The organism is Pelodictyon clathratiforme, from assembly GCF_982375515.1.
Map to the genome: position 1 here is coordinate 910234 of NZ_OZ455102.1, position 228048 is coordinate 1138281.

At 48.0% G+C, this 228048-nt stretch carries 235 protein-coding genes, 3 pseudogenes and 1 riboswitch (2 of these 239 cut by a window edge); of the genes and pseudogenes, 105 read left to right on the plus strand and 133 right to left on the minus strand.

The annotated features are described in order from the left end of the window. Positions 1–174, minus strand: partial view of a pyruvoyl-dependent arginine decarboxylase gene (locus AC56AD_RS04375; protein WP_012507663.1) — the 5' end (the start) only. 372 nt of this gene lie to the left of the window's left edge; only the first 174 of its 546 coding nucleotides appear in the window; its start codon is at positions 172–174; its stop codon lies beyond the left edge, outside the window. A gap of 827 nt (positions 175–1001) precedes the next feature. On the opposite strand from AC56AD_RS04375, the gene AC56AD_RS04380 reads away from it, so the two are divergent. The 4 genes from AC56AD_RS04380 to AC56AD_RS04395 all read left to right on the plus strand — a co-directional run bounded on the left by AC56AD_RS04380 (position 1002) and on the right by AC56AD_RS04395 (position 3233). Next, complete coding sequence (locus AC56AD_RS04380; RefSeq protein WP_012507664.1) at positions 1002–1685, plus strand: DUF134 domain-containing protein; 684 nt, start codon at positions 1002–1004, stop codon at positions 1683–1685. 379 nt (positions 1686–2064) lie between these two features. Next, positions 2065–2577, plus strand: a complete 513-nt coding sequence (locus AC56AD_RS04385; RefSeq protein WP_012507665.1) for a DUF6398 domain-containing protein — start codon at positions 2065–2067, stop codon at positions 2575–2577. Then, a complete protein-coding gene (locus AC56AD_RS04390; protein ID WP_012507666.1) occupies positions 2574–2909 on the plus strand; it encodes a calcium-binding protein in 336 nt (111 codons plus the stop codon). The genes AC56AD_RS04385 and AC56AD_RS04390 overlap by 4 nt, the downstream gene beginning before the upstream one ends. Before the next feature lie 138 nt (positions 2910–3047). Beyond that, positions 3048–3233 (plus strand): YgiT-type zinc finger protein, encoded by a 186-nt coding sequence (locus tag AC56AD_RS04395; protein WP_397234009.1) that lies wholly within the window; start codon positions 3048–3050, stop codon positions 3231–3233. 67 nt (positions 3234–3300) lie between these two features. Here the strand turns inward: AC56AD_RS04395 and AC56AD_RS04400 are convergent, their stop codons facing one another. Beyond that, on the minus strand, positions 3301–5013 hold the full coding sequence (locus tag AC56AD_RS04400) for an IS1634 family transposase (protein WP_012507668.1): 1713 nt from the start codon (positions 5011–5013) through the stop codon (positions 3301–3303). A 287-nt stretch (positions 5014–5300) separates the two neighbouring features. On the opposite strand from AC56AD_RS04400, the gene AC56AD_RS04405 reads away from it, so the two are divergent. The 3 genes from AC56AD_RS04405 to AC56AD_RS04415 are packed head-to-tail and all read left to right on the plus strand — an operon-like array spanning position 5301 to position 6199. Continuing rightward, the gene (locus AC56AD_RS04405; protein ID WP_012507669.1) at positions 5301–5510 is read left to right on the plus strand and encodes a type II toxin-antitoxin system HicB family antitoxin; all 210 of its coding nucleotides are present in this window, start codon (positions 5301–5303) and stop codon (positions 5508–5510) included. A gap of 38 nt (positions 5511–5548) precedes the next feature. Beyond that, positions 5549–5719: a type II toxin-antitoxin system HicA family toxin gene (locus AC56AD_RS04410; RefSeq protein WP_223293984.1), complete on the plus strand. Its 171-nt coding sequence runs from the start codon at positions 5549–5551 to the stop codon at positions 5717–5719. Between the two features lie 3 nt (positions 5720–5722). Continuing rightward, the gene (locus AC56AD_RS04415; RefSeq protein ID WP_012507670.1) at positions 5723–6199 is read left to right on the plus strand and encodes a hypothetical protein; all 477 of its coding nucleotides are present in this window, start codon (positions 5723–5725) and stop codon (positions 6197–6199) included. A gap of 214 nt (positions 6200–6413) precedes the next feature. Here the strand turns inward: AC56AD_RS04415 and AC56AD_RS04420 are convergent, their stop codons facing one another. From AC56AD_RS04420 to AC56AD_RS04485, 14 genes are all read right to left on the minus strand, one after another. Next, positions 6414–7805, minus strand: a complete 1392-nt coding sequence (locus AC56AD_RS04420; protein WP_012507671.1) for an RNA-binding domain-containing protein — start codon at positions 7803–7805, stop codon at positions 6414–6416. Continuing rightward, complete coding sequence (locus AC56AD_RS04425; protein WP_041526425.1) at positions 7802–8497, minus strand: DUF4062 domain-containing protein; 696 nt, start codon at positions 8495–8497, stop codon at positions 7802–7804. The genes AC56AD_RS04420 and AC56AD_RS04425 overlap by 4 nt, the downstream gene beginning before the upstream one ends. Before the next feature lie 162 nt (positions 8498–8659). Continuing rightward, the gene (locus AC56AD_RS04430; protein WP_012507673.1) at positions 8660–9835 is read right to left on the minus strand and encodes a Wadjet anti-phage system protein JetD domain-containing protein; all 1176 of its coding nucleotides are present in this window, start codon (positions 9833–9835) and stop codon (positions 8660–8662) included. After that, entirely contained in the window at positions 9832–13197 is a 3366-nt protein-coding gene (locus AC56AD_RS04435; RefSeq protein WP_012507674.1) for an ATP-binding protein, read from the minus strand. Before AC56AD_RS04435 ends, AC56AD_RS04430 begins: the two co-directional genes overlap by 4 nt. Before the next feature lie 247 nt (positions 13198–13444). After that, on the minus strand, positions 13445–13798 hold the full coding sequence (locus AC56AD_RS04440) for a DUF7303 family protein (RefSeq protein ID WP_012507675.1): 354 nt from the start codon (positions 13796–13798) through the stop codon (positions 13445–13447). A 243-nt stretch (positions 13799–14041) separates the two neighbouring features. Further along, a complete protein-coding gene (locus AC56AD_RS04445) occupies positions 14042–14206 on the minus strand; it encodes a hypothetical protein (RefSeq protein WP_481859634.1) in 165 nt (54 codons plus the stop codon). 108 nt (positions 14207–14314) lie between these two features. Continuing rightward, positions 14315–14758, minus strand: a complete 444-nt coding sequence (locus AC56AD_RS04450; protein WP_012507676.1) for a hypothetical protein — start codon at positions 14756–14758, stop codon at positions 14315–14317. Between the two features lie 6 nt (positions 14759–14764). Then, positions 14765–14929, minus strand: coding sequence for a hypothetical protein (locus AC56AD_RS04455; protein ID WP_012507677.1), 165 nt, complete (start codon positions 14927–14929; stop codon positions 14765–14767). A gap of 162 nt (positions 14930–15091) precedes the next feature. Beyond that, positions 15092–15370 carry a type II toxin-antitoxin system RelE/ParE family toxin gene (locus AC56AD_RS04460; protein WP_012507678.1) on the minus strand — a complete coding sequence of 93 codons (279 nt, stop codon included), beginning with the start codon at positions 15368–15370 and terminating at the stop codon, positions 15092–15094. Further along, complete coding sequence (locus AC56AD_RS04465; protein ID WP_012507679.1) at positions 15370–15597, minus strand: ParD-like family protein; 228 nt, start codon at positions 15595–15597, stop codon at positions 15370–15372. The genes AC56AD_RS04460 and AC56AD_RS04465 overlap by 1 nt, the downstream gene beginning before the upstream one ends. Before the next feature lie 299 nt (positions 15598–15896). Further along, positions 15897–16187: an addiction module antidote protein gene (locus AC56AD_RS04470; RefSeq protein WP_012507680.1), complete on the minus strand. Its 291-nt coding sequence runs from the start codon at positions 16185–16187 to the stop codon at positions 15897–15899. Beyond that, positions 16184–16492 (minus strand): type II toxin-antitoxin system RelE/ParE family toxin, encoded by a 309-nt coding sequence (locus AC56AD_RS04475; protein WP_012507681.1) that lies wholly within the window; start codon positions 16490–16492, stop codon positions 16184–16186. Before AC56AD_RS04475 ends, AC56AD_RS04470 begins: the two co-directional genes overlap by 4 nt. A 139-nt stretch (positions 16493–16631) precedes the next feature. Then, on the minus strand, positions 16632–17264 hold the full coding sequence (locus AC56AD_RS04480) for a DUF4194 domain-containing protein (protein WP_012507682.1): 633 nt from the start codon (positions 17262–17264) through the stop codon (positions 16632–16634). Beyond that, positions 17264–18715, minus strand: coding sequence for a DUF3375 domain-containing protein (locus AC56AD_RS04485; RefSeq protein ID WP_012507683.1), 1452 nt, complete (start codon positions 18713–18715; stop codon positions 17264–17266). The genes AC56AD_RS04480 and AC56AD_RS04485 overlap by 1 nt, the downstream gene beginning before the upstream one ends. Positions 18716–19129: 414 nt before the next feature. Between AC56AD_RS04485 and AC56AD_RS04490 the strand changes: the two genes are divergently transcribed. Together AC56AD_RS04490 and AC56AD_RS04495 are read left to right on the plus strand one after the other, a co-directional pair. Further along, positions 19130–19387: a DUF4160 domain-containing protein gene (locus tag AC56AD_RS04490; protein WP_012507684.1), complete on the plus strand. Its 258-nt coding sequence runs from the start codon at positions 19130–19132 to the stop codon at positions 19385–19387. 6 nt (positions 19388–19393) lie between these two features. Continuing rightward, positions 19394–19654, plus strand: a complete 261-nt coding sequence (locus AC56AD_RS04495; RefSeq protein ID WP_012507685.1) for a DUF2442 domain-containing protein — start codon at positions 19394–19396, stop codon at positions 19652–19654. An 87-nt stretch (positions 19655–19741) separates the two neighbouring features. Here the strand turns inward: AC56AD_RS04495 and AC56AD_RS04500 are convergent, their stop codons facing one another. Beyond that, positions 19742–21028, minus strand: a complete 1287-nt coding sequence (locus AC56AD_RS04500; protein ID WP_012507686.1) for an ATP-binding protein — start codon at positions 21026–21028, stop codon at positions 19742–19744. 242 nt (positions 21029–21270) lie between these two features. Between AC56AD_RS04500 and AC56AD_RS04505 the strand changes: the two genes are divergently transcribed. Together AC56AD_RS04505 and AC56AD_RS04510 are read left to right on the plus strand one after the other, a co-directional pair. Then, positions 21271–21498 (plus strand): DUF4160 domain-containing protein, encoded by a 228-nt coding sequence (locus AC56AD_RS04505; RefSeq protein WP_012507687.1) that lies wholly within the window; start codon positions 21271–21273, stop codon positions 21496–21498. After that, positions 21482–21742: a DUF2442 domain-containing protein gene (locus tag AC56AD_RS04510; RefSeq protein WP_012507688.1), complete on the plus strand. Its 261-nt coding sequence runs from the start codon at positions 21482–21484 to the stop codon at positions 21740–21742. The genes AC56AD_RS04505 and AC56AD_RS04510 overlap by 17 nt, the downstream gene beginning before the upstream one ends. Positions 21743–21866: 124 nt before the next feature. Here AC56AD_RS04510 and AC56AD_RS04515 read toward each other — a convergent pair whose 3' ends face one another. From AC56AD_RS04515 to AC56AD_RS04540, 6 genes are all read right to left on the minus strand, one after another. Next, on the minus strand, positions 21867–22574 hold the full coding sequence (locus AC56AD_RS04515) for a cell division ATP-binding protein FtsE (RefSeq protein ID WP_012507689.1): 708 nt from the start codon (positions 22572–22574) through the stop codon (positions 21867–21869). Then, positions 22571–23572, minus strand: a complete 1002-nt coding sequence (gene pdxA, locus AC56AD_RS04520) for a 4-hydroxythreonine-4-phosphate dehydrogenase PdxA (RefSeq protein ID WP_012507690.1) — start codon at positions 23570–23572, stop codon at positions 22571–22573. Before pdxA ends, AC56AD_RS04515 begins: the two co-directional genes overlap by 4 nt. Positions 23573–23575: 3 nt before the next feature. After that, complete coding sequence (locus tag AC56AD_RS04525; RefSeq protein ID WP_012507691.1) at positions 23576–24037, minus strand: DUF4293 domain-containing protein; 462 nt, start codon at positions 24035–24037, stop codon at positions 23576–23578. 170 nt (positions 24038–24207) lie between these two features. After that, the gene (nrfD, locus tag AC56AD_RS04530; RefSeq protein ID WP_012507692.1) at positions 24208–25200 is read right to left on the minus strand and encodes an NrfD/PsrC family molybdoenzyme membrane anchor subunit; all 993 of its coding nucleotides are present in this window, start codon (positions 25198–25200) and stop codon (positions 24208–24210) included. A gap of 2 nt (positions 25201–25202) precedes the next feature. Then, complete coding sequence (locus tag AC56AD_RS04535) at positions 25203–25769, minus strand: 4Fe-4S dicluster domain-containing protein (RefSeq protein WP_012507693.1); 567 nt, start codon at positions 25767–25769, stop codon at positions 25203–25205. 3 nt (positions 25770–25772) lie between these two features. After that, positions 25773–27992 carry a molybdopterin-containing oxidoreductase family protein gene (locus AC56AD_RS04540; protein ID WP_012507694.1) on the minus strand — a complete coding sequence of 740 codons (2220 nt, stop codon included), beginning with the start codon at positions 27990–27992 and terminating at the stop codon, positions 25773–25775. 914 nt (positions 27993–28906) lie between these two features. On the opposite strand from AC56AD_RS04540, the gene AC56AD_RS04545 reads away from it, so the two are divergent. The 7 genes from AC56AD_RS04545 to AC56AD_RS04575 all read left to right on the plus strand — a co-directional run bounded on the left by AC56AD_RS04545 (position 28907) and on the right by AC56AD_RS04575 (position 33071). Next, positions 28907–29209: a type I restriction-modification system subunit M gene (locus AC56AD_RS04545; protein ID WP_012507695.1), complete on the plus strand. Its 303-nt coding sequence runs from the start codon at positions 28907–28909 to the stop codon at positions 29207–29209. A gap of 76 nt (positions 29210–29285) precedes the next feature. After that, entirely contained in the window at positions 29286–29606 is a 321-nt protein-coding gene (locus tag AC56AD_RS04550; RefSeq protein WP_012507696.1) for a BrnT family toxin, read from the plus strand. After that, positions 29566–29838 (plus strand): BrnA antitoxin family protein, encoded by a 273-nt coding sequence (locus AC56AD_RS04555; RefSeq protein ID WP_012507697.1) that lies wholly within the window; start codon positions 29566–29568, stop codon positions 29836–29838. The genes AC56AD_RS04550 and AC56AD_RS04555 overlap by 41 nt, the downstream gene beginning before the upstream one ends. A gap of 207 nt (positions 29839–30045) precedes the next feature. After that, the gene (locus AC56AD_RS04560) at positions 30046–30771 is read left to right on the plus strand and encodes a DNA damage-inducible protein D (RefSeq protein WP_012507698.1); all 726 of its coding nucleotides are present in this window, start codon (positions 30046–30048) and stop codon (positions 30769–30771) included. A gap of 340 nt (positions 30772–31111) precedes the next feature. Then, positions 31112–31624 (plus strand): pyridoxamine 5'-phosphate oxidase family protein, encoded by a 513-nt coding sequence (locus tag AC56AD_RS04565; protein ID WP_012507699.1) that lies wholly within the window; start codon positions 31112–31114, stop codon positions 31622–31624. 69 nt (positions 31625–31693) lie between these two features. Beyond that, positions 31694–32512, plus strand: a complete 819-nt coding sequence (locus tag AC56AD_RS04570; RefSeq protein WP_012507700.1) for an HAD family acid phosphatase — start codon at positions 31694–31696, stop codon at positions 32510–32512. Between the two features lie 220 nt (positions 32513–32732). Further along, the gene (locus tag AC56AD_RS04575; RefSeq protein WP_012507701.1) at positions 32733–33071 is read left to right on the plus strand and encodes a zinc ribbon domain-containing protein YjdM; all 339 of its coding nucleotides are present in this window, start codon (positions 32733–32735) and stop codon (positions 33069–33071) included. Between the two features lie 20 nt (positions 33072–33091). Here AC56AD_RS04575 and AC56AD_RS04580 read toward each other — a convergent pair whose 3' ends face one another. The 3 genes from AC56AD_RS04580 to AC56AD_RS04590 form a co-directional block, all read right to left on the minus strand. Beyond that, positions 33092–33367 carry an acylphosphatase gene (locus AC56AD_RS04580; protein WP_012507702.1) on the minus strand — a complete coding sequence of 92 codons (276 nt, stop codon included), beginning with the start codon at positions 33365–33367 and terminating at the stop codon, positions 33092–33094. Between the two features lie 157 nt (positions 33368–33524). Continuing rightward, positions 33525–34478, minus strand: a complete 954-nt coding sequence (cysK, locus tag AC56AD_RS04585) for a cysteine synthase A (protein WP_012507703.1) — start codon at positions 34476–34478, stop codon at positions 33525–33527. Positions 34479–34865: 387 nt separating this feature from the next. Beyond that, positions 34866–36155, minus strand: coding sequence for a 3-deoxy-D-manno-octulosonic acid transferase (locus tag AC56AD_RS04590; protein WP_012507704.1), 1290 nt, complete (start codon positions 36153–36155; stop codon positions 34866–34868). A gap of 323 nt (positions 36156–36478) precedes the next feature. On the opposite strand from AC56AD_RS04590, the gene AC56AD_RS04595 reads away from it, so the two are divergent. The 4 genes from AC56AD_RS04595 (at position 36479) to AC56AD_RS04610 (ending at position 41449) form a co-directional block, all read left to right on the plus strand. Further along, positions 36479–37165 (plus strand): hypothetical protein, encoded by a 687-nt coding sequence (locus AC56AD_RS04595; protein WP_190274026.1) that lies wholly within the window; start codon positions 36479–36481, stop codon positions 37163–37165. Positions 37166–37472: 307 nt separating this feature from the next. Continuing rightward, positions 37473–39296 carry a DEAD/DEAH box helicase gene (locus tag AC56AD_RS04600; RefSeq protein WP_041526429.1) on the plus strand — a complete coding sequence of 608 codons (1824 nt, stop codon included), beginning with the start codon at positions 37473–37475 and terminating at the stop codon, positions 39294–39296. A 97-nt stretch (positions 39297–39393) separates the two neighbouring features. After that, on the plus strand, positions 39394–40788 hold the full coding sequence (locus tag AC56AD_RS04605; RefSeq protein ID WP_012507707.1) for an MBL fold metallo-hydrolase RNA specificity domain-containing protein: 1395 nt from the start codon (positions 39394–39396) through the stop codon (positions 40786–40788). A gap of 181 nt (positions 40789–40969) precedes the next feature. Then, positions 40970–41449, plus strand: coding sequence for a DUF2721 domain-containing protein (locus tag AC56AD_RS04610; protein ID WP_012507708.1), 480 nt, complete (start codon positions 40970–40972; stop codon positions 41447–41449). Between the two features lie 12 nt (positions 41450–41461). On the opposite strand, the gene xerD is transcribed toward AC56AD_RS04610, so the two are convergent. Both xerD and rsmB read right to left on the minus strand, forming a co-directional pair. Further along, positions 41462–42376 carry a site-specific tyrosine recombinase XerD gene (xerD, locus tag AC56AD_RS04615; protein WP_012507709.1) on the minus strand — a complete coding sequence of 305 codons (915 nt, stop codon included), beginning with the start codon at positions 42374–42376 and terminating at the stop codon, positions 41462–41464. 5 nt (positions 42377–42381) lie between these two features. Further along, entirely contained in the window at positions 42382–43719 is a 1338-nt protein-coding gene (gene rsmB, locus AC56AD_RS04620; RefSeq protein ID WP_012507710.1) for a 16S rRNA (cytosine(967)-C(5))-methyltransferase RsmB, read from the minus strand. 108 nt (positions 43720–43827) lie between these two features. After that, positions 43828–43937: riboswitch (SAM riboswitch) on the plus strand. Positions 43938–44059: 122 nt separating this feature from the next. Here rsmB and AC56AD_RS04625 point away from each other — a divergent pair. Together AC56AD_RS04625 and metX are read left to right on the plus strand one after the other, a co-directional pair. After that, complete coding sequence (locus tag AC56AD_RS04625) at positions 44060–45352, plus strand: O-acetylhomoserine aminocarboxypropyltransferase/cysteine synthase family protein (protein ID WP_012507711.1); 1293 nt, start codon at positions 44060–44062, stop codon at positions 45350–45352. Positions 45353–45357: 5 nt separating this feature from the next. Beyond that, positions 45358–46434, plus strand: a complete 1077-nt coding sequence (metX, locus tag AC56AD_RS04630; RefSeq protein ID WP_012507712.1) for a homoserine O-acetyltransferase MetX — start codon at positions 45358–45360, stop codon at positions 46432–46434. On the opposite strand, the gene serS is transcribed toward metX, so the two are convergent. The 3 genes from serS to AC56AD_RS04645 all read right to left on the minus strand — a co-directional run bounded on the left by serS (position 46419) and on the right by AC56AD_RS04645 (position 49012). Continuing rightward, on the minus strand, positions 46419–47714 hold the full coding sequence (gene serS / locus AC56AD_RS04635; RefSeq protein WP_012507713.1) for a serine--tRNA ligase: 1296 nt from the start codon (positions 47712–47714) through the stop codon (positions 46419–46421). The two genes, metX and serS, sit on opposite strands and share 16 nt — an antisense overlap. 18 nt (positions 47715–47732) lie before the next feature. Continuing rightward, on the minus strand, positions 47733–48191 hold the full coding sequence (locus AC56AD_RS04640) for a GatB/YqeY domain-containing protein (protein ID WP_012507714.1): 459 nt from the start codon (positions 48189–48191) through the stop codon (positions 47733–47735). 89 nt (positions 48192–48280) lie between these two features. Next, entirely contained in the window at positions 48281–49012 is a 732-nt protein-coding gene (locus tag AC56AD_RS04645; RefSeq protein ID WP_012507715.1) for an SDR family oxidoreductase, read from the minus strand. Positions 49013–49225: 213 nt separating this feature from the next. On the opposite strand from AC56AD_RS04645, the gene AC56AD_RS04650 reads away from it, so the two are divergent. Continuing rightward, positions 49226–49480, plus strand: a complete 255-nt coding sequence (locus AC56AD_RS04650) for a cold-shock protein (RefSeq protein ID WP_012507716.1) — start codon at positions 49226–49228, stop codon at positions 49478–49480. An 11-nt stretch (positions 49481–49491) separates the two neighbouring features. On the opposite strand, the gene radC is transcribed toward AC56AD_RS04650, so the two are convergent. The 5 genes from radC to AC56AD_RS04675 all read right to left on the minus strand — a co-directional run bounded on the left by radC (position 49492) and on the right by AC56AD_RS04675 (position 58455). Continuing rightward, positions 49492–50160, minus strand: coding sequence for a RadC family protein (gene radC, locus AC56AD_RS04655; RefSeq protein WP_012507717.1), 669 nt, complete (start codon positions 50158–50160; stop codon positions 49492–49494). A 137-nt stretch (positions 50161–50297) separates the two neighbouring features. Further along, positions 50298–50726: a 6-pyruvoyl trahydropterin synthase family protein gene (locus AC56AD_RS04660; RefSeq protein ID WP_041526690.1), complete on the minus strand. Its 429-nt coding sequence runs from the start codon at positions 50724–50726 to the stop codon at positions 50298–50300. A gap of 295 nt (positions 50727–51021) precedes the next feature. Then, complete coding sequence (locus AC56AD_RS04665; RefSeq protein ID WP_012507720.1) at positions 51022–51369, minus strand: hypothetical protein; 348 nt, start codon at positions 51367–51369, stop codon at positions 51022–51024. Between the two features lie 239 nt (positions 51370–51608). Then, complete coding sequence (locus AC56AD_RS04670; protein ID WP_012507721.1) at positions 51609–53294, minus strand: ShlB/FhaC/HecB family hemolysin secretion/activation protein; 1686 nt, start codon at positions 53292–53294, stop codon at positions 51609–51611. Between the two features lie 85 nt (positions 53295–53379). Then, complete coding sequence (locus AC56AD_RS04675; protein ID WP_012507722.1) at positions 53380–58455, minus strand: two-partner secretion domain-containing protein; 5076 nt, start codon at positions 58453–58455, stop codon at positions 53380–53382. 292 nt (positions 58456–58747) lie between these two features. Between AC56AD_RS04675 and cysE the strand changes: the two genes are divergently transcribed. Continuing rightward, entirely contained in the window at positions 58748–59566 is an 819-nt protein-coding gene (gene cysE, locus AC56AD_RS04680; RefSeq protein ID WP_012507723.1) for a serine O-acetyltransferase, read from the plus strand. Here cysE and aroC read toward each other — a convergent pair. The 6 genes from aroC to AC56AD_RS04710 form a co-directional block, all read right to left on the minus strand. Further along, positions 59557–60750 (minus strand): chorismate synthase, encoded by a 1194-nt coding sequence (gene aroC / locus AC56AD_RS04685; protein ID WP_012507724.1) that lies wholly within the window; start codon positions 60748–60750, stop codon positions 59557–59559. The two genes, cysE and aroC, sit on opposite strands and share 10 nt — an antisense overlap. A gap of 82 nt (positions 60751–60832) precedes the next feature. After that, the gene (gene hemB / locus AC56AD_RS04690; RefSeq protein ID WP_012507725.1) at positions 60833–61819 is read right to left on the minus strand and encodes a porphobilinogen synthase; all 987 of its coding nucleotides are present in this window, start codon (positions 61817–61819) and stop codon (positions 60833–60835) included. Positions 61820–61930: 111 nt separating this feature from the next. Then, a complete protein-coding gene (locus AC56AD_RS04695; protein WP_041526430.1) occupies positions 61931–63067 on the minus strand; it encodes a sodium ion-translocating decarboxylase subunit beta in 1137 nt (378 codons plus the stop codon). Positions 63068–63074: 7 nt separating this feature from the next. Next, positions 63075–63494, minus strand: coding sequence for a biotin/lipoyl-containing protein (locus AC56AD_RS04700; protein WP_012507727.1), 420 nt, complete (start codon positions 63492–63494; stop codon positions 63075–63077). Continuing rightward, complete coding sequence (locus AC56AD_RS04705) at positions 63491–63871, minus strand: OadG family transporter subunit (RefSeq protein ID WP_012507728.1); 381 nt, start codon at positions 63869–63871, stop codon at positions 63491–63493. The genes AC56AD_RS04700 and AC56AD_RS04705 overlap by 4 nt, the downstream gene beginning before the upstream one ends. A gap of 13 nt (positions 63872–63884) precedes the next feature. Then, a complete protein-coding gene (locus tag AC56AD_RS04710; protein WP_012507729.1) occupies positions 63885–65426 on the minus strand; it encodes an acyl-CoA carboxylase subunit beta in 1542 nt (513 codons plus the stop codon). Positions 65427–65575: 149 nt separating this feature from the next. Between AC56AD_RS04710 and hisN the strand changes: the two genes are divergently transcribed. Then, the gene (gene hisN, locus AC56AD_RS04715; RefSeq protein ID WP_012507730.1) at positions 65576–66346 is read left to right on the plus strand and encodes a histidinol-phosphatase; all 771 of its coding nucleotides are present in this window, start codon (positions 65576–65578) and stop codon (positions 66344–66346) included. 15 nt (positions 66347–66361) lie between these two features. Here hisN and AC56AD_RS04720 read toward each other — a convergent pair whose 3' ends face one another. From AC56AD_RS04720 to AC56AD_RS04735, 4 genes are all read right to left on the minus strand, one after another. Beyond that, positions 66362–67105, minus strand: coding sequence for a uroporphyrinogen-III synthase (locus AC56AD_RS04720; protein WP_012507731.1), 744 nt, complete (start codon positions 67103–67105; stop codon positions 66362–66364). Next, positions 67105–68046, minus strand: coding sequence for a hydroxymethylbilane synthase (hemC, locus tag AC56AD_RS04725; RefSeq protein ID WP_012507732.1), 942 nt, complete (start codon positions 68044–68046; stop codon positions 67105–67107). Before hemC ends, AC56AD_RS04720 begins: the two co-directional genes overlap by 1 nt. A gap of 19 nt (positions 68047–68065) precedes the next feature. After that, entirely contained in the window at positions 68066–69343 is a 1278-nt protein-coding gene (gene hemA / locus AC56AD_RS04730; RefSeq protein ID WP_012507733.1) for a glutamyl-tRNA reductase, read from the minus strand. A 119-nt stretch (positions 69344–69462) separates the two neighbouring features. After that, the gene (locus AC56AD_RS04735) at positions 69463–70308 is read right to left on the minus strand and encodes a cytochrome C assembly family protein (protein ID WP_012507734.1); all 846 of its coding nucleotides are present in this window, start codon (positions 70306–70308) and stop codon (positions 69463–69465) included. A 174-nt stretch (positions 70309–70482) separates the two neighbouring features. Between AC56AD_RS04735 and typA the strand changes: the two genes are divergently transcribed. From typA to AC56AD_RS04750, 3 genes are all read left to right on the plus strand, one after another. Next, on the plus strand, positions 70483–72309 hold the full coding sequence (gene typA, locus AC56AD_RS04740; protein WP_012507735.1) for a translational GTPase TypA: 1827 nt from the start codon (positions 70483–70485) through the stop codon (positions 72307–72309). A gap of 177 nt (positions 72310–72486) precedes the next feature. Continuing rightward, positions 72487–74076, plus strand: a complete 1590-nt coding sequence (locus AC56AD_RS04745) for a glutamate synthase-related protein (RefSeq protein ID WP_012507736.1) — start codon at positions 72487–72489, stop codon at positions 74074–74076. Positions 74077–74137: 61 nt separating this feature from the next. Further along, complete coding sequence (locus AC56AD_RS04750) at positions 74138–74638, plus strand: rubrerythrin family protein (RefSeq protein ID WP_012507737.1); 501 nt, start codon at positions 74138–74140, stop codon at positions 74636–74638. Between the two features lie 216 nt (positions 74639–74854). Here AC56AD_RS04750 and AC56AD_RS04755 read toward each other — a convergent pair whose 3' ends face one another. Continuing rightward, the gene (locus AC56AD_RS04755) at positions 74855–75838 is read right to left on the minus strand and encodes a helix-turn-helix transcriptional regulator (protein WP_012507738.1); all 984 of its coding nucleotides are present in this window, start codon (positions 75836–75838) and stop codon (positions 74855–74857) included. Between the two features lie 170 nt (positions 75839–76008). Here AC56AD_RS04755 and AC56AD_RS04760 point away from each other — a divergent pair, with 170 nt between their 5' ends. Next, on the plus strand, positions 76009–76863 hold the full coding sequence (locus AC56AD_RS04760) for an ADP-ribosylglycohydrolase family protein (RefSeq protein ID WP_012507739.1): 855 nt from the start codon (positions 76009–76011) through the stop codon (positions 76861–76863). A gap of 161 nt (positions 76864–77024) precedes the next feature. Here AC56AD_RS04760 and AC56AD_RS04765 read toward each other — a convergent pair whose 3' ends face one another. The 4 genes from AC56AD_RS04765 to AC56AD_RS04780 form a co-directional block, all read right to left on the minus strand. Continuing rightward, positions 77025–77756, minus strand: a complete 732-nt coding sequence (locus tag AC56AD_RS04765) for a hypothetical protein (protein WP_012507740.1) — start codon at positions 77754–77756, stop codon at positions 77025–77027. 96 nt (positions 77757–77852) lie between these two features. Next, positions 77853–78320: a hypothetical protein gene (locus AC56AD_RS04770; RefSeq protein ID WP_012507741.1), complete on the minus strand. Its 468-nt coding sequence runs from the start codon at positions 78318–78320 to the stop codon at positions 77853–77855. Between the two features lie 188 nt (positions 78321–78508). Beyond that, the gene (locus AC56AD_RS04775; RefSeq protein ID WP_012507743.1) at positions 78509–79090 is read right to left on the minus strand and encodes a DUF4339 domain-containing protein; all 582 of its coding nucleotides are present in this window, start codon (positions 79088–79090) and stop codon (positions 78509–78511) included. 154 nt (positions 79091–79244) lie between these two features. After that, positions 79245–79928 carry a hypothetical protein gene (locus tag AC56AD_RS04780; protein ID WP_012507744.1) on the minus strand — a complete coding sequence of 228 codons (684 nt, stop codon included), beginning with the start codon at positions 79926–79928 and terminating at the stop codon, positions 79245–79247. Positions 79929–80819: 891 nt separating this feature from the next. On the opposite strand from AC56AD_RS04780, the gene ltrA (AC56AD_RS04785) reads away from it, so the two are divergent. From ltrA (AC56AD_RS04785) to AC56AD_RS04795, 3 genes are all read left to right on the plus strand, one after another. Further along, positions 80820–82061 carry a group II intron reverse transcriptase/maturase gene (gene ltrA / locus AC56AD_RS04785; RefSeq protein WP_012507238.1) on the plus strand — a complete coding sequence of 414 codons (1242 nt, stop codon included), beginning with the start codon at positions 80820–80822 and terminating at the stop codon, positions 82059–82061. A gap of 310 nt (positions 82062–82371) precedes the next feature. Beyond that, entirely contained in the window at positions 82372–82704 is a 333-nt protein-coding gene (locus AC56AD_RS04790; protein ID WP_223293988.1) for a type II toxin-antitoxin system VapC family toxin, read from the plus strand. After that, complete coding sequence (locus AC56AD_RS04795) at positions 82697–82903, plus strand: hypothetical protein (protein WP_012507745.1); 207 nt, start codon at positions 82697–82699, stop codon at positions 82901–82903. The genes AC56AD_RS04790 and AC56AD_RS04795 overlap by 8 nt, the downstream gene beginning before the upstream one ends. Positions 82904–83110: 207 nt before the next feature. Here the strand turns inward: AC56AD_RS04795 and AC56AD_RS04800 are convergent, their stop codons facing one another. Beyond that, a complete protein-coding gene (locus tag AC56AD_RS04800) occupies positions 83111–84331 on the minus strand; it encodes an ISL3 family transposase (protein WP_012507746.1) in 1221 nt (406 codons plus the stop codon). Between the two features lie 551 nt (positions 84332–84882). Here AC56AD_RS04800 and AC56AD_RS04805 point away from each other — a divergent pair. Both AC56AD_RS04805 and AC56AD_RS04810 read left to right on the plus strand, forming a co-directional pair. Then, positions 84883–86418: a HEAT repeat domain-containing protein gene (locus AC56AD_RS04805; protein WP_041526431.1), complete on the plus strand. Its 1536-nt coding sequence runs from the start codon at positions 84883–84885 to the stop codon at positions 86416–86418. Between the two features lie 40 nt (positions 86419–86458). Then, complete coding sequence (locus AC56AD_RS04810) at positions 86459–86974, plus strand: YbjN domain-containing protein (protein ID WP_012507748.1); 516 nt, start codon at positions 86459–86461, stop codon at positions 86972–86974. Positions 86975–86994: 20 nt separating this feature from the next. Here the strand turns inward: AC56AD_RS04810 and rhuM are convergent, their stop codons facing one another. From rhuM to nadS, 8 genes are read right to left on the minus strand one after another with little or no spacing between them, the layout of a single operon-like run. Next, positions 86995–87840 carry a RhuM family protein gene (rhuM, locus tag AC56AD_RS04815; protein ID WP_012507749.1) on the minus strand — a complete coding sequence of 282 codons (846 nt, stop codon included), beginning with the start codon at positions 87838–87840 and terminating at the stop codon, positions 86995–86997. After that, positions 87837–88580 carry a Fic family protein gene (locus tag AC56AD_RS04820; RefSeq protein WP_012507750.1) on the minus strand — a complete coding sequence of 248 codons (744 nt, stop codon included), beginning with the start codon at positions 88578–88580 and terminating at the stop codon, positions 87837–87839. The genes rhuM and AC56AD_RS04820 overlap by 4 nt, the downstream gene beginning before the upstream one ends. 11 nt (positions 88581–88591) lie before the next feature. Beyond that, positions 88592–89425, minus strand: a complete 834-nt coding sequence (locus AC56AD_RS04825; protein WP_012507751.1) for an HAD family hydrolase — start codon at positions 89423–89425, stop codon at positions 88592–88594. Beyond that, entirely contained in the window at positions 89407–89670 is a 264-nt protein-coding gene (locus tag AC56AD_RS04830) for a hypothetical protein (protein WP_012507752.1), read from the minus strand. Before AC56AD_RS04830 ends, AC56AD_RS04825 begins: the two co-directional genes overlap by 19 nt. Further along, entirely contained in the window at positions 89657–90745 is a 1089-nt protein-coding gene (gene dinD, locus AC56AD_RS04835; protein WP_012507753.1) for a DNA damage-inducible protein D, read from the minus strand. The genes AC56AD_RS04830 and dinD overlap by 14 nt, the downstream gene beginning before the upstream one ends. Beyond that, a complete protein-coding gene (locus tag AC56AD_RS04840) occupies positions 90742–91077 on the minus strand; it encodes an N-6 DNA methylase (protein ID WP_049759895.1) in 336 nt (111 codons plus the stop codon). The genes dinD and AC56AD_RS04840 overlap by 4 nt, the downstream gene beginning before the upstream one ends. Continuing rightward, positions 91058–91210 carry an N-6 DNA methylase gene (locus AC56AD_RS04845; protein WP_263053222.1) on the minus strand — a complete coding sequence of 51 codons (153 nt, stop codon included), beginning with the start codon at positions 91208–91210 and terminating at the stop codon, positions 91058–91060. Before AC56AD_RS04845 ends, AC56AD_RS04840 begins: the two co-directional genes overlap by 20 nt. 34 nt (positions 91211–91244) lie before the next feature. Then, positions 91245–91532, minus strand: a complete 288-nt coding sequence (nadS, locus tag AC56AD_RS04850; protein WP_012507754.1) for a NadS family protein — start codon at positions 91530–91532, stop codon at positions 91245–91247. A 428-nt stretch (positions 91533–91960) separates the two neighbouring features. Between nadS and AC56AD_RS04855 the strand changes: the two genes are divergently transcribed. The 3 genes from AC56AD_RS04855 (at position 91961) to AC56AD_RS04865 (ending at position 92747) form a co-directional block, all read left to right on the plus strand. Next, a complete protein-coding gene (locus AC56AD_RS04855; protein WP_012507755.1) occupies positions 91961–92176 on the plus strand; it encodes a hypothetical protein in 216 nt (71 codons plus the stop codon). Positions 92177–92215: 39 nt separating this feature from the next. Next, positions 92216–92473, plus strand: coding sequence for a DUF2281 domain-containing protein (locus AC56AD_RS04860; RefSeq protein WP_012507756.1), 258 nt, complete (start codon positions 92216–92218; stop codon positions 92471–92473). Positions 92474–92555: 82 nt separating this feature from the next. After that, entirely contained in the window at positions 92556–92747 is a 192-nt protein-coding gene (locus tag AC56AD_RS04865) for a Txe/YoeB family addiction module toxin (protein ID WP_263053223.1), read from the plus strand. 35 nt (positions 92748–92782) lie between these two features. Here the strand turns inward: AC56AD_RS04865 and AC56AD_RS04870 are convergent, their stop codons facing one another. The 4 genes from AC56AD_RS04870 to AC56AD_RS04885 form a co-directional block, all read right to left on the minus strand. Continuing rightward, positions 92783–93895, minus strand: a complete 1113-nt coding sequence (locus AC56AD_RS04870) for a chlorophyllide a reductase iron protein subunit X (RefSeq protein ID WP_012507757.1) — start codon at positions 93893–93895, stop codon at positions 92783–92785. A 10-nt stretch (positions 93896–93905) separates the two neighbouring features. Next, the gene (gene bchC, locus AC56AD_RS04875) at positions 93906–94910 is read right to left on the minus strand and encodes a chlorophyll synthesis pathway protein BchC (RefSeq protein WP_012507758.1); all 1005 of its coding nucleotides are present in this window, start codon (positions 94908–94910) and stop codon (positions 93906–93908) included. A 15-nt stretch (positions 94911–94925) separates the two neighbouring features. Next, positions 94926–95399: a 2-vinyl bacteriochlorophyllide hydratase gene (gene bchF / locus AC56AD_RS04880; protein WP_012507759.1), complete on the minus strand. Its 474-nt coding sequence runs from the start codon at positions 95397–95399 to the stop codon at positions 94926–94928. 109 nt (positions 95400–95508) lie between these two features. Continuing rightward, entirely contained in the window at positions 95509–97203 is a 1695-nt protein-coding gene (locus tag AC56AD_RS04885; protein ID WP_041526433.1) for an ABC transporter substrate-binding protein, read from the minus strand. 399 nt (positions 97204–97602) lie between these two features. On the opposite strand from AC56AD_RS04885, the gene AC56AD_RS04890 reads away from it, so the two are divergent. The 9 genes from AC56AD_RS04890 (at position 97603) to AC56AD_RS04930 (ending at position 106244) form a co-directional block, all read left to right on the plus strand. Further along, entirely contained in the window at positions 97603–98520 is a 918-nt protein-coding gene (locus AC56AD_RS04890; RefSeq protein ID WP_012507761.1) for a C1 family peptidase, read from the plus strand. 169 nt (positions 98521–98689) lie between these two features. Then, complete coding sequence (locus AC56AD_RS04895) at positions 98690–99862, plus strand: M24 family metallopeptidase (protein ID WP_012507762.1); 1173 nt, start codon at positions 98690–98692, stop codon at positions 99860–99862. 69 nt (positions 99863–99931) lie between these two features. Next, positions 99932–100189: a type II toxin-antitoxin system RelE family toxin gene (locus AC56AD_RS04900; RefSeq protein WP_012507763.1), complete on the plus strand. Its 258-nt coding sequence runs from the start codon at positions 99932–99934 to the stop codon at positions 100187–100189. Beyond that, positions 100186–100578 (plus strand): helix-turn-helix domain-containing protein, encoded by a 393-nt coding sequence (locus AC56AD_RS04905; protein ID WP_012507764.1) that lies wholly within the window; start codon positions 100186–100188, stop codon positions 100576–100578. The genes AC56AD_RS04900 and AC56AD_RS04905 overlap by 4 nt, the downstream gene beginning before the upstream one ends. 35 nt (positions 100579–100613) lie before the next feature. Continuing rightward, complete coding sequence (locus AC56AD_RS04910; protein WP_012507765.1) at positions 100614–101132, plus strand: DinB family protein; 519 nt, start codon at positions 100614–100616, stop codon at positions 101130–101132. A 78-nt stretch (positions 101133–101210) separates the two neighbouring features. Further along, complete coding sequence (locus AC56AD_RS04915) at positions 101211–101627, plus strand: hypothetical protein (protein ID WP_041526696.1); 417 nt, start codon at positions 101211–101213, stop codon at positions 101625–101627. Beyond that, entirely contained in the window at positions 101624–103840 is a 2217-nt protein-coding gene (gene recD2, locus AC56AD_RS04920) for an SF1B family DNA helicase RecD2 (protein ID WP_012507767.1), read from the plus strand. The genes AC56AD_RS04915 and recD2 overlap by 4 nt, the downstream gene beginning before the upstream one ends. A 96-nt stretch (positions 103841–103936) precedes the next feature. Continuing rightward, on the plus strand, positions 103937–105286 hold the full coding sequence (locus AC56AD_RS04925; RefSeq protein WP_041526697.1) for a BCD family MFS transporter: 1350 nt from the start codon (positions 103937–103939) through the stop codon (positions 105284–105286). A 22-nt stretch (positions 105287–105308) separates the two neighbouring features. Next, positions 105309–106244 (plus strand): radical SAM protein, encoded by a 936-nt coding sequence (locus AC56AD_RS04930; RefSeq protein ID WP_012507769.1) that lies wholly within the window; start codon positions 105309–105311, stop codon positions 106242–106244. On the opposite strand, the gene AC56AD_RS04935 is transcribed toward AC56AD_RS04930, so the two are convergent. The 4 genes from AC56AD_RS04935 to AC56AD_RS04950 are packed head-to-tail and all read right to left on the minus strand — an operon-like array spanning position 106241 to position 109871. Beyond that, positions 106241–107125 (minus strand): cytochrome c3 family protein, encoded by an 885-nt coding sequence (locus AC56AD_RS04935; protein ID WP_012507770.1) that lies wholly within the window; start codon positions 107123–107125, stop codon positions 106241–106243. The two genes, AC56AD_RS04930 and AC56AD_RS04935, sit on opposite strands and share 4 nt — an antisense overlap. Beyond that, the gene (locus AC56AD_RS04940) at positions 107122–108567 is read right to left on the minus strand and encodes a sensor histidine kinase (RefSeq protein ID WP_223293989.1); all 1446 of its coding nucleotides are present in this window, start codon (positions 108565–108567) and stop codon (positions 107122–107124) included. Before AC56AD_RS04940 ends, AC56AD_RS04935 begins: the two co-directional genes overlap by 4 nt. A 53-nt stretch (positions 108568–108620) precedes the next feature. Next, complete coding sequence (locus tag AC56AD_RS04945) at positions 108621–109304, minus strand: response regulator transcription factor (RefSeq protein WP_012507772.1); 684 nt, start codon at positions 109302–109304, stop codon at positions 108621–108623. 18 nt (positions 109305–109322) lie between these two features. After that, positions 109323–109871, minus strand: coding sequence for a DUF4405 domain-containing protein (locus AC56AD_RS04950; protein ID WP_012507773.1), 549 nt, complete (start codon positions 109869–109871; stop codon positions 109323–109325). A gap of 273 nt (positions 109872–110144) precedes the next feature. Here AC56AD_RS04950 and AC56AD_RS04955 point away from each other — a divergent pair, with 273 nt between their 5' ends. Further along, positions 110145–111029: an ADP-polyphosphate phosphotransferase gene (locus AC56AD_RS04955; RefSeq protein ID WP_012507774.1), complete on the plus strand. Its 885-nt coding sequence runs from the start codon at positions 110145–110147 to the stop codon at positions 111027–111029. 62 nt (positions 111030–111091) lie between these two features. Here AC56AD_RS04955 and AC56AD_RS04960 read toward each other — a convergent pair whose 3' ends face one another. From AC56AD_RS04960 to AC56AD_RS05080, 25 genes are all read right to left on the minus strand, one after another. Next, positions 111092–111472 carry a tetratricopeptide repeat protein gene (locus AC56AD_RS04960; protein WP_012507775.1) on the minus strand — a complete coding sequence of 127 codons (381 nt, stop codon included), beginning with the start codon at positions 111470–111472 and terminating at the stop codon, positions 111092–111094. A gap of 21 nt (positions 111473–111493) precedes the next feature. Further along, positions 111494–112249 (minus strand): imidazole glycerol phosphate synthase subunit HisF, encoded by a 756-nt coding sequence (gene hisF, locus AC56AD_RS04965; protein ID WP_012507776.1) that lies wholly within the window; start codon positions 112247–112249, stop codon positions 111494–111496. A gap of 100 nt (positions 112250–112349) precedes the next feature. Next, positions 112350–113369, minus strand: a complete 1020-nt coding sequence (locus AC56AD_RS04970) for an acyltransferase family protein (protein WP_012507777.1) — start codon at positions 113367–113369, stop codon at positions 112350–112352. Then, complete coding sequence (locus AC56AD_RS04975) at positions 113366–113890, minus strand: metal-dependent hydrolase (protein ID WP_012507778.1); 525 nt, start codon at positions 113888–113890, stop codon at positions 113366–113368. Before AC56AD_RS04975 ends, AC56AD_RS04970 begins: the two co-directional genes overlap by 4 nt. A gap of 80 nt (positions 113891–113970) precedes the next feature. Continuing rightward, on the minus strand, positions 113971–115206 hold the full coding sequence (locus tag AC56AD_RS04980) for a glycosyltransferase (RefSeq protein WP_012507779.1): 1236 nt from the start codon (positions 115204–115206) through the stop codon (positions 113971–113973). A 104-nt stretch (positions 115207–115310) separates the two neighbouring features. Beyond that, on the minus strand, positions 115311–116408 hold the full coding sequence (locus AC56AD_RS04985) for a radical SAM protein (protein ID WP_012507780.1): 1098 nt from the start codon (positions 116406–116408) through the stop codon (positions 115311–115313). A gap of 37 nt (positions 116409–116445) precedes the next feature. Further along, on the minus strand, positions 116446–116748 hold the full coding sequence (locus tag AC56AD_RS04990; RefSeq protein ID WP_498984258.1) for a VanZ family protein: 303 nt from the start codon (positions 116746–116748) through the stop codon (positions 116446–116448). A gap of 133 nt (positions 116749–116881) precedes the next feature. Further along, positions 116882–118294, minus strand: coding sequence for a hypothetical protein (locus tag AC56AD_RS04995; protein WP_012507782.1), 1413 nt, complete (start codon positions 118292–118294; stop codon positions 116882–116884). Between the two features lie 11 nt (positions 118295–118305). Continuing rightward, entirely contained in the window at positions 118306–118797 is a 492-nt protein-coding gene (locus tag AC56AD_RS05000; protein WP_012507783.1) for a serine O-acetyltransferase, read from the minus strand. Beyond that, positions 118797–119945, minus strand: a complete 1149-nt coding sequence (locus AC56AD_RS05005) for a glycosyltransferase family 4 protein (RefSeq protein WP_012507784.1) — start codon at positions 119943–119945, stop codon at positions 118797–118799. Before AC56AD_RS05005 ends, AC56AD_RS05000 begins: the two co-directional genes overlap by 1 nt. A gap of 25 nt (positions 119946–119970) precedes the next feature. Next, the gene (locus tag AC56AD_RS05010) at positions 119971–122223 is read right to left on the minus strand and encodes a GumC domain-containing protein (protein WP_012507785.1); all 2253 of its coding nucleotides are present in this window, start codon (positions 122221–122223) and stop codon (positions 119971–119973) included. 2 nt (positions 122224–122225) lie between these two features. Continuing rightward, on the minus strand, positions 122226–123977 hold the full coding sequence (locus tag AC56AD_RS05015) for a lipopolysaccharide biosynthesis protein (protein WP_012507786.1): 1752 nt from the start codon (positions 123975–123977) through the stop codon (positions 122226–122228). 99 nt (positions 123978–124076) lie between these two features. Continuing rightward, a complete protein-coding gene (locus AC56AD_RS05020; RefSeq protein WP_012507787.1) occupies positions 124077–124994 on the minus strand; it encodes a glycosyltransferase family 8 protein in 918 nt (305 codons plus the stop codon). A 15-nt stretch (positions 124995–125009) separates the two neighbouring features. Then, the gene (locus AC56AD_RS05025) at positions 125010–125729 is read right to left on the minus strand and encodes a glycosyltransferase (protein ID WP_223293990.1); all 720 of its coding nucleotides are present in this window, start codon (positions 125727–125729) and stop codon (positions 125010–125012) included. 529 nt (positions 125730–126258) lie between these two features. Beyond that, positions 126259–127425 carry an SLBB domain-containing protein gene (locus tag AC56AD_RS05030; protein WP_012507789.1) on the minus strand — a complete coding sequence of 389 codons (1167 nt, stop codon included), beginning with the start codon at positions 127423–127425 and terminating at the stop codon, positions 126259–126261. Positions 127426–127434: 9 nt separating this feature from the next. Continuing rightward, positions 127435–127959 (minus strand): serine O-acetyltransferase, encoded by a 525-nt coding sequence (locus tag AC56AD_RS05035; protein ID WP_012507790.1) that lies wholly within the window; start codon positions 127957–127959, stop codon positions 127435–127437. Positions 127960–127967: 8 nt separating this feature from the next. Beyond that, entirely contained in the window at positions 127968–128972 is a 1005-nt protein-coding gene (locus AC56AD_RS05040) for a glycosyltransferase family 2 protein (RefSeq protein ID WP_012507791.1), read from the minus strand. Next, positions 128965–129408, minus strand: a complete 444-nt coding sequence (locus tag AC56AD_RS05045) for an ATP-binding protein (protein ID WP_012507792.1) — start codon at positions 129406–129408, stop codon at positions 128965–128967. Before AC56AD_RS05045 ends, AC56AD_RS05040 begins: the two co-directional genes overlap by 8 nt. A 34-nt stretch (positions 129409–129442) precedes the next feature. Then, positions 129443–129766, minus strand: coding sequence for an STAS domain-containing protein (locus tag AC56AD_RS05050; protein WP_012507793.1), 324 nt, complete (start codon positions 129764–129766; stop codon positions 129443–129445). A 12-nt stretch (positions 129767–129778) separates the two neighbouring features. Continuing rightward, positions 129779–131155: a glycosyltransferase gene (locus AC56AD_RS05055; RefSeq protein ID WP_012507794.1), complete on the minus strand. Its 1377-nt coding sequence runs from the start codon at positions 131153–131155 to the stop codon at positions 129779–129781. Positions 131156–131164: 9 nt separating this feature from the next. Continuing rightward, entirely contained in the window at positions 131165–131518 is a 354-nt protein-coding gene (locus tag AC56AD_RS05060; RefSeq protein WP_012507795.1) for an STAS domain-containing protein, read from the minus strand. 16 nt (positions 131519–131534) lie between these two features. Next, positions 131535–132254 carry a sugar transferase gene (locus AC56AD_RS05065; protein WP_012507796.1) on the minus strand — a complete coding sequence of 240 codons (720 nt, stop codon included), beginning with the start codon at positions 132252–132254 and terminating at the stop codon, positions 131535–131537. Further along, entirely contained in the window at positions 132244–133551 is a 1308-nt protein-coding gene (locus AC56AD_RS05070) for a WecB/TagA/CpsF family glycosyltransferase (RefSeq protein ID WP_223293991.1), read from the minus strand. Before AC56AD_RS05070 ends, AC56AD_RS05065 begins: the two co-directional genes overlap by 11 nt. A gap of 188 nt (positions 133552–133739) precedes the next feature. Continuing rightward, positions 133740–134918, minus strand: coding sequence for a sigma-54-dependent transcriptional regulator (locus AC56AD_RS05075; RefSeq protein ID WP_012507798.1), 1179 nt, complete (start codon positions 134916–134918; stop codon positions 133740–133742). Between the two features lie 59 nt (positions 134919–134977). Then, positions 134978–136672, minus strand: a complete 1695-nt coding sequence (locus AC56AD_RS05080; RefSeq protein WP_012507799.1) for a SpoIIE family protein phosphatase — start codon at positions 136670–136672, stop codon at positions 134978–134980. Between the two features lie 542 nt (positions 136673–137214). On the opposite strand from AC56AD_RS05080, the gene AC56AD_RS05085 reads away from it, so the two are divergent. The 6 genes from AC56AD_RS05085 to AC56AD_RS05110 are packed head-to-tail and all read left to right on the plus strand — an operon-like array spanning position 137215 to position 142806. Further along, a complete protein-coding gene (locus AC56AD_RS05085) occupies positions 137215–137565 on the plus strand; it encodes a hypothetical protein (protein WP_012507801.1) in 351 nt (116 codons plus the stop codon). A gap of 19 nt (positions 137566–137584) precedes the next feature. Further along, positions 137585–138646 (plus strand): NAD(P)/FAD-dependent oxidoreductase, encoded by a 1062-nt coding sequence (locus AC56AD_RS05090; RefSeq protein WP_012507802.1) that lies wholly within the window; start codon positions 137585–137587, stop codon positions 138644–138646. Further along, complete coding sequence (locus AC56AD_RS05095) at positions 138627–139541, plus strand: 1,4-dihydroxy-2-naphthoate polyprenyltransferase (protein WP_012507803.1); 915 nt, start codon at positions 138627–138629, stop codon at positions 139539–139541. Before AC56AD_RS05090 ends, AC56AD_RS05095 begins: the two co-directional genes overlap by 20 nt. 15 nt (positions 139542–139556) lie before the next feature. Beyond that, a complete protein-coding gene (locus AC56AD_RS05100; protein ID WP_012507804.1) occupies positions 139557–140432 on the plus strand; it encodes a carbon-nitrogen hydrolase in 876 nt (291 codons plus the stop codon). Between the two features lie 50 nt (positions 140433–140482). Beyond that, complete coding sequence (locus AC56AD_RS05105; RefSeq protein WP_012507805.1) at positions 140483–141739, plus strand: M48 family metallopeptidase; 1257 nt, start codon at positions 140483–140485, stop codon at positions 141737–141739. A gap of 17 nt (positions 141740–141756) precedes the next feature. Further along, on the plus strand, positions 141757–142806 hold the full coding sequence (locus tag AC56AD_RS05110; protein WP_012507806.1) for an agmatine deiminase family protein: 1050 nt from the start codon (positions 141757–141759) through the stop codon (positions 142804–142806). Positions 142807–142907: 101 nt separating this feature from the next. Here the strand turns inward: AC56AD_RS05110 and mdh are convergent, their stop codons facing one another. The 4 genes from mdh to AC56AD_RS05130 form a co-directional block, all read right to left on the minus strand. Beyond that, positions 142908–143840 (minus strand): malate dehydrogenase, encoded by a 933-nt coding sequence (gene mdh, locus AC56AD_RS05115; protein ID WP_012507807.1) that lies wholly within the window; start codon positions 143838–143840, stop codon positions 142908–142910. A 125-nt stretch (positions 143841–143965) separates the two neighbouring features. Continuing rightward, positions 143966–144220: a 50S ribosomal protein L27 gene (gene rpmA / locus AC56AD_RS05120; protein ID WP_012507808.1), complete on the minus strand. Its 255-nt coding sequence runs from the start codon at positions 144218–144220 to the stop codon at positions 143966–143968. Positions 144221–144257: 37 nt separating this feature from the next. Further along, entirely contained in the window at positions 144258–144548 is a 291-nt protein-coding gene (gene rplU / locus AC56AD_RS05125) for a 50S ribosomal protein L21 (protein WP_012507809.1), read from the minus strand. An 87-nt stretch (positions 144549–144635) separates the two neighbouring features. After that, positions 144636–145073, minus strand: coding sequence for a hypothetical protein (locus AC56AD_RS05130; protein ID WP_012507810.1), 438 nt, complete (start codon positions 145071–145073; stop codon positions 144636–144638). Positions 145074–145257: 184 nt separating this feature from the next. Between AC56AD_RS05130 and mutS the strand changes: the two genes are divergently transcribed. The 5 genes from mutS (at position 145258) to AC56AD_RS05155 (ending at position 150137) form a co-directional block, all read left to right on the plus strand. Continuing rightward, a complete protein-coding gene (gene mutS, locus AC56AD_RS05135; RefSeq protein WP_012507811.1) occupies positions 145258–147876 on the plus strand; it encodes a DNA mismatch repair protein MutS in 2619 nt (872 codons plus the stop codon). Then, the gene (locus AC56AD_RS05140) at positions 147876–149300 is read left to right on the plus strand and encodes a B12-binding domain-containing radical SAM protein (RefSeq protein ID WP_012507812.1); all 1425 of its coding nucleotides are present in this window, start codon (positions 147876–147878) and stop codon (positions 149298–149300) included. Before mutS ends, AC56AD_RS05140 begins: the two co-directional genes overlap by 1 nt. Positions 149301–149424: 124 nt before the next feature. Further along, on the plus strand, positions 149425–149715 hold the full coding sequence (locus tag AC56AD_RS05145; protein ID WP_273279110.1) for a DUF2281 domain-containing protein: 291 nt from the start codon (positions 149425–149427) through the stop codon (positions 149713–149715). 57 nt (positions 149716–149772) lie between these two features. Beyond that, positions 149773–149916 (plus strand): hypothetical protein, encoded by a 144-nt coding sequence (locus AC56AD_RS05150; protein WP_397233741.1) that lies wholly within the window; start codon positions 149773–149775, stop codon positions 149914–149916. Next, positions 149913–150137: a hypothetical protein gene (locus AC56AD_RS05155; protein WP_012507814.1), complete on the plus strand. Its 225-nt coding sequence runs from the start codon at positions 149913–149915 to the stop codon at positions 150135–150137. The genes AC56AD_RS05150 and AC56AD_RS05155 overlap by 4 nt, the downstream gene beginning before the upstream one ends. 110 nt (positions 150138–150247) lie before the next feature. Here AC56AD_RS05155 and AC56AD_RS05160 read toward each other — a convergent pair whose 3' ends face one another. Next, positions 150248–150517 carry a YgiT-type zinc finger protein gene (locus AC56AD_RS05160; RefSeq protein ID WP_012507815.1) on the minus strand — a complete coding sequence of 90 codons (270 nt, stop codon included), beginning with the start codon at positions 150515–150517 and terminating at the stop codon, positions 150248–150250. Between the two features lie 281 nt (positions 150518–150798). Here AC56AD_RS05160 and AC56AD_RS05165 point away from each other — a divergent pair, with 281 nt between their 5' ends. The 8 genes from AC56AD_RS05165 to AC56AD_RS05200 all read left to right on the plus strand — a co-directional run bounded on the left by AC56AD_RS05165 (position 150799) and on the right by AC56AD_RS05200 (position 161225). After that, positions 150799–152352 carry an SUMF1/EgtB/PvdO family nonheme iron enzyme gene (locus tag AC56AD_RS05165; protein ID WP_012507816.1) on the plus strand — a complete coding sequence of 518 codons (1554 nt, stop codon included), beginning with the start codon at positions 150799–150801 and terminating at the stop codon, positions 152350–152352. A gap of 331 nt (positions 152353–152683) precedes the next feature. Then, positions 152684–154396: an IS1634 family transposase gene (locus AC56AD_RS05170; RefSeq protein WP_012507817.1), complete on the plus strand. Its 1713-nt coding sequence runs from the start codon at positions 152684–152686 to the stop codon at positions 154394–154396. A 97-nt stretch (positions 154397–154493) separates the two neighbouring features. Further along, on the plus strand, positions 154494–154775 hold the full coding sequence (locus tag AC56AD_RS05175; protein ID WP_012507818.1) for a type II toxin-antitoxin system Phd/YefM family antitoxin: 282 nt from the start codon (positions 154494–154496) through the stop codon (positions 154773–154775). Beyond that, positions 154772–155101, plus strand: coding sequence for a type II toxin-antitoxin system RelE/ParE family toxin (locus AC56AD_RS05180; RefSeq protein ID WP_012507819.1), 330 nt, complete (start codon positions 154772–154774; stop codon positions 155099–155101). The genes AC56AD_RS05175 and AC56AD_RS05180 overlap by 4 nt, the downstream gene beginning before the upstream one ends. Before the next feature lie 194 nt (positions 155102–155295). After that, complete coding sequence (locus tag AC56AD_RS05185) at positions 155296–155892, plus strand: HAD-IA family hydrolase (protein ID WP_012507820.1); 597 nt, start codon at positions 155296–155298, stop codon at positions 155890–155892. 2 nt (positions 155893–155894) lie between these two features. Then, positions 155895–156308, plus strand: a complete 414-nt coding sequence (arfB, locus tag AC56AD_RS05190; protein ID WP_012507821.1) for an alternative ribosome rescue aminoacyl-tRNA hydrolase ArfB — start codon at positions 155895–155897, stop codon at positions 156306–156308. Between the two features lie 170 nt (positions 156309–156478). After that, positions 156479–157585 carry a glycerol dehydrogenase gene (locus tag AC56AD_RS05195; RefSeq protein WP_012507822.1) on the plus strand — a complete coding sequence of 369 codons (1107 nt, stop codon included), beginning with the start codon at positions 156479–156481 and terminating at the stop codon, positions 157583–157585. Between the two features lie 88 nt (positions 157586–157673). Further along, positions 157674–161225, plus strand: a complete 3552-nt coding sequence (locus AC56AD_RS05200) for an SUMF1/EgtB/PvdO family nonheme iron enzyme (RefSeq protein ID WP_012507823.1) — start codon at positions 157674–157676, stop codon at positions 161223–161225. A 197-nt stretch (positions 161226–161422) separates the two neighbouring features. On the opposite strand, the gene AC56AD_RS05205 is transcribed toward AC56AD_RS05200, so the two are convergent. From AC56AD_RS05205 to AC56AD_RS05220, 4 genes and pseudogenes are all read right to left on the minus strand, one after another. Next, positions 161423–161740, minus strand: a complete 318-nt coding sequence (locus AC56AD_RS05205; protein WP_223293992.1) for a PIN domain-containing protein — start codon at positions 161738–161740, stop codon at positions 161423–161425. A 14-nt stretch (positions 161741–161754) separates the two neighbouring features. Then, positions 161755–161952 (minus strand): DUF2281 domain-containing protein, encoded by a 198-nt coding sequence (locus AC56AD_RS05210; protein ID WP_499052204.1) that lies wholly within the window; start codon positions 161950–161952, stop codon positions 161755–161757. A 236-nt stretch (positions 161953–162188) separates the two neighbouring features. Next, positions 162189–162458, minus strand: a complete 270-nt coding sequence (locus AC56AD_RS05215) for a hypothetical protein (RefSeq protein ID WP_012507826.1) — start codon at positions 162456–162458, stop codon at positions 162189–162191. Between the two features lie 5 nt (positions 162459–162463). Beyond that, positions 162464–162973: pseudogene (locus AC56AD_RS05220) on the minus strand (DUF4158 domain-containing protein); the annotation flags it as partial. Between the two features lie 161 nt (positions 162974–163134). On the opposite strand from AC56AD_RS05220, the gene AC56AD_RS05225 reads away from it, so the two are divergent. The 5 genes and pseudogenes from AC56AD_RS05225 (at position 163135) to AC56AD_RS05245 (ending at position 165957) form a co-directional block, all read left to right on the plus strand. Further along, positions 163135–163695: a recombinase family protein gene (locus AC56AD_RS05225; protein ID WP_012507828.1), complete on the plus strand. Its 561-nt coding sequence runs from the start codon at positions 163135–163137 to the stop codon at positions 163693–163695. A 1-nt stretch (position 163696) separates the two neighbouring features. Beyond that, positions 163697–164422 (plus strand): nucleotidyl transferase AbiEii/AbiGii toxin family protein, encoded by a 726-nt coding sequence (locus AC56AD_RS05230; RefSeq protein WP_223293993.1) that lies wholly within the window; start codon positions 163697–163699, stop codon positions 164420–164422. Continuing rightward, complete coding sequence (locus AC56AD_RS05235; protein ID WP_012507830.1) at positions 164419–164721, plus strand: hypothetical protein; 303 nt, start codon at positions 164419–164421, stop codon at positions 164719–164721. The genes AC56AD_RS05230 and AC56AD_RS05235 overlap by 4 nt, the downstream gene beginning before the upstream one ends. A gap of 101 nt (positions 164722–164822) precedes the next feature. Beyond that, a pseudogene (locus AC56AD_RS05240) lies at positions 164823–165100 on the plus strand (IS1634-like element ISPph1 family transposase); the annotation flags it as partial. Positions 165101–165330: 230 nt separating this feature from the next. Next, the gene (locus tag AC56AD_RS05245) at positions 165331–165957 is read left to right on the plus strand and encodes an Lcl C-terminal domain-containing protein (RefSeq protein ID WP_012507831.1); all 627 of its coding nucleotides are present in this window, start codon (positions 165331–165333) and stop codon (positions 165955–165957) included. 6 nt (positions 165958–165963) lie between these two features. Here AC56AD_RS05245 and AC56AD_RS05250 read toward each other — a convergent pair whose 3' ends face one another. After that, positions 165964–167715: an ABC transporter ATP-binding protein gene (locus AC56AD_RS05250; RefSeq protein ID WP_012507832.1), complete on the minus strand. Its 1752-nt coding sequence runs from the start codon at positions 167713–167715 to the stop codon at positions 165964–165966. Positions 167716–167797: 82 nt separating this feature from the next. Here AC56AD_RS05250 and AC56AD_RS05255 point away from each other — a divergent pair, with 82 nt between their 5' ends. Continuing rightward, positions 167798–168199 (plus strand): MerR family transcriptional regulator, encoded by a 402-nt coding sequence (locus AC56AD_RS05255; protein WP_012507833.1) that lies wholly within the window; start codon positions 167798–167800, stop codon positions 168197–168199. A 51-nt stretch (positions 168200–168250) separates the two neighbouring features. Here AC56AD_RS05255 and AC56AD_RS05260 read toward each other — a convergent pair whose 3' ends face one another. Further along, a complete protein-coding gene (locus AC56AD_RS05260; RefSeq protein WP_012507834.1) occupies positions 168251–169351 on the minus strand; it encodes a bacteriochlorophyll a protein in 1101 nt (366 codons plus the stop codon). 243 nt (positions 169352–169594) lie between these two features. Between AC56AD_RS05260 and lnt the strand changes: the two genes are divergently transcribed. Next, positions 169595–171175, plus strand: coding sequence for an apolipoprotein N-acyltransferase (gene lnt, locus AC56AD_RS05265; protein ID WP_012507835.1), 1581 nt, complete (start codon positions 169595–169597; stop codon positions 171173–171175). A gap of 11 nt (positions 171176–171186) precedes the next feature. On the opposite strand, the gene AC56AD_RS05270 is transcribed toward lnt, so the two are convergent. Beyond that, on the minus strand, positions 171187–172338 hold the full coding sequence (locus AC56AD_RS05270) for a sigma-54 interaction domain-containing protein (RefSeq protein ID WP_012507836.1): 1152 nt from the start codon (positions 172336–172338) through the stop codon (positions 171187–171189). A 20-nt stretch (positions 172339–172358) separates the two neighbouring features. Next, positions 172359–173078, minus strand: coding sequence for an SPOR domain-containing protein (locus AC56AD_RS05275; RefSeq protein WP_190274027.1), 720 nt, complete (start codon positions 173076–173078; stop codon positions 172359–172361). A gap of 299 nt (positions 173079–173377) precedes the next feature. Here AC56AD_RS05275 and ispE point away from each other — a divergent pair, with 299 nt between their 5' ends. Further along, the gene (gene ispE, locus AC56AD_RS05280) at positions 173378–174241 is read left to right on the plus strand and encodes a 4-(cytidine 5'-diphospho)-2-C-methyl-D-erythritol kinase (RefSeq protein WP_012507838.1); all 864 of its coding nucleotides are present in this window, start codon (positions 173378–173380) and stop codon (positions 174239–174241) included. Positions 174242–174381: 140 nt separating this feature from the next. Here the strand turns inward: ispE and AC56AD_RS05285 are convergent, their stop codons facing one another. The 4 genes from AC56AD_RS05285 to AC56AD_RS05300 all read right to left on the minus strand — a co-directional run bounded on the left by AC56AD_RS05285 (position 174382) and on the right by AC56AD_RS05300 (position 177988). Beyond that, positions 174382–174687 carry an H-NS histone family protein gene (locus AC56AD_RS05285; protein ID WP_012507839.1) on the minus strand — a complete coding sequence of 102 codons (306 nt, stop codon included), beginning with the start codon at positions 174685–174687 and terminating at the stop codon, positions 174382–174384. A gap of 621 nt (positions 174688–175308) precedes the next feature. Then, on the minus strand, positions 175309–175494 hold the full coding sequence (locus tag AC56AD_RS05290) for a hypothetical protein (protein ID WP_150085600.1): 186 nt from the start codon (positions 175492–175494) through the stop codon (positions 175309–175311). A 313-nt stretch (positions 175495–175807) separates the two neighbouring features. Continuing rightward, on the minus strand, positions 175808–176668 hold the full coding sequence (locus tag AC56AD_RS05295) for a nitrilase-related carbon-nitrogen hydrolase (RefSeq protein WP_012507841.1): 861 nt from the start codon (positions 176666–176668) through the stop codon (positions 175808–175810). A 12-nt stretch (positions 176669–176680) separates the two neighbouring features. Further along, positions 176681–177988 carry an NCS2 family permease gene (locus tag AC56AD_RS05300; protein WP_012507842.1) on the minus strand — a complete coding sequence of 436 codons (1308 nt, stop codon included), beginning with the start codon at positions 177986–177988 and terminating at the stop codon, positions 176681–176683. Between the two features lie 218 nt (positions 177989–178206). Between AC56AD_RS05300 and AC56AD_RS05305 the strand changes: the two genes are divergently transcribed. The 13 genes from AC56AD_RS05305 to AC56AD_RS05365 all read left to right on the plus strand — a co-directional run bounded on the left by AC56AD_RS05305 (position 178207) and on the right by AC56AD_RS05365 (position 191030). Further along, a complete protein-coding gene (locus AC56AD_RS05305) occupies positions 178207–178440 on the plus strand; it encodes a hypothetical protein (RefSeq protein WP_012507843.1) in 234 nt (77 codons plus the stop codon). A 147-nt stretch (positions 178441–178587) separates the two neighbouring features. Further along, complete coding sequence (locus AC56AD_RS05310; RefSeq protein ID WP_012507844.1) at positions 178588–180138, plus strand: FHA domain-containing protein; 1551 nt, start codon at positions 178588–178590, stop codon at positions 180136–180138. A 12-nt stretch (positions 180139–180150) separates the two neighbouring features. Continuing rightward, the gene (locus tag AC56AD_RS05315; protein WP_012507845.1) at positions 180151–180762 is read left to right on the plus strand and encodes an FHA domain-containing protein; all 612 of its coding nucleotides are present in this window, start codon (positions 180151–180153) and stop codon (positions 180760–180762) included. Between the two features lie 51 nt (positions 180763–180813). Then, positions 180814–182430: a Stp1/IreP family PP2C-type Ser/Thr phosphatase gene (locus AC56AD_RS05320; protein WP_012507846.1), complete on the plus strand. Its 1617-nt coding sequence runs from the start codon at positions 180814–180816 to the stop codon at positions 182428–182430. Positions 182431–182575: 145 nt separating this feature from the next. Then, positions 182576–182728 (plus strand): FHA domain-containing protein, encoded by a 153-nt coding sequence (locus AC56AD_RS05325; RefSeq protein ID WP_083765307.1) that lies wholly within the window; start codon positions 182576–182578, stop codon positions 182726–182728. A gap of 28 nt (positions 182729–182756) precedes the next feature. Next, on the plus strand, positions 182757–183287 hold the full coding sequence (locus tag AC56AD_RS05330; protein ID WP_012507847.1) for a winged helix-turn-helix domain-containing protein: 531 nt from the start codon (positions 182757–182759) through the stop codon (positions 183285–183287). A gap of 17 nt (positions 183288–183304) precedes the next feature. Further along, entirely contained in the window at positions 183305–183811 is a 507-nt protein-coding gene (locus tag AC56AD_RS05335; protein ID WP_012507411.1) for a transposase, read from the plus strand. An 18-nt stretch (positions 183812–183829) separates the two neighbouring features. After that, positions 183830–184525: a DUF805 domain-containing protein gene (locus AC56AD_RS05340; RefSeq protein ID WP_223294018.1), complete on the plus strand. Its 696-nt coding sequence runs from the start codon at positions 183830–183832 to the stop codon at positions 184523–184525. 505 nt (positions 184526–185030) lie between these two features. Continuing rightward, the gene (ltrA, locus tag AC56AD_RS05345; protein WP_012507238.1) at positions 185031–186272 is read left to right on the plus strand and encodes a group II intron reverse transcriptase/maturase; all 1242 of its coding nucleotides are present in this window, start codon (positions 185031–185033) and stop codon (positions 186270–186272) included. Between the two features lie 154 nt (positions 186273–186426). Continuing rightward, positions 186427–187938 carry a protein kinase domain-containing protein gene (locus tag AC56AD_RS05350; RefSeq protein ID WP_012507849.1) on the plus strand — a complete coding sequence of 504 codons (1512 nt, stop codon included), beginning with the start codon at positions 186427–186429 and terminating at the stop codon, positions 187936–187938. A 38-nt stretch (positions 187939–187976) separates the two neighbouring features. After that, positions 187977–189236 carry a serine/threonine protein kinase gene (locus AC56AD_RS05355; RefSeq protein WP_012507850.1) on the plus strand — a complete coding sequence of 420 codons (1260 nt, stop codon included), beginning with the start codon at positions 187977–187979 and terminating at the stop codon, positions 189234–189236. 38 nt (positions 189237–189274) lie between these two features. Continuing rightward, positions 189275–190078 carry a formylglycine-generating enzyme family protein gene (locus tag AC56AD_RS05360; RefSeq protein WP_012507851.1) on the plus strand — a complete coding sequence of 268 codons (804 nt, stop codon included), beginning with the start codon at positions 189275–189277 and terminating at the stop codon, positions 190076–190078. Between the two features lie 646 nt (positions 190079–190724). Beyond that, the gene (locus AC56AD_RS05365; RefSeq protein ID WP_012507852.1) at positions 190725–191030 is read left to right on the plus strand and encodes a hypothetical protein; all 306 of its coding nucleotides are present in this window, start codon (positions 190725–190727) and stop codon (positions 191028–191030) included. A 78-nt stretch (positions 191031–191108) separates the two neighbouring features. Here AC56AD_RS05365 and AC56AD_RS05370 read toward each other — a convergent pair whose 3' ends face one another. Then, entirely contained in the window at positions 191109–191300 is a 192-nt protein-coding gene (locus tag AC56AD_RS05370) for a hypothetical protein (protein WP_150085602.1), read from the minus strand. Positions 191301–191385: 85 nt separating this feature from the next. Between AC56AD_RS05370 and AC56AD_RS05375 the strand changes: the two genes are divergently transcribed. Then, positions 191386–191976 carry a peroxiredoxin gene (locus AC56AD_RS05375; protein ID WP_012507853.1) on the plus strand — a complete coding sequence of 197 codons (591 nt, stop codon included), beginning with the start codon at positions 191386–191388 and terminating at the stop codon, positions 191974–191976. A 164-nt stretch (positions 191977–192140) separates the two neighbouring features. Here the strand turns inward: AC56AD_RS05375 and proS are convergent, their stop codons facing one another. Together proS and AC56AD_RS05385 are read right to left on the minus strand one after the other, a co-directional pair. Continuing rightward, positions 192141–193586: a proline--tRNA ligase gene (proS, locus tag AC56AD_RS05380; protein WP_273278621.1), complete on the minus strand. Its 1446-nt coding sequence runs from the start codon at positions 193584–193586 to the stop codon at positions 192141–192143. 57 nt (positions 193587–193643) lie between these two features. Beyond that, complete coding sequence (locus tag AC56AD_RS05385; RefSeq protein ID WP_012507855.1) at positions 193644–194381, minus strand: DUF4412 domain-containing protein; 738 nt, start codon at positions 194379–194381, stop codon at positions 193644–193646. 192 nt (positions 194382–194573) lie between these two features. Between AC56AD_RS05385 and prmC the strand changes: the two genes are divergently transcribed. From prmC to dnaJ, 4 genes are all read left to right on the plus strand, one after another. Next, positions 194574–195473: a peptide chain release factor N(5)-glutamine methyltransferase gene (prmC, locus tag AC56AD_RS05390; protein WP_012507856.1), complete on the plus strand. Its 900-nt coding sequence runs from the start codon at positions 194574–194576 to the stop codon at positions 195471–195473. A gap of 163 nt (positions 195474–195636) precedes the next feature. Next, entirely contained in the window at positions 195637–196689 is a 1053-nt protein-coding gene (gene hrcA / locus AC56AD_RS05395; RefSeq protein ID WP_012507857.1) for a heat-inducible transcriptional repressor HrcA, read from the plus strand. A 17-nt stretch (positions 196690–196706) separates the two neighbouring features. Next, positions 196707–197330: a nucleotide exchange factor GrpE gene (locus AC56AD_RS05400; protein ID WP_012507858.1), complete on the plus strand. Its 624-nt coding sequence runs from the start codon at positions 196707–196709 to the stop codon at positions 197328–197330. Between the two features lie 57 nt (positions 197331–197387). After that, the gene (gene dnaJ / locus AC56AD_RS05405; RefSeq protein WP_012507859.1) at positions 197388–198572 is read left to right on the plus strand and encodes a molecular chaperone DnaJ; all 1185 of its coding nucleotides are present in this window, start codon (positions 197388–197390) and stop codon (positions 198570–198572) included. An 89-nt stretch (positions 198573–198661) separates the two neighbouring features. On the opposite strand, the gene AC56AD_RS05410 is transcribed toward dnaJ, so the two are convergent. From AC56AD_RS05410 to mpl, 4 genes are all read right to left on the minus strand, one after another. Then, positions 198662–199891, minus strand: coding sequence for an NAD(P)-dependent malic enzyme (locus AC56AD_RS05410; RefSeq protein ID WP_012507860.1), 1230 nt, complete (start codon positions 199889–199891; stop codon positions 198662–198664). A gap of 243 nt (positions 199892–200134) precedes the next feature. Then, complete coding sequence (locus AC56AD_RS05415; RefSeq protein WP_012507861.1) at positions 200135–200611, minus strand: flavodoxin family protein; 477 nt, start codon at positions 200609–200611, stop codon at positions 200135–200137. A 130-nt stretch (positions 200612–200741) separates the two neighbouring features. Further along, a complete protein-coding gene (gene gap, locus AC56AD_RS05420; RefSeq protein ID WP_012507862.1) occupies positions 200742–201746 on the minus strand; it encodes a type I glyceraldehyde-3-phosphate dehydrogenase in 1005 nt (334 codons plus the stop codon). Between the two features lie 112 nt (positions 201747–201858). Continuing rightward, the gene (gene mpl, locus AC56AD_RS05425) at positions 201859–203292 is read right to left on the minus strand and encodes a UDP-N-acetylmuramate:L-alanyl-gamma-D-glutamyl-meso-diaminopimelate ligase (RefSeq protein ID WP_041526445.1); all 1434 of its coding nucleotides are present in this window, start codon (positions 203290–203292) and stop codon (positions 201859–201861) included. A gap of 296 nt (positions 203293–203588) precedes the next feature. On the opposite strand from mpl, the gene AC56AD_RS05430 reads away from it, so the two are divergent. Next, positions 203589–204704: a DegT/DnrJ/EryC1/StrS family aminotransferase gene (locus tag AC56AD_RS05430; RefSeq protein WP_041526446.1), complete on the plus strand. Its 1116-nt coding sequence runs from the start codon at positions 203589–203591 to the stop codon at positions 204702–204704. Positions 204705–204796: 92 nt separating this feature from the next. Here AC56AD_RS05430 and AC56AD_RS05435 read toward each other — a convergent pair whose 3' ends face one another. From AC56AD_RS05435 to AC56AD_RS05475, 9 genes are read right to left on the minus strand one after another with little or no spacing between them, the layout of a single operon-like run. After that, positions 204797–206110: an MFS transporter gene (locus AC56AD_RS05435; RefSeq protein WP_012507865.1), complete on the minus strand. Its 1314-nt coding sequence runs from the start codon at positions 206108–206110 to the stop codon at positions 204797–204799. A gap of 19 nt (positions 206111–206129) precedes the next feature. Beyond that, positions 206130–207038, minus strand: coding sequence for an alpha/beta fold hydrolase (locus AC56AD_RS05440; RefSeq protein ID WP_012507866.1), 909 nt, complete (start codon positions 207036–207038; stop codon positions 206130–206132). Between the two features lie 31 nt (positions 207039–207069). After that, complete coding sequence (locus tag AC56AD_RS05445) at positions 207070–207327, minus strand: antitoxin (RefSeq protein WP_012507867.1); 258 nt, start codon at positions 207325–207327, stop codon at positions 207070–207072. Positions 207328–207348: 21 nt separating this feature from the next. Continuing rightward, positions 207349–207600, minus strand: coding sequence for a DUF2442 domain-containing protein (locus AC56AD_RS05450; protein WP_012507868.1), 252 nt, complete (start codon positions 207598–207600; stop codon positions 207349–207351). Between the two features lies 1 nt (position 207601). Further along, complete coding sequence (locus AC56AD_RS05455) at positions 207602–207862, minus strand: DUF4160 domain-containing protein (protein ID WP_012507869.1); 261 nt, start codon at positions 207860–207862, stop codon at positions 207602–207604. A gap of 24 nt (positions 207863–207886) precedes the next feature. Further along, complete coding sequence (locus AC56AD_RS05460; RefSeq protein WP_012507870.1) at positions 207887–208579, minus strand: ABC transporter ATP-binding protein; 693 nt, start codon at positions 208577–208579, stop codon at positions 207887–207889. Positions 208580–208582: 3 nt separating this feature from the next. Further along, entirely contained in the window at positions 208583–209839 is a 1257-nt protein-coding gene (locus AC56AD_RS05465; protein ID WP_012507871.1) for a glutamate-5-semialdehyde dehydrogenase, read from the minus strand. Positions 209840–209851: 12 nt separating this feature from the next. Further along, the gene (proB, locus tag AC56AD_RS05470; protein WP_012507872.1) at positions 209852–210940 is read right to left on the minus strand and encodes a glutamate 5-kinase; all 1089 of its coding nucleotides are present in this window, start codon (positions 210938–210940) and stop codon (positions 209852–209854) included. A gap of 3 nt (positions 210941–210943) precedes the next feature. Beyond that, the gene (locus tag AC56AD_RS05475) at positions 210944–211267 is read right to left on the minus strand and encodes a DMT family transporter (RefSeq protein ID WP_012507873.1); all 324 of its coding nucleotides are present in this window, start codon (positions 211265–211267) and stop codon (positions 210944–210946) included. A 150-nt stretch (positions 211268–211417) separates the two neighbouring features. On the opposite strand from AC56AD_RS05475, the gene AC56AD_RS05480 reads away from it, so the two are divergent. Together AC56AD_RS05480 and msrB are read left to right on the plus strand one after the other, a co-directional pair. Beyond that, positions 211418–213568 carry a cation:proton antiporter gene (locus AC56AD_RS05480; protein WP_012507874.1) on the plus strand — a complete coding sequence of 717 codons (2151 nt, stop codon included), beginning with the start codon at positions 211418–211420 and terminating at the stop codon, positions 213566–213568. Positions 213569–213668: 100 nt separating this feature from the next. Then, positions 213669–215189 (plus strand): peptide-methionine (R)-S-oxide reductase MsrB, encoded by a 1521-nt coding sequence (msrB, locus tag AC56AD_RS05485; RefSeq protein WP_012507875.1) that lies wholly within the window; start codon positions 213669–213671, stop codon positions 215187–215189. Positions 215190–215329: 140 nt separating this feature from the next. Here the strand turns inward: msrB and AC56AD_RS05490 are convergent, their stop codons facing one another. Further along, positions 215330–216049: a CsgG/HfaB family protein gene (locus AC56AD_RS05490; protein WP_012507876.1), complete on the minus strand. Its 720-nt coding sequence runs from the start codon at positions 216047–216049 to the stop codon at positions 215330–215332. Positions 216050–216282: 233 nt separating this feature from the next. Continuing rightward, on the minus strand, positions 216283–216702 hold the full coding sequence (locus AC56AD_RS05495; protein ID WP_012507877.1) for a (deoxy)nucleoside triphosphate pyrophosphohydrolase: 420 nt from the start codon (positions 216700–216702) through the stop codon (positions 216283–216285). Between the two features lie 156 nt (positions 216703–216858). On the opposite strand from AC56AD_RS05495, the gene AC56AD_RS05500 reads away from it, so the two are divergent. Beyond that, entirely contained in the window at positions 216859–218157 is a 1299-nt protein-coding gene (locus AC56AD_RS05500; protein ID WP_223293995.1) for a vWA domain-containing protein, read from the plus strand. Positions 218158–218344: 187 nt separating this feature from the next. Here AC56AD_RS05500 and rsgA read toward each other — a convergent pair whose 3' ends face one another. After that, on the minus strand, positions 218345–219406 hold the full coding sequence (gene rsgA, locus AC56AD_RS05505; protein WP_012507879.1) for a ribosome small subunit-dependent GTPase A: 1062 nt from the start codon (positions 219404–219406) through the stop codon (positions 218345–218347). A 196-nt stretch (positions 219407–219602) separates the two neighbouring features. Here rsgA and AC56AD_RS05510 point away from each other — a divergent pair, with 196 nt between their 5' ends. Both AC56AD_RS05510 and AC56AD_RS05515 read left to right on the plus strand, forming a co-directional pair. Continuing rightward, positions 219603–220388: a penicillin-binding transpeptidase domain-containing protein gene (locus tag AC56AD_RS05510; protein ID WP_012507880.1), complete on the plus strand. Its 786-nt coding sequence runs from the start codon at positions 219603–219605 to the stop codon at positions 220386–220388. Between the two features lie 136 nt (positions 220389–220524). Next, entirely contained in the window at positions 220525–220809 is a 285-nt protein-coding gene (locus AC56AD_RS05515) for a hypothetical protein (protein WP_012507881.1), read from the plus strand. Between the two features lie 80 nt (positions 220810–220889). Here the strand turns inward: AC56AD_RS05515 and AC56AD_RS05520 are convergent, their stop codons facing one another. From AC56AD_RS05520 to AC56AD_RS05535, 4 genes are all read right to left on the minus strand, one after another. After that, complete coding sequence (locus AC56AD_RS05520) at positions 220890–221759, minus strand: UbiA family prenyltransferase (protein WP_012507882.1); 870 nt, start codon at positions 221757–221759, stop codon at positions 220890–220892. A 455-nt stretch (positions 221760–222214) separates the two neighbouring features. Then, a complete protein-coding gene (locus AC56AD_RS05525; protein WP_012507883.1) occupies positions 222215–222742 on the minus strand; it encodes a glucosaminidase domain-containing protein in 528 nt (175 codons plus the stop codon). 247 nt (positions 222743–222989) lie between these two features. After that, a complete protein-coding gene (locus tag AC56AD_RS05530; RefSeq protein ID WP_190274028.1) occupies positions 222990–223139 on the minus strand; it encodes a hypothetical protein in 150 nt (49 codons plus the stop codon). A gap of 274 nt (positions 223140–223413) precedes the next feature. Continuing rightward, positions 223414–223767: a hypothetical protein gene (locus AC56AD_RS05535; protein ID WP_012507884.1), complete on the minus strand. Its 354-nt coding sequence runs from the start codon at positions 223765–223767 to the stop codon at positions 223414–223416. A 349-nt stretch (positions 223768–224116) separates the two neighbouring features. Between AC56AD_RS05535 and AC56AD_RS05540 the strand changes: the two genes are divergently transcribed. The 5 genes and pseudogenes from AC56AD_RS05540 to AC56AD_RS05560 all read left to right on the plus strand — a co-directional run. Further along, entirely contained in the window at positions 224117–225004 is an 888-nt protein-coding gene (locus AC56AD_RS05540) for a hypothetical protein (protein WP_012507885.1), read from the plus strand. Between the two features lie 4 nt (positions 225005–225008). Further along, positions 225009–225476, plus strand: coding sequence for a methylated-DNA--[protein]-cysteine S-methyltransferase (locus AC56AD_RS05545; protein WP_012507886.1), 468 nt, complete (start codon positions 225009–225011; stop codon positions 225474–225476). Positions 225477–225625: 149 nt separating this feature from the next. Further along, positions 225626–226495, plus strand: coding sequence for a helix-turn-helix domain-containing protein (locus AC56AD_RS05550; RefSeq protein WP_012507887.1), 870 nt, complete (start codon positions 225626–225628; stop codon positions 226493–226495). 28 nt (positions 226496–226523) lie between these two features. Beyond that, positions 226524–227654, plus strand: coding sequence for an efflux RND transporter periplasmic adaptor subunit (locus AC56AD_RS05555; protein WP_012507888.1), 1131 nt, complete (start codon positions 226524–226526; stop codon positions 227652–227654). A gap of 95 nt (positions 227655–227749) precedes the next feature. Continuing rightward, positions 227750–228048, plus strand: a pseudogene (locus tag AC56AD_RS05560) (efflux RND transporter permease subunit); it runs 2918 nt beyond the window's last position.

A 228048-nucleotide genomic window follows, 5' to 3' on the forward strand; every position in this document is an offset into this window, starting at 1 on the left:
TACCCCCTCCTCAACACTGATGCGTTTGCAGTGAGGTGGAAAAATACTGGATACGGTAACAAGATTACACCCCTCAATTTTAGCATCCCTCAACGCCAGCTCGAACGACGATAAGTACTCCTTATGCCTTCCAACCCCTTTGGTGAAAAAAACTTTTGATGGAACAAATGACAATATTCAGCCTCCAGATTAAGTTTTGGGACAATACTTCGGAAGATATTAAATAAGTATAAATAACCCCATGGTTTATTGTGAGGTACTGATTTCAAAAACGATTTTCCCGATAACGTATACGCTGTTATTTTGAATGGGTATATATTTCTTACTTGTTTTAATATAATAAAATAAAGGTTATTTGTATTTCCGGGATGTAATTTTTGTGAGTTGTAGGTGCAGATAGGTGTTGCCAGAATTAACATATATTTAACAGATTCCCTTTCGTCGGTAACATGAGGAATTGACAGGGTTGGCGCAAGCCAGAACGATGTGTGTGTAACATTCATTTGTATAATCAGTTGGCTTTGCTGAAAAACCGATTAATGAGAATGATGTCAAACGAAACGAACGAACGAGAAGGATGGCTCAGATGCCGAAGAGTGGTTAGAAGCCTGAAAAGTTAGTGAACGACAGATACCTGATACAGCGATCATTCCAAAAAGGTCGCTCTTGCAGCGGAGATGCTTTTTTTTTCATACTCATGAGCTGATGGAGTTCGATATTTCTGTTACATATTTGTAAACAACGAGAACATCAGACAACCTCTCGGTATATTATTCATGTTGTTCTTGATATCTCAACCGTAAACAAGGTTTTGTTTATGCCCTTCGAACTCTAATCTCTCTGGGTTGCATTCCTCGCTACTTGTGGGGAAGGGACTTTATTTTCGGTTATGATAAAATAATGAGAGCCATCTGCTTGTCAGGTGGTTTTTTTTGTGCTATATTATTAGCATATGCCAATAACTAAGGCGCAACAGGGAATAAAAACAATGGTGAATCGATATGGCAAGACCCGTAAAATGCAGAAAAATAGGATGCAATCCGGAGTTTCGGCTTTTTGGACCTGCTGAAGTTTCGGCAGTCACGCTCGAAACAGTTGATCTTTCGTTCGATGAGTTTGAAGCGATCCGGCTTGCAGATTTCGAGGGGTTGTATCAGGATGCTGCGGCTCAACAGATGCATGTTTCCCGTCAGACGTTTGGCAATATTCTTGCATCGGCCCGCCATAAGGTGAGCCAGATGCTGGTTTCAGGAAAAAAGTTAACCGTAACAGGAGGAACTATCATGGTTACAAGTGAAGAAAGAGTGTTTAAATGTGCAACCTGCTCTCATCAATGGAGCGTGGCGCATGGGGTTGAGAGACCGGCGGTCTGCCCGTCATGTGGGAGTGTAAATATTCATCGACTCACATCCGACGGCAGTTTTGGCGGTGGACGCAATGGAGCTGGAAAATGCCGAGGTCTTCGTACCGGGCTGAATCGTGAGGGCACGGGTCAGGGAAGCGGCGAGGGAGAAGGCATGGGCCAGGGTTCAGGCGAGGGCGAGGTCCATGGTTCTGGCCGAGGATCAGGTCAGGGCCAAGGCCAAGGTAAGGGACAGGGTCAAGGCCAGGGTCAGGGCCGGGGATTAGGCCAAAGATGCTGCGATTCTCCAGGGCACGTACATCGCCACGAGGGAGATCAATAAACCATTCGGGGAGTGGAGGGAGAACACTGGTGAAAGTTGTTTACCGTTAAACAGGTCAGGCGCTTCAGTTTCGGGCATGTGTAAGCATTTCGGCAGTGCACTCCATTCCCTGTTTTTTTATTAGGGAAACAGAGTGAGTGATGTTTCATGATACGTTGGTTGAGCTGCCGACGATGGTAAGGATGTTCACAGGAGTATTTTTGTGCAGTGTTGTAAAGATGTTTTGGATTTACATTTCATACCGTACCTTGTTTGAAAATACAGTTTCTTCCCTCGTCAACGACAATAGAGCAAGTCCAATCTCCGCAGTTTTGCGAAAGTTGTTGCCTTGAGGTTTTGCTTCGTACAAGTAATTTTAACATTCAAGGTAACGTTGAATATGCCCAGGAAACAATCCGAGTCCGTTCCCGGCGCTTTAGAACCTGTCTACGCGGCAATTGTCAATCTGACAGAGAGTATTTGCCAACAGCACCTGAACAGCGATTATGCGGCGCTTGCCCGTCAGTTGGCTGCAACGCTTGCACGCAAACGACCTTCTCCCATCATGAGGGGAAAACCGGAAATTTGGGCATGCGGTATTCTCTATGCGCTTGGTACCGTCAATTTTCTGTTCGATAAAACGCAAACTCCGCACCTGCGGGTGGATGAGTTATGCGCAGTCTGTGGCGTCAGTAAAAGTACTGGAGAAAACAAGGCCAAACTGATTCGTGATCTGCTGAAGATGTATCCACTTGAGCCAAAGTGGTGTTTGCCATGCCATGTAGATGACAATCCAATGATCTGGATGTTGCAGGTTGATGGCATGATTGTCGATATTCGTCGGATGTCACGTGAATTTCAGGTCATTGCCTATGAAAAGGGATTGATTCCCTTCATTCCGGCAGACCGATGAAAAAAGCATGGGCATCAGAAGGTGAGGCATTGCACAAGAGGCACGGTCGTGAGTTCGCCATTCCTCTGGCACAGATTGCCGTAGTTGACGCTGATAAAGCAACCCGTGAGGCGGTTGAAGATTGTCATTATTGGGCAAATCGGGGGTGCGGGTTTGTTATCCGTTTTGGTGAGATGTTTTTTGATTGCCTGAAATTGTTGGTTATACTTTTAAGAGTTGATGCTTTGCAAGGCGAGTACTGTTGGAGAGTGTTGGCAGCCGCTCACATGAACGGATATTACAGAGGCGGTTACACCTTTATAAAATATGGTATTAGTGCTCCAAGCCCTTGAGATGCGAATTGAAAGTCCCTTATGACCGATTATTCAGATATCTTAAGTTCTGTCCAGCGTATATTCCTAACCGTGAAGAGTGGGAGTCCGATTCAAACGAAGGAGGAGACGATGAACTGCATGTATTGTAGTGGGAATATGGAACGGGGGATTGCACCCTTTCATACCGACAGGAAAGGCTATCACATCACGTTAGACAGAATTCCTGCCTGGGTATGCGCCCAGTGTGGCGAAGTTTATTTTGATGAACCCGAAGTTGAAGCTATTCAAGAAGTCCTGTGCACTCTGGATCAGAGGACTGAAAAGTTGGTGAAATCTGCTTGACATTCATTTTTGGCGTACAGATTATGTTGGAAGTTACCAACCTGAAAGTAGGATAAAGCGCACACTATCATGAGGTCACTCCCAGATATTTCAGGAACAGCCGATCTCTGGCTACGGATTCAGTAGACCAGCGGTAGTTGCCCATGACAGTTCGTACTTGAGTCGTCTCAATGCAATCGAACCAATCCAGAATCTGAGCGAGAGATCGTTGCTCAAGCCACTGTTCCAATTTTTTTTCGAGATTGACAAGTGCTTTGGTTTTTTCGCTTCCGTTCTTTCCAAGCTCTGCCCGCATTTCCTTGATTTTCTTGGTCAGGAAGCAATGATACCCCAGTGACACAAACTGTACGAATTGCCTTCCCCGCAGGTTGTCTGGATGCCATGTGCGCGGCCTTGCTCCATCAAGGCCTCCCTTCACCACGGCGAAGATCTCCTCTATTTTTTCACGCAATCGATAGTCTGCCAACGCTGTGAAGGTCTTCATGGCCTGATTGCTGACGAGCGCAAAATAGCCGAAGTATTTCGTCGCTTCGACAATGGCCTTGTCGTTGAAACCGACCCTCAATTGTCCACCACGCCCCTTTTTTGAGCAGATCAGATATCGCTCGATTTTTCGTTGCGCAGATTTCGTGAACTCCATCACCCCATCTTCTACTTGAGCTTTGAGTTCAAACAGCTCCTTGCGGAAGTCGAGCTGCTTCTTGGTGTCGCTGTTAGGGGAATAGAAGACATGGACATAAAGGCGGCGCACGAACCTCTCTTCTTCTCCGCTCAGCTTGCCGTTTCGCGACAGTTGGCGCACTCGACCGAACTCGTGCATTCTCATCGCCGTGGCGCCGCAAACCGACGGATCAAACTGGCAAGTGCTCGACATGCCCGCCAGCGTCTCCCGAAGCGCATCCACCGTCTCGCGAACCCAAGTGATATTGGGGTCAACCAGAGTAAGGAATTTCATGTTGCGCAAGGCGAATTTCATCATGTTCCCCTCACTGTAGTAGCCGTTATCGGTAACGATCAAGGGTTTCTCAAGGTTAAAGCACTTGAGTTGCTTCAGGGTGTTCTCAATGGATATGACGTCCGGAACATTGCCAGGCTGCTTGGCGAATGCTAACGGCTCGCGTTTCTTTACGGAATACAAGGTTAGAAGCTTGATGGTTTTCAGTCCGTCACCATCCTTATTGAACCCATGCCGTGCTTCCGACTGGTTCTCGGAGTAGGTCGATATCGTGGTCGAATCAAACGCCAGCACAGGTGCCTTGCCCAGGCGATCCGCCCGGAAGGAGAAGTAGCGCTGCACGCGGTCTTCGTCGCACCCGACACATTTGAACAAGTCACTGTAAACGTCTTCAGTGATAACTTCGCTGTAGGGAAGGGAGTGCATTACCTGCCAACCCTCAAGGCGTGGCAAGGTGTTTCCGCCGGAACCGATCCAGTAACGCGCAATAGAGAGAATCTTGGCAGCGTCGCCCTCGCTGAACGAAGAACGCACGTCATCGTCAATGCCGGAGGCTTTACCGACCCACTCCAGAAGATCCGTGAGGCCACTGTGCCTGCGTAGCGCACCAACCAAGCCCCCTTCATTTTTGCTTTTTTTCGGGCGTGTAGGGATTATCTCCTGTGTTCCCGACTTGATTTTCCCTTGGAGCTTCTGACTGACGGTATAGGTCTTTCTGGTTCGTTCATTATAGCCTGTAACCCGCTCATAGATGTAAATATCGCCATTCGGGCGCCTTTCACGCCGTTCGCCAACGTGAGTTTTTCCAGTTACTGGTTTAGACACGGGGTATTCTCCTTTTTAAAGTGTTTTCCTTATTATACATACGTACACGTTAAAAAGCAAGAAAAAAGCGCGGTTTTTCTAAAAAAAACACAACTTCTCCGGAAAAAACACAACTTTTTTTGAAATAGTGCTCAGGTGGCGATCTTTTTTAGTTAATGTGTGCGCTTTATCCGACTTTCAGGTTACCAAGGCTGAATACATGGCGGATCAGTTTCATTGCTATCAGGGTTCCGCTATAATCTTATGCTATAATTCGTGCATTAACGTCACTTGAACTGGATTGCAAAATGAATTTCACGATAGAGCAGGAACAAGAATCTGATGGGCGTTGGTTGGCGGAAGTTCCCGAGTTACCAGGAGTTCTCGCTTACGGTGCGACATCGCTGGAAGCAATGACCAAGGCGGAGGTTCTTGCCCTTCGCGTTATTGCTGAACGGCTTGAGCATAGTGAAAGTCGCCCCTTTGCCATAAGTATTTCTATTCCGGTTATGGCATGAGCCAATGGCCGTCAATTTAAGCCAAGCGTTTACTGTCCGTGCTGTTGCGTCTTGGCTGGGAAGTCAAGCGACAATCCGGTTCGCACAAAACACTTTCCCGTAATGGCTGGCCTGATTTTGTTTTCGCCTTCCATGATGGCGATGAAATCGGCCCAAAAATGCTGGCACGCATTGCAAAGCATACGGGTCTTTCACCAGATGACCTGTAACTTATGACTGTGACATACGAGAAGCAAAAGTCTGAGGCCCGAATACAGGCGGTTGAACAGTATTTGATCGATAATGTCTTGGGTGATGATTTTATCTGTTCACACTATAATTCGTGCAAATCATCGCACGCGGATACATTCTACGAGGGGCAACTTCACCATATAGGAAAATATTACGGCGTTTCATTCGATGGGAGGCCATTACGTGTCGTTGTCGTTGGGCAAGAATATGGGCATCCTCCTGCCCGTGTTGATTGTCAGGCGCGATCTCAAATGTTCAAGTATTCTGCTCTTGACTGCCGCTTTGCTGCTGGACAAGGTTATAAGGGTCGGAATCCTCACATGAAAGGCACAACAAATGTTCTCCGATTGATTTTCGGTATTCCACTCGGTACTGATCACCAATCTGAATTTCTTTCGATTGAAGGTAAGCGTGTTCATATTTTCGATGCTATTCTCAATCACGCATTTAGTCGTTGACCAATTCTACGCAAATTCCGGCTTTCGTCCTTACGGATTTTATTGAATCCACTTTTGGTTTATGTCCGGATTATGTCCGGATAGGCAAATTTCGCAACCACTCATATTATCTCTACTGCGTGGTAACTACCATTTTTGCATACTTTTAGTCGTATTGGCACAGGTTGCGAGCAGTAAATAACCTGCGCCAAAATATGTCCGGATAATGGCCGGATCAGATTTCCACCTCGGTTCGACGATAGGACGTTGCAGGACCAGCTCCAATTGGATCGAGTAATCCGGCATCCACTAAATTTCGAAGATCTCGACGGGCTTGTCGGTCACTGATGCCGCTACCTGCTCGTTCAAGGTACTCGTCCAGGCGGACTGATTCATTGACACCCAGCCCATTGAGCAGCGCTTGTTGTCGTTCGTTGAGTTTTATCGAAATTTGTTTTTGCCCGGCCCCGAAAAATGTCAGATGGACTCCAGATGATTTGCTCTGCCACACCGGGGGGCGCATCTTCATCTCGCGGCATTCCTGGACAATTTTGAATGTACCGCGTCCTACCCGTTCCATTAACTCATGCAGATAGAAGACATGGCTGATATCCGGGTTGACAAGAATTGACTCATGGGTAGCAGCCCGGAGTTTTTCCGGAGTCAGCCCCATTGAAAGGTGCCCTGAATTCCAGATTTCAATTCGTTCCGGGTAAATACTAATCGAAATTCCGCCGGAGAATGCAGCATAGTCGCGATGGACCAACGCGTTTACCAACCCTTCGCGCAATGAGTTGAATGGGTAGTGTGGTCGAGATTCTCGTGCCAGTTGTCCCGGCTTGAATTCGGCAGCAATCGCAACATGCCGTTTGAGAAAGTTCATCGCTTCTTCCAGGAGGTAGAATGCTGGCCCCTCGTACACCTGTTCATCAATAAAATTATCTCCGCGATCCGTCTCATAGCGAACCGCCCGCAGTCGCGTCTGCGGATGGCGCAGTGAAACACGCTTGCCAAACAACACATCTGCAGCATTGGTCAATTGACCGAACCGGGCCAAGGCCAGGTCTGCAAGTACGGTATCAGGGTTGTGAGCCTCTTCAAATTGATACCCTCGGCGATCCTGTGCCCTGCGTACCGTCTCATCCAGCAGTTTACGATCAAGATCGTCAATGGCAAGGCCGACAGCAGCGCGACGTTCCCAGCGCTCGGTTTCACGGGATTGCCGTACCACCATATCGCGCATTGTTGTAGCGTCGGCCGCTCGAATATTCGTTCCCTTCTTGATGTAAATCGCCCCGTCGAAAACATAGGGGCGGTCAGAGCCTTCCGGTACATCTACAGAAATGACCTTGCCTCCCTGAACATCATCCAGAGTAACGGTGAACAATACCTGAGGGGTAACATGTTTATGCAGGAAGATACGGAGTGCTTCAGTATCTTTTTCGCCTGGTTCGCCGAGTACCTGGCCATGATCATCGACACCGATCAGAACGCTACCACCTTTGGTGTTGAGCAGCGCACACACGGCACGGCCAATCAACTCTTCTGCCTGGGATGATGCAATAAACTCAATGCGATCGGATTTGTCTTTTCCCATGAGTTCTTCGGTCAGATTTCTAACATTCATTTACTGTCCCTCCTTTCTATTTCTCGGCGGATTGCATCGGGATTGCTAAAATGATTTTGTATGAAATCCTCCACATCTCTGTATCGGCCAAATTGTGCGCTGGCAAAAAGCTTTGCATCATCATTCGAAGAGAATTTTTGTACCCAGTTGCCGGTACGATCCTGATAAGTTTTGAGATCGCGTCGAATCGCTGCATCATACATGTCGATCACCCGAAAATCATCAATAATTGTTTGCTCCCGCTGCTTGAGTTTTTTCTTTTCCTCTTTGGTGTCGAATCCAAGTTTAGCAAACATCTCCTCGCGCTCCTTGGCATTTTTGCAACCGAGCTTCATGAATAACGATCGGGCGAAGGGAATGTGATGATGCGCCAGAATCCAGCGTGGTTTGCCCAGTTCGATGGCCTTCAGCAATTCCTGATGCGTAAATCCAAGCCCGTCTGGCAACACGCCGCTGCCATATTGGGGCGTAATGATACAGAGAAAGAGATCACAACGCTCGACCGCAGCCAAACAACTATCCAGTGCAGTCTGATGAGGATACACCGTGACTGTGCCTTTATGTGAACACCACACTTCATATCCAAATCCACTGAGCATTGCATAAATCTGCTCAAGCAGCTCCTCAATTCCGTACACGGTCGAGGAGACCATGATGGAGAGGTGGCTTGGTGATGTATTCTCTTTTTTCATTAACAGTCTGAAATATTTTCAGTCGTTAAGATCGGCCCATTCTCTCGATTGTCCAATCGATGATTTATTTATCTTTGCTCGCTTTTCGAAAGCATCCGCTGGTTATGGTTTATGACATTCTGAATTGCGGCCTTCATGAATATCCTTTTTTCTGCAAGATCATCAAAATCTCCCCAGCGCCTCCACCAGCCACTCAAACCCGATCTTCTCCTGTTCCAGTCGTATCTGATGGCCCAGCTCATTTTTACGTAACTGATCGTAAAGCGCACTCTCATCAGCGGTCAGTCGCATGAGTGCACCGGTTTCGGGAGATGGTTCAACGCCCCAGAGCGGTTGATGCTCCATCAATGTTTTACTGTCCATCAGCAGGGAAGCCACGTGGGGAAAGAACCCGCGCAACTGGTTGAGGATGGCGAAGCCGTGAGTGTCGATGTCGCCCCAGTAGTGGATAACGCGGTTACGCATCCATTCGACCGATGCCAGATTCTCAAACCCATACCCGGCTCCGAAAATTACCATTGCCTCGGGAACCTCGGGAAAGGCGAGAAAGTTGATTTCGTTTTCGGTGATGAAGAGCTTTGTAACAGGCAGTTCCAGTTGGGCAAAGGTCTCCTGCGTCACCGTGATATCCTGATCGCTCTTCGTCGAGAGCAGCGCCAGTGATGGGTCAAGAATCCGGAATCGTACCCGCAGGGGTTTATCCTGAAAGCCGTAACGCCTACAAAACCCGATGGCTCCGGTGGCCGTTGCGTCAATCTCCTCCGGCGGAAGAACGAGGTCGAACAGCTCCCCAAGCACGCCCCGGTGCCCTTCGATGAATTTGCTGTGCACGTCGGGCAGGTCGATCTGGCGCAGATAGATGCCGGGCCGGGGATGCTTGAGACGCCAGGCGAGAATGGAGAGGATGCGGGGCCACTCTTCTGCCAGTTCAAGGGCTCGAAGGGGGCGTTTTGCCAGCCAGGGGAGAAGCGCGGGTTGCCAGTCGCGGGTGAGCGTGACCATGGCGGCGAACTGCCGTGCTTCCTGCCGCTTGCCAATCCAGACGAGGGCTTCGTCGAGTGCATCAATCCAGATCTCTGCCGGAAGTTCATTGGCTCCCAGAATGCGGTGGTTGACCGTGCGCCACACAATCCGGTACGGTTTGGCTGCGCTGGTGAGTCGGGCAAGCCAGTCGCGCACTTCGGCAAATGAGTTGCTTAACTCTCTGGAGTCGGGCCCTTTCAGCGTCAAGCGACGGGGAAAAACCGATTCACCGCCAATCAGGGAGGAGAGGATGAGGCCCCGATCCCAGAGCTTTTGCACCTGGGCCTTGAGTTCGGCGGGGGTTGTCCAGTTCATTCCACCGACCTCTCTTTTTCGGCGCGATACTCTTCGATGGTGAGGTTGCGCAATACCGAGCAGCGCCCCTCCTGATTGTGCACAAAGCCGACACTGGAGACGAAGGGCTCGATGATGTGGATTTTCTGCAAGGGGGTGACGATGAGCAGTTGCAGGTTGAGCTGGGCAAAGAGTTGCAGTCCGTACTGGGCCGATTCGTCGGAGCCGCGTCCGAAAGCCTCGTCAATGACCACGAAGCGGAAGGAGCGTGAGCGCACGGCGCCCCATTCGAGGCCGAACTGGTAGGCAAGGCTGGCGGCAAGGACGGTGTAGGCGAGCTTCTCCTTCTGTCCTCCCGATTTTCCCCCTGAATCTGCGTAGTGTTCATGTTCGCTGTCATCTTCGCGCCACCGTTCGCTGGCGGCAAAGACGAACCAGTTGCGCACGTCGGTCACTTTGGCAGTCCAGCGCCGGTCGAGGTCGGCATAGGCTTCACGGCCACGGAAGCGGTCGATGATGCGGCGCACCTGGAGGAATTTGGCTTCGGAGTATTGCGCATCATCCGAGCCGGTCAGCGTCCCTTCGGTGCAGGCTCGCAGCTCCGACTGAAAGTCACGAATGTCGGCATCGAGGTTCAGTTGTGCTTCGAGGGTGATGTATCGTCCCGGATTGAAGTCGATTTGCGTGAGCGATTCATTGAGGCGGGTAATGCGCTCCTTGATGGTTTCGCGTTCGCGGGCCAGTTGCGACTGAAAATTGGCCACCTCCCGGATGGTATTTTCGTTGAGCAGATCTTTGAACCGTCCCTCAAAGCGCGGCAGATCGTCAGCCTGGAGCTGCTGAAACATCGAACGATACTCCGACCCTGCAGCAATGTTGACATCCACCTCACGGGTCTCAAGCTTCCACTCCTCCTTGTATTCGGTCATCGCCCTGATGATCTTTTCGCCCAATCGGGAGAGCTTCCGGTCTTCGCTGTCAATCTTTGCCTGGAGCCAGTCGCGCATCTCCCGTTCGCGATTGTCGCACGATTCAACCGTCAGCGACTGGTCGCCGAAAGCCTCCTGGCGCATGAGCTGGAGCAGGGGGAAACGTGCGGCAGCTTCGCCTCCCGCTTCATCGAGCAGCGCTGCAGTCTGTTGCTGCAATTCGGTGATGACGCTGATTTTCTGCTCTATTTTTGAGCGTTTATCTTTTCGGTCATCAAGCTGCTGCTCCGTCTCATGCAGCTTTTGTTCCACTGCGGCAAGTTGCTCGGTCAGGGTTTGCAGGATATTGGAGGTCGCTTCAAGGTCGCGTTTTTCTTTCTCCAGTCGGGCGATGGCAACGGCGAGTGGCTGCCAGTCGAGATCGCTGAAATCAGGATATTCGCCAAGCCTTGAGAGGATGGTCAGGCGCTCCTTGAGCGTTTTCTGCTCCTGCTGCAAAGTGCTGATGTGTCCCGCAAGTTTGGTCAGCTCGTTTTGCTGCTGCTTGCCCTTCTCTTCGAGGACGGCAATTTTGGCGGCATTGCTCCATCCGAGCACGTAGCGGCTGCGATCGTCGAGGCGGTGGCGGTCATCCTTTTCGTGCCGTTCACCGGGTGACTTGATCTGGCCTGCCTGGGTGATCGCTTTTTTCTCCCTCCGAAACTCCTCCTGACTCATGCAGCAGACCAGATCGAAACGATGGGCTACCTCCCGTTCGAGCCAGTCGAAATAAGGAGAATCGCCTTTGATGGCAAGCTTTCTGGCAAGTGAGGCCGGATGATCGGGTAACTGTTCGCTGCGAGAGAGTGGACGCACCCGAAAATAGACCAGCCTTCCTTTCAGATTGGTGCGTTCTACCCATTCGGCCACCTTCGGGTAGTGATGGTCGGGCACCAGCAGCGAGAGGCCGAAGTTGCGGAGCACCCGCTCAATGGCTCCTTCCCAGAGCTGCTCTCCCTCCTGAACCTGAAGCAACTCGCCGGCAAAGGGCATCTCAACCTCCGCGAGATTCAGCGCCTTGCAGAGCGAACGGCGCATGGCAATCTGTTTTTCATCAATATTGCTCATGCGCTCTTTCAGGCTCTTGATCTCTGCACTCAATAGCTCATGCTCCTGACGTCCCTGGGTAAAGAGAACTCCAGCCTCATTGAGATCGTTTTGCACCCGCACTTCAGCTTCGGCAGTTGCTTCGTGCATTGCTGCATGGCCGGCACGCTGCTGATAAAACTCCTCGGCGTTCGTTGCCGGATGCTCCCCAAGCTGGCTGGCAAGTTTTCCATATCGGGTTGCCTTCTGGTTGCGCCGTTCAAGCTCCTGCTGATGCTGCCGAATCTCAGCGGCGATACTTTCAATCCGGTCGCCTCCATTTTCAGCGATGGTTCGGCGCAGTTCACGGTCACGCCCCTGCAGGGTGCGCCGCTCCTCGTCGAGACGCTCGATGGTGATCTGGTGACGGTTCAGCTCCTCATGCAGCGAGACATGGCGTTTTTCGAGCAGTTCGAGTTTGAGGGAGGCGAACCAGGGGCGAAGGCTGTCGCGCGATGCCCGCAGCTCTTCGGCTCGCTCGGCCATGGTGTGGTGCGTATCGCAATCTGCCACCAGAGGGCCAAGCATCTCTATCTGCCGCTTTGCTTTGAGGACAGCTTCGTGCGCCCGGTTGAGATCTTCGAAATGCTGGATAAGGGCGGCAATGCGCGGCTCAACCGTGAAGGGCTCAAGCATGTGGAGACGGACGAAATCGGTGAGGTTTCCCACCGACTTGAGCGAGACGGTTTGATGAAACAGCTCGAGCGCCTGTTCATTTTCGATCCCGAAACGTCGCCGGAACCAGGCACCGTAGGGTGGAAAGCTTTCAAACAGCTCAACTCCCGCTCCACGCAGCCGCTTGCGCAGGGTTGAAATTTCAGTCCCGAAGGCTGAAAAATCGGCAGCGATGGAAAGATCACGTTCACATGCGGCATAGAGACGCGCTGGCTGTGCGGCATCCTTCATCCAGAAAATTTGGGCGAGGGTGACGGTCTTGTCGTAGCCTTCGTTATGAAAGACACCGAGAATGACTGAATAGCCGTTGAGTTCGCGCAGGGCGACCGGTTTGGCGCCACCTCCGAGGTTCTCCTGCCGCTCCGACTTGAAGTAGCCGAGCACGTATGAGCGCAGGGTGCGTTCACGGTTGTCGGCGCCTGCTGCCTTGTTGTAGGCAATGCGCTGGCTTGGCACCAGCAGGGTAGTCACGGCATCGACCAGCGTTGACTTTCCGGAGCCGATATCTCCCGTGAGGAGGGCGTTCTTTCCACCAAGTTTGAGCGTCCAGACCCTGCCATCGAAGGTGCCCCAGTTGAATATCTCAAGCCGTTGCAGGCGAAAACCAGCCAGACGGTCATCGGCAACAAATCCCATTTCAAGCGACTCACTCATCATCTTTCTCCATCAGTTTTACCGGTCGCTGCACGGTATTTGTCAAGCCAGTTGTCAAAATCTGCCAGCCATTGAGCGTCCCGACAGAACTGATATGATGCTCTTTTTTGCGGCTCTTTTTTGTATCTTTTGCCTTAGAGCTACCGTGCTTTTTGGTTTGTGTTACATTGCAAATGATAATTCCATTTTACTCATCTAAATACAATACTAAATCAAGAGCTTTGCGGTTGATTGCCATAGTTAAATACTACTTAATCCTCTGAACTATGGCATAAGGCTCACCAGCGAACTCTTCAGCTTCTTTCGGTACATAGCGAACAGTAACCGAGTATTTGCGAATAGGGCGAAGAACCGGTATCTCTTTACCTGTCTTGGTACTGATCTTGATTTCACCTGTTTCTTCAGAATACTTTCGGTTAATTGCTCCCACTGCGCTCTGCACTTTTTTCACCGTATCTTCACCCACAGGGGAGTACCATGTGGCGTAATGTCCTTCTGCGGTTGGTTCAGGCATAGCGTCAAATGGATAACTGGATGTTCTGCTTCCGGTATTACGGGTTGCTTTAATAAGCGGTTCAAATGTAAACTGTGTTTCACTCATACGGTTGCTCCTTTTTGTATCAGATTTAATAACAGGTTCAATATCGTTATTCTAATCGACCATTAACTGCAAGTCTAGGAGTTTTTTTATAGTAAATAGATCAAGTTAGATTTTAGCCTATCTTCATTCATCAATATCCGTTAGTTCCTACTTCATTCTTTTGCTGTCTTCTGGTAAAGCCACAAAGATAACGACTAACTATTAGTTCGTACAAACAGGTCAATAGTATTTGTCTTGTGGCACTCAAAATATAAGTACAATAAGAAGCCAAACTAAAAAAATCAACTTTACTATAGTTAATAAAGCGGATTCCTTTGCTTTACGTTTTCCTTTTTGTTTTTTCATCTGTTCCAAACGAAAAACAACGCCTCTTGTTCCAGATATATATCGTCCATTCTTCCAACTCATAGTGCAAAAGTTTAATTAAATGCGATCATGTGAATTCAAAAATTCTCTTGAAAGGTTTTAAAATCCGATTTTTTGAAGCGACCTCAAATAATAGTCAACATAAAAAAATTACGTTTTTGATTTACAGAGAGTAGTGTGATACTTTTCAATTTCCGTTATAGTTTCGTGTAATAAATCTAATGTATCTAAGCATTTTTCTGTTGCTTTTTTTCCTCCTTCCATACCTTGTAATGATTTGATTATGAGTAGTTGACGGTTATATTCTGTTTGATAATATTCGTTTAATATGGTCAAAGCATTCAGTCGCGCATAATCGGTTTGTTTCTCTTGGGCTTTTCTGGATAGTTTTAGTTCATTGAATTGAATGGAAACAGTATAAATGACGCCAATAAAAGAGCAAAAGCTTAACCAAGCTGTAACAGCATAAATACATGCAATCCATTGTTGTAGTTCGTCATTCTTGAATTGTGAAATAAAATTATGAAAAGGCAATAATAGTATAATTATTATTGCTATTACCAGTCCAGTAATTATAATAGTGATTTTGGACATGTTATTTTATTCAAATTTAAGGCAAAAAGAATTGAGGCCGTTTTTCCCGCCCAGCTTGGGTGTCCAGACCCTGCCCTCGAAGGTGCCCCAGTTGAATATCTCAAGACGTTGCAGTCGAAAACCGGCCAGACGGTCATCAGCAATACATCTCATTTCAACCGCCTCACTCATTATTTGTCTCCATCAGTTTTACCGGCTGCTGCAAGGTATTCGTCAAGTTGGTTATCTTTTTTGCAGGCTCTTTCACATTTCGATTGAGCATTGGTGTTCATAAGAAGCTTGCCATAAAATGTGACACATTTGACTGTGGTATTTTCGCAGGACTGGGCAGCATCAACGCTTGAGTGTTCTGTAAAAGTTTTCGTGGGAGCCCAAAAGAAGCAGGAGACGGCTTACAGCGTCATACTCGTAGGCGAGCAGGGTAAGTTGACCGTTACATCTGAATTTATAGACAAAAACACCAGCCAGATCACCCTTTTTTGGCTCACCCACAGTTGGATCTTTGATAATTTCAGCAATGGCATCATCAACATCAGCCTTCTCGTTTGGGTGCAGCCTCTTATAAGTACGCCTGAAAAGAGTGCTTTGATGAACCTGAATGTCGTTATTCATCAAGAACGATGCCCTTCCGGGACGAATGGTGTTGAGAGCGACTCACCCTCTGCCCTTGCAACCAGAAGATCCCGAATAAAATCGATTGGTAAATCTGGATTGTCGAGAGCCGCCCGTCCGATCATCGCCCAAAACTCAATCTGCCCGGCAATGGTGCGATGCTCAGCCTTGGCCTGTGCTCTTGCTTGTCCGTACAAGGTATCATCTATTCGTACTGGCATTCCCATAATTATTTCTCCCCGATAGTTTTGCTACAAATGTAGCGAAAGGCGACAGAATAAACAAATACCGCTATCACCGGTACCGAAGAGTCTCAAGGAAACGACAAACGGCGGGAATGACAACCAATCAGCGCCAGGCTAACCCTCAATATTTCGACGAAGATCTATAAAAACTTTATATACCTAGAGAAGAAAATTCCCGTTTGACACTCGGAATGTTACGAAATTTAAATGTTAAACCCCATTGTATTCAGTGGTTGCAGGTCGAATCTGGAATTGCTGGTTCAAAAACAGATCCCGCCTTATTACTTGGTGGCGGTTTCGGCGTGTAAACGGATACCTAATGCCCGAATTACTTTAATAACAGTTGCAAATTCAGGATTCCCTCCCAGAGAAAGTGCCTTGTATAAACTTTCGCGACCAAGGCCTGTTTCACGAGCAATTTGAGACATCCCTCTTGCTTTAGCGATTGTCCCCAAGGCTTGAACAACAAGCGCGGGCTCACCCTCTTCAAGTGCGGCTTCAAGATATGCCGCCATCTCCTCCTCAGTGGCAAGATATTCCGCAGCATCATAGGATCGTGTTTTTGTTTTCATGGGATCTCATCTGTTTCAAGATTTGCAAGAAGTAATCTGGCTTTCTGAATATCGCGTGTCTGTGTACTTTTATCGCCACCTGCTAAGAGCAAAACGAGTTCACGCCCGCGCCAGGTATAGTAAAGCCGATAACCTGGGCCATAATCGATTCTGAGTTCTGAAACGGAGCCTCCTACAGGTTTGGTGTCTCCGGTTAAACCCAACCCGAGCCTGTCGATTCGAACGAGGATACGAGCTTTTGCCGTACGATCCTGAAGTGCCGACAACCATTTTGAAAAAACGTCTGTTTGTTGTACTTCTATCATATTCAGAATCTAATAAACGTATCCCAAAGAATACAGCTTTTCTGAAGTTTATCGTATGAGATGTATGAACTCATGTAAAATAATGCTTATCAATCGTCACACCAGACGGTCATCGGCAACAAATCCCATTTCAAGCGACTCACTCATCATCTTTCTCCATTCCTTTTACCGGACGCTGCAGGTATTCGTCAAGCCGTTTATCAAAATCGGCCAGCCACTGGGCGTCGATAAAGGCCTTGATAATCCGGCGCACCTCAATCATCTGTCGCTCTCCCCGTAACCGGCGGATAAAACCAAGATCGGCGATTTTATTCAGCGTGGCATCAACCTGGTCAATCAGCTTGACCTCATTGCTGGCGGGGGGAAGAAAAATCCGGATCAGCTCCACCACCTCGTCCCGCGAAAGAATCAGGCGTGTGTCGCCAGCGCCCGCATCAAATTCGGCCAGTTTTTTGCGCAGTAGCGCCAGCAACAGGCTGACCGGGTAGGAGAGCTGGCGGCGTGCCATCAGCCGGGGAGCGCTGTTCGTCCCCTCCGGGTCTCCTTCGGAATTCGATCGTAAAAAAGCGTATCCTTCAGATTCATCGAGGATTAACTCCAGGCCAAGTACCGCCACGTAATCGCGAACGGCAGCCATCAGGTTGAGTAAAGAGCCCCATAGTGCAGGACTATCCTCCTGGTAGATCACCCCTTTTAACAGGGGAACCACGATTGACGCAAGCTCCTGACCATGAAAAGGGGCTGCGCTGTTTTCACTCTCTGTATGGTTCATTATCCGTTTCTTAATAAAATAATACGCGGCAAGGTGGCCTTACGGGTTATGCCTGTCGAGCTTTGCCATTGTACCTGCTCCTCAACTCCTTCATCCACCGTCGTCCGTGGCCACTCTCCGGCAAGTTGCAGATAGGCCACCAGTTCGGCCAGTCCGTTATGCAGCGGGTGACGCTCAACCACCTCTCCAAGGGTGACCTGGCTGCGCATCTGCAGTTCCAGACGGATATTGCGCAACAGCTCAGCCCGGTCGACCACCACCTGGGCGTAAAGCACGGCGGTATCAATCTCTGCATCACCTTCATCCAGAGCGACTCCTGCGATTAAAGGCTTGAAAGGTGTGCGATAGAGCGTTCTTTCGAGGGGCAGTTCGATCGCCGCAGAGGAGCCATCGAGAGGCATAAACGCACCTGGAGGGATGATGTCTTCACGCACATCAAGAGCCTGGGTTTCAATGTTGTGCAGGATATCCATGATGCGCCGATTCTCAAGCCACGCCTTGTCATCAAGAAAGCGGCGCAACTGCTCGGAGAGGCGGGCCACCGTGCGCTGGGTATGCTCTCCGGCCTCCAACCAGTCGTAGTGAACACGCCGCAGACGGTTGTCGGGGCGCATGGAGACAATCGGGGGCAAGGCCAGTACCTCCTCCAGCAGCAGGCTCAGCTCCTCCTGGCGCGACTGCGACATGAGAAAGTCCCAGAATGCGCGAAAACTTTTCCCCTGATCCGAATCGGCGATGGCGTCACGCTCACCCATGATCTGCTCCAGCAGCGCCCCCTTGGCTCCCTCCCAGAGGGCAATGCGCTCACGCACCCGGCGGTCGAGGGTGCGAAAGTTATGCTCCACCTCGCGAAAATCGGTCAGCAACTCACGGGCCAGTTGCAGAAACTGCTGGAAGCGATCCTTGAGGCCGGTATCATCGAGCAGCGATATTTCTCCGGCACGGATGCGTTCAATTTCGGCATCAATATCGTCACGCCGCTTTTGCAGCTCCGCAATCCGCAATTCAGGATCAGCCTGGCTCCCCGTGCTCATCTGCCGCAAAAGTTCAAACAGGGTAAGCAGCCGCGACTCCGTCCCCACAAATGCCCGCTCCGTCAACCCCTCCAGCCAGGCCAGCGCCTTTTCGGTTGAGGCCGTCAGATCAAAGTGAGGCTCATCCGTCCCGTCCGGATAGAATTTGCGCAGCCACCCCTTGTCGTTATCGGCCCAATCGTTCAGGTAATTTTGAGCCGTTCCCGGAAGTGCGTCGGCGCCGAGCTGCTGGCGCAGGGCGAACAGCTCATCCTCCAGCGCCTCAACCAGATCGGCCTGCGAGAGAATCCGCACATTGGGCACAATAAAGACCCGGTGCAGAAACCCGGCCACCAACGGCACATGCTGGGCGCACAAAAGGCGCCATGCCGGATGGTTCTGACGGAGAAGGTTCAGGGTGGAGTAGTCGAGAGCCAAAAGTGCAGCATTGATTTTAAAGGAAAAAGCGCCGCCGGAAGCGGGCTGGATTTGCGGGTGAAGTTAAAGCTTTTTCTGCGGTTTTCTCTCTGTTGCCTTTTTTTGTCATCCCGTCCCGGCCTGTAAAGCTCCTGTCTTTCCGGGAAGGAAGAAATATCAAAAGTTTTCCTTCCTGTGAGGACGTTTTTTAGTTGGAGGGGAAGAGTGATCGACGAACCAAATGATTGATGCCGGGTTAGAGTGTGTTGTCATCTGTTTTGATGGCCTGAAATTGTTTGTTATACTTCGAAAAGCGGTTTTATTACAAAGCAAACCCTGTGCAAGAGGTCAACGGTAACGTTGTTCAAACAGTCGAGAGAGGTTAGTCTGTGGAATTATTTGCTGGTCTTAAACGAAAAGAGAAAAGGAGAAAACGTGCCGGAACTGAGCAGATTTCTTGGAATAATTATCACTATGCTCTACAATGATCACAGCCCGCCTCATTTTCACGCACAATATGGCGACTACAAAGTAATCGTTGAAATTCTTTCAGGAATAGTTGATGGTCGTTTTCCGAAGCGTGCCCTTCACTCTTTGATGGAATGGTACGAAATTTACAAAGACAATCTTCTTGAAGACTGGAATCTGGCAGAAAGGCATGAACCTTTAAATAAAATCCCGCCATTGGAGTAAATGATTATGTTAGAAGTTACCAAGGCTGAATACATGGAAGAGTATCGGATACAGATTACCTTTAACAACGGTGCAAGCGGGGTGGTCGATCTGAAGGATGCCCTTTGGGGTGCTATGTTTGAAAAACTTAAAGATTACAACATATTCAGAACATTTGAAGTATCAGATGTTGTCCATACCATCAGGTGGGAAAACGATGCCGATCTCGCTCCAGAGTACCTGTATGAAAAAATGGTTGAACAAAGCACTGTAAACGGTCACGGCTGAAGAAGCATAAACCACATCGCTCTGATCCGAAGGTGAAGACCTTGCTCCTGACGGGCTGGAACGCTACACATAAGCAATAAACGCGGCTTACTTTTGCAACAGCCAGCGATAGAGCGGCATGACTGTAATGGCTATTCCGTGATGCTCAAATTCTTCCGCTCCGTTGAGTGTGATAATCAGGCCACTGCGCAAACCGAACCTGTTACAGCACTCCGTCAGGCCGCGAAGCTCCCGGTGGCGCGTTTTTGCATCACTGATAGTGGCCGAAACCTGAATCGCCTCCGTTACATCGAAACCCGTTTTGACAATGAAGTCACATTCTGATTTGTCCTTGAAAAAGTAGATCTCCTTTTCCCGCCGCTTGAGTTCCAGAAAAACAGCCTGCTCCAATGCTTTGCCGGTATCGTCCGAAAATTTAAAGTCAAGAGCATTCAAGAGGCCAGTGTCGATCACATAGACCTTCCTCTCTCCAAGTTCCCGATCAACAAGTGAACTGGAATATTTCCTCAGAATTTGCGCAAGGTATATATTTACGGCAGCTTCGAGGTAGTCGTACAACAGGTTCTTGCTGATCTTGAATCCTGATGACTTCAATTCGTTATAGATATTGTTGACCGAAAACTGCTTTGTTGCCGATGAGATGATCCGCTTCAGAAAGAATTTCAGTGCAGGAAGGTTTTTGATTTCGTACCGCTCAATCAGGTCACGGTAGATCATAACATTGAAATATTCCTGCAACACCCGGTTACGCAAGGCATCATCATACCCGATCACCTCCGGAAAGCCACCATGCGTGAGATAGTTCTCCAGATGATGATTGATGAGGGCGATGGAGTGTGTGCTGTTCAGGTCTGGCGTAACACCCTTGAAGGTCAGGTACTCACTGAAGGAGAGGGGAAAGACCTCATAACTGATGGTTCTGCCTCGCAGACTGGTGGCGATATCGCTGCTCAGGAATCGGGCGTTTGAGCCGGTAATAAAGATGTTTTTCGTGCCACGGTCATAGATGCGCCGCACAAATTTGTCCCACCCCGCAATATTCTGGATTTCATCGAAGAAAAAAGAGCACTCATCAAGGAGCATATTCGGATAAAGCTCCTGCCATGCCTGCAAGAGGAGATCCAGCTCTTCTGTTTTCAAATCAAGCCGCTCATCTTCAAAGTTGACATAGAGGATTGAGGTTATCGGCACTCCCTTGTGCAGGAGGTCACTGATGACGTTGAACAGCAAAGAGGTTTTGCCGCTACGCCGCACTCCCACAAGGGTAATGATCTTGCCCGTATCCAGAGGCACCTGCAGCGAACGCCGTTTCAGGGCTGGCAACGCCGTGACGTGGAAGTCTCTGATGATCTGTTTTATGGTTTCTTTCTTCATGATAGGGATAATATACGAGATTTCATCCTTTCAGAAAGGAAGAAATTGGGAATTGAGTGGAGGGTGCTCTTCAGCGGTTCATAACGCTATAAGGGATATAATACTTGACATAATGATCTACTCATAATGAGCTCAATAATTGAAATATTGTGCCTCTAAAAAAAAATAGTATAAATTGCTTGCAAGAACCTTTTGAGAGTCGTTGGTATCATGAGACACTTAAGATTGAACAGTGAATTACCATGCCGCGCGTAGCCTTTTTCTTTGGTATTTCGATCTACATGTACATGGATGATCATGAAAAGCCTCATTGCCACGCAATGTATGGCGATTATGCCGGATCGTTCAGTCTGGAGAGTGGCGACTTGAGCGCTGGCCAGATGCCGACCGCACAACTGCGCAAAATAAAAAACTTTATTTTAAGTAATAAAGAGGATTTAATGATAAAGTGGAATGAACTCACTACTTAAAACACCATGGGTGCAGGTTGTGGAAGTGATACCACTTTCAGGCCTGAGATTGAAAGTCAGACTCACGAATGGCCAAGAGCTAACCCTGAATCTCGAACCATTGATAGAGAGTCGCGATGCCTACTGGCGCCTGCGTCAGGAGAGGTATTTTCGTCAAGTCAGTATCGATCCAATTGGCGGTATCTGCTGGCCCGAAGGTGAGGATCTTGCTCCTGATGGGCTGGAACGCTACGTATACCAATAAGCGCTGCCCCCTTGTCGTTATTCATCAAGAACGATTACCTTCCGGGACAAATTGCGTTGAGTGCGATTTTCCTTCTGCCCGCTGCGCAAGTTCACCCCCAAATGCCGCTCAGGCGCTTCTGGTGTCAGGCCTGTAATGCTGCTCCCGTCGGTCTGAACCCTGTAGCACAAGCTTCCATGGTGGTTTCCACAAGGTTGAGATCCTTGATTTGCAAGGTTCTGGAAGGGGAGTGGCAGACCAGCTCGTAGTCGTGGGTGCCGATGATGACGGTGATCCCTTTCTGGTGGATTCTTTTCAGGTATTCGAGAATTTCGAGTGAAGTATCAGGGTCGAGGTTGCCGGTTGGTTCATCGGCAAGGATGACGAGGGGTTCGCGTACCAGTGCACGGGCGATGGATATTCTCTGCTGCTCTCCTCCCGACATGCGGAGGGGCATCAGTTTGGCTGCATGTTCAAGGCCGACGCTTTCGAGCGCATGCATTACCTTTCCTGCAATGAGCTTTTCTTTGGTGCCGGTCACTTTCAGCACAAATGCGAGATTGTCATAGACATTGCGGTCTTCGAGGAGGCGGAAGTCCTGGAAAATAATGCCGAGTTTACGGCGCAGAAGCGGTATCTGCCGTTTTTTGATGGCGCGTGAACTGTATCCGGCAATACGTATCTCTCCCTTTTTCGGGCGCACATCCATGTAGAGCGATTTGAGGAGCGTTGACTTTCCGCTGCCGCTTTTGCCGACAATATAGAGCAGCTCTCCGGATTCAATGTTCAGGTTGAGGTTTTTGAAAACCGGTTTTTTATCGAGTTCAAGGTCAACGTTTATGAATGAGATCATGATGGGAGTTCTGTTTGTTTTATTCTGTTCCGGGCGATGGTAATGGCAAGCAGCGTTGCCTCGTAACAACTTCTTTCGGATGCGATGCCTTTTCCGGCAATGGTAAAACCGGTGCCGTGGTCGGGCGAAGTACGCACAATCGGCAAGCCAAGGGTGACGTTTACCCCGGTGTCGAAGGCGAGCACCTTGAAGGGGAGCAGCCCCTGGTCGTGATACATCGCCACAACAATATCGTAATTTTGGTACATTTTTGAGCCGAAAAAGCCGTCGGCAGGGAAGGGTCCCTCCACCTGGAGGCGGTCTGAAAGTCTTTCGATGCAGGGGCGGATAATCTCCTGCTCTTCGCAGCCCATCACTCCGCCGTCGGATGCGTGGGGATTGAGACCGAGCAGGGCAATGCGGGGGGTGGCAATTGCAAAATCGGTTTTAAGCGATGACGTCAGCGCAGAGAGAAAGGCATCAAGATCCATCTTCCTGATCAGAGCGGGAACCTGCTCAAGGGGCTCATGAATGGTGGCAAGGGCGACCCTGAGTTCCGTGACCGGGTCATAGAACATCATGGTGGGGGAGGGAACTCCGAACATCTTGCCCAGAAATCCGGTGTGCCCTTTTTCGTCGGAGCCAGCCAGTGCAATGGACTCCTTGTTGATTGGAGCGGTGACGAGGGCGTCGCACACTCCTTCGCGGCAGAGTTCAGCCGCCGCATGGAGCGACTCCAGGGCGAGCTTTCCCGCCTCAGCCGACAAGGTGCCAGGGGTGATATTCTCCGGTTCAGCAATGCTCAGCACAGGAAGAGCTCCATGCCGTACCGGAGCTGTCGCGCTTTCGATCAGCTCCAGCTCCACCGGCAGGTCGAGTGCATTCCGGTAATATTCCATTACACGATACGAGCCAGCGACGAGAAAGGAGTGGCCGGAGCCTTCCAGTTTCAGAAAACTTTTCAGGATGATTTCCGGCCCGATGCCGTGAGGGTCACCGATTGACCAGACAATGCGCATCGTTCAGAGTCGTTTGTATGCGTTGGCGATCTTGTCATCCTTCTTTACCCCTTTCAGCGCCAGCCAGAGAAGTAGCGGTTCTGGCAGAAGGATGTATAATCCCGCTTCAGGCTTGTGGGTGAACGTAAAGGAGGTGCAAAAATACTGGTTCAGGAAATGTGCTGCGGCAAGCCCCGAAAACAGGTCGCCGAGGAAGAGGAGCATACCAAGGAAGATGAGTTTTTTCTGAAGCTCTCTTTTTTTATAGAGAAAGATAGCTGCAAGAGAGACGAGAGCGGTCAGTGGAGAGAAGATTCCTGCGGCATAGCTGCTGGTGACTTGCATGATTCCCGCTTCGGGGAAAGGGGTGAAATCCGTGATAACATAAAGTGTCGGGGTGGTGAAGCTCCAGAAGGGGAACATCATGCTTGCTCCGGCGAGCAGAGCAACAAGAAAAAGATAGAGGGTCTGAATTCTGGCTACCATGGTGTCATGAGGTTAAGGGTCATTGAAACAGGTACGGTCAATATACATAATCAGGGGAAAAGAGTTTTGAAGGCTTTATGAAAATATATCTGAGGGTGTTGGAACGTAAAAAAACCACCCCGCAGCAGATGACGGGGTGGTTTTCAAGAGAGGTTTTTCAGAGAGATGACCTACATGAAGGTGTGATAGGTCTGTCCGGCAAAAACGATCAGGAACCTGAGCACAAGCCCACCGATGAGCACCAGTACAGGGGCAATCGGAGGAAGGTGGAGGTGGAATCCTGCATTTTCAAGAAATTCAATCAAGAGGGGAAGGAGCAGGCCTGCAGCAATGAAAACTCCCCAGAACCAGTACATATAAGACATACCTGCCATCAGTTGGTCGCCGACGATAAGGTGCATCATGGCGCCGTGTGTGTTTGCCGTTCCGGTGATGCCGCCAAGGACGAACAGACCAACGATGACCAGCTCTATCCAGATGGCATTGGCGTCTATTCGGCTGTAAATGTGTTTCTCGTCTTTTGGCGCGAACAACAACAGGAGGGCTGATGCGCTCGAAATACCTGAAACCAGAAAGAGCATGCCGAGGATAGAACTCGACCAGAGTGGCCGTGCAGAGAAGAAGGAGAGCAGGATGCCGGTATAGATACCGATTCCGACGCCGATGTGGGCATTGAGCAGGGCAACTTTGAGGAGGTGGTCATCTGTCCACTTGATCAACTTGTCGAGCAGCTCAATGTTCAGTGTATTAAGGTATTTACGATTGACAACCATCGCTTGCAGCACTGCCAGCGGAAAGAAGGCAACGAGAATCCAGCTACCAGCCGACATTGGTGAGGTTGGCTGAATAGTGGTGTAAAATGCCCATACATAGAGCTTGTGGGTTAAATCAAGAAACAGGAAAAGCATCCCGATGCCAAGGAGAAGCGGGGAGAGGATAGCACCGATTCTGACGGCAGTACACGGGCAGCCATCACCTTCGTCTTTCGGTCCGATGCCGAAGTGACGCCGCATGACAATCATTACTGAAGTGATCACCAGCAGACCACCGGCTATGCCTCCAAGAAAGAGGTAGAGCGGAATGTGCCACTCCCAGATGTGCAGGTGCGGCAGGACATTCGGATTCATTTTTGTTGAAACGAGTTCATGTATTCCATCAATCATAATTACGCTCCGGGTTTGTTTCTTGCGGAAATCCAGTAGAGTTTCGGTTCGGTACCTGCATGTTCCTTCTGTCGGTAGACCTCTTTGCCGTTGAGCATGGCTTTCTCTTCAGGGGTCATATTGTCGAAATCGACCAGGTGCAGGCTTCCTGTCGGGCAGATGGAGACACAGGCGGTCTTCAACCCTTTTTCGATACGGTGTTTGCAGAGTGTGCACTTGTCAATGAATCCATCGGGGTGCACGTAGCGGGCATCGTATGGACAGGCTGCCATGCAGGCTTTACAACCGGTACAGCGCGAACGGTTGATCTGTACGGTTCCGTTTTCATCGTAGTGCGACGCTCCGGTCGGGCAGTAGGTGACGCATGGAGCATTATCGCAGTGCTGACAGCGCTCCGAGCGGTTCTCCATAGAGAGGAGAGGGAAGTTTCCCGAGGTATCCTGTACGACCCAGTCACGGCAGTAGCCTTCAGGAACAGCGTTTTCTGCCCTGCAGGCATAGACGCATGCTGAACAGCCGACGCAGACACGGGTGTCGATAATCATGCCGTAGTTCTTTTTATTGCTCACCGTTTAAATCTCCTTGACAAATGTCACAAAATTGTTCTGAAAGCCAACAGCACCCATGGCAGGATCAATGTCTGTTTTTGAGATCAACTGATTGTGAGATGCACCTCTTTTATAAGCCCACTTGAGCTCTTTTGCATTGTGGCCGAAGCCATGCACCATATAGACCGCATCAGTACGGATACGCTGGGTCACCTTGACCTTGATCGGAAACTCCGAAACGATACCCGCCTGATTTTTTAAATGAACATACTCGCCGTGAGATAACTGATGCTTCGATGCAACTGTTGTATTGACCCATACCTCATTCTCCTGTGCCGTGGCCAGGTCACCGAGAAACCGGTTGTTTGCCGTGCGTCCGAAGGTCAGCATTGGTTTTCGTCCGGTTAACATGCGGTAATAACCAGCCGGCGCTTCAGGGTGTTTGGTATATTTTGGAACAGCATCGAATCCGCCAGCCTTGAGCTGTGCTGATGCAAGTTCCACTTTTCCACTCGGTGTGTTCAGGTTGAGCGGTTCTCCGGGTTTACGATAAAGATCGGTTGCCGGCATGACCAGAACGCCTCTTTTTTTGATCTCTTCAAGCGAACTGCCTGCAAGTTTGAGCTTCTTGTCGAGCCCGGCCTCCACCGTCGGAGCAAATACACCATGGATGCCCCACTTGTCGGTAATCATTCTGGCGATTTCATTTCCCGGTTTCGATTCGAACATGGGCGCAACAGCCGGCTGCCTCAGCGCGACAAACGGTGTCCGGAATGCTCGGCCATTGTCGAGATCGTCATATCGCTCCAGGTATGTACACTCTGGAAGCACCACATCAACGTAACCGGTCACCTCTGCAGGCAAAACATCAACGGCAACTGAAAAATCGACCTTCTGCAGTGCCTCAAGTGCGGTTTGCCGACCAAGAGTCATGGTTTCAGGGAGATTGACCCCATAGATGAAGAGCGCCTTGACCTCTCCGGTAATAGCCTGCTGGACAATTTCATGAGAGGCAATAGTATTGGACGGTTCGTCCTTCGGGAAAAAGGGATATTTGCTGTGAACCTCTTTTTCGTAGGCAGGGTGTTCATGTGCTGGCGGAGGTTGTGGCAGCGGATATTTTTCGAAGGCAACGACGCCTCCAGGCATCTTGAAGTTTCCGACCAGAGCGTTAAGAATCTGGATAGCCCTGATGCGCTGCATGGCATCACCGTACCAATTGGTTCGCCGGCCAGTGTGCACAAAGGCTGCAGGAGCATGGAAGGCAAATTCCCGTGCAACCGTTCTGATGGAATCAGCGGATATGTCGGTTATTGTGGCCGCTTTTTCCGGTGTCATCTCCTTCACCTCTTCCCAAAGCTCCGCAAACCCGACGGTATGCTGTTCAACAAACTCTTTGTCGTACAGGTTTTCGCTGATCAGCACATTCATGAGCGCCTGCATCATGGCAATATCAGTGGCTGGCTTGATGGGCAGCCAATGTTCAGCCTTTCCTGCCAGTGTCGAGAATCGGGGATCGAAAACCACAATCTTTGCACCACGCCGTATCCCTTCTGAAATCTCCTGGACAGCAGTGTTGTGCATGTTTTCACCGAAATGCGTGCCAAAGAAGAGCATGTATTTGCTGTTCATGATATCGAACCCTTCCGGTGTGTCACTCGGGTAACCATATGTCAATACCGTAGCCTGTCTTGCAGGCCCACAGCACAGGTCGTATGAGGGCTTGGCAATTTTATTGACGCCAATTTCCGAGAACATCTTCTTGAAAAACGAGACGCCAAAACCGTGATGCAGCATGGCAATAGCGCTTGGGCCATGCTGCTCATGAATCTTGTACAGTCCACCGGCCACAGCCGTTATAGCCTCATCCCAGGTGGCTTTCCGGTAATACTGCTTTCCCCCTTTACGTTCACGAATCAACGGATGAGCCAATCGGTCAGGATCGTAGAGAAGCCCTGTTCCGCCTGTGCCTCGTGGACAGAGCTTTCCATTGCTCAGTGGGTGGTATTCCGAACCGGTGATTTTGGTGACTCTGCCGTCACTGACATGCACGGCTACGCCGCAACGCCAGAAACAGTGCTCGCAGAACGAGTAAACGATTTTTTCACCTTTTCCATTCATTGGATTGCTGCCCAATCCCGATACGATGCCACTTGGCAATGTAGAGAGTGCGGCTGATCCGGCAAGAAAAAGTGAAGATATTTTGATGAAATCCCTTCGGCTGAACTCGGTGCCATGATTCATGCAAAAGTCTCCTTGCTGATAGTTACTGAGTTATAAAATATGTTTTGATTTTTCGGCGCATCAGTCGCCCAATCCGAAAGCCCAATCCGAAACAAGAGTTCTTGACCGTACACACATTACCGATGAATGCTGTGCCGTCAGCTCCCGATTCTACGTTGTTGCAAAATTGTGCAGTACTTACAACCGTTACTGAACTCTGCTGCAGTGGCGTTTGGGAAGAAAAAAAAGATGCGTTGTCAGTTATTGCGTTCAAAACACACAAGCCAACATTCCTGAAGAGGCAACAACACCTCTCCTCTCTTAATGGTGAGCCGTGTGCAACGCCTTACTTGTATGTGTCTTCGACAAAAGAAGAACGAGTTTGTACTACAATCATCGGATCATTATGTGCTGACACAAATAAGTACTGCATTGTAAGTATGCAATACTTGCCGATAAAGAGACGCTTTTTTCAATAATTTGAAAATAAACATGCGCACCTAATGTACTTGAAGAAGTTTAATAATACAAGAGTGAAAATTGTGATGCGCCGTTTTCGTTATCACCTTATATTTTATGATTTTAACTGCTTTTTCCGACATCTGTCTGGCGGGATTGATGATATTCTGTATGCTTTCTTTATATTCAAAAGCAATAACAATTGTTCATTTCGTCTTTCGGTTCGCTCTCGTTTAAAGTAATAACAATTGTTCATATCACTCGGCAGTTTTTTTGTTTGAATGAATAACGATTGTTATTACTTCAGGCATCATGGATTTATTTTATGCTATACATGCAATGCAGCTTTTTGACGTATAAATAGTACTCTTTGTTGCCGCTCCGAATAAAATAACTCATCATTTGCCGCAGAGTATCCTCTCTCTTATGGGGGTGGTGATGACGACCGTGCGAAGATTGAAGAGGTTTTCGCTACGGTGCTCTCTATTGCCGCAGAGTCTCCAGCCTCCTACGGGAGCGATGCTGATGATGCCAGTTCTGCAGCCTATCGCGACATCCCCGGCCTCCGCAAAGCCGCCACCCTCAAGGAAATTGAGGCGCAAGGCTGGTCGCTCAATCCCGGACGCTATGTGGGCGTGGCCGCCGGTGAAGCCGTGAGCGACGAGGACTTCAAGGCGCAGCTCGAAACGCTGAACGAGGAACTGGAACTCCTGAATGCACAGGCTCGCGAATTGGAGGCAACGATAGCCTGCAATGTGGCGCAAATTTTGGAGAGTTGACTTGGCTTGATATCTGACTCAAGCGCTTTGCTGAATTCACAGTGTTCCGTATATTGCAAAAATATACAAATTTTCTATGGCCATTTTTGAAGGTATCTCGGGATTTCAGTGGGACAAGGGAAATTCGACCAAGAACTGGGAAAAACATCGGGTATCAATGTCTGAATGTGAAGAGATTTTTTTCAATCAGCCATTGATTGTGGCTGATGATAAAAAACACTCTGGCATGGAAAAGAGGTTTTTTGCATTGGGTAAAACGGAGCGGGTCAAACCTCTTTTTCTGGTGTTTACTGTTCGTAAAGATCAGATCAGGGTTATTTCAGCACGCAGTATGAACAGAAAAGAACAGGATATTTATGAAAAACGGGAAAACAGCGATTCCGGAATTCAGGAGTGAAGCGGAGGAGCAGGAGTTCTGGTCAACGCATGATTCAACTGAGTTCGTGGATTGGAACAAGGCTGGCAAGGCACTGTTTCCGAATCTGAAGCCAACCATGAAAACCATTTCACTCCGGTTGCCGGAACCGATGCTCAATCATCTGAAGATACTTGCCAATGAGCGTGATGTACCCTATCAGTCGCTTTTGAAAATGTTTCTCAAGGAACGTCTCGATCAGGAATTTTCGTAAGGAATCACCCACCGGTACTTGTAAGGAATTCTTACAGGTTCAATCTGAAGGTGCCAGGCAACTGTTCAGCAATGCTTAACAGTTCGTCAGGAGTGCAAATATTGGTGCTTTTCAGTTGTAAAGGATTTCTTTACAACTACCGATGGAGAGACTTACTGCACGAAGGTTTAATAACAATTGCCGGTAACATCTCAAATTCTTGAAGCAATGAAAACCGAACTGATCCAGACACTTACGACAACGTTTGAGGCGCACGCCCGGAAGGTCGAAGGAGGAGTAGAATATTGGCTGGCCCGCGATCTTCAGTATTTGCTTGGCTATAGCAAGTGGGACAACTTTGTCGGTGTTGTATCCAAAGCAAAAACTGCTTGCGAACTTTCCGGCCATAAGGTGTCAGATCATTTTGCCGACGTCGGCAAAACGATCCAGATGCCAAAGGGAGCTACCAAGGAGGTTCCAGACATCATGCTGACACGCTATGCCTGCTATCTCATAGCCCAGAATGGCGATTCACGAAAGCAGGAAATCGCTTTTGCCCAGACCGGAAGTGCCGAGAATTTCGCTGTGATCCGCAGCAAGGGCGATCAAGTACTTTTTGGCAAAAGTACACAGGCAATGAAGGCCGAGTGGAATGTACCGGATAAACGTCCGCTGGCTGACTTTGCACCAACCATCATTCTGAAAGCCAAAGACTTCGCCACCGAAATCACCATCTTCAATGCACGCGAACATGGGATGAAAAGTGAAGGCGGCATTTCCAACGAACACATCACCAACAACAAGGCAGTTCGGAATACCCTACTTGGACGGGGTATCTGTCCGGAATCCCTGCCCCCCGCCGAAGACGTGAAGAAGGTCGAACGCCGTCTGGCTTCCGAAGAGAAACAGTCATTGAAAAATCCTGACGGCTTGAGCGTGCCAACTGAGGAGTGATTGAAATCGAACTATAAATTTTTCAAAGTGTTGAGGCGCCATCTGAAACAATACACCGTGACAAATATGCTGGTGATCTGGAACGAGGATTCAGCGGTTTTTGAACATGTCTATTTTTCCTGAGTATGAACAGAAAAGAAGAGGATAGCTGTGAAAAACGGGGAAAGAGCGATTCCGGAATTCAGGAGTGAAGTCAATGATGAAAATTATCTCATTCCGGTTGCAGGAACCGATGCTCAATCATTTGAAAATTCTTAGAAAAAATCGTTGCAGAGAGTGGTGGAATTTGTTGATCTTTGAGTAAAATGGTTTTCTGTAATATAGTGAAAAGGGGGAGGTCATGAGTGAACAGGAGAAGCCGGATGTACCTGATATCTTTACGAAAAAGGTGTCGAGGCAGCTTGCTTCCGGTGAGCTTGAGGAGCGTATTCTGAAGTTTCTTGCCTCGCGTCAGCTTTGCGTGCTTTCGACCAGCCGGGACAACGAGCCGCGTTCCACTCCCATCCTGTTTCGCTCGAAAGGGTTCACCCTCTACATGGCTGGCGAACCGGGCCTCAAGCTTGGCAACATCAAGCTGAACCCCAATGTCAGCGTGGGCATTTTTGATCCTGCATCCGAATTTTCCGACAACATACACGATATCACCGGCCTGCAGATAAGCGGTCATGCGAGGCTTCTCAGGAAGGATGATCCCGGATTTGAGGAGGCGTTCGGTCTTTTCGGACGTCCTCAGGCGTGGGCTGAGCACTGGTTTGGAAAGATGATCGAGGTGGTACCTGACAAGATCGAGCTGTTCTCCATGGCGCTCAAGCTTGAGGATTATGCTGCCCGGCAGATTTGGACACGCCCATAATATTTATTTCGTTTGCTGTATCAGGCTTGTTGGTATCCGAATCAATTCAATATTCAGGAGGTGCTTGCCATGAACAATTTCTTCAGATCGATTGGTGCCATTCTGTTGCTGCTGCTTTCGAGCGGCTGTGCATCAACGGCCAACAATAATTTCAACAGCCTTCTGTGGATGCAGTCTGCTTCGGAGTATAAAGCCAACACCATACAGGCTTACAATACGGCGTTGAAGAATATTGATGCCGCTCTTGACGATCGCACATGGACGGCAGCCAAAGAACAGGTTGGTGACTGTTCTTCATTACCCCCAGCTATTGTCATGGATATTGATGAAACGGTTCTGGATAATTCGAGGTATATGGGGAAGCTGGTTCTTGAAGGTGGTGAATGGAGCCTTGTAACATGGAATGAGTGGGTTGCACTGAAAGATGCACCGGCTGTTCCCGGCGCGGTTGAGTTCATCAATGCAATGAGAGGCAAAAATGTCAAGGTTATCTTTATCTCCAACCGGGAGTGCAAAAAGGGTGGTACTCCGGGAGCGGAATATTGCCAGGAAGCCGGTACGATAGAAAATCTTGCGAAGGTCGGTGTGGGGGGTGTTCTGCCTGAAGATCTCCTGTTACTCGGTGAAGAGGCTGGCTGGACTTCCGAGAAGAAGAGCAGGAGGGAGTATATTTCGAAAAAATACCGGATCGTGATGCTGTTCGGGGATGATCTTGGTGATTTTCTGGCTGGCGTGAAATCCGGTATCACTCCCCAGGAACGTGATCGTCTGGTTGGTGATAACACGAACAACTGGGGCAGGAAATGGTTTATGTTGCCCAATCCCACTTACGGGTCGTGGATAAGCATTCTGCATGACCCGAAGTCACAGTATATCATGAAATACTGAGGGCGTTTCAGCAAATTGGGGAGTCAGGGGTGCTGAAGAGAGCAGCATGCCGTGCTGGAAGCTGTTGTCAGGGCTGGGTTCTGCTCTCTTCTGTTGCATTGAATTGGGCGATTGAGTACAGCGTGGCAAAATGCAGGAGGCTTTTCCGGGTTTTATCTGTCAAAAAAAATATTATTATGTCGCAAAAGTTTTTGCCGGAAAATCTTGAAAAAGGATCATTATGAGCGACTTGCCAAATTGCCCGAAATGCAACTCGGAATACACCTATGAGGTTGGTACCCTCCTGACCTGCCCTGAGTGTGCTCATGAGTGGAGCAATTCGCCAGTTCCGGCGTCGGCAAAGGCCCGCGTCTGGAAGGATGCGAATGGTACGATATTGCAGGATGGTGATTCTGTGACGGTGATCAAGGATCTCAAGGTCAAGGGCTCGTCATCGGCGCTCAAGGGTGGTACGAAGGTGAGGAACATTCGCCTTGTCGAGGGTGACCATGATATCGACTGCAAGATCGAGGGGTTTGGAGCGATGCAGTTGAAGTCGGAATTTGTCAAGAAAGTCTGAGAGAAGTCGTTATATCTCCTCTACATGATGATATTGAATCGCTCAAGAGTGCTGTCCGGCTCTTTTTCTTCTTTTCTGATTGCGGTTACCATGGAGCGTGATGGCCCTCTTTGTGCCTGAGGGAGCAGCTCTTCTATTGCGTTTTCCGGGCCTTGCGCTTCAATTTCAACGGTGCCGTCGAAACGATTTCTTACCCACCCGACCAGCTTCAGCTCGTTTGCCTTCCGGTCGATGAACATTCTGAATCCGACACCCTGTACGGCTCCCGTAACAATCAGGTTTACTCTTTTTTGCATCAATATGCTTGTTTGATCTTCTGTTTGATCACGGTGTTTCAGTTGCAGAGGCAACCCTTTTTCTGACAATGGTGATAACGTGTTACTCTTCTCTCCATAACTGGTGGTTGGTATTACAAGTTCAATGCCTCTTTTTTTGAGGGGGCTGTTTGTTTTTTTACATCTGCGTTGATTCATTTTCAAACTGGTAGAGCAGTGTTGAGAGATAACGTTCGCCGGTATCGGGCAGAATGACGACAATACGTTTTCCCCTGTTCTCGTTGCGTTGTGCAAGTTGAAGTGCCGCATATACGGCTGCCCCGGATGATATACCGACAAGAAGTCCCTCTATCCGGGCAAGTTCACGACCGGTGCGCAGGGCATCTTCATCTTTTACCGGTATTATTTCATCAATAACCTCTTTATTCAGGATTTCGGGAAGAAAGCCGGCGCCGATGCCCTGAATTTTGTGCAGACCAGGTTTGCTGCCAGCGATAACCTGTGAATTAAATGGTTCGACGGCGACAATTTTTATCCCGGGGTTGCGTTGTTTGAGTACCTCTCCAACACCGGTAATGGTGCCGCCGGTGCCAACGCCACTGACAAAGAAATCGATCTCTCCATCGGTATCGTTCCATATCTCTATGGCGGTTGTTGTGCGGTGGATTTCCGGATTTGCGGGGTTTCTGAATTGTTGCAGGACAATTGAATTCGGATAAACCATGCGCAGTTCATTGGCTTTTCTTATTGCGCCGGGCATCTCTTCCGACCCTGGTGTCAATACCAGGTCAGCTCCGAGCGCTGTGAGGAGTTTCTGGCGTTCGATACTCATGGTTTCAGGCATGGTGAGTATTAACCGGTATCCCTTGGCTGCAGCAATATAGGCAAGTGCAATGCCGGTATTGCCGCTTGTTGGCTCAATGATGATACTCTCTTTGTTGATCAGCCCCTGTTTTTCGGCCTCCTCGATCATTGAAAAACCAACGCGATCCTTGATACTGCCTCCGGGGTTGAAGTATTCGAGTTTGGCAATAATTGTTGCCTCGGTATGATGTTCGCGATTGAAATTTTCAAGCTCAAGAAGAGGTGTGTTGCCGATGAGATCGGTCAGCTTTTTTGCAATACGCGCCATGTCGGATAATTTTTTTTTGAGAAGAGGGAGGATGGGCAAAACTTACAAAAATTATCAATGCATTACTAAAATACCCTGTCTCTTTTATTCAGTATTTCCTGATCTTTTTTCAGGATTATCAGTGCCTTTTATTAGCATTATTTCATTTATTTGCATTTAGTTACAGCGAGAGCAGTGTTTGAGCTGTTTCCTTTGTGAAGTTGGTAAAGAGTGGTGGCAAAGAAATACCATCGCCACAAAATGCGCTGGCCTGATACATGGAATCAGGTGAAGAATCTGCATAGTGTTTTCCGGAATGGAGGCTGCAGGGGTTGGCGTGTGGTGGATCATCTTTTGAAATGTGCAGGGGATATTTCGGGCGACTTCTGTCCCCCGACAGGTTCAGCTTCAGCCGGTTGTTTTTTCTTCATAGTAATGTTCAATAGATGCTGTTATTGCTGCCGTGGCACCGATGCTTCTGTGAACAAATGAGGTGGCATTCAATCCGCTCTTTTTTCTTGTTGCGGTGTCGGTTGTGAACTCTTTGAGTGCGGTGCCAAGCTCCTTCTGATCGTGAATGATTACAGCTCCGCCTGCTGCAGCAAGGCCTTCTGCTTCGGGGGAGTTGTGGCAGTGAGGGCCGAAGAGTACCGGAATGCCGTGGACTGCTGGTTCGAGGGTGTTATGGACATTGATACCGAACCCTCCTCCTACATAGGCTATTGATGCGATGGAGTAGAGTTCTGCAAGATAGCCTGTCTGATCGATAACGAGGATCTGCTTTTCGGGGTTGAATGTTGCGTTCAGGGCAGATATTGGCATAAAATCAAGTGAGCGCTGCTGCAGATCGTTGTAAAGCCGCTTCATGTTTTCGGGGTTCACCTCATGAGGCACAAGAACAAGTGACGCTCTTTTTTCAAGTTCCAGCCATGCGGGCAGCAGCACCTGCTCATCTTTATCCCAGACACTTCCGGCAACCAGTACCGTACGGTTTTCAAAGAGCGGTTTCAGGTGAGCAACCTTTCCGCAGTTCTGGCTCCGCAGAAAGACCTGATCGAACCTTGGGTCGCCTGCGGTTTCTGTTTGTTTGCAATTAAATATTGTTCTGAAAGCCGTTGTATCTTCTTCTGATACCGTAAAAATGCGGTCGAAGAGGTGAAAAATGCTCTCGTAAAAGCCTTTCAGTATGGGTTTAAAGTAGGGGCTCTCCTTCTGGAGTACTGCAGCGGCAAGGATCAGTTTTACACCTCTGTTTTTTGCTTCAAGGAGATGGTTCGGCCAGAAATCGTAGCGCATGAGAAGCAGGAGATCTGGCTTGATGAGTGAGAGCAGCTTGCTTGCATTATCGGGGGTGTCGGCTGGAAGGTAGAAGACCGCAGCGGCATCGTGGAAATTTTTTCGGGCATTGTAGCCGGAATCGGAAAGAAAGGAGACAAAAAGGGTGATTTCCGGATGCCTCTCTTTCAGTGCGGCTATTATTGGACGAGCCTGTTCAAATTCTCCGACCGAAGCTGCATGGACCCATAACCGGAAGGATGATGGGGTTATTGTATCTGTTTGTTTTTTCAGCTCTTCGAATAATTCTCTTCTTACGCTGAAAAATGTCCTGAGCTTTGGGTGCAACGTGCTGAATCGTTTTGCTGTACTGACAAGCAATGGGGAGAGCAGGGTATAGAAAGAGAGTGTGGATCTGTTCATATTCTTAATCTTTCTGTGTAATGAGCCTAAAGGTAATAAAAAAGTTAACGGCATCGTGCTCTCCGGTTTCTCTCTTGATAAAGAAACGCTATTATTTATGAAGGGAAGGTGCGTCATGTTGTCTGGGTTGTGAGGTTTGTTTTGGATATTTTTTTTGTGGCGGGAGATTTTGATTGCGGCAGGCGGGAGCAGGATGTTGCTCATGCCCTCAATAGAAGAATATTTTGATTATGATAGTTATGGTGATACGTCGTCTGCGTTTCCTGTGCATACTTTTTTTACTTGCAGGGCAAGTTTTTTTTGGAGCAGTTTCCGAGGCTGCCATGAGAGCTTATACTCCGAAGGCTGGCAGTCCGGAGCGCAGGATGTTGCTTGATCTTATGCGCCGAAAGGTTCTGGAGTTGCATCAGCTTGATGTGCTCTTTGTGGTCAGGGAGATGAAGCTGAGCAGTGGTTGGGCATGGGTGCATACGCTTCCTCGCTCAAAAGATGGGGTGGGTCGATATGAGGATTTTATTGCGATTTTCCATAAAAAAAACGGAGTATGGAGGATTGCTGAAATACCCTGTACAGAGCCGGATAATCCCAACTGCATTGATAGTCCGGATTATGTGACCCGCCTCAGAATGCGTTTTCCGGAGATGCCTGATGCCATTCTTCCCTCGGAAATGCTCTCTAAACAGAGAAATCCCTTTACCGGGTTTTGGCGAGAGAGCGAAGGGGAGATTCAGGAACTTGTCTTTTCCGCCAATCGTACTTTTTCTGTAACAGTTCACCCTTTTGAGACGTACAAGGATTATTGGGGTCATTATGTATATGATCTCAAGAAACGGACAATTGTTTTTGTCATGGATGGCGGGAATAGAAAGCCGGTTGATGTTGATCTTGATGGATTTTTCACGTTTAACAAAGCTGGTGATCTGGTTTTGGAAGGCATCTTTTTTGGTACTCTTTTTCAGGGAAAGCGGGAGGCGCATGGTTATTGTTTTAAAAAGTATGCAGATAAATAGCGGAGCGGAGAGGGGGGCTTTTCTGGCTTTAAAGAATAAATTCGTCTTTGGTAAAATAAAATCGTACTATACGACGTTTTTAATACGTGGTGAATATGCTAAGAAAGGACGCAGGGAAATTTAGTGGTCGTGTTGACTGATCATTTCCGGCGTTTGTGACGATACGATGGTACTCAGCATTGTCTGAAGTTTCCAGAATGTTTTCGGTTGATGAGAACTCTTCTTCATTTTTTTCTTTCCTGCATTGCTGCCACTCCCGCCTCGTACGAGGCTCTTTTTTATCAATGTTTCGGAACAGAAAAACACAATGAAAGAACAGCAATTATTGCCGATGGATTTTCTCGGCCTGCAGCTTGCAGAACCATTAATGAGGGCACTTGCCGATGTCGGGTATGAGAACCCTACTCCAATTCAGGCCCAGACCATCCCACTGATTCTTGAAGGACGTGACGTCCTTGGCCAGGCACAGACCGGTACAGGAAAAACTGCCGCTTTTGCCCTGCCAATTCTCTCCAATATTGATCTTGAACATGCTGAACCCCAGGCCCTTGTGCTGGCTCCTACAAGAGAGCTTGCCATTCAGGTTGCCGAGGCGTTTCAGCGTTATGCTGAACATCTCAAGGGTTTTCATGTTGTCCCGATTTACGGGGGACAGGACTACGGAATTCAGCTTCGCATGCTGAGACGTGGTGTGCATATTGTTGTCGGTACACCTGGTCGAGTTATGGATCATATGCGTCGTGGTTCGCTCAATCTTGCTTCGCTGAAATGTCTGGTACTGGACGAAGCCGATGAAATGCTCCGCATGGGATTTATTGACGATGTTGAGTGGATCCTTGATCAGACACCAAAAGGTCGTCAGGTTGCTCTTTTTTCGGCAACCATGCCGCCGGTTATTCGCCGTATTGCGCAAAAGTATCTGCATAATCCTGCGGAAGTCACCATACAGACAAAAACGACAACCGTTGATACCATTCGTCAGCGTTACTGGATTGTCGGCGGAAGTCACAAGATTGACATTCTGACCAGAATCCTTGAAGTTGAGCCGTTTGATGGCATGCTTATTTTTGTACGCACGAAAACCATGACACTTGAGCTGGCTGAAAAGCTTCAGGCCAGGGGATATGGCGCGGCAGCTCTTAATGGCGATATGCCCCAGAATCAGCGTGAGCGTACGGTTGACCAACTGAAGAACGGAGCGTTGAGCATTGTTATTGCCACCGATGTTGCGGCGCGAGGCCTTGATGTTGAGCGCATCAGCCATGTGATCAATTACGATATTCCTTCCGATACAGAATCCTATGTGCACCGCATTGGACGAACCGGTCGTGCAGGTCGCGCCGGTGATGCCATTCTGTTTGTCTCTCCGAGAGAGAAAAATATGCTCTACTCTATTGAAAGGGCAACACACAGTCGTATTGAGCTGATGGAGCTTCCGACGACAGAGGTTATCAACAACAAGAGGATAGCAAAGTTTAACCAGCGGATTACCGATACCATTGCCGCTGAAGATCTTGGATTCTTTACCAAGCTTATCGAGCAGTACTGTCATGAGCATGACGTTTCGGCAATTGAGGCTGCAGCAGCGCTTGCTTCGATGGTTCAGGGAGAGACACCGCTTCTTTTATCCAACAAGCCTGAAAAATCGCGTTCTTATGAAGAGCGGGAAGGATCAGGCAGGGATCGTGGTTCTGACAGAGAACGCAGCACAGACAGAGGCCGCAGTTCTGACAGGGATCGTGGACCGGTTAAAAAGAGAACCAAGGGTGAAACCTATGGTGATGAAGGCAAAGAACGCTATCGTCTTGAAGTTGGCAGTGAGCATGGTGTGAAAGCGGGCAATATTCTTGGAGCTATCCTGAATGAAGTTGGTCTTGATCCTGAATCGGTTGGTCATATTTCAATTAATGAGGGCTACAGCACGGTTGAACTGCCCCAGGGTATGCCGGATAACGTTTTTCATGAATTGAGAACAGTCCGGGTTTGTGGTCGTCAATTGCGGTTGAGCAAAATGGATGACCAGGAGCGTGAGTCTGCCTACGCTCCCAAAAAGAGTTTTAAAAAGCCCTTTAAACCGGCAGGAAAAGAGACCGCATTCTTTACCGGTAACAAAAAGAAGCGTAAGGGTTAATCCTTGCTTTCTGTTTTTTTCAGGCGGGGAATTTTTTCCCCGCTTTTTTTTGTTCAATTCTGAAGTCGTTCTTGCTGGATATCTGGGGTGGAAAATTATGGAAATTCAATTTTATGGCGCAACAGAGAGAGTGACCGGTTCGTGCCATATTCTTAGAGTGGGTGAATATACGGTTCTTCTGGATTGCGGTCTTATACAGGGGGCGCCTGCAGAGGAGCTCCTCAACAAGGAGCCCTTTCCTTTTGCTCCTTCTTCGATTGATGCCGTGGTTCTGAGTCATGGTCATATCGATCATTCGGGACGTCTGCCCTATCTCGTCAAGCAGGGATTCAGAGGCGTGGTTTACACGCAGCATGCGACAGTTGATCTTTGCAGGGTACTGCTGCTCGATTCGGCCTCTCTTGCCGAGCGGGATGCGGAGTTTCGCAGGAAGCATCCTTTAACGCGGCGTGATCGTCATGCAGAGCCCCTCTATACCCGTGAAGATGCATTGAGGGCGCTCAATACCCTGACGGGCCTGCCTTACCATGCAAAGCGGGAAATTCTTCCGGGAATCACCATTCGCTTCAGCGATGCCGGACATATTCTCGGTTCGGCTCTTGTTGAGCTTTGGCTGGAGGAAGATGGCGTGGCAAGGAAACTGGTCTTCAGTGGTGATGTAGGGCAGTATGGCTCTCCGATTCTCAATGATCCCGAAACGATAGGCCAGGCTGATATGGTCATCCTGGAGAGTACCTATGGTGATCGGTTGCATCGGGCGCTTGAGCAGACCCTTGCAGAAATAGGGGAGATTATCCGCTCGGCCAGTACAAAACATGGGAATATTATTATTCCGGCCTTTTCGATTGGCAGAAGCCAGGAGCTGCTCTATCTCTTTGGACGCTATTTTGAAGAGTGGGGGCTTGAGCGCTGGCAGGTTTATCTTGACAGTCCGATGGCTATCGAAGCGAGCCGTATTTACTGGGACTATCCCGAACTTCATGATGAGGATGCGCTTGCTTTTCGTCATGACACGAAGATGATGCCTCATCTGAACAACCTTCATTTTACTCCCACGGTTGAGCAATCGCAGGCGATCAATGGTGTTAAAAGTGGCGCCATCATCATTGCCGGGAGCGGGATGTGCAATGGAGGAAGGATTTTGCATCATCTGAAGCATCACATACAGCGTCCGGAGTGCTGTTTGCTCATGACCGGTTTTCAGGCAGAAGGAACACTCGGCAGGGCGCTTGTCGATGGAGAGAGTGAGGTGGTTATTCTGGGCAGGCGTTACCCTGTCAGGGCCACTGTTCACACTATTGGTGGTTTATCGGCGCATGGCGATCAGAATGACCTGCTTCGCTGGATGGGCGGTTTTACCAATAAACCAGAAGTTTTTGTTGTGCATGGTGACCAACCGGCTAAATCAATTTTTCGCAATGCTCTGGAAGAACGCCTTGGCCTGAAGGCTTCAATTCCGAAGCCTGGTGATATTGTTGCATTTGGCCCGTGAGTGTGTCGGTCAAGCTGCTCCTGCGGATTGTTTCGATTATGTAAAAATGATCACCCCACAGGTTGCAGGTTTTGTTTTAATTGCTATTTTCACAATGTTTTATAAGAGATGGTTATCGATGGCCAATCGGCTGCAGAGATGATGATGACGATCGTTTTTTTATGTTACCAACAAGGATGTTATGTCAGTTACTTCGTTCAAAGAGCTTGTTCCTATTCTTCAAACAGCAATCGGTCCGATGATTCTTATCTCCGGTCTCGGTCTTTTGCTTTTAACCATGACCAACCGACTTGGTCGTCTTATTGATCGTTCACGGTCGCTGCTTGATAATCTGGAATCCTATCCTGAGCAGTATATCCTCAGAATAAACCGTGAGATTGCTATTCTCTGGAAGCGGGCGCGTTATATCCGAATCTCTATTCTGCTGGCTTGTTTGACCTGCCTGGGGGCTTCATTGCTCATCATGTTACTTTTTCTCAGTGCGCTGGTCAATATCGATTTGCCGATGCTGCTGTCGGCAGTCTTTATTTTCAGTATGCTCTGCCTGAGTTTTTCGCTGATCTTTTTCCTTGTTGATGTGAACATGACCCTTTCAGCGCTGAAAATAGAGATGGAGAGCCATGACAAGAAGAGGCTGATTATTGAGACAAAGGGATACTGAGCTACGAATTTCTCATCCTCTCGGATGGAAGGTCTTGTGTACCTCTTTGATGAATAGGCGGTCGATGTGTGTGTAGATTTGTGTGGTGACGATGGAGCGGTGCCCGAGCATCTCCTGAACTGCGCGAAGATCTGCCCCTCCTTCGAGAAGATGGGTGGCAAAGGTATGTCGAAAGGTGTGCGGGCTGATATTTTTTTCAATCCCTGCCATGACGGCATACTTTTGCACCATCGTAAAGAGGGCCATGCGCGATAGCTTTATGCCGCGTGCATTCAGAAAGAGGTAGTCATCGGAGTTGCGCTGTACCAGGGCTATACGGAGTTCTGCCTGGTATCGGGTGACCCATCCAATGGCGGAAGTGCCGACGGGGACAAGCCTCTCCTTTGACCCCTTGCCGAAAATCCTTACAAAACCTGCATCAAGATAAAGGCTCTGCTGTCGGATGTTAATGAGTTCACTGACTCTGACACCTGTTGCGTAAAGGAGTTCAAGCATCGCTTTGTCGCGCAGCACATATTTACCGGGTGGGTTTACGCTTTGTGGGGCTGCCAGCAAGCGCATGGTTTCATCAACGGTCAAAACGCTCGGCAGGTACTGGGCCTTTTTTGGCTGATGGATGTTCTCTGCCGGGTTTGTGTTGAGTGTGCGTTCGATAACCAGAAATTTATGAAAGGATCGGATTGCAGAGATGTTTCGTGCTATTGAGCTTGCTTCGAGCCCTATGTCGTACAACTCTCCCATAAACTCCTCGATATGCTCTTTTGTTATCATCTCCAGTCTCCTGGAACGGTGCTGCATGAAGATCAGGTAGCGCTTGAGATCGTTGCTGTATGACTCCCGGGTGTTTGCCGAAAAGTTCCGCTCGATGAGCATATAGTTCAGGAAGCTCTCAAGAACGTTTTGGTAGTCATGATGCAACGTGTTCATCTCTTTCAGCCTTTTGCCTTACGCAACCGCTGGCAAAATCCACCATCAAAACCGGGGTGTTCGCCCGGGAGTGTGAGGATTGCTCCACATCCCTCATTGCTTTGCCGGAATTGTTCCGGGAGATGCTCACCAACGGGATCGGCAATAAAATCAGGATGTCTGCGAAGAAACGAATAAATTTGCAAGTTGTTTTCTTCGGGCTCGATGGAACAGGTAGCATAGACCAGAATACCATTTTCATCAAGCAGTTCTGCGGCATGATCAAGTAACTCTGCCTGCAGAACCAGAAGCTCCTGCAGCATTTCCGGGTTCAGTTTCCATCGAAGTTCAGCTCGCCGTCCAAGTACTCCGGTACCTGTACAGGGAGCATCGAGCAGAATGGCATCGGGATGGATTTCAGGCATAAAGCTTCGGGCATCCTCCATTACGGTTTTGATGATGGTGATGCCAAGAGCCTCTGCATGAGACTCTATTTTTTCAAGCTTCTGTTCATAGCGATCAACAGCGGTAATCTGCCCTCTGTTTTCCATCAGTTCAGCCATGAAGGTGGCTTTGCCGCCAGGTGCTGCGCACAAATCGAGGACATTGCTGCCGGGAGCGGGGTGCAACAGCAGGCATGCAAGAGCCTGTGTCGGGTTTTGAACCGTGAGGCGGCCGTCGATCACGGCGGGTTCAAAAGCGTTAAAATCTTTTGAGAGAAAGATATTGTCAATACCACTCTCTTCATGCATCACGGCGGCCATTGCCGGGTCAGAAAAAAAACGTCCTGCTGAATTTTTCAGTCGGTTTATCCTGAATCCAAAGGAGGGAAACTGGTTGTTATAGGAGAGGAGAGCCTCGCTTTTTTCGTTGCCGTATGCTGCGCTCCAGCGTTCGACGAGCCATTGTGGGTGTGAATATTTTACGGCGAGCTGCTCTTCATTTTTTTTTTCTTTCAGCCACTCGTCAAGGGTGACGCTTTCCGGAGTTATTTTTCTCAGAACGCCGTTGACCAGTTTCGACATTCGCTCACCTTTGTATTTTCTGGCAAGCTTCACGCATTCGTTGACGGCTGCCCAGTCGGGTACCTTGTTGAGGAAGAGGATCTGATAAACTCCAAGGCGAAGGATGTTTTTCATGATCGGCGCCGCCTTTTCAAGCTTGTGGTGGTAGAATTGGGCGATAACAAAATCAAGCTGAAGGCGGTAACGCAGAACGCCGTTGACCAGTCCAGTGGAGAGTGCCCGATCTGCACGGTTTAGTGTGGAGTGATGCAGCGATCGGTGCAGGAGCGTGTCGGATTGCTGTTTTCCGGTTTCAAGTGATTGCAGGACTTGTAATGCCAGTTCTCGAGCTGTGGTCATGGGTGATCATTAAAAACAATTAAAATGCATTGGCCATTCAGGCAGTTTGTAAAATACTATTCCCTGTTGTAGATTAATCGAACTAAATGTTCTTTTCAAGATTTCAAGCTATCATCCAGAAAGGTGGAGGGACTGGCCCTGAGAAGCCTTGGCAACCGTCATTGCTCTAATGAGCGGTGCCAATTCCATCCCGGCATAAAGACCGGGAATGATGATGGTATGCATGCCCTTCTGCAGCTACATACCTCTCTTCAGATATTTTTTCTTTAACCCGCTATTTACTAATGGGTTATCTCTATTCTTATGGAGTGATGGCGGCATTTTTCAACCATGGTTCATTATGAGTGAGACACCGCAGGCCCACAGGTTTGAGACGCTTCAGGTTCATGCCGGTCAGCGTCCTGATCCGACAACGAAGTCACGGGCGGTTCCGATTTATCAGACGACCTCCTATCTTTTTGACAGTGCAAAGCATGGAGCTGATCTTTTTGCCCTGAAAGAGTTCGGCAATATCTATACAAGGATGACGAACCCGACAACCGATGTGCTGGAACAGCGCGTTGCGGCGCTTGAAGGGGGCCGGGCAGCCCTTGCTGTTGCGAGCGGCCATTCAGCTCAGTTTATTGCCGTAGCTACGCTCTGTGAGGCGGGGGATAATATCGTTTCTTCCAGTTATCTTTATGGCGGTACCTATAATCAGTTCAAGGTGGCATTCCGTCGCCTCGGTATTGGTGTTAAGTTTGTCGAAGGATGTAATGTTGAGGCGTTCAGGACGGCAATCGATGAGCATACAAAAGCACTCTATCTGGAATCGATAGGCAATCCCGCTTTTCATGTACCCGATTTTGAGGCGATAGCGGCTGTTGCGGCTGAACATGGTATTCCCCTTATTGTTGATAATACTTTTGGTTGTTCCGGCTTTCTCTGTCGTCCTCTTGAGCATGGGGCTTCGATTATCGTGGAATCAGCGACAAAATGGATCGGAGGCCACGGCACTTCAATGGGCGGTGTTATTGTTGACGGTGGAACCTTTAACTGGGGAAATGGAAAGTTCCCTCTCCTCAGTGAGCCTTCTGACGGTTATCATGGCATGAAATTTTATGAAACTTTCGGCGATCTGGCATTTATTATCAAGGCTCGGGTTGAGGGGCTGCGTGATATCGGGCCTGCAATCAGTCCTTTCAACTCTTTCATGTTGCTGCAGGGGCTTGAAACGCTTTCACTTCGGGTTCAGCGACATGCCGACAATACGATGGAGCTTGCCCGCTGGCTCAACGAGCACTCTGCGGTTCAATGGGTAAACTATCCCGGGCTGGAGAGCCACCCAACCCATGAATTGGCTAAAAAATATCTGAATCACGGCTTTGGATGTGTCCTGACTTTCGGTATCAAGGGTGGATATGAAAAAGCCGTTGGGTTTATCGACAGTGTCCAGCTTGCCAGCCATCTTGCCAATGTTGGGGATGCCAAAACGCTGGTCATTCATCCTGCATCCACGACGCATTCACAGCTTACCCTGGCAGAACAGGAATCTGCCGGAGTTACCGCCGATATGATCCGGGTCTCACCGGGTATAGAGCATATTGATGATATTAAGGCTGATTTTGAACAAGCTTTTGCAAAACTGAGGTGAAGTGTATGAGAGCATATACCGGGATGATTTCCGAAAAAACAGCCTATTTCGATTCAACTGAACCTTTTAAGACTGAACTTGGCGCTCTGCTTCCTTCTGTAAGGGTGGCCTATAGAACATGGGGAAAGCTCAATGCCCGCAAAGACAATGTGGTGCTTGTTTGTCAGGCTCTTACGGGTTCTGCTGATGCGGACGGTTGGTGGGAAGGGATGTTTTCGCCCGGGGGAGCTTTTGATGAGAGTGAGGATTTTATCATCTGCAGCAATGTGCTTGGCAGTTGTTATGGTACAACAGGCCCAACCTCTCTGAATCCTCTCACCGGTCGCCATTATGGCCCTGATTTTCCACTGATCACCATCAGGGATATGGTTGAGGTTCAGCGTCTTTTGCTTGCCGGGTTGGGTATTGACCGTGTCAAACTGGCCGTCGGCGCCTCTCTGGGTGGTATGCAGGTTCTGGAGTGGGGTGCGCTCTATCCTGATGTTGTCCAGGCTTTGATGCCAATGGGCGCATCAGGACGCCACTCGGCATGGTGTATAGCGCAGAGTGAAGCACAGAGGCAGGCGATCTATGCCGATCGTGACTGGAATGATGGATGGTACGCCGATGGTCACCCTCCCGCAAAAGGACTTGCTGCGGCAAGGATGATGGCCATGTGCACCTACCGGAGCTTCGAAAACTTTCAGGCACGCTTTGGCCGGGAGTTTCATCATGGCACAACCTTTAAGGCAGAAAGTTACCTGCATCATCAGGGCCGAAAACTGGTTGAGCGCTTTGATGCCAATACCTACATTACTCTCACCAAAGCGATGGATATGCATGATCTTGGGAGGGGCAGGGCTGGTTACGAAGAGGTGTTGCGTTCGATTCAGCTCCCCGTGGAAATCCTCTCGATCAATTCTGATATTCTTTATCCGAAAGAGGAGCAGGAGGAGCTTGCCCGGTTTATACCGAAATCAAGCATTCTCTATCTCGATGAACCATACGGTCATGACGCTTTTCTTATTGATGTAGAAAAAGTCAGCCGTATGGTCAGGGAGTTTCTGGAAGGAAGGGCGTTGTCGGCTCACTCAGCAGCCTGAGTAATCTCGTCAAACCTGGTATAGTGCCGCAATACCTCCGGCACCATGATGGAGCCTTCCGCAGTCTGGTAGTGCTCAAGCAGGGAGACCATAAGGCGGGAGGTTGCCAGGCCTGAGCCATTCAGGGTGTGGACGAACTCCGGTTTTGCATTACTCTCCGACTTGAAACGGATGTTGGCGCGCCGGGCCTGGTAATCTTCAAAGTTTGAACAGCTTGATGCTTCAAGATATTTCTGCTCGGCTGGTGACCAGACCTCGATATCATAACATTTCGTTGCATTGGCGCTGATATCGCCGCTGCAGAGTAAAAGTACCCGGTAGGGGATTTTGAGCGCAGTGAGAATTGCTTCAGCGTTTTCTCGAATCGTTTCAAGCGCCTCATACGACTCTTCCGGTCGGGTGAACTTTACCATTTCCACCTTGTTGAACTGGTGCACCCTGAGGAATCCTCTGGTATCTTTGCCGTAACTTCCCGCTTCGCGACGGAAACAGGCTGAATAGGCTGCATAGGAGATTGGGAGCGTTTTTGTATCCAGCATCTCTCCCCGGTGCAGGTTGGTTATCGGTACCTCGGCTGTTGGTATGGCGTAAAGATCATCCTCCTCCATGTGGTAAACCTGATCGGCAAATTTTGGCCACTGCCCGGTTCCTCTGAGCGACTCCTGATTGACGAAAAAGGGCGGAAAGACCTCTGTATAGCCGTGACGTTCGGTATGGCAGTCGAGCATGAAATTGATCAGTGCACGTTCAAGTCGAGCCCCTTTGCCGATATAGACAGGAAATCCCGCTCCGCAAACTTTTGCGCCCCGTTCAAAATCAAGAATCCGAAGGGATTTGCCCAGTTCAAGATGGTTCTTGAGCGGAAAGTCAAGATGGTAGGGAAAAGATATCGGCTCCTTGAAGATCTGGTTGTCGTCAGCAGAACGTCCGACAGGAACGGATGGATGCAGCTTGTTGGGGAGGCCCAGAAGAATGGTTTCAATCTCCTCTTCAAGATGGCCAAGCGAGGTATCCATTCCGGCAATTTCTTCCGATACTGATTTCATCTGGAGGATAAGTTCGCCGGATGAGCCAATACCACTTTTTTTTATCTCTGCGATCTCTTTTGAAACTTTGTTGCGCAGTGCTTTCAGATCGTCCGAACGCTGAACCAACCCTTTGCGCTCCCTGTCGAGGTTAAGAAGCTGTTCAATTTTTGGTTCTTCAGAAGCAAGCTGGCGGTTGTGCAGCATGGAAATGATTTCTTCGGGATGCTGACGGATAGTGTTGATATCAAGCATGATGATATTGAGAAAGGGTTATACTGAAAGCAGTGACTTGACGATCTCCTGGACTTTTGTGCCGTCCGCCTTCCCTTTAAGCGCTTTCATGGCCTGACCCATGACCTTGCCGATATCTTTCATTGATGTTGCTCCTGTTTTTGCAACAATGTCTTCCACAATAGCCCTGACATCATCATCGGAAACCGGTTCCGGCAGATACTCTTCGATCACGGTGAGTTCCGAAAGCTCTATTGCTGCAAGGTCAGGACGGTTTCCGGCTGTAAACTGTTCGATGGCATCTCTCCGTTTTTTTGCAAGGCTGACGAGTACCTCGATCTCCTGTTCGTCAGTCAGTACGGCTTTACCGGCAACGCGGATGGATACCTCTTTTTCAAGGAGTGTTGCCCGGATGGAACGGATGGCGTTCAGACGGGTTTTGTCACCGCTTTTCATTGAATTTTTCAGATCCAGATCTATTTGTTCTTTCAGACTCATGTTTTTTCAGCTCAAAAATTATTTTTTAAAAAGAGGAATGGCAAAATACAGGAAAAAAAGCGGCTTTCCCACAAGAGCTTCTGCTTTGTTCACTCATTGATATCCCCGCAAACCGGTCTGAGCACCAGCTCTTCCACCGACGTTCTCTGTGGCATGAAATAGGCGTTGACGACGGGAGCGGAAATATCTTCAGGCCTCATCATGACGGACTTCATGGCATCAGGAACTTCACCCCACATTGGCGTATAAACCGCACCGGGCATGACATTGGTAATACGGACATTACACGTTTTAGCATATAAGCGTATTGCCTCGACCAAGCCTTTCTGCCCAAATTTGGACATGCAGTAGATCGAAGAACTTTTGAAAGCTGTTTCTGCGGCAATGGAGGTGATAAAGAAAATATGACCCGACCGTTTCTTTTCCATCAGGGCAAAAACTCTCTGTGTGAGGAAAAAAGTGCCTTTGAGGTTTGTTGCTATCGTATAATCAAAATCCTCTTCTGTCAATTCGGTGAATGGCTTGAATCGTCCAACGCCAGCATTGTTGATCAGACAATCAATTGTGCCGTAGCGCTCCAGTGTGGTGCTGACAAGATGCTCAATCTGGGCGGGGTCGGCAATGTCCACAGGAAAGATATCTGCTGCTGCTTCGAAAGAACGGCATTCGGACGCAACTGACTCCAGATCCGAAATGGTTCTTGATGCAAGGATCAGGACGGGCTCAAATCCTTCGTGCTTCACGGTAGCTTGTGCAAATTCAAGGGCAATGGCTTTGCCGATTCCTTTGCCAGCGCCGGTTATGATGATGATTTGTTTCATGTTAATTGTGTGTTACTGTTTTGTTCCTGTCGGATAGAGATGGTTTTTAGCTTTTTTTCCGAAGTACTGAGGCTGTAATGTTTTTGTGTTTTTCGTTTGGAATGGCGAAATAATTGTTGAAAATTCCATATATTTGCAGCATAAGTAAACTGCGGGTGCGTCCATTCCTATCGCATTGCACATCCTCGAAAATGGTAAATTGTAACGTTTATCATGGCACTAAGCAAAGTTAAATGGTTCGATGGCAAAAAAGGCTACGGCTTTCTTCTGAATCCGGATGGAGGAGAGGATATTTTTGTTCATTTTTCGGCAATCCAGTCAGAACAGAGTTTCAAGGTACTGAATCAGGATGCCGAAGTTGATTTCGAGCTCGATAAAACCCAAAAAGGGCTGCAGGCAAAGAATGTTCGTGAAGTTTCACTGAACGGCTTGTCGAATAGGCAATCTTCCCGGATGTCGTTTGGCTGAAGAGAGCGCTATCAGAGAAGGCCACTTTCCCGAAAGCTGAAACATCCTGTTTTTCCTATAATGATATGGTCGAGCAGGTCGATCTGGATGACTGTGCTTGCCTGTTTGAGGAGGTCGGTGACCTGCTTGTCGGCATTGCTCGGTTCAACATCGCCTGAAGGGTGGTTATGAACAAGAATGATGGCATGGGAACTCTCTTTTATAGCGGACTTGAAAACCTCCCGAGGGTGAATGAGGGCGGCATTCAGTGTTCCCACAGAGACAAGCTCGGTTTTGATGATCTGGTTTTTGGTGTTCAGGTGCAGTACAAAGAGATGCTCTTTTGTTTCATCCGGAACCCGTCCTGCCATGTATTCAAAAACATCGCGTGCAGCCTGTATTTTTTTATTAAGATTGCGGCTGTAATGGAGTCGTTTGTTCAGTTCGAAAATAGCTACAATCTGCATGGCCTTGGCATCTCCGATTCCTTTGACCTTCTTCAGCTCTTCAAGCGTTATATTGGCAAGTTTTTCAAGGCTGTACCGGGCAATCAGTTCATTGCAGGTATCAACAATGTTGAGGTTTTTTGTTCCGGTGCGCAGGATAATTGCAAGCAGTTCAGCCGGGCTGAGCGAAGCCGCTCCGCTGCGGAGAAGGCGTTCCCTCGGCCGGTTGTCCGGGTCAAAATCATGGATTCGCATGGTTCATCCTCTCCTGTTGCTGTTGAAATTTTTTAATTTTTCACGCAAAAACAGCGTACTGAGGCAACGTAAAGAAAAAGAGGGAGAAGTGAAAATACTCTTTTACCGTTTGGTTCGGGCAGCCCGGAGAGGAGTGGTTACCTGCCGTCAAAATCGGCCCAGTTGTTCGGGGTTTCATACCAGCGGAGTTGTTTAAGTGTCACTCCATCAGGCAGATGGGGCTGGATCTGGTTGAATGCCCATTTTGCAAGGCATTCTGCTGTTGGTGGCTCATCGGTAATGAGCACCCTTGAATTACGCTTTACGATAAAGTCGAGATCCTCATGATCCTCCTTCCACACAGCAAAGCCGTGGTCGAGCTTGTCGTGAATGTGCTCTATCAAAATGTCCTTCAAAAATTTAAAATCCATCACCATTCCCTCCTCTCCATCACCCTTGCGTTCAATCAGATTCCCTTCGACCGTTGCAACAACCACCCCCCGGTGGCCATGCAATTGGTTGCAGAACGAAAAGCTGTTCGGAAGTGTATGGCCGTAATCGATCTCTATTTTTCGTGAAATGCGCATCATCTCTGGATATTCTCAGTTACCGGTTTCTCTCGGGCTCTGCAAAGTGTACACAAAAATTATTGTTTCGCCAATTTGCGGCTTTTTTTTGATTGGTTTTGCCGTATTGCCAGTCGGATGAATCGGCAGAGAGGTTTCCGTGCCCTATGGGTCATTTTTGAAATCGGATTTATTTGCTGTGAAAAGCTCCTGTAGTGCGATTTTGTGAAGCTTGTGGAGCAAAGATGGGAATACTTGAAAACGAAGAGGTGGCTTCCACGGAACGGTCAAGAGACCGTTCCGTGGAGTGCCAGGATTATGGCCGAGTCCAGATTGATCCTCCGAAGCCGCCGGTTTTATAGGTGGCTGTGGCTTTATTCGGAGTATCCAGTCGAAGGATCAGGATCCCTTCCTGCATGATCTGACCTTTTGGAACATCAGCCCAGCGAAGAATGATCTGATTTCCATCGATGTAACCTGATGCGACATTGGACCAGACTGGAGCCGTTGGTGAGCGCTCTCCAAACCAGAATACCTCCTTTCCAAGCTGTCGCAGGTAATAGTTGCCTCCGTCATTACAGCTCCATTTGCCTGTAAGATCAGCGAATGCCAAGGCAGGAAGTGAGAAGAGGAGAAGAAAAAGCAGGGTTTTCAGTTGTTTCATTTTTACCTCCGTGGTTGGTGTTTAAAAAACAGGAGGAATACGCTCCTCCCTGATAGGTTGCGCACAATTGCGAAGAGGATTTTTTTGTGCGCCGTACTGCTTTCACAGCGACAAAAAACAACAGAAACAATTTATTCGTTCAACAATTGTACGTCCTTTTTAACTGGTGTTTTTTGCGCTTTTTTGACTTGTTGTGGCTTTTGTTCAGGCTCTACTGCCGGGATTATGCGTCATGATTGTTAGAACCGCTTTACTGCCTGAACAAAAATCATCGGGGTGTCGGATGGTTCGCTCTCTCCGGCGATCTTCCATGCGCAGGTTGCCTGCAAGTTGTAGTTGGCGGCATTGAACCATTTTATGCCGATCCCTGCTCCGGTAAGGTTGCGGCTGTTATCGTCGGTATCCGGAGTCGGTTTTGCATGAAGGAGGGCATATCCATGGTCAATAAAAGTAATGAGTTGTACTGTGCCGGGCAGCTCTCCGATAGAGCTGATCAGGTAGCTCATTTCGACGGTTGCAACCACACCCCTGTCACCGTAAGATTCTCCCCGTTGCCATGCACGTACTGCGGAGGGTCCTCCCAGAGAGAGTTGTTCCGAACTGGTCAGGTTTTTATTGCTCCATTGTCCATATGCTCCTGCGTAAAGAGCTAATCCGTGAGCAATGGTCTGGTTTCGGGCGAGGGCCATGGTAAGCTTCGAATAACTGCCGTTGGTGTGTAAGCCGCTTGATAATTGGTCAATGGAGAGTGTTTCCGAATCGTTGATATCCAGTCGCCCTCCGATAATACCAAGGGAGAGTGAGGTTGACCCGCCTCCCAGAATCCTGTCTTTTTGTATGCCGGTAATGCCAGCCTGCCACGATGTGGTGTGACGTCGATTTCTTGATGTACTCCCAATTCGGTCGTTTAACCCTCTTCCTTCCGCAGCAACGGTTGCATTCATAAGCAGATTTCTCTGGCGTATGAGTGGCTGGGTAAGGGCAAAAGTCAGGTTATGGGCGTCACCCTCTGCATTCAGTGTTTTGAATAATCCACCGAGGCGATAGGTGAGATAGTTATAGTTCACTCCGATCCTTGTGCCATAGGGTGTTAGCGGCACGGTATAACCGGCCAGCATATTTTGCAGATCTCCGGTTGTTGATGTCTGCAGTCGAAGGGTGAACTGATCTCCGAGATGAAGTGGAGAATAGAGTTCCATGGTGCTCCCGACACGATTTTCTCCGGTTGGCGGGTTTCCATAGTTGTCAATGTCGAATGAAAAACTGATGGGCCTGCCTTCGCTGACTTCAAGGGTTGCTTTTGTGTAACCGGGTCTGGAGCCCGGTTCGAGAAGAATTCGGGAGGAGATATTGGGTAGTTCATTGGTTTTCATGACCATAGAGGTAAGGGAGCCCTCCTCCAGAGGTTGTTGACCGGGTACCTGACGTGCATAGCTTTCAAGGAGAGATTTTCGTATTCTGGTGTTCATCGGAATGGTTTTAACCTCTATGTTTTCCAGGACACCCTCGATGATTTCAATGGTAATGGACATGCCTGGTGTTACCGTTTGAGGCGGGAAAAAGAGTGAGGCAAGGAAATATCCTTTTTTGCGGTAAGCGTTGGTGATTGTTCTGGAGGCATCAGTCAGCCCTGCAAAGGTCATCTCTTTGCCAACGCAGTTTGCCATGAGTTGTGCAAGTTCCTCGCTTGAAAAAAGGGTGTTTCCGATAAAATGAAAGCCAGTTACCCTGACCAATGCACCCTCTGGTGCCTGTTCTTTTCCTGTTTCCGGCTTTTGGAAAGTCGGAGCTTCCTTTTGTGGTATCAGAGATGGAGGGGGAGTACTCTCCATGAGGAGCTGGCCAGCGTCAGGAGGAGTTGCTGCATAGAGGGTGCTTGCCGTAACGGTTGAAGCGAACAAGAGTATTTTCCATAATGCTGCCATGCTGGACTCCCTGAAAATTATTAACAAGTGATTTCAATGGTTCCGAGTTGAGTCAATCGGCAAACGATCAATGTTATAGTGTTTTTTATCCGATTGTTATCAGTACAATTGACCGGCTCTCGCCACCAAACTTGTCTTTGGCGACCAGCTCAATCCTGTATTTTCCTATTGCCTCTTTTGGCGCTTTCCCGCTTATTATTTTTCGTTTGGGGTCAAATGAGATCCATGACGGTACTGCTGTGCCATTGATTGAGTGTGCTTCGAGAGTGACAATTGCATCGGGATTGCTGTTGCTGAAGATGCTGTCAGGGAGAGAAAAAAAGAACAATGCTTCTGCTCTTGCTGGCACGGTTATCGTCTCGGGAGCAATAAGGTCACCACTCTGGGAGCTGTATTTTGTATTCTTAATGGCTCTTCGCCTTACGATAAAACTTTTCTGTGGCGAGTTGATTGTCTGATCAGGTTTATTGAAAAGGGTTTCGCCAGAAAGAACTCTTTTTGCTCGATGTTCTGTTTCAGATTGCCAGCTCAGTATCGGATTGATCTCATTAAAGTTGATCGGCTGTTTTTCAACCGTATAAATGAGCCCGGTGCCTGCTGTAAAGGTGAAGCCAACACTGCTTGACAGGCCGCCAGCATATTCTATCAAGTAGTTGCCTGTTTTCGATGTTGCATTGGGAAATTCGCTGACCATCATGGTGCCATGAAGTCCGATATTTTCAGCATTATCTTCGCTATCGGCAAAACCCGTGAGTGTATAGCCGAAAGTAGCAACAGGCCATGTTCCGAAAGTGCTGCTGGCGCTGCCGCTGGTCAAGGTGGTGGTGACATAAAGCAGGTTCGGAAGAGAGGCATAGATAAACCCATTGCCGGATTCGTTGATGTTGAAGGGTGGGTAGCTTGTATAACTGGCATTGTAGTGACGAAAGTCTGATTTCAGTCCGCCTTTGATGGTTGCTTCTGGATTGTCAGAATAGACGATCCATCGGGCTGTTCCGTTGGTGGAGAGTCTTGCATTTGCGCTATTGTCGAAATCGTTACCTGCCAGAATAATCGTGCTCCCCTCTGTCGCTTCGCTTGCAAGAGTTCCTGAGGCGAGAGTGATACCGGAGCCCTCTGTCGGCCCGAAGTTCAGGGCGATGATGTTGCTGGCGGTGATGTTGCGCAAGGTGATGTCACCGCTCTCCCTGTTGGTATTTCCCGATCCATCGCGCAGTTCGATGGCTACATTTCCTGAACCTGCGATGATCGATGTGCCTTCACCCATGGTGATTGTTGCGTTTCCTGCCGAACGCCATTGATCGACGACTCCATTTGCCTGAGTATCGTTCGAAGCCATTGTCAGATTGCCGTTATCGGTTGAGATAGTCGCATTGAGCAGTATGCTTTTTCCTGCATTCAGGTAGAGATTTCCCCCGTTTCCAAGGGGATTGTCGGCGATGATGGATGAATTGATGGTGATGTCATTGTTTGCCTTCAGAACGACCTGGCTCCCTTTATTGAGCAGCGCGGTTATTTGTGATGGATGGAAGGTGTTGGCAGCATCCGGGTTGAAACGGTATTCCTGCTCAACAGATTCCTGTTCGGGGTTCGGGGTAAGAATCTCTACCCAACCCGTTTCGTTTGCTTGGTTAAAAGAGCTGACAACGAAGCTCCCGTTCATGCTGCCGATGGTGAGCGCTGTAATGCCGCCAATACCGAGTTGATCCTCTTTGCTGGATCCAACAAGGCTGTTCAAGGAGCTTATTGCTCCGGTCGTGTTGTTGTTGACTCCATCCAGCAAGGTCAAGGCACCAGCATTGGTTAATGTCCCATTGTTCCATAATGGAGAAGAGACGACATAATTACCGTTGGGCAGAGCAGTCACTGTTCCGACCTGATCGCCTGTTTTCGAGCCGACCAGACTGTTGGAAGCGTTGATTACTCCGGCACTCCCTCCAAGACCATCTCCCCAGGTCACCGCGCCGGTATTGGCCGTTGTTCCCTGATCCCATAGTATGGAAGAGGCAACATAATTACCGTTACTCAAAGCGGTTATGTTATTTTTCCCTGAACTGTCTGATCCGGCATAGTCATTTTTGCTTGAACCGATCAGACTGTTCTCTTCACCAATCACTCCTGTAGTTCCCTCGAAACCATTTCCCCAGGTCACTGCACCTGCGTCGGTAGCCGGACCATTGTCCCAGTATGGGGATCCTACGACGTAGTTCCCGTTTGTGAGGGGTATTATATTGTAACGTGTTCCGTCATTGACAGTTGAACCAACCAGACTGTTGCCAGGGCTTATGGTACCGACCGAGCCTCCATTGCCATTTCCCCAGCTTACTGCTCCTGCGTCAGTGGCCGTGCCGTTGTCCCAATGCGGCCATGCCGCTACGTAGTTTCCGTTGGTCAGTGCCGTCACTGTTGAACCAAGCCCATCACTGGCTGCTGAACCGGTCAGACTGCTGGAACTACTTATCATTCCGGCAGTTCCACCGATTCCATTACCCCAGGTCACTGCACCAGCATTAGTCGTTGGACCATTATCCCATTCGGGGGATCCAACCACGTAGTTGCCATTGGCAAGAGCTGTAACATAAGCTGAAGCAAGGTCATTTGCTGTTGATCCCACCAGACTGTTCGTCGTGCTTATTACTCCGATGGCACCATTGATTCCATTACCCCAGGTCACCGCTCCTGCGTCAGTAGTTGTACCATTGTCCCATGAGGGTGATGTGACCACGTAATTGCCATTGGTCAGTGCCGTTACCCCGGTTCCAACTTTATCCTCTTTTTTTGAACCGACGAGGCTGTTTGTTGCGATTATTGTTCCGACAGCGCCGTTGAGTCCATTCACCAGGGTTGCCATACCTGCATTGGTGATTGAGCCATTATCCCAATTTGGTGCGCTTACAACGTAATTACCGTTTGTCAGGGCAGTGACGCTGCCAACCTGATCGCCGGTTTTGGAGCCGACCAGACTGTTGGTCGCGCTTATTGTTCCAACTGTTCCGCCGAGACCGTTCGACCAGGTTACGGCACCGGCATTGGTAACAGTTCCTTTGTCCCATAATGGAGATGAAACGACGTAATGGCCATTCGTCAATGCTGTTACCGTACCAACCTGATCATTTTTTTTGGAACCGACGAGGCTGTTGGCAGCACTTATTACCCCAATCGTTCCGCTGAGCCCATTCCCCCAGGTGACAGCCCCGGCGTCGCTGGCTGTACCATTGTCCCAGTCTGGTGAGCTGACCACGTAGTTTCCGTTGTTCAGAGTGATTACACGGATTGAAGTACCATCATTGACTGTAGAGCCCACCAAGCTGTTGGTGCCAGATACGCTTCCGCTTACGCCGATACTCTCATTAATCCATGTGACTGCGCCAGCAGCAGCTTGATCTCCATTCGACCATTCAGATGTTGAGGTTACAGCACTCTTCCTGCCAGTCAGTGCAGTGACCGTTTCACCTACCTGGTCATTGGCTGTTGAGCCGCAGAGCATGGAGAGCAAGGTTCCATCTGGCCTGTAGAGTCTGACAGCTCCGGCATCGGTTGCAACGAAATCATCGAAGGGGCTGGCAACAAGAATGTTGCCGTTGCTCAGCTCAAGGATATCTCCGGAGCCATGCTGATCACCCTCTGCCGGGTTTGCATCAGGCAAGGGAATAAGGGAAAAGAGGGGAATTGTGACACTGGCGTCAATGGTGATATTTTGCGGGTCAAGCAGCAGAAAGCCGTTGTTGCCATGAGGCGCGCCTGTGCTGACCTGGCCGGAGATCGTGAGTGTTTCGTGGCTGGAGAGCTCGACCTCTCCTCCGTTCCCACTGATATGGCCTCCCATGGCTTCAATTGTGCCGGAAAAAGCGGTTGAGTGATCTGACCAGAGTACTACCGTACCGCCATTGCCATTTTCAAGAGCGTTGGCCCTGATGTTGCAGCTCCCGGTTACTGTGGTGGATTCGGCGTTGGCCAGATAGTTGCTTTTTCCTTGCCAGCCACCCCCGATGAGAATGCTTCCTCCTCCATTCTGGCCATTAGCTTCTATCTGAGCTCCGGCGAGAAACGTTTGTGGTGCAGTGATGCTGATCTGCCCGCCTCGTCCCGAACTGCCGTTTGCACTGAACATTCCAGAGAGATAGAGTCCCTTTCCTGCATCAAGCTCAATCTGGCCACCCTCTTCTCCATCGGCAGTCATGCGGCTTGCTGCGGTTTGCTCAATGTTACCTGTTGCATCAATTGCTATTGTTCCTCCACTGGCAGAGCCCCCGGCATTCCAGGTGCCAGCATCGATAAGGTTGTTGCTACTGACAGTGATTGCAGAAGCGGTGAATGTGCCTGTGTTGATGATTGATGCGCCTTCGAGCACGATGGTGCCATTGCGTTCCTTCATGCTGGTTGCACGAACCTGACCACTGTTATTTACCACGGAGGCAAGCAGAGCGTCGGCGGCCGAGGCTTTTATCACCACTCTTCCATCGTTGGCTTCGATCACGCCGCTGTTTCTGATCTGAGCATTATATGCCGTCTCTTCAACTCTGATTGCTACCAGACCGGAGGGGTCAATGTTGAGGGTAATTTTTTCACCGGCGGCTATTCCTGTTGTTCCGCCTGTGGTGACAATAGTGCCGGTGTTCGAGACATTTTTTCCAAGCAGCGCTATGAATCCACCACTCAAAGAGCCCTGATTTATTACTGAACCCACCGTGCCATGCCGGAAGAATGCATATTTTTCTGAGAGGAAGTCGCTGTTTCTGATATCGAGTGTAGAGGTCACCAATCCTCCAACGTTGATGCTGGCGCCGGGAGCAAACAGTACGCCGTTCGGGTTCACCAGAAAGATGCGTCCGTTTGCGGAAAGCGTACCGAACAGTTCAGAAGGATCCTCACCCGAAACCCGGTTGAGGAGGGCGGAGCGGCTGTCAGGCTGGACTACGTTGACGCTTTCACCTCTGCCGATACCGAAGGAGCTCCAGTTGATAATGGCTTGGCGGCTCTGTTGCTCAATTTGCATTGCTGTGAGTGATGGAGTGCTGATGGTGGCCTTTCCGGCAGCCAACTCACCCCCGGCGGGCAAAGCGACAACCTCGTGTCCAGCAAGCAGGGAGAAAAGTACAACAACAGCGACAACTACTGTACTCCTGACATTGCTCCTGATAAAGCTATGGGTGCTGCACATTGAATCCGGAAAATATTACAATTATATTGCTTTGAACGCTTCTTCGTAGTTACGCAAAATTACAGTAAACACAAAGGGGCCTGCTGAATTTTATGTGACTCTATCTTTGATCGTGATGTGCTTCCCAACAGTTCTTCTGATTAGAAAGCTCTGTTTTCAGGTTTTGGTGCGCAATCGGGCTGAATTTTTATAAATTCAAGAGCTTTTTTGTTTTCACCGGTTATCCGGCAGAGGGTTTTTACATTATTCTGGAAATTTGTATTGGTGCGGTTCAGAGCCGTATTGTTAACCTATGGGAATAGATATCAGGAATATCTGGTCAACGATTGTCACTGAGGCGGCAAATGAGTGCGGTCGTGATCTCCAGATCAGGGTTTTTTTAGAGCAGCATATTCTGCGTTTTGATGATTTTGGCTCTTCACTGGCGATGCTTTTGTCGGTGAAGCTTGGATCGAAGCATTTTCCTCCTCTTGTGCTGCAAGGGCTTTTTGAGGATTTTTATCTGCAATGTCCTGAAGCTGTTGAACATGCAGCCTATGATCTTGTTGCAACGAAGCAGCGTGATCCGGCAGCGGTACACTACTTCGAGATTATGCTTTTTCTGAAAGGATATCAGGCCTTGCAGGCTTACCGTCTTGGTCACTGGCTCTGGAAAAATGGACGTAAAACCATGGCCTATTTTATCCAGAACCGTATCTCTGAGATCTTTGCCGTAGATATTCATCCCGCAGCGCTTATCGGTAAGGGCATTTTCTTTGACCATGCCACCAGTCTTGTGATTGGTGAGACTGCAGTGGTTGAAGATAATGTGTCGATTTTGCATGAGGTTACGCTTGGCGGCACGGGTAAGGAGAGTGGCGATCGTCATCCGAAAGTGAAAAAGTCGGTGATGATTGGAGCGGGAGCCAAGATCCTGGGTAATGTGGTGATTGGTGAGGGCGCCAAGGTCGGGGCGGGGAGCGTGGTGCTTGATGATGTGCCGCCCCACTTCACGGTTGTCGGTGTTCCTGCCCAGATTGTGGGTAGAACCGAGGTTTCGGAACCCTCTCGCGATATGAACCAGAGGGTGGTTAATACGGGCAAAGAGGCTCCTTTAACGGATCAGGAATGAAAGGTGCTGCGGATACTCTCCCGGTAAAGGTCAAGGCGCTGTCTGATTTCATCCAGATGATCACCACCGAGTTTTTCAAGCAGTGCATTGGCGATGACCGGCGCAAGAACGGCTTCAGCAACCACACCGGCAGCGGGTACTGCACAGGTATCGCTGCGTTCAAAGCGTGAAGGGGTTGCTTGCAGGGTTTCAACATCAAAGGAGAGCAGGGGAGTAACCAGTGATGAGATAGGTTTCATTGCCGCCCGCAGGTGAATGGTCTGTCCGCTCGACATGCTCCCTTCGAGGCCGCCAGCCCGGTTGGTTTTTCTGATTACCCCCTTTTCCCGAGAAAGGTGAAACTCATCATGCACTTCTGAACCCGGTTTTCTGGCGTTTTCAAAGGCGGTACCAATTTCTACTCCCTTGATAGCCTGAATGGAGATGATTGCTGCGGCGAGTGCGGCATCGAGGCGCCGGTCATGTTGTACATAGCTGCCGAAGCCAGGAGGTACACCAGTAATAAAAATTTCGATGATTCCGCCGAGGGTATCTCCGCGCTCACTGGCTCCATCTATGGCTGCAAGTGCGTTTGTTTCAGTCTCTTTTCCGAGCATACGTACCGGTGAGAGGTCGGCCTGCCTTGCGACAGCTTCAGCTCCTTCAAGGAGGAGTCCTTCAAGCTGCTTATCCGGAGAGGCTTCTGCTGCCGATCCAATGGCAGAGATGTAGCTGCCGATTTCAATGCCGAGTGCTTTGAGAAAGAGTCGTGCAACCGTTCCTGCCGCTACTCTTGCTGCCGTCTCTCGAGCTGAAGAGCGTTCAATGACAGGGCGTATATCGTCAAAACCGTATTTGATGCGTCCTGCAAGATCAGCATGGCCTGGCCTTGGAATGGTGATTTTTGAACATTGTTCATCGGGTTTCTCAAACTGGGCCATGGTTGTTGTCCAGTTTTGCCAGTCGCGGTTGTTGATCACCAGCGTAATGGGCGAGCCGATGGTTTTGCCGAACCGGACGCCGGAGAGTATCTCTGCCTTGTCGCTCTCTATTTTCATGCGTCCCCCCCTGCCATGTCCTTGCTGACGGCGGGCTAACTGGGTATTGATCTCCTTCGGAGTTATGGTGATGCCTGCAGGCATTCCTTCCACTATTGCCGATAGTGCCGGTCCATGTGACTCTCCGGCGGTAAAGTATCGTATCATTTTTTATGCAGTAGAATGCCCGGCTGCACTCAGAACCCTGCAGCCGGACTTTTTGAATGGATTTCTCTTTTCAGAGAGAGGTTCAGCGAAGAATTCTCGCAGCCTCTTTTGCATAGTAGGTAAAGATCAGGTCTGCACCGGCACGTTTCATGCAGAGCAGCGACTCCATCATAACTCTTTTTTCGTCAATCCATCCACGCTGGGCTGCAGCCTTGACCATGGAGTATTCGCCGGAGACATGGTAGATTGCCACAGGAGTGTCAAAACGCTCTTTCGTGCGGTAGACAATGTCGAGATAGGCAAGGCCGGGTTTGACCATGACGATATCGGCACCTTCCATGATGTCGAGCTCAATTTCTTTCATGGCCTCATCGGTGTTGCCGGGATTCATCTGATAGGTAGTCTTGTCACCAAACTGCGGCGCTGAATGCAGTGCGTCACGGAATGGGCCATAGAAGCTTGATGCGTATTTGGCAGCGTAGGAGAGAATGCCGACATCGGAGAAGTCCGTGTCGTCAAGAGCCTCGCGGATGGCGCCGATACGACCGTCCATCATGTCGCTGGGAGAGACGAAATCAGCTCCGGCGTTGGCATGGGATATTGCCATTTTACAGAGCACCTCAACGGTTTCGTCATTGAGAATAATGCCATCTCTTACCAGTCCGTCATGGCCAAAAGGGGTGAACGGGTCAAGCGCGACGTCGGTCATGATACACAGATCAGGCACTTTTGCCTTGATGGCGCGGATGGCTTCCTGGATGATCCCATATTCATTGTAGGCTTCGCTGCCATCTTCAGTTTTTACTTCAGGAATACCAAAGAGATCAATAGACTGAATTCCAAGATCCCAGAGTTCCTGGCACTCTTTTACTGCATTGTCAATCGAATAGCGGAAGCTTCCCGGCATGGAGGAGACCTCTTCAACGACGTTGGTTCCCGGGCAGACAAAAAGAGGGTAAACCAGATCATTGATTGTCAGGTGTTTTTCCTGCACAAGGTTTCTGATTGCGGCACTTTTACGTAATCTTCTGGGTCGCTGGACAATATTGAGTAGATTGAGCTGGCTCATGGCTGATGAGATATTATGGTTTTAAAAAGGCTAAAAATAAGAAAATCGACGAACATCACGAAGTATTTCACCAAGCCAATATATTCTTCCTGCACCATTGGAGAGAAAAGGTTACACCATGAAGCTCATCATGATGCCAGCGGCAATGGCTGAACCGATGATACCGGAAACGTTCGGGGCCATGGCATGCATGAGCAGATGATTTTCAGGGTCAGCCTTCAGCCCCTCCATTTGCGCTACACGGGCGCTTTCAGGAACCGCAGCAACACCTGCAGCGCCGATCAACGGGTTGATTTTGTTTCCCTCTGAAAGAAAAATGTTCATGAATTTTGCAAACAGAATTCCGCCAGCCGTTGAGAACATGAATGCCGTTGCGCCAAGGATGAAAATAAGGGCAGAATTGTGGGTCAGAAATGTTGTCGCCTGAGTTGACGCTCCGATGGTAACGCCAAGAATGATGGTTACGATGTCGATCATGGCATTTTTTGCCGTATCAGCAAGCCGTTTTGTGACCATTGATTCTTTGAGCAGATTGCCCAGAAAAAGCATACCGAGCAGCGGTAGGGAGCCGGGAGCAATAAATCCGGTCAGGAGCAGACCGAATACAGGGAACATGACTTTCTCGATTTTGGTAACCGAACGAGGCGGCTTCATTTTGATTCTGCGCTCTTTTTGGGTCGTCAAAAGGCGCATGATCGGTGGCTGAATAAGCGGGACAAGCGCCATATAGGTGTATGCTGCGATGGCTATGGAACCGACGAGATGCGGAGCAAGCCGGGAAGAGAGAAAAATTGCTGTCGGGCCATCAGCGCCTCCGATGATACCGATCGAAGCTGATTCGGGATTGGTGAAGCCGAGGGAGATAGCTCCAAGATAGGTCATGAAAATGCCGAGCTGCGCCGCAGCACCGAGCAGGATAAGCTTCGGATTTGAAATCAGCGGTGAAAAATCGGTCATGGCCCCTATTCCAAGAAAAATCAGGGGGGGAAATATTCCTTTCAGTACTCCCTGGTAGAGGTAGTTCAGGACGCTGCCATCCTGATAGATACCAAGAGCCATACCACCATGCTCGATAAACGGGGTATTGCCGATCAGAATACCGAAACCGATCGGAACCAGAAGAATCGGTTGATATTCATAGCGGATCGCCAGGTAGATGAATACCATTCCGACAAGAATCATCAACAGGTGTCCCGGAGTTGCATTGGCAAAACCGGAATACCCAAAAAACTGCATAAGTTCGTCCATAATGGTGTTATTCAATTTCTATCAGGATATCACCCTGCATGACTGTATCGCCTACGGCTACCTTCACCGTCTTGACGGTACCGGCTTTTTCAGCAAAAATATTGTTTTCCATTTTCATGGCTTCCAGTACCAGAATGGGTTCTTCGCGTTTTACCTTTGAACCGGGCTGAACCATGAGGGCAATGATAGTACCTGGCAGAGGCGCCTTTACGATACTCAGTCCCGGGGTGTTCAGTGGCTGCGGCGGTTTCACTGGAGTCGGAGGGGTATAGCGGACCAGCTTCGGGGTCTGCGGCCTTTTGATCTCCTGGCCAAGTTCAACCTGATATGAGGTACCGTTAACTTCAATTTCGGCAATGTTTTCCTCAAAAGATTTGATCTCGACATTGTAGCGGTTTCCGCCGATCGTGAATTTATATTTTCTCATCGTTGAAACCCTTTGAAATTAATGACATTGTAGATTTTTGAACTCCATGGTGAGTAGCTTTTGCCGACTTTTCTGATAGTCAGAATTGCATTTTCCTGATCGTGCAGCTCGTCAAGATAGAGTGAGATCGCCACACTGATGGCAGCGCTGACCTCTCCGGGAATCATGTTTCCCGCCAGGGCTCTTTTTGCTTCATCACCCTTATCATCAAATGTTCTTCTGACATTCCACGAGAGAATTTTCGGTATCACACTGAAAAGCAGGGCGAGCAGGAAAAATGAAAGAAAGACAACACTGTATCCCGTGACAGCCAGTGCCAGGTGCTGACTTTGGATTGCCGGGAGATTGACCGGAAAATATTGAAGGATCGATGGCATGTTTTTTCCGCGTTTACAATGGTAGGGTAGAGTGCTTTTTTGGAGGATTGTTGTCCTTTTTGGTCAGGAGCGACTGAAGGGAGCGAATGATCCTGAAACGGGTATTGCGCGGTTCGATGATATCGTCGATATATCCGAATTTTGCCGCTTCGTAGGGATTGGAGAATTTTTCACGATACTCCGCAGCGTTTTCAGCAACGAACCGGGCACGCTCTTCCAGATCTTCGATGGCATTCAGATCCCTGTTGAAAAGTACCTCAATGGCCCCTATTGGTCCCATAACCGCAATCTCGGCTGTCGGCCATGCATAGTTGACGTCACCGCGAAGATGCTTGGAACTCATGACAATGTATGCTCCACCATATGCTTTGCGCAGGATGATGGTTATTTTTGGCACGGTGGCCTCTGCATAGGCAAAAATCAGTTTTGCTCCGTTGGTGATAATGCCGTCAAACTCCTGTGCACTGCCGGGAAGGAAACCGGGAACATCGACAAGGGTGACGATGGGAATGTTGAAGGCGTCACAGAATCGGACAAATCTTGCCGCCTTGCAGGATGCGTTGATGTCAAGACAACCGGCAAGATAGTTGGGCTGGTTGGCGACGATACCGGTGGAGATACCATTGAAGGTGACAAAGCCGACAACAATGTTTCTTGCATATTGCCGCTGTACTTCGAGGAACTCTCCGTTATCGGCAATAGAATGGATCACATCCTTGATGTCGTAAGGGATTGATGGCTTCTCGGGTATTATGGAGTTCAGTTTATCGTCAAGGCGATCGACCGGATCATCACAGATTGCAAGGGGTGGCTCTTCAAGATTATTCTGCGGCAGGTAGCTGAGCAGCTTTTTAATCAGCAGGATTCCTTCGGTTTCATCCGCACCGACAAAATGGGTTACTCCTGATTTTGTGGCATGAACCGAAGCGCCTCCAAGATCCTCGTCGGTAATGCTCTCTCCGGTAACCGTCTTCACAACTTTTGGACCAGTGACAAACATATGACTGGTTTTTTCGACCATGACGACGAAATCAGTCAGCGCTGGAGAGTAGACCGCGCCACCTGCACAGGGCCCGAAAATTGCCGATATCTGGGGTATGACTCCCGATGCCATAGTGTTTCTCTGGAAAATACTTGCGTATCCGGCCAGACTTCTTACCCCTTCCTGTATTCTTGCTCCGCCGCTGTCATTAATTCCGATAAAAGGAGCGCCCATTTTCATGGCCTGATCCATCACCTTGCAGATTTTCAGTGCGTTGGTTTCTGAAAGTGATCCGCCAAGAACCGTAAAATCCTGAGAAAAAATATAGACAAGACGACCATCAATGGTACCGTGACCGGTAATTACTCCATCGGAAAGAAATTTTTCCTTGTCAAGTCCAAAATCAGTGGTACGGTGCGATACGAACATATCATACTCTTCGAAGCTTCCTTCGTCAAGCAGCAGATTAAGGCGTTCCCGAGCGGTAAATTTCCCTTTTTTATGCTGTGCGTCTATGCGTTTTTGTCCACCGCCAAGGCGGGCTTTTTCGCGTTCGGCAATCAAGCGTTTCATTGTGTTTTACGATATTGATTAACTAACTTGCCGGTCGAAAGTGACTTTTCAGGAGCTTGTCCGGGGTTAAGCAGGAGCGCTGTACATGCAGCCTCAGTACTCGGCATAAATAATTTGAGCCACAAGATATTAAAAGAAAAGATAAAACCATGACACCATTGACTTCTGATCTTCAGCTTGCTGTGGAAATGGCTGAACAGGCCGGGCAGTTAACCCTCAGTTACTTTTCCCGTAAATCGTTACAGGTTTTCACAAAAAGAGATGCAAGCCCGGTCACCGAGGCTGATCGTAAAGCTGAAGAGCTTATCCGTTCAGCAATTGCTTCCCGCAATCCCGAAGATGGAGTGCTCGGCGAAGAATTTGAAGAGCGCCCTTCCGGCAATAATCGTCGCTGGATCATTGATCCCATTGATGGTACCAAGGCCTTCATTCATGGAGTGCCTCTCTATGGTGTGATGATTGCGCTTGAGATCGATGGAACGGTGAACCTTGGAGTTGTCCATTTCCCTGCACTCGGTGAACTCTATTATGCCGAAAAGGGAGGCGGAGCATTTCTCAACGGATCACCGATAGCAGTCTCTTCCATTTCCGACCTTAAAGATGCAACGGTTCTGTATACGGAAAAAGAGTATCTGCTCGATACACTCTCTCAGCACCCGGTTGATCAGCTTCGCCATAAAGCTGGACTGGTGCGCGGATGGGGTGACTGTTACGGCCACATGCTCGTTGCCTCCGGCAGGGCGGAAGTGTCGGTCGATAAAGTCATGAGCCCCTGGGATTGTGCGGCACTGATTCCCATTGTGACTGAAGCTGGAGGGTGTTGTTTCGATTACCGGGGGAAAACGACAATATCAGGCGAAGGGCTGGTCAGCGCAAACAAGGCCATTGGAAGAGCTTTGCTGGCGGAAATAGAGGGGTGAGATGGGTTCCACCGCTCAATCAGTCAGCTTTTCCGCTATTGCTTTTGCAAAGCTTGGCGCGTCGAATGATTCGGGGATAATGTCGACATGAACGCCAAGTTTTTTGAGCGCATTGGCGGTTGTGGTTCCTATGGCGGCAATCTGCACTCCGGAGGGAAGTGCGGTTGTCCCCATAGCCTCAAAAAAATTGATGGCGGTTGAGGGGCTGGTAAAGGAGAGGCAGGAGAGTTCGCCCTGCTCAAGCAGCGATTTTATTTTTGCGCTCTCTTCAAGTGAAGGTGTCAGGTTGGCATAAACGGTCAACTCAACGCAATGCCCTCCCCGTTTTTCAATCACTTCGGGAATAACACCAAGAGAGAGAGTTCCTCTTAGAAAAAGAAAGGTGTGGCCTGCTATTGCCTCACTTCCGATCTCTTCCATGAGCGTGACGGCATCGGCAATTTTCGGTATTGGTTCGGTTGTTACACCGTGTGCCGCAAGGTCGGAGGAGGTTGTTTTTCCGACAGCCCAAACCTTGAGCTTCTGGAGGTTTTTCAGCTCATCAGGGCTCTCTTTGAGCAGCCGATCCATAAATAAGCCGACACTGTTGGGGCTGGTAAAAAAAACTCCGTCAAACAGGGCAAGGTCAGGAACCTTCCAGCCGGAGACCGGCCTGATCTCGATTGTCGGAAAAACAATCGAGTTCAGACCGTACTCTTCCAGTTTCTTTACAAATGATGCAGCCTGATCTTTTGGACGGGTAACAAGAACAGTTTTCATCAGCGGGTTTTACGGATTTGTGACAGAATTGCGTCCGCACCCTGTTTCAGCAACTCCTCTGCAAGCTCAATACCAGCCGCTTCAGCCTGTTCAGGTGAAGTAAGTCCGGTTTTTGTGATGTTATTATGCAATCCGATTTTTCCATCAACCGAACCGACATAGGCAAGCAAGGTCAGTGTGCCATTTTTAAACGAAGCATAGGCGCCGATAGGAATCTGGCATCCACCCTGAAGATGACGAAGCAGTGCGCGTTCTGCCCTGCAGCAATATTCCGTTGTGGAGTGGTTGAGGATTCTGACAATCTCCCTTGTCTGTTCGTCATCAACACGGGTCTCAATGCCGAGAGCGCCCTGTCCGACAGCAGGAAGCATCACTTCATGCGGAAGGATTTCGGAAATACGGTCACTGAAATTGAGGCGGAAAACACCTGCATAGGCAAGCATCATGGCATCGAACTCGCCGTTGTCGAACTTCTGGAAACGGGTATTGAGATTGCCTCTGATATCGCGGATATCCAGATCAGGACGAAGGCTGAGCAACTGCGACATGCGGCGAAGGCTGCTGGTTGCCATTTTTGCATTCTGGGGAAGATCCTTCAGTTTGACACCATTTTTCGAAATGATGACATCCCTTGTATCCTCTCGCTCGGTGAAAGAGGTAATAATAAGCCCATCAGGAGTAGCCGTCGGAACATCTTTCAGACTGTGAACAGCCAGGTCAATCTCTTTGGTAATCAGATGTTTCTCAATGTCCTTGGTGAAAAGTCCCATATCTCCGATTTTGGAGAGCGGGGAGTCGAGAAGGACATCACCGGTTGTTTTAACCAGTTTGAGAGTGATATCAAGCTCAGGAAAATGCCTGGACAGTTCCGCCTTGGTAAATTCTGCCTGCCACAAAGCGAGCGGGCTGGATCTGGTACCGATGATAAGCTGTTTTTTCAAAGCAATTACAGATTTTTATTTAGTGGGACTGATTTGGTTCTTCGAGATCGAAAACGTTTCGCACAAGATTGACCCTGCTTGGAATAGAGTCCGTTGTGTCAATTGGCGCCTTGAGCATTTTAATGGGGTGGTGCAGGATTTTCTTCAGGATTCGGTCGGTAAGGTGCTCCATCCTCTGGAGCTCTTCTTCGCTGACTTTATAGCGATAGCGTTCAAGCTCCTTTTCCTTGATTTCAATGAACTTTGACTGAAGATCCACGATTGTGGGCCTGACTTTCAGCGTATTGATCCATTGCCCGAAAGCGATAAGCTCCTCTTCTATGATGGCATTGACCTTTGGAAGTTCGCGGCTTCGTTTTTCAAGGTTCTTGTCGATGATATGCTTGAGGGCATCAATGTCCTTGAGGAACATGTTCTGCAGTTTGGAAACATCCGGGTCAACGTTTCTCGGCAATCCGAGATCAAGAATAATGACCGGCTTCAGTCGTCGCTTGATCATGCTCTGGTGCATCTCAGCCTCATTGAGGACATACTCTTTGGTGCTGATGGCCGTTATGATGATATCAAATTCGTGCAAATGCTCCCTGAACGTTTCAAATGGCAGCACTTTGTTGGTGCCGAGTTCTTCAGCAAGTGTTTCAGCCTTGGAGAGCGTTCTGTTGGTAATAACAATATTCCGGGCATTTTTCTGAAACATGTGCTTTGCAGCCAGTTCGCCGGTTTCACCTGCTCCGACCAGCAGCACTTTTTTCATGGAGAGATTTGAGAAAATCTTCTGGGCAAGTTCAACGGCAGCATAGCTCACCGAAACAGCCCCCTCCATGATTTTGGTTTTTGTTTTGACCTTCTTGGCTACACTGAAAGCTGTATGGCAGAGACGGGTGATGAGAATACCCGCACATTGTGTTTCGGCGGCAATACGATAGGCATTTTTGACCTGGCCGAGAATCTGCCCTTCACCAAGGACAAGCGAATCAATCGCACTTGCCACTTCAAAGATATGACGAGCTGTTCCGCAGTAAAAACGGCTGAAAAAGTGTTCAGGACGTACCTCTTTTCGGGCATCCTTGAAGGAGATCAGATACTCCTTGAGAAACTCTCCGTTCACCTCGTATATCGCGGGCACAACGTACAGCTCAGTGCGGTTACAGGTAGATACGACCATGGCTTCGTGGGCAAGTCCGCTGGAAATAAGGCCGGTAATGAACTCCTTGTTTTGAACTTCAGAAAGGGAGATTCTTTCACGGATTTCAATAGGTGCGGTTTTGTGATTGACACCAACTGAAATGATGTTCATGGCAGGGTTGTTTAAATGAGCTGATGACGAACAATCCAATAAAAAATACTGCGTTTCAGTATAGAACGACAATTTACGAATATATTCTAAAAGCCCCTATTTTCAAAGAACTGTCATGGTTAAAAGGAGAGTCCATGGAACGTAGGGGAAAAAAAGGTCATCAACACGATGAGAATGGTGATGAAGACAAAGAGAAAAATAAAGAGGTAAGCCATGTGCTTGATATCCCAGCCGATGATCGGCTTGATGAAAATGCCGGTGCCGTAGAGTAACCAGATGACGATCAGGGTGACGAGCTTTGGTTCCAGCAGATTGATTGCCTCACCAGAAGCATTTTGCTCAATCGCTCCGGCAAAAATGGTAATCGAAAGAAAAATAAAGCCGAAAGCCACGGCATGCATGGTGAGTTTCTCAAGTACCTCGAGGTTGGGAAGACGCTGAAAAAGCAATTCAAAGCGGTTTTGCTCTATCTGGCGAAAAAGCAGCAGATAGAGTATGCTGTAAAGGCCGGCAATGGCTATGGCACTGAAGCCGAAAATAGCAGCAATAAGGTGCACACCGATGCCGATACCACTGAAGGTGATCCCCGTATTTGAGATCTGTGCAGTAAGGATTGAGGATATAAGCTGAGCGCCCGCTGCAAAAGAGATGACAAAAAATCCCGTCTTGTCACTTTTGGTTGTAAACTCGATAAACAGATAGGTGATCGTGAGGGTGAGCCCTACCATGGTCATAAGGTTCACTGTAGAATAGTTGATCTTGTACCCTTCAAGAGAGGTAAGAAGCCCCAGGTAGACCACATGGGTCAGAACAGTAAGGACAAGGATGGGTTGTATATATTTTTTCCCAAACTGGATGTCCTTGAAAAAATGGGCACCATAGAGAAAAGTTGTCACCAGATAGAAGAGTGATACAAGCTGATTAAGGACAAGCAGCGGCAGATTATCAAATAATATATTATTCATTGTATGGTTTAAGGGAGTGAACAGCCATGAAACAGCCCTCTTGATGCCTTCGGGTATAAATGGGCACGCGCCCCCGCGCTGGCCATGGCAAAGATTGTGGCCATAATTACAAAGAAATAATGTATATTCGGGCCTATACGAGGTATAAATATACTTATTTACAAGGATAAAAAGATGAGCTCGACAAAAAATATAAGAAATATTGCCATTATCGCTCACGTTGATCATGGAAAAACAACACTGGTTGATTCGATTTTTCAGAAGACAGGCGCTTTCAGGGATAATCAGCAGGTAAACGTCCGGGTACTTGATTCAAATCCTCAGGAGAGAGAGAGAGGAATTACCATATTTTCAAAAAACGCTGCGGCAGTATACAAAGATCACAAGATCAATATTGTTGATACACCAGGTCATGCTGACTTTGGTGGCGAGGTTGAACGTATTTTACAGATGGTTGACGGCGTACTGCTTCTTGTTGACGCATTCGAAGGCCCGATGCCGCAGACCAAGTTTGTTCTGCGCAAAGCCCTTGAACTGCATCTGAAGCCAATTGTGGTCATCAACAAGATTGATCGGCCCCAGTCGGATCCAGTCAAGGTGCACGATCAGGTTCTTGATCTCTTCATCGCTCTCGGAGCAGAAGAGCATCAGCTTGATTTCCCCTATATCTTTACATCGGCCAAACATGGTGTTGCCAAATACAGCATGGATGACGAAGATGGTGATATGAGCCTTCTGCTCGATATGATCATCAAAGAGATTCCAGCTCCTGTCGCCCATGATGATGGCGGATTCCAGATGCTGGTAACAACCCTTGACTACAGCGATTACATTGGCAAGATAGCCATTGGCCGTATTCATCGCGGAAAGGTAAGCCCGGGAAGTCAGCTTGCCGTGGTTGGTCCTGACGGGGTGATGGGCAGGGGAACCGTAACAAAGGTTTTTCAGTTCGACAAGGTTCAGAAGGTTGAAGCAAAAGAGGCTACCTCCGGTGACATCATTGCCATCGCCGGTATTCCTGATGCTACTGTCGGCATGACCCTTGCTTCCATTGAGGATCCCGTATCGCTGGCTTCATTCGATATCAGCAAACCGACACTCTCCATGCTTTTTTCGGTCAACGACTCTCCCTTTGCAGGACTTGAGGGCAAGGAGGTCACCAGCCGGAAGATCCGTGAGCGCCTCATGAAAGAGAAGATGACCAACGTCGCTCTCAACGTCGAGGAGACAGAGAGCCCCGATACCTTCCGTGTTTCAGGAAGGGGAGAGCTTCACCTTTCCGTGCTGATCGAGACCATGCGGCGCGAAGGCTATGAAGTTGCCATTGCAAGACCCGAGGTTATCATGCACCGTGATGAGGATGGTACCCTGCTTGAGCCTATCGAGCATGTGACCATCGACATTCCTGAAGAGTACACTGGCGTTATCATTGAAAAAATGGGTCGCAGAAAGGCTGAGATGACCTTTATGGGCACGCTTCGCGGCGGAATGGTCCGTGTTGAATTTGAAATTCCTACCAGAGGGCTGATCGGTTACAACCTTGAGTTTACCACCGACACCAAAGGCGAGGGCATCATGTCACACGTCTTCCTCGACTACCAGCCATTCAAAGGCAAATTGCCTTCACGCGAGACCGGTGCACTGGTCGTTTCTGAAGCAGGTATCTGCGTTGCCTATGCTCTCAGCGCCCTTGAAGATCGCGGCACCTTCTTTGTTTCACCAAACACCAAGGTTTATGCAGGCATGATTGTCGGCGAATCGACAAGAGGTCTCGATATTACCCTCAACGTCTGCAAAACAAAAAAGCTGAGCAACATGCGCTCTTCCGGCACCGATGAGTCACTTCGTCTCACCCCTCCAAAAATCCTTTCGCTGGAACAGGCGCTGGAATTTATCAACGACGATGAGCTTCTGGAAGTAACACCCCAGAGCATCAGACTCAGAAAGAAGATTCTGGATGTGAACCTTCGCGCAAAAGCGACCAAAAAGGCCAACGCCTGATGCCACTGAAAGATGACTCTTTCGATAGCGGAGAATATCCCGAATATCGAAAGCTGGTTTGATCAAGAAGAGTAAAACACAGAATGGGCTACCTGAAAAGGTGGCCTTTTTTGTGTATATATTCCGTTACAACAATTCACCGTATTTTGCAGAAATCCTGACATCATAACGTTTCTTATGGCAAAATGGCAATGTGGGCTATGCTCCTATATCTACGACGAAAACAAAGAACCTGTCGCATGGGAGGCTCTTCCGAATGAGTGGATGTGCCCTGTTTGCGGTTCGCCAAAATCCTCATTTGTCCTGCTGAAAGAAGAGCAACCCATTGTTCCGGCAGTTGAAAGCGAACCTGTTTCAACAAACATCTATGCATGTGCTCTCTGTTCGTATGCTTATGATGAAGCAAAAGAGGGTCTCCTGTGGCCAGCTCTTCCCGACGACTGGAGATGTCCTGTCTGCGGCTCAGGCAAAGAGAGCTTCAGCCTTGCAGCATCCGACCGACCGGCAGCCGCCGGGATTGTTGCTGAAAGAGGGTCGGGAGAAGAGTACCTGGCGGAATGGCGACGGCAGGCTGACGATTTTGAAACCAACATGGCCGATATCCACCATCTTGCCATGACGGGAAAATCGGTAATCGAACCTATGCGTTCGCGCCTTCCCTCCTTCTCCTGGGACGAAATCCTCATGAAAGGTGCACAGCTTGCAAAACTGCCGCTCAACAAAACACAGCTGGTTGTCACACAAACAGTGATTGGTCCCGCTGCAGCTTTTCCCCTTGTCCTTGAAACACCGATTTTTGTCTCCCATATGTCCTTTGGAGCGTTGTCGAGAGAAGCAAAGCTCGCTCTTGCCAAGGGCAGTGCGCAGGCAAAAACAGCCATGTGTTCAGGTGAAGGGGGTATTCTGCCCGAATCACTTGCAGCCTCCTACCGTTATATTTTTGAATACGTTCCCAACAAATACAGTGTAACCGATGAGAACCTGAAGCTGGTTGATGCCGTGGAAATCAAAATCGGACAATCCGCAAAACCGGGAATGGGCGGTCATCTTCCGGGGAGCAAGGTCACCTGTGAAATCGCTGCCATCCGCGGATTTCGGGAAGGACAGGATATCATCAGCCCGTCTCACTTCCCGGATATTCGCACAAAAGAAGACTTGAGAGATACGGTCAGCCATTTGCGCCTGAAAACCGGGGGAAAACCGATTGGCATCAAGCTTGCGGCTGGCCATATCGAAGAAGATATCGATATCGCTCTCTTTGCGGGGGTTGATTTCATCACTATCGATGGTCGTGCAGGTGGAACCGGCGCTTCTCCCAAGGTTGTCAAAAATGCCGCCTCCGTGCCAACCATCTTCGCGCTGGCAAGAGCAAGAAAAATACTCGATTCGAGAGGGGCTGACAGTGTTTCTCTCATTATTACCGGTGGCTTGCGTCTCTCTTCAGACTTCGCCAAGGCGCTGGCAATGGGGGCCGATGCCATAGCTGTCGGGACTGCGGCCATGATGGCGGCAGGATGTCAGCAGTACCGCATCTGCAATACCGATAAATGTCCCGTCGGCATTGCCACGCAGGATCCGGTACTTCGAGCCCGTATGGATGTCGATAAATCCGCCATCCGTGTCGCAAACTTTTTCAAAGCCGTTACCGAAGAGCTCCGTGACTTTGCCCGTCTGACCGGTAACGATAATGTTCACCACCTCTCGCCAACCGATTTATGTACCACCAATTCCGAAATTTCCAATCATACCCCTATCGAGCACGTCTGATCAACACGACTCTCCCGACACAACATGGAGAGGCATAAGAACACATAAGGAGAAACACACCATGGCAACAAATGAGAATCTGCAGAACGCTTTTGCAGGAGAGAGTCAGGCAAACCGCAAATATCTTGCCTTTGCCAAAAAAGCGGAAGAAGAGGGAATGCCCCAGGTAGCAAAGCTTTTTCGCGCTGCGGCTGAAGCGGAAACCGTTCACGCCCTTGCGCACCTTCGTGTAATAGGGGGAATAAAGAGCACCGCTGAAAATCTTCAGGAGGCCATCGAGGGCGAAGAATTTGAATTCACCGAAATGTACCCCAACTATCTCGCTGAAGCACAGCAGGAAGGCAACAAACCGGCCGAATTTTCCATCAAGAATGCATTGGCTGTAGAAGAGATTCATCACGGGCTCTACTCAAAAGCACTTGAAGCCGTAAACGGCGGCAAAGACCTGCCCGCAGCAAAGATCTACATCTGTCCGGTTTGCGGCAACACCGTCGAGAACAGCATCCCGGACACCTGCCCCATCTGCAACGTCCCGGGCAGCAAGTTCATTGAAATCGGCTGAACTGAAATCCGATCAACGTTCCGAATCAATGGTGGTGATGGTTTTTTGCCATCACCACAATACTATGGCAGGTCTCAGCCGAATTGGACTGATATCAGGAAATATCCTTCAGTGCGATAACAGCGCAGATGGACAATATGGGTTATTCCAAACCATCGATGGGAGCTTCACCGGTTCCTGCTGCACCACCTGTCAATCTCCCTTTTTATCAGATAGTCAATGGGGATTCTCATAGATCTTTTGTGTGCACCTCAGCTCCTCCCTGATCATCTCCCGCAGTTCTGCCGGTTCCAGCACCTCGGCCTCTTTTCCATAACGCATAACCCAGTGCATCAGGGCATCGAGAGCGCCGACCCGCATCTTCAGAACAACCGATCCCTCCTCATGCTCTTCGATCTGCTGGGTTGCATGCCAGCGGTGCTCGCTGATCCATTGCGCCTGGTAGGCGGTGAACCGGATGGCCACATCATGAATGCGCTCCTCATGAATTTGCTCGAAGCTCTCCTCGATATAGCGGTCAATGGAAAATGATGCAGGAATGGTGAAATGCTCTATAGTCAGCGATACCTCCCTGATGCGGCTGACAACAAAAGAGCGGATCTCCTGCCTCAGTTCACAATATCCAAACAGCGACCAGTTTTCCTTTGTGTGAGAAAAATGCAAACGATAGGGATGCACAACCCGCTCCGTTTCCTTGCTGTTCCAGAACGCCCGGTAGGCAAGATTGAGCTTCAACTTGTTGCGGATCGCATCTTCAATGACGGCAAAAACCCGGTTGTCAATTGATGCCAGTGAAAACGATTCAAAGGAATAGATTTCGGAAACCTGACTGGCCGACAAGGTTCCCGGCAGATACTGCAGCACCTTGTCAAGCGCCCGGTTCACCTCCTCATAGTAGGGAGTGCCCTGATATTGCGATAGCACCTTTCTGGTAACAATCAACGCCTCAGCCTCCTGACGGTCAAGAATGGTTGAGGGCAGAAAGCTCCAATCCTTTTTCGAGTAATGGAAACCGTTTTTTTTGCTGTCGAACTCAATCGGCGCATGAAGCAGGTCGCGCATGTAATCGATATCTCGCTGAATGCTTTTGGTTGAAACCTCGAAATAGCGGGCAAGCCTGGTGCAGTTCGGCCAGGTCTGTTCGCGAAGTTGCTGGTCGATATACTGAATCCGAACCAGCGGCGGTCTCGATTGCTTCATGGTATCAGCTTTTCTGTATGAGTGAACGGTAAATATCACAAAAAGTAGAGAAACTTTTACCCGTATGACAGCTTTTGTCTCACCCTCATGCTTATCATAAGAAGAAAGGGAGGGGAATAATATAACACCCGCCTGACTCTTGAAAGATTAACAACGAACAATGATAAACCATGAACAGAGATGATGGAGCGATCATCGATCGAGCAGAAGGGTGTATGCTTGGTCAACTTGCTGGCGATGCTTTAGGGAGTTTGGTGGAGTTTCAGTCGCCCGGTGAGATTCTTCGTCACTATCCCGATGGAGTCAGGGTAATGGCCGATGGCGGAACGTTCAACACCCTTGCCGGTCAACATACCGATGATTCCGAAATGGCGCTACTCCTTGCCCGTTCCCTTGTAAAAAGAGGCCGCTATGATGCTGAAGCTGTACGCAAAGAGTATCAGTGGTGGGTTGATTCTGAGCCATTTGACATGGGGAATACTATTTATCAGGCCTTTCATGGAAAGCGGAGTTTTACAAGCGAGGCAAACGCCTTAACCCATTCCCATCGTCTCTGCGTGCAGGCAAATGCGATTTTTGCAATGGCAATCGCTCACGCTATCCGTACCGGATCAAAGCCAGAGGAGCTTTATGCTGCAATGCTCTCATGGATGCAGAAAATGGATATTGAACAAAAACTGAGTGATGCTATTCACCGTGCTGCCGACAAAAAGCCTGCTGATTACGTCACTCTGCAGGGTTGGGTTCTTATCGCGTTCCAGAATGCACTCTACCAACTGCTTCATGTCTCAAGCGTTGAAGAGGGGGTGGTCAACACCATCATGCAGGGAGGTGATACCGATACCAACGCGGCAATTGCAGGCGCACTCCTTGGCGCAGTACATGGTCGCACATCCATTCCGGAAACATGGATCATGACGCTGCAGAATTGTCGACCTAAATTCACGAATCCCAATGTGCATTGTCCCCGTCCGGAATGCCTGTGGCCAATTGACGTTCTCGAACTTGCCCGTCAACTGCTTTAAACCATAAAAACAAGGTCGATCAAAGCTCCAGGCATCAAGGCGCTGAGGCAGGCGGGGAGGTGGTGAGGGGAAGTTTGCTTTGAGGAGGCAGAGACAAGTTGCACAATAATCATTGTAACAATATTGTAGTTTGACTTCGTCGTTACCGGTGCTTCACGATTTTATTGCACAGCTTCCTTGTGGGTTGTCGCGTTATGCGTTTTTGTGATTGTTAGCGAAACTGTATCTTCGATCTCCTTGATGATTCTTGTTGGCGCGACCATAAAAAGTAACATTTCAGCTAAATAAGGTTTGCTGCCCGGACCATAGATCTCGCACGCAAAATGCTTTACAAGTCCACAGTAGCTATGAAAGGCTTCCTTGTGAGATAAAAAATTGAACTCACGTTTTGTGAGGTTGAATATTGTTTCCATATCATATTTTGACAAATTGGCGCTACGCCCTATAGGTTGCCGAAACAGTTTGGATGATTCTGAGTGATTGAAAAGCAACCAGTTAAGGGTGTAGATGGCGCGCGAGTCATAAATCGCATATTCATCAGGGTTTATAAATGAAGCAACCTTGGATAGAGACGAGATACATTCAAAGGAGTTTCTGGTTAGCGTTCCCTTGTTTAGTTCATCCAGAAACTTTTTAATTCGAAGGTCGTTTCTTTCATTTCTTCTGAATGACCCAATGCCACCCCAGTTTTGGATTGCCCAATAGTGGCTATCTAAACTGTCGTCGCCAAGGATTTTCTCGCGAAAATTGTCTTTAAGATAAATGTTTTGTAAATAGCTGTCCTTGTATTCTGCTGGAATATCAATCGGACAATCAGTTGGAAATCCCCACTCATATTGATTTAGTGGTGATTCTTTTGCTATTTTTTTAAGTGCGTCTATTAGATTGCTCATTGGCATGCTCTTGTTCTATGGCCGATAACATTTTTTAGATTGATCTGCCTAATTCAGGAAAAGCAGACGTTTTTTTGTAATAGAAGCGTCGATAGGTCATAACCCTAAAAGATCCCAGCGGTCAAAGTATTTGTTGTTCGGGTCAGCAAACTTTCTCATTGGCGTATCTTGATGTTGCTGTCCATTTCTACCTGGTGTATTAAGCCAGTGCGAGTGGTTTCCCTTTGCATATTGCGCGACTTCCTTACGAGGTGCGATATAATACTCAGGAGCACATAGACCGTCAATGCTCACAAACACAAAAAATAGATTGCTTGCCATGTCATTTTCTATTTTTTGATTGAGTATCCAGTCCTTGCGATTACCTTGACTTGTTTTTACCTGAATTCCAACGCTTTTTGTTGCATCAGCATTGGAAGCTATAATATCAATGCCTCTTGTATTACGAAGAGTTATTGATGCAACATATCCCCTTCGGGATAATTCTGCAGCAACAAAATATTCTCCAGCCACGCCGCATAATCCAGCAGTTAGCCGAATAGGTTTAGATTTTATGCTTTTCATATTGGCTTTAGATATTAAATAAAAGTATAAACTCTCAACAACAACTCAATCGATAATGGAAGACGCCCTGCAGATAAATATATACATAATCATGTTTGCGATGCTTCCATAAACATAATATCTTGCAGTATCGTATTGACCCACGCAATTTTCAGCATCAAGCGCATCGCTAAAACTCGCACTGCTCATTATGTTCCAGCCAAAATCAATACAAAGCAAACAATCCATACGATAAAATACGCCTGATTGTGTTTGAGGGCTTTTGCTCGTTGATAGAGATATACCGGAACGAGCCATACCCAGCCATGAAACCTATTCGTGTTCGTCCCTGCCTTTTTGAGTTGCATCTCATCCCAGGTAGCCAGAGCTATGTTCAAAATAAGCGTGATATACCAAAACTCTCCTTTGGAAACGGCTCTTTCCACCAGATACGAATGGTACTGTGAGTCAGAATACACCGAGCCAGCAACAAAGTACTCCAACATATATCCAAGTATCGGGCCGAACGCAAGAACCCAAATAACCGTGTTTTTTACATACTCCCCGGTTAGGGGCGGAGGCATACTCTCATCAAGGTGCGACCGCAATTCAGTATTTTCAATTTTCATCCAGTCTGCGAATCCCTTTTTCCAGACCACCGATCCTTGAGACAAGGTTCCGCTTTTAATGATGTTTATGATTTCGTCCTCAGAAACCCCACCTTTACGTTCTCCACCGCTCTCATAAAACCAAAGCTTATCGTTCGGGGAAGATTGTTCTGTTGCTGTCATAGCACACCTCTTCTTTATTTGATTATCTGATAGCGATTTGTATCTATTGTATTATGATTATTGTCGTTAACATTGTTTGTATTGATCTGCCTGATTCTAAAAAAGCAGTGCTTGCTCCAGAGTGAAAAGAAGCAATTCCATCATCAAAAGTGCGTTATTTCCTTTCAGCAACAATCAATTTCGCGAGAGTCAAATGGCCGCCATCCGGGTAACCCCATCGTTCAACAAGCTGATATTTCTTTACCAAATCCAGGTAATCACCACATTCACCATTGCTTCCCATACTGTCATAAAACATAAAGGCAGGGAGTCCGCCCTTGTTTTGGAGAAGAACACGTTTCAGCTCCTTTGGATAATCACGATAATTGCCTCCGAACCCAATTCCGGAGCGGACATGTACCAGACATTTCGGGGCAATATTTCTTCGGGAAAACGCCGAAATAAATGCGGCGATTGCTTCGCAGCAGGCAAACATGAACTCAAACGTCTCGGGCCCATGATCACCGAAAAAACCATCCATGCGTTTGAACCGACAGAGAACCACAAAGGGATCAGTCCATTCAAAATGAATTCGTGAAATGGTGTTGTCATGCCTTTGTGCCATATCTTTCCAAGTCATTTCGAACACTTTCTTGGGACTTAATTCCTCTACCGAATCAAGCTCATAGCCTTTGAATCCCTGCTCGTTAAGGGACGTGTCAAACTGCCTGCGATCTACGGAATAGTCCGCATAAAAGAATCGCTGAAATCTTTTGCCCAAAAACTTAACCGGTACTCCGTGCAGTGATGAGCAAGGATAAAAGACGCATTCACTGAGAAACTTGTCGATTGTATTCATCTGTAGCTTTGTTACGCTGAACTTTGCTGAAACTGATCTCCCTGCGGAATGGAGCGACGACCTGATGTTGTCCAACTGGCGCAGTCATTACTTCATGATACACTCGATGGTCAGACAAAAGCTGTCATAGGGCTCCTTAATAATCAGTTATTTTCAGATATCCGGTTTAAATCCACCCTTTTTTTCGGCTGAGGAAGCGCGATACATCCTGCAGGAGACGGCTCAGCACATCCTCCTTGGTGATTAACGACAAATCCGCAAGCAGTCCGAGGAAGTGACGCCAACAGCTACCGGTGGGTCATCGGGCTCAATTTTGTAGAGTTTGCATCTCTTTCTGCGAAGTGTTCCGTGCCGTTTTTTCAGTCTTTGATTATTGTGCGCTGTAGCCAAGCATTATAAGAGATGAGGGAAGTCCCCTCGCATTCGGCTTGCAGGAGCAGGGTGCAAACCACCGTAAGCGGCATTAGTCAAAAGCCCTTGTCGTGAGCGTTACGGAAAAGGCATCGTAAAGATGTCAGGTGTGAGCCAAGGAAGACGAGTACAAACAAACTGCCGTGAACGTGTCGAAAAGATTAAGATGACATCAAAACTGAAGGGAGTAGTTAATTCAGGAAAAGTTTGGCGGAAACCTGTTTACTGGCCAAGCGGTGTCCGGCATAAAGGCAGCGTGATCCTGGTTCGGGCTCTTGTATTGAACTACAGGAACCTTCGTTGGCGATGCAAAGGGAAAGGCGCAAGTGTAAAAAGCGAGGCCGATAATACCAATGCGCCATCAAGGGACGGAGCGACTCGTACGAGCAATGAAAGCCTTGTAATGAGGCTGGAGCAAAGGGGTCGCGTCATCTGGTCATACAGTCATGTCAACTGTGCAAACAGAAGGAGCTTTTCGGTATGACAAAGCCATATGAAATTTCCAAAGAACTTGTCTTGAAAGCGTATCAACAAGTGAAATCTAATGGAGGTGCAGCCGGTGTAGACCGAGAATCGTTACAGGCATTTGAAACAAAACTGAAAGACAACCTGTACAAGGTATGGAACAGGCTCAGTTCCGGCAGTTATTTTCCGCCGCCGGTAAGGGGTGTGGGCATTCCGAAGAAATCTGGAGGAGTGCGTATGCTTGGTGTTCCAACCGTGGCGGACAGGGTAGCTCAAAGCGTTGTAAAAATGGTGCTTGAGCCCATATTGGAACCAGTTTTTCATGAAGATTCGTATGGTTATCGTCCGGGGCGTTCAGCTCATGACGCTATAGCTGTAGTGAGGAAGAGAAATTGGGAATATGATTGGGTTGTAGAATTCGACATCAAGGGGCTGTTTGATAACATCGATCATGAGTTGTTAATGCGCGCTCTTCGGAAACATTGCCAAACTCCTTGGGTTTTTCTTTACGTAGAGCGGTGGCTAAAGGCACCGATGGAGACCCCGGAAGGTGAGCTGATAGAACGGACAAAAGGAACGCCCCAAGGGGGAGTGGTGAGTCCACTGTTGGCGAACCTGTTTCTGCACTATGCGTTTGACCGGTGGGTGAGCGAAAATCTACCCGGTGTGCCGTTTTGTCGGTACTCCGATGATGGCGTTCTTCACTGTAAAAGCAAGATACAGGCAGAGCTGGTAAAGCGAAAGATTGGTGAGCGTTTTCGTGAGTGCGGATTAGAGTTACACCCTGATAAGACGCAAATAGTGTATTGCAGGGATAGCAATCGCAAGGACGAGCATCCAGTAAATCAGTTTACATTTCTTGGTTTTACCTTCTGTTCACGGGAAGCCAAGAAGAAAGATGGAACTTACTTTATTGGGTTTCTGCCGGGAGTAAGCCGGGATGCACTGCGACACATGCGGCAGACGATCAGAAGGTGGAAGCTACAGCTCAAAAACAGCTTGGAACTTGCGGATTTATCAGCACAGTTCAACCCGATACTGAGGGGATGGAAGAACTACTACACGCGATTTTACGGTTCAGCAATGGCTCCGGTTTGGCAACACATGAACTATTACTTGGCACACTGGATGATGAGAAAGTACAAGCAATTGAGTGGGCACAAAACCAGAGCAAGCAGAAAACTGCGACTTCTGGCGGAAGAGAATCCAAACTTATTTGCGCATTGGAAAGCGGGGTATACCTCGATGGCTAGATGATGGGAGCCGGATGAGCGGGGACGTTCCTGTCCGGATCTGCGAGGGGCTGGAGGTGAAATTCCTCCGGTCTACTCACCATTATTTACCTTTGTTACGTAAGCAATTGTAGTCAAGAGGAAGCTCATCAGGGTAGGCAAATCAGCAAAAAGCATCGCTTTAGATGAAACCGACAGTATATGTGGAATCGTCAGTAATCAGTTATTTAACATCGCGACCAAATCGGGATGTCATAATAGCAGGAAGACAGTCTGTTACGCTTGATTGGTGGTAAAATCAGCGACACAGATTTGATCTGCGGATTTCCGTTCTTGTGGAAGAGGAGATCAGCAGAGGTGATTCATCAGCCGCACAGCAACGGCTTGATAAAGTTACTGAAATCCAGAGCTTTTTAATCTCAGATGAGGCAGTCAGGATAGCTGATTTGCTTTTGGCTGAAAAAGCAGTACCGAAAGGAAGCGAAGAAGACGCTTTGCACATAGGAATTGCCGTAGCACAAGGTGCGGATTTTCTTTTAACATGGAATTTCAAGCATATAAACAATGCTGAAAAAAAGGCGGCCATTACTCGGCTTATTGAATCTGCCGGGTATGCATGTCCGCAATTATGTTCACCTGAAGAGTTAGGAGGAATGCAGGATGATTAATGATCCTATTGTTGAAGAGGTTCGTCGTTATCGAAAAGAGCATGCTGCACGGTATGGGAACGATCTCAATCGAATTGTCGAGGCATTGAAAAAAAGAGAGTGCGAGTCACATCGGATTCGATTAAATCCAGGGCCTAAAATGCTTATTAAAAAAGAGAGTGAGTGTTCCTGCGAAAGTGCAGCACCTCTTCCGCGATAACGTGTTGGCAAGATAGAGCAATTAATTAGGGGAAACAGAAATGCTGGAGCCCAGGGATCTGCGGTGAATGATCAATGAGGAATTGCGACTTACCAAAAAATTGCATAACGAGCCACGACCCACGCCCGGCATTGATCGGACGTGCTGGATAGCCGTTTCGGCTCTTCGCGCATTTTAATGGAAAAGAAATTTCATTTTACGGCACCCTCAGATTTTCATATCCAGTTTCCCACAGTAAAAGAGGATCCTTGTTCGATAGCTTTCGAAGCCTCGAAACCCTCGAGCAGTTGCTTTTATTAACTGGATTTTGCTGTTTATTCCTTCCGATATAGCGTTGCTGACTTGATGTTTGAAGTAATTGAGAATGTTCCCTTTATGACGTTCCATCATATCTTTCACTTTTATCAGTGGCTTCAGTTTTGTCTTGTCGACTAACTCACACCAGTACGCGAAAAATATCTCGCCCCTCAGTCCTGATGAGCAGTTCCAGAAATCACGAAAGATATTCTTCAACACCCAAGCCACACCGGTCTTAAATTCGCATGCTATCAACTCGTTAAACCGTGTTTTTTGGCTCTTGGTCATCTTTTCGGGATTTCGAAGCCAGGTGTATTTCGAGCCAACCAACCTTGTATCCCCATCTTTCTTCAGTTCCTGTGATTCCTGATGCCGAACCTTGTTAACTGCGTCATTAAGATATTTGCTGATGTGAAACCGGTCGTGAACAATATCAGCCGCAGGAAGGAGCTTATGTGTAGCTGTTGCAAAGGCTTGCCACATATCCAGCGATACCGACTTAACTGCCTTTCGTTGTTGTTTTGAAAGGGTTCCTAACAGCTTTTTCGTTGCTGTCAGTGTCCGATCCTCAATGACATCAAGTACTCGGCTTTTATCAAGATCATTGAGTATGGTGATGTATTTCTGGCCCGACCTGAAGCTTTTTTCGTCCATACCTACATGCACTACATCATCGGGCTCACGGCGTAGAAGTCCTCGCTCTACAGCACGTTTCATAATCTGATCCACAGCATGCCAATCAAGCTTGAGTATATTTGAGGCCGCTTGTACACTGGAACAGTGCTGGAGCAGAGCAACGGCAAAACCTTCAAACATGAGGGTAAAACGGGAATGGGGGGCCGCCCAAGGGACTGCTATGGTCTTCACACCACACGTTTCGCACTGACAACGGGGAATGCGTGCTATGATGATGGTTTCAAACTGCATGGTATCAAGATGCCGCCAACGTTGTTCAGGGGCCTTGTCATAGGCTTTCCCGCGCACCCCACATTGAGGGCATATTACTTCATCGCCTACAAAACGGAGGTGAACTTCTATCTTCAGACCAGAAACGGAAAGGTTGACATCATCGACCTCCCAGATGGCAGGAAATCCCAGTAATTGCTGGTAATGCTCGGTTAGTTTTTGCATCTTGGTGGTTAGGATTGAAATACTGCAGTCTACAATTTTATCCCATCATTCCACTAAATTATGCGGAGAGCCGCCTGTTTAGCTATTCGGGCAGTTGCATCAGCCAATCCATCACACTGAATAAATCGATAACGTGTTGTTTATTTCAATGCCGTTCATTCCATATCCGTAGCAAACGGAGTTCGCGTTGCCCCGTTCCATATCCAGTTGTTCTTTTTCCTGTAGCCAGCGACTCCATTTTTATTACGTTCCAAAACCTCCCGGAATTCATCCTGTACCAAGATGCCTTGCAACATCTTTGAATCTTCAGGCCTGCCAAGTGTCATGACATGAGCAAGAAAATGCGCCGGATTGGCACGTTCTTCCTCTGGTGTTTTAACTCACACAAAACAGCGAGCCACATTTTTAAAATATCAGGAGTACCAGGTAAAGGGTTCATGGCATCAGCTTTTCTGTATGAGTGAACGGTAAATATCACGAAAAAAATAAAGAAACTTTTTCCGGTATGACAGCCTTTGTCTAACCCTTGCGCTTATCATAAGAAGAAAAGGATGGTAAATATGGTAGAAGGCAATAATCAACAACAACCGGAAGCCAGTTGCTCTGCGGTAGAAAGGATTACCAGGATTCATGACATGGTGCAACAATGGAAAAAAGCACCCGAAAGAGTTGCACTCTTCATGCAGTTGGCACAGGATGACAGAAACGTGCTTGTCAGGCTTGAAGCCCTTGATAACCTGTTGACCGAGAGCAATAATGACCCGCAGATAGAGGCGTTTATCAAGCAACGGTTCCATGTTGAACAAAACGAGGCCATAAAACTTGCGATCATTTACCGCAATGACCGGTCGGATATGACACAGGCAATGATTCGGATGATTGCGGATACCGAGCAGAGCAGAGATGAAGAAGTTGCCGGAATACTTGAAAAAAGAGCGGGAGCGGATCTCTTTAAATCTTTCCATAATGGAGAACTGCAGTTTGATACCGAGGAATCAGTAGTCTATGAGTTGAGGCAGGCGTATCTGTTACGATTCGCCCGTGAACGAATGCACGAGCCAGATACCTTTGTGTGGCTCAAAGAACGGGCGGAGAACGCTTCGAGTGAGATTATCCGGCAGACAGCCCTGCATGAGATTGCACGAGGATGGTTCACCGTTCCGGGTACACTGCAGTGGCTGCAGCAGCGGGGCCAGCTTGATGAAGATCCTGGAGTCCGGACTGCTGCATTCGAGGAAATAGCACTGCGGTTTCCGGATTTACCCGGCGTTCTGGAATGGCTAAAGGAACGAGGCGAGCTTGATGAAGATCCTGGAGTCCGGGCTGCTGTATTCGAGGAAATAGCACTGCGGTTTCCGGATTTACCCGGCATTCTGGAATGGCTTAAGAAACGAGGCGAGCTTGATGAAGATCCCTATGCTCGTCATGCTGCACAGGTAACAATCAAAAATTATAGCTCTACGGAGGCAAAAAATATGGATGACACCAGCCTTCCTTTTGAAACGCTTGCTGCTCTGATTAATGCCGTTGATAACCCGGTCATACTTCTTGAAGGGCGCCGCTCGATTCCTGCTGATGCGTATGAGCAGGCCTCTGCTGCAGCACGGTTTCTTGCTGCAACATTTCCCCAAGCACGCTTCCGCTCAGGCAATGCGACCGGCTCAGACGAGGCATTCTCAAAAGGTGTTGCCGACGTTGATCCAGCCCGGCTGCAGGTGGTTGCTCCCTATGGGAACCATCGAAAAAATGCCCGATTTGAGGGCGCCACTTACCAATACCCCGACGCGCTTACGCTTGGTCAAAAAGAGCAAATCGTTGCCAAAACAATCTTTTCCTCCCCGAAATACTCCACATTGATGGGGCTGTCTGGCAAAACAGGCTCTCTTGCCGCCAAGGCCGACTATCTGCTCCGTGACACCATGAAGGTTGTCGGCTTTTCAGAAGAGTTCCCGAAAGTTACGGCTGCGCTCTTTTATGTTGATCCCTGCTACCCAATGAGTGGCGGCACCGGCCACACCATCCGCGTCTGCCAGAAAGAGGGCGTTCCGGTGGCGTTTCAGCATGAGTGGGCAAAATGGATAAGGTAGTCTGCCGCTATTATTGTCAATCAACTGTCACGGAGGAGTTATGCGTCTTGCAACACTTGTTGAAGAGTTTCTCGCCGATCTTGGCTGGGTAGACGGGATTGAGACCGAGGAACGGTTTGAGGGTGATGCCGGCTTACGGGTCATTACCGAAGTCAGGATCACCATAGAAAACCAGACATATCGGCTCTTTATCGACACCATTGAAAAGTCGCAATGGCTCATGCTTACTCTTTACCCGCCCTTCAAGGTGAATGAAGGAAAGTATGTTGATGCCTGTATGCTCTTCAATTATTTCAACAACAATTACCTTTATGGGGGACGCATAGCCGTTGACGACGATGGAACCATACGCTACCGTCAGATTATTGATGTCAGTGACACCGATCCATCAAAAAACCTGATCAAGAATATGCTGGAAAACGGCATAGATATGTTTGAACAGCATGCAGAAGCCATTGCCCTTGTTTCTCTGACAAAAAAATCCTACGAAGCCATCCGTGAGGATATTGAAAAGAAAGCAGAGATTGAAAGAGTTAGAAAAATGGGTGATCAGTGACAGGGTGATCAAAAAAAGCGTTATTTATTGAGTATGTGATTGAGCTGAATAATCGAATCGAGGCGCTGAATCCAATCCCTCATGTACATCGGCGTTCGCTGCTGCGCCATCACTTCCGCAAAAGCAAGGTATTGCTCCACCAGCAGGCCAAGCAACTTGATTTCACCTTCATTGAGATAATTTTTTGCGATACTCACATCGCCCTTGCGGAGAGGTACGCCCGTTTTGTCAAAAGATTGCATTCCCATCAGTGGCAGTGAAGCATCAGCACGGTGATAAACCAGTTCCGCTGCTGTCTGTGTACTGATTGCCCAGAGTAACTTATTCTGCACCACCTTGAAAAAGGCTATGGTGCTTTCAGCTCCGGGATCATAATCGATGCTGGTGGTGTAGATATCTTTGATCTTCTGGTAAAAGAAATGTTCCGACAACCGGATCTCGCGGATGCGTTCCTGCAGTTCCGTAAAATAGTTCATCGAACTGCCACTCTTGAACCGCTCATCATTCAGCAAAAAACCTTTTACGATATACTCCTTGAGCCGCTGCGTCGCCCATATCCGGAACCGCGTGCCCTGCTGCGATTTGACACGGTAGCCAACCGAGATAATCACGTCCAGATTGTAATATCGAACATCATAGCTTTTCTCATCTGTCGCAGTTGTTCGGAAATTCCGAACAACTGACTCTTCGTTCAACTCACCCTCTTCAAAGATATGCTTGATATGCTCGCTGATGGTTGCTTTTGACTTCTGAAAGAGTTCACATAGATGCGCCTGTGTCAGCCAGACCGTTTCATCATCAAGCCGTACATCTATTTTTATTCTACCATCAGGGGCCTGGTAGATAAGCAGGTCGGAGTTGGTCATTGATGTACTCCCAAAGCGTGCCAGTATGGTTTGAATCCTGCCTCGACAACCTCGGCGATCAGAGCCAGAAATGGCTCGTAATCCTGCTTCGTATGGGCGGCATCCAGAGCCTCGTAGTACTCCAGTCGCTTTTCTACCGGAAGAACCACTGGCGGATACCCGTCCTTCATCAGCTCAAGGTTCATCAAGAGGCGAGATGTTCGGCCATTGCCATCAGTGAAGGGATGGATTTTTACAAAATCGGCATGAACCCTTGCCGCTCGTTCAACTGGATGAAGCGAAGGCGCTTGTTCTTTGTACCAGTTGATGAACCCTTGCATTTCGCTTTCAACATGCAGGGCGTCTGGCGGGACGTGATCGGCACCGGCAATGATCACATTGGTTTTCCGGTACACACCAGCATGAGCATCATCGATATTCTTCAGGATCAACTGATGGATCGACTTGATCTTCCATTCCGTGAGCGGCTCATGCGGTTGAACCATCGCTTCAACATAATAGATGGCTTCCCGGTGATTGATCGCCTCGAAATGCTCCCGGATGGTTTTACCACCAACCGTTATTCCCTCAAGGGCAACTTTCGTCTCCTTGAGCGTCAGGGTATTGCCTTCGATAGCATTCGAGTTGTACGTCCAGCGCAGAACAAGATCTTCGTGAAGATTGGCAACAATCTCCGGCGGCAGCGGCCGGTAGGAGTCAAGCCTTTGTTTCAGCTTGTCGAGTATATTGAAATCAGGCATGAGAATCGTGTTTATATCAATCCAAAAATCTTCGATCGAGCTTCAACCTTGTCAACCATCGCCTTCACCGCCAGATCGATTATCTTGCCTTCACGGTAATCAGCAGGAGCAATGAGCGTCACCCTTTTGTCAAAAAGCAATTGCTCTGCGGCTTTTTTAGCTCCATTTTTATTTGAATTATACACAGAGATCGAATGTCCGCCCTGCTCCTTGACTAGCCTCATACAAGGAATATCGGTTTCTCCGTCTCCGATGAAAATCATGTTTTCAAAGGGCACTGGCCGTTCTTCGGGCAAGACATATCTGTTGATGACGCTGTTATCATACACCTCCAGACTGCCCTTGTTGATCCGGAAAAGGTACTGAGTTTTTGTGGTGTAGTTGATGGCAAGGGCTGGCCAGCGTGCGACACCGTGATGATCGTACATAAAACCTGAAGCGTAAATCGCCTTAAACTCTTTGACTATGGAGGTTCCCTCAACCATTTCCCTGAGACCTGACGAGACGATGTAGTGTTCGACCCGGATATTTTTCGCCCTGCCATACTCATTTATACGCTGAAACCATTCAGCCACCCCGAGAAAAAGTTGTATCTGCTCACCGTATTTGTGAAAATCACTCTTTCTTACCTGAACCTCTGCACTTTCAGCTTTTTTCAGCATCAGATACATATAAGCCAGAATCTGATCAGCATTCTGTTCCCGAGCATAGCACGATACCTCATCCCAGAAACCCTTTGATTTCATGCGAAGTTTTGGAATAAAATCATACTCCTGCATGTTACCCGGTGCCAACGTGCCATCGAAATCATAGGCAATCGCCATATTCACCAGTTTTTTTGCCATAATCGTTTAAGTCTATTTTTTATCCTTTGGTGGGCATTGATCGTTTCCATAGCTGGTTCCAGCCCTGATCTGGCCGTTCTATCCATGAATCTTTGTATCTGACTGCTGGTTTCTTGCGATAGTTTGTGCAACCTGAATGGCACTAATTTCTCAAGGCGTTTAACCTTCCAATCATTCGGAATGTTCATCGCCACACCTCCAAGCTGAACATTATCCGTTCTTGATTCCTCTCTATTCCAGTTCATTCATGCCTCCACCCAGCTTTTTCTCCGGGGATTGCGCCCGTCGCTCCAGTTTTTTCAGATCCTCTTCAGGTTTCGGTAAATCTTCGGGCATGGTACCGCCCAGTTCCTTGATGGTCTGGCGTACTTTTTTACCGACATCAAAATGAGTCTTGTTGGCCATGGTCTTTCCCTGAACATTTTCCCTGCGGAGTTTTTCATCTGTCTGCGTAGCACGAAAGAGATTGGCTGCCAACTCTGTGCTGCCCATATTATCGAGGATATGCTGACTTTTTTTCAGACCTTTGCGTTGATGAATGCCCTTGGCATCCAGTCCGCCATAAAGTCCCTGGTAACCGTGATTCTGAAAAATGGCAAAATCAAGAGTGGTTTCCACCCCCGCCTGTTGAGCAGTTTCCACCAATTGTTTGTTGTGCTCGCGCATTTCGTTACGAAGAAACAGGCGTTTTTCCTCCTCCTTGAGTCGCTTGAAAGCCTCATCGTCAGCCAACTCTTGCCGGCGCGTCTGGATAGCGAAATAGGTCTGACCGTTGGCGATAACAGGCTTGGAAGGATCGCTATTCTGCACAATCAGATAACAGGCATAACGGGAAAACGCATAGGATTCCATTTTGCGCTCAGCACCCGATCCAATCGGAACCATCTCGTGCATCTCCACGAAATGGTTTTCAACCGGTTGCCCGCTATTTTGACAAGCCCTTTTAGCTTTCTCAATAACCGGTAAAAAATTGCGAAATTCCGCATAATCGAGAATCTTGGCCAGTTGCCGAGCCATCCAATAGTCTGAGCCATTTCTACCAGTCTGCTTAATCTCCTCAAAAGTCTTGTAATGTCTTTTTTCTATTTCCTTGCTGCTCATGGCTGCATCTCTTTTTAAAATTAACAGTTGACTATAGAGAACGGATAACGGATAACCTGCTTTGGCAACGATACCAATGGAACCTGTTTTTTCTACCCACTGCTTGACTGATAACGCAAAACGATTTAAGCCTGCTTCGTTTTTAATTCCCTCGAATTCGGGGGAATTAAAACTAAACTGGTTAAATTCGATCCCTTTTGCCTTAACCGCTACAGTCATCGCTGAATCTCCTTGAGTTTTTCGGCCATCTTCAGGCGCACCTCTGCCAGCTCTTGTTCCAGCTTGTCAATTTCTGCCTGAATGGCATCAATATCAATCTCCTCTTCCTCTTCAAAGGTATCCACATAGCGGGGGATATTGAGGTTGAAATCATTTTCCAGTATCTCGGTAAAGCTGGCAATATGGGCATATTTTTCGACCTGTTCTTCGGAAAGGGTATTCTGATTCTTGCCCGACACAAACTCCCGACTGGCATCAACAAAGAGTATCTCCCTGCATGACTCCCTGTGTCCGCTTTTTTCCCTGGAGCGGTCAAAACACCAGTATGGCAACCGGAATGTTGGCGGTTGGAAAGAGATTGCCCGGCAGCCCGATTACTGCATCAAGCAGGTTTTCTTCGATCACTTTCTGACGAATACGCCCCTCGGCAGCGCCCCTGAACAGCACACCGTGCGGAACGACCACCGCAACACGCCCCTCTTTTTCAATCGCTGTATCATCAACTGTTCAACACCTGCAATACCGTGTCAGGAGCTTTTTTAACAAGATTCAGCAGTACCAGTGCCGGGCCGTGCGGTTTGCGGTCACCCCGTTCCCAATGCCTTAGCGTGGCGACATTAATGCCGAAGGCGGCGGCAAACTCATCCTGCGTCAGGCGTGTTTCCTGCCGGATACTTTTTACGTTTACAGGTTCGGGATGAAAAACCCTGACCGTGACCTTTTTCCCCTGCGAATAATCAACAGCCTCTTCCAATCCTTTTTTTATACTCTCAAATACGTTATCCATTTTTTTCCTTGTAGTTTTGAACCAAAAGTTTTGTTAGTCCGGTCAGATCATTTCGTTCTGATTTGCTCAAGTTCCCTTGCTCACTATTACTGAACGCCGATAACAGAAAACGCGGCATAGATGGGTTGTGGTAAAAATAGATGATGCGAGTACTTCTGCTTTACGGATGCATTTCGGCAGCTCTACAACGGTAATATTCATGCTCAATTATAATCCATTGGATTGGCTTTGTCAAAGAATTTCTTCAATGCGCAATCTTGTCCCTGCCCCGTAGCACGAATTTCCAGTCTAACAAAAACCTTCGTGTGATGAGACAAAACGCCATTCTTTCTGCTTCATACAGAGCCACTGAACGCGAATGATAACCATTTTCATTAGCATTGAACCGCACGTTTCCTGCGAAAGCGGGGTAGAGCCTTTGCTCACGCATGCTGCCTGCGGCTTTCATGAATTGCAGCGGGATGTGGTTTGAAGGCAAGCTGACGGAGTATGAACGCGAGTCAATAAAAGACGGCCTGACAAAGTATTGCGAGTTTGATACGATGGCTACGGTGATAATCTATGAAGCGTGGGTGGATTGGCTCAGCTCAACAATCCGGCAGGTATCGTTCTCTTTTTCTCTACCAGGCAGTAAAATTCGTTAAATTGCAGAAAGAATTTTGCATTTAGATCAAGGAGAGCTGATGACAACAGCAGAGAAAATATACAAGGCGGTTAAAGAGCTTCCGGAACCAATGCTTCATGAGGTCTTGGATTTTGCGGAATTTTTAAAGCAGAAAAACAAGACAAAATCATCACTGGCAAAAACAGCAAGCGATATGGACAGCTATTTTGCCAATCCAAAGGTCATCGAAGCAATTGAGCGTGGCAGAAAAGAGATCAAGGAAGGGAGAGTCACAATAATAACTGATCCCAACAACATATGGGAGAGTATTCTGTAGTCGTCTCTGAAGAAGCTCGGGATATTGGCAAAAAATCGGAGACAAATCGATTCTTCGAAAACTTGACCATATTTTCAGTGAGTTGGCTCTTCACCCGAAAACAGGCACTGGTAAACCAGAAGCATTGAAGGGAAGTTTGTCGGGTTGCTGGTCGAGAAGAGTAAACAAACAGCATCGGATTGTGTACGAAATCACTGAAAGTATGGTAACGGTTTTTGTGATCTCGGCTCGCGTCATTATGGCGACTCCTGACCGCAACATGTTTATTCCATGAAGTATAGCTACCCTGATTCCGCAGTTATGTTGCTGTTAGTTCTCGAAGAAAAGCCTTGTCAGCTCTTTCCGCGCACTTGCAAGCAACTCCCGAATCGCTGACTCCTCGCGCTGTGTCAGTTCGGCAATCTCGCCGATAGCTCTCTTTTCCAGCTCCACCATCCGGTAGACCTCCTGCTGTTCCGGGGTGAGCTTTTCTATGCAACGCGCCATTTTCAGGTCGTCACTTTCGAGGGAGCTTTTTGCCGCAACGGTTTGATTGCCGGAATCGCTTGCCTTTCTCCCGAAAAGCTCATCAGCGGTTGCCGGTTGCGGCGCATCATTACTGACCTCGCCGAAGAGGCGGACAAAGCCCATGAAGTCGAGGCCGACGGCTTCGCAGGGGGTGATGCGGTCGGCAACAATGTCCTGCGCGAGCTTGTGAAATTTTTCCCGGATTTCGGGCAGGCGGATGGCGAAGTCGAAGCTGTCGTCTTTGTCGCGGGCGTCGGCGTTGTAGGGCACTTTCATGAGTACCGTGATGCCTGCGGCCTCGGCATATCGTTCGGCAACGCCGCTGCCGTCATCGCGGTTGATGATGAGGCCGAGCAGGCGCGATTGTCCGCCGATGGTTCTGAAGTAGTTGTTGGCCTGGCAGATGTTGTTGGCGGTAAAGATGGATTGCCGGTCGTTGTTGGTGACCAGAATGACCTCTTCACTGAGTGAGCGGGCGAGGGGAGTGGCAAATCCTCCGCAGACGACGTCGCCAAGAAAGTCCATCAGGATGATGTCGATATCCCACTTGAAGATTCCGAGTTTTTCGAGCACGTCAAATCCTGAGATGATGCCCCTGCCGCCGCATCCCCGGCCAACCTGGGGGCCGCCAAGTTCGATGCCGTAAATGGGTTGGGGAAAGTCCGGAACGTCGCGGCGGAAGACGATATCGCTGATGGAGAGCTGCTCGTTCTGTGCGTTTTTTTCGGCGAAGATGTCAGTTACGGTGGGCAGCGAGATGCCTCCGAAGAGGGAGGTGGTTGAGTCGTGCTTGGGGTCGCAGCCGAGCTGGAGCACCCGCTGGTTCATCAGGGCAAAGGTGGCACTGAGGTTTGTGGTTGTAAAGCTTTTGCCTATACCGCCTTTACCGTATATCGCTATGGTTCTTGCTGCCATCCTGCCGTGTTTATGATTTTGCGGTGATTGGGCATCCTGCCTCCTCCTGTTGTGTTCCGGTTTTCCAGAGCAGAATCATTTTCATGCAGTCAGGATTGGTGAATGCCTGCAGATAGGCTTCCGTGATATCCTCTTCAACGGTATGTTGATGGGTGAAAATTCTTGCCGCATTGAGTTTTTGCTGAGCAATCAGCTCTCGTACCCGCTCAAGATCGCCTTTGGCCCACTGTTTGGCAGCAATGAAGGAGAGCTCTTTCTGAAAGGCCTGTGAGTAGTCGATGTTGATTCGCTGGTAATAGCCTCCAAAGATCACGGTTCCCTGAAACTTCAGAAAGCGGAGGCCGGTATCGATGGCGCTCATGATGCCGGTACTGTCGATCAGAACGTCGAACTCATGTCCGGCAAGGGCAGCGGCAACATCTTCTGTTTCAGGATTAACTTTCAGGTCAGCCGATGAGAGCTGCAACCTCTTTTTGTTGGGTTCGGTTGCCGCCACCAGTTTGGCACCCATAAGCTTTGCCAGTTCAGCGGCAAGAATGCCTACCGCTCCCTGACCAAGTACCAGCACCTTTTTGTTTTCAACCTGAGCCAGGTCAACAATGTGCAGGGCGGTTGCGCCAAGCGGGAGGGCGATGCCGCACTTTGGATTTTCGATGTTGTCGAGTACGGTTATGCTCTCGACCGGGCAGGCGATATATTCCGAAGCTCCACCGAAAGCAGCATTGACTCCTTCATAGCCGAATGAGCCGGCTACATAGGCGAATTTTCCGATCAGACTTTGGTTGACATGGTCGCCCGCCTGAATAATTTTTCCGACCGTTTCATATCCCGGAATAAAGGGAAAGATGAAGGGCCAGGAGGGAATCAGGCCATTATAGGCCATTTTTTCCGTGCCGGTGCTGATTGACGACCACCATGTTTCAACCAGCACATCAGTGGAAGAGAGGGATTTCAGGGTCACCTCACAGAGTTCAATCTGGCGTACACCGCTGAAGACAATGGCTTTTGCTTTCATAATGATTTTGGGTGATCAGGCAGCCTGGCGCTGTTTGAGCTTTTTTTCGTTGTGCTTTTCAAGAAGCAGACGGATGACAAATTGTGCCGCATTGACAAGATAACTGAGATAGGCAAGCAGCGCAGTCCAGATAAGCGTGCTTTCATCGAGCCCCATAAAGAAGAGGATAAAGTAGGACAGATGCACCACCATGGCGATGGCGCTGCCGAAATCCTCCCAGAAGAATTCATGAACAAAGGCAAATTGGCCAAAAACCTCCAGCTCAAAAAAACCTCCTGTCACAAAAATCAGGACAAGCATGAGGGTTTTCAGGGTGACAAAAAAGGTGATCCATGCGAAGTTGTCGATCCCGTTGTGGGATTGGTAGAGCCAGGTGACCGTAAGGCCGGCAAGAAACATGACGAACTGGATAGGTGCAAGGATTCCCTGTACTTTTGTCCAGACGGATGCATTTCTTCGTTCCAGTTGTTCAGGTGTGTAACGAGGCATAAAACAATGAGTTCACTGATGGTGGCGGAAATTCTTTAACTGCTTTGGAAAAAAGTAGTTGAATATAGTAAAAAACGGCACTGGCGGCAAACAGTGCCGAACTCTCTTTTTATTGCACGCTCCACTCCCATGCGTTGTAGAGCGTGGCGATAAGGTTGATATTGGTGTTTTTGACCCGGTTGTTTATTCCTTCAAGCTCATCGTAGTAGTAGAGGAAGCTTCTGGGCTGTTCATCGTGCAGAATTTTCTGATAGCTTTTCCAGAGTGCAAGGCTGCGTACAGAGGGCAGGGGACGGCTCAGCTCTCCGATAATGGTGTCAAGTTCCCTGTTCTGAAAGGCGGAAGAGTTGAATGGTCGATGGGCAAAGTCAGAGCCCCAGATAATAAGCTGGAAAGGGAGTGTTTCTGCAGCCATGCCTGAAAGGGCGGCATCGTAGCGGAACTCGTTCTGGTTTTTGTTGAAAATAAGGCTTTCGTCAAATTTCAGGTGGCACTCAATGCCGATTTCCCGGAGGTTTTGCTGAACAATGGTTGCTGCATAGTTGCGCCGTGGGTTGCCGACCGGTGCTGCAAGCTCAAAGGAGAATTTTTTGCCATTTTTCTGCAGGATACCGTCGGGGCCTGGTGCCCATCCGGCGGAGCGCAAGAGAGCGGTCGCTTTCTGAGGGTTGTAACCGTATGGGTCAAGAGAGGTGTCAGCAATTTCTCGGTAGGCTGGTGAAAGCGATGTGTTGACGATGGTGGCGTGCTCCGGCCCCATGAAGCCATCGATAATGGACTGCCGATCAATGGCAAGTGTAAGCGCCTGGCGCACCACTTTGTCGCCAAAGAGGGCGTTCGGCACCACTTTGTGACTGTTGCGCCAGCTCTCTCCGTCGATGTTAAGCCAGACGATACTGTCGAAATAACGGTTTTTGACGGGCTTGATGACAATTGAGGGTGAGCTTTTTACCAGCTCCCTGATATCTTTGGGGTTGATTCCTCCTGCCGAAATCATAGCATCGATCTGTCCTGATTTCAGCATGGCCAGACGGGTGGTGTATTCAGGTACAACCAGAAAAACCATGTTTTTTATGGTTGCAGGCCGGGGAAGATGTGAAGTGGGGTTGGTGACAAGTTCCAGCTTCGATTGGCGTGCCCACTCTTTAACCTTGAAGGGCCCCGCGCTCACTACCGGTATTTCAGCAGCTTTTGATCGGATATCGTCTGGTGAGTATGCTTTGAAGAGATGCTCCGCTACCGGCATTAAATCATTGAAATGGTCGAGCACAATTTCCTCTGCCATCGCTTTGCTGAAATGGAGTACAAGCGTGGAATCGTCGGGGGTTTCAACAGCGCGTTCGATATCAGCCGTTCCATCGGGAAGCAGCAGCAGGTCGTTGAGGTAGTGCTGCCGTGAACTGGCTATTTTGGGGTTCTTGTAGAGGGCATAGGAGTACTTGAAATCATGCGAGGTCACCTTTTTTCCGTCTTCCCAAACGGCATCGCTGCGTAAATTGAAGGTTGCTTTTTTTCCGTCACCGGAAAACTCCCAGCTTTTGGCCGTATTGGGCCGAAAGGTTATCGCCCCCTTTTTTTCATCGTAGGAGGGCTTGACCAGCGAAGGATAGAGCAGCGAGCACACCTCTCGTGACATGGAGAGCTGGATGAGCAGGGGATTGAGGTAGTCGAAGTCAGCCGAAACGCCGATAACAATCTGCTCCTTGCGGATCTTGTCGTTCTTCTGCTGGCAGGCGGAGATTTCGGCAAGAAGCAGAAGGATTCCTGCCACCGTGAGGATTTTTCGGATGATGGGTCGTCTCATTCCACACATGGATTGATGTTGATAATGCTGAACACAAGGTAGGGAAAACAATGGACAATTGACAATATGAGGGGTGTCAATGTTTACCCTGCTTCGTTATGGCTTGAGGGTGTGGGCAACCATTTCGTTTGACGGAGAAGGTGGTAAAAAAGAGGTTTTATTTGTCTGGCGCTGTTACGTTATTTGTTGAATACGTGTAAATTCTCTTCTTGTGACTCTTTTTTACGATCACACGATAGAAACAATGAGATAAACAAGTGCGGTGCAAGTAAGTGGAAGAGTGTGGAATGGCCAAAAAGTTGAACATCGAAGGTTTGACGGAGAAGCGCTGCCGGTCGGAGAAACAGGGAGAAGAGTTTTAAAAATCAGTCAGTAACATTAAGAAAAACTGGAGGATCTATGGACCAATTTTTGGAAGTATCGGGAATGGGGTGGTTGCCGGATTATCCTGATTTCAGGGATTATACGGCAGATCACAATCAAATTTCATCATCTCTCAGGCTGTATGGGCAAGAAGATTCCATAAAAGCCATGCTTGCAAAATCGGGGGTTGCCAAGCCAGCGAAACTTTCAGTGCCAGCTTCTGTCGATCTACGGCAATGGTGCTCTCCGATTGAAAACCAGGAATCAATTGGTTCATGCACGGCACACGCAGGAATTGGGATTGTCGAGTATTTTGAAAGACGGGCATTTGGAAAACATATTGATGCATCCCGCCTTTTTCTTTACAAGAGCACGAGGAACCTTCTGCACTGGACGGGAGATACCGGAGCATTTCTTCGCTCAACCATGGGCGCTATGGTTCTTTTTGGTTTGCCACCGGAAGAGTATCTGCCCTATGTGGTTGCTGATTACGACAAAGAACCGTCGGCGTTCTGTTATGCCTTTGCCCAGAACTTCCAGGCTATAAGCTATTACCGTCTTGATCCGATAGGGGTAGCCAAAGATGTATTGCTGACACAGATCAAGGCAAATTTGTCGGCAGGTATTCCTTTGATGTTTGGTTTTACTGTTTTTAACTCGATATCGCAGGCTGCCAAAACCGGAAAAATACCGTTTCCGACTTCTGGAGAAAAAATTGCTGGTGGACATGCTGTTGATGCTGTTGGTTATGATGACACCATAAAAATCAAGAATACCAATCCCAAGGGGGTGGAAACCAAAGGCGCCCTGCTCATCAGAAACTCCTGGGGAAAAGGCTGGGGCGACAACGGTTATGGCTGGTTACCCTATGAATATGTCCTGAAAGGATTGGCTGTTGACTGGTGGTCGCTGCTTAAAAATGAGTGGATCGACACCGGCGAATTCAAAGCATGACCTTTTCCGCTCTGTGTCAGCCCCTTTTCCGGTTTTAGCCTTGAAGAGGGGCTTTGACTCATCCCGGGAAGATGCCAGATGAGATTCCTTTCGCCAGCTTGCTGCGAAACGGTATATTATTGGCAATAAAGAGCATCCCCATTTTGCCAATGCACTTGAAGAATAAACTATGCTGACAAAAACCGAATCACAAGAGCGGGTATTCCGGTTGCAGGTAATGCTCCGGAGCAAGGATATTCATGCAGCCCTTTTCATCATGCCGATTGACGTTTACTATTTTGCCGGTACACGCCAGAATGCCATACTCTGGATTCCGGCTGAAGGTGAACCCTTGCTCCTGGTACGTAAAAGTCTTTCACGTGCAATGGATGAGAGCCCAATTGCGGCAATTCGCCCTTTTCCTTCAAGCAAGGAATTTGCCTCCGTCTTCAGTGAGGATCTATCCACTATCGGCATGACCTTTGACGCCATTCCGGTTCAGCAGCATCTTTTTTACAGTCGGGCGCTTCCGGGGCGAACGTTTGTGGATATCTCCATGATGCTGCGTGAACTCCGTTCGGTCAAGTCACCTTTTGAGCTTGAGCAGCTCCGGTTGAGCGCGGGCAAGCTTGCGTCGGTTTTTGCCGAGGTGCCGCAGTTTCTCAAAGCGGGGATGCGGGAGCTTGATCTGTCGGCAGAAATGGAATACCGCCTCCGCAAGGCAGGCCATGAGGGCTATGTGCGGATGCGTGCTTTCAATCAAGAGCTTTTCTTTGGTCTGGCTGTTTCCTCCGGAGGGTTAAACGGCGGATTTTTTGACGGCCCGGTGACGGGAAAAGGGTTGTCGAGTGCTTCGCCGCACGGGGCTTCCTGCGATGAAATCAGGGTCAACCAGCCGATTCTTCTTGATTTCGGAGGGGTGTTCAATGGATATATCTCTGATATGACCCGCATGTTTGTTATCGGAACGCTTGACGCGGAACTGCAGCGGGCTTTTGATGTTGCAATCGAGATCCAGGAGCTGGTACGTCGGGGCATGAAACCCGGCGCTATCTGCGAAGAGCTCTTTTTTGCCGCCGCAGCAATGGCCGAAAAAGCTGGACTTGGCTCCTGCTTTATGGGTATGCCGGGAGAGCAGGCGAAATTTGTTGGTCACGGTGTGGGCCTCGAACTCGATGAGCTGCCTGTGCTTGCCAAAGGCTTTACCATGCCCTTGCAGGCAGGACAGGTGATTGCGGTCGAACCCAAGTTTGTCATCCCCGGCAAAGGGGTGATCGGCATCGAAAATACCTTTGCCGTCACTGATGATGGCGGCCTCCGGTTGAGTGATCTGCCGGATGACATTGTGTTTCTGGGGGCATGAACTTCCTGAAACCTATTTAAGCGCTCTTTTTTCCTTGGTGTTTTATTTGCATTATGCTAATATATTGACGTGTATAAAATAATTTTCACCAAAGAAGCTCAAAAAGCACTCTTACGACTACCCGGGAGCACGGCAGTACAGGTATGTCAGAAATTGGAGCAATTAGCGGCTGATTCCTATGCACCAATTGCAAATGCGAAAAAGCTGCAAAACCGTTCTGGCTATCGGTTACGAATAGGGGATTGGAGAGTGATCTACGAAATCCAAAATGATAAATTAGTGGTCTTGGTCTTGAAAATAGCGCAACGCGGAGAGGTCTACCGATGAACGCACCTGTACAAGTAATCGAACGCGATGGCAAGCCGGAATGGGCCGTATTGCCGTATGACCTATACGTGCAACTTACTGATGACGCGGAAATGTTGCAGGATATACGCGATTATGATTCTGTCAAAACGGCCATTGATCAAGGCAAAGAAGAGCTTATTCCCGGTGAAGTTACTTTTGCTTTATTGGATGGTGAAAATCCAATCAAAGTATGGCGCGAATATCGCGGATTGACTCAACAGCAATTGGCGGAAACTGTTGGAATAAGTACGCCATATCTCTCTCAAATTGAAACCAGTAAACGCACCGGAACTACGGAGGTGTTATTGGCTGTCGCCAAAGCGCTGAACGTAACGCTGGATGATATTGTGTTTCAGACTGACAAATGATTCAGTTATGGTGAAAACAAACGGAGAGAATCGTCATGGATTCAACCGCAATAATTGAAGAGCTTGTACGCCATATGGAATGGGCCGACGCTGTTGTGTTTTTGGCGATTCTCGGAAAACCGCAAGCGGAGGAGGACGAAGTCCTGTTGAAGAGGCTCCGCCATATTCATCTGGTTCAGAAAGTCTTTTTTGATGTCTGGCTAAATCAGCCTATCAACCCGCATATAACTGACTCATTCAACGCACATGAACTGTCCGGTTTCGCCAAATCACTTCATAGGGAGATTCAGGAATTTCAGAATACTCTTTCTGCCGATGATCTGGACCGTGTTGTGCACTTGCCTTGGTCAAAGCAAGTGAGCGACAATCTTGGTTTTGAAATTGCCAATCCCTCGCTCGGCCAGACGCTCCTTCAGGTAACCGCCCACAGCTCTTACCACCGGGGGCAGGTGAGTTCCCGGCTTCGTGAACTTGGTATTGATCCGCCGATGACGGACTTTATTGCCTGGGTCTGGGCCCGCAAACCATCACCTGTATGGCCCATAAATTCCTGATCAGTCGTGCGTGACCAATGAGTTTTTAGATGGTTAACAATGTCAGGTTTCGCAATCAGATACATCGGTAACTGTACCATGCAAAAAATCATTCGTGCCGGGTTTCTCTATTTCGCATTCGTGCTTGGTACGGGCTTTGTGCTTGGTTCCTTTCGGGTACCGTTCCTTGTGCCTCGTCTTGGCGAGCGTTGGGCGGAGCTGGCGGAAATGCCGATCATGGCCTTTGTCATCTTCTACTCTGCAGGCTATATTTTGCGGCGCTTTCCGGAAATCAATCAGGCAGGGACGTCGTTGCTGGTCGGTTTTCTTGCGCTTGCTCTTTCCGTCTTCGCGGAACTGGGTCTTGCCACACTCCTGCAGGAGCAAACGCTGGTTGCGTACATCGCCAGTCGGGACAAGGTATCCGGTTCGGTCTATCTTGTCTTACTTCTGGTATTCGCTCTCATGCCGTGGCTTCGTCTGCGAAAGAATGAATACTTGAAAGTCATTTCATGAATGCGAGTTCCACCCTCTCTCCCGGTGAGAAGCGCATTACCGGTATTGTTGAAAAGGTGAGCTTTTTCAGCGAATTGTCGGGGTTCAGCGTTTTGCGCCTCAGTAGAAAAGGGGAGAGTGATGCGGTGACCGTTGTGGGTTATGTTGCTTCCGTCACAATGGGCCAGCATATTGAGGCGGTTGGTTGCTGGCATAACGACAAGAGCTGGGGTTTACAGTTTAAGGCGACGCATCTCGTAGTTGTTCCTCCCGATACGCTTGAGGGAATCACAAAATATCTCTCCTCCGGCATGGTCAAGGGAGTTGGGCACCGTCTGGCAAAAGTGCTTGTGCGGACTTATGGAATGGAGGTTTTTACGGTTATTGAAGATCATCCTGAACAACTGCTTGGGCTTCCCGGTGTTGGTAAAAAAAAGTTACAGCAGATTGTTGCTGGCTGGGCGGAGCAGAAGGCGATTAAGAAAATCATGCTCTTTCTTCACTCTCACGGGGTGAGCACGTCGCGAATTGTCCGGATTTTTCGTGTTTATGGTGATGAGGCTGTGGCGGTGGTGAGTGCCAATCCATACCGCCTCATCCTTGATATTCCGGGAATTGGTTTTCGGACAGCCGACCAGATTGCCCGGAATCTTGGCATGACTTCTGACTCTCCGCTGAGGGCGCGTGCAGGTATCAGTTATGCGCTTCAGGAGCTTTCGCTTGAGGGGCATTGCCGGGTTCCGGAGCTAATGCTGCTTGCGGCCTGCAGGAAGCTTCTCGATATTCCTGAGCCGGTGCTTGAAGATGCTCTCCGGCAGGAGCTCTCTATCGGCACCATTGTCGCCGTTGAGGAGGAGGGAGAAAAGAGTTATTACCTCGCGTCGCTGTATAAAGCTGAGAGGGGAGTTGCCAAAAGTATCAGCCGGATTATGCAGGGTGCGCTTCCCTGGGGAACGCTTGATCCGGCAACGGTTATCCCTGAAGCGGAGAAGCTTTCTGCTCTTGAGCTTTCGGAATCACAACGTAACGCGGTTGCTCTTGCGCTCTCAAGCAAGTTCATGGTTATTACCGGCGGGCCGGGGGTGGGCAAGACGACGATCATTAATACCATTTTGAAGATTCTTGATAGCGGAAAGCTGAAGTTTGTGCTTTGCGCTCCAACGGGCAGGGCGGCCAAACGGCTTGCTGAATCTACCGGAATGGAGGCGAAAACCATTCACCGGCTGCTTGAATTCGATCCCTTTGCTCGCGAATTCAGACGGGGAAGTTCTTATCCGCTGGAAGCTGATCTGGTGATTGTTGATGAAGCCTCCATGATTGATGTGGTGTTGATGAACCGTTTGCTGGCGGCTGTTTCCCGGCGTTCAGCCCTTATTTTTGCGGGTGACGTTGATCAGCTTCCTCCGGTTGGCCCTGGGTTTGTGCTTGCCGATATGATCAATTCGGGCGTACTCCCTGTGGTGCGATTGACAGAAATTTTTCGTCAGGCTGAGAGCTCCTTGATCATTGTCAATGCTCACCGGATTAATCGCGGGGAGTTTGTGGTTTCTCCTCCTGACTCAACGGCAGGCGCTGAGCTTTCTGACTTTTATGTGGTGCCGTCAGAAAGCACGGCGGATATTCAGCGCAGGCTTCTGCTGGTGGTGGCTGAACGTATCCCCGGGCGATTCGGCATGGATCCGCTGCAGGATATTCAGGTGCTGACCCCCATGAACAAGGGGCCGCTTGGTACGGTAGCGCTGAATTCGCTGCTGCAGGAACGGCTGAATCCCGGCGCTGTCAGAAAAATTGTGCGTTTTGGAACCACGTATGCCGAGGGGGACAAGGTGATTCAGGTGGTCAACAACTACGACAAGGAGGTTTTTAACGGCGATATCGGGCGTATTGCGGTTGTGGACGAAGAGGAGAGCACGATTCGGGTCCTCTATGATGGCCGGGAGGTGCTCTATGAGTCTGGCTCGCTTGATGAAATTGCTCTTGCCTATGCCATCACGATCCACAAGAGTCAGGGGTCGGAGTACCCGGCGGTGGTGATACCGCTCTCCATGCAGCACTATACGCTGCTTGAGCGAAACCTGATCTATACAGCCGTGACACGGGCGAAAAAACTGGTGATGCTTATCGGAGATCCGAAAGCAATTTCGATGGCTGTCGGCAACAAACGTTCTTCGCAAAGGTTGACCGGTCTTGCCGCTCTGCTTGCGGAGGGAACGGACGATCACCTGCGTCAGTAATCATCCGGCTTTTTTGTTATATTGCGTGCCATTCGTTCCTGCTGAGTGCAAGCTGGCCGGTATTTCCGAAATCATTAGCGCTGTTTTATGAAGATCGTGAAGACATTCAATCTGGTACGTCTTTGTATGTTCCAGATGGGTTTCGGCCTCATGCTCGGCTTCATTCAGGATATCCTGAACCGGGTCATGATCAAGGAGCTGTTGCTGCCGGCAACTATCGCGCTGGGGCTTATAAGCCTTAAGGAGCTTCTGGCCATTTTCGGCGTCAAGGTATGGATCGGCAACTTGTCGGACCGATTCAGCATTTTCGGTTATCACAGGACACCGTATATTCTTCTTGGGCTTTTGAGCTGCGTTGTTGCCTTTGTGCTTTCACCTGCAGCGGCCTATGAAGTGAAGATAGGCGGTACAGCATTTTCGGAGATGCTGCCAGCTCTCCTGACCGATATCGGTCTGTGGAAGCTCGCCTTCATTTTCCTTCTGTTCGGTTTCGGTCTGCAGGTTGCGACCACGGCATATTACGCACTGATTGCTGATGTTGTGCCTGAAGAGCATATCGGCAAGATAACCGGAGCGAGCTGGACCCTCATGGTTCTGACTGCTATCATTTCGAACTGGAACATCGGCAATTATCTGAAGGTTTTTACTCCTGAGCGGCTGACGCAGGTGGCTGAAATCGGCGGTCTCATCACACTCTGTTTCGGGCTTGTGGCCGTTCTCGGTGTAGAAAACCGCAATGCGGAAGCTGCTCAGGGCAAAGGGAAGCACAGCATCAGCTTTTTCCAGTCGGTGCGCCTGCTCTCCTCGTCTCCAAGGACGCTGCAGTTCGCCTTCTACATTTTCATCTCCATCTTTGCGCTCTTTGCCAACGAAGTTGTTATGGATCCTTTTGGTGCGGAAGTTTTCGGGATGCCGGTTTCAGAAACGACCAAGCTGTTCAAACCGATGATGGGCGGTACCCAGCTTATTTTCATGCTTGTTACCGGCTTTCTGCTTTCACGGATAGGGTTCAAGCGGGGTGCCTATTTCGGTAATACGTTCAGTGCTATCGGATTCGCTGTCATCATTGCCGCAGGTTTCATGCACGACCAGTCACTGCTTCGAATCGGTCTTGTCGTGACCGGTATGGGCCTCGGTGCGGCAAGTGTTTCCAACATCTCGATGATGATGAACATGACAGCGGGTCGCAGCGGCATCTATATCGGCCTCTGGGGCACCGCCCAGAGCCTTGCCATCTTTATCGGTCATTCCGGCGCCGGTGTGATCCGCGATGTGGTCTATACCCTTTCCGGTAACCACATGTTGGCCTATGCCGTCATATTTGTTATTGAGATCCTTGCCTTCACGGCATCAAGCCTCTTGTTGCCCCATATTTCCAAGGAGGCGTTTGAGGCCGAGAGCGAAGCGAAAATGTCGGAGTTCGCCGTTACAGCGAAGGCTGGCTGACGGTAAAATGGAATCAAAAACTATGAAATATGTTTTTGGGCCGGTCTCTTCAAAAAGGCTTGGCCAGTCACTTGGTGTTGATCTGCTTCCCCCGAAAAGCTGTACCTGGAACTGTGTGTATTGCCAGTTGGGAAAGACCCGGAAATTTGTCACCGAGCGGCAGGAGTTTTTTGCGCGTGAGGAGATTCTTGAGGAGATTCGCGAAGCGCTCGAACGGCACAAGGGGCTCGACTGGATCACCTTTGTCGGCTCGGGCGAAACCATGCTCTACAAGGGGATTGGCTGGCTGATTGCGGAGGTAAAAAAACTGACAGATATTCCTGTTGCGGTGATCACCAATGGCTCGCTTCTCTATCTGGAGGAGGTGCGTGAGGAGCTGCTTCAGGCTGATGCTGTGCTTCCCTCGCTCAATGCCGGTTCTGAGGCTCTGCACAACCAGATCGTCCGCCCGGCGGCAGGCCTGACCTTTCGCCAGCATCTTGAGGGGCTTGTTGCATTTCGTCATGAATACCAGGGGCGCCTCTGGATTGAGGTGATGCTGCTTGGTGGCATCAACGATTCCGACGAGGCGCTACGCGATCTTGCCATTGTCTTGAAAGAGATCAATCCTGACATGGTACACCTTGTGCTCCCCACCCGGCCAGCTCCCGAGCAGGAGGTTCACCTGCCCTCCGATGAGCGCATTGAGCGGGCAATTGCCATTCTTTCAGAGGTAACAACCGTAGTTAATCCGCTCAAGGGCAATATGGATCTTCGTAACGCTCCGGATATGCTTGAAGCGATTACGGCCATCGTTTCACGCCACCCCGTGCAGCAGCGAGAACTTCAGAAAGCTATTGCTGACTGTTTTCCCGGTGAGAATGATAAAACGGCTGAGGTTATGAAAGAGATGCTTGCAACCGGCCGATTCAAGCTTGTCGAACATAACGGGGAGCCTTACTGGGTGATGCAGAGCTAATCATCATCTCCGCCTTCGTGTTCCCGGTCGCCTCCATAGCCTCCCTCTCGCTCTCCATCGCTTCCATTGCGATGGCATTTAATGCAGTTCTGGTAGTTATATATACCTTCCTCAAGATGCTCGTCTGCAATTTTTGAGGGAGAGTGTTCATGACAGTTGTAGCAAGTATATTTTTTGAAGTCAGCCGGATCGGTATGGCAGGTCGAGCAAGCGGCAAGGTGATCGCCGTCAAGGAGGAAATATTTGCTGTGATCATAGGTAGCAGGCTTCCACGCAGTGGATGTGTGGCATGTTGCGCAGTCAACTTTTGGAAGAGGATGCAGATTGTCATTTGGCTGCTCAGCCTTGTGGCAGGTGATACACTCTTTTCCGTTTGAAGCAGTTAGTTGGTTATGGTCAAATGTTGCCGGTTTCCATTTTGTTCTGGTGTGGCATGTCGAACAATTCTCCGTTACAGAGTGATGGAGGCCATCTTCAGGCTTTTGGTTTTTATGGCAGTTGATGCACTCTTTCTGCAATGCGCTTGAAAGAGCGGCGTGCATAAAGGGTTTGACGGTTTTTGCAGCTTCGGTTCCCTTGTGATCGTTGTGGCAGTTGATGCAGGAGTTGCTGGTAACGCCTTTGTGAAAAAGAACCTTGCTGCTCTCTTTCCGGAGAAGTGAGCCAGCAACAGTTTTTATGCCTATGGCGTTTTGTTTGTGACAACTGGTGCATTGCAATGAAGCGGCGCCGCTGAATGGCTTGTGACAACTCAGACACTTATCTTTGAATGCATGATGGCCTTTCATCAGCGGGCCAGGGTTGAGCAGCAGATCGGGAAAAGCGGTGGCTGTGGCGCCCAGAATAATGGCTGAGACGATAAAAAGAAAGAGCGGTTTCAACGGTTAACCTCCCCGGCCTGACAGGTTAGTGTGAACGTGGTACCTTTGCTGGTTTCACTGGTTACCGATACCTCGATTTTCTGGAGATCGGCAAGTTTTTTAACGATGGATAATCCTAAACCAAATCCTCCTGTTCCGGAGTTTCTTGATTCATCGACCCGGTAAAAACGTTCAAAAATAGCGTTCAGTTTTTCTTCAGGAATGCCTGCTCCCTGATTGCTGATGCTGCAGATAATGGTATTGGCCTTGCGTTTTACGGCTATCGCTATTGTTGAGTTGTTCGGAGAGTATTTGATGGCATTGGAGAGAATGTTATCGAGAATCATGTCAAGCATTCCCGGATCGGCACTAATCCAGGTGTTTTCAGTCTGATCACTGGTGATTGCAATCTCTTTTGTCGTTGCAGATGGCAGCATTCTTTCAATCAGACGTTCAATATGCTGAGAGAGTTCTACCTTTTCGATATGAGGATTCATTTTGCTGCTCTCATATCGGGCAAGCATGAGTAGTTGATCGATCAGTTTTGCCATACGGTTTAACTCTTTCAGGCAGAACTGAATTCTTGCTTCATAGTGTTCTCTCTCTCTTGGCTTGCGAATCAACACTTCAAGCGTTCCTTTGACAATGGCAAGCGGTGTTTTCAGTTCGTGAGAGGCGTCGGCTGTAAAGTGCTTTTCGCGTTGAAATGCATCCTGCATCCTGGTGACAAGTGCATTGATGGTTACCGAGAGGCGGTACAATTCATCATGATGATAGGGAAGGGGTATGCGGTGATCAAGATTTGTCTGTGTCATTTTTTCAGCAGTGGCAATAACCTTTTCAATCGGATCTATGCTTTTGCCAGCAATCAAACGGGTAAGAATAAAGAGTGTCAGAATGATGATTGGAAATGAAAAGAAGAAAATTTCCTGCAGGTCGTGCAGGACGATCAGTGCATTTTTTACTGGAACAGCAACAATAAGGTACCCTTCTGTTATTCCTTTGTTATTAACAAGAGGTACCTGTGCCTGTCGTACCATTGAATCGCCGAAATTGCTGTTGAAGTAAGTTGTCCCAGTCTGGTTTGGCTGAAATGCAAGAACGCACCATGAGAGGCTTGCTGATTTATTCATGACCTGCCCAGCACTATTGACAAGCTGAATAAATTCAGTATCAACATTTATCTTTTTGTTGTTATTTGTTTTATTGTCATTATCATTGTCATTTTCACGGTGTTTGTCATGGTCATCGTCATCAATGTTTTGAATACTTGCAAACCCCTGAAAATTATCTGTTGATATCTGTGAGTCCGAAAGGACTTCCAATATTTCTTTTCTTATTTCGTCATCAAATTGTCTGTAGACGATTTTTTCAACCATGATATAGAGGATGATAAATACCAGGGCAATTAAAAATGCTGTCATGATGGTGTAGTAGAAAGCGATCCTGTTTCGCAAACTCATCACCGACCACGCTTTAAAAAAGGAGCGTTTTTTTTGGACAGTATTTTTTTGCTTCATGTTTTTGAAATCTCTGGTTCACGAACGATATATCCCACTCCCCGGATGGTCTGAATAATGTTTCCACAACCTGCAGCTTCGAGTTTTCTGCGCAGAAAGGTGATATAGACATCAATGACGGAGGTATCGGAATCAAAATGGATATCCCATACATGCTCGATTATTCTGCTTCTGGTACAGACTCGATCTTTATTACGTACAAGATATTCAAGGAGGGCAAATTCTTTCGGTGTGAGGGTCACTTCAGTTGAAGCACAGAATACCTGATGGGTTACCGGGTTAATGTTAAGGATTCCGGCGTTGAGTGAATCGTCATTTCGGTTTTTATTCCTGAGCTGTACTCTGATGCGGGCAAGCAACTCTTCAAACTCAAAGGGTTTTTTGATATAATCATTGGCACCGGCGTCAAGTCCGAAAATCACATCTTCAAGCGTATCTTTTGCGGTTAAAAAAAGTATCGGGACGGCATTCCCTGTTTTTCGAATCTGCCTGCAGACCTCAATACCGCTGATGGCGGGAATCATCCAGTCAACGATAATCAGGTCGTATTCATTGATCAGTGCCATGTCGAGCCCACTTTTTCCGTCATAGGCAATATCAACGGCAAAGTACTCCTCTTCGAGTCCATCCTTGAGGAATCCGGCTATTCCCGGTTCATCTTCGATAATCAGTAATCTCATAGGTAGAGTGTTGGAGTATTAATCGTTATCGCTCTCTTTTGTGACGGAACGCTTTGTTTGTTTTAAAATGGCATCAAGAACCTCTTTTTCGCTTTTTTTATTGGTACTGGCAATTTGCTGAATGGTCAACGATGGATTCTTGACTATGATACCGCTTTTTCCGAGTTCTTCAACAAGGAGCTTTTCAGTAATTCTGGTAACAAGAGCAACGGTTTCCAGCGATGATGATTCAAGGAGCTGTACCGCAATTTTTCCTTGATGTTCTTTTCCTTTTTCTTTTCCCTCATCCTCTTCACCGAATATTGGCAGCAGGGAAGCAATCGTGATGATGAGTGCAGCGCCAATGATACCGAGAGCCGTTTTTTTTGAGAAATAGGTAACGAATTGTTTCCCGTTCGATATGAGGTGGAGCAGAACTGCTGTGACAAGAAGCCAGCTCAACCATTTGTGAACAGGTTCAACGAGACCGATCTCTATGTCAAAAAAAATCAGGAGGCCGGTGACTGTGGAGATAGTAAATGCACCAACAGCAAGGGGTGTTGCCCAGGACTTCAATGTTTGTTTCATGGTTTCTTGTTCGTGTTTTGAGAATCGTTGTCGGTTTGCGTAGTTATTTGAACTGTTTTAATTTAGTTCGGGGATTCTTAAAGAAGTCTGAGAGGGAACTTAATTTTTGCTTAAATCAGGGTGAAGCACCGTGACCGTTTGGAGGTGGAGTGACGAACGAACTGCTTTTTAAATGAGTTACAGAGGTATCTTCCGCTGTATATTCAACCTGGTCACCGTGGGAGTTTCATTTGAAGTCAAGTACAGCTTACATCACCTCACTCTATCACTATTATGCCGATCTCTTTTGATCATGATGCTCTCTGGATTCGTAAGGGTGAACAGGTGAGTCTCGACAAGCGTCCAACTCTTGTTGAGCCCATGTATCGTTCCAAAAAAGAGTATAAAACCATGCTTGCTGATCATGTTGCGCAGTTGAGTAAACTGCAGCAGGTTCATTATGCCGATAACCGCTATTCGGTGTTGCTGATTTTTCAGGCGATGGATGCTGCTGGCAAGGATGGTGTTATCAAGCATGTGATGTCCGGTGTGAATCCGCAGGGTTGTCAGGTTTTCAGTTTCAAGCATCCTTCGGCCCAGGAACTTGATCATGATTTTCTCTGGAGAAGCAATCGTTGCCTGCCAGCGCGGGGTCATATAGGGATATTCAATCGTTCATACTATGAGGAGGTGCTGATTGTTCGAGTGCATCCTGAGATACTTGTTGTGCAGGGTATTCCGGATGAGCTGATCAAGGGTGGTGAAGTTTGGGCAGAACGGTATCAATCGATTGTTGACATGGAACGGCATCTCTATCGCAATGGGACAAGGATCGTGAAGTTTTTTCTTCATTTGTCGAAAGAGGAGCAGAGGAAACGATTTCTGGACCGGATTAATGCACCGGCAAAAAACTGGAAATTCAGCGCTGCTGACCTTGAAGAGCGCAAGTACTGGGAACAATATATGCAGGCTTATGAGAGCTGCCTCAGCGCTACCAGCAGCAAGCAGGCGCCATGGTATGTTGTTCCTGCTGATGACAAACAAACTGCTCGCCTGATTGTGTCACAAATCATCGTTCATACCTTGACTGATCTTGGTCTGTCATACCCTGAAACAAGTGATCAACGTCACAGTGAGTTGAAGAATATTCGCAAACGGCTGATGGAAGAGCGTGCATGATGGACGAGAGAGCGTACAATGGAGGTTTCAGGTTCCTGGTTATAGCGTGTTGATTTGAGAGATTATCCACAGTCATCGTCGTCCATCAGTTTGAGCTTCTTGCAACCGCACTCCCACCCGTTTTTACAGGCTTCTCTGTACCAGGCTTTTGCCGTCGGTTTGTCCTGTTGCACTCCGCGACCCTCTTCGTACATCTCGCCGAGGTTAAACTGGGCCTCTGCATATCCCTGCTCGGCAGCCAGACGATACCATTTGACAGCCTCTCGATCATCCTGATTGATTCCCAGGCCGATTTCATAGAAAACTCCGAGTTTATTCTGGGCTTGAGCGTTACCCTGTTCAGCCTTGAGCTGTGTCTCTTCAATTTTTTCCCGTGAGTCAGCGATTGCTGTTCCGAAGAAAAGCATCAGGCAGAAAAAGAAGGTAACTGATTTTTTCATCATGGGTCGGCCACTATTGGGTTGTCAGATTCTGACCGTGATGCCTCTTTGCCGCAAGTACTCTTTGGCTTCACGGATTGAGTGCTGGCGGAAGTGGAAGATTGATGCTGCAAGCGCTGCGTCAGCATGGCCTTTGGTAAAACCGTCATAGAGGTGTTCAAGATTGCCTGCGCCTCCGGATGCGATGACGGGAATGTGGACTGATGTTGATATTTTGGCGAGAATATCGTTGTCATATCCCTCTTTTGTACCGTCCCGATCCATACTGGTCAGCAGGATCTCTCCTGCGCCGAGTTCCTGGACTTTATGGGCCCATTCAAGTGCTTCATAGCAGGTTGGCTTTTTGCCTGAATGGGTAAAGACCAGATAATCTTCCCCCGTTTTTTTGATGTCGATGGCAACCACAACAGCCTGGGATCCATATCTTTCTGCAATCCGGGTAATCAGGAAGGGGTCATTGACTGCTGCGGTATTGACAGAAACCTTGTCAGCACCGTGCAGAAAAACCTCCCTGGCGCGCTCGACCGAGTTGATTCCGCCTCCGACGGTGAGAGGAATGAAGATCTCTCCGGAAACTTTCAGTACCTCTTCAAGCGTCGTTTTGCGTGACTCGAGTGATGCTGAAATATCAAGGAAGACAAGTTCATCGGCCAGTTCATTATTGTAAAAGCGTGCCTGTTCAAGGATGGAGCCTGCATCTCTCAGCCCTTCAAAGTTTATTCCCTTTACCACCCTGCCATCTCGAACATCGAGGCAGGGGATGATCCGTTTGGCTAACATTGACCTATAGAGCTGAAATTCGTTATTGAAAACCGTTCTACAAGAAATCAATAAAGTTCGAACTCTACAACAATATTATTCATCAGTCGTGGATGAGAGCTCATTTTTTTGATTCATCGCTGTTTTCGACAAAAACCCGGCTCTCTTTGGGGCGTTTGCCGAGGAGCAGAATTCTTGTGGGATTGTATTTTGAGGCAATCCGTTCAACAAGTATTGGTCCGGCGATACCGAGGGCTGTACCGAGGATAAAGAGTACCCAAATCTCGGTTATGCCGATTTTGATAAATAAAATTCTGGATGCGGCTGTAAAAAAAACATGAAAAAGGTAGATGCTGTAGGAGAAGATGCCGATTTTGGCAAGAAACAGGGATTCATACTCGATAAAGAGCAGGCCAGTGCAGAACAGGGTGCCTATGATGAGTGCGTTCAGTGAACGCCTTTCTCCACCATATTGTTGACCGAAGAAAAGAAGAAAGAGGATGATGGTTGTTATGAGCACATACCCCAGAATTTTCCGGTTGTTGATCTGCACCGGGAAACGTGAGCAGTAGAGGCCGACGAGAAAATAGGGAAAGAGATAGATGGCGCCAGCAATCGAGAGCCAAGGAGTTCCGGCATTGGAGACATAGAGCAGAGCGGCTATCAGGAAAGGGAGGGCAAAGCCGGTTTTGTTCTGCAGGATTTTGAAATGTTCCAGGGGAATGATAACGAGAAAGATCAAAAAAAGCGCTTCAATGAACCAATAGTGTGCTACAGGCATGAGGTGCAAAACACGCCAGTTCGTTATTGCTGTGTTTGTTCCAGGGGTAAGGGTCTGGACGAGGGCGAAGAGTGTGCCGACAAAAAGCATGGGAACGATCAAGCGTCGTATTTTTCCCGCCATAAATTTTTTCCAGTTCGATGAAAATGGTCTTTGCGCATAGACAAAGCCTGAAAGAAAGGTGAAGATCGGCATACGAATATAGATGAGCAGCGAATTGGCATCTTTCAGAACTCCTTCCTGTATACGAAGGCCGCTGTCAGGAGTGATTCCGATGACATGGTAGGCGACCAGAAGAATACAGGCAAGACCTCTGAGTGTGTCGATAGTGCTGTCTCTGTTTGTCGTGAGTGTAGTCATGTTATTGGGTTGTTTCTTTTGGCTCTCTTTTTTATGGCGCTTTTATACCATTCGGTGAGAGCCCATAAAATGAGGAGTAGTTCAAGAGCAAATGTCCAGTGAGTGAAATAATTTGTTTCGGCTGAAGTATCGGCTATCCAGAAAATTGCGTTATCCATGGATGGCGACATCCAGAAGATGTGGCCGGTAAGGGTATCCAGTACGATATGGATAAATCCGTTAAGGACAAATATAAAGAAAGTGGCCTGGTTTTTGCCGCGATTACGTTGTAGTAGCAACCAAAATACGGAGATCAGTAACAGGGTTAACCAGAAAATCGGTAAATGGGTAACGTAGGTGTGGTGATGGTTCCTGGGCTCAAAAGGGTCGATCAGGAGATAATACAGTAAATCAATATCCGGGGCAATTGCGCCAAACAGACCCCAGAACATAAATGCCCCCGGGTTGATGGAGTCGTTGTAACATTTTCGCAACAACAACTTTGATGTAATATAGCCTGCCGGTAGATGTCCAAAAATCATTGTTCTTCCTCGACAGGGGCTTTTTTGCAAAAGATGGACAGGAAACAGGTACTATTGCATTGATAACTGACCCAGGGTATTCACGTTCGAGTTCTTTGCGATACAAGTTCTTCTTCATGAAACAGAGTTGCCATTTGTTGGTTGTTGGTGTGCTGGTTGTACAGTGTGACAACTTTTTTTCGGCCTGCAACTCCAAGTTCTCGACGTAGTCGGGGGGTGGTGAGCAACTTGCGGATCTGGTTGGCAAGATCTTCTGCGTCACCCGGTGTTGCCAGCAGCCCATCTTTTTCATGTTCAATGAGTTCGGGTATTCCGGTGATTCGGGTTGAAATAACCGGAATCTCTTTTGCCATGGCTTCCATCAGCACGACAGGGACACCCTCGGCAAAGCTTGCAAGCACAAAGAGATCGGCCCGTTGATAATAGTCGCGCACTTTATCCTGTCCGAGTGCACCGGTAAAGGTTGCCGAGCCTTTCATGTTGCCTGAGTTGACAGCCTTTTCAAGTATAAGCTTGTCGGGACCATCACCAACAATGGTGAGATGAAATTCGAGTCCCTCTTTTTTCAGGAGCCCACAAGCTTCGAGCAGGATATATTGACCTTTTGCTGGTACCAGCCTTCCAACACAGAGGATGTTCGGTACCGGGTTCTCGGGTTCAGCTCTTGGAGTATAAAGATCAGGATCTACTCCACAGCGGACAATGTGGAGTTTATGCCACTCTTGTGGCTCACTGAGGCGCATGATCTGACTTTTGCAGTAGTGGCTGATGCAGCGGACAAAGGCAGCTTTCCGGATTTTTTCGGGAAGCATGGCGGAATCAACGGTATAAAAGATATCAGGGCCATGTACGGAGATGCTGTAGCTTATTCCTCCATAGGTTTTCATCAGTATTGCTACAATGGCGGTGGGGTTTGCAAAATGTTCGTGAATGTGGGTAACGCCATTTTGGTGAAGCCACTGCAGGAGAATGCCCGCTTCAGCAAAATAGGCCGCCGCCTTCAGCGGACTTTTTGGTCCAGTGGTCAGCAGTCGTAACCCCGATGCGGCCATGCGCAGGTATCCCGTCGGGTTTTTCTTTATGCAGTGCAGATGAGCGGCAAGCATTTGGGGTAATGGCATGGAAAGTACCATGAGGGTACGACCAGCCTCCTGTTGTTCATCCGGAGTCATGACGTCAAGGTTCGATGGCTTCCGGATTGATGCCGTGTGGACACTCATTCCGGCTTTTCGGAGCGACTCAATCTCTCTATAAATAAAGGTGTGAGAAATTGCAGGATACTCACTGCAAAGATAGGCTATCGCTCTTGTTGTCATGTGGCTTGTATTGAAAAGTCCTTGTTATAAAGGTAATTACGCCTATTTTTAAATGGCTTGACGGTTAAAAAGTGCTCTTCTTTCCAAAACAAGTTCTTGTCATTTTAATGAAGGGATTCTGTTTTTTTTTGACGAGAGAGAATGGTCAACGCCTGGCTGAATTTGTTGGTCAGTGATTTGTGTGAAAGGCAGGTCAGAAGACATAATTTGTCGCACTTGATGGTAGCTTCACGGATTTTTTTTGCCTCGGCTCCTCTCCAGATCTCTTTCGCAGACTGCGTTGTGGTATTGCCGATGGAGGGAAAGTGGAAACATAATTTGACATCGCCATCAGGACGGATATAAAACTCCTGCAGGCCTATTCTGCATGGCATGTATTCAGGAGAGGCTGTTTTTTCCTGAAAGCTTGCTGTTACGAGTCGAAGAACTTCCTCGCTGTTCATGATCGGTGCCCCTGCGCGTTTCATGGCGATTAATTTTTCCATCGAACGGTCAAGTTCAGGCCAATCTTTCTCTTCAATCCACAGTTCATCATACGTTTCACGAGTCCATCTTCCGAGAGGCTGAAAATTGACTGCGGTTGCTCCAATATTCATAGCCCACTGGACAATTTCCGGGAGCGATCGGAAGTTCAGCGACATGATCGTCGGTTTTATGATAATCGGAAAGGTGACGTTTTGTTTCGCCTGTTCCTGTTGCAACAGGGAGATCCCTTTCGTGATTTTGTTAAACAGGCCATTCATGCCTCTGATATAGTCATGAATTTCAGGGGTATGAGAGTCACAGGAAATATTAAGGTTGAATGGTCTTGCGGCGACAATGTTCGCGGCATTTTTTTCATTCAGTAATGCTCCGTTTGTTGTAACTCCGGCATGAATATCATGATCTCTGCAAAAAATGAGCAGATCAATAAACCCTTTTTTTATAAACGGCTCACCTCCGCTGAAATTGACCGCAAACGAGCCTGTAAATTCTTTTATGCTCAGAAGGCTTTTTTTCCACTCTTCAATAGTGAGTTCCGGGATGTATTCTGCCTGTCGCCAGTATTCGCAGTGACGACATTTGCAGTTGCATCGCTCATTGACCAGTGCGTGAAATGTTATGGGCCTTGTTACATCGATGTTTGTTTTAAGATAGAGGGCTTCAGCAATGGCGTTGCGCGTATGGCTGAGTCCCAGAGTCAGCAATTCGGTGACATTCATCGTATTATTTTCGTTTTCTATCGTTAAAGCATTTCACCTACAGTGGCATTTTTATTGTCGATTCATTTTCATAGTGTTTTTTCAATCGTACGAGGAGTCCTGCGGTCATTCCTGCTATGACACCGACGTTATTGGCAAAGGCGTCGAGATATTCGAAGGGCCATCCGCTTATAATACTGTGCATGGACTCAAACAGAAAGCTTAATGGTGCGATGGCAAGCGATATCAGAAACGCTGTTTTTCGTTTGCGGAATATGAGCAGGGGAAGGAATGAGAGAATACCGTAAATAAGGATGTGGATAATAAGATCGATTTTGAGGACATGGAAAATAGCTGTCATAGTCAGGAAACTGCCAGCAAAGACCATAGCAATGATGATGATCCAGAATCTTAAGAGTTTCGCTTGGTATGGCTGCATCGTTGGTCGCCGTTTGAAAGTTGGGATGTTATCTTTTTATTCATTGTCGTGGAGATCAGGATGATCCCGCAATAAACCGGGTGAGTGGCGTGATCGTTTCCTCACTGTGCTGCAGTTCTTCGGCTTCTGAACCATCGTGCAGTGTCAGGGTATTTTTCAGAGCCATTCCGGTCAAACCACCGCTGAAAAGCATGTAAATTGGATTGATCATGGCGTTGAGCAGGTTGTCAATCATGGTGAGGGCAAGAAATACGGCCATTACTGCCGGGCCTGCAACCTCTTTTTTGTTCCACTGTTCGGGTTTAACCCTCAATACAAACAAAACAACGGGAAGTTGAATACTGATAACCATCATAAGCAGGCCGTAGATACCGTTCTGTCCAAGTGTAATGATCCACAGACCATCGGTGACGCTGAGATCCTTTCCTTTCTCATTGTAGACTCGTGATCTTCCATATCCTCCCCATCCAAAAATGGTGCCCTGAAGTGCCTTGTCGATCAGAATGGTTTCATTGTCGAAGCGAAATTGCAGTGACTGAGCCCGGACAGCACTGAATTTTTCTGCTACAAAGTTTGAGAAATTCCTGCCATCCCATATTCCTGTGACTCTTGTGGCGATATAGAGATGTGGAGGAAGCAGAAGAATCAGTACAAGAATGATCTTTTTTATCCTGTTTGACAAATAGAGTACAAAAACACCGATAAGAAGGAGCACAATGGCGCCCTGAGACTGCATCATGATGAAGGTAAACATCAGCATAAGAAGCACATACTCTGTACGTACCCTCATAATTTTCGCAGGCATATTCTTTGAGTAATATAGCCAACTTCCAAGAAAAATCGCAAGCATCATCCACATTGAGGTCATAAGGCCATGCTCCATGTAGACCATTGGTCGAAACCCTCCTCCTTCCCGGAGTGTCTGGAGGAACTCGTGCTGGTGAAAGCCATAGGTCAGGCGGTGCAACTGTGGGCTCATGATCATCTCAAACCAACTGAATGGAATGTAGATGATTCCTCCAAGCACAACGGCAAAGGAGAGGATTTTTAGTGCAGCGGTATCAGTAAAATAAATTCTGCCGATGTAGTAGGGCAAACCCCATCGTATCGTCTGGTAAAGGCATTGTGAGAGGCCGTCATAAGGGCCAAGATCATTGAAAAGTGAGGAGAAAAAGGGGGCTGTACACCAGAGCAACATAGGGATGTCGACGGCACTGAACTGGAATGTTGCAAACCGTTCACTATCGAAAATTTTGATACTTGCAAGAATACCGATAGCGATGACGGTCGTTTTTGTGTGGTGAAGAAGAAAAATATTGTATTCAGCACAGGGGAGAAACATCCATCCGGAAACGTAAGCGATTACCACAGCCTGCCGATGTTCAAATTTTTTAAAAAGGAACATGACAAAGAAGGGCATGCTGAAGAGGGTAACCGGTACCAAGATATTTCCAGGTGCACCACCCATAACTTGTTTTTTTAAAGAATTTTTGCCGGTACCCCTATAGCTGTTGCTCCGGCGGGTACATCATGAAGGACGACGGCATTTGCTCCGATACGGGCATGTGCTCCGATTCGGATGTTACCGATAATTTTTGCTCCGGCGCCGATATCGACATGTCCCTCTATGACCGGAAGGCCAGGTTTCAGCCCAGCGCCGATGGTGACCTGTTGGAAGATCAGGCAATTAGGCCCGATCTCAGCTTCGGGGTGGATGACGATGCCGTTTGGATGGGGCATCATGAGTCCGCCTCCGATTCTGGAGTCGAGTGGAATATCCGCTCCGCTGACTGCACTCCAGAACCGGTGAAGCAGCACAAGAAAAGGGGCTGTAATCATGCTAACGGGCCCACCTTTCATTTTGACCCGTTGATAGCTGCGAATTGTCGACAATAAGTACTTTGCAGGCTCGTAACGTCCGGGAACCGCTTTTTCCCTTTGCCAGTCTGGTTCGGTTGCTGAAATCAACATTATGTGCTCCTCTTCCATAGATTGGGATAGCGTTTTTCAAGTAAAAGGGCGCGTTGTTCGGCTACGTTTTGCCATGTGAATTTTTGTGACCTCACCCTGGCCTGTTCACCGAGAATCGCTCTTTTTTGAGGATTTTCAGCAAGATCGGTAATTGCTTCAGCCCAGGCATCAATATTCATGTCGGGAAGCACTATCCCGTTGATGTTATTCTGAACAATCGCTCCTCCTCCCATTTCGGTAACAATCGGTGGAATTCCATGTGCCATCGCTTCATAGGTTACCATAGGCCCACCCTCTTCAAGACTTGGAAAGACAAAGACATCAGCCTGGGCATATACCAGACCGATATTCTTTGTGTAGGCGATATGGCGAATATTGTTTCTTGTCAGCTCTTTTGCCATGAGTGTCTGAATCTCTTGATCAATTCCGCCACACAGGAGTAACTCGCCATCAATGTCAGCCTTTTTCCATGCTTCAAGAAGCAGAGGAATACCTTTCCGTATGCAGAGGGTTCCTGTAAACAGAAAGACCGGTTTCGGGTTTTTCGGTCGTGGGGCAGCAGCAGAGGGGAATCGTTCCGGGGACCATCCGTAACTGCTTGAGAGCAATTTATGTTCGGGGATGTTGTTTTCAAGCATGGAGGCTCTTACCATCGGGCTCGGACAAAATATGGCATCAGCAATGGCAAGTTTACGGTTTTCCTCTTCTATCTGTTCGTCACTGATCGAACCGGCAAGGTTGATTCCGAAATGCTCACCAGCTTTTTCAACTATTCTTCGTGATGTTGAACGGTGACAGTTAATTCTTTCAACAATAATTTTAGTCCCTCTTTTATGGAAACGCTCAAAAATATCAAGTGACAGTCCAGCCCATAAATAGACCGGAGAGGATAATTTTTCGGTTTTGAAGAACAATTGTTCAACGATAACTCTTGGTTGCTCTTTTGATCCAATCTTGTAAACCAGCGCTTTTTTCAATCCACTCATAGCTGGTTTAAGCCAGGGATAAACAAGTAGTTCATCGGCACTTGGAACGCTTAACGTAGCGTTTCTCCCGGATTCATTCCAGTATCTGCATAAGGAGAGTGGAACATGACTGTTGCCGAGATTTGATGCATGGTAGCCGAACAGTACTGGTAAGCAGGCCATGAAGAGGTCTCCCAGGTTATGATGATTAGTGTATTGATTTCCGGAAACGTCTGAACGGTTTCGTCATATTTTCAATGACTTCAAGAATTGGTGGAGAATTGTTAATAAAATCCTTGAATTTTTTTGGAACTATTTTGTGAAGAAATTCCGGTGGATTTTCAAATAATTCATCGAGGGAGGGGGTCTGTTTATTGCCGCCAAAGTTCAGAACAGGAGCAATGGCTGGAACTTCCAGGCGGATCAGCAGTTCGGCTGAACGTCTCAATGCATTGTATTTCGTACTTTCCCCAAGAGAAATCAGCGTAACGATATCTGAATAGATTGCAAATTGTTCGGTGAGATTACTCTGGAGTACCGGTAATGCATCAATGCAGATGAAATCGTATTCTTTTTTTGCGTCACTCAGGAAGTCTCGGATGCGATGAAGGGGAATGATCCCCTTTATGACGTTTCCGGCATAAATGATATCGATATTGTCGTCCGGCGTGGAGACAATGTACTTTTTCCATGAGTCAGTATTGCTGAGAAAGTCGCGAAGTCCTGGCAGATTCGGGAAAAATTCTTCCGATTGATCAGGATCAACTGCTTCGATGTCGCCGTCTATCCAGAGGACTTTCGGCGCGATTTTGGCAAGCGCTTTAGCACAACTGAAGGAGATCGAGGATGATCCTACCCCTTTTTCAATACCAGTAAAGAGGAGTATTCTACTGTTATCCTTCTCTTTTTCATGGCAGAACCTGACAGCGAGAGTTCCGATTGCATGGAGCTGAAAATCATCAGTTCCAAGGCTGAGTTCTTTTGGGTTGTTCTTTTTTTTGGGGGTTTTGACGATCGTCTGGGTAGGCAGATAGCCAAGGGCCTGTTTGATATCTTCAGGACGGCGAATGGTGTTGTCAAAAAACTCATAGGCAATAAATGGACCACAGACAATAAAGAAGGCTGAACCCAGGAGCATCATCAACAGTTTGTTGGTGTTTGAACTTACCGGAAATTTGGGTTCGCGTGCATGTGTTTCTATGCTGATACGTAATGGAGCTTTTCTTTCGATTTCTATCTCTGCGATTCTTCGCTCAAGCATATCGAGCATATCCTTGCTGTGTTTCCAGGCGGCACTGATATATTCTCCTCTGTGAATGCCTATAGATACTCTTTGTGACTCTCTTATGCTTTTTTCAAGTTCAGTCTGAAGATCTTCTTCTGTTTTTTTTGATTTTTCAAAATCATATTTAGCCTGTATGATTGATTTACGCATGTCAAGCTTTCGTTTACCAAGAACGATTGCTCTGGCCGTATTCTGTAACTCTTTTCGTTGTTTTTTTTCATAGTTTTGCATCGCGCCCATGCGTTCTTCAACGTAGATGCGATCAGGATTGCTTGCTGTCAGTCCATCGGTTGTGCTCCGCATCTCCTGAAGTTGCTGGTATGTCCAGGAGCTTGTAAAGTGCAGTGATTGATCGTTCATGACTATTTCATCAATAATCGGATCTAATGAAAGTATTTGGGACTCGTTATTTGCCTGCTCGGTGGCCCAGAAATTATTCATTGCTTTAAGGCGATCGGTCAATGCATTGTCATAAAGCTTCTGGAGCTCCTCCGTATTTTTTGATGCCATATTAAACGATTCAGAATATGATGCTGTTGAGATTTCTCTTGTCAGCTCATCAAGGCTTTTTTCATAAGCGTTCATTTGATTAAGAACAAACTCTTTTTTTGCGCGCAGAGAGTTCAATTGGTCCTGATCAGATTCTGCATTAATGTTTTGAAGTCTTTTGAGATAGACAAGCATCAGTTTATTGACAAGTGGAGCCAGCCCTTCCTGCTTGTTGCCTGAAGCAATAATTTCTATCAGGTGAGTTCCCTGAAGAGGTTTAATGACGATGACACGCTCAAGGATTTCTGCACATTTTTCTGCTGGAAGAGTTGCCGGAAATACTGCAGCTTTTTCGCGAGGGGTCAGTTGCTCAACCGTTTGTTTGAGCACCTCAAAGGTTTTCATGGTATGGGCCTGTGTATTGGAATATTGGTCATAATAGTTTGTAATTGATGTCTCTGCTTTTTGTGTAATCAAGGTTGCTATCACTGGATCTATTTTCATGAAAGCATGGACTTGATAGAATGGCTCCTTTATAACAAAAACAATAGGAGTTGCGATAGCAAAAAAGAACGAACCGAAAACAAGGATGTAGATACCATAGCGCTTTATAAAGCCAACAATGTCAAAAGATTTTGAAGGCTTTCCGAAAGGAAGAGCTTCTCTCAGAGCATTTCCTTTTATCATAATCAGGCCCTTTTTTGTTTAAAGGGTAAGAGTTCCATCGCTTTTCTTTTCTCACTACTATTCAGGACAGTTGTCCAAAAAAGTGCACAAGAGAGAAGGGTATATGCTATTCCGCATACCATGACCTGGATTATTCCGGCAATTCTTCCGGTTGTCGGAAAAAACAGGGTAATGGCGTAGATGGCACTTGCCGGAAAAAAGGTAACACAGATTGGAAGAAGTGTTCGGGAAATAAATTCCTTTGGCCGAACCTGAAAGGTATAATTACTTCTCCAGAAGAGAAACAGGGTACTGACCATTGAACTGCATGCTATTGCTGCCGCAGACCCGATCAAACCGTAAGCCGTTGTTGCTGCTGGAATCCAGATTACCATCAGGAGTACCTGTACCAGCATATATTCAAGCTCTCTTCCGTTTCGATCGATTCCACGAAAGATCATGGTTATCGCCCCGGTACTCAGTTGTATCGAATATCCAATTGATAAAAATATCATGACATTGGCAGCTTCAATGTATTTTGTTCCTACCCATGCGTCAATGATGGGATGAGCCATGGCAATGAGAAAAACAAAAAGTGTTGAGCTGATGATGTTTGTAAAACGGATACCATTGAGATAGAGCTCCTTTAATTCGCTGCTATTGATTTTGTTGTAATATTTCTGTTTTTGTTGAAGCCGAAAAAACAGATAGAGAAAAATTATTGTGGCAGCAGGAACCAGTATCAGATTTGAGACTGGAAGAAATTGTTGAAGGGGCACGAGAAAGATGACAGGAATTATTCCAAGCGTGATTGCTACTAATGCAATGTGAACATAGGTTTTTATCCGGTTACTCAACGGGTCATTCATATTCCCTGTCCATGAGCCATCAAGATGGGCGGCTGTCGATAAAAAGGGAGCAAATACCGAAGAAGAAATCATACCTGCCGTTGATGGCAGTTTCCTTCCAATCTCAAACATACCTCCAGCGGAAAGGCCTGCTATGGCAGTAATGAATAATCTGTCGAGTGCGGAAAGAAAAATACCAAGAATGCCAAGGATCTGAACTTTGCCTCCGAAGCCAACAAAAAGATGAAAGTGTTCCCGGCTGATCAGTGTTGCAGATATTTTCAGTGAAGGCAAGAGAGTGCGTGCAATTTTCCAGTAACCGGCAGTTTCAAGGAGAAGTCGAAATGCAAAGGCATAGAGGAGACCCTTGACTCCTGATCCAAGAGCGAGAAAGGTTATAATAGCAATGATTTCGATGAGTCCGGCAACGGTTGAGACTATTTTTTCTTTTGCAAACTCATGCATGCCGTTGATAATAAAGCGAAATCCTCCGAGAGTAAGTTCAAGACTGAAGACTGCGGCTGTGCCAAGAAAGATGGTTGACGCAAGATCTTGTTGCTCAGGTTTGATATTGAATCTTTCGAGAAGAAAGGGCATAATAAGGTAAAGCAAAGAGCAGAACAGCATACTGAAGGAGAGCATGTAGGCAACACCGGTTGAGAGGAGTTTGCTGATTTCCTCCGATTTGCCTTCCGCGAGGTAGCGGGCTGAATAGCGGATATAGGTACTGTTGACACCAAATCCACCCATTCCTGCATACGAGAGAATGATAAAGCAAAGTGACCACAATCCGAACTCCTCCAGTGAGAGATAATGCAGTATAAAGGGTGTCAGAAGCAGGCGACTGACCATATAGATAACAGTGGCAACCATCCCCGACAGGGCGTTTCCTGCCAGTTTATTATGTGCTTTACCTTGGTTATCCATTGGTTTTCATCAGTTGTGATACGGTTTGGAACTTCAGCAAGTTAAAACCAGAGCAGGAAAGATCCTGAAAATAATTTACGGATATTGTTTGTCATGTCGTTATCGTGATAACACTTTTTTTATGATCGTTTTGATTTGTTTTTTCAAATCAGCCGGAATTATTGATTTTAGGAGATGCATCGGCATAAGATCTGAGTATATTGCATGTTTGTATCTTGTCATTTTCAGGTATTTCCAATAGAGATATTTATAAGGATGGGTATTTGTTGAATGCCATGGCTTCGAGCCGCTTGTATAATGAATAATTACCGGATTTTTCCTTGCCTCTTCCAATTCTGATTTGCTGAAGCAATCGAATTTCGTTTCAAAAGAAGGAGTGAATATTGACGATTGCTGGTTAAATTTTAGTGGAACTTTTTTCCATTTTCCGTTGATAACTGAATTTAAGCCGCATTGATCCGGAAACCAGATCGCTTGCGGGTTATTTTCTATAAAATCGATAACTTTTTTTTGTAGTCCGGTTTTTTTCCATAGCGCTAAATTTATAAGCATCATCCCGGAGTTGAAATATTTTGAATTTTTATTCATTTTTAATTGCTCATGTCTGTCGAAGCCAGGGTCTTCAATCGCACAGACATAATAATCTTCCAGATCCTGTTCATATAACTCTTTTATTGAGCCGTTAACGATGATGTCGGAATCAAGATAGAGTATCTTGTCTGTATCAATAAGTTCCGGAATCAGCAGGCGGTAATAGGTGCCTTTCGGGTAGAAGGGGTGTGTTACGGCCAGTGTGACAAAAAGTTCATCTGAAATAGTAATATGTTTTAGTCGACAATGATATTTGTCAATGATTTCCTGTATGTTTCTATAGCTTTTTTTTGACATTCCACTACTGAGAATGTAGATGTCAATAGAGAGATCCTTGTTGTTTTCCAGTAATGATATTAATGCAGCGCACAAGTGCTGGATATAGTTCTTGTCAGTTGCAAATACGATGTTAACAATATCACTCATTTTAAGGAGTTCCTTTTATTGATTAAATATTGACAGGAGGTGATTAACTCTATTATTGTATGTGCTTTCAAAATCATGTTGCTGTGAAAAAACAATGCTGTTTTTTGACTTTTCTGAAATAATGGCTCTGTTTTTGTCGAGTTGAATAATAATTTTTTTGATTGTATCAAGATCGTTTATTTTCGCCCCCCATCCAATATCTGCCAATTCAAGCAACCCGGCAAAAGCCTTGTTGTTATATCCAACAATGGGGACACCGCATGATAAGGTTTCCAAATAAGTACAGGACGGGTCGCTTTGTCTGTGCAGGGAAACAAACAAATCAATAGTTGTTTTCAGATCAGGGATAAGTTGAGTATAAAAATCTACCGCACCCGGCATGGAGACTTGATTTTCAAGTTGATATTCCTTTATAGTTTTTTTCATCTCATTTTCCAGCTCCCCGGTACCATAGATCGTCATATTGAAGGGAAGAGCCTCTTTTTTCAGCATTTTGGCAAGAGTGACCAAATGATCTGCTCCTTTCATCTGAATCAGACGACCGGAAAAAGCAAGACGGAGTGGTTTGCCTTGAGACAAATGCTCCAGTCTCTTTTCAAGATCGGGGGTGCTTATACTGTGTCGGCTATCGACGCGGGTGTCGAAATATAAAAGATTATTTTTGAAGTGGTTGTATTCATAATAAGCAGGAGTTCCGTTAGACTGAAGAGCATCAGCAAACTGAAATGCTGACACTCTCTTTTTTTCATGATGCCAGATGTAAAAAAACCTGCGCAGTTTGACCAGGGGATTATTGGTACTCAGTGAGGCAATTTGATATCGTGTTTCAGGTATGTACTCAATGACGTAAACGCATTTTATCTTCATTTTTCTGCATAAGTTGCTGATATGCAGTTGATTGTACGCATCGCCGGATGCAAGAACAATTGATGCGCCCTTCAGATGTTCTTCTCCAATCAACTCTTCCGCCTCTATGGTCAGGCATCTGAACGGGAGCTCTTTCTCTGTTTTTTTGATAATACCAAAGTCCGGGAGCAGAGCGGTTGTGGTTGACATAAGAGAACTAACTTTTCCTGGCCACTTTTGGGCATATAAAGCCATGCCATCGTAAAATTTACGATCAAAAATGAAGGTATTATCCTGCAGCCATACCGGAACGGATGGGATAACAAGTAAATGTGGCTCTATCAATTGGTTGCTCCGTCTTGAGTTAAGTCTCCGATCAGCCTATACGGTTCTTTTTGGGTATTGATCGATCATTCTTTCAATTTCCGGTGGTTGTTGTGCTGCTGTTGACAAATCCACTTTGATTCCAGAGGTTTTGGCGTAATTTTGCCATAATTCCGAACGTTTCAGCATCAGAAGTCCCGAGATTGAGAATCTGTAACGCGGGAGTTAGTTTGTCGAGAGTGTAATTGAATTTTGCCATGCCCGTTGGGCTGATAAAAACAATATCATCTGGTAATAGAGCGAAATTTTGACTGAAATCACCCCTTTCAACCAGTCTTTTAAAGTCTACCCTGATAACATCGCCATTGACATTTTGTTGTCTTATCACGAAGACCTTTTCAGCATTTGCGTTTTTGTTCATCCCTCCCGCAAGCATGATTGCTTTGAGGACGTTCATTCCGTCTTTCAACTGGATAGCACCGGGGTTGAGCACTTCACCCATGACATAGATCAGTTCATCGTTCAGTTCAGGAATAAAGATGACATCATTGTTCAGTATCGGGGCATTAAGAGCCATGTTTCCGTTTTTAAGAAGGTCCTGCAAGTCAATCCAGATGACGTTTTCTCTTCCCCGGATAATGGCACATCTGGTGAGTTTTCCCTGATCGGGAAGCCCTCCGGCCAGAGCGAGTCCTTCAAGAAGTGTTCCTTTGCCCGGAAAATTGATGACGCCCGGTTTCCCGACGCGTCCGAGGACAAATGCCTTATTGTTATGAAACTCCCTTACCCAGACAGTCACTTCGGGTTTAATGTACAGTGGCTCCAGTTTTACCGTGATTATTTTTTGTACCTCTTCCTGTGTAAGGTTTAATACATTGACACTCCCAACTCTTGGTATGGCAATCAAGCCATCGGGTGAGACGACAATGCCCTCTTGTGATAGTTCTGGTCTGCGCCAGATTTTGATGTTGACAACATCACCCGGACCAAGACGATACTCAAAATTGGTGATGGGTGTGATTTTCTCGATTTGTGCCGGAGAGGCAAATTTCTGATCTTTTTTTGGTTGATTTATCAGGAAGCTTCTTTCAGCAGGAGCGGGAGTACGAGTGATCTTTGGAGAGAGTCCACTGCATGCTGCCAAAAGCAAAGGCACTACTGTAAACCAGAGCACAATGTGACAAATTGATAAAAAGATGCGCCGGTTTTTTTTCATGTTCTGACGAGTGACGAAGTGCTGACTGAGACTGAGAGCTTGCATGAAAAGATATTAATCTCGTTTCTGTCCTGTTTTTTTGAGGATGATTTTTGCAGGAACTCCCACTGCGAGAGCGTTATCTGGTACGGTTTCGATGACAACAGCGTTTGCTCCGATATCGACATTATTGCCGATGGTGATGTTTCCCAATATTTTCGCTCCTGTACCGATATTGACGTTGTTACCGATATGGGGAGCAGCCTTTTCTTCGATATTTTTCAGGCCGATGGTTACACCATTCCTCAAGGTACAATTATCACCAAAGCGTGCATATCCGCTGATGATGATATCACCAAAATGGTCGATACGGAAATTTGCTCCAACAGGGACTTCGCAGGGAAGTTCAATACCGGTTATGATCTGGATGAATTTGTAGAGTATCCGGTAAAGCAGGGAAAAGGGCTTCCGTATTATGTTGTTTTTAATGGTATAGCGCCATCTTCCGAATCTGTAGACAACCATCACCCAAAATCCCTGGCTGCTCCATGAACCCTCATAAGTGGCAAGATCGGCCTGTATGTTGCTGAACAGTTTCATTGGCAGGTTTACCAGGGAGATGGTGGTGAAAGCGTTCCGAATTTGGTCTCTTTCAGCGATTGTACGATCTGCGACATTACCGATGTTGCTGCTGAACGCTTTTTTTCCGCATTGCCAAACGGCAGGAGCAGGTTTTTTGTGTAGCGTGCCGCATGCCAGAGAAGTTCAACACCCGCACTTGAGATGACGGCTATAATACCCCGATTTTTATGGTAATAGAGCCATTCGCTTCGCATTCTGAAGGTCAGTACCTGTGAGGCTTTATTGTCAAAAGTCTTGTCTTTTCTGGTTTTGCTGCAGGCTCCGCCGATATGCATAACTTCTGCATCATGTATAAAAAAAACTTTCCATCCAGCCTTTTTTGCCCTGAGACAGAGATCGGTCTCCTCATAGTAAATGTAGAATCGTTCATCAAAGGCTCCTATGGCATCAAGCATCGCCTTGCGGATGATGGTGAATGTGCCTGGTACCCAGTCAACCTCAAGAGGGTGATCATGCGCAAAGCCACCGAACTCATAATGGTTGAGTATTGGTGAAGCAGGAAATTTCCCACTCAATCCTGACAGGGTGAGGAGCTTGGAGAGTGCTGAAGGGAAGCGACGTGCACTGGGTTCGAGTCGCCCTTCGGGCGAGATAATTTTTCCCCCCGCAAGGCCACATTGCGGGGTTTGCTCCATGAACGTCAAACAGTGTTCAATTGAGGCGGGTCTGATATAAGCGTCAGGGTTGAGAAGAATGATGTATCGACCCGATGCCAGAGCAAATGCCTGATTGTTGGCAGCAGCAAATCCGAGGTTCTTGTCGTTCGCGATCAATCGAATAAGGGGAAAGTCGTGCTGCACCATGGCAGCAGAGTCATCGGCAGAGTCGTTGTCGACAACAAATACCTCCATATGCACACCTTTGCTGTTTTCAAAGAGTGCATCAAGACAGTTTCGAAGAATTTCCCTCGTATTATAACTGACAATGACAACGGATACCATCGTCTTGTCCGGGGTTATTGGTTTATGCATTTGCTGCCTGTGTTATAGTCGACTGTTTTGTCATTGTCAGCATATTCTCTCCATCTCTCCTTGTGTAGGAAACGGTGTCCATAAGGCGGTGGATCAAAAAAAGTCCATACCCACCCTCGGGATAACTGTTGATGTCCGGAGCCTGGGTTATAGGATTGAACTGGGCATTGGTATCGATAATGCTCATCGCAAGGGTACCGTTGTCGGAACTGAAGCATATCGTAACCTCTTTTTCAGAGCGAGATGGTTCCGCATAGCGTACCGAGTTCGTAAAGGCTTCACTGACGGAGAGTTCATAGGCATGACAGAATTCAGCGATATTGCCGGATGTACAAGCCATACTGGCAAAAATTTCAGCCACATTACATGCTGTAACTGATGCAATACGCAGATAACGGAGATCTGCCTGCAATGTTAAGGTGACAATTGGGTTCATGGATAAGATGGTTTTTTGTATTTGCATCTCTTTGTTATGCATCAGCCGCGGCTGAAACATCATCATAAATATCAAACAGGGTGTGTGCCTGTGTTATTTCAAATACTTTTTTGACTCTTTCATTCATTCTTGCCAGTTTCATAATGGCTTTGCTCGCCTTTTTTTTTCGGGCAATTCCTACCAGTGCACCAAGGCCGCTGCTGTCAAGAAAATCAACGTTCTCCAGGTCAATGACAATCGACTGTTCATCGGGGAATCCGGCTACGCAGGTTTTCAGTGCCGGAGCAGAGGATGCATTGAGCATACCCCGCAACGAGAGAACTTTATAGTTGTTGATGGTTTTTTCACTGATATTCATACCCAACCTGTTTTAATGATTTCTGTTGAAAAGGGCTTTCTGTGTCATGGCAATATCTTTTAGAGGATTGCCATGAACGGCATAATAATGTTCAACTATTTCTGTGTCAATGCCAATTTCAGGCCAGTCTTCGGCTTCTGCATAGCTGAAAACGGCAGGAGTGTAGCCTGTCGTGTTATTGGGGATGATCCGAAGAGCAGGATTGATCGGGACAGGATGATAACCGATAAGGGCAAGCTTTCCACTGAGTACTCTGAAGAGCAGGGTAAAACGGTCAAGAGAGAGGGTTTTGGCAAGTTGACCGAGTGGCTCGTCGGAGTCTATGGTTGTCTTTGTCAGCGTAACAGTTTTTCCTGGCAGATCGTTATAATAGGTCTCTCTCACTCTTTTCCACTTGCCTTGCAGTCCCAGTACAGGCCGAAGCAGAAGATAAGGCCATAACAGCACAAGAATCATAAAGGTGGCGGCAAGAGCGTGCACCATTCGTCGAAGCAGTGTGCCTGCCGCTCTGGATTGAGTCATGCCGGTTAAAAGGTGAGGGTCTTCCATGACAATGGAGGTGCCGCTTTCAGGGTCAATAAGGAGATTGCCTGCTGCGATTTTGTTTTTCACCTCAAGATGTTCACCGATATAGGTGTTGTCCATCACAATACTGCCCGAAATAATGCTTTCCCGGTCAACAATGACGTTATTGCCGATGACGCTGTTGGTATCGATAACGGTATTGGCAAGTAACTGTACATTGTTGCCGATAATAACCGGCTTTTTTATTTCAGCACTTTTTGGAATGACGACGTTTCTGCCGATATAGCAGTCGGCTTCGCTGCTGTATCCGGGTATAACATAGTTTGTCAATTCACTTCTCAGAATTTCCATGCAGAGACTGTAGTATTTGCCAACAGTGTCAAGAGCTGTAAGTGAAAAGGGGATATCGGCAGAACTGCTTTCCGGTTCCACTGTTCCTGTAAGAGTGATGCTGCCATGACAGCAACTGAGCAACTCACCAGAGGGGAGCGATGCGAAAAGGGTGGTGTAGTCTCTTTTTTTATCATAATGGATAAAAAGGAAGCCCTTGATGATCAGAACTCTTTCCTCAAGGCAGAAGCGCCGGTTTTTATCAATGACCGTTGGGAGTTCGTCAGCAGGTTGCATGCTTCCATAACTTATTTCAACTCCCCAGCGACTTCCATTTTCACAGTAACGTTCCACTTCACCAAGGAGCCCATCACTTATAATACGTATGGCCTTGCTGCCGGTAAAGATCGAAAAGTCTATAAAGAATTCGATAAAAGGCTTGTTGCATACGGGTACAAGCAGCGGGTGAACGCCAGGCAACATATCACGAAGCCATGCATACTCCTGTTCTCTGATGACAATAAGTGTTTTCATGGAGTTCTTTTATTTCGTACCAACGGTGCTGAATGATTGCAGCGCTTCAGTTGCGTCAGAAAAAATCGAAAATAGTTGTTTTGCTTTTGTCAGTTCAAAAATCATGGATACTTTTGGCCCAAGGGCAGCAAGTTTCAGATCACCATGCTGTTCAAGCGCTTTGCGCAGGCAGGAGACAATTGCTCCGAGCCCGGAACTGTCAATAAAGTCGAGTTCTTTACAGTCAAAAATAAAAACACTTGCCTGTTGCAACCATTGCGTAAATACCTTCTGCAGTTCGCTGCTGTTACTCGCATCGATTCTGTTCTTCAGTGTTACTATGCCGACGGACTGGCCTGTTGATGTATCGAGATGAAAAATCATTGAACTTCTCCTATGGTTAATAAGCACCTTTTCCGGTCAGGACGGCGGGAATGGTTTTCAGAAGCAATCGGATATCATTAAGAAAACCTGCACTCTGTATATACTGCATATCAAGTTTAACCTGATCAGTAAATGGGATATCGCTTCTTCCGCTGACCTGCCACAAACAGGTAATGCCAGGGATCACGTGCAGCCGCTTTCGTTGTTCAAGAGTATATTTGGCAACTTCGTTTGGCAACGGAGGCCTTGGCCCAACGAGGCTCATATCACCCATGAGTACATTCAGCAGTTGCGGCAACTCATCAATACTGAATTTACGGATGATTTTTCCGACTTTTGTGATTCTTGGGTCTTTTTTCATTTTAAAGATCACGCCAGCCGAAGATTCATTATGGCTGGCAAGTGCCTGTTTGAGTTTATCGGCATTGACAACCATCGAACGGAATTTATAAAATCTGAAATGTCTGCCGTTCTGGCCAACACGTATTTGGGCATAGAATACAGAGCCGGGATCTTCTATCCAGATGGCAATTGCTGTAATCAGCAGAAGGGGAAACAAAACAACCAGCGCTGCTATTGAAACACTGATATCGAGTACTCTTTTCAGCAGGTAGGAAAATCTGATTGTTGTTTCCCACGCAGTAACCTTCAGGGCCCTTCTGTAGCGTACCCTTGGATTGAGTGAGCCACTGATTTGACGTATCAGCTCTCTTCTTACAGTTGGATCAAGCTCCATGAGGTTTAACGGTTATTGCGTTTGCGTGAATACTTTCTATTTCATGACTGAATACTTTCCATTTCATGACGCGATAGAGAAAAAGAGGATTGCCAACCACATATCTTCGCCACATTCGTCCAGGTTCCTGAAGTATCCTGTAGATCCATTCGAAGCCTATTTCCCTGACCCAGGCGGGGGCACGTTTGGTGGTTCCTGAATAGAAGTCGAAAAGTCCGCCTACTCCCATAAGTACTTCAGCCTTGAGTTGGTGACGGTGGCGGCTGATCCATTTTTCTTGCAGTGGAGCGCCGAATCCTACAAGAAGTATCGCTGCTCCAGAGTTGTTGATTGTCTCGATAACAGCATCACTCTCCGTTTGGTGATCGAAATAGCCATGGGCGGTTCCTGCCAGGGATACACCATATGAGGCGCTGATTTTTTCTCCAGCCTTCTGAGCGATTCCTGGTTTTCCGCCAAGGAGAAAAATGGAATGACTTTTCGATGCAGCCATTCTGCAGATATAGGGGAGCATATCGGTGCCGTTGATGTTTTCCTTGAGCGGTGTCTGAAGCATTTTTCCTGCAATAACAAGCCCTATTCCATCAGGGAAGATGTAATCACCTGTTTTAAGAATAGTGAAATAGTCCCGATCGGAGATCATTTTATTAAAGCAGTCAGGATTTGCAAAATAAATGGTGCACTGTTTTTTTTGTGCAAGATTCGTTCCAATAAGGGTAACGGCTTCAACCATGGTAAGGTTTCTGAGGTCGATATCAAGCAACCGGAATATTGACGATGCTGTTTTGTTTTTTTCACTGTAGAGCATGGCTGGCAGTGCACGCAACAACAGCATGAAATCATAAAACGGGTGTTTTTTAAAGATATACTCCCATTCAATTGAGAGTTGCCCTTCATGAGCTATTTTACTGGATTGCCGAACATCCCACAGCGAAATAATACCAGGCTTCATCATGCCAATATATCCATTTTCAGGAGTTGCGTCGCTAAGGTTCCACTCTTTGATTGCTGTACCGACTAAAGCAAGGCGTCCGGTCAGTACTTCAAAAAAGAGGGGGAGATCACACAAGGGTGTGTTGATAGTATTGAACTGATAAACTCTTATGGGCATGGCGCCAGCTCCCGCAATGGTTTTGGACGTAAAGATTTTCGTGCCAGTAACGAGTTTGCGGAAGAGCAGGACAAGAAGCAATGGAACCGTAACGGTAAGGGTCACAACGAGTGTGGCAGTTATCTCAATAACTCTCTCAAGCGCTCCTGCTGCTGCTGCACTGAGTTTGAAGAGAGTTCGCTTCACGACACTTTTATGCCCCGATGAACGACCAGAGAGTCTTTTTTCCAAAGCTTTTAAGGAATCTTTTCTCTGATTCACAGCATCACACTCCCTTTTTTGATTGCTCTTTAAGATGTTGTTAACAATATTTTCGAAACGAGCATTACAACGATCCGTGTCACCTGTCACCTGTTGCTTGTTCTCAGTCGCTGTCAGAGCTGTTGTTCATTGTTTTTGTCGGAAAGTGAGAGGTCGTGGAGTTCTACCTGCCTCCCATCCGAAAGAATAAGAGCACATCTGATAACGTTTTCCAGTTCGCGTATGTTCCCTGGCCACTCATGATTGCATAGAGCAGCCATGGCGCTGTCGGAAAGTTGTTTTTTGGGATAGCCGTCATAGAAAAGCTTGTTGATAAAGTGCGTGCACAGGAGAGGAATATCGGCACAACGCTCGCGTAATGGGGGAGCATAGAGTGTAATGGTATTCAGGTGCTCATAGAGGTCCGGGCAGAAGGTTCCGTTTTTAACACTTTCAACAAGATTGCGGTTGGAAGAGGCAATGATTCTGATATCGACGGGATAGATTGTGGACGAACCGACCGGTTTAACGGTACGTTCCTTTATGGTGCGTACTATTTTTGTTTGTACGCTTATCGGCAGTTCTGTAATTCTGTCAAGAAAAAGGGTTCCTTGATCAGCCGATCGGACAAGACCGAGAGTACGGTGAGCAGCTCCGGCAGACGCCTTTGCGTTGCAACCAAATAATTTCTCCTCAACATTGCTTTTATTGATTGCAGAACAATCTACAGGGATGAAAACCTCGTTTTTTCTTGAACTGTGGTTGTGTATGGTACGGGCCAGCACCTTTTTACCAGCTCCTGTCTCTCCCTGAAGCATGATGGCGTTACCGACGGGTGCTATTTTACGCACAAGGGCCTTGAGTCGCTCTATTTCGGTCGTATTACCAATAAGTTCATGCTCGTTGAAGCTTGTGCTTTCATGTGATGAGGCTGTTCCGATTCTCTCCGGGTGTGTAAACGGCGCTGTCTTTGTCGCGCCAGCAATCGCCCTGGTTGAAAAGAGTTTTTTGAGTTCTCCTGGCGGGAATTTTGCAAGAGCGCTCAGTGTGTCGTCTAACTCCTTATCATTAGAGAAAAACATGACTCTTGTCTCTTGATTTTTTTCAAGTGATTGGCGGACAAGTGCAAATGTTTCATCATCCGGGCCCTTCAGGGCAATAAGTGTCAGATCAACACTCTCTCCAGCAATCCACTCTTGCGCATCTGCTACGGAACCTGCGAAAAGCAATTTGACCTGACGTTGCTCTTTGCTTTCTTTCCAGCAGGGCTCCCTTCGTTGTCTATCGCTAATGACGAGTATGGTAGAGCACATTATTCTTATGAGTTAACTGAATGAGAAGGCTCTTTTTCCTGTTGATTGTAACCCCTTTTTCAACCGACAAGTGTCCCGCTTTCAATCTTGCGCTCATCAGGAGCAAATTTCATCGAGGATTTAAGGGATCCGATGCGGATAACAATGCAGGTTGCATCATCATCGAAGGTTCGTCTGCCGGTAAGCTCAAAAACATGGTTACTGATTTTTTCGACCAATGCCTCAGGCTGCAGTTTGTGATACTGTGCAATCAGATCGCTCAGTCTTTCGGTGCCGAATAACGTATTGTCTGGCAAGAGGCTCTCTGTAATGCCATCGGAGTACATCACAAGAATGTCGTCTTGCTCGAGCGGGAAAGTAATTGTCTGGTACTCTTGCTTTTCAATCATGCCGACTGGCAGGTTTTCTCCCTTGAGCAGTGTGCAGACGCCCTCATCAGCATGAAAATGAATGGAGGGTGTGTGACCGCAGTCAATCATGGAAAACTCCATATTTTCCAGATCAAGGCGTATAAAGAGCAGCGTTGCATAAATGCCGATCTCAAGAAGCTCAAGAATACACTGTTTATGCACGTTAGTAACAATGTCCTGCAATTCAGGAAGTTTATGGCGCTGATGTTTTTGTTGAGCAACTGTTTTCAGAAAAAGCGTTTTTAATCCCGCACCGACCAGAGCCGAAAGGATGCCATGTCCCATGACATCGCCAATGATGATATCAGCATGTTTGTTGTCATAAAGAATAAACTCTGCAAAGTCGCCGTTAAGATGACCTGAAGAGACCGTAAACTGACCCATCAAAGCTCCATCAAGAGAATTGGGGATGGTACTTTGCAGCAGTTTCTGTTCAATTTGTGCCTCAAGTTCTTGCTGCATGTGCTCATAACGTACCCGGCTTTTCTCTTCCTCAATTCGGGAAGAGATATCTCGTGCGATAATGACGGTATGGTGAACGGAGTCAAGCATGACGGTTCCTGTTGTGACCTCAAGAGGAATGGTACCACCATCTTTTTTGATGCCTTCTATTTGTCGCACATTACCATTTCTGAGCGATGCAAGATTCTGGAAGGGTTTTTTACAGGCATTATAAAGGGAGCAGGAGTCGGGTTGTGGCGAGATAATGTCTGTAAATTTTTTCAGATGGAATGCTCGCTCGGTTATTCCGAAAATAGTCTCAGCGGCAAGATTGACATAAACGATAAATCCTTGTTCATTGAGGAGAAAGATGGGGTCAAATGCGGAGTCGTTCATTGTCCGGAATTGTGCCTCACTCTGTCGTAATTCTGCCGACATGACGCAACGCGCATCATTGGCTTTCGACAACTCCTTGTTTTTCGTCTCAAGCTGATCGAACAGCATCTCCCGCTCAGTTTTCAGTTGATAATAATCAATCGCATCGGTTATGATTTTTTTAAATCCCTGTGGCTCAATAGGCTTCGGAATAAAACGGAAGACTTCACCAGTATTGATGGACTCAATAATCTGATCGATATCATGGATGCCGCTCAGAATAACACGAACTATGTCCGGATGGCTTATTTTTATCCGATTGATGAGTTCCATGCCAGACATTTCCGGCATGCGCAAATCAGTTAACAGAATTTGAATGTCATGAGTTTCGAGCAGTTGAAGAGCCTCTTTTCCACTTGTTGTAAAGTGTTTTATGTACGGCTCTTTACGCAAAAAACGGCTTAACGAACCAAGTGTATCTTGCTCATCATCCACAAAGAGGATCGCAATTTCAGAGAGGTCTTTCATGGTTACGTTTCTTCTGTTTTAGCCGTCAAGGGATTTTTTTGTAAAAATGGTGTGCTTCCGGGTCAAGTATTCAAGCGCAAAAACATTCCACAATCATCAGCGGCTGATTCTGCTCTAAACAGGCTCTTTGGGGTTTATGTTTCTTGTATGTGCAGAGACATTTTCTTGATCTTCTCAGCTCCCCGGCCACATTCGCGTTATCAACGGTGCTCCTTTAACATCTGAAATCTACCAAACAATATAATCAATAAATTTCGTCGTGTTCAATCATGACGATCGAAAGCAGGTGTACTATCCGTGCTCCAGAATGTATTTGATGCAGCAAATATTGTCAGTCTGAAAAACAGTACAGCGTTTTGCAACCACAGTGAATGGAGTTATAGACTCTGTTTTACGGAAAAAGAGCGTTTTTACCACCACAAAGGTACTCGATTAACAGGTATACTCATTGTTCGCATTATATTTTACGGGAGTGTGGATGAATTGGAAATGTGTTATATTGACGGTCGTTATATCTGAAAAAAAAACATGATGGTGGGATTATGAAATTTCCTGTTTGTGAATATGCTGAATCAGAGGCGGGCTTTTACTCTCAGTGTGCATCCTGTCCTATAGATTCCTCAGCTTCGGGTTGCGCACTTGATGAGCTTGAAGATGGTACCTACCTGTTTGAAGGAGTTACTCCAAATGGTGGAACCCGGGCTCTCTTTTACTTTATTGATAATGAAGGTAATCGAGTAAAAAAGAGGGAGGCCATGCATGTGGAGATCCATGAACTGGACGAGCAGGATCATTTGATTACGATCCTGTATGGTATGGTCGATCCTGAGGGTATAATCTATCTGAAAAATTCGGGCACAGAAAAAGCTCCTGATCAGGAAAATATACAGTAATCTGGTACCCCTTTATCCAATGACCCTGAACAAGCTCTATTTTGACGGTGGGGAGGAGATTCGTGATCTCACCATTGTCGGCGGTGGTCCTACTGGAATATTTGCAGCATTCCAGTGTGGCATGAACAATATTAGCTGCCGTATTATTGAAAGTATGCCTCAGCTTGGCGGGCAGCTTGCAGCGCTTTATCCTGAAAAACATATCTATGATGTCGCCGGTTTTCCTGAAGTGCCAGCGGCCGGGCTTGTGGAGAGTTTATGGAAGCAAACTGAACGGTACAATCCGGAAGTAATTCTTGGAGAAACGGTAACCCGGTATCGCAAGCTTGACGACGGTTCATTCGAGGTTACCGTCAGTTCTGGCAAGGTTTTTCTTTCGAGAGCGCTCTTGATTGCTGCTGGCCTGGGTGCCTTCTCACCCCGCAAGCTGCCCCAGTTGAACAATATTGATGATCTTGAAGGTCGGAGTGTCTTTTATGCAGTCAAGAATATCAGTGATTTTGTCGGTCAGCGGGTAGTTATTGTTGGTGGAGGGGATTCTGCTCTTGACTGGACAGTTGGTCTTCTGAATGCTGCAGCCGAGGTGACTCTGGTTCATCGAATGCATGAGTTTCAGGGTCATGGCAAGACGGCAAGAGAGGTGCTCGAAGCCAAAGAGAGTGGCCGGGTCAATGTGTTTTTGAATACTGAGGTACGTTCAGTTGATCGAGAGGGGGAGGTGCTGACGGCAGTTCACCTTCGCTCAAAAAGTGGGAAGAGCCGCCGTATAGAAGCCGACCGTTTGCTTTTGCTGATTGGCTTCAAGTCGGATCTCGGCCCTCTTGCGGGGTGGGACCTCGAACTGGCCGATAATGCGCTTGTTGTCGACAGTCATATGAAAACGTCGGTTGACGGGCTCTATGCTGCCGGTGATATTGCCTATTATCCGGGCAAGCTTAAAATTATTCAGACAGGGTTAAGTGATGCGGCAATGGCTGTACGCAACAGTTTAACCTATATCAAGCCAGGTGAGAAGATACGTCATATGTTCAGTAGTTTGAAAGGGGCAAAGGAAAAGAGGAATGCACCAGACAACGGTTAAGAGGGCACAGCCAACATCACTACAGGCGTGGATGCTTGCGATTCGTCCAAAAACCCTTCCTGCGGGTGCGATGCCGGTGGTTCTTGGTTCCGCCCTTGCTGCCGCTGATGGTCAGTTTCGCCCTTTTCCGGCTCTTGTTGCCCTGATTTGTGCGCTTGGCATCCAGGTAGCTACCAATTTTATCAATGAGATCTATGATTTTCGCAAGGGAGCTGATACCGCCGAACGGCTTGGTCCGACAAGAACGGTTGCCGCTGGTATCATCAGCGAAAAAAAGATGATTACGGTATCAGCTTCACTGGCTGGGGCTGTTTTTCTCCTTGGCCTCTATCTCGTCTCCATTGCAGGTTGGCCGATTCTCGTCATTGGTCTGCTCTCACTTCTTTTTGCCTGGGGTTATACAGGAGGCCCCTATCCGATAGCCTATTCCGGCCTCGGTGACTTTTTTGTTTTTCTCTTTTTCGGGCTGGTTGCTGTCGGAGGTACCTACTATGTTCAAGCTCAAACTCTTACCTTGCCGATCCTTCTCGCAGCGGTAGCTCCAGGGGCGTTTTCGGTCAATATTCTTCTTGTAAATAATATCCGCGATATTGTTACTGACCGCAAGGTTGGGAAAATGACCCTTCCGGCGCGTATTGGCGGTGATTGGGCGCGCAGGCTTTATATCGCCTTGACGGTTCTTGCCTATCTTGTTCCTGCACTGCTCTGGCTGAACCACTATTCGCCCTGGGTTCTGCTTTCGCTATTCTCAGCTCCACTTGCCTTCATGATGATCAGGAGGCTCTATGCGAGCGAGGGCAAAGAGTTGAATCAGGTTCTGGCCGGTACGGGAAAGTTGATGACCCTTCACGGGCTGCTGTTTGCGGCAGGTCTTCTTGTTCCCTTATTTCAATAATCACATGCCTCAGTAATGTATTCTGAAATGGTTCCGATAGCACTCGTTCAAGCCTCCTGCACCAGCGATCCGACTGAAAATCTTGCAAAAGCATGCAATAAAATACGGGAAGCTGCAGCCCGGGGTGCCCGGATTATCTGCCTGCAGGAGCTTTTCATGACCCGCTATTTTTGTCAGACAGAAAATTATACATCGTTTGATTACGCAGAGCCAGTACCCGGTACCTCAACACTGCTGATGCAGGAGCTCGCCCGAGAACTGGAGGTGGTTATTATTGCCTCCTTTTTTGAAATAAGGGCAAGAGGTCTTTATCACAACACGGCAGTTGTTCTTGATGCTGACGGAAGCTATCTCGGTAAATACCGTAAAATGCATATTCCTGACGACCCTGGATTTTACGAAAAGTTTTATTTCACGCCGGGAGATCTTGGCTATAAGGTTTTTAAAACCCGTTATGCCACGATTGGCGTGCTGATTTGCTGGGATCAATGGTATCCTGAAGCAGCACGGTTGACTGCGCTCAAGGGAGCAGAAATCCTCTTCTATCCAACGGCAATCGGATGGGCAACCGATGAGATCTCAGCCGATGTGCGACGCTCACAGCGGGAGGCATGGATGACCATACAAAGAAGCCACGCCATTGCCAACGGTGTTTTCGTTGCAGCGGCCAACAGGGTGGGGATTGAAGATGAGCTGGAGTTCTGGGGCAACAGTTTTGTCTGCGATCCTTTTGGTCAGATTGTTGAGGAGGCTGCTCATCAGGATGAAACGATTCTTCTTGCCAATTGTGACCGGAGTCGTATAGGGTTTTACCGATCCCATTGGCCTTTTTTGCGTGATCGCCGGATTGAAACGTACTCTGAACTGCAGAAACGCTATCTTGACGAGTAAAGGGTGCAAAAAGACCTTTTTGATATACCCTTTTAATATACTCTGCTCTTATGAATCTATTTGGTGCGGTCGTTTTTTTTACGCTGCTTCTTACTTTTTTTGTTAAACTGGTTTCGGAACTGTTGAATCTCAAGGCCTCTGAAGCCGGAGTGCCTGATGAGTTCATCGAACTGTTTGATGAGGAGGCTTACCGGAAATCACGGGATTATCTGAGCGTTTCAACCCGTTTTTCGTTATTTGCTGCGGCGGTTGATCTCTCTTTTCTTCTGCTTTTCTGGTTTGCGGGCGGCTTTAATCTCCTCGACCAGTTCCTGAGAGGATACGGTTATAGTCCAATCGTTTGCGGTGTGCTCTATATCGGAGCCTTGCTGCTGATGCAGACAGTGATTGATCTTCCCTTCAGTCTTTACAAAACCTTTGTTATTGAGGCGAAATTTGGTTTCAATAAAACGACACCAGCGGTGTTTGTGGCTGATTTGTTGAAAACCATTCTCCTCTCACTGCTTCTTGGCATCCCTTTGCTTGCTGCAGTTCTCTGGTTTTTTGAGACAGCAGGTTCGATGGCCTGGCTCCTGGCCTGGGGCGGGATTACGATGGTCTCTCTCTTGCTCCAGTATATTGCCCCGACATGGATTATGCCCTTGTTCAATAAGTTTGTTCCTCTTGAAGAGGGCGACCTTAAGAGTGCGATCATGCAGTATGCGGCTAAAGTAGAGTTTCCGCTTTCCGGTATTTTTGTTCTTGATGGATCAAAGCGCTCGGCAAAGGCAAATGCCTTTTTTACCGGCTTCGGCAAACGCAAAAGAATTGCCCTTTTCGATACCTTGATTGAGGCTCATCCTGTTCATGAACTGGTCGCAGTTCTTGCTCACGAAATTGGCCATTTCAAGAAAAAGCATATCATCGTCAATCTGGTGCTAAGTTTTTGCAATCTTGGTGCGCTGTTTTTTCTTCTCTCTCTTGTTATGAATAACCGCTCCCTTTTTGATGCATTTTTCATGAAGGATCTCTCTGTCTATGGCAGCCTGATCTTTTTTTCGCTGCTCTATACTCCCGTGGAGTGGATACTTTCTCTTCTTCTCCAGCTTCTTTCACGAAAACATGAGTACGAGGCTGACGCCTATGCGGTATCGACCTTTGAGCGGGGAACGGCCCTGGCCGATGCTCTTAAAAAGTTGTCACGCAACAATCTTTCAAATTTGACACCACACCCGTTCTACGTTTTTCTCAATTACTCCCATCCCCCGGTACTACAGCGTATCATGCGTATCAGAGAGTATGCTGCCGATCGTGATGCAAATTCCTGAACTGACCGATTTTTTTTATGACTGAGTTGAGTTATTTCATGCCCCCTGAGTGGGCTTTTCATAAGGCGACCTGGCTCTCCTGGCCTCACAGGCTTGAGACCTGGCCAGGCAAGTTTGAGCCTATTCCTGCCGTCTTTGTAGAAATTGTATCCTGGCTGAGCTCTTCCGAGGAGGTGCATATTAACGTTCTTGATGAAGCGATGGAGCTGCAGGTGCTCGCCTTGTTTCGTAATGCAGACCATCCCCAACTGCAGATGAATCGCCTTTTTTTTTACCAGATACCGACCAATGATGCCTGGTGCAGGGATCATGGGCCGAACTTTGTTTTCCGTCAGAGAGAGGGCAGAAGTGAAAAAATTATTTTGAACTGGGAGTATAATGCCTGGGGTGAAAAATATACATCCTATGAGGCCGATAATGCGGTTCCGGAAAAAATTGCTTCCCTGCAGCACTTGCCGCTTGTTTCACCTGCGATGGTTCTTGAGGGTGGCTCAATTGATGTCAACGGAAGGGGGCTGCTGCTGACCAGTGAAGCCTGCCTTCTGAATCCAAACCGCAATCCTGCAATGAGTCGCGAGCAGATTGAGCAGGAACTCCATCACTATCTTGGCGTTGAAAAAGTTCTCTGGCTTGGTGATGGTATTGTTGGTGATGACACCGACGGTCATGTTGACGATATGGCCCGTTTTGTCAATGAGACAACCGTGGTGATTGCTGTTGAGGATGATCCATCGGATGTGAATTATGAAGCGTTGCAGGAGAACTACACGAGACTGAAGAGCTTTACCGACCTTGGTGGTCATCCGCTCACCGTGGTTAAACTACCGATGCCATTCCCACTCTCTTTTGAAGGGTTTCGTCTGCCGGCAAGCTATGCCAATTTCTATATAGCCAATACGGTGGTGCTTGTTCCGACCTATAGATGTCCGCAGGATCAGAAAGCCATAGATATCCTGCAGGAATTTTTCCCTGACCGGCGGGTTGTTGGTATCGATTGTTCCGATCTTGTATGGGGCCTCGGCGCCATTCATTGCATTACTCACGAAGAGCCGGCATGTGCTGAGTAACTGGTCTGTCACCCTACTGTTTTGTTGCTTGCCCAATATTGAAAAAAGCGGATTTTCATCCGCTTTTTTCAATGTACACCAGTTCATTCAGAACTCAGTGTTCATCCAAGAAGAGTTGCGAGGTTTTTGCAGTTTTCTTCAACAAGAGCGGCGGATTTCCGGAGTGCTTCCAGCTCGGAGGCGGTGAGGTTGATTTCAAGAATCTGCTCAACACCATTTTTTCCGAGTTTGACAGGAACACCGCAGAAAACACTCTCAATACCGTACTGACCTTCAAGAAGGGTTGTGCAAGGGATAATACGTTTACGATCCTTGGTGATTCCCTCAATCATTTCTACTGCAGATGCTGCCGGTGCATAGAACGCAGAGCCGGTTTTCAGATAGTTGACAATTTCAATGCCGCCATTTCTTGTGCGTTCTACCAGTGCATCGATCTTATCCTGCGGAAGCAGTTCTGTTAACGGTATACCGGCAACATTGGTATAATTTACGATCGGCACCATTGAATCTCCGTGACCGCCAAGTACCATTGCGCTGATATCCTGCATGGAAACATCCAATGCTTCGGCTATAAAATTTTTGTAACGCGCAGTATCAAGAACACCTGCCATACCGATTACTCTCTCTTTTGGAAGACCGCTTGCCTTCCATGCAACAAAGGTCATCACATCCAGCGGGTTCGAGACCATGATGATGATCGGGTTGGCTGAATATTTCATCACCTCTGTGGTAACATCCCTGATGATTGTGGCGTTTATCTTCAGAAGATCCTCTCTTGACATGCCGGGTTTTCTTGCCAGACCGGCAGTAATGAGCACAATATCAGAATCTGCAGAATCTTTATAATCGTTGGATCCAAGGACAGTGGTATCGAAAAGAGCGACAGCTCCGGACTCGTACATGTCGAGAGCTTTTCCCTGAGGGATGCCTTCAACGATATCAATCAGCACAACCTCTTTTGCGAGCTGTTTTTCAGCAATGCGAAGGGCGGCAGTAGCACCTACATTTCCCGCTCCGATAACTGTTATTTTCATATGAATAGATTAGTTAGATTAGTTTAGTTTGTGACATGTGCAGAAGCGCCTATCGAAAATAAAAAAAGCCGTTCTTGAAAAAGACGGCTTTTTTCGATGTAACCTTATTTATTCGCAAGCCCAACTCAGCAGGGGAGGATATTGACCTGCTTTTTGTTGTTCCGTCCGTTGCGGAAGGTAACCACGCCATCAATCAAAGCAAAAATGGTATGATCACGTCCAAGACCAGCATTCATGCCCGGCTTGATAACAGTGCCTCTCTGGCGAAGAATGATTGTGCCTGCGGCCACGGTTGAGCCACCAGCAGCCTTTACTCCGAGATATTTCGGATTACTGTCGCGACCGTTTTTTGTCGATCCGCCACCTTTTTTATGAGCCATAGCAAAAAATTAACGTTAAAAATCCTGAATTTTCTTTTTACAGCGAAAGAACTTCGATCTGGGTCATCTGCTGACGGTGTCCGTTTCTTGACTGGTAGCGTTTTCTGCGTTTTTTCTTGAAAACGATTACCTTCTCATCCTTGACATGACCAAGAATTCTTGCCTGAATGCTCCCTGCAGGGTTCAGAACGGTATTTTCTCCGTCAATTTGTGCCATGGTTTTGATTGCCATGGTTTCGCCAACGGCACTCTTTTGTCTGGGAACGAAAAGCGTATCCCCCTGTTTTACCAGATATTGTTTGTCGGAAATCTTGATCAGCGCCTGCATTACACAAATATTTTAGTGATAAAGGTCTCAAATATAGTATTAATTCCCTGAAAATCAAATTACTGAATGGATATCGTTCTCCTTGATTCAGAGAAGAAAAAAAGTGACCATGAGTACCAGCGTAAACATGATGAGAGAGATCCCAAAAAGACGGTACCAGTTTCCAAACTCCTGCCTGGAACAGGGATAGGAGATGTTGCGGACTGAGTGCATGATATAACCGATGGTCAGGGCAATCTGAAGCACGATCAGAAGGGATTTTACAAAAATCCAGATTGTCCATCCGTGGTAAAGTGCCGCAAGTGTGATACCCGTGAGGATGACCCCGATGACGGCAACATCGGCAACTTTTGTCTCCAGTTTGAGAAAGCGCCGGAGCAGGGAGGCATACTCTTCATGGTTACCCTCACTGCTGGTCAGTTTCTCTTCAAGCGCTTTCAGGAGGAAGAGTGACGCCAGAATGGTACCAAACCAGGATGCAAAAAAGATGATGTGCAGAAACCGCAGTATCGTGTGAAAAACCATCGTTCACCAGTCGAAATATTATCCCTATACTCTTCCTTGAACATACTGTTTCCTGAAGCCCTTGTCAAGTTGCAGGGAGCGATTCCGGCTCTTGTTTATTAAGTTGTGCTGCAGTAGCTTCTTTTTGAAAAAACAGGCCGGATTTCCGATCTCTGAGGGGTTTCATCATCGCATTATCAGCACCATGAGCAAAGCCGAGGGTACCATACAGAAAGAGCATTCTCCCATGATGCGGCAGTATCTTGAGGTTAAGGAGCGATATCCTGATTTTTTACTGCTTTTCAGGGTGGGTGATTTTTATGAAACCTTTTTTGACGATGCAGTCACGGTTTCAGCCGCGCTGAATATTGTGCTGACCAAACGCACAGCGGAAATCCCCATGGCAGGCTTCCCGCATCATGCAAGTGAAGGATATATAGCCAAACTGGTCAAAAAAGGGTTCAAGGTTGCGGTTTGCGACCAGGTTGAAGATCCTGCGGATGCGAAGGGGATTGTTCGCCGGGAAATCACCGATATCATCACTCCTGGCATTACCTACAGCGACAAGGTGCTTGACGACTGCCATAACAACTATCTTTGCGCTGTTGCCTTTCTCAAGGAGGGGAGGACGCTTCTTGCCGGTGTCGCCTTTATTGATGTTACCACGGCTGAATTCAAAATTGCTTCGCTTCATATCGAAGAGCTCAAGGATTTTGTTCTTTCACTTCACCCCTCGGAAGTTCTTGTCTCCTCTGCCGAGAAGGAGCGGTCGGAACTCCTGAAAAAGGCACTTTCGTCGGAGACGCTTGTTACAGAACTTGATTCATGGATGTTCAGCGAAGATCAGGCGCAGGAGGTTCTTTCACGGCAGTTCAAAACCCACTCCCTGAAAGGCTTTGGCATTGACGGCAACCGGGCGGGCAGGGTAGCGGCTGCTGTTATTCTCCAGTATATCGAAGAGACCCGCCAGAATCGTCTGCACTACATTACCCGGATAGGGGAGTTGCACAGCGCCGAGTATATGACCCTCGACCTGCAGACCAAGAGAAATCTTGAAATTATCTCATCCATGCAGGATGGCACACAGAATGGAAGTCTGCTTCAGGTGATCGACCGCACCCGCAACCCGATGGGGGCAAGGCTTCTGCGTCGCTGGCTGCAGAGACCGCTGAAGCGGGTTGATGAGATCCGGATGCGGCTTGATGCTGTGGGAGAACTCTCCGAATGCCGCGAAATGCGGGAGGCTCTTTCCGAACAATTATCCGCCATCAATGATCTGGAGCGCTGCCTTGCCCGTATTGCCACGTTCCGTACCATCCCAAGAGAGGTTCGTCAGCTTGGTTTATCACTCTCGGCTATTCCGATTCTTCAGGAACTGCTTCGTGAGGCAGGCTCGGCCCGGCTCATCGCTCTCGCGTCCAATCTGAAACCGCTCCCGGAACTTGCGGCATCTATTGAACAGGCAATTGACCCTGAATCGGGCGCATCCATGCGTGATGGCGGCTACATCCGCACCGGATATCACGCAGAACTTGATGAACTCCGCACCATTGCCTCGACCGCTAAAGATCGTCTTCTACAGATTCAGCAGGAGGAGAGGGCAGCCACCACCATCTCATCGCTCAAGGTCAGTTTCAACAAGGTCTTCGGTTACTATATCGAAATCAGCCGAGCCAACATCGACAAGGTACCGGCCTATTATGAAAAAAAACAGACCCTTGTCAATGCCGAGCGCTATACCATTCCAGCCCTGAAAGAGTATGAAGAGAAGATTCTCAACTCCGAAGAGAAAAGCTTTCTACTCGAAGCGCAGCTCTTTCACGACCTCTGCCTGCTTATTGCCGAGAACGCCTCCGCGATACAGGAAAATGCCGCACTGATTGCCGAAATCGACTCTCTCTGCTCCTTTGCTCTCTGCGCCTCTGAATATGGCTACTGCAAACCGGAGATCATGACGCACGAAAAGCTTGCTATCGTTGGTGGCCGTCACCCGGTACTCGAAAGGATGATGAGCGCCGAGGATCCCTATGTGCCCAATGACTGCCACTTCGATGAAAAACAGCAGATGCTCATCATAACCGGCCCCAACATGGCCGGAAAAAGCTCCTTTCTGCGTCAGACCGGCCTGATTGTTCTGCTCGCACAGGCAGGCAGCTTCGTTCCGGCTGAACGGGCGGAAATCGGGCTTGTTGACCGAATCTTTACACGGGTCGGCGCCTCCGACAACCTCGCTTCCGGCGAAAGCACCTTTCTGGTCGAAATGAACGAAGCGGCAAGCATTCTTAACAACGCCACATCAAAAAGCCTGCTGCTGCTCGATGAAATTGGCCGGGGAACCAGCACCTTTGATGGGATGTCGATTGCCTGGTCGATGAGCGAATATATCTGCCGTTCAATCGGGGCAAGAACCCTTTTTGCAACCCACTATCACGAACTTGCCGAACTGGAAAGTCGTCTGCCCGGGGTGGTAAACTACAACGCAACCGTCGTCGAAACCGCCGATAGCGTCATCTTTCTGCGCAAGATTATTCGCGGCTCCACCGACAACAGCTATGGCATTGAAGTGGCCAAAATGGCCGGAATGCCTGCGGAGGTGATTTCGCGGGCCAAAGAGATTCTTGCGGGGATGGAGAAGCGCGACATTCAAATTCCCCAAAACCGGCCACCAAAAATAAAAAGTATGCAGATCAGCCTTTTTGAAGAGTCCGACAACCAGCTTCGCAACGCGGTAGAGGCTCTTGACCTCGACCGCTTAACTCCTCTCGATGCCCTGCTGGAGCTAAAAAAGCTGCAGGAGCTGGCACGCAACGGGGGTGGCTATTGATGGCGGTTGCAGGGGAGAAGAGGGTTCTGCTCATCTTTATTCAGGCCGACAGCGGCGTTGACGGAGCGGCTTCACTCGACAGCGCCTCAGCCAAACGAAGCATTTTCACCTCACTGAAAGACTCTGCCCTGAGCAACATCATCCGGCGGGCGCAATTTGCCATTCCTCCCCTCGCCCTGATGATTCTCAGTTCACAGGTTGTGCCGGGAGTGAGCCAGACCATCTGCGACCTCCGCTTCGAAAAGCTCCCCCTCGACCAGCACTGGGATATGGCAGGTATCAGCGTCCAGACCGGAGCGGTCAAGCCTGCCTTTGAGCTTGCCCATGCGCTCCGCTCCCGAGGAATCAAGGTAGTGCTTGGCGGCCCTTACGTCACCATCTTCCCCGAGCAGTGCCGCGACCATGCCGATGCTTTGGTGATAGGGGAGGCCGACGACATCTGGCGCGAGGTGCAGGAGGATCTGCTTCGCGGCAGCCTGAAAGCAGAGTACCGGGTTGAGAGCTTTCCCGACCTCTCCATTGAGCGCACCGTCAGTAAAAGTGCGCTCGACATCAAGAGCTACTTCACCACCAACGTCGTGCAGACCACCCGGGGCTGCCCCTACAGTTGCGACTTCTGCAACGTCCACGTCATGAACGGCCACCGACTGCGTCACCGGAGCATTCCAGCCGTCCTCAGGGAGGTTGAAACGTTCCTTAAAGAGGACAAGCGGATCTTCTTCTTCCTCGACGACACCATTAACGCCGACGAAACGTACGCTGAACAACTCTTCCGCGAACTCGAACCTTTCAGGATCAGTTGGGTAGGCCAGGCCACCACAGCCCTCGGTGAAAAGCCTCGACTGCTTGACGCCTTCGCCCGCTCAGGCTGCGGCGCTCTCTTGGTCGGCATCGAAAGCCTCGATGACGGCAGCAATCACGCCCACAAAAAGTTCCATAACCCCTCCAACCGTCAGGTGGAGTGCATCAAAAACATACGAAAAGCCGGTATCTGCGTCTACGGCAGTTTCATTTACGGCCTCGACGAAGACAGCCTTGAACTCCCCGCAAAACTTGAAGCCTTCATCGAAGAGACCGGCATCGACGTACCCGGCATCAACCTCCTGCGCCCCATTCCCGGCACCGGTGTCTTCGACCGACTTGCACTCGAAGGCCGCCTGCTCCACTCCCCGCACGATCACGACGCCTTCAAATTCTCATGGGGCCAGGAGATGCTCTACAAACCCCTGCGCATACCACTGCAAGAGTTCATCCCAAGCTACACCGCCCTCACCAAACGGGTCTTTACCGTCCAGAACGCCCTAAAGCGAGCCGCCCGAGCCCCCCGCCTCCGCTCCGCCGTGCTCATGTTCAATTTGTTATATGTGCACATGTACGGCATAGCCCGCAAAGATTTAACCCGCCAATTGCACGAATTGGATTAACGTCGGTTTATACGAATGATATCCCGGTCATGAACCCGCGTAGGGGCGCGGTTCCCGCGCCCCCACGCGTCGGTCCATCCATTATATTATTCCCACCCCCATTTTTTACGTATCTCTACACATTATGATTATCATACGTGAAGTGCTGTCAAAAAAAACAGAAGATCATCATGTTCAGCAACAGGGAATCCAGATGACTACAGCGGAGAAACTTTATCATGCAGCAAAAGAGCTTCCTGAACCGGTAGTGGCTGAGATACTTGATTTTGCCGAGTTCCTGCAAAAAAAAATGGCAGATGAACGTGCATCAGGTAAAGAGATGCTGATCGATATAGTTGGTGGTCTGGAGACTTCCGCCACGTTTTTCGGTGATCCGTTAGAAATCCAGAAACGACTACGGGATGAATGGCAATAACTATCTTCTTGATACCAATTTCATTTTGGGGATACTCAAATCAAATCCTGCGTTCTTGTGCTGCAAGAGGATCAAAATCGGCAACCTGTCCATGTGGTTTGGGGAATCGCCCGAGGAAAAGTATCTCCAGCCGTTCTTATAACCGCTTATCGTCCAGATCCCGATAAGTGGGATGATAATTTCACCAGGAGGAAAAGATGAATACCCGAAAACATACAAAGTTTATTCACGAAGGTAACTATGCGGCAGATGTTGAAATTGAGATCATCGATTCTGAAGATGGGTGGGCATCTTATATCAGCCTTGATGATGCGTTAAAACTCGACCGTGTGAGAGAAACATTGAAAACGGGTGATGTTGCTACTGCCAGTAAATATGCGAAAAAAGTCTACGCATTATCGACTGTGACTGTAGCCGCATGAATTGCCTTTAGGGTTGAGCACGCCGGATAGAGCAAAGTGCGTATCGCACAATATCTCCCTGCATCTTATTTGTAGTTCAACGTTGCTCAACAGCGTCAGGTTATCCGTGTTTAACCGGCAACTTTATAGGTTTGCCCCATGGGAAGGAAGCCTGCAACATCACCAGTTGTAAGACGTGACCGGATATGCTCAAACAACGTGATCGTCTTTTTCGAGTATAATCGTTCACCACAATGGGTGCAGACTTCAGCGTTTACGTGTACAACAGCGGTATTATTACCCCCGAGAATCAATTTTTCAACCTCTTTTTCAATCACGTCTCCACCGCATACCGGGCATAGCTCAAACGGGGTCATTGCTTTGTTTGCCTTCTCAGTCATGCTCCAGTGTCAGATTTTAGCAGAAATTTACTATTCCGAAACATGGCGAATTGTGTTCAGATTTATTTCTGCGATGCTGATTTACAGGATGAACAACCGGAGTATCAACGGAGTGCATTAAATTCAATTTGCTCTATGTCCACATGTACGGGATGGCGCGGAAGGATTTGATGCGGTAGTTGCGGGAATTTGGGTGATGCTGCCTGAAAAATAAGGGTAAAAGGTTATATTCTTTATGACCTTAGGACAATTTGCTGCAGAAGAAAACCTGAAACGGATTCATGACCGATATTTTTGTCAGCTATGCTCGTGAAGATCAAGAGCGCGTCAGGCCAATTGTCAAAGAGCTTGAACACCGGAATTGGAGTGTTTTCTGGGATTTGGAAATTCCGCCGGGTGAAACATGGGAGAGCTTTATTGGAAAAGCGCTGGAAGAGTCGTCTTGTGTGCTTGCTGTCTGGTCGCACTCTTCGGTAAATTCTGACTGGGTCAAAGAGGAAGCTGATGAGGCCAAACAAAGAGGGGTTCTTGTTCCTTTGTTTCTTGATACGGTTGATGCACCAAAAGGATTCAGGCGTATTCAGGCTGCTGATATTTCAGGCTGGAAAAACAATAGTTCTTATCCACCATTCCAGTCACTCCTTGCTGCGATAGAGTCAAAAATTTCCTCAGCATCACCGCATGTTGTCAAACCTGCACCAGCACCAAAGTCAGCAGAACGAGGCACCGTTGTACCAACAGCAGTACCCAAAGCGCCACTATTTCAAACGAAAAACAATTCGTCAGAGCGGTTGTTCCCCAAAATACAACGACAGCAGGCGGTGTGGGCGGTTGTTGCTCTCGCAGTGATTATTGTCGGTCTTTTTTATTTTATAAACCATAAAACAGGAAATTCTGTTGTTCCTCTGGAAGTATCCAGCCCCGAAAAAGTGGTTCCTGGCAACAATCCACCAGTGGCCACGAATGTTGCTGCCGAGAAAGCACTGCTCAACGTTGTTGCAGTAGAGCCTGTTGTTCCATCGGTAGTATCCAGCACTGAAAAAGTGGTTTCTGGAAAAAATCTGCCAGCGGATACAAATGTTGCTGTTGAGATGGCACAGCTCAACTTTGTGCCAATTCGTGGTGGTACTTTTTTTATGGGCAGTCCGGGAAGCGAAGATGAGGCATATGATGATGAAGGACCACAGCATCTGGTGCGTCTGAGTGCTTTTTACATGAGCCGTTATGAGGTGACGGTTTCAGAGTTCAGGAAATTTATTGAGGCCACGGAATATCTTACTGATGCTGAACAAGTGAGAAGTAAGCGTGACTGGAAGTGTGGCGTATTGGGCAGTCGGCGACCAGCAAACGAGGATAATCATCCGGTAATTTATGTGAGCTGGAATGATGCAATAAGTTATTGCAAATGGCTCTCGAATAAAACAGGGAAAACATTTAGATTGCCAAAGGAAGAAGAATGGGAGTATGCTTGCCGAGCAGGAAGTCGAACGTCAACGCCGTTTAATACGGGTTACAATCTCACTACATCGCAGGCAAATTATAATGGTCATTTCCCTTATGATCATAATAAGAAAGGTGAGTTTCGTAAGAATACTGTTCCAGTGAATAGTTTTGCTCCAAATAATTGGGGGTTGTACAACATGCATGGTAATGTATGGGAGTGGTGCGAAAATTGGTATGGTCCCTATGGTAGTTCCGATGATACTTTTCAGCGAGTAATTCGTGGTGGTTGCTGGGATCAACATGCCGGGCGTTGCCGGTCGGCTAATCGTGGTTATTATCCACCTGAAAACAGTCTTAATCATGTTGGCTTCCGTGTTGTCTGTGAGCCGTAGTCAGTTGGCAGTTTTCTGACTTTGCTTTTGAGCCAGGCGGAGCCAAAAACAAGGTTGAGGAGAGCGGCAGTAAGGGACGCAGCGCCGCACACCTCAACCGAGCAGGTTGGCATGAACCATAGAAGAGACCGCCTTGGGCGGCCCGATTTTTGAGACCTCTGTCGTGAACCCTGAAAGTCGGATAAAGCGCACACATTAACTGAAAAACATCGCCACCTGAGCACTATTTCAAAAAAAGTTGTGTTTTTTTTAGAAAAACCGCGCTTTTTTCTTGCTTTTTAACGTGTACGTATGTATAATGGGAAACGCACTTTAAAAAGGAGAATACCCCGTGTCTAAACCAGTAACTGGAAAAACTCACGTTGGCGAACGGCGTGAAAGGCGCCCGAATGGCGATATTTACATCTATGAGCGGGTTACAGGCTATAATGAACGAACCAGAAAGACCTATACCGTCAGTCAGAAGCTCCAAGGGAAAATCAAGTCGGGAACACAGGAGATAATCCCTACACGCCCGAAAAAAAGCAAAAATGAAGGGGGCTTGGTTGGTGCGCTACGCAGGCACAGTGGCCTCACGGATCTTCTGGAGTGGGTCGGTAAAGCCTCCGGCATTGACGATGACGTGCGTTCTTCGTTCAGCGAGGGCGACGCTGCCAAGATTCTCTCTATTGCGCGTTACTGGATCGGTTCCGGCGGAAACACCTTGCCACGCCTTGAGGGTTGGCAGGTAATGCACTCCCTTCCCTACAGCGAAGTTATCACTGAAGACGTTTACAGTGACTTGTTCAAATGTGTCGGGTGCGACGAAGACCGCGTGCAGCGCTACTTCTCCTTCCGGGCGGATCGCCTGGGCAAGGCACCTGTGCTGGCGTTTGATTCGACCACGATATCGACCTACTCCGAGAACCAGTCGGAAGCACGGCATGGGTTCAATAAGGATGGTGACGGACTGAAAACCATCAAGCTTCTAACCTTGTATTCCGTAAAGGAACGCGAGCCGTTAGCATTCGCCAAGCAGCCTGGCAATGTTCCGGACGTCATATCCATTGAGAACACCCTGAAGCAACTCAAGTGCTTTAACCTTGAGAAACCCTTGATCGTTACCGATAACGGCTACTACAGTGAGGGGAACATGATGAAATTCGCCTTGCGCAACATGAAATTCCTTACTCTGGTTGACCCCAATATCACTTGGGTTCGCGAGACGGTGGATGCGCTTCGGGAGACGCTGGCGGGCATGTCGAGCACTTGCCAGTTTGATCCGTCGGTTTGCGGCGCCACGGCGATGAGAATGCACGAGTTCGGTCGAGTGCGCCAACTGTCGCGAAACGGCAAGCTGAGCGGAGAAGAAGAGAGGTTCGTGCGCCGCCTTTATGTCCATGTCTTCTATTCCCCTAACAGCGACACCAAGAAGCAGCTCGACTTCCGCAAGGAGCTGTTTGAACTCAAAGCTCAAGTAGAAGATGGGGTGATGGAGTTCACGAAATCTGCGCAACGAAAAATCGAGCGATATCTGATCTGCTCAAAAAAGGGGCGTGGTGGACAATTGAGGGTCGGTTTCAACGACAAGGCCATTGTCGAAGCGACGAAATACTTCGGCTATTTTGCGCTCGTCAGCAATCAGGCCATGAAGACCTTCACAGCGTTGGCAGACTATCGATTGCGTGAAAAAATAGAGGAGATCTTCGCCGTGGTGAAGGGAGGCCTTGATGGAGCAAGGCCGCGCACATGGCATCCAGACAACCTGCGGGGAAGGCAATTCGTACAGTTTGTGTCACTGGGGTATCATTGCTTCCTGACCAAGAAAATCAAGGAAATGCGGGCAGAGCTTGGAAAGAACGGAAGCGAAAAAACCAAAGCGCTTGTCAATCTCGAAAAAAAATTGGACCAGTGGCTTGAGCAACGATCTCTCGCTCAGATTCTGGATTGGTTCGATTGCATTGAGACGACTCAAGTACGAACTGTCATGGGCAACTACCGCTGGTCTACTGAATCCGTAGCCAGAGATCGGCTGTTCCTGGAATATCTGGGAGTGACCTCATGATAGTGTGCGCTTTATCCGACTTTCAGGATACCAGACTTTCGCCAGACCGAATATCGTACTATATTGTATCTTCAGAAACTATGAAATATGGGGAGAGATGCATATTACTACCGACATCAAACCGGTCACCTATCTTAAGGTAAAAGCGGCGGATCTTCTTGATCAGATCAACGATACGCGTCGTCCGGTTATTATTACCCAGAACGGTGAGCCGAGAGCTGTTCTTCAGGATCCGAAAAGCTATGAAGAGATGCGCAATGCGCTTGGCCTGCTGAAGCTGCTTGCTCAGGGTGAAGAGGATATCCGCAAAGGGAACATTCGCCAGCAAGAGGATGTATTCAATGATCTTGAACGCCTCTTGAGAGAGCCGTTGTCATGAGCGCAGGCTACAGGGTGTTATGGACTGATGTTGCAGAAAGAGATCTCAGAGAGATTATAGCCTTTATTGCAGTTGATACTGTGCAGAATGCCTTGCATGTCCTGGAAAAAATCAAGGATAGAGCGGCGGAATTGTATACGTTTCCCGAGCGGGGCAGGGTTGTTCCGGAGCTTCATTCCTGCGGCATTTTTGTCTATCGGGAGCTGATTGTTTCGCCGTGGAGGGTGTTGTACCGGATAGCCGACAGCAATGTCTATATAACGGCGGTGCTTGATAGTCGCCGTAATGTTGAAGATATTCTTTTGCACCGACTCATTCAGTTGTAACTGCTCTTGCCCAAATATCCATCCTGTGCAACTGAAACAGCGGTGAAGTGTTTGACTCTTCCGGTAGAAGCCCGTCAACATGCTCTCCATGCTAACATTGCCGTATGCGGTGTGCCTGAAATAAGCTGCAATGGCATATATTTCCCTGAACAGAGCAACAAGTGAGGCATCTACCAGCAACTGAATCCGTATCCATGAGCATTATTCTTCTTGACATAGGCAGTGTTTTGGTGTCGGTGGATTTTATGCGTTTCTGTCGGGATGTGGCACTGGATTCGGTTTCAGGTGCGCAGGAGATCTACCGGAAATATTGTACTGGCGAGCTGAAAGCTAAACTTGAAACCGGCTTTATCGCGCCGTTCGAATACCTTGACGTGATTGCCATCGACCCTCATTCCAGAACGATGCCGCTGCACGAGCTGAAACTGCGCTGGCAGGATATTTTTGAACCGCTCGAGGGCGCTGTTGGGGCGGTCAAACGGCTCAAAGAGCACCATTCCATCTGGATCATGAGTGATACTGACCCGCTCCATTTTACCTTTCTGCTCAATAATTATCCTGTACTGCGGGATGCGGATCGCTACTATCTCTCCTTTGAACAGGGGAAGATGAAAAACAGTGTCGAAGCATTTAAGCGTGTGCTCGAAAATTCAGGGTGCGGGGCTGATGAATTTGTTTTGATTGATGACAAGGAGGAAAACTGTGCATCGGCTTCAGAAGCCGGTATCAGGAGTATACTCTTTCATAACTGGCGTGATACCCTTGCGTTGCTATATGAAAATAAGGATTGAGCATGTTGCAGATTACCGAAACCATTGCCATCCCTGATGAGGAAATTGAGCTGCAGACCATGCGTGCGCAGGGGGCGGGCGGCCAGAATGTCAACAAGGTTGAAACCGCTGTTCACCTGCGTTTTGACGTCAAGGCATCGTCGCTTCCTGAGGATTTCCGTGAAAAGTTGCTACTTCTGAAGGATCACCGCATGACAAAAGATGGGGTGATCATCATCAAGGCGCAACGGTACCGATCACAGGAGAAGAACCGGACGGATGCCCTGATGCGGCTGCAGGCGTTGCTTCAGCATGTTGCTCTGCCGGTTAAAAAACGCAAGCCTACTTCCCCCACCAAAAGCTCAAAAGAGAGGCGTATTGAGAGCAAGGTAAAGCGGGGAGCAGTAAAGGCGACAAGAGGGCCGATTGATTATTGAACGGTATCTATCACATGACCAGGGGCAAATCCCGGGTGTACTTCTCACCCATTCAGACCGTGCCTGACGATATGACTTTTTTGATGTTGCAGGAGTGACCCTGTGCCGTCAGTTTCAGAAAGCTACCACAACTATATTACAGTTCATTGCTCGAAAAAAGGGAGGTTCGCATGTTCAGGAAAGCTGTTTTTCCAGGAAAATATATTCAGGGCGTCGGGGCTGTCGGCGAGTTGCCTGCATTATTGAGTGTATTGGGCAAAAAGGGGCTGATAGTGGCCTCACCCTCGGTTTACGACAAGGTGCTTCCCTTGTGTGGTTTCGACTGGAGCCTCGATGCTCTTCTCGTTGAGCGCTTCCGGGGTGAGTGCTGTGAGGAGGAGTTGGCCCGGTTATCGGCCATTGTCACGCAAAAGGGTGTAGATGTCGTCGTTGGCATGGGCGGAGGAAAGACTATTGATACTGCGAAAATTGTCGCAGATCGGGCGGGAATACCGGTGATTATCATTCCCACGATTGCCTCAAGCGATGCACCGTGCAGTGGCTGTGCAGTGGTCTACTCAAAGGAGGGGATTTTCGAAGCAGTCTATTATCAGAAAATGAATCCCGCAGTGGTGCTTGTTGATACGGCCATCATTGCCGCGGCGCCTGTACGCTTTCTGGTGTCCGGGATGGGAGACGCTCTCTCGACATGGTTCGAAGCTCGATCGTGTGAGCGTACGCACTCGGTCAACGAGTGTGGCGGGTATGGCACCATGGCGGGATTCGGGATTGCCCGACTCTGTTATGAAACATTGCTCACCTATGGCGCGGCGGCAAAAATTGCCGGTGAGAGCCACATTGTTACTCCGGCACTGGAGCGCATTGTTGAGGCGAACATTCTGTTGAGTGGCATAGGCTTTGAAAGCGCCGGACTGGCGGCGGCCCACTCCATCCACAATGGCCTCACCGCATTGGCCGAAACCCACTCCTTCTGGCATGGAGAAAAAGTGGCCTTTGGTGTATTGGCCGGGCTTCAGCTCACGGACGCATCGCCGGATGAATCCGCAACCGTTTTCTCATTCTGTGAAGAGATCGGGTTGCCGACCACCCTTGCCGATATCGGGCTGGGAAAGGTTGACCGCCAAAAGTTGATGCTGGTGGCGGAGAAGGCTTGCGATCAAGCGCAGTCCATTCATCACGAAGCGGGTACTATCACAGCAGAAAAAGTGCTTGACGCCATGATTGCGGCAGACAGCATCGGGCAAGCACGAAGAGGGAAGAGTTTTCATCAACCATAAAGGAGAACAGCCATGTCAAACAGTGCTGAAGCGTTTGTGGGGCAACTTTCGGGTTTAGTTTTCCGCCATTCAGACCACGCTTAATGAGATGACAAAAGCGACAAAGGGATATCAGGAGGTGCTGAAAATCACGGGTGAGCTTGATTCGGCTCTCACCTGGCTGCATATTTCGGATCTGCATCTCAGCGACCGGGGACGTTACGACCAGGAGGTGATTCTTCGTGCGCTTGTTGCATCAGTGAAGCAATTCCGCGAAGAGGGGCGCGTACCGGATTTGATTGTGGTTACCGGCGATATTGCCCATAGTGGCAAGGCTGAAGAGTACCGGCAGGCAACCCTCTTTTTTGATGACCTGCTTGCCGCTGCCGGGCTTGACAAAAGGCGGCTCTTCGTGGTACCCGGCAACCACGATGTTGACCGCACGGTGAACGAATTTTTGCCAAGAACCCTTGACAGCGATGCAAGCTCCGACAAGTTTTTTGATCCCGCAGGAGTGGCCATAGCGATCCAGTTTCAGAAGCTTCAGGCTTACAGCGCATGGTATAACAGCTATTTTGCCGGTTTTCGCAGCTTTCCGACCGACACAACCTGCAGCACCGTTGAAGTGGTGCAGATCCGGCAGGTCAGGGTGGCCATGCTTTTGCTGAACAGCGCTCTTTTCTGCATTGACGATCAGGATCATGGCAAGCTGCTGCTCGGTCGCCGCTGCCTCGACAAGGCGACGAAAGCGCTGCAGGAGCAGGCGGCAGACCTCAATCTTGCCCTGCTGCACCATCCGCTCGACTGGCTGAGCGCGGTTGAGCGTGCAAACATCCGGGCCACTCTTGGTGCATCGGTTGACCTGCTCTTGCACGGTCACTACCATGAGACCGACACAGAATGCACGGTGTCGCAGCATGGCGGTTACCTCAAGCTTGGTGCCGGGGCATCATACCAGACACGCGAGTGGCCTAATTGCGCCATGTATGCCACCGCACAGAGTGGCCGGGTGACCATCTTTCCGATATGCTACCACGACAAGCCGCGTGAAGTGTGGGCGCTTGATACCGCAATCTTTCCGTCGCCCTCCTATATCGGCACATTTTCTCTCCCGAAACGGGTGAGCCCCGATGTCAGAGAGGCACAGGCGCTCACGACGCTCGACCGCGACCATCTTCATGACTACCACGAGGCGCTCAGGAGGGAGCTTGATATCAGCAACCTTCTCGGTACCCATGCGCTCGAAAATGTGCCGGTAGGATTGACGGATACCTTTGTTGCCCTTCGCCTCTCCGATGGCTGGCGTAGCGACTGTGACCTCAATGTTGGTGAAGCGTGTCAGTCGTCCGAACAGGAACAGGAGCAGAAATTCCATGAGCAGATACGCAAGCCGGAGGAGGTGATGCGCCTTGTGTTTGAGCAACAACGGTTGCTGCTCATTATTGGCGACCCCGGTTCCGGCAAGACCACGCTGCTCAAGCACTATGCCCTCACCTCTCTTGACGACAGGAAGAGGCTTGGCTTCACTGAGCCGCTGCTCGTGGTTTTTCTGCCACTCCGTGACCTCATCGTGGAGAATGGAGACTATGCGCCGATCTCCCATAATCTCATTGCGTGGTCGGCGCTGCACAATCTTGACATTGAAGAGAAGCACCTCTCCCGCTGGCTGCAACAGCGGCCCACGCTCCTCCTCTTTGATGGTCTTGATGAAATCAGTGACCCGCAACAGCGCATCAGGGCGTGCCGATGGATTGACCGGATTGTCGCCAGCTTTAAAAAAGCGCAAGTGGTGGTCACCTCCCGTTCCACAGGTTACAGGAAGGCAGAGGGGATTGAGCTTGCCTCCCGTCACACGCGGGCCGACATCATGGATTTTACCAGTGAGCAGCAGCAGGAGTTTCTTGAGAAATGGTTCAGGGCGGCATATCTCGGCGAGCTGAAGCCAGGGAGCGAAACACAGGAGCGGTGGGAGAAGAGCCAGAAAGAGAAAGCCGAGCGGAAAGCGAAGGATATTGTGCTCTTTTTGGCCCAGGAGAAAAACAGGGGCGTGCAGGCATTGGCCAGAGTGCCCCTGCTGCTTCAGATCATGGCCATGCTCTGGAAAGATCGGGACTATCTGCCAGCCAGTCGGTTGAAACTCTATGAAGCCGCCCTGAACTACATACTCGATTACCGCGACCGTCAAAAGGGTCTTGAGCCTCTCCTTCCGGCAGAAGATGCCCTGCGTGTACTCGCTCCAGTCTCGCTCTGGATGCAGGAGGTGGTAAAACGCGACGAGGTTGAGCGGGGGGCGATGCAGCAGCAGATGCAGATTCAACTCAAGACGCTGACCAAGCGCTACAGCGCAGAGGAGTTTTGCCGGAACCTTGTTGACCGCGCCGGTCTGCTGGTGGAGTATCGCGACAGGGAGTACCTTTTTCGCCACAAATCGTTCAGGGAGTACATGGCTGGTCTGCAGCTCCAGAAAGAGTGGGGCAGGGAGCAGCGCATGGCCACTTTTGCCGGGTATTTCGGCGACGACTGGTGGAATGAGCCCTTGCGCTTTTTTATTGGCCAGGCTGATGCAGCAACCTTTGACGCCTTTATGCGCGAGCTTTTCAACTCGCCAGTCAGTGAAGAGATGACGCAGAAGCAGCAGGATTTGCTGACCACTCTCATCGAGGAGGCGCCGCAGATCTGTTTTGATGCACTGCGCAGCAAGCTGATGGAGCCAGAGACCACCCTCAACCGTCAGCGCTACCTGTTGCAGTGCCTCAACGCCATTGGCGAGCTGGAGGCCCATAAAGAGGCGCTTGAGGTGGTGGAGCAGTTCAACCTCTCGGAACTTTCCAAAGAGCGGCCTCTTGTAGCTGGCACTCTCAATGATCCCCTTGGCGCCGAGTATCTCCTGATCAAGGGCGGAAGCTTCGACTACTCCCTGACGAAAAAGCGGGAAACGGTGCCAGACCTCTACGTGGCAAAATTCACGGTGACCAATCGGCTTTTCCGCCAGTTTATCAGCTTCCTTGAGACAAAAGGGAGTGATGTTGCTGGAAACTTGCTTTTTGAGAGCTACAAGAAACACTTGTCAGCCCTGGCAGAGAGCATCAAGGAGTTCAGCAGTTGGTTGCAGCAAGAAAAAGAGTTGTCGAAACGGTTTGCTTCCAGGTACGATGACGACAAGCGATTCAACAAGGATGATCAGCCGGTGATAGCAACGTGGTATGCTGCCCGTGCTTATTGTCTCTGGCTTTCACTGCTTGAAAGCGACAAGGATGTGTTCTACCGGCTTCCTGCAGAAATGGAGTGGGAATTTGCTGCTGCAGGTGAGGAGGGGCGTTCCTACCCCTGGCCGAAAGAGCGGGGAGAGCCAACGCCAAAACTTGCCAATTATAATTCGAATGAAGGCTCTACAACGCCGGTTGGTCGTTATCCTGAGGGCGCCACGCCGGAAGGGCTCTTCGATATGGCAGGTAATGTATGGGAGTGGACGGATGATTGGTATGGCGAAAAAGAAGGGTACCGTTCGGTGCGGGGAGGTTCGTATTATAGCAGTAAAGCTGATGCTCTGCGCTGCTCCTCCCGGAACGACGACCTTCCGGGGAACTGGGGCAGCTACAATGTGGGTTTTCGAGTGATTCGTTCCAGTCATTCTTTTCTTCCTGAACATCTGATCCTCTGATATCTGAAACTCTGAAAAATTGTGATCACCCAGGGAGCGCCGAGTCCCAGCTCGGCATTTTTTTTGTGCTCCCATGGCGATCTCAATCAGCATGTAGCTACTCGCTTGGCCAGACTTTCAAGCAAGATAGCCTGAGAGTGTACAATTTTGCCATATATGGAGATTGTTGAATGACAATGCAGTTCGACGATTTTCCCTCAAGCTGTTTCCCAGGGATTTATCAGTTTCAGGCCTTCAATTTCTGTAAAATCCTTAATGTTTCGGGTGACAAGTGTCAGGTTTTCGGTTACCGCGATAGCTGCTATTTGGGCATCTTCTGTGCAAACAGGTTTTCCGATGCGTTTTCGATGGGCAACGAGTTCTGCATAAACGATTGCGGCATGTTTGTCAAAAGGAAGGCACCGTTCAGTAAAATCTGCAGAAAACATTTTTTGTGCTGCATTTTCCAGCCGAGTTCGGCGTATACTCTCTGGCTGCGTACGCATTAATTCCGACAGGACGTTGGCATCAATCAAAAAAGCGGTCATCATCAATCCTCAACTTGCGGAAGAGTGCGGGGGAACTGACGTGATGGAATAACAATATCTTCAGCATTCAAGCCTTTAAAGTGCTCCTGAATACGTTTGGCAAGATTTCCTGATCCGGGTGTATCGGTTGATTTTTTCTGCTTGAAAAATTCAGCGAAATCCAGCACTTCATGACGCATCGGTTCTGGAAGTTCTTGCATCGTTCGGTATATTTTCTCTGTTGTTGTCATTGGTTCTCCTTGTGCAAAACGTGGTGAGAGAAAATTTTATACGTCGATCTAACGAATTTTCATGAGTAACGTGCCAGAAATGGAATGCATTTTTCTGAATCTCTCTGGCACATTATGATAGATCTTTCGCAATTTCCAGCCGATATTTCTCATCTTGCGACATCCGTTGCATGTTTTTGTTGATCTTTTCCAGCCAAACGATCGTTTCATCCCATTGGAACTCCTCCGATTGCTTGCTGATAACATGGGGCTGAGATGGCGCCGGTTGCGAAGAGTTGCTCGATGGTGCGACTGAGGCGCTGTTTGATTTGTTCATGATTTCCCTCCGATAAAAGTATTGACAGATGTTTCCATCCCATCATGGTTTGTGGATTTGACATCTCCCTGTTATCCTGAACGAGTAAACTGACTTTGTTGCCGAAGAGCCTGTGCATCTCGGCAAGGCTGTCAGGTAATCCGCCCTGAATGGCACTCATCACATTAATGCTTCACTACAGACACGTTCTATGACGTCAATGGCTGGCAAAATAATGCTTTGATTTCGCAGCATATCAATCAATGCTTCGGCAAGCACAATACCACGATCAGTCTGTTGGGCAAGTTCAGCGAGTTGATAAACGATTTGTCGGTATTCAGCGATACCGAATGGTATAAGCTTCAGCCACCCCTGCAACTCAAGCAGGTGTTCACGGCGGGTCTGTTCGCGATGTCCGTACTTGTTCCATTGATCGACCGCCACTCCAAGCTGATCAGCAACCAGTTTCAATACCGGCGGAAACGGTCTCTGATCGACATTGAGAATAATTCCAGGAAAACGCAAGTAGCAAAGCTGCACAGCAAGCCCAAGGCGATTTGCAGACCCTCGATGCTGATTGATGAAAGACAAGTCCGCCTCGTTAAACATATAGTACCGAATCCGTTCATCTTCGGCCTTCGGCAACTCCAGAAGGCTTTCTCGTTCGGCAGTGGAAAAAAGAGATCGACGAGGCATGGAATAATAGTACGTCTAAAATGAATTGGAAAATGCTGTTGCAGAAACGGACGTTTCCGCAACGATTATTGATCAAGCAGAAATAAAGGCATTGCGCATTGCATAAAGTTATTGCTAAATTATAATCATTTGCAATAACTTTATGCAATAGGAAGGTAGAGATGCTTATCGGTTATGCGCGTGTTTCCACCAAGGATCAGGACACCAAAGCACAAATTGCCGCGCTGGAATTTGGCGGATGTGAAATGATCTTTCAAGAGAAAGCTTCCGGGGGCCGATGGGACAGGCCAGAATTGCATCGGTTGTTAGAGCAACTGCGCAAGGACGATGTGGTGGTTGTCTGGAAGCTTGACCGTTTATCACGCTCTCTGAAAGATGTGTTGACTTTTATGGAGAAGATTAATCAAGCAGGAGCTGGGTTTCGTAGTCTGACGGAAGTAATTGACACTACTTCGCCCGGTGGCCGCATGATGATGCAAATCGTAGGGACATTTGCGGAGTTCGAGCGGGCAATGCTTCGAGAGCGCACGCGCAACGGTTTGGATGCCGCACGCAAACAAGGGCGTGTTGGAGGTCGCCGACCAAAGCTCACCTCAGAGCAACAGAAAGAGATCATCCATTTTGTTACGTCTGGACAGAAAACCGCAGCGGATGCAGCCAGGCTTTTTAATGTCCATCCAGCTACGGTATCAAGACTCATGAAGTTTACCAAAACTGCTTAGCGTGCTATTTTTTCCGTTTTCTGAGGTGACTCCATTTAAACAAAATCAATTTGACATGATTTTTAGTCCTAATCTATCCATTCTTCCGCCACCGCAGCTTTTGCTCTGGCCGGAACTTGACGCTACGCCATCGACATTTACGCTTTACGGCGGAACGGCGCTTGCTTTGCGTTTGGGGCACAGGACTTCTGTTGATTTTGATTTTTTTTCTAATCAGCCTTTTGATCCGGATGATCTGGCTGATGCTCTTCCTTATCTCAAGGGAGCGGAGCGCGTGCAGGTTGGCCAAAATACATTGACTTGCCGTGTTGAGCGTGACGGCCCTGTTTTGCTCTCTTTTTTTGGTGGTCTTGGTCTTGGGCAGGTTACACCTCGCGATCAGGCCGAGGGAGGTTCAATCTATGTCGCATCCCTGTTAGACATTGCAGGAACGAAAGTAGCTGTAATACAAAAACGGGCAGAGGTAAAAGACTATCTCGATATTGATGCGCTGTTACAACACGGTGTTGACTTGCCAAACGCTTTAGCTGCTGGCAGTGTCGTTTATGGACGCAGCTTCAACCCTATGATTGCATTGAAGGCACTCTCCTTTTTTGATGATCTTCCAACCTTATCCGTAGATGTGCGCAAGCGGTTGAGTATTGCAGTTGCATCTGTCGATCCAGCCTCTCTTCCCATATTAACGCCTTATGCCAAGCGGACGGATGAAAACGAACCAACATCATGAAACCTTTACCCATTACTCCGGAAATTTTAAACGTGGCACGTCGGGTTGTATGGTTCAATACGCCAGAGGAAGAACTTGCTGATCCAGTGCATTTTCTTGCGCATGTTATGACTTTTGGTACGCCTGAAGATTTAAAAGCGCTGCAAGGCATCGTGGGGAATGACGAATTCTGTGAGGTTTTGGAGCATGCTCCACCTGGCGTTTTTGATGTGCGCTCGTGGGCATACTGGAACCTAAAATGTGGACGGCAACCAATTCCGCCTTTGCCGATCCGTACCCGGCTTTTGGATTTAACTTAAACTGCTTAACGTGCTATTTTTTCCGTTTCGTGAGCAGACCCCTGCAACGTCGCCCGAAACCTGAGCAGGGATCAACTGCTAAGCCTTGCTGATTGCAGTTTTATCAGGAGAGGGTGTTCATGGTAACAGTCAATGAAGAAATCCTGAAAGGAGTCGCTCTGCTGGACGGCTGTTATGTGAGCAAAGTCATCTTGAAATCAGACCGGTTCATGTGCGAACCGAAGCGAGCACTCGTGGCCATCTCTTTGCCGTTATGCTTGCCTATAAAATCGAGAGGCAGTTATCAGAACTCTGGAAAAAATGTGAATGCACGGTACCGGAAGGAATTGATGAACTTGGCGCAATACGCAGCACAATCGTCACCCTCAAAGGGTCAAGCTATCCAGTAAAAGTGGGAGGCTGATTGAACGAGAGCGAAGGTCTAAACGGATAGTTGCAGAATTATTCATGAGTTGATTCGCAACGCAAAGGGATAACAGCTTGCATCATGTACAGATTTCTTTTTTCTTCGGGCGATTGACTTCCTGAAATGTTCACTGATTTTCCGATCAGAATCGTTAACTTCAGGAAGGTGCTTTTATTGAAATTTCCACTTATCAAGGAGGAAAAGTGAACAGGATAAAATCAGGCATCGCCCGGCTGAGCATGGTGTCAATGTTGGTCGGATTAACTATGGTTATTATGTCTTCGGCTCTTTCGTTTGCCGCGAAGATTGGTGATAGTTACAGTGGGGGTATTGTCTTTTTTGTTGATAGTACCGGGCAGCATGGTTTGATTGCTGCCAGGGAGGATATAGATCTCTCCTATATCGATGCATATGGTGCAGGGGAGGTTGTTGGGGCATATCGCTGGAGTACCGGCCAATATAGAGATGCGGTTCGTCCTGATTATGCAGAGAAGATGCTATCGAATACAAGCCCGGCCATTGGTGAAGGAGCAGAAAATACGAGAAAGATTTTGGCAAAATATCCTGTAGCACTTTTTCCGCAAAGCGCTTCAGCCGTTGCGTCAATGTATCGCGGTGGTGGTTACAGCGACTGGTTTTTACCGAGCAAGGAGGAGCTGAACCAGCTTTATCTCAACAGAGGAGCTGTTGAGGGTCTTGTACCTAATTTCTACTGGAGTTCAACGGAGGATAGTGCAGACCATGCATGGTTTCAGTGTTTCTCCAATGGCAAGCAGTTTGCCACCAATAAAACCCATGTCAATCTTGTTCGGCCTGTCCGGGCTTTTTGATCTCACTTATGAGAGGGAGAAGATCTCCTCTTCGAGTAGTTGCTGGTTGTAAAGTTCTGCATAGAGGGTTTTCTGTTGCAGGAGCTCTTCATGGGTTCCGCTTTCGACAATGGAGCCCTCTTTCAGTACGATGATGCGGTCACAGTTTTTTACGGTTGAAATTCTGTGGCTGATCAGCAGGATGGTGGTCTCGGGAAGTTTTTGCAGAAGAGCCTCAAAGATACGGGCTTCGGTTCCGGTGTCGACGGCTGAGAGTGCGTCGTCAAGTATCAGAAGAGGGGGTTTCCATGCAATGGCTCGTGCAATACAGGCTCTCTGTTTCTGTCCGCCCGAGAGGTTGATTCCTTTTTCACCAAGCATGGTCTCAAAGCCATCAGGGAACTCTTCAACATCACCATAGAGCATCGCTATTTTGCTTGCTTCAATTACCATATCAGCATCTTCGTTACGACTTCCCCAGTTGATATTGCGGGCAATGGTATCGGAAAAGAGAAAGTTGACCTGGGGGACAAAGCCAATGAGTTCCCTCAGGGTTTTCAATGGCAGGCTTCGGATGTCGTGACCGTCAAAGAGTATTGTCCCTTGTACAGTTTCGTAGAGCCTCGGTATGAGGTTGACCAGTGTTGTTTTGCCCGAACCTGTTGCGCCGACGATTGCAACTTTTGATCCTGCAGCAATGTCGAACGTTATTTTTTTCAGGATGGGATTTTTCTCCTGACCGGGATAATGAAACTGTACATCCCGAAATGAGAGTTTCCCCTTGAAAGACTCCTCTTTTTGGCCCTTATTTTCTGTTTCGGCGACATCGGGTTTGGCGTTGAAAATTGCATTCAGCCGAATCTGGGCCGATGCCGCTCTCTGCACAATACTGGTGACCCAACCGATTGAGATGATGGGCCAGCTCAGCATGGATACATAGACAATAAATTGTGCAATCCCGCCGACGGTCATGCTTCCATTAATGACGTTTATACCACCGACCCAGATAACGGGAAGCAGCGAAAGGGCTGTCATGGAGGTCAGAAAAGCAAAAAAGAGTGCCTGCAGTTTTCCCAAAGAGAGGTTTTTGCGATAGTACTCTTTGTTCAGGCATTCAAAGCGGTTGATTTCGAATGATTCTCGGGTATAGCTTTTTACAACCCTGATGCCAGAGAGGTTTTCCTGTACCAGATTGGTAATTCCGGCATAGCTCTCCTGGATGCTTTTTGAGCGTTTCTGCATGGAACTGCCTATTTTATAGACAGAATAGCTGAGAAGAGGAGCGGGTAGCAGCGCGAAGAGAGTCAGTTCTGGAGAGATTGCGATCATGGCAATCAGTGCAAACAAGAGTCTGAAGAAGGTGTTGAGGGAGTACATGATGCCGGGTCCAAGGAACTCTCTTATGGCATTCAGGTCGTTTGTTCCTCTTGAAATGAGATCACCGGTACTGGTGGTATTATAAAAACTGCGGGGAAGCTTCTGCAGATGCTGGTAGTAGTCGTTTTTCAGGTCATATTCAATATGCCGTGATGCAACAATGATATTCTGGCGTACAAGAAAGAGAAAAAAACCGCTTAAGAGGGAGAGGAGAAAATAGAGGCCCGTATCGCGAAGAACATCCGAAAGCGCAAAATGCCGATTCATGGTATCGATTGCAAGACCGATGTACTTTGGCGCGATGACAGCGAAGAGGTTGGTCAGAATGATGAAGAGAAAGCCAGACCAGAGATTTTTTTTATACCTTAACAGATAAGGTTTCAGACCAAGAAGATTTTTCATCCGTCATAAATTTTTGAAGTGACGGTAGTAATGTATAATAAGAATAGGGAAAACAAAATTTCACCCTTATTTCTGCGCTCTTATGGCATTTGATGCAATCAAAAATTATTACTCTATCGGTGAGGTCGCCAAAATTGCCGGTGTTCCTGCCTATCTGCTCCGTTATTGGGAAGGTTTTTTTAATGAGCTGACTCCGGCGCGGGATACACGGGGGAACAGGCGTTATACCAACCGTGATATTGCTATGGTTCTCAATATCAAGGAGCTGGTCTACGAAAAAGGTTATCGCCTCGGAAAAGCGAGTGAAATAGTCAAGGGCGTTCTGCGCAATAGTGAAACTGACCATAAAACGACTGAAATTCTGAAGCTGCAGAAACAGATCGGTCAGGAGAAGAATCGTCATGGAGTGGTTGACGAACGCCGCATGGTGCTGCTGAAAGAGATAAAAGAGGAGATTGAGGATATTCTTCATTTACTCGGCTAAAACAAAAAAACCGGCTTTTGACCGGTTTTTTTGTTTTCCCTGATTTCGTGCTTATTGAGCGTAGAGCACTTCAAACTGTCCGGTACCGCCCTTGCAAACATGCTCGACCCAGCGGCCATAAGCGCCACCGCTCCAGCGATATTCTTCAAGGTTCTGGGAACGGAACTGAGGTGCTGCATAACGGACTTTGTATCCCTTTGGCAGTACAACTTTCAACTGGGCATCGACGGTAAAGTCGTTGAATTTTCCTACCATTCCGTGGTGTACCAGCGGGATGAGCGGGTGGTTCAGGATTCTGCGAAGACCACCGCCGGCATCGACCGATACGCCGGGGAAATCACCATCAACCTTAACCTCAATACCCTGAGAGTCAGAACGGAAGCCAGCTTCAACTGATGCAGGCCGATTCAGTTTGTCAGCAGGGAAGAGTTCTGCCCAGCGAGCAATAGAATCGACAATACCGGAACCGCCATGAGAGAAACGCCATCTTGTAACACCAACAGGTCCTTTTTCTCCGCTCTGGGTGCCGATGCTGTTGACCTCGATTTTTGAAATTCTCTGACCACCTTCATTCAGGGCGGTAAAAGCAGGTCCGATAAACCAGAACTCGCGAATCCAGTCGTTGAAGGTGCCAGTTGACTGAAGCGCCCGAAGGGTGCCTTCCCAAGTGTCGATAACATCGGGATTGTCAAGCGGAACTTTCATGATAATGTCATGGAACTGACGCCCCTGCATGTAGATCGGGTTCGGGACATTTCTTTTGACTGCGTCGGAGCGATAGTAGAAGAGATTGACAACAGAGCCTTCAAAGGAGAACGAGTGAGAGAAGTCGCCTACGGATACAGAGCCTTCACCGACGCAGATTCTTCTTTCCTTGGTTTCATTGGCAATATCAGCCTCTACAACCAACTTGCTTTTTGTGCTGTCTACAATTGACTCAATAACAGCCGAAAACCTGACGAACCCCTTTGCGGGATCGAGAGGTTTTACATTGATCTTGATGTTACAGTCAGCCGGTAACAAGGGAAGTGCCGGCGGTACATTAACCTTCGCCCGACATTTTACCTTGCCCCATGAGCTCGAACCGCCCTCGAGAACGATTTCGTAATCTGAGTGTGCGGTAGTGGTGTCTTTTGTGCCGAAAAGAGCCATAATGAGTTCTCCTTTTTCTAATGGCGTTGAAATTGGATATTTTCAGGAAAAAATTTCATGGAGATTATTCCTGTTAAGTAACAGAGTGGAAGAAATTTAAAGAATAAAAATCAATAAATAAAGTAAAATGTGTTGCTCTTGGTTATCTGGTTGCCAGAAATAGTATTTAGTGCCGATAGTTTTTCCGTTTATCTGAATTTTTTTTGTTTTTTTTCGTCAATTTAGAATCTTTTTATCGTTTTGATGAGTCTATTATCCCGGAACATAACCCGACTGAGTCATTCCCGTTACGCCCCGGCCCTCTTGAGTGGAACTCTTCTTGGTCTCTCTTTTCCCTCTTATCCCGCCATTCATCTTGAAGTGGTAGCCTGGATTGCTCTTGTTCCGCTGCTCATCTCTCTTCGCTCCGTCGAGAACGCCGGGGAGCTTTTTCGACGCGTTTACCTCTCGATGTTTGTTTTCTGTCTGATCAGTCTCTGGTGGGTAAGTCTGGCAACTCTGCCTGGAGGAGTTCTCACCATTTTTGCACAGACTTTTTTTTTGACGGTTCCCCTCCTTGCATTTTATGCGGTTAAAAAAATGGCGGGTTACCGTTTTGCGCTATTTTCGCTTCCTTTTCTCTGGATTGCATGGGAATGGGCTTACATGCAGCAGGATCTCTCACTTGGATGGCTGACCCTCGGAAATTCACAGGCAAATTTGAATCTCATGATTCAGTATGCTGATCTTGTTGGTGTATGGGGGATCAGTTTCTGGCTCATATGGTTCAATGTATTCACGGTGCTTGCCTTGAGTGGCAGCAGACGGGATACCCTTCGTTCTGTTACCATGATGGCTCTGATGGTTGTTGCTCCGCTGATCTATGCTTCAGTGCTGATGTACAGGGAAGGTATTGCTGCGAAAAAAGAGTTGCGACTCAGGGTTACCCTTGTTCAGCCCAATGTAAATCCCCATGACAAGTGGGAGGAGTATAACAGCGTCGAAATTATGGAGCGCTATTATCGTATGACCGGCAGAGCTGTTCGTGAAAGCCGGCCTGAGCTGGTGATCTGGCCGGAAACGGCGATTCCGTTTTCTATTCTTGATCTGCCCTATGCTGCCGATCAGCAATTGTTGCGGTTGGCACTGAGAAAGTGGGATACAGCTCTTTTGACCGGTTTTATCGATGTCGTTCATAAGCCCAATCAACCCTCGGAGTCCTTTAATGCCTCCATGTTGCTTGAACCAGACCCTGATAGTGTGCCTGAAATTTATCGCAAGATGCGCCTTGTTCCATTTGCAGAGCGTGTTCCCTATATCGATTATTTCCCCTGGCTTGGTAATCTGACATTTTCTCTGGCAGGCATCAGAGGGTGGGGGAAAGGGCGTGAGGCTGCCGTTATGGAACTCTCCTCTTCTCGGAATGGTAAGGTCGTTCTTGCCAATATCATCTGTTATGAATCTATTTTCCCCTCTCTTGTTACGGAGTTTGTCCGAAAAGGAGCCAGGCTGCTGACCCTTGTTACCAATGACGGCTGGTATGGAACGTCATATGGCCCCTATCAGCATCTGGCCATTGGCCGGTTGCGCTGTATCGAAAACCGTCGGGCAATGGCGCGATGTGCCAATACCGGACTCACGGTCGTCATCGACAAGTATGGGCGTACCATTGCAGAGGTTCCCTGGTGGCAGGAGGAGATCCTGACGGCTGAAGTTCCGCTCGAAAGTCGCTTGACCTTTTATACCTCTCATCCTGACCTTTTGCCAAAGGTGGCTTCAATACTCTCTCTGCTCATCTTTCTTCGTGCTTTTTTAAAGAGTCGGAAGGGTGAGAGTGTGTTATGATGTATTGGCTGTCAGAGCCCATAAGCCTTGATTTTGCGATAGAGTGTTCGTTCTGTAATGCCGAGTGCCAGAGCTGTTTTTCTCTTGTTTCCATTGCATGATTCAAGTGCTTCGGCAATAGACTTTTTTTCCATCTCATCAAGTGAGCGAAGAACTTTGGGTGGTGCAGGATGGATGTGTTCCTCGACTGCTGGTTTCAAGACAGGGGTAAATTGCGGGAGTGTTGCTGAAACATCAGGCAGAAACAGTGGAGTGAGCGCTCTGGTCTGCACAAGATGCTGAAGAAGTTGGCGGATTTCACTGACCTCCTGTCGAAGCTGCATCATGGTACTGTAAATCACCTGAAGCTCGTTTTTTTCTGATTTAGCCGGATCATGAACCAGGCTTTTGTATCGATTTCGCTGCACCAGATGTCGTTCAAGAATTTCAGAAGTGATATATTTCCCCTTTTCAAGCACAAGCAGGGATTCAATGAGATTTCTGAGCTCTCTGACGTTTCCTGGCCAGGGATAGCGCATCAGCATCTCTGTCGTATCCGGGCTGAATCCTTCAAAGAGGATTTTGTGTTTCTGTTCAAATTCATGAACAAAATTTTCGGCAAGCAGGAGGATATCTCGTCCTCTCTCCCGTAGTGGCGGGATTTGCAGTTCAACACTACGCAGACGGTAAAAAAGATCTTCCCGAAAGTTTTTTTCCGCGACAGCCTGATACATGTTTTTGTTGGTAGCAGCAATGATGCGGGCATCAGAGTAAATACTCTCTGACGATCCGACCCGCTGAAACTCTCCGGTCTCAATAACCCTGAGAAATTTTACCTGGGTTTCAAGTGGCATTTCACCGATTTCATCAAGAAAAATAGTGCCCCTGTCGGCACTTTCAAAGTACCCCTTTCTGCTTTGCACTGCTCCGGTAAACGCCCCCTTTTCATGACCAAAAAGTTCCGATTCAAGAATACCGGAGGGAATTGCGCCGCAATTGACAGGGATGAAGCTTTTATCGGCCCGCAGGCTGTTTGCATGAATAAAGCGTGCCAGAACCTCTTTTCCCGATCCCGTTTCTCCAATTATTAATACCGTGATATCGGTTTGAGCGACTTGGAGAGCAAGTTGCTTGAGCTGGGAGATCAGGAGAGATTGCCCGACAATTGTAGTCTCTCGTTTCATCAGGTTGATTTGTCTTCGGTTCACTGCTGCGTCTTTTTTACTGGAACAATAAAAGCCGGGAAGGGCAGTTTTTTTATCAATGCACCAGCATCTTGTTTTGTGGCATATAACTTTTTCAATCGAACACCATAGAACTGCCCCTGCTCAACGATTTCTACCGGTTCGTAAAGAGAGATCTTTTTGGTCAAATTTTCAGCATTTGCTTTGTTTCCGAAATAACCAAATTGCAGGGTAAAACCGGAACTTCCTGCAAAGGTTGATTCCTGAGTTGGTTTTACTGTGGTTGGTGATGGACGAGGCGATATTTGCTGAATCGGTTTTACTTGCGCAGTTGAGGGGCGAAGTGCTAATTCTTCAGTCGGTTTTACTTTTGCCGGTGATGGACGAAGAGCTAATTCCTGAGCTGGTTTTACTGGCGCAGGTGATGGAAGAGGTGCTGATTCCTGAGCTGGTTTTACTGGCGCAGGTGATGGGCGAGGAGTTATTTCTTCCTTTGTCTTGCTCGAAATTGACGCGAGCTGTTGCTTCGAACTTTCCTGCACACCAGACTCTTGTGGTTTCGCCGAAAGAAGAGGGCGTGAGAGCTTTGGCAGCGGGGCAGTGCTGTTGAGCGCCAGGTTGTAGGCGGCTATTCGTGAGTTACTGATTTGATCAAGTGCAGGGTCTGGATAATCGCTCAACTGTTTCTGGAAGAGCTCAATTGCCTGTGGGCCACTTTCACAAAGAAGAGCTTCAACCACGATTCTTTCAGAGGGCAGGGTTATGTTTTGCTGCGTATTTTCTAACAAATAAACCGTATCTTCATCGACATACTTCCTGATTTCACGTGCGTAGGAACGTTCTTCGGCTGCATACAGGATGGCTGGAAAGAAGAGTGCAACAGAGAGCGCAATGCAGAGTTGTGCGGCACTTTTGCGAATGCGGAGTAACCTCTTTTCAGATAGCATTGGTTTGCAGTTTATCGTTGTACAGCTTTTACTGTTCTATTTTTTCTTTCCTCAATATGCCAAATATATCCATATAATATTAATCGCCTTCTATGCACCCTCTTTTGGTCAAATCCTTTGCAAAAATCAATCTTGGTCTTCTCATCACAGCCAAACGCCAGGATGGATACCATACGCTTGAGACTATCTTTGCACCAATCAACTGGTATGATACCATCGAATTCAGTGACTCCGAAAAGATTTCGATGAGCTGCTCAAATAGTGATCTCCCTGTTGACGATAACAATCTTTGTATAAAGGCAGCCAGATCTCTTCAACAGTTTGCCGCTGTCCGGAAAGGCATAGCCATGAAGCTTCAAAAACAGGTGCCTTTTGGCGCCGGGCTTGGAGGTGGCAGCAGTGATGCTGCAACGGTACTCAGAGTGCTCAATGAACTCTGGAAGGTCAACGCATCCCCTGCCGAATTGCACGCTCTTGCAGTGAAACTTGGTGCCGATGTCCCCTATTTTCTCTCTATGAAAGGTCTTGCCTATGCGACAGGCATCGGTGATGAGCTTGATGATCTCGCTCTTACACTTCCTTACTATATCGTTACTGTTTTTCCCGAAGAGCACATTGCAACGGTTTGGGCATACAAGAATTTCTATTCCCGGTTTGATCGTGAACTTCCTGATTTGAAAAAACTGCTCTCAGAGCTTTGTCTTTCTGGAAAAAAGGAGGGTTTACCAGCCTTTGAAAATGATTTCGAGCCAGCCGTATTTGATCATTTTCCCGCCGTTCGCAAAGTCAAATTAACACTGCTGGAAGCAGGAAGCATCTTTTCCTCCCTTTCCGGTAGTGGTTCAGCAGTTTTTGGGCTTTTCGAGAGGGAGGATGAAGCACTGGCAGCCATGAAGCTTTTACCCGAAGCTTATCGTAAAAACCTTACTCCTCCAGGTTTTTGCATGGCACAATAAATGACGGCAGGAATAAGCAGTTACTTAATACCTGCGACCTCCGGCAGTTGAGAATAATCATTGACAGGATTTCTCCTGTTGCTGCCTGAGGTCGTGGGAATTAATCTGAATGAAGATAAGTCGTAACGGGAGTGCCCGGTTTATTCCTGCACCCGATAGATTTCAATATTCTCGCCATTACTTTCAATTCCCTTAACCCATTGTGGTTTCGGTCCTCTGCCTACCCAGTATTCAGTTTCACTTTTTTTGTACTTGATGGGAGACGGACTTCTGGGTGCAGACTTTACAGCTTTCCCTTTTCTTTCAAGTTCCTCCATTGTGATATTATAGGCAGCCATTTTTGCTTTGATATCCTCAAGAATAGCCTTGCGCTCAATATTGATAATTTCCTGAGCCTGTTTCTGAAGATCAGCTATTTGAGCCTGGATTTCTGTAAGTGTTGACATGATTTTTTACTGATAATTAATGAGACGTTACAAAACGATACAACGACAATGTAAAATATATTTTAATTTCTTCCTATTCTAAAATAATATCAAAGAGTGCATTTTTCTCGTGGTGATAAGTGGAATATAAGTAACGGGTTCAGTTAAAACGAAATATTGGAAGTAGCTCAGGCTGGAAGCTCCGATGTTGTTTTTCTATTCTATATACTCTCTTGAGGTTAAATTCCCCATTGCTTGCTGTGAAAGTTTGCTCAGTTTCATCTAACAAACAGCTACCCCTCCACTTGCGGCGGGATAGCTTTATTAGCATAAAAAGTTATGCTACGAATTCCAGAGGTTGTTTTTCCTTTTGATAAGGGAATTGCCTTGAGATAGTGTTCGTTAAAGATTTTGCCGATTTTTCTTGGGAACTATTGATAGTTTCTGAGGCTTGAAGAGCATATTTCCATAGCAGATCGTATCACTTCCATTGTGAAGATGGATTGTTCTATCAACTCGATTCGTGCTACCCCGGGCTACAAATAATACACCAGGCGCTATTGCAGCTCCGCTTGACATTGGCTTTGATCGTCATAGGGTTCCTGAGATAACAGCATCAACGCCTGATTTATGTGCGATATCTCATTTGGTGCGGGATGAAATAATTTCATCAAGAATTCCGTACAGAGTTAATAAAGTTTCTCTCTGATCGGTATCCTGAAGCTCAACGTTATATGTACCCTGAGCCTCTCTTTTCAGAAATTGAAAATAAATTTGCTGCTGAAATATAGACGCCTCATCATGCTCTGATTTTTTCGCTCTCTCCATGTGACCTCGATTGACTGATGCCTGGATCAGTATGAGCAAACAAAGGCAATAGTTCGACCGTTTTTTTGTGTATGTCTCTGGTCTGTGCATTCGGGTATTATGTGCTTCATTGCTTTTGAGCCCTGTACACCCGTGCTGCATGGAGAAAGTAATTTTCAACTTCTTTTGTTCTTGCTAATACCGTTGTTGCTGTATTTTTTGTGGGATTAAAAAAAATGTTTTCTTGCAATAAATCGAAAGTAAAGGCTCTCTGTTGTGTCAGTATCGCTGATGAACATGCTGGAAAAAGCTCGGTTTTTTTTTAGGGATAAGTTTATAACCGTCGTCCCTGTCCGATGATCTCGCTGAGTTCCGAGCTGATAAGACGAAGATCCTCATCAAGAAAATGGGAGGAGTGGAGACGGGCGCGTTTAACTTCAGAAACATCAATCGCGGCATCCATAATGTGCGGCCTGAAGAGCGGTGCGGCACAGAGGACGGTGCCGTCCGGTCCGGTTACGGAGGAGTTGCCCCAGTAGGTGAAGCTGTCCTCATTGCCCACGCGGTTGACGCATGCAACATAACTGCTGAAGAGAAATGAGTACGTTGAGGCAATGGTCTGCCACTGGGTTACAATCGCCGGATTGCCGCTTCCGGGCGACATGCGCAGGGGGCTCGACATCAGTACAAAGAGCAGCTTTGCTCCCTGATGGGCAAGCAGGTAGGGCACCGAAACATGCCAGAAATCCTCACAGATGGCTACTCCGATCTGGCCAAGCCGTTTTGATGTTATCGTCTTGATCTGCTGACCGGCAGAAAAATAGCGCAGCTCTTCAAACATGCCATAGGTGGGCAGGTAAATTTTGCGGTGCACGCTTTGCCCAACTCCCTCTTCAAACATCAGTGCAGAGTTATAGACGCCGTAGTCGTTGCTCAGCTCAATGCCGCCGCAGATGATGCAGATTTTCCTGCTCAGCTCCCGCAGAGGGTCGAACCTTGCATCCTCAATATGCATGGCAATATCCTGCGCTGCATCCTGAACATTGTATCCTGTGAGTGAGAGTTCGGGGAATGCGATGGCATCTGCTCCGTCACGGATAGCCTCTTCAGTCAGGGCGCAGTGTTGGGCAAGATTGTCGTCAAAATTGGCCAGTGTGCAGTCAATCTGGGCTATGCGCAGTTTTGCGTTCAGCATCCTTTTTGGGGTTTAATGGTAAGGGTAGAAAAGATAGAAGGTAAAAGAGAGTCCGGCAAGGATCCACATGCCGCCGCGCACCTCCCGTATTCTTCCGGTGAAGAGTTTCAGAACAACATAGGCAATAAATCCGGCAGTGATCCCGACGCCGATATTGAAGGTAAAGATCATGAGTGTAATGGTCAGAAAGGCTGGCAGGAGTTCGCTGTAGTCCGTGAAATCCATCTTCGTTACCGATTGCAGCATGAACATACCGACAACAACGAGCGCTGGCCCATAGGCGAAGGGCGGAACAATGGTAAGTACGGGTGAAAAAAAGAGGGCAAGAGCGAAGAGAGCGGCTACAACAAGCGCAGTAAATCCTGTCTTTCCGCCCTGCTCAATCCCAGCGGCTGATTCAATATAGACGCCCGCTGTTGTTGTTCCGAAGAGCGATGCGGCGATGGTCGAAAGCGCATCGACCATCATCGGCTTTTCAATCTCCGGCAGATTATCGTTTTTATCGAGCAGGTTTGCTCTCGACGACAAACCAAAAAGGGTACCCATGGTATCAACAAAATCCATTACCAGCACACTGATGATGACGCTGGCAAATCCCCAGGTCAGCGCCCCCTGCAGGTCAATTTTCATGAAGATCGGCTCAATGGAGGGCGGCATACTGAACGCTGTTGCAGGAAGAGGGAGTAGGCCGGTCAGAAGAAAGGCTGCGGTTGTGACAACCATACCAGCAAGAATGGCACCGGTTACCCGCTGGATAAGAAGAACTGCGGTAAGAAGCAGGCCACCAAGGCTCAGCAAAACCGGGAGCTGTGCAATATTTCCCAGTTGTACCGGCGCTCCGGGGACACCGAGTGTCACTACTCCCATATCGTTGAGGCCGAGAAAAGCGAGGAAGAGACCAATTCCCCCTGAAAAACTGTGCTTGAGCGAAGAGGGAATCGCTTCAGCCAGCCATTGGCGCAGCCCTCCGATGGTGATCAGGGTGAAAAGAATGCCGCTGATAAAGATGGCCGCCATGGCCGTTTGCCATGAGTAGCCGAGCGTCTGCACTACCGTGTAGGCAACAAAGGCATTTTCACCCATATATGGAGCGACGGCAAAAGGGCGTTTGGCATAGAGCCCCATCAGCAGGGTACCAAAGATGGAGGTAAGAATGGTCGCCGTCATCGAGGCCCCTTTCGGGATACCCGCCGCCGCAAGAATGGCCGGATTGACAATAATGATATAGGAGAGGGTGAAGAAGGTCGTGATGCCAGCAAGCGTCTCCTGCCGATAGCTGGTCTGATGCGTGTCGAAATTGAAGTATGAGCGCAGAGTCATGGTCGGGAGATGGTCAGATAACAGAATGCGGATTGTATAGCCGCAAGATACACATAAAGCGTGAAAACGGCGAAGCGTAATCTGGAAAAGGGCTCATCCTGGAGTCAGTTATTTTTGTGAAAAGTAACCGGATTTTTTTTGCCTTTTTTTGCCGGTTTAATAGCATTGTTTACCTTGTGTTTTCCTGATGGCCACAGCTTGTTGCACAAAAAGGAGATATGGAACAACAGATACTGAACTACCGTATAGAGGGCAAGAGCCGGGTCTACCTTGGCGTTGATCCGGCGACGGGACAGAGAGTGGCCATCAAGGAGTTGCTGCCACATCTGCCCACTCTTGATGATCTGCTTGTGCGCTTCCGCCATGAGGTGCAGTTATTAACTGATCCATCGCAATATCAAGACATCAAACATCACTATTATTGGTGGGAACCAGCTCAAGGTGACAGGTAACTCATCATCTCAAGTTCCGCCGTGGTGGAAAACCCTTGACAAGCGGGTTATGGCTGAAGCGATCAGGTTGTATCCTCTTGTGGCTGATCAAGAAAATGCAACTGCCCGGAATATTTTTTATAAAAAAACCTATAAAAAATCCAACCCATGAAAATCATTAAAATTGGCCGTTCTTCCGAGAATGATATCGTTATCAGCCCTCGTGAAGGCGATGTCTCCAAAGTGCATGCGCTCCTCAAGATTGAAAGCGATGGTACCATCAGAATCAGCGATCTAAAATCGATGAATGGCACCTCTGTCAACGGAAAGCGCCTGCAAGGGGCAGAAGAGGTGGTTATCACTCCGGATGATGAGGTTCTGCTTGGGAGTCATTACCGGCTTGATGTGTGGAGCTATCTGAAAGGCGCACTCCCCGACAAGGAGCGTGGCCATCAGGAGGTCATGGGTGAAATCAGAAAAACGGTGAGCATCGGCAGAAATGCATCAAATACCATTGTTCTGCCTTATGCGGATGTTTCAGGAGAACATGCAGAGATTCTGCTTTACAAAAATGGGGAGATGTTGCTCAAAGACAAGCATTCGACCAACGGAACCACCGTCAATGGTTTGGCGGTCACCAGTAAAAAAATAGTGAGGGGCGATACCATCGTTATCGGTGACGGGCATCTGCTGAGCTGGGAAACCCATCTGTTTGACAATCCCGTCGTCCCGAAAAAAAAATCCATGCTACCGGCCATTGCTGCGACTGTTGTGCTCCTGCTCGCTGTCGGATTCTATTTTCTCAAAGAGAAGATCATGCCGGTTGGTGTGATGGAAAAGTACGGAAATTCAGTTGTCATCATATACAACGACTATGTGTACGAAGTTGATTTAGGCGAGGATAAAAAGATCTATATGACGAAAACCGATAAAGGGTTTGAACTCTATAATCCCTCACAAAATGAACCGATAACCATAACTGGCAGTGGCTTTTTTATCTCTGCGGATGGTAAGATCATGACAAACCGTCATGTTGCCCTTCCCTGGGCTTATGACGACAACACCAAAGCGGTCAAAGCCTTTGTCGACAATGAAATTGTTAAAGAGATTGCGCGTCTTGAACAGGATAAATCCAACGCACTCATCGGAAATTTGGTTGGAGCACAAATCAACGTGCTGCCCGTAATCACGACCCTGCATGATTTGAATAAGGTCAATGTCGTCGTTTCCGGCAAATCACTCTATCTTGGAATCGGGCTTAATGACACCTATATCAATTCAAAAAGTGACTTGATTGGTTGTCTCTACCTGCGGGATTCGGGAGATAAAAAGCTTGATGTAGCGATGATTCAGGTCAAGAACAAGTCATTGCCGGGGAAGGTGAAGGAGTATGTTCATCTTGATGATGCTGTTACCGATAAAAAGTTGTTGAAACCGGGCATGAAGCTGATGATGATTGGCTACCCGGCCGGTTTTGCATTAGGACAGACTACTGATGGACTGAAAGTAAATTTTGAGGAGGGTTCGCTTTCACGCATTGCGGACGATATCAACTTTGGCCACAACCTCCCCACCATTCCAGGATCAAGTGGTTCGCCGATTTTCAATGAAAAAGGAGAGCTTGTTGGCGTCAACAATCAGCAGCTTGTCAATACACAGACCTTTAATATGGCAATTCTGGCAAAACATGCCCTCGACCTTAACAACTCAACAAAGTAATCCATTAGAGCCATGTCAACTATTACAAAATGTGTCAATGGTCATCAATATGATGCTGAAAAATTCAACGAATGTCCCTACTGTCCGAAAACATCACTGTTAAATGATCCAACATTAATTAATAAAACTGCAAATATCATGCACAAAACCGTTGTTATCGACAAAACTGTATCTTCCGGCCCGGAGAAAACCAGGGTTTCCTCCAGTCAGGGAGCAATACATGATACCTTTGTGACCACAGGCAATACAGCAGGAGCTCAGCAAGGAACAAAAATACTGGGTGTGACAGACGCTGCAGATGAGCGAAAAATTGTAGGTTATCTGGTCACTTATGACCTTGAAAAAAGGGGAAAATCGTTTGAACTTCTTGAAGGAAGAAACCTGGTTGGCTCCGACAGGAGTTGTGATATTGTCATAGAAAACCTCCCTGGTATTTCAGGAAAGCATTTGACAATATTATACAGAAAAAATCGTTTTTTATTCAAGGATGAACTCTCAACCAATGGGACATACATTGATGGAGAGATGCAAAGTGAAGGGTATCTCGACAAAGAGTGTGTTATAACCATCGGTGGCGTCAGAATGTATTTTATCATGGTTCCGTTTCATCTGCCTCTCCAGTGATGTTGTGCAAGATTGCCACCTTTTTGTAATGTCAAGATAGATAACAATACTATGAATACAAGTGTCAAGCATTATGAAATAGCAAACGCGACCGATGTTGGCAAGGTGCGGCGTGTGAACGAAGACTATTATGGCACAAGAGAGACGCTGAATGGTGAAGTGGTTGTTGTCTGTGATGGTATGGGCGGTCATGCCGGTGGTGAAATAGCCTCAAGACTGGCCGTTGAGTCAATAATAGCAAGCTTGAATGGCAAGTTTTCTGCCAATCCGCTCAACGCCCTTAATGAGGCGCTGCTCTCCGCCAACAAGGCCATTCTTGACTATGCACACCAGCATCCAGGGTTCAAGGGGATGGGCTCGACCTGTGTTGTGCTGCTTCTGAGAGATAATTGCGGTTATTATGCGCATGTCGGTGATAGCAGAATCTATATCTACACCAAAAATGGCCTCCACCAACTCACCAAAGACCATTCGTTTGTCCAATCGCTGCTTGACGCAGGAGCCATAAGTCAGCAAGATGCCGAGAACCATCCAAGAAAAAATGAAATTACCAATGCTCTCGGGCTTGAACGGATGCAGCCTCCATCGCTTTGCCAGAAGCCCTGTAATCCGCGAAAGGGTGATATCATGCTTCTTTGCACTGACGGCCTGACCGGCATGGTCAGTGATGATCAGATTCAGGAGCTGTTAGGTTCGGAGATGGCCTTGTATGACAAAGCCAAAGAGCTTGTTGCTCTGGCCAATCGTGCTGGCGGCATCGACAATGTTACGCTTCAGCTCGTACAGTTCAGCGGAAGTGGCCCTGCCAGCAGCAGGGCGGGCGAGACGGTCAAAGTCAACAAGAGAGTGCTGCAGGCGGCGGGAGTTGCCCTGTTGCTCCTCTGTTTGCTTGGCACAATTGCCATTATGGCTTCAGGCGCTGCATCAAGGGGTGGCATTGGTACCATTATCGCAGCACTGTTTCCGAATGAACAGGTTGCAGCTCCACCAATAACAGTACCGGGCATAAATACAGCGCCACCTCCGTCGAGTCAAAACAATGGATCGGCGAGTGATTCGCTACTGCAGGCGAGAATTAAAACGGTTGAAGGCGAGCCGGATGCTGCAAGAGCTGAAGTTCAACGTGCGCAACAACAAGAGCTGGCTGCGAAAACTGTTGCAGAGCTCTCAAAAGAAAAAAGTGTTAAGGATGCTGCGCTCCTGAAGGAGAGGCAAGAGCTTGATGCCCGTCAAACTGCAGAAGCAAAACCGGCGCCTGTGTCAGGAGAGGAAACTGTGATGAAGATTGGCCAGGAGCATGGCGGAGGGATCATTTTTTATGTTGATGCAACCGGCAAGCACGGCTTGATTGCTTCCAAATCGGATCTGCCGGGCAACTCTGCGGCTACTGATGAAAAATTGAAAGGGTTGTATTTTTGGTCTGACGCAAAAATTGCGTGTTCTGCTTTTGCGATTGGCGATTATAGCAACTGGCGCATGCCGAACAGGGATGAGCTGAAGAAACTCCAGCTCGCGAAAAGCATGGTGGGGGGGTTTACCAGGAGCGGTTACTGGAGCTCTTCGGCAAAGGATGGAGGGAGCGCATGGATCCGGGACTTCGGCAGTGGAAAGGAGGGCAATGGCAAGAAGAGCACTGCCTATCGGGTTCGGCCAATCCTGTCGTTTTAAGATGGTGGGAGTGGGTGGCCTGATGCATCTTGCCGAGTGAGGATTATGCGCAGGCCCTCCCTGAGGTTCCATGGAGAGACTCTGAACCACCAGGTATCAAAAAAAAATAAAAGCATGAAATTATTAACAAGATATCATCAGACCCATGAAAAAAATTACCGTTGGCAGAGATTCGGGATGCGATATCGTAATTTCGGATCCTGATTATGTTGTCAGCAGGGTACATGCCGAAATAATTCCATTTTGCAATCAAGATAATCATAATGTATTTTCTGTTTGTGCCAATTATTGCTCATAATTTGACAACAAACAGGAGGATACTGAATATGGCTCGACCAGCAGTAATCACGGACGAAATGGAATGCTTGGCTAAAAAGATTGTAAAAGAAGCACATACCGCTCGAGAACTGAGAGCTGGCTTGAGTATTCTTATCCCTAAAACTTGTGATATCACCTACTCTGAAACGGCAGAACTTCTTGGTATTAGTGTACCCACTGTAGTGCGCATCCATCGAGATATTAGCAATCAAGCTGCTGGAAATGCGACTCCTAAGGGTAGCTGGGGAGGAAGAAGGAGGCAAACGCTTAGTATAGATGAGGAGGCCCAATTTCTTGCTGAATGGGTAGAGAATGCAGAACAAGGTGGCGTCCTGATTGTTCCACCAATTCATGCAGCACTGGAACGACGACTGGGAAGAGCAGTTGCACTGTCTACAGTTTACAGAATGTTGGCACGTCATGGTTGGCGTAAGGTAGAACCAGATACGTGTCATCCAAAACAAAATATCGAGGCACAGGAAGAATTTAAAAAAAACTCCCAGAGACACTGGTACAAGCCGCCAAGCAAAATGTACTAAATCTGCCTTTGCGCTTGATGTTTCAGGATGAGGCTCGGTTCGGAAGGATAAGTGATCCTCGAAAATGCTGGGCTCCAGCGCCTCTTCGTCCTATCGTAAAGTTAGCTCTTGTAAGAGAGTATGTCTATGCATACGCAGCAGTATCTCCGCAAGATGGTGTGATTGATTGGATGTTGGGCGGCAAAATGGACACAGTGAGTATGGGCGCATTTCTCAGGCAGGTCTCTCATAAACATCCTGAAGAGTTTGTCATGATGGTTGTGGATGGAGCGCCTTCTCATCGTGCAGAGCATTTAAGGGTTCCAAAGAACATGGTACTTGTAAAGCTTCCACCGTATTCACCGGAATTAAATCCTGTTGAGCACCTTTGGGATGAATTGCGAGAGAAGGAATTTGCTAATCGGGTATTTGAGACACTTGGAGCTGTTATCGCACAAGCAGCGAGAGGACTGAAAAAAATGGAAGAACATCCTGACGGACTTCGGTCTTTAACTGGTTGGGATTGGATATTAAAATCAATTTGATTGCAATTTGGAATAACATTGTCTGGAGCAACCTGGTTCTACAAGGATATGAGCACCAATGGCACTGTCATTAATGGCCGGAGAGTTCATAATGAAGAGATATCGATAGAACATGGCACTTCGGTTCTTTTTGCCGGAAAAATACCGCTCGTATGGGAAAGCGTTGATGCGATTTTGCTCCCTCCTGCTGCAACCAGCATATCAACCACTCGTTCTTCAGCAAAGGGCCCATCGAATGCGTATCTCCAGTCCATCGATTTTAAAGAGATGCTCTTTTCTTTTAAAGGGCGAATCAACAGGTCTACCTTTTGGACCTATACTCTGGCCATGGCTGTTGTTCAATTTATAGTCTACGGTTTTTATTTCATGATCATGAAAGTTGCCTCTTCTGATTTCACGTCGTTTACTGTAGTTACCTCTTTGCTTGTTCTTCTCGCACTCTTGTTTGTTTGGCCTGGGCTTGCCTTGTCAGTAAAAAGATGCCATGATCGCAACAAGTCAGGTTGGTTTCATCTTGTCTCTTTGGTGCCCTTATTGGGAATATGGTACATCGTGGAAATATTTTTTCTGAAAGGGAGTGATGGATATAACCAATATGGTGAGGAACCTGTATATAATCCAGCTTTGACGCAATACACCGTAATTGCCGCTGTATTATCTCTCCTTTCATATCTGTATTGTATGTGGCAATATCTTGACTATTGTGCGCTGTAGCCAAGCATTATAAGAGATGAGGGAAGTCCCCTCGCATTCGGCTTGCAGGAGCAGGGTGCAAACCACCGTAAGCGGCATTAGTCAAAAGCCCTTGTCGTGAGCGTTACGGAAAAGGCATCGTAAAGATGTCAGGTGTGAGCCAAGGAAGACGAGTACAAACAAACTGCCGTGAACGTGTCGAAAAGATTAAGATGACATCAAAACTGAAGGGAGTAGTTAATTCAGGAAAAGTTTGGCGGAAACCTGTTTACTGGCCAAGCGGTGTCCGGCATAAAGGCAGCGTGATCCTGGTTCGGGCTCTTGTATTGAACTACAGGAACCTTCGTTGGCGATGCAAAGGGAAAGGCGCAAGTGTAAAAAGCGAGGCCGATAATACCAATGCGCCATCAAGGGACGGAGCGACTCGTACGAGCAATGAAAGCCTTGTAATGAGGCTGGAGCAAAGGGGTCGCGTCATCTGGTCATACAGTCATGTCAACTGTGCAAACAGAAGGAGCTTTTCGGTATGACAAAGCCATATGAAATTTCCAAAGAACTTGTCTTGAAAGCGTATCAACAAGTGAAATCTAATGGAGGTGCAGCCGGTGTAGACCGAGAATCGTTACAGGCATTTGAAACAAAACTGAAAGACAACCTGTACAAGGTATGGAACAGGCTCAGTTCCGGCAGTTATTTTCCGCCGCCGGTAAGGGGTGTGGGCATTCCGAAGAAATCTGGAGGAGTGCGTATGCTTGGTGTTCCAACCGTGGCGGACAGGGTAGCTCAAAGCGTTGTAAAAATGGTGCTTGAGCCCATATTGGAACCAGTTTTTCATGAAGATTCGTATGGTTATCGTCCGGGGCGTTCAGCTCATGACGCTATAGCTGTAGTGAGGAAGAGAAATTGGGAATATGATTGGGTTGTAGAATTCGACATCAAGGGGCTGTTTGATAACATCGATCATGAGTTGTTAATGCGCGCTCTTCGGAAACATTGCCAAACTCCTTGGGTTTTTCTTTACGTAGAGCGGTGGCTAAAGGCACCGATGGAGACCCCGGAAGGTGAGCTGATAGAACGGACAAAAGGAACGCCCCAAGGGGGAGTGGTGAGTCCACTGTTGGCGAACCTGTTTCTGCACTATGCGTTTGACCGGTGGGTGAGCGAAAATCTACCCGGTGTGCCGTTTTGTCGGTACTCCGATGATGGCGTTCTTCACTGTAAAAGCAAGATACAGGCAGAGCTGGTAAAGCGAAAGATTGGTGAGCGTTTTCGTGAGTGCGGATTAGAGTTACACCCTGATAAGACGCAAATAGTGTATTGCAGGGATAGCAATCGCAAGGACGAGCATCCAGTAAATCAGTTTACATTTCTTGGTTTTACCTTCTGTTCACGGGAAGCCAAGAAGAAAGATGGAACTTACTTTATTGGGTTTCTGCCGGGAGTAAGCCGGGATGCACTGCGACACATGCGGCAGACGATCAGAAGGTGGAAGCTACAGCTCAAAAACAGCTTGGAACTTGCGGATTTATCAGCACAGTTCAACCCGATACTGAGGGGATGGAAGAACTACTACACGCGATTTTACGGTTCAGCAATGGCTCCGGTTTGGCAACACATGAACTATTACTTGGCACACTGGATGATGAGAAAGTACAAGCAATTGAGTGGGCACAAAACCAGAGCAAGCAGAAAACTGCGACTTCTGGCGGAAGAGAATCCAAACTTATTTGCGCATTGGAAAGCGGGGTATACCTCGATGGCTAGATGATGGGAGCCGGATGAGCGGGGACGTTCCTGTCCGGATCTGCGAGGGGCTGGAGGTGAAATTCCTCCGGTCTACTCACCTACAGAATATGGTTCCACGTTTATCCTTGTAGAATTACTTCTCAATTTTATCATATACCCCGCAGGGTACTTAACCTATGGAACAACAGATACTCAATTATCAGATAGAGCGTCTCCTTGGAGAGGGTGGGATGAGCCGGGTCTATCTTGGCATCCATCCGGTGACGGGCCAGAAAGTGGCAATCAAGGAACTGCTCGAGCATTTGGCCAATCATGATGATCTGCGTCAGCGGTTTCGCCAGGAGGCGCAATTTATGGCAAAATTGAATCATCAGCATATTGTTCGTTTGATCCGCTATGAGGAGATAGGAAACCGTCTCTTTCTTGTGCAGGAATATGTTGCAGGGGTAACTCTTGAGGAGTACATAACAAATCAAAGAGGGCTGATTCCGGAACAGGAAGCGATAGGGCTTTTTTGCCAGTTACTCGATGCATTTGCCTATGCGCATGATAATGATGTGATTCACAGGGATATCAAGCCATCAAATATTCTTATTACAAAAAGCAATCAAGTCAAGGTTGTCGATTTTGGCATTGCGAGGATAGCCGGTGGAAGCAGTGGTACCCTGCGCACCAGGACGGGTGTTCGGATGGGGACCGTAGCCTATATGAGTCCTGAGCAGGTGAATGGGCGCGAGGTTGATGATCGAACGGATATCTACTCTCTTGGAGTGCTGTTGTATCAGATGCTTACCGGGAAAGCGCCGTACAATATGGATGTGGAATCGGAATTTGAGGTACAGGTCAAGATTGTCAGGGAGCCGTTGCCGAGGATGAAAAGTACATATGAGTTTGTGTCGGACAGGATGCAGGCAATAGTGGATAAAGCAACGGCAAAAGAGAGGGAGGATCGGTACCGGAACTGCCATGATTTTATGCAGGCGATGAAGGTGTCTGTACCGCCACCGCCACCACCGCAGCCACCATCGCCATCATCGCCGCCACCGGCACAGCAGCCACCACCGCCACAGCAGCCACCACCACCGCTGCCGCCGCCACAGCCATCTTCAGTGAATCTGAAAGCCGTGGTAATAGCTGTGATTGTGGCGCTTGTTCTTGTTGTGTTGGGGGTGATGAGCAGCAGTAAAAAGGAGGCGCCGGCAGAGGCAGCCGTTTCCGAATATCCGGCAGGGGTAGCTGCCGCGCCCGCTGCTCCTGCCGTCGAATATCCGGTAGAAGCTTCCGCTCCAACGGTTTTGCATGAAATTGGCAAGCCATATGAAGGCGGCATTATTTTTTATGTTGATGAGAGTGGCCAGCATGGACTGATTGCAGCCACATCGGATATTGCGGGTCACTCTGAAGGGCATGATGAAGGTTTTTTTTCCTGGGATGACGCTGCCAGCAAATGTGATCTGCTGGTAATGAATGGTTATAGCGACTGGGTTTTACCAGATAAAGAAAAATTGAACCAGTTGTATCTTCAAAAAAGTGCGGTTGGCGGTTTTGCGGTTGGCGACGGTGATGCCTACTGGAGTTCGTCGGAGTATAGCACGGGTGATGCGTGGGGCCAGGAATTCAACGGTGGAGTCCAGGAACAGGGAAGCAAGGCTTTCAGCGGTCGAGTTCGGGCTGTACGCTATTTTTAATCAGTTGACCACTTCTTCATGATCTTTCAGGTGTAACCATGGAACAACAGATACTCAAATACCGCATCGAGCGTGAACTTGGCCAGGGCGGGATGAGCCGGGTCTACCTTGGTGTCGATCCGGTGACTGGTCAGCGAGTGGCCATTAAGGCGTTATTGCCGCATCTTGCCGGTGATCCCTATGTGCGATCACTTTTTGAACGTGAGGCCAAAGCGTTGGCAAAACTGGATCATCCCGGTATTGTCAGTTTGATTGACTACCACCCCGATAAACTCTTGCTGGTACAGCAGTATATCGATGGAATGGATCTGGAGGAGTACATCACCCACCACCGCGGTCCCATTCCGGAAGAGGAGAGCAAGGAGCTTTTCTGCAAATTGCTTGAAGCCTTTGCCTATGTGCACCGTAGCGGCGTTATCCATCGTGACATCAAGCCCGCCAACATCCTCATGACCAGGGGGAACCAGGTCAAGGTTGTGGACTTTGGGATAGCCAAAGACACCAACATTGCCCGCGAAACGGCCACAGGCCTCAGCCCCGGAACCGTGGCCTACATGAGCCCGGAGCAGATCAAAAGCAAGCAGGGGGAGCCGCTCGACCATCGTACCGATATCTACTCCCTTGGCGTGGTGCTCCATCAGATGCTCACCGGCAAAGCGCCCTACAATACAGCAACGGAGGAGGATTTTGAAATTCAATCCAAAATAGTCAAAGAGCCGCTGCCGAGGATGAAGGGCATCTACGAATATGTCTCAAAGGAGATGCAGGCCATTGTCGACAAGGCAACAGCGAAAGATCGCAACCAGCGTTACCAGAGCTGCGAAGAATTTCTGCGAGCCATCAGGGCGCTCAGGCCACAGCGACCACCAAAACCCGACTGGCGGGAGTGGCTGCGCGACAAACGGGTTATGGCTGGAGCAGTACTGTTGTTGCTGTTTTTCGTGGGGCTCTTCGCATTCAGTAGTGCGCCAAAGCCTCCGGAAGTGCCTGTTGAGGAGCCAGTTGCCGCTTTTCCTGTGCCACCGGTCGTTGTTGTTGTCGATTCAGCCGCCATAAAAAGGGAGATGGCCCGGCAAGCCGCAGAAGGTCGGATAGCAAAGCGCCGGGAAAAGGCGCGTCAGGCAGAGCTTGCGGGGCTCCGGCGTGAGAAAGACTCGCTTTCAGCGCTTCTGCTCTCCAAAAGAAACCCTGTAAGGGTAAACCGTGCATCTCTGACGGTCAAAAGAAAAGCAGTCGCCCCTCCGGTACCTGTTCCTGTTCCGGCAAAGCCCTCCAGAATTGACGTACAAACGTTTTAACCATTGAATCCTTTAACCACTTTTTTGTGGGTCAAAAAATGAAACCAAAACGAATCTGTTCTCCTGTTTCAGCCCTTCTTGTTGCGGCGGTTATTTTTTTCGGCGGAGCATTGCCAGCGAAAGCAATGGAGTTTGTGCTGATCCCTGGCGGCACGTTTACGATGGGGAGCCCGGCAGGTGAGGTTGGCCATCAAAACAATGAAACTCAACATCAGGTAAAAGTGAGTGACTTTTACATCGCCGAATATGAAGTAACGGTTGCCGAGTTCAGGAAATTTGTGGCAGCAAAAGGGTACCAGTGGAACGAAGGTACCCAGGGTGAAGCAAACGATCCTGTGGTTAATGTGAGCTGGAACGATGCTGTGGCCTACTGCAAAGCGCTCTCGGCAAAAACGGGTAAGAGGTGTCGTTTGCCCACCGAAGCAGAGTGGGAGTATGCCTGCCGTGCGGGCAGCAGAACTCCCTTCAATACAGGACAAAACCTGACGACCGGTCAGGCCAACTATAACGGCAATTATCCCTACAATGGCAATCCGAAAGGTGTGTACCGTCAGAAAATTGTTCCGGTAAACACTTTTGCACCTAATCGATGGGGGCTGTATAATATGCATGGTAATGTCTGGGAGTGGTGCAGTGATTGGTACAGTGAAACCTATTATGACGAATGTAAAGCGCAAGGTGTTGTTACCAATCCCACCGGGCCATCAACGCGTTCGCGCCGTGTAATTCGTGGCGGGGGCTGGAGCGACGATGCCGAGTACTGTCGGTCGGCGTATCGGAGCGACAACACCCCCGACTACCGGAGCAACGGCGTGGGCTTCCGCCCGGTTTTCGTCCCGTAGTCAGTTGGCAGCTCATTCCGACTTTGTTTTTTGAGCGAGAGGGCAGTACCAACATTTTGGTGAGCGGTGGTGAGGGACGAACCGCCGCACGCCAAAATGTTCCGGTCACAACCGACTACAGAAACGTCCACCGCAGGTGGACCGCCGATTTTTTTTTGAAAGTGCTGATCTCTTGCAGGGTTATCAAACCGGTTTATCGCGTTCTGCTCATGCCGATAAAACTTTTTGCCCTGCCCGTTGGAATTGCTTTTGATCGCGATTGTTTTGTACACAAAGCGCGAAAAGCGTTGATGATTTTTTCAAAGAACACTGAGTGGCGGGGGCGGCCTTTCCAGGCTTTTACCCGGTGATCAATCCAACCCTTTGCCGGTGAGGAGTGGGGGCTTGCTTCCGGTCACATTTTTTCGCAAGATACACATAAAGCGTGAAAACGGCGAAGCGTAAATAATGAAATCACATGTATTAACAATGTGTATTGGTTGGAAATAACATGCTTTTTCCGCATCTTTTTTTTGAATTATTTTTATCGATTTTATATATCCCGAGGTTCGTGGATCGAGTTGGTCTGTTCCGGCATTTCGGGCAGTGGCCGGGAGTGACAAGGTAACGACTGCCCCAATTTAACTGAAATAAGGAGGGTAATTACATGGCAACAGTGGCAAGCTACAGTATTCTCTTTTATGGTAGCCCGGAAGGTTACCAGACGAATCGCGCTCAGATTCAGTTGAGTGATGCGGCCGGGGCGACCCTGGCCTGGGTTCGATTCAATGATCCCGGTATGGTATTTGAAGCCGATGCGAATGATGGCGGTATCATCAAGATGCATCTTCCTTCAACAATGTTTCAAAGTGTTCTTGATGTGCTCCGTAATGAGAAACCCATAAACGTTTACTTTGCACAAGGACGCGGTTTTTTGGGAACATCGCTTGAACCTGTGGGTGAGGGTGAGTAGAAACTGATTTTCGCAAGCCATACATCAGGAATATTTATGGCGATCATCGATCTCAACATGGGGCGGTGTTATTTTTTATCACGCATCTGCCAAAGAGGCTATTGAGCTTGATGTTCCTGCCATGAATTTCCTGATGGTGGATGGTGAGGGCAATTCTGATAAATCATCCGCCAGCCGATGGAGAGATGAGCGTTGTTCTGCCCACCAATTCCCTGTCGCACACACCTCTTCGATAACCACCTCTTTGGCACTCTTGTTATTTTGTTGCAAAACATAAGAAAAAGCCTTATAATGGATAAAATTAATCCGGTTTATAGTTTTTTTCTTGTAACCTTAAATAAAAAAAGGAAATATCATGAGTGTGCTCGTTGGCCGCAAGGCTCCTGATTTTGATGTTGCAGCCGTTGTCAATGGTTCGCAGTTTGTTGATTCGTGCAAGCTTTCTGATTACAAGGGCAAGTATGTGGTGCTCTTCTTTTATCCACTTGATTTTACCTTTGTCTGTCCGACAGAGCTGCACGCCTTTCAGGAGAAGCTTCAGGAGTTCCGTGACAGGAATGTTGAGCTGATCGGCTGTTCGGTTGATTCCAAGTTTTCTCATTATGCATGGATTCGTACCCCGAGAAGTCAGGGTGGTATCGAGGGAGTGACCTATACGCTGCTTTCTGATCTGAACAAAACGGTTTCAGCCGATTATGATGTGCTGCTTGAAGGCGCGGGAATTGCGCTTAGGGGCCTTTTCCTGATCGACAAGGAGGGTGTTGTACAGCACCAGGTGGTCAACAATCTTCCTCTTGGACGCAATGTGGATGAAGTGCTCAGGCTTGTTGATGCGCTTCAGTTTACCGAAGAGTTCGGTGAGGTCTGTCCGGCCAACTGGAATAAAGGTGATAAATCGATGAAACCAGACGAAGAGGGATTGAAGGAATTTTTCAAAGAGACCTGATCACTGTTTTCATGAAGCTGATATCAGGGCTGTTTCTTTGGAGTCCGAAGTTATGGTATGACAGGGTGTTTATTGAGTAAAGAGTGTTTTTTTGTTGTTGATTGACAGCTTGAAAGTAAGCTGGTTCCCCTGTTTTTTTTTAAAGGACAGGGGAACCGTTTTACTCAGTATGCTTTTGCGAAGACAACTTTTCGTGCGGCAGGTTTTCCTGAGTAGATACAGGTGCCGGGTTCATCGATGCGGTATTGCGCAATATAGTCGGCCTCTTCGGGAAGTACCCTGATGGTGGCTTTGGTCTCAGCCTTGATTTTTGCTTCAGTTTCTGCCGTGCCGTCCCAGTGGGCGATGACAAATCCCTTTTCAACAGCCACCTTGAACTCTTCATAGCTCTGCACTTCGAAGGTGTGCTCGGTGCGGAACTGGAGTGCACGCTCGAACATGCTTTCCTGGATGGTGTTCAGAATTTCGCTGATTTGATCTGGCAGAGTTTCGTCGAGCGCCAGTTCGGTTTTTTCGAGTGTGTCGCGTCGTGCGGCGATGCAGATACCCTTCTCGATATCGCGTGGCCCGAGTTCGATACGGATTGGAATGCCCTGCAGCTCATATTCAGCAAATTTCCATCCGGGGGAGTTCTGTTCACTGCTGTCAACAAAGGAGGGAATACCGTTTTTGTTGAGTTCTTGAGCAAGGGCATTGGCCCGTTCAATGACGGCGGCCTTGTCGCCCCTGAGAATGGGGATGATAACCACCTGGCGTGTGGCAAGTTTCGGTGGGAGCACCAGGCCGCGATCATCCGAGTGGGCCATGATCAGGGCGCCAATCAATCGTGTCGAAACACCCCAGCTTGTTGCCCAGACATAGTCAAGCACCCCATCTTTGGTCTGGAACTGGCAGTCGAAGGCTTTTGCAAAATTCTGTCCGAGGTTGTGGGATGTTCCAGCCTGGAGCGCCTTACTGTCCTGCATCATCGCTTCAATGCACCAGGTATCAACCGCACCGGCAAATTTTTCGTTGTCGGTTTTCTTGCCCATGATGACCGGCATGGCCATATACTCTTCAGCAAAGGTTTTGTAGACGTTGATCATGCGGAGCACCTCTTCCTGCGACTCTTCAGGGTTTGCATGGGCGGTATGGCCCTCCTGCCAGAGAAACTCGGTGGTTCTGAGGAAAAGGCGGGTTCTCATCTCCCAGCGCACAACGTTGGCCCACTGGTTGATCAGAATCGGCAGGTCGCGGTAAGACTGAATCCACTTTTTATAGGATGACCAGATGATGGTCTCCGATGTCGGGCGGATATAGAGCTTTTCTGCCAGCTCCTCACCCCCGCCGTGGGTGACAACGGCGCATTCAGGGGCAAACCCTTCAATATGTTCAGCCTCTTTTGCAATGAAGCTCTCAGGAATAAAGAGCGGGAAGTAGGCATTGACATGGCCCGTCTCCTTGAACATTCTGTCGAGGGCGGCCTGCATTTTTTCCCAGATGGCGTAGCCATTTGGCCGTATGACCATGCATCCCCTGACATCGGCATAATCGGCCAGTTTTGCCGAGCGCACAAGGTCAATATACCACTGGGAATAGTCTTCGCTTCTTGAAGTTATCTTGTCTGCCACTTTGTTGGTTCAATGATTGTTATAAAAAAAAGATAGTGTCAAAAAATATACAATCTGCTAATCAAATTTTTTCATCTTTTCCATAAGGTTTTTCAGATGTGCTTTCTCCTGCGCTCCGAGAGGCTTCTGGTTGTCGGCAACTTTCTGATATCCTGCCGGTACAGCGAATTGGGAAGCAGGGAGCTCTTTTGGCCAGATTTGCACAAGTTCCATCATGTATTTTCCATTATCGTTATATTGCGTGATCTTGACGGGGAATCCCTCAATGCCTTCACTGTTGAGTTTTTTTGAAAGCTCTGTGTTGGAGAGACGGGGATTTTGTGACTGAAGGATTCTGAAGGTCGAAAAATCACCCAGGTCGCGCGTCATCCAGAGTTCCAGTTTTTCGGTGGTGCTGGTCAGGATGATGTGTTCACAGGAATAGCCTTTTATGGATTGTTTTCCGAGCCTGGTGAGGGTATAGTTACTGTCGAAATCGAGCAGCATAGCATTTTCGGCGGCGGTTTTCAGGTTGACGAGGCTATATTTTTTTGCCTGGTGATTGATGATCCAAGCCTGGTCTGGCTGGGAGGCTTTGGTAATCACGGTTGTTTTGAGCTGCTCTGGTATTTTGTTCATCTGCATGGCCATGTCCATGCGTTGTGCTGATTTCCCGAATGAGTAGGTGACTTTGGCGGAACCGTTCGGCATGGTAAGCGCCATCTCCATGATTCCGGTAAATTTTGATGCTGCGGCGGCGGGTGTGCCTTGGGCGGCAAAAAGCACTATGAGGAGTGCAATAAAAATTGTTTTCATCGTGTTGCAGATTTGTTAGAGTCGTTTGTGCTGTTTTGTCATGCATGGTATCGCTTCTTATGATGCTCTGCAATGTACTCTTTGTAATGGCCAGGTGAGATGATTTTTTTAAAGAGTGATCGGGATGGTGTACCTTTATGACTTTTACGGTTCTTTTTCCGGGTTGAGGGCTTTGTGAATGTTTGGTTTAACATGGGTGTGATGGAAGAGGTGAAAGAGTGGGAGGTTGTTGAACTGCTCAAGACAACAACGGCGTTTTTTGTGACAAAAAAGGTTGATGAGCCACGTATCAGTGCGGAACTGCTTTTAGGGCATGTTCTTGGCAAAAGCCGCCTGGAACTTTATCTGCATCACAACAGGCCGGTCTATCAGGATGAGCTCGATCGCTTCAGGAGACTCTGTCGCCAGAGAATTGAAGGGCGTCCGGTGCAGTACCTTACCGGAGAGCAGTATTTTTATGGGTTGCAGTTTTTCGTTGATGAACGGGTACTCATTCCTCGTCCTGAAACTGAGCTGCTTGTTGAACAGGTGCTTGATGCTCTTGGTATGACGGGTCGCGGTGGCTCCCGAAAGGCGAAGATTCTTGATATTGGTACAGGAAGTGGCTGTATTGCTGTGACCCTTGCAAAGCTCTTTCCTGAATTGACGGTAAGCGCCATCGATTGCTCACTTGAGGCACTTGAGGTTGCCCGCATAAACGTTTTGAAGCATGGTGTGGAATCGCAGGTAAGCTGTATTCATGCGGATTTTTTTGATGAGTTTTTTGCGACCCGGTTACCCGAAACTTCGTATGATCTGATTGTTTCCAATCCACCCTATATTCCGGTATGCGAATGGGAGGGGCTTCAGCGGGAGGTAAAACAGTACGAACCGAAAATTGCACTGACCACGCCTCAAGGAGTAGAGTGTTATCATGCGATTGCAGCGCAGGCAGCGAAGCTCCTCGTTCCGGGAGGAAGACTCTGTTTTGAACTCCATGCCGATGCTGCAGCAGTGGTTTCGGAACTCCTCGAGGCGAATGGATTTGGTGGAATAACGGTTACAAAGGATTATTCAGGTCTTGACAGGATTCTTTCAGCAATTTCTGGCTGAAGGAGGGTTGTTGTGCTCTTTTTTTCATGAAAAGAGAGTTGCTGTACTATATTTGAAAAGCTTTCCCTATATATGATAATTCACAGGGTGCAGAAAAGATTAGTTTTTTTAAATTCACCTGTTTATTGCTCCAGATAAATGGTAATCAGTAGAGTGTACATTGATGGGTTTTCGTGATCTCAATCTGAGAGAGCGGCAGGTTCTTGGTATCATTATCCAGGCCTATGTTGTAACTGCTGCTCCTGTCGGCTCAAGGTATATAGCCAGAAATTACAATCTTGGTTTTTCCGACGCCACGATACGCAATGTCATGGCTGAACTTGAAGATGAAGGCTATATCAGTCAGCCGCATACCTCAGCGGGTAGAATTCCGACTGACAAGGGGTACCGTTATTACGTTGACCTCATTATGACCTTTCAGTCTCTTGATGACAATGAGAAAAAGAGAATTGAGGAAAATATCGGTCAAATCAGCATTGACCGAAAAGGCACCTCCTCCGATGTTCTTCTTTCGGCGGTAAAAGTTCTTGGAACAATTTCAAGGCAGTTGAGTGTTGTTTTATCACCGACACTTTCCAATGCCATTTTTGAAAAACTGGATATGGTGTTGCTGAGCTCGACGAGGATGATGGTAATTCTTTCTATCCAGTCGCTGTTTGTCAAGACCATTGTCATGGAGCTTGATCTTGAGGTCTCCCGCCAGACCATTGACGGGGTGGTTGATATGCTCAATCAGCGGTTGTCGGGACTGACGCTTGCTGAAATCCGCCGATCAATTACCCGGCGTCTTTCCGGATGCAGTTGTGACAGTGGCCTGAAAAATCTTATTGTACGCTCTGCTGGTACACTCTTTGACGAGTCGCCCATTTTTGAACGGCTCTATATTTCCGGTACCGAATATATTGTTGATCAGCCCGAGTTCAAGCAGCCGGACAAGGTTCGTGAGCTTATCACCATGATCGAAGACAAGTTCAGCATGGCAAAGCTCGTTGAAAACAGTGGCCCGTCACGTATGGATATTACCATCAGTATTGGCAAGGAGAATTGCGAACGGCAGGCGGAAGATCTCACAATTGTTTCAGCTCCATACTATGTTGGCAACATGGTTGGAAAACTTGGGATTCTCGGGCCGAAAAGAATGGACTATGAACACGCTGTCCGTGTTCTCAATTATATGGCCGATAGCCTTTCAACAACGTTGTCAGGTGTTAACTAAAAAAAAGTAATGTGGTTATGACAAAGAAAGTAATGGACGAACAAGAGAGCCATAAAGAGTATCTTGATGAGATCCTGCAGGCAGGTGAGGTTCAGGAGGATACAGTGCCGCTGGTGGAGTGGTCTCAGGGGCAATCATCCCCGGAGGGTGAGTGCACTGAGGCGAGAATAGCCGAGCTTGAAACTGAGCTTGCAAGGCAGAAAGAGCAGGCTGGAAAGTACCGCGATGAGCTGTTGCGCAGGGCTGCAGATTTTGAAAATTTCCGCAAGCAGAAGGAGCGGGAGGCAATGATGGCCTCTTCGAGGGCTCTTGAGAATATTATCAGAGAGTTGCTTCCTGTTATTGATGATGTCAAACGCCTTCTTGACCATGCTCCCCTGAGTGCGGAGAGATCAAGTGAAGCTCGTCCCTATATTGAGGGTGTGGAGATGGTGAAGAAAAATCTGGAAAAGTGGCTTGATGAAAAAGGGGTGAAAGCTATAGCGTCAATAGGGACAATGCTTGATGTGAACTTCCATGAGGCTATTTCACAGATCGACTCTCCTGATGCAGAGCCGGATATGATTGTTGATGAGTACCAGACAGGGTATCTGCTTGGAGAACGGGTCATCAGACATGCGAAGGTTATCGTAGCCCGGTAGACGGGGTGCTTTTTGTTACAATGAACAAGACATTCAAGAAAATTTGCTGGTTTTATTATGAAGAGAGAATATTACGAGGTTCTTGGTGTAGGCCGGACGGCTACCAAGGATGAGATAAAAAAAGCATACAGAAAGCTGGCCTTGCAGTTTCATCCTGACAAGAATCCAGATAACAAGGATGCTGAAGAGCACTTTAAAGAGGTGAATGAAGCCTATGAGGTGCTGAGTAATGATGACAAACGCCGCCGTTATGACCAGTATGGTCATGCAGGGGTGGGTTCTTCTGCCGCATCCGGTGGTCAGCCGGGTGGTGGCGCCGATTTAAACGATATTTTCAGTGCCTTCAATGACATGTTCAGTGGTGGCAGAAACAGGGGTGGAGGCTCTCCATTTGGCTTTGAAGATGCTTTTGGTGGCGGCAGCAGAAGAGGGCGTGCCTCAGGCGGTATTCCTGGAACCGATTTGAAAATTCGTCTCAAATTAACCCTTGAAGAGATTGCCAAGGGCGTTGAAAAAACACTGAAGATCAAAAAACAGGTTACCTGTAAAGAGTGTAATGGCAGTGGTTCCAAAACAGGAGCAACCGAGAACTGTTCAACCTGCCATGGCAGCGGGGAGGTTCGGCAGGTTTCAAAAACGATGTTTGGCCAGTTTGTCAATGTTACGGCCTGTCCGACATGCGGAGGTGAAGGGCGGATTATCAAGGATCGTTGCCCCGCCTGTTATGGTGAAGGTATCAAACTTGGTGAGGTGACCGTCAAAGTTGCTGTTCCCTCAGGAGTGGAGAACGGAAACTACCTGACACTTCGCGGCCAGGGCAACTCCGGGCCAAGAGGTGGAGCCGCCGGAGACCTGATCGTAGTGATTGAGGAGATACCGCACGAGTTTTTCTCTCGCAATGGCGATGATGTGATTTATTCGCTGGCCGTCAGTTTTCCGGATCTTGTTCTTGGTACCAAGGTTGAGGTACCAACCCTTGATGGCGCGGTCAAACTGACCATTCCTCCTGCTACACAGCCGGAGACCATGCTGCGCATAGCGGGTCATGGGATCGGTCATCTGAGAGGATCGGCCAGGGGAGACCAGTTTGTGAAGGTCAATGTTTTTGTTCCGAAAGATCTTTCCCATCAGGACAGGGAGTTGCTGAAAGAGATGCAGAAATCAGCAGGAATTTCACCCTCAGCCCATAATGACAGGAATGCGAAAAGTTTTTTTGAAAAAGCGCGTGATATCTTCAGTTAAGATGAGGCGGTCGTGATCCTGGATGAATTGCAAGGCAAAAAAAAAGCTACCCGCGAGGGTAGCTTTTTTTTGTAGATCACATTCTTTTCTCAGTCAAGCAATGCACTTACCAGCGATTCCAACTCCAGTTCATCCTCTGCGAGGCTGCCTTCCAGGCCTGTTTTTGAGATAACGTCAACAATATTTCGCACAACATCCTTATTGAAGGCGGTTGGCATTAAATTGTCGCGAGTCGGCTCGATGGAGTATGCGATTGAGGTCGCTACAGCCATTTTGATTTCAGGGGTAACTTTTTTGATGCCGCTTAAAAACAAGCCCTTGAAGAGGCCAGGGAAAACGAGGGCATTATTAACCTGATTTGGCAGATCCGAGCGGCCTGTTCCAACAACACTGGCGCCAGCCTTGTAGGCAAGGTCAGGCATGATTTCCGGTTCCGGATTGGCCATGGCAAAGATAAATGGCGAACTGTTCATTCCCTCAACCATAGCGGGAGTTACGATGTTGCCAATTGAGACGCCGACAAAAACATCAGCGCCGACCATGCTGCTCTGCAAATCGCCTTGATGTTTTGCCTTGTTGCTGATTGCCGCGATTCCCTGCTTGATGGAATTCATGCCCGGACGACCTTCGTAGAGTGCGCCCTGGGTATCAACAAGCATAACCTCTTTGACCTGCGCATGAATCAGAAGCCTTGCAATGGCAATACCGGCAGCTCCGGCGCCATTGATGATAACCGTGAGATCTCCAATCTTTTTGCCGGTTATACGGCAGGCATTGATGATAGCCGCCATGGTAACGATTGCAGTACCGTCCTGATCATCATGGAAAACCGGGATTGAGAGCTCTTTTTCGAGACGCTCAAAAATTTCAAAGCATCTTGGCGCTGAAATATCTTCAAGATTGATGCCCGCAAAACTGGGCTCAATCATTTTGCAGAATTGTATGATCTCTTCAACGTCGGTTGAGTTGATGCAGAGCGGAATAGCATCAATATCGGCAAACTCCTTGAAAATGATCGCTTTGCCCTCCATGACCGGCATGGCGGCTTCCGGCCCGAGGTCGCCGAGACCAAGAATTGCGGTACCATCAGATACAATCGCAACCTGGTTTGCCCGATTGGTCAGGGTATAGGATTTCTGTTTATCAAGGCTGATCTCAGTGCAGACAGCAGCCACACCCGGAGTATAAGCCAAAGAAAGGTCATCTTTGGTTTTTATGCTGACTTTTGAACGGATTTCGATTTTGCCGCGCGATTTGAGATGTAATTCTATTGATTGTTTTGAATAGTCCATGTGTTTTAACGATGACTCCCTGGTCATGATCTTGGATGATAGAAAAATGAGCTTGTCGTGCCGGGTGGTAAGATGGTGAACGCAGACAAGCGTATCAAACCATTTCCGGGAAAGGTATACAGGCGGACAAGGTAATGAGAAAACGACCCAATATAGTTTTTTTTATGGCCTTTCTATGCCCTTGCCGTCCAACTGTCAACACATTATCAGGTTCCGTGAGTGTGTTGACAGTGAATTATAGGTAATAATCAGTTTTGCCGGATAATGATGTTAGTTCCCATTTTTTTTGTAGGCCTTGTTCACCTCTTCAACGTAGTTGGCGATAACGCTCTGATCAGAGAGCTGATTGGGAGCAAAGATCTTTTCTGCAAGAATGGTGCTGCCGATAAGGTTGAGTTTCAGTTGTGGAAGATAGAGGAGGTTTGCCATCAGTTCAGGACTTCCGCAGGTGAGAAAGAGGGCGATTTTTTTCCCCTGAATGCAACTTTTCAGGTTGCTTTGCAAGAGCGCACCAAGGAGTTCGGACGATACCAGCAGATAGTAAATCGGGGCGCCCATAATCACAACATCAAACTCTTTGACGAAGCTGTAATCACCTGTTTTTTTGCATTTTGCTTTTTCGACATACGCGCCTGTTTCAGCAAGTTTGCGGCCTATCGAATCAATGAGTTGTTCGGTCGATCCACCTGCAGTTTTGCTGTCGAAAAGGATAATGGCTTTCATGGGAGTGGCGGCAGTGTGTGTCATAAGAAAAAAGGATAGTTGCGTTGACCACAGAACTGTAATTATCTGGAGAGAGAAGAGAGAGTAAAGTACAAAAAAAAGCGCTCCAGTTAAGAGCGCCTTTTTTTAAATCACCTCTGAGGAAGAGCCAATTTTAGACAAATTTCGAGTAGATATCAAGAAGATCGGTAACTCTGGTTGAGTATCCAAGTTCGTTGTCATACCAGCCGACTACCTTTACCAGATTGCCAGAGCTCATGGTGAGCAGTGAATCAAAGATACAGGAGTGTGGGTTGCCGACGATGTCCTGTGAAACGATAGGATCTTCACAGTATTCCATGAATCCCTTCATAGGCCCGTCTGCTGCGATTTTCATGGCAGCGTTGATCTCTGCTTTTGTTGCCGGTTTCTGGAGAATGGCGGTAACATCAGTGACGGAGCCGTCTGGTACAGGTACTCTCATGGCGAAACCGTCAAGGCGACCGATGAGCTCAGGAATAACCTCGCCAATAGCTTTTGCTGCGCCGGTGCTGGTCGGAATGATGGACAATGCGGCTGAACGGGCACGGCGAAGATCGGAGTGCGGAAGATCAAGGATGTTCTGGTCGTTGGTGTAGGCATGAACGGTGGTCATGAACCCTTTTTCGATGCCGAAATTATCCTGCAGCACCTTCATCATTGGAGCAAGGCAATTTGTTGTGCAACTTGCGTTTGAAACGATCTCCTCTTTGCCGGTGATCGAGTCGCCATTAACACCAAGCACGATGGTGGCGTCAATTTTGTCTTTTGCCGGAGCTGAAATGATAACTTTTTTTGCACCTGCAGCAAGATGCTTTGATGCGCCTTCTCTTGAAGTAAAGATGCCGGTTGATTCAACAACCAGATCACAGCCAAGCTCTTTCCAGGGAAGTGATGCCGGGTCACGCTGAGCGGTAATGGTGATAACCTTGCCGTTGACGACCAGATTGCTGCCCTCAACACTTACCTGGCCATTGAATTTTTTGTGGGTTGAATCGTACTTGAGAAGGTGCGCGAGGGTCTTCGGGTCACACAAGTCGTTGATTGCAACAATTTCATAATTCGGGTTGTTCAGTGCCTGGCGAAAAACCAGACGCCCGATGCGGCCAAATCCATTAATGCCGACTTTTACTTTTGCCATAATGTTGTTCCGGTATTGTACTACGTTAGTATTGATTGTTGATGAATAATTGCCGCAGAAAGTTCTTTTTTGCGGCTAAAAATACTCCCTAAGATATGATATACAACTGGAATTATTCAGGAATTTTTTTTAAACATTCTGTTAAAAGATTTTTCAGGTTACCAAAGCTTCCATTACTGAGCAGGACAACTACATCATTTTCATTCAGTTGCGGGTGAAGAAATTCTACAATATCAGCCGGATAGTTGGTCGGGTTTTCGCCTGCGAGAAAGACATCCTTTCCCTGATTTTGCAGCTCCTGTTTCAGCCGTCCGGTATTCAGTGATTGCTCGGCTCCGTAGCGTTCAGGCCGATGAACCATTCCCATGACAACAATTGAAGCCGGGCCAAAACACTCTGCAAGTTCCTGCTGGAAGATGTTTCGGGTGGTAGTGTTTGAGCGAGGTTCAAAACAGGCAATAATCCGTCTTCCGGTATACAGCTCTCCCAGAGCTTCAAGAGTTACCCGGATGGCTGTCGGATGATGGGCGAAATCCTCAACGAGTGTGATGTTATGCGCATAGGTGCCGACAATTTCCATACGCCGTTTCGGGCGCTTAAAGAGAGGCATGGCGCGTATGATGGCTTCAACAGAAAGACCACTGTGGGTTGCTGCAGCAATTGCTGCAAGGGAGTTCATGATATTGTAGTTGCCGAAGAGGGGTATGCGGATGCTGCCGAGGAGAGTTCCCTGATAGAGAAGGTCAAAGGTTGATGCCTCGCTGTCTGCCGACAGGTTACAGGCGCTCCACTCTGACTCCCTGGTCAAACCAAACCGCTCAACCCTGCAAAATGCCCTGGAGGCAACTTCAAGAGCAACCTTGTCATCACCATTCACCAGCAGAGTTCCGTTACCGGGGATCAGATTGACAAAAAGCCTGAAACTGCGTTTGATATCCTCAAGAGAGTCGAAAATATCGGCGTGATCAAATTCAATATTATTAATGATGGCGATGTCGGGGCGGTAAAGCAGGAACTTGCTTCGTTTGTCGAAAAAGGCGGTATCGTATTCATCACCCTCCGTCACAAAAAAGCCCTCTTCACTGCGCCCTGAAGCCCGGCAGCCAAGAGAAAAGTTTTCAGGGATGCCTCCAACCAGAAATCCCGGTTTGAGCCCGCCATGTTCAAGCAACCAGGCGACAAGAGAGGTTGTGGTTGTTTTGCCGTGGGTGCCCGCCACCACAATGGAGCTGTTATGGGCGATCAGGTGGCGTCGAACCAGCTCCGGCATGGAGAGAAGCTCAAGATGATGGTTCAGGGCATATTCGAGTTCAGGGTTTCCACGGCTTATCGCATTGCCGACAATGACGAAATCCGGTGAGGCGCTCTGCAGGTTAGAATCGGAAAAACCGCTGAAATAGCGGATATTATGGTCGTCAAGATAGCTGCTCATAGGCGGATAGAGCTGCGTATCAGAGCCGCTGATGGCATGACCTGCGTGGGAAAGTGCGACGGCAACGGATGCCATTGCCGTACCTCCGATACCGAGAAAATAGAAGGAACTCATCGTTGACTGGATTGTCTGTTTCTGGTTACTGTGTTGCATCTGCAACATGCAAGCTGGCTTATAGATACATAAAAAATCGTATAGCGTGCAAGAGGAGAGCTATGAAACATGCATCCCGCACGGCTCTCACACTCTCCTTTGGCGCTCTTGTACCAACCGAGTACCAATTTTTTTTAATGTGTGGTTACGCGCATAAAAAAAAGCTCTTCCGAAAGAATTTCCCTTATGGTGTAAAAGAATCAAATGAATCTGTATTTTACCCCAACAGTCTTAATAGATCTCAACCATTACCAGTTATGCAGTTTATCGACCTGCTTTCGCAGAAAGACCGGATACGGGCAGCGCTTCTCCATCGCATTGAAGGCATACTGGATCGTGGCCAGTTTATCATGGGCCCTGAGGTGACCGAACTCGAATCACGTCTGGCCTCTTATGTTGGTTCACGTTACTGCGTCTCTTGCTCCTCAGGAACCGACGCCCTGCTCATGCCTCTCCTTGCCAAAGGGGTCGGGCCGGGAGATGCCGTGCTTACCACCCCCTTTACCTTTGTTGCAACCGCTGAAGTGATCAGTCTGGCGGGAGCAACGCCCATCTTTGTTGATGTCTTGCCCGACACCTTCAACATGGATCCCGATCTTGTCGGTTATGCTGTCGATGATGCTGTACAGCGGGGGTTGAAACCCAAAGCGCTCATCCCCGTCGATCTCTTCGGTCTGACAGCGGATTATGATCGTCTTCAGGCGGTTGCTGATGCTTACAGAATCTGGATTCTTGAGGATGCTGCCCAAAGTTTCGGCGCCAGCTTCAAGGGGCGCAGGGCGGGCAGTTTCGGCCTTGTTGGAGCAACCTCTTTTTTTCCGGCCAAGCCACTTGGCTGCTATGGTGATGGGGGGGCGATTTTTACCGATGACGAAGAGCTCGACACGCTTTTACGCTCCATCAGGGTGCATGGCAGCGGTATCGACAAATACAGCAACGACCGTATCGGTATCAACGGACGGCTTGATTCAATCCAGGCGGCAGTGCTGCTCGAAAAGCTCACCATCTTTGATGACGAACTTGAAGCTCGCCAGCGCATAGCCGATCTCTACAGCGAGAGGCTGCAGGGCCGGTTTATCGTTCCTCATATTCCAGCACACTACCGCTCTGCATGGGCGCAATACTCTCTGCTTGCCGCCTCATCTGCTGAGCGGGATCAGCTCATGCAGGCCTTGCAGCAGGAAGGAATTCCAACGATGATCTATTACAAGATTCCCCTCCATCTCCAGAAAGCCTACGATTTTCTCGGCTATAAAGCCGGAGATTATCCCGTTTCGGAAGAGCTGAGCAGCCGAATTTTTTCGCTCCCGATGCACCCTTATCTCAAGGAAGAGGATGTTGAGCGTATCTGTTCCCTGCTTCTGTCGGCCTGATCTATCGGTTGGCCCTCTGCAACATCGCATAGAGTCATTCGGAGAAGGGTGGACGGCAGACAATAGCAGCCTGTTAATGGCACTTTCGGGATTCAGTGCTGTTCGTTCAGGTGTACTGTGCCCGGAAACTTGATACGGACGTAGATACCCGCAACCATGACCAGAGAGTTGATGGCACCGACAACAATAAACGGTGCCTTCGGGCTCATGGAGTCAAACAATCGTCCTCCGAGTGTCGTGATGATAAGGATTCCCACGGCGCCGCTGATATTGAACATACCGATAACCGACCCCCGCTCTGCCTTTGGCGCCTCCTGTCCGATGAGAGACTGCGAACCGAGAAAGGCGCTGATTTGCCCTATGCCGAGGAGCACGAAATTGACAATTGAAGCAGGTTCATGCGGATTGCTGATCAGCCCCAGCGAAAGATAGCCGATGCTTGCCAGTCCCATGCAGATTGTCAGTGCAGTAACCCGGTTCCATCGGTCGATAAGTGGACCGATAACCGGCGCCCAGAGCAGTGCCGCAGCCTGTGAGATAATAAAAATCATCATTCCCTTTTTGACCGCTTCGGCAGGCGCCATACCCATGGCTATTCCAGCAGTCGTTCCCCACAAAGGCAGAAAGGTGCCGATAATGGATTGATCACCCCTCGCAACAAAGGCGGCAGCGTAAGAGAGAAGGATGCGCGGATTTTTGGCACACCGGATGCCGCTGGTAACAAGAGAGCGAAGAGCAGGACGATCCTTTTTGCTCACCTCCGTGCCGCCCTTCAGACCAAAGGCAACAACCACTGCCGAAACCAGCGCAACTCCGGCAATGGCAAGATGCGTATAGAGCCCGGCATCACTGCCGCTGAACCCCTTCGCAACAAGCTGCATCGGCAAGCCGCCGAAAAAGCTGTTCAGCACCACAATACCAAGACCATTAAGAAATCCGGTTATGGCAATCAGTTTTCCCCGCGACCGTTCAGCAGGATAGTCGATCATCACCGTCGAGAGCGCACCGGTCACCGCAACAATACCGAGTGCATAAATCATCCTGTAGAGAGTTAAATCAAAAACGGATCGTGAAAGCGGATAGAGCGCATAAGCCACTGCAAGCAGAAAAAAACCGGCGCTGTAGACCGGTTTTCGCCCGATACGATCCATCAGAACCCCGGCAGGCACAAAAAAGAGCAGCGTGACAACTTCCGTCCAGAAAACCAGATTGCCGCTGATGGTTCCCTGCTGCGAAGTGGGAATTTTCAGATGCTCGTTGAGGATATAAGCCTGACCGATCGAGACAAAGGTGACCAGCCCGATAGAAAAGAAAGCCGCATAGAGATAGGTCAGAGCGTGGCGGGGCAGCACCGACGGCGCCAGAGTAATCGGCCCCATTTTATGGAGGGTTGATGGTTCGTTCATGCAGAGGTTATTGAGTTTTCTAAACGACTCTTTTCAAAAATTTCCTGACGGCCACAAGAAAGGCTTCAGGCTGTTCCTCGTGTGGCAGATGCCCGCAATCGGGTACAACTACCAGCTCAGCACAGGGAAGTTCACGGGCAAGCCGGATGCTCTCCTCTGTTTTGACGGTCAAGTCGTGTTCACCCGTAATGACGAGTGATGGCAGCGACATGGTTTTCAGCCGCTTCTCCAACTGGAGATGATGTGTTTCCAAAAAAAGCTCCCAAAAGGCTCTCGACCAGTTGCCATGCATCAGGTCACTGCGAAACTCGGCAAGAACAGCGTCGCCCAACCGCTCCTTGTTGTGCCAGAAGCCGCGAATATTACGGTCGTAGAGTCTGGTGATGAGGAATTTCATCAGACGAGAAAAAACCGGTGTCATGGCTTTCATGACAGGCTTCATGAAGGCAGGAACTTCACTGGTGGCATAGCCGCTGTAAATCATGGCGCCGGCAAGCACCACTCCCTCAACATGCTGCGGATGGCGGAGTGCTGTCAAAAGCGCCAGGGTGCCCCCCGTTGAATTGCCAACCAGCACCGCTTTGCTGAAACCAAGTTTTTTTATCAGTGCGATAACGAGGTCACTCTGGGCTTCAGGAGTGTAACTGACCCCTGTGGCCTTTGAGGGCAGAGGGCGTGAGGTATAACCAAAAGCAGGACGGTCGAAGGCCAGGACCGTTGTTGTTTTCGCCAGTTCATCAAATACGAGGCGCCATGAGCGGAGACTCAGAAAACTGCCATGCAGCAGTACCACGAGCGGCTTTCCGCTGCCAGCCATCCGGTAATGAACCTTAAAGCCGTTAACCTCAATAAAGCGCTTCTCAGGAGAGGTTTGTTTCCCGTTCGTAGCGTACGTTCCCTTGGCGATCAGTGTTGCTCTTTCAGGCATGGTTGCAGCGGTTTATAATGCGGCCCAATTTTCAATGGTTTGATGATGTAGATGCAGATATTGGTATCTCCTCGCGAATCTGCTCTTCAGGCTCCTCTCGCTGCAATTGAAACCCTGGCTCAAACTCCTCCAGAGCAGTGTCAAGCATTGCCCATGACTTATCAATCGGCAACAGTAAAACTCCATTACCGAAATGTTTGATAAGAACATCGGTGCCCTTAAACCGGTACTCCTTGGGCAATCGGATAGCCTGGCTCTGCCCGGATGGCAAAATGCGTGCAGTATCCATACTCTCTCCTTAACCGACCATTTACAGTGCTGTCTCGCCATGAACCCATAATTCATGCTCGCTAATATCAATATCTTTCTGCCAAATAACTGCGTAACCACCCACATCCACCTTCACTGCACTGAACAGTGCTGCGTTTTTTAAGGGAGCAAACATCTCTTTCTCAAGCAAAGGTTTAATGTCATAGGTTTTCTTCTGATGATTATCAAATTCAACGAGAAGTGAATAATCGTCAATTGCTGTGGCACTTATGATTTTTGGATGATTCATCATACTAATCCAGCGGTGGGAGATTGTGAAATTCTTGCTTATTCCACATCTCTTTTAACTCAGATTGATACATTGTTGCCCATTCATTGACCAGCTTTCGTGCTCTGCCGGGTAAATCACCTTCAATCATTTCCATGGTATCGATGTTGAACAATCCAATATGTTCTCCATAGACGGCATGAAAATGTGGTGGTGGGTGATCACCAAAAAACAATTTAATGACTATTCCGTAAAATCTGGCTATTTCAGGCATTTTTGAATCCATGTTTTTGTCTCAGGTTTTTTCGCTTCACCCCCCGCAGGGATGCAACTGCCCATCTGCCATGCGCAGGCAGCGGTCGGCGAGGGCGGCGTACTCTTCGTTGTGGGTGACGATGACGAAGGAGGTTTGGCGCTCCTTGCTCAGGCGGGCCATGAGTTCGTAGAGAATGCGGCTGTTCTGGTTGTCGAGGTTGCCGCTTGGTTCGTCGGCCAGTATCAGTTTCGGGTTGTTCATCAGGGCGCGGGCAATGGCGACGCGCTGCTGTTCACCACCGGAGAGTTCAGAGGGGAGGTGGTCGAACCGCTCCGAGAGGCCAAGGCTTGCAAGCAGCTCTCCGGCCCTTTTTTTTGCGGGCGGCAGTTTGCCGGTGGCGATGAATTCGGGCATCGCCACATTTTCGAGGGCGGTGAAGTCGGAAAGGAGGTGGTGGAACTGGAAGACGAAGCCGATTTTCCGGTTCCGGAACGTTGCCAACGCTTTTTGTGAGAGCGTGTATTTTTTATCCCGGAACAAAACTTCCTTGTCAAAGAGGATTTCGCCGCTGTCGGGTGTGTCGAGGGTGCCGAGCAGGTTGAGCAAGGTTGTTTTGCCGCTTCCTGAGGCACCGATGACGGTCACCATCTCACCTTCGCCAAGCGTGAGATTGACTTTGCGGAGGATCTCGATGCTCTTTTTCCCCGGAAGGGTGTAGGACTTGCTGATATTTTTTGCTTCAAGCATTATTTATGCTGGTCTGGTTTGGCCGTTTCCTTCAATAATCCATTTATATGTTGTCAGCTCTTTCAGCGCCATCGGGCCTCTGGCATGGAGCTTCTGTGTACTGATGCCGATCTCGGCGCCAAGTCCGAACTGTGCGCCGTCGGTGAAGGCGGTTGAGGTGTTGGCATAGACCACGGCGGCATCGACCCGTTTGAGGAAGGTTGCCGTTGTCTCGGGGTCAGTCGCGATGATGGCTTCGCTGTGGCGTGAGCTGTAGCGGGTGATATGCTCCAGCGCTTCTTCAAGGGAGGAAACCGTTTTTACCGACATTTTCAGAGAAAGGAATTCGGTGCCGAAATGTTCCGGTTCAGCCTGATGGAGCAGGTCGTCAGGATAGGAGCCCTGCAGTGCCTGAAAGGCGGCCTCATCAGCAAAGAGCATCACCTGTTTTTCCTGAAGCGGTTCTACCAGAGCAGGGAGGTCGGCGAGACGCTCCTGGTGGATCACGAGAGTATCAAGGGCGTTGCAGACGCTGGGGCGACGGGTTTTGGCGTTGAAGATGATATGCTTGCCGAGGTCAAGATCGCCGCTTTTGTCGAAATAGGTGTGCACAATGCCTGCGCCGGTTTCGATGACCGGAACCTTTGCGTTGTTACGGACAAAGTCGATCAGCTTCTGGCTTCCGCGTGGAATAATCATGTCGATATAGCCGACTGCGTTGAGCATGACGGCGGCGGCTTCCCGTTCTGCGGGCAGCAGGTAGAGGGTATCAGGATTGATGCCATGCTGCTTCAGGACGGAGTGGATCAGTTCGACAATGGCAATATTGGAGTACATGGCATCACTTCCTCCTTTCAGGACGGTTGCATTGCCCGATTTCAGGCAGAGCGCAAAGACGTCGAAGGTGACGTTTGGCCTTGCTTCGTAGATGATGCCGATCACGCCTATTGGTACGGTCACTTTTTTCAGGTTGAGGCCGTTCGGCAGCACCCGCTCTTCAAGCAGTGCATCAAGCGGAGAAGGGAGTGAAGCGACATTACGGATGTCGGCAGCAATGGCATCAAGACGCGATGCATTCAGCAGCAGCCGGTCAACCATGGGGTCAGCCGGATCCATTCGTTCGATATCTTTCTGGTTTGCCTGGAGAATGGCCTCCTGGTGAGATGGTATGCTGTCGGCAAGGGCGCAGAGCAGGCTGTTGATGGTTTCGTCGGTGAGGGTGATGATCTCCCTGCTTGCCTGCTGGACGGCTATGAGTTGTTTCGTTATCGTTTCTTTCATGTCGGGCAGAATTCAGGTGGTGATATAGAGGTAATCGTAATGAATCAGGGGTTTCTGATCCTGCAGACCCATGATTGCAACTGTTTTTTCCGAGCTGTATTGCGCCATACCGTAGCCGATGATGGTTCCGTCCGTCGCACAGACCTTGATGATGTCGCCTTTCAGGAAACGCCCTTCAACCGATTCAATACCGACCGGCAGCAGGCTGTTGGCTCGATCTCCGGCCACCAGGGCCATTTCAGCGCCCATGTTGACGGTGACCGCTCCCTTTTCCATCCCTTCGCTGTTTGCAATCCACCGTTTCGGGCCGTGGGTTGCCTTTTGCGGCAGAAATTTTGTGCCGGTCTGTTCTCCCTCAAGAAGCGAGAGGAGAATACCGGGAGTGCGTCCGTTGGCAATATGGACGGTGATGCCGAGACGGGAGAGTTTCTGCGCGATATGGCACTTGGTCAACATCCCTCCTCTGCCGAATTCTGATTTTCCCGGATTGATATACTGGTGGAAATGTTTGGTCGAGGGATCAATGATGGGGATGATGGTGCCATTGCCTGATTTCATGTCAAAAAGGCCATCAACATGCGAGAGAATGATGTAGCCCTCAACATCCATCATGGATGCAATGAGGCCGGAGAGCTCATCATTGTCGGTAAACATCAATTCGGTCACTGACACGGCATCGTTCTCATTGACAACGGGGATTATGTTTTGCTGCAGAAGGGAGCTGAAGCAGGTCTGCATGTTGAGATAGTGCAGGCGGTCGCTGAAATCGCTCTTGGTGACCAGAATCTGGGCGGTGATCAGCCCGTGCTTTGCAAAGAGCTCGTTGTAGCTGCTGATCAGTTTGATCTGGCCTGTAGAGGAAAGTACCTGGCGGGCCGCAACCGGCGCGATGGTTCCGGAGAGTTTGACCACCGAGCGTCCGGCGCCGACAGCTCCCGACGAGACGAGAATGATCTGAATTCCCTGTTTTTGCAGTTCCGCAATCTGGGTGGTAAGCTGCTGGAGAATTTCAAGGTCAAGTTCGCCTTTTTTTGTGGTAATGACGTTGGTGCCGACTTTGACGACTATTTTTTTATAGAGAGGATTGATCAACTGTTTCATGCGTTAGTGAACCTCTTGACTGAAATGCAACCCTGCAACGCCGATAATAATCAGCAGCAGGGATGCGAGTTTAATGGCGTTTATACCTTCACCGAACCAGATGACTCCGATAACGGTAATTGCTGCCGTTCCAATTCCTGACCAGATTGCATAGGTCAGGGCGATGGGAAGTACCTTGAGCGCCAGCGAAAGAAAGGTAAAACTCAGCCCGTAAAAAATAAAGATAAAAAGCGTTGGTGCAAGTTTACTGAATCCGTCAGATATTTTCATGCAGGTGGTGCCGGATACTTCAAACAAAATCGCCATAATCAGATAGATCCAGTGCATTGTTTTCTTGCAGGAAAAAGGTTACAGGAGGCCGGGTTGTTGAAGTTGAGGCCAAAGAGAGATGCGGCCGGTTTGTGTTCAACTGAAAAGATATGCATATTTCACAAAAAAGTGCCGACGGGCCCGTGATTAACTTCTGGATTGTAAACGATGGTGTTGATGAGCCTGATAGATATATCACTGCCCTTGAAAAATCCGGTATTACAGTTTTCGCTGCTGCTCCTTATCATCCTGTTTGCTCCCTTTCTTCTCAGCCGGCTGAAAATTCCAAGCCTGATCACTCTTATCCTTGCCGGAGCGCTCATTGGCCCTCATGGATTGAATCTGATGCTTCGTGACAGCAGTATCATCCTCTTTGGTACGGTGGGTCTGCTCTACATCATGTTTCTTGCAGGCCTTGAGATAGATGTTGCCGATTTTCGCAAAAACAGCAGCAAAAGTATCCTGTTTGGACTTTATACTTTCCTTATCTCCATTGTACTCGGTATTGTTGTAGCGCTCTATATTCTCCATTTTTCCCTGCTTTCATCCATCCTTATCGGCAGTATCTTTGCCTCTCATACGCTCATTGTTTACCCGGTTGTCAGCAAGCTTGGCATAGCCAAAAACAAGGCGGTCAATGTAGCAATCGGTGGCACACTTATCACCGACACTCTTGCTCTTCTGGTGCTTGCAGTTGTTGTCGGACTCTCGGAAGGGGAGTTGACTGCCGCATTCTGGATACGACTTCTTATCGGTATAACGCTCTTCAGTCTGGTTGTCATCCTGCTCTTTCCCGTTATAGCCCGATGGTTTTTCAAGCGTTTTGACGACAGCGTGCAACAGTACCTCTTTGTTTTGGCGATGGTCTTTTTCAGCGCCTTTCTTGCCGAGGCCGCAGGTGTTGAGGCTATTATCGGGGCATTTCTTGGAGGTCTTGCCCTGAACCGCCTCATCCCGCGGACATCACCGCTCATGAACCGCATCAAGTTTGTCGGCAATGCCATCTTTATTCCTTTTTTTCTGATCGGGGTTGGTATGCTGATCAATATTCAGGCTTTCTTCAAGGGTTATGAAACCATTGAAGTTGCTGTGGTCATCACCATTGCTGCTACGGTGGCCAAATATCTTTCAGCCTGGATTACCCAAAAACTCTTCGGCTTTTCCCTTGACCAGCGCAGACTCATTTTTGGACTGATCAGCGCACATGCCGCACTCGCACTGGCAACCGTCCTGATTGGTTACAATATTATCATTGGCTATAGCATTACTGGCGCTCCTGTCAGACTGCTCGATGAAAGCGTGCTCAACGGCACGATTCTCTTTATTCTGCTAACCTGCACGCTGGCAACCATAGTTGGGGAGAAAGGGGCGCAGAACATTGCCCTTGCCGAAGCGGCAGATGATGTTCCAGAACCCGGAGTGCTTGCCGCTGATGAGCGTATACTGATTTATATGAACGACATCAGCACGGTTGATGAGTTGGTCAATCTCAGCGTAACCGTAACATCTGTCAAAAACCGCAAGGGTATCTATGCCATGCATGTCGCCGATAACAGCATGCCCGATGAGACGCAGGAAAAACGTGCGGGAAAAATTCTTGAAAAGGCTGCAGTTGCCGCATCATCCACTGATAACAAGCTGACGGGTTTGCTTCGTTATGACAGCGATATACTCAATGGTATTGCTGGCGTTATCAGAGAACAGAAAATTAACGAACTGATTATAGGCCTTCATCATAAGCAGAGCCTCATGGACAGCTTTTTTGGCAGTTCACCGGAAAGCATTCTCCGACGCTGTAATGTCACCACTTTTATCTACAGATCGGTTCAGCCCCTTGCCACCATCAAACGAACCATTATCGTAATTCCTGTAGGAGCAGAAAATGAGGTTGGTTTTGTATTGTGGATGCAGAGCGTCATCAATATCATAAAAAACACCGGCAGCAGGATGGTCATCTATGCATCCCGTCAGACTATTGCTTATCTGAAGGAGGCTTATAGAGAGAGCATTGTTCATGCCGAGTACAAGATGTTCAAGGAGTGGGCTGATTTTCTTGTGCTCTCAAATGAGATAAAAAAAGACGATAACCTTATTATCGTCATGAGCCGGAAGAACAACATCTCCTATCACGCCAGGATGGCAAAGATACCGCTCTATCTCAACAGGTATTTCCAGAAAAACAGCTTTATCCTCATTTATCCCGTTCAGAGCGGCATTCCAGAAGATACCTGTGATGACATTCCCGTCCGGACGCGCCAAAAATCAGTCATTAATTTTGAAAAAATCCTGAACAAGATCTACAAAAAAATCCGTCGATGATCCCACTCTAAAAAGTGGGGGACGTTGTTGATATTTGGTACTTATTCAAATATTTAGTTAAATTTCGGATAATTTTCAGCAACTCAAAAGGGGAGGTAACATGCCGCGTGGAGCAAGACTTGATGCACCCGGAACTCTCCATCATGTGATGGTGCGGGGTATTGAGGGGTGTCGAATCGTCATGGATGACACCGATCGTGATCAATTTGTCCTTCGCATGGGCAGGCTGGCAAAAGCAACAGGCACGGAGATCTACGCATGGGCATTGATGATCAATCACGCCCATATCCTGCTTAAGAGCAGTGAGGAGGGTTTATCGTCATTTATGCGCAAGCTTCTGAGTGGCTATGCAACAGTGTACAATCGTCGCCACAAGAGGTATGGTCATCTCTTTCAAAACCGATATAAATCGATCGTCTGTGAGGAGGAGCCCTACTTTGTGCGGTTGGTCAGCTATATTCATCTTAACCCGTTGAGGGCAGGAATTGTGCATTCCCTGGAGGAACTCGACCAGCATCGGTGGAGTGGTCATGCGGTCATCATGAAGCAGTGCAACCATGAGTGGCAGGAGAGCGACTTTGTGCTGCGCTTTTTTGGGGAAAAGGAGGGGATGGCCCGAGAGGCATATCGACTCTTTGTTGAAGCGGAGAGCAGAAAAGGAGAGCAGCCTGAGTTAACCGGTGGAGGGCTGATTCGTTCAACCGGAGGGTGGTCGGAAGTGAAATCGCTGAGGCAGCGCGGAGAAAAGCAATTCGGCGACGAGCGGATTCTCGGTAGCAGTGCATTTGTCAGGGAGATACTTGACCAGGCAGATGATTCCGTAAAGGCTCTTATACCAGCGTCGAATTTCAGTCAGGATGCTGCTGAAGAGCTTCGTAAAAGATGCGGAGAATGTGGCGTTGCATTGCAGTTGATGGAGTCCGGCAGTAAAAGAGATGAGTGTACGGCATTGCGAAAGGAACTCGCGGTGAAATTTATCAGGGAGTTTGGATTATCATATGCTGAGACGGCTCGTCAGCTTGGTGTGTCAACATCAGCAGTGAACCAGATATTTCGACGCCTGGCACGAACGACTCTTTTCATTCTGATGACTATTGTTACACTGTCGGCATGCAATGGGGCCGCGCCCCCAACAATAACTGAAAAACCCAAAGCCATGACTGAAAAGCAACATCCGGCCAATCCCTATTACTCGCGTACCGATACAACCAGCCTCAATCTTTCTGATGCCATCTGGAAGGAGGTGCTTTCTCCGGCAGTATATGAGGTGGCTCGCCACGGTTCAACCGAGCAGGCATTTTCAGGAAAATACTGGGATTATGAGGGGCGGGGAAGCTACTTCTGTGCAGCATGTGGCAATATGCTTTTTCGCTCCGACGCCAAATTTGCCACTACCTGCGGCTGGCCCAGCTTTTTTGAAACCCTGCGCCCAAACAGTGTTCTCTATCGGAAAGACTCCTCTTTTGGTATGGAGCGGACAGAGGTCGTTTGCGGACGCTGCAAAGCACATCTTGGTCACGTTTTTGACGATGGGCCGCCTCCAACGGGAAAGCGCTTCTGCATGAACTCAGTCATACTTGAATTCGAGCCGGATAAATCCTCATCGAAAAAGCAGCCATAAAACTATAAAAAGAGGTCATGTAACTGATGGATTCTGGTAATACGGAAGTTCATAACATCAGCGGTTTCAGGCAGGGCAATCATTCAATGCAGATGCAAGGGGGCGTACTTCATGAGCCGCCCCCTTGTCAATACTGTCAGTTAATCTAGTTGAATTGAACCTTTGGTCTTTTCTCTTCTGGATCTTTCCTTCGATCTATACTCGTCCATGCAACCACTATCCTTTCCTTCTACCAGAGAGCACTCCAGGTACTCGACTATTTCCATGATACAAGCCCTGATTGCTTTCCCTACAGGAGTATTCTGATACTGGCCAAGGTTACCGCCAAAGCCTCCACGGTGTACACCTACGCTGATACCACTGGATTTTGATGTGGCCTCTACAGTCCGGGCATCATAGATTTCGCCTGTTTCAACATCAATCACTTTAAGGTCGACAGCCATATAGGCCTTGTCCTGCCTGCCTCCCAAACTGATACCACCAAAAGAGAGTCCCCCTCCGCCACCGCTTGTGTTCTGTTCAAAGGCTGAAAGTGTAGCAGCGACCAGATACTTGGCACCGGTAATTTTCCCTAATCGTGCCCTTGTTCTGGGATTTACCCTTCCGGAATCACCCAGATCCTGTTCATTGAGAACAGCGTCAAGTTCTCTCCTTTCGAGTACTCGAAAACTGTTCGTCGATGCCAGTTCTGCAATGAGCATATCCTGCAGATCCGTTCCCACACTCCCTTCCCACCATCCTGCAGAGGTGTGGTTTGTGAATCTCAATACCCCAAGACGAGGTTTCTCTTCGGCGAATCCTTGAGAAAAAACAGAGATTGAAAAAAGAAACAAAAACATCAGAAAAAATTTAATCCGCATAATGATCCTCCGAGGGGTAATTAAGGTTAAAACAAAAAATCTGTAAAACAGATGTCTTAAAAGTATCACAGTAAAAAGAAAAACCAAAGCATGTAAGGAATACTGGCCTTCCTGTACTTGACTTTTTCAGTCATTTCTCTTGAGCTATTACGGGTAAAAATTTCGTATATGTGTTGACAACACAGGGGGAGATCGAATGATTTAACCGTTTTTGCTCAACGTTCCAGCCTATTTCAGGACGATCTGATTTGTGCAAGGTACTCTTCGAGTATCGGCACATCGGCATCGGGAAAGTTGTACAAGCCTGTTTCATAAGGAGTTATCCAACGGAGTGCTTGATGTTCAAGCGCCCTGGGCTCCTCTCCATACAACAGGCATCGGTACGGTATAAGCGTCAGGGAAAAATCAGGGTAGGTGTGGAAACAAGGGGTCAGGCGCTGAATGATGTTCACCGTCACACCGAGTTCTTCCTGAAGTTCTCTTTGCAGGGCAGCTTTTTCCGTTTCATTCTGGTTTACCTTGCCGCCGGGAAATTCCCACAGGGATGCCATCGACTTCCCTTCGGGACGTTGTGCGACAAGAAACAAACCTTCCTTTTCAATAATCGCACAGACAACATCCCCGATATGAGGAACATTTTCTATAACAGCCATTGAGGATGCCCGGTATTTTTGTCAGTGAGGTGTTGCATCGTGCGCCACTTATTTTCCTTTGCAGGATGGTATGTTTTCCTCTCTTTCAGAGACATGATACGAAATCCAGAAGAAGTACAGACGCTTATTCCGGGTTTTATGAGGAGAGTGCAAGAAATGAATGGGGATATCGTCATTAATCTGAACGGAAGGATTCTCAACTGCAATCGTGTGATTATCATGAAGAAACAATTATTGCCACTGCTTGTTGCTGTCTGCGCAGCCACCGGAACAACATCTCTTGAAGCAAAAACTATAGCCGGTTCAGACAATGCTGAGGTCAGGGGAGTGCAGGCGCTCTCGCTGAGGAAGGCCATGGAGGGTTATGCACGGCAGTACGACAATCTCAGGTTGGTTGAACAAAAATGCCCTCGTGATTACAGGCTTGTTCAGCTCTGTTTGCTGCTCGATACCAGCAACAGTATGGACGGACTGATCAATCAGGCAAAGAGCCAGTTATGGCAGATCGTCAACGAACTTTCAAGAATGCATAAACGGGGCGAAAACATTCGGCTTGAGGTCGCGCTCTATGAATATGGCAACAACAACCTTCCGGCAACGTCGGGATATATCCGTCAGGTGACTCCGTTTACGGAAAACCTCGACCTGCTTTCCGAAGCGCTTTTCTCTCTCGACACCAACGGCGGTTCGGAGTATTGCGGGCATGTTATCGGCAGCAGCCTGAACCAGTTGCAGTGGAATAGTTCCCGGGAAGGTCTGAAAATGATTTTCATTGCGGGTAATGAACCGTTCAACCAGGGATCGATTGATTACGATGTGGCTTGCCGGTGGGCTGCCGGAAAGGATATCGTGGTCAACACCATCTACTGTGGGGACTACCGTGAAGGTATCGGATCATTCTGGCAGAGAGGGGCCGTTTTGGGTGGTGGCAGCTACTTTGCCATCGACAGCGACAGGGATGCAGGAGGTATTCCGACACCTTATGATCATGATCTGGTACTGTTGAACAGCCGGATCAACAGCACCTATGTACCCTATGGCAAGGCTGGAAAAGAGAGCATTGCCCGCCAGTCGCAGCAGGACGCGAACGCTGCAAAACTTTCCGCACCCGTTTCGGCAGCAAGGAGTGTCTCAAAAGGATCGAGTCTTTACAAGGCTTCGGAGTGGGATCTGGTCGATGCAGTGGAAGAGAAAAAAATAACAACCGGTCAGCTCAAGAAGGAAGAACTGCCGGAAGAGCTGCGGAAGATGAACACCGGTCAACTGAACGGCTATGTTCAGCAAAAAAAGAGAGAGCGGGAAGAGGTGAAAGCGCAGATTACAGAACTGAGCCGGAAACGGGATGCCTATATCCTGCAGAAACAGAAACAAAATGCTGGTGAACAGAGCCTCGGCTCAGTCATTCTCAAAAATCTGAGGGCCCAGGCCGAAGCCAAAAACTTCAGGTTCAAGTAAATCTGCACTCCGTTGAAAAGAGAGCCCTGCAGAGGGCTTTCTTTTCAACTATTGCGTCAATTTCGGAAGTGTTCTTTATGATCATTTGATACACTGTTTTATTTGTAGGATTTATGCTTATCGGTAAGGTGAGTAGCAGCGGGGATTGAAACCCATTCGCATGAGTCGGTTGTCCGATCCAGCTCATTCATCTTTTCAGATTCTTCTTTGCTGTCTTGATGAAGCGTCCGAATGCCTTATCCTTTTTCCGCTTCTCCAGGTAGGACATCTCATAGTGTTCTGACTCTTTCCGGAGCTTCAGATAGCCTGCATAGCGCTCTTCACTCAACTCTCCACCTGCAATTGCAGCAAGAACCGCGCATCCTGACTCCTGTGTATGGCTGCAATCGGCATAGCGACAGGCCCCGGCAAGCTCAATAATATCTTCAAACCCCTTGTTGACTCCTTCACCGGCGCCCAGAAGGCCCAACTCTCTCATTCCGGGCGTATCGATGAACATAACGCCATTGTCAAGCACAATAAGCTGCCGACGCGTCGTTGTATGTGTGCCTTCTCCCGTTCCACTGACCGCTTTGGTATCAAGATCATTCCGTCCAGTCAGGTGATTGATCATCGTCGTTTTGCCGACTCCCGACGAACCAAGCAGGCAACAGGTTTTTCCTGGAAACAATACCTCCCGGAATTCGTCATATCCAGCGCCGGTCAGATTACTGAGTGCGATAATTCTTGTCGTGATTCCAGCCTCTTTTATAGCCGAAAGCTTCTCCTGCAGTTCAGCGTCGGAGATCAGATCCGTTTTGGCAAGAATGATAATTGGCTCAACATGCCCGTCAGCCGCCATGACCAGATAGCGGTTCAGTCTCGCCAGATTAAAGTCAAAGTGACAGGACTGGACAATAAATGCGAGATCAATATTGGCTGCAATCATCTGGTATTCCACTTCCATGCCGGCACGCTTCCGGCGTAAAAACGTTTTTCGTGGAAAGAGCCCATGGATGATTGCCAGGGTGCCCTCATTATGATACTGCACACTGACCCAGTCGCCGACACAGGGCAGCTCAACCGATGACTCAACCTGGAAAGAGAACTTTCCCGCAAGTTCGGCAGGAATCTCACCGATTTCATTCCTGACAAGGTAAGAATTGCGATCAACGGCTGTTATGCGTGCAATGTTCTGACCCTCATGGCGGATGTCATCGATATGTGCTTCGAACCACACGTCAAAGCCCAGATCACTTAATGTTATCATAATCTGTCATTGAAGACTGTTAAGACTGATCTGCCCGATTTTGGAAAAAGAGGGCCATTATTTTTTCGCTAAAGATAACGTGTAAATCATTTCGCAAAAACAGCTATTATTTCATCCTGAATCGATTTTACCGTTTTGTTATTTTTTTGTGAATTTATTCAGAGTAAACCGATACCATTTTGGGAGTTAAAAGAGAATGAAACTACTGATATTATTGCTGCTTTTCTTTGGCGTGCCGACGCGTTCGGGCGCGCAGGAGATCGACAGAACGCTTTTCGGCGCCTTGGATACGGCGCTGGTGATCGTTAACCGCTCCTCCGGTGCTGTGACCGATGTGAATCCGGCACTCAGCGCTCGGCGAATGTCTCCCTGCTCAACATTCAAGATTTATAATACTCTTATCGGCTTGCAGCTCGGCCTGATCAAGGGAGCCGATGATCCCTGGTATACATGGGATGGTGTGCATCGGGATATCGATGCATGGAATGGCGATTTAACTCTTCGTGAGGCGTTCCGGGTTTCGGCAGTGCCTGCTTTTCAGGCGCTGGCAAGAGCTATCGGGCCTGCACGGATGAAGACATATATCGAACGGATCGGCTATGGAAACGGGGATATCTCTGCGGGGATCGATACTTTCTGGCTTCCCCGGAAAGGAAAAACCGGAATGCTCATCAGCGCCAAAGAGCAGGTCGCGTTATTAAACAAACTGCTTGACGGCAGGCTGCCGTTTTCCGGAAAGCATGTGAAAACACTTCGTGAAGTCATGCTGGTAGCAGAAACTCCAAAAGGGAAACTCTATGGCAAGACCGGATCAGGCAAGAGTGCTGACGGCAAAGAAGAGCTCGGATGGTTTGTCGGCTTTCTCGAAAGTGGGGGAGTCGAGTACGTGTTTGCCTGCAACATCACCGGCGGAGAGCATCCTACAGGAAAAGCCGCCCGCGCTATCGTTGAAAACGTTTTCAGGTCTCAGAATCTTCTGTAGATGCAACGCATCAGCTTCGGTTATGCCGGATCCCCATCTGAAAACTGATTATAATTATTGAATGACAACGCAGGTCGCGTCATGACATGAGGGTGGTTATCCGGCATACAACTATCTTACTGATGTTTTGTACGCTATGGTGATACATAAAGAGGAACAATCGATAGCAATAAGCACTACAGAGTTGAGGCGTAACCTTCGGAAATACCTTGATATCGCAAACAAGGAACGGGTAATTATCCAGTGCGGGAAGAGCGAAACCTTTGAAATTATTCCTGCCCGGAAAATGAGCGACATCAACCGGTATTTTTCGGACCCAAAGGTCGTTGAGCATTTACAGCATTCTCTTCAGCAAGTTGAGGAGAGTAAAACCACGGTTCTCAAAAAATCAGATATCAATAACCTGCTTGGTCTTGAGTAATGGGGTATACGCTTTTCTACACTGACGTTGCCCGACAGGATACAGAGAAACTTAAAAAAGTTGATGAGAAACGAAAAGCGTTATCTCGAATAAAAGGCGATCAGGCCAAAGGAGAGGAACAGAACAGTTGCGAGGAGAATGGTTACGTCACTGATCTTCCGCATAAACGACTCTTTGTTCTCTTGGTACATACTGGCGATGACGATCACGGCAGCGTTATTTGCCAGCAGGAAATAGGTGGATCCCGGAAGGATGTTCGTGAAGGTAAACAAGAACAGCACGGCTCCGGAGATCACGCTCGTGATGATGAGGAACTGTTTGGTATGCAGAAAGGAAAAGGTGTTGGCTATGGTTTTGATGCCGCTTGAGAGATCGCCCCGGCGGTCGCGCATGTCCCACATGACCTCGATAAAGAATGCGCAGATAAAGAGATAACCCCAGCAAATCCAGGCCTTCGGTGAAAGTGTCTGACCCTCAAAAAAGAGGGGAAGAAAGATGATGGCGGTGGCCCAATCGAGCGGAGGGGTGATGTTTTTGACGACGTAGATATCTTTCAGGCGCCGGGCACCGTTCAAACGACGGGAGAGCAACGCCGGGAAGCATTTATGGTTATAAAGAAATCCGATCAGAATGATCAGTGCCGTTGTATAGAATGCCTGTTGTCCGAATTGGAAGGCGATAACGAGTGAGATAAAGGAGAGCAGGTAGAAGGTGACATAGGTGATAAGCGTTTCGTTTTTCCGGGCGTTTTTCAGACCATCAGGGTCATTCGTCGTATCTTCAACATCATCGGTAAGCCGATTGTCCTGATAGATCGAAAAGGTCAGCAGAAAGACGGTCAAAACAGCCCATCCATTAACCGGGATATCGAAATAAACAGACCAGCTTGCTGCTCCAATCGCGGAAAGCAGCGAGAGGTGTATTTTATTTCTGAAGAAATAGTTCGGCACGTTGTGTTCCCCCTACCGATTATGAGATTTTTTGGGTGTTTGTAAAGCAGTTCACTTTTTATTGTGAAGTCATTTTCTGTTTATTCCGTTCCTTCGTGCCATTCCGGATTTCTCCGTTTGAGCATTCGTAAATTTACTTAACTCGTCTCATTACCTGAACAAATTATGACGGCCATGACTGGCACCGTAATATGTGGTTCCTTGAGAATCTCACTCGATGCCGTACATTTGATGGAACCGCCCCTCCATGAATAAAGTGAGTGACACGTCACCTCAAATCGGATTGTTGTATTCGGGCAGTAATGGTGACCGATGAAGGGGACTGCTGAGATGATGTACTGCTTGGCGGAAAACGAATTGGGGTTGAATTCCCCGCTGCAAGCGACGGGGGATTCTATTAAACCAAGGGAAGGACGCTCATTTCCTGGTTAATGAAACTGCTTTATAGGGGGATATTAAATAGTTTTGATAGCATTCAAGGCTCCAAGAACTGTTCTTTTCCAGACTCCGGCATTTCCGGCATAGTTTGTCTTACTGATTGCAGTTATCCATTGTTCCGGTTCTGCTCCTTGCTTCAGCTTATCGTAAAATACTTTTTTTGCAATGAACTTGCAGAAGTGATCATAGGACTCTTCGGTATTTTGATACTGCTTGTATTGAGATTTCCATGAAGCGTTGTTTTTTCCTGTTAACCCGAAGTGATTGTTTAATTTTGTTGCAACCCGTGAGGTACCGGCACCCGACTCAACAAGAGCTATAGCTAATATGACATTGGCTGGAATAGCATATTCTGCGGCTTTTGAGTCAGCATGGTTTTTATGGGTAATAACATAATCAGTTGTCACCCTGTTTGCAGCAAGAGCAATGTTTTGGGATGGAATCAGTGAGGTGACGAAAAAGAAGAACAACAAGATTGCTTGATTGAAATACTTTCGACTAATCTTGTTGGCAAGAAAAATATTATGGTTGGATAATGCAGTCATTAATTTTTCGTTATGATTGGTTCTTTGAATATGTGTGAATATACCACAAGGCTATATTCAAATTAAAGTTATCAAAAGCGGTACAGCAACTCCTGTGTGATTTCCAAGCTGATATCTATCTTACCGCTTGACTTATCATGTTTAAAAGGAGCTCGATAGCATTAATTCAGAATCATATCGGCAAGAAAAAGTGCCTGTATATGCTATTACAAACTTGCAAGGTGTCTCTTGATACCTTGTTTGTTGATCATATGTGGGTTCGGAGAATGGTGTTGAAGGTTTTGTTAAAACGCTTGACGACAAGAAAAGGAAAAACGCCAGTACAGGATGTATCGTCGTAATGCTTTAATGAGCGGTTTACGGAGTAGATGAGTGATCGATCTATCGGGTGAATCATAGGCATTATTTTTTTTATATACTCCAATGTATGAATATATCTCGTAAAAACAAAAACAATATACACTATAAATGCGTTTCTCCTTTAATATCAAGAAGATAGAGCTCTTCAGGATTTTTAGCAGCGGGGCACCATTTTAACGAAGAGTATCCAATGGAACCTGGCGAACGGGAAATAGAGCCTATCATCAGGAACGTTGTTTCTGAAAGACAAGCATCATCGTCCTGGATTTTCTGGCCGTTTGAGTTGCGAAAAAATAAACCGGCTTTTCAGGTTATTTCTTTCTCAGTGCAAGAGCCGTCCAGATTGCCCCGAGCAGATCGATTACCCCAAAGAGAAGGAGCATGGGACTTGCAAGGCCAGACCAAACAAAGGCGGTAAAAAAAAGAATGACTGATGCGCGGGCATAGACTGTCCAGTGGAAAAACTCGGTCATCTCCTGGCGGACTGCCTGAAAGTCGTAAAAAGCCAGGAGGCAGGCGAAGAATCCTGTGACTCGAATCCAGACTTCACCTGTGGCGGCAAAACCAAAAAACATCAAAATGGGGTTGGGCATTACCATGAGGCCGCAGCCCATAAGCAGCTCATAAATTCCAAATACGAAAACACTTTTCGCTGCATTGCTCATTTTTTCCTCCTTAGAGTTTTTTATCCAGGCTTTGAAGATTATCATTGGGGCCATTGAATGGTTATGCCGTGTCAATGATCATTTTCCAACAGTAACTTTTCCCGCAATATACTGTTTGCTGTGAATTTATCTTGTGGTCGTCTGTCATGCGGTGGGTAGAAAATGCATTATTCTGTTATAACTGTAGCTATTGGGTCAAGTGGCCTGTTTGTAAAAAAACGGCAACATCTCTCTTCTGAGTTGAAGAAAGAACAGTTCAAGTGATAACTTGTGAGGACAATAGATAGAGGAACCGTTGTCGCTGGCCAAAACAGATTCCTCTTTCTCCTCTTCAACACAAGAAGACATTATGACCATTTTACTTGGTAGAGTTGATCGCATCTTTGATTCACTTGAGCATTTCTGGGAGCATAAGCAGACGAAGCGAACTGCTGCGAATGTTCTGATTATTGCTTTTCTCGCGGCTCTCTTCCTCATAGAGTTTCGTCGTCAGGGATGGCTGCCGGAGGAACTTGCATTGATGGTGCCGTCGAGCCACTATTACGCAATTAATATAGCCTTTTCCATGCTGCTTGGCCTTGAAGTTCTTGGCTTGGTTTTCAGTCTTGCGAACTCGCTTTCAGATTCGGTTGGCAAGCAGTTTGAAATTCTTTCGCTTATTCTGCTTCGGCAATCGTTTGAGGAATTTATCCACTTTAACGAACCTCTGGTGTGGGTGGAGACATCAAAACCTGTACTGCACATTCTTTCCAATGCTGGCGGTGGTCTTCTGATTTTTCTCCTCCTCGGCCTTTATTACAAACTTCAGCAACATCGTGTCATTACACAAAGCTCTGTTTCGACAGCAGATTTTATTGCATCAAAAAAGCTGGTTTCGCTTTTGCTTTTAATCACTTTTATCGGAATTGGTATCACTGATCTCCTCTTTTACCTCTCATTTAAGCCGATATTTGATTTTTTTGCCATTTTCTACACGGTTCTTGTTTTCAGTGATGTCTTGTTGGTGCTGGTTTCTTTACGCTACAGCTCAAGCTATGAAATCCTTTTTCGCAACTCTGGCTTTGCTGTCGCCACAGTGGTTGTTCGGCTTGCACTGACGGCTCCGCCCTTTTTTAATGTTCTTCTCGGTATTGGAGCAATGGCTTTTGCTATTGGCATTACCTTTGCCTACAACGGGTTTAAAAAAACAGAGATCGTAAAATCGTTATCTGCAGCTTTACCGGAAAAAAGCGCATAAAACCATGATTATCTCTTTTCAGCAGACCACTATCGGCAGGGTTGCAGTAGCCGAGCTTGATGGTGCGATAACGAACCTTTTTTTTGCTGATGAGATTGTGCCGCAACAAGCAGCAGTCGGGGAAACGGAACTGCTCACGCAGGCTTTCCGACAGTTGAATGCCTATCTTCAGGGAGAGTTGAAAGATTTTACGCTTCCGCTTGCCCCTTCAGGAACACCTTTTATGCAGCGTGTCTGGAAGAATCTCCGCACTATTTCCTATGGATCAACGGCGACCTATCAGGATATCGCCCTCGCTTCAGGAAATCCCCATGCAGCGAGGGCGGTGGGGATGGCGAACCACAAAAATCCAATTCCTCTTTTCATACCCTGTCACCGGGTTATTGGCAGTAAGGGTGCACTTACTGGCTATCGTGGCGGACTCCAGTTGAAAATGGTTCTGCTGGAGCTTGAGCGAAGGGGTTGTGGTTAGTTGAGAAATGTGCAAATAATCCAAATTTTCTGGAAGATTGTCTATCGTTATGCAACTTTCAGCAACTTATGTTGTTAATCTGATGTTATGATTGTACAAAGAGATAGGTGATTGCAAAAGGAGCGTAATTTATTTGTGGCGAGTTGAGTGTGATAGAGGTTTCTCGTGACATACCGGTAGCACGACTTGAAAATACGTTTTTCGGGATTGTCGATATCGAAGATTCAGGGTTTGAACTGGCTCGTGAAAATCACCGTCACGATTTTTTTGAGATTCTCTGGTTTACCTCTTCGGTCGGTGTGGCTCATTATATTGATTTTGAACCCTATCCTGTCGAATCGGGTCTTGTTTATTTTATGGCTCCCGGTCAGGTTCATGCCTATGAGGGGCCATCTCCATCAGGTTATGTTATTGTTTTTTCGCTTGAGATGTTCAGTACAATCATGAACCCGCAACTCCGGGTGTTGTTTAATCCTTTCATGAACAGCGGGGTCAGGATAGGCGAGAGTGAGCATGGAGTGCTTCTTCAGTTGGCAGGGCTTATGGCTCTTGAATGCCAGGGGAAGAAGGACTTTTTCATTCTGCGCTGTTATCTCAAGGTTTTTCTGCTTCAGATTGCAAGAATCCATCATGAATCTGCTTTTGCGCTTGACAAGGCCGGTCAACGCATGAGCTTGCTGTTTGAGTTGCTGGAAGCAAATTTCCGCAAGGAGCGTCATGCCGGGTTTTATGCTTCGGCACTCGGTATTACTCCAAAACGACTCAACGAAATTCTTCACCAAAAATTCGATCTGACGTTGACTCGTATCTTGCATATCAGGCTTATTCTTGAGGCCAAGAGGGAGATCGCGTATGGCAGAAAAAGTTTCAAGGAGATCGCTTTTGAGCTTGGTTTCAGCGATCAGGCTTACTTCAGCCGTTTTTTCAAGGTTCAGACTGGCATGATGCCGGCAGCCTTCCGGAGCAGGATGTTCCGGCATGTAAAAAGTGATGAGGCAGATATTGGTTCAGATGGATAATTAATAAAAGATGATGAGTACATATTTGATGAAAAGATTTTTTCGTATTCCGGTTTTGATCGGCATGTGCGTACCGCTGTTTTTTTCCGGTTGTGGATCGGGAGGAGGTGGTAAAGATCCCATGAAGCAGGGAACTCCGGCCTTACCGGTTATGACGCTCAGCACCTCTGACGCGAGTGTGAAAGAGGAGTATTCAGCTCTTCTTGAAGGAAAGGTCAATGTTGAAATTCGTCCGCAACTCGATGGTACGCTTCAGAAAATATATGTTGATGAAGGGGCATCTGTAAAAGCAGGGCAGCCTCTTTTTAAAATTGATGACCGGGTTTACCGCGAGCAGTATAACAGTGCGTTTGCAGCTCAACATGCCGCTGAAGCTGGGCTGGCTGTTGCAAAGCTTGAGGTCGAAAAACTGCTGCCGCTGGTTCAGAACAAGGTGATCTCGGATATTCAGCTTAAAATTGCGCGGGCAAACTATCAGGCCTCACTTGCTGCTGTTGAGCAGACGAGAGCCAGCGCCCGTTCTGCAGCCGTTAATCTTGGTTATACGGTTATCAAGGCTCCGGTAAGTGGTTATATCGGTAAAATCCCTTTCAGGATTGGCAGTCTGCTCAGTCAAAACCAGAGTGAGTGGTTGACGCTTCTGAGCGACGTCAGTGAGATCTATGCTTCGTTCAGTATGAGCGAAATTGCTTTTATGCGTTTTCGTCAATACTATCCCGGAGTGACATTACAGGAAAAAGTTCGGCAAGTTTCACCGGTTTCGCTGATTATGGCAGATGGCAGCACGTTTTCGGAAAAAGGAGCCATCAGTACTATAAGCGGCCAGTTTGATCAGGCAACAGGCTCCGTCAGGATAAGGGCGGTTTTTCGCAATCCGGAAGGGGTGCTTCGGTCAGGCAATACCGGCAAGGTGGTCATCGAATCGCTTTCACGTAATGTGCTGCTGGTTCCGCAGGCTGCTACCGTTGAGCTGCAGGACAAAGTCTTTGTTTTTCAGCTTGCAAAGGATAACAAGGTGACGAAGCGGGTGATTGTTGTTTCGGCAAAGAGTGGCAACAATTATATCGTGAGTTCAGGCGTGAAACAGGGGGATGTTATTGTTACAGCCGGAATTGAAAAATTACAGGATGGGGCACTCATCAAGCCAATCAAGAAGTGATCAGCTTTCAGCAGCTTCCCGGTAATGCAAGAGTTTAATGGGTCGAGAGATATTTTTTCCGCACAGAGAGGGGAAAGCTAAACGCAGGTATTGACATGTTTGAACGATTTATTTCCCGGCCAGTTCTGGCTACTGTTATTTCGGTAATTCTGATCATTCTTGGAGTGGTGGGCATGAACCAGTTGCCCATTACCCGATTTCCCGATATTGCTCCTCCGAGTGTTTCGGTTACGGCAAGCTACCCTGGCGCCAGTGCAGAGACCGTTGGCCGTTTCTGTGGCTCCACCGCTTGAAGAGTCGATCAACGGGGTCGAAAACATGACCTACATGACCTCGACTTCAGCCAACGATGGCTCCCTTTCCATCACGGTCTTTTTCAAACAGGGAACCAACC

Excerpts from the sequence above, each read along its gene's own strand:
- AC56AD_RS04695 (WP_041526430.1), bottom strand. The coding sequence starts at position 63,067 with ATGGACGAACTTATGCAGTTTTTTGGGTATTCCGGTTTTGCCAATGCA.
- AC56AD_RS05400 (WP_012507858.1), top strand. The coding sequence starts at position 196,707 with ATGACAAAGAAAGTAATGGACGAACAAGAGAGCCATAAAGAGTATCTT.
- AC56AD_RS04390 (WP_012507666.1), top strand. The coding sequence starts at position 2,574 with ATGAAAAAAGCATGGGCATCAGAAGGTGAGGCATTGCACAAGAGGCAC.
- AC56AD_RS05035 (WP_012507790.1), bottom strand. The coding sequence starts at position 127,959 with ATGAAACTGTTCAGCAACATACAGGCCGATCTTGCCACTTATGAGGGT.
- AC56AD_RS05105 (WP_012507805.1), top strand. The coding sequence starts at position 140,483 with ATGAATCTATTTGGTGCGGTCGTTTTTTTTACGCTGCTTCTTACTTTT.
- AC56AD_RS05110 (WP_012507806.1), top strand. The coding sequence starts at position 141,757 with ATGACTGAGTTGAGTTATTTCATGCCCCCTGAGTGGGCTTTTCATAAG.
- AC56AD_RS05475 (WP_012507873.1), bottom strand. The coding sequence starts at position 211,267 with ATGCACTGGATCTATCTGATTATGGCGATTTTGTTTGAAGTATCCGGC.
- proB (WP_012507872.1), bottom strand. The coding sequence starts at position 210,940 with ATGAAACAGTTGATCAATCCTCTCTATAAAAAAATAGTCGTCAAAGTC.
- AC56AD_RS04855 (WP_012507755.1), top strand. The coding sequence starts at position 91,961 with ATGCTGCCTGCGGCTTTCATGAATTGCAGCGGGATGTGGTTTGAAGGC.
- AC56AD_RS05045 (WP_012507792.1), bottom strand. The coding sequence starts at position 129,408 with ATGAACCCAATTGTCACCTTAACATTGCAGGCAGATCTCCGTTATCTG.
- AC56AD_RS05525 (WP_012507883.1), bottom strand. The coding sequence starts at position 222,742 with ATGACTGCATTATCCAACCATAATATTTTTCTTGCCAACAAGATTAGT.
- AC56AD_RS05315 (WP_012507845.1), top strand. The coding sequence starts at position 180,151 with ATGTCAACTATTACAAAATGTGTCAATGGTCATCAATATGATGCTGAA.
- AC56AD_RS05180 (WP_012507819.1), top strand. The coding sequence starts at position 154,772 with ATGAGCGCAGGCTACAGGGTGTTATGGACTGATGTTGCAGAAAGAGAT.
- AC56AD_RS04745 (WP_012507736.1), top strand. The coding sequence starts at position 72,487 with ATGGCAAAATGGCAATGTGGGCTATGCTCCTATATCTACGACGAAAAC.
- AC56AD_RS04825 (WP_012507751.1), bottom strand. The coding sequence starts at position 89,425 with ATGGCAAAAAAACTGGTGAATATGGCGATTGCCTATGATTTCGATGGC.
- AC56AD_RS05430 (WP_041526446.1), top strand. The coding sequence starts at position 203,589 with ATGCAGTTTATCGACCTGCTTTCGCAGAAAGACCGGATACGGGCAGCG.
- metX (WP_012507712.1), top strand. The coding sequence starts at position 45,358 with ATGAGAGCATATACCGGGATGATTTCCGAAAAAACAGCCTATTTCGAT.
- AC56AD_RS04950 (WP_012507773.1), bottom strand. The coding sequence starts at position 109,871 with ATGAAACAAACATTGAAGTCCTGGGCAACACCCCTTGCTGTTGGTGCA.
- AC56AD_RS04645 (WP_012507715.1), bottom strand. The coding sequence starts at position 49,012 with ATGAAACAAATCATCATCATAACCGGCGCTGGCAAAGGAATCGGCAAA.
- AC56AD_RS04560 (WP_012507698.1), top strand. The coding sequence starts at position 30,046 with ATGAAAACCGAACTGATCCAGACACTTACGACAACGTTTGAGGCGCAC.
- AC56AD_RS04720 (WP_012507731.1), bottom strand. The coding sequence starts at position 67,105 with ATGAAAACTGTTCTTGTTACCCGTCCAAAAGATCAGGCTGCATCATTT.
- AC56AD_RS04385 (WP_012507665.1), top strand. The coding sequence starts at position 2,065 with ATGCCCAGGAAACAATCCGAGTCCGTTCCCGGCGCTTTAGAACCTGTC.
- AC56AD_RS05325 (WP_083765307.1), top strand. The coding sequence starts at position 182,576 with ATGAAAAAAATTACCGTTGGCAGAGATTCGGGATGCGATATCGTAATT.
- AC56AD_RS05285 (WP_012507839.1), bottom strand. The coding sequence starts at position 174,687 with ATGTCAACACTTACAGAAATCCAGGCTCAAATAGCTGATCTTCAGAAA.
- AC56AD_RS04915 (WP_041526696.1), top strand. The coding sequence starts at position 101,211 with ATGCAAAAAATCATTCGTGCCGGGTTTCTCTATTTCGCATTCGTGCTT.
- AC56AD_RS04415 (WP_012507670.1), top strand. The coding sequence starts at position 5,723 with ATGACTGTGACATACGAGAAGCAAAAGTCTGAGGCCCGAATACAGGCG.
- AC56AD_RS04755 (WP_012507738.1), bottom strand. The coding sequence starts at position 75,838 with ATGAAGCAATCGAGACCGCCGCTGGTTCGGATTCAGTATATCGACCAG.
- AC56AD_RS05085 (WP_012507801.1), top strand. The coding sequence starts at position 137,215 with ATGAAATTTCCTGTTTGTGAATATGCTGAATCAGAGGCGGGCTTTTAC.
- AC56AD_RS04565 (WP_012507699.1), top strand. The coding sequence starts at position 31,112 with ATGAGTGAACAGGAGAAGCCGGATGTACCTGATATCTTTACGAAAAAG.
- bchF (WP_012507759.1), bottom strand. The coding sequence starts at position 95,399 with ATGCCTCGTTACACACCTGAACAACTGGAACGAAGAAATGCATCCGTC.
- AC56AD_RS04750 (WP_012507737.1), top strand. The coding sequence starts at position 74,138 with ATGGCAACAAATGAGAATCTGCAGAACGCTTTTGCAGGAGAGAGTCAG.
- AC56AD_RS04550 (WP_012507696.1), top strand. The coding sequence starts at position 29,286 with ATGGCCATTTTTGAAGGTATCTCGGGATTTCAGTGGGACAAGGGAAAT.
- AC56AD_RS05030 (WP_012507789.1), bottom strand. The coding sequence starts at position 127,425 with ATGCAAGCTCTCAGTCTCAGTCAGCACTTCGTCACTCGTCAGAACATG.
- AC56AD_RS05075 (WP_012507798.1), bottom strand. The coding sequence starts at position 134,918 with ATGTGCTCTACCATACTCGTCATTAGCGATAGACAACGAAGGGAGCCC.
- mdh (WP_012507807.1), bottom strand. The coding sequence starts at position 143,840 with ATGAAAATAACAGTTATCGGAGCGGGAAATGTAGGTGCTACTGCCGCC.
- AC56AD_RS05215 (WP_012507826.1), bottom strand. The coding sequence starts at position 162,458 with ATGAGTGCCATTCAGGGCGGATTACCTGACAGCCTTGCCGAGATGCAC.
- AC56AD_RS04515 (WP_012507689.1), bottom strand. The coding sequence starts at position 22,574 with ATGATCTCATTCATAAACGTTGACCTTGAACTCGATAAAAAACCGGTT.
- AC56AD_RS05330 (WP_012507847.1), top strand. The coding sequence starts at position 182,757 with ATGGCTCGACCAGCAGTAATCACGGACGAAATGGAATGCTTGGCTAAA.
- pdxA (WP_012507690.1), bottom strand. The coding sequence starts at position 23,572 with ATGCGCATTGTCTGGTCAATCGGTGACCCTCACGGCATCGGGCCGGAA.
- AC56AD_RS05440 (WP_012507866.1), bottom strand. The coding sequence starts at position 207,038 with ATGCCTGAAAGAGCAACACTGATCGCCAAGGGAACGTACGCTACGAAC.
- AC56AD_RS05465 (WP_012507871.1), bottom strand. The coding sequence starts at position 209,839 with ATGAAAGAAACGATAACGAAACAACTCATAGCCGTCCAGCAGGCAAGC.
- AC56AD_RS04380 (WP_012507664.1), top strand. The coding sequence starts at position 1,002 with ATGGCAAGACCCGTAAAATGCAGAAAAATAGGATGCAATCCGGAGTTT.
- AC56AD_RS04780 (WP_012507744.1), bottom strand. The coding sequence starts at position 79,928 with ATGAATACAATCGACAAGTTTCTCAGTGAATGCGTCTTTTATCCTTGC.
- AC56AD_RS04700 (WP_012507727.1), bottom strand. The coding sequence starts at position 63,494 with ATGAGAAAATATAAATTCACGATCGGCGGAAACCGCTACAATGTCGAG.
- AC56AD_RS05500 (WP_223293995.1), top strand. The coding sequence starts at position 216,859 with ATGAATGGGGATATCGTCATTAATCTGAACGGAAGGATTCTCAACTGC.
- AC56AD_RS04420 (WP_012507671.1), bottom strand. The coding sequence starts at position 7,805 with ATGAATGTTAGAAATCTGACCGAAGAACTCATGGGAAAAGACAAATCC.
- AC56AD_RS05250 (WP_012507832.1), bottom strand. The coding sequence starts at position 167,715 with ATGAAAAATCTTCTTGGTCTGAAACCTTATCTGTTAAGGTATAAAAAA.
- AC56AD_RS04995 (WP_012507782.1), bottom strand. The coding sequence starts at position 118,294 with ATGGGTGGTGCACCTGGAAATATCTTGGTACCGGTTACCCTCTTCAGC.
- hemB (WP_012507725.1), bottom strand. The coding sequence starts at position 61,819 with ATGAGCCAGCTCAATCTACTCAATATTGTCCAGCGACCCAGAAGATTA.
- AC56AD_RS04425 (WP_041526425.1), bottom strand. The coding sequence starts at position 8,497 with ATGAAAAAAGAGAATACATCACCAAGCCACCTCTCCATCATGGTCTCC.
- AC56AD_RS05255 (WP_012507833.1), top strand. The coding sequence starts at position 167,798 with ATGGCATTTGATGCAATCAAAAATTATTACTCTATCGGTGAGGTCGCC.
- hrcA (WP_012507857.1), top strand. The coding sequence starts at position 195,637 with ATGGGTTTTCGTGATCTCAATCTGAGAGAGCGGCAGGTTCTTGGTATC.
- AC56AD_RS05415 (WP_012507861.1), bottom strand. The coding sequence starts at position 200,611 with ATGACACACACTGCCGCCACTCCCATGAAAGCCATTATCCTTTTCGAC.
- msrB (WP_012507875.1), top strand. The coding sequence starts at position 213,669 with ATGCCGCGTGGAGCAAGACTTGATGCACCCGGAACTCTCCATCATGTG.
- lnt (WP_012507835.1), top strand. The coding sequence starts at position 169,595 with ATGAGTCTATTATCCCGGAACATAACCCGACTGAGTCATTCCCGTTAC.
- AC56AD_RS05480 (WP_012507874.1), top strand. The coding sequence starts at position 211,418 with ATGGTGTTGATGAGCCTGATAGATATATCACTGCCCTTGAAAAATCCG.
- AC56AD_RS04735 (WP_012507734.1), bottom strand. The coding sequence starts at position 70,308 with ATGAATAATATATTATTTGATAATCTGCCGCTGCTTGTCCTTAATCAG.
- AC56AD_RS04580 (WP_012507702.1), bottom strand. The coding sequence starts at position 33,367 with ATGCAAAAAAGAGTAAACCTGATTGTTACGGGAGCCGTACAGGGTGTC.
- AC56AD_RS04395 (WP_397234009.1), top strand. The coding sequence starts at position 3,048 with ATGGAACGGGGGATTGCACCCTTTCATACCGACAGGAAAGGCTATCAC.
- AC56AD_RS04985 (WP_012507780.1), bottom strand. The coding sequence starts at position 116,408 with ATGAATGTCACCGAATTGCTGACTCTGGGACTCAGCCATACGCGCAAC.
- AC56AD_RS04495 (WP_012507685.1), top strand. The coding sequence starts at position 19,394 with ATGTTAGAAGTTACCAAGGCTGAATACATGGAAGAGTATCGGATACAG.
- AC56AD_RS04955 (WP_012507774.1), top strand. The coding sequence starts at position 110,145 with ATGCCGATCTCTTTTGATCATGATGCTCTCTGGATTCGTAAGGGTGAA.
- dnaJ (WP_012507859.1), top strand. The coding sequence starts at position 197,388 with ATGAAGAGAGAATATTACGAGGTTCTTGGTGTAGGCCGGACGGCTACC.
- AC56AD_RS04605 (WP_012507707.1), top strand. The coding sequence starts at position 39,394 with ATGGAAATTCAATTTTATGGCGCAACAGAGAGAGTGACCGGTTCGTGC.
- AC56AD_RS05555 (WP_012507888.1), top strand. The coding sequence starts at position 226,524 with ATGAAAAGATTTTTTCGTATTCCGGTTTTGATCGGCATGTGCGTACCG.
- AC56AD_RS04510 (WP_012507688.1), top strand. The coding sequence starts at position 21,482 with ATGAACTCACTACTTAAAACACCATGGGTGCAGGTTGTGGAAGTGATA.
- AC56AD_RS05355 (WP_012507850.1), top strand. The coding sequence starts at position 187,977 with ATGGAACAACAGATACTCAAATACCGCATCGAGCGTGAACTTGGCCAG.
- xerD (WP_012507709.1), bottom strand. The coding sequence starts at position 42,376 with ATGAACACGTTGCATCATGACTACCAAAACGTTCTTGAGAGCTTCCTG.
- AC56AD_RS04810 (WP_012507748.1), top strand. The coding sequence starts at position 86,459 with ATGCGTCTTGCAACACTTGTTGAAGAGTTTCTCGCCGATCTTGGCTGG.
- AC56AD_RS04555 (WP_012507697.1), top strand. The coding sequence starts at position 29,566 with ATGAAAAACGGGAAAACAGCGATTCCGGAATTCAGGAGTGAAGCGGAG.
- AC56AD_RS04640 (WP_012507714.1), bottom strand. The coding sequence starts at position 48,191 with ATGAGTCTGAAAGAACAAATAGATCTGGATCTGAAAAATTCAATGAAA.
- AC56AD_RS05300 (WP_012507842.1), bottom strand. The coding sequence starts at position 177,988 with ATGACTCTGCGCTCATACTTCAATTTCGACACGCATCAGACCAGCTAT.
- AC56AD_RS05335 (WP_012507411.1), top strand. The coding sequence starts at position 183,305 with ATGTTTCAGGATGAGGCTCGGTTCGGAAGGATAAGTGATCCTCGAAAA.
- AC56AD_RS04710 (WP_012507729.1), bottom strand. The coding sequence starts at position 65,426 with ATGAAACGCTTGATTGCCGAACGCGAAAAAGCCCGCCTTGGCGGTGGA.
- AC56AD_RS05535 (WP_012507884.1), bottom strand. The coding sequence starts at position 223,767 with ATGAGCAATGCAGCGAAAAGTGTTTTCGTATTTGGAATTTATGAGCTG.
- AC56AD_RS04670 (WP_012507721.1), bottom strand. The coding sequence starts at position 53,294 with ATGGCAGCATTATGGAAAATACTCTTGTTCGCTTCAACCGTTACGGCA.
- AC56AD_RS04905 (WP_012507764.1), top strand. The coding sequence starts at position 100,186 with ATGAACGCACCTGTACAAGTAATCGAACGCGATGGCAAGCCGGAATGG.
- AC56AD_RS05095 (WP_012507803.1), top strand. The coding sequence starts at position 138,627 with ATGCACCAGACAACGGTTAAGAGGGCACAGCCAACATCACTACAGGCG.
- AC56AD_RS04445 (WP_481859634.1), bottom strand. The coding sequence starts at position 14,206 with ATGAGTTGGAAGAATGGACGATATATATCTGGAACAAGAGGCGTTGTT.
- AC56AD_RS04450 (WP_012507676.1), bottom strand. The coding sequence starts at position 14,758 with ATGTCCAAAATCACTATTATAATTACTGGACTGGTAATAGCAATAATA.
- AC56AD_RS04590 (WP_012507704.1), bottom strand. The coding sequence starts at position 36,155 with ATGAACAGATCCACACTCTCTTTCTATACCCTGCTCTCCCCATTGCTT.
- AC56AD_RS04705 (WP_012507728.1), bottom strand. The coding sequence starts at position 63,871 with ATGCCATCGATCCTTCAATATTTTCCGGTCAATCTCCCGGCAATCCAA.
- AC56AD_RS04870 (WP_012507757.1), bottom strand. The coding sequence starts at position 93,895 with ATGGCAGCAAGAACCATAGCGATATACGGTAAAGGCGGTATAGGCAAA.
- radC (WP_012507717.1), bottom strand. The coding sequence starts at position 50,160 with ATGCGAATCCATGATTTTGACCCGGACAACCGGCCGAGGGAACGCCTT.
- AC56AD_RS05080 (WP_012507799.1), bottom strand. The coding sequence starts at position 136,672 with ATGAAAGACCTCTCTGAAATTGCGATCCTCTTTGTGGATGATGAGCAA.
- AC56AD_RS04575 (WP_012507701.1), top strand. The coding sequence starts at position 32,733 with ATGAGCGACTTGCCAAATTGCCCGAAATGCAACTCGGAATACACCTAT.
- AC56AD_RS04430 (WP_012507673.1), bottom strand. The coding sequence starts at position 9,835 with ATGAACTGGACAACCCCCGCCGAACTCAAGGCCCAGGTGCAAAAGCTC.
- AC56AD_RS05530 (WP_190274028.1), bottom strand. The coding sequence starts at position 223,139 with ATGATTCACCCGATAGATCGATCACTCATCTACTCCGTAAACCGCTCA.
- AC56AD_RS05130 (WP_012507810.1), bottom strand. The coding sequence starts at position 145,073 with ATGGTTTTTCACACGATACTGCGGTTTCTGCACATCATCTTTTTTGCA.
- AC56AD_RS05460 (WP_012507870.1), bottom strand. The coding sequence starts at position 208,579 with ATGCTTGAAGCAAAAAATATCAGCAAGTCCTACACCCTTCCGGGGAAA.
- mpl (WP_041526445.1), bottom strand. The coding sequence starts at position 203,292 with ATGAGTTCCTTCTATTTTCTCGGTATCGGAGGTACGGCAATGGCATCC.
- AC56AD_RS04455 (WP_012507677.1), bottom strand. The coding sequence starts at position 14,929 with ATGAGTGAGGCGGTTGAAATGAGATGTATTGCTGATGACCGTCTGGCC.
- AC56AD_RS04770 (WP_012507741.1), bottom strand. The coding sequence starts at position 78,320 with ATGAAAAGCATAAAATCTAAACCTATTCGGCTAACTGCTGGATTATGC.
- AC56AD_RS05235 (WP_012507830.1), top strand. The coding sequence starts at position 164,419 with ATGAAACCTTTACCCATTACTCCGGAAATTTTAAACGTGGCACGTCGG.
- AC56AD_RS04990 (WP_498984258.1), bottom strand. The coding sequence starts at position 116,748 with ATGACAGCTATTTTCCATGTCCTCAAAATCGATCTTATTATCCACATC.
- AC56AD_RS04895 (WP_012507762.1), top strand. The coding sequence starts at position 98,690 with ATGCTGACAAAAACCGAATCACAAGAGCGGGTATTCCGGTTGCAGGTA.
- AC56AD_RS04480 (WP_012507682.1), bottom strand. The coding sequence starts at position 17,264 with ATGAACCATACAGAGAGTGAAAACAGCGCAGCCCCTTTTCATGGTCAG.
- AC56AD_RS05435 (WP_012507865.1), bottom strand. The coding sequence starts at position 206,110 with ATGAACGAACCATCAACCCTCCATAAAATGGGGCCGATTACTCTGGCG.
- AC56AD_RS05290 (WP_150085600.1), bottom strand. The coding sequence starts at position 175,494 with ATGGAGAGAGCGAAAAAATCAGAGCATGATGAGGCGTCTATATTTCAG.
- cysE (WP_012507723.1), top strand. The coding sequence starts at position 58,748 with ATGGGAATAGATATCAGGAATATCTGGTCAACGATTGTCACTGAGGCG.
- AC56AD_RS04650 (WP_012507716.1), top strand. The coding sequence starts at position 49,226 with ATGGCACTAAGCAAAGTTAAATGGTTCGATGGCAAAAAAGGCTACGGC.
- ltrA (WP_012507238.1), top strand. The coding sequence starts at position 185,031 with ATGACAAAGCCATATGAAATTTCCAAAGAACTTGTCTTGAAAGCGTAT.
- AC56AD_RS05210 (WP_499052204.1), bottom strand. The coding sequence starts at position 161,952 with ATGCAAGAACTTCCAGAACCGATGCGTCATGAAGTGCTGGATTTCGCT.
- AC56AD_RS04860 (WP_012507756.1), top strand. The coding sequence starts at position 92,216 with ATGACAACAGCAGAGAAAATATACAAGGCGGTTAAAGAGCTTCCGGAA.
- ltrA (WP_012507238.1), top strand. The coding sequence starts at position 80,820 with ATGACAAAGCCATATGAAATTTCCAAAGAACTTGTCTTGAAAGCGTAT.
- AC56AD_RS05270 (WP_012507836.1), bottom strand. The coding sequence starts at position 172,338 with ATGAAACGAGAGACTACAATTGTCGGGCAATCTCTCCTGATCTCCCAG.
- AC56AD_RS05145 (WP_273279110.1), top strand. The coding sequence starts at position 149,425 with ATGATTATCATACGTGAAGTGCTGTCAAAAAAAACAGAAGATCATCAT.
- AC56AD_RS05310 (WP_012507844.1), top strand. The coding sequence starts at position 178,588 with ATGAAAATCATTAAAATTGGCCGTTCTTCCGAGAATGATATCGTTATC.
- AC56AD_RS04500 (WP_012507686.1), bottom strand. The coding sequence starts at position 21,028 with ATGAAGAAAGAAACCATAAAACAGATCATCAGAGACTTCCACGTCACG.
- AC56AD_RS04765 (WP_012507740.1), bottom strand. The coding sequence starts at position 77,756 with ATGAGCAATCTAATAGACGCACTTAAAAAAATAGCAAAAGAATCACCA.
- AC56AD_RS04660 (WP_041526690.1), bottom strand. The coding sequence starts at position 50,726 with ATGCGCATTTCACGAAAAATAGAGATCGATTACGGCCATACACTTCCG.
- AC56AD_RS05450 (WP_012507868.1), bottom strand. The coding sequence starts at position 207,600 with ATGATGAATCATCCAAAAATCATAAGTGCCACAGCAATTGACGATTAT.
- AC56AD_RS05360 (WP_012507851.1), top strand. The coding sequence starts at position 189,275 with ATGAAACCAAAACGAATCTGTTCTCCTGTTTCAGCCCTTCTTGTTGCG.
- AC56AD_RS05350 (WP_012507849.1), top strand. The coding sequence starts at position 186,427 with ATGGAACAACAGATACTCAATTATCAGATAGAGCGTCTCCTTGGAGAG.
- rhuM (WP_012507749.1), bottom strand. The coding sequence starts at position 87,840 with ATGACCAACTCCGACCTGCTTATCTACCAGGCCCCTGATGGTAGAATA.
- AC56AD_RS04525 (WP_012507691.1), bottom strand. The coding sequence starts at position 24,037 with ATGGTAGCCAGAATTCAGACCCTCTATCTTTTTCTTGTTGCTCTGCTC.
- AC56AD_RS04940 (WP_223293989.1), bottom strand. The coding sequence starts at position 108,567 with ATGAGTTTGCGAAACAGGATCGCTTTCTACTACACCATCATGACAGCA.
- AC56AD_RS04440 (WP_012507675.1), bottom strand. The coding sequence starts at position 13,798 with ATGAGTGAAACACAGTTTACATTTGAACCGCTTATTAAAGCAACCCGT.
- AC56AD_RS04665 (WP_012507720.1), bottom strand. The coding sequence starts at position 51,369 with ATGAAACAACTGAAAACCCTGCTTTTTCTTCTCCTCTTCTCACTTCCT.
- AC56AD_RS05060 (WP_012507795.1), bottom strand. The coding sequence starts at position 131,518 with ATGATTTTTCATCTCGATACATCAACAGGCCAGTCCGTCGGCATAGTA.
- AC56AD_RS05010 (WP_012507785.1), bottom strand. The coding sequence starts at position 122,223 with ATGATAAAAGGAAATGCTCTGAGAGAAGCTCTTCCTTTCGGAAAGCCT.
- typA (WP_012507735.1), top strand. The coding sequence starts at position 70,483 with ATGAGCTCGACAAAAAATATAAGAAATATTGCCATTATCGCTCACGTT.
- AC56AD_RS05490 (WP_012507876.1), bottom strand. The coding sequence starts at position 216,049 with ATGCGGATTAAATTTTTTCTGATGTTTTTGTTTCTTTTTTCAATCTCT.
- AC56AD_RS04805 (WP_041526431.1), top strand. The coding sequence starts at position 84,883 with ATGGTAAATATGGTAGAAGGCAATAATCAACAACAACCGGAAGCCAGT.
- prmC (WP_012507856.1), top strand. The coding sequence starts at position 194,574 with ATGGGTGTGATGGAAGAGGTGAAAGAGTGGGAGGTTGTTGAACTGCTC.
- AC56AD_RS05185 (WP_012507820.1), top strand. The coding sequence starts at position 155,296 with ATGAGCATTATTCTTCTTGACATAGGCAGTGTTTTGGTGTCGGTGGAT.
- AC56AD_RS05260 (WP_012507834.1), bottom strand. The coding sequence starts at position 169,351 with ATGGCTCTTTTCGGCACAAAAGACACCACTACCGCACACTCAGATTAC.
- AC56AD_RS05015 (WP_012507786.1), bottom strand. The coding sequence starts at position 123,977 with ATGGATAACCAAGGTAAAGCACATAATAAACTGGCAGGAAACGCCCTG.
- ispE (WP_012507838.1), top strand. The coding sequence starts at position 173,378 with ATGCACCCTCTTTTGGTCAAATCCTTTGCAAAAATCAATCTTGGTCTT.
- AC56AD_RS05225 (WP_012507828.1), top strand. The coding sequence starts at position 163,135 with ATGCTTATCGGTTATGCGCGTGTTTCCACCAAGGATCAGGACACCAAA.
- AC56AD_RS05410 (WP_012507860.1), bottom strand. The coding sequence starts at position 199,891 with ATGACCAGGGAGTCATCGTTAAAACACATGGACTATTCAAAACAATCA.
- cysK (WP_012507703.1), bottom strand. The coding sequence starts at position 34,478 with ATGGCGCGTATTGCAAAAAAGCTGACCGATCTCATCGGCAACACACCT.
- AC56AD_RS04975 (WP_012507778.1), bottom strand. The coding sequence starts at position 113,890 with ATGATTTTTGGACATCTACCGGCAGGCTATATTACATCAAAGTTGTTG.
- AC56AD_RS05540 (WP_012507885.1), top strand. The coding sequence starts at position 224,117 with ATGACCATTTTACTTGGTAGAGTTGATCGCATCTTTGATTCACTTGAG.
- AC56AD_RS05055 (WP_012507794.1), bottom strand. The coding sequence starts at position 131,155 with ATGAAAACACTTATTGTCATCAGAGAACAGGAGTATGCATGGCTTCGT.
- bchC (WP_012507758.1), bottom strand. The coding sequence starts at position 94,910 with ATGAAAGCAAAAGCCATTGTCTTCAGCGGTGTACGCCAGATTGAACTC.
- hemA (WP_012507733.1), bottom strand. The coding sequence starts at position 69,343 with ATGAACATCATTTCAGTTGGTGTCAATCACAAAACCGCACCTATTGAA.
- hisF (WP_012507776.1), bottom strand. The coding sequence starts at position 112,249 with ATGTTAGCCAAACGGATCATCCCCTGCCTCGATGTTCGAGATGGCAGG.
- hisN (WP_012507730.1), top strand. The coding sequence starts at position 65,576 with ATGACACCATTGACTTCTGATCTTCAGCTTGCTGTGGAAATGGCTGAA.
- AC56AD_RS04460 (WP_012507678.1), bottom strand. The coding sequence starts at position 15,370 with ATGAATAACGACATTCAGGTTCATCAAAGCACTCTTTTCAGGCGTACT.
- AC56AD_RS04760 (WP_012507739.1), top strand. The coding sequence starts at position 76,009 with ATGAACAGAGATGATGGAGCGATCATCGATCGAGCAGAAGGGTGTATG.
- AC56AD_RS04675 (WP_012507722.1), bottom strand. The coding sequence starts at position 58,455 with ATGTGCAGCACCCATAGCTTTATCAGGAGCAATGTCAGGAGTACAGTA.
- AC56AD_RS04960 (WP_012507775.1), bottom strand. The coding sequence starts at position 111,472 with ATGATGAAAAAATCAGTTACCTTCTTTTTCTGCCTGATGCTTTTCTTC.
- aroC (WP_012507724.1), bottom strand. The coding sequence starts at position 60,750 with ATGATACGATACTTTACCGCCGGAGAGTCACATGGACCGGCACTATCG.
- AC56AD_RS05175 (WP_012507818.1), top strand. The coding sequence starts at position 154,494 with ATGCATATTACTACCGACATCAAACCGGTCACCTATCTTAAGGTAAAA.
- AC56AD_RS05165 (WP_012507816.1), top strand. The coding sequence starts at position 150,799 with ATGACCGATATTTTTGTCAGCTATGCTCGTGAAGATCAAGAGCGCGTC.
- rpmA (WP_012507808.1), bottom strand. The coding sequence starts at position 144,220 with ATGGCTCATAAAAAAGGTGGCGGATCGACAAAAAACGGTCGCGACAGT.
- AC56AD_RS05510 (WP_012507880.1), top strand. The coding sequence starts at position 219,603 with ATGAAACTACTGATATTATTGCTGCTTTTCTTTGGCGTGCCGACGCGT.
- mutS (WP_012507811.1), top strand. The coding sequence starts at position 145,258 with ATGAGCAAAGCCGAGGGTACCATACAGAAAGAGCATTCTCCCATGATG.
- AC56AD_RS05040 (WP_012507791.1), bottom strand. The coding sequence starts at position 128,972 with ATGCATAAACCAATAACCCCGGACAAGACGATGGTATCCGTTGTCATT.
- AC56AD_RS04910 (WP_012507765.1), top strand. The coding sequence starts at position 100,614 with ATGGATTCAACCGCAATAATTGAAGAGCTTGTACGCCATATGGAATGG.
- AC56AD_RS04465 (WP_012507679.1), bottom strand. The coding sequence starts at position 15,597 with ATGGGAATGCCAGTACGAATAGATGATACCTTGTACGGACAAGCAAGA.
- AC56AD_RS05375 (WP_012507853.1), top strand. The coding sequence starts at position 191,386 with ATGAGTGTGCTCGTTGGCCGCAAGGCTCCTGATTTTGATGTTGCAGCC.
- AC56AD_RS05515 (WP_012507881.1), top strand. The coding sequence starts at position 220,525 with ATGGTGATACATAAAGAGGAACAATCGATAGCAATAAGCACTACAGAG.
- serS (WP_012507713.1), bottom strand. The coding sequence starts at position 47,714 with ATGCTTGATATCAACACTATCCGTCAGCATCCCGAAGAAATCATTTCC.
- AC56AD_RS04795 (WP_012507745.1), top strand. The coding sequence starts at position 82,697 with ATGATTAATGATCCTATTGTTGAAGAGGTTCGTCGTTATCGAAAAGAG.
- nadS (WP_012507754.1), bottom strand. The coding sequence starts at position 91,532 with ATGGATAACGTATTTGAGAGTATAAAAAAAGGATTGGAAGAGGCTGTT.
- AC56AD_RS04980 (WP_012507779.1), bottom strand. The coding sequence starts at position 115,206 with ATGACAACAAGAGCGATAGCCTATCTTTGCAGTGAGTATCCTGCAATT.
- AC56AD_RS05005 (WP_012507784.1), bottom strand. The coding sequence starts at position 119,945 with ATGGCCTGCTTACCAGTACTGTTCGGCTACCATGCATCAAATCTCGGC.
- AC56AD_RS05155 (WP_012507814.1), top strand. The coding sequence starts at position 149,913 with ATGAATACCCGAAAACATACAAAGTTTATTCACGAAGGTAACTATGCG.
- AC56AD_RS04890 (WP_012507761.1), top strand. The coding sequence starts at position 97,603 with ATGGACCAATTTTTGGAAGTATCGGGAATGGGGTGGTTGCCGGATTAT.
- AC56AD_RS05160 (WP_012507815.1), bottom strand. The coding sequence starts at position 150,517 with ATGACTGAGAAGGCAAACAAAGCAATGACCCCGTTTGAGCTATGCCCG.
- arfB (WP_012507821.1), top strand. The coding sequence starts at position 155,895 with ATGTTGCAGATTACCGAAACCATTGCCATCCCTGATGAGGAAATTGAG.
- AC56AD_RS05000 (WP_012507783.1), bottom strand. The coding sequence starts at position 118,797 with ATGTTGATTTCAGCAACCGAACCAGACTGGCAAAGGGAAAAAGCGGTT.
- AC56AD_RS04540 (WP_012507694.1), bottom strand. The coding sequence starts at position 27,992 with ATGAATCATGGCACCGAGTTCAGCCGAAGGGATTTCATCAAAATATCT.
- AC56AD_RS05545 (WP_012507886.1), top strand. The coding sequence starts at position 225,009 with ATGATTATCTCTTTTCAGCAGACCACTATCGGCAGGGTTGCAGTAGCC.
- AC56AD_RS05140 (WP_012507812.1), top strand. The coding sequence starts at position 147,876 with ATGGCGGTTGCAGGGGAGAAGAGGGTTCTGCTCATCTTTATTCAGGCC.
- AC56AD_RS05320 (WP_012507846.1), top strand. The coding sequence starts at position 180,814 with ATGAATACAAGTGTCAAGCATTATGAAATAGCAAACGCGACCGATGTT.
- AC56AD_RS04930 (WP_012507769.1), top strand. The coding sequence starts at position 105,309 with ATGAAATATGTTTTTGGGCCGGTCTCTTCAAAAAGGCTTGGCCAGTCA.
- AC56AD_RS05090 (WP_012507802.1), top strand. The coding sequence starts at position 137,585 with ATGACCCTGAACAAGCTCTATTTTGACGGTGGGGAGGAGATTCGTGAT.
- AC56AD_RS04435 (WP_012507674.1), bottom strand. The coding sequence starts at position 13,197 with ATGAGTGAGTCGCTTGAAATGGGATTTGTTGCCGATGACCGTCTGGCT.
- rplU (WP_012507809.1), bottom strand. The coding sequence starts at position 144,548 with ATGCAGGCGCTGATCAAGATTTCCGACAAACAATATCTGGTAAAACAG.
- AC56AD_RS04470 (WP_012507680.1), bottom strand. The coding sequence starts at position 16,187 with ATGAAAACAAAAACACGATCCTATGATGCTGCGGAATATCTTGCCACT.
- dinD (WP_012507753.1), bottom strand. The coding sequence starts at position 90,745 with ATGACTGTAGCGGTTAAGGCAAAAGGGATCGAATTTAACCAGTTTAGT.
- AC56AD_RS04505 (WP_012507687.1), top strand. The coding sequence starts at position 21,271 with ATGCCGCGCGTAGCCTTTTTCTTTGGTATTTCGATCTACATGTACATG.
- AC56AD_RS04830 (WP_012507752.1), bottom strand. The coding sequence starts at position 89,670 with ATGAACTGGAATAGAGAGGAATCAAGAACGGATAATGTTCAGCTTGGA.
- AC56AD_RS04800 (WP_012507746.1), bottom strand. The coding sequence starts at position 84,331 with ATGCAAAAACTAACCGAGCATTACCAGCAATTACTGGGATTTCCTGCC.
- AC56AD_RS05385 (WP_012507855.1), bottom strand. The coding sequence starts at position 194,381 with ATGAAAACAATTTTTATTGCACTCCTCATAGTGCTTTTTGCCGCCCAA.
- gap (WP_012507862.1), bottom strand. The coding sequence starts at position 201,746 with ATGGCAAAAGTAAAAGTCGGCATTAATGGATTTGGCCGCATCGGGCGT.
- AC56AD_RS05050 (WP_012507793.1), bottom strand. The coding sequence starts at position 129,766 with ATGAATATCAGTGAAAAAACCATCAACAACTATAAAGTTCTCTCGTTG.
- AC56AD_RS04610 (WP_012507708.1), top strand. The coding sequence starts at position 40,970 with ATGTCAGTTACTTCGTTCAAAGAGCTTGTTCCTATTCTTCAAACAGCA.
- AC56AD_RS05455 (WP_012507869.1), bottom strand. The coding sequence starts at position 207,862 with ATGGATTCAAAAATGCCTGAAATAGCCAGATTTTACGGAATAGTCATT.
- nrfD (WP_012507692.1), bottom strand. The coding sequence starts at position 25,200 with ATGATTGATGGAATACATGAACTCGTTTCAACAAAAATGAATCCGAAT.
- AC56AD_RS05445 (WP_012507867.1), bottom strand. The coding sequence starts at position 207,327 with ATGGATACTGCACGCATTTTGCCATCCGGGCAGAGCCAGGCTATCCGA.
- AC56AD_RS04405 (WP_012507669.1), top strand. The coding sequence starts at position 5,301 with ATGAATTTCACGATAGAGCAGGAACAAGAATCTGATGGGCGTTGGTTG.
- AC56AD_RS04475 (WP_012507681.1), bottom strand. The coding sequence starts at position 16,492 with ATGATAGAAGTACAACAAACAGACGTTTTTTCAAAATGGTTGTCGGCA.
- rsgA (WP_012507879.1), bottom strand. The coding sequence starts at position 219,406 with ATGATAACATTAAGTGATCTGGGCTTTGACGTGTGGTTCGAAGCACAT.
- AC56AD_RS05295 (WP_012507841.1), bottom strand. The coding sequence starts at position 176,668 with ATGCTGAACGCAAAACTGCGCATAGCCCAGATTGACTGCACACTGGCC.
- AC56AD_RS04625 (WP_012507711.1), top strand. The coding sequence starts at position 44,060 with ATGAGTGAGACACCGCAGGCCCACAGGTTTGAGACGCTTCAGGTTCAT.
- AC56AD_RS05065 (WP_012507796.1), bottom strand. The coding sequence starts at position 132,254 with ATGGAGCTTGATCCAACTGTAAGAAGAGAGCTGATACGTCAAATCAGT.
- AC56AD_RS04970 (WP_012507777.1), bottom strand. The coding sequence starts at position 113,369 with ATGACTACACTCACGACAAACAGAGACAGCACTATCGACACACTCAGA.
- AC56AD_RS04820 (WP_012507750.1), bottom strand. The coding sequence starts at position 88,580 with ATGCCTGATTTCAATATACTCGACAAGCTGAAACAAAGGCTTGACTCC.
- recD2 (WP_012507767.1), top strand. The coding sequence starts at position 101,624 with ATGAATGCGAGTTCCACCCTCTCTCCCGGTGAGAAGCGCATTACCGGT.
- AC56AD_RS04885 (WP_041526433.1), bottom strand. The coding sequence starts at position 97,203 with ATGAGACGACCCATCATCCGAAAAATCCTCACGGTGGCAGGAATCCTT.
- AC56AD_RS04595 (WP_190274026.1), top strand. The coding sequence starts at position 36,479 with ATGAGAGCTTATACTCCGAAGGCTGGCAGTCCGGAGCGCAGGATGTTG.
- AC56AD_RS05100 (WP_012507804.1), top strand. The coding sequence starts at position 139,557 with ATGTATTCTGAAATGGTTCCGATAGCACTCGTTCAAGCCTCCTGCACC.
- AC56AD_RS04570 (WP_012507700.1), top strand. The coding sequence starts at position 31,694 with ATGAACAATTTCTTCAGATCGATTGGTGCCATTCTGTTGCTGCTGCTT.
- AC56AD_RS05200 (WP_012507823.1), top strand. The coding sequence starts at position 157,674 with ATGACAAAAGCGACAAAGGGATATCAGGAGGTGCTGAAAATCACGGGT.
- AC56AD_RS05020 (WP_012507787.1), bottom strand. The coding sequence starts at position 124,994 with ATGAGTGATATTGTTAACATCGTATTTGCAACTGACAAGAACTATATC.
- AC56AD_RS05195 (WP_012507822.1), top strand. The coding sequence starts at position 156,479 with ATGTTCAGGAAAGCTGTTTTTCCAGGAAAATATATTCAGGGCGTCGGG.
- AC56AD_RS04600 (WP_041526429.1), top strand. The coding sequence starts at position 37,473 with ATGAAAGAACAGCAATTATTGCCGATGGATTTTCTCGGCCTGCAGCTT.
- rsmB (WP_012507710.1), bottom strand. The coding sequence starts at position 43,719 with ATGACCACAGCTCGAGAACTGGCATTACAAGTCCTGCAATCACTTGAA.
- AC56AD_RS04775 (WP_012507743.1), bottom strand. The coding sequence starts at position 79,090 with ATGACAGCAACAGAACAATCTTCCCCGAACGATAAGCTTTGGTTTTAT.
- AC56AD_RS05365 (WP_012507852.1), top strand. The coding sequence starts at position 190,725 with ATGGCAACAGTGGCAAGCTACAGTATTCTCTTTTATGGTAGCCCGGAA.
- AC56AD_RS04945 (WP_012507772.1), bottom strand. The coding sequence starts at position 109,304 with ATGAGATTACTGATTATCGAAGATGAACCGGGAATAGCCGGATTCCTC.
- AC56AD_RS05305 (WP_012507843.1), top strand. The coding sequence starts at position 178,207 with ATGGAACAACAGATACTGAACTACCGTATAGAGGGCAAGAGCCGGGTC.
- AC56AD_RS05495 (WP_012507877.1), bottom strand. The coding sequence starts at position 216,702 with ATGGCTGTTATAGAAAATGTTCCTCATATCGGGGATGTTGTCTGTGCG.